We start from the raw sequence: 230,686 nt of genomic DNA, 5'->3' as shown, positions 1-230,686 counted from the left end.
ACTGTTTCATGCTGGTGTTCTCGACAATGGTGCCGTGGTCGATGATGCCGATGTTGCGGCACAACTGCTCAGCCTCCTCCAGGTAGTGGGTGGTGAGGATGATGGTGATGCCTTTCTTGTTCAGTTCGGTGAGGAAGGTCCACATCGAACGACGCAATTCGATGTCCACCCCCGCCGTCGGTTCGTCGAGGATCAGCAGGCGCGGTTCGTGAACCAGCGCACGGGCGATCATCAGTCGGCGCTTCATGCCGCCGGACAGGGAGCGCGACGGCACATCGCGCTTGTCCCACAGACCCAGTTGGGTCAGGTACTGCTCGGCGCGTTCCTTGGCGATTTTCGGCGGAATGCCGTAGTAACCGGCCTGGGTCACGACGATGTCGAAGGTTTTTTCGAACTGGTTGAAGTTGAATTCCTGGGGCACCACGCCGATGGAGCGCTTGAGCTGCGCAGGGTTCTTGTCCAGGTCATGACCAAAGATATTCACCGTTCCGCTGGTCTTGTTCACCAGGGTCGAGAGAATGCCGATGGTCGTGGATTTGCCGGCGCCATTGGGGCCGAGCAAGGCGAAAAAGTCACCTTCGGCGACATCCAGATCGATACCACTCAAGGCCTGGAAACCGTTGCCGTAGGTTTTGGTTAGCTGCCGGATGGACAGAGCGGAACTCATATCGGATTTACGCACCAAGAAGGGAAGAAAGGAATAAATAAGGGCGGGCGGCGAGCAATGCAACCGCGGCGCATGAGCGCAATGGTGCTTGTCGCTGCCGCACAAGTACAGTCAAGCGTGTCGATAGTGAGTATTAAGTCAACGCGGTCATGACGGCTTTGCGATACGCCGGACGCTGTTTCAGGCGCTCGTACCAGGCCTGCAAATGAGGCTGCGGCGCACGCTCGATCGGCATCTCGAACCAGGCATAAATGAAACTGCCCAAGGGAATGTCGCCCATACCGATCTCATCGCCGGACAGGTACGGTTTGGCCGCCAGCGCTTGATCGGCCATCGACAGCAGATCGTTGCACTCCTTGATCGCGGCCTTGATGGCCGGCCAGTCCTGCTGGTCCTGCGGGGTGCGCAACACACCCCAGAACACCGTGCGGAACGGGGCGGCAAAACTTGAGGTGGTCCAGTCCATCCACTTTTCGGCAGAGGCTCGGGCCTGCAGGTCTGTCGGATACCAAGCCGTATCGCTGGCATGACGGGCCATCAGATAACGGACGATGGTGTTGGATTCCCACAGCACGAAACCGTCGTCTTCGATCACCGGCACCCGGCCGTTGGGATTCATCGCACGGTACTCAGGTGTGTCGACCACGCCAAAGGCACCGCCGGCGTCGATGGCTTCATAGGCCAGGCCCAGTTCTTCGGCCGCCCACAATGGCTTCCTGACATTCGACGAATTTTTCCGACCCCAGATCTTCAGCATGACCGCCCCTTTTGGATGAATGCGCAGGCAGCATACGCCGGATCAGGCGCGACTCAAATCGCTCTGCATGTCACCCAGCAGCACCGGCAGCTGCTCGCCGAACAGATGCGGATAGCACTTTTCCAGGTGTTCGAAAAAGAACGCTTCCGGCACATCAGTGAACTGGCCGTGATCGATCAGATACTCCATCAACTGCTCGCCGTCACGGTTAAAGGGATGGAACACACTGTCGTTGACCCCGTCGAACTCCAGCGGCGCGACATTGAACAGTTCACAGAGTTGTTGATTGAACGCTGGGGTGGCTTTGACCCAACGATCGTTCAGATACAACTCGGTGTAGCCGTGCATGGCGAACACATCGCTTTTGAGCAATTCGAGCAGACGTGGCGTCGACAGATGATTGCGTACATCTGCCAGACCGATACGCGCCGGGATCCCGCAATGCCGGGCTGCACCTGCCAGCAACGTGGCTTTGGGCACGCAATAACTCTCCCCTGCCGCCAGCGCATAGCTGCCGCGCAAGGTTTCTGGATCGCGGCTGAAGGTGTAAGGGTTGTAGCGCACGGCCTCGCGCACCGCGTAATAGAGATTGATCGCCTGTTCGAGCGGATCGCGCCCGGCGCCACGATGTTTTTCGGCGAACTCCACCACCGAGGGGTGGTCACTGTCGATGAAGCGGCCGGGGCTCAGACATGCGTGCATGGGAACAATCTCCTGGGGGAAGCCACGAGTCTAGCGACAGCTTCAGCACAGAGATAACGACGTTTCGGCCAAATGTCAGCGTTTGCCGCCCTGTCGACAAAAGCGCTTAACCGTCCCCCCTCGAAATAACTGACGAATTTCAGCCCTTGCTTCCTACACGCTCAGACTCATGCGCTGACCACCCATTTTTATGGATGCCGTCTAAGCTCTGAAAGTGGTTTTGCCCCTGGCTTCATGGAGAATTGAATATGTTGCTGTTGTGGATACTGGTTCTGGTGGTCGGGATTGCCTACCTGGCACATCGCCGCACTGCGCCTCTGCCCGCCTTGGGCATCATCGCTGTCTATCTGCTGGCGATGGGCATCTTCAGCCATGCCCCCGTCTGGCTCATGCTGATTTTCTGGGTGATGCTCGCAGCCGTGGCCGCTTTCCTGTTGCTGCCGGATCTGCGCCGAAAACTCTTCACGGCGCCAATATTCGGCTGGTTTCAAAAAAACCTGCCGCCGATGTCGCAAACCGAGCGTGAAGCCATTGAAGCTGGCACGGTCTGGTGGGACGGCGAGCTGTTCAGTGGCCGTCCGGACTGGAGCAAGCTGCTGGCCTATCCAAAAGCGCAGCTGAGCGAAGAGGAACAAGCCTTCATCGATGGCCCGACCGAAGAGCTCTGCGCCATGGTCAGCGATTGGCAGATCGGCCAGTTGATGGATCTGCCGCCCAAGGCTTGGGATCACATTAAACAACATGGCTTTTTTGCCCTGATCATCCCCAAAGAGTACGGTGGCAAAGGCTTCTCGGCCTATGCGCACTCCCAGGTAGCGATGAAACTGGCGACCCGCAGCGGCGACCTGGCGTCGACCGTCATGGTGCCCAACTCTCTTGGCCCGGCGGAACTGCTGCTGCATTACGGCACCGACGAACAACGCAATCATTACCTGCCACGGCTGGCACGCGGCGACGATATTCCCTGCTTTGCCCTGACGGGTCCGATGGCGGGCTCCAACGTCGGCGGGATGACTGACACCGGGGTGATCTGCAAAGGTGAATGGGAAGGCAAAGAAACCCTCGGATTGCGTCTGAACTGGGAAAAACGCTACATCACCCTCGGCCCGGTGGCGACCTTGATCGGCCTGGCGTTCAAGGCTTATGACCCGGATCATCTGCTGGGCGACAAAGTCGACCTGGGGATCAGCCTCGCCTTGATTCCAACCCAGACCCCCGGTGTAGAAATCGGTCGCCGTCACTTGCCGCTGGGCGCCTCATTCATGAACGGCCCGAACTCCGGCAAGGATGTGTTTGTACCGCTGGAATTCATCATCGGCGGTCAGGAGATGCTCGGCGAGGGCTGGATGATGCTGATGAACTGCCTGTCAGTCGGGCGTTCCATTTCGCTGCCTGCCATCGGTACCGCTGCGGGCAAGTTCACCAGTCTGGTGACGGGCCAGTACGCGCAGGTTCGCGAACAATTCAACGCACCGCTGTCAGCCTTCGAAGGGATTCAGGAAGCACTGGCGCGGATCGCCGGCAGTACCTGGCTGATGGACAGCGCACGGATGCTCACCGCCAACGCGGTCGATCTCGGCGAAAAGCCGTCGGTACCCTCGGCCATTATCAAATACCACCTCTCTGAACGCGGCCGCGAATGCATCAGCCACGCCATGGATGTTCACGGCGGTCGGGCCATCATCATGGGCCCGAACAACTACCTGGCGCGTAGCTGGCAAGGTGCGCCCATTTCCGTCACGGTCGAAGGTGCGAATATCCTGACACGCAACTTGATGATCTTCGGCCAGGGCGCTATTCGTTGCCATCCGTTTGTGCTCAAGGAAATGGCCCTCGCCCACCGCGAAGACAAACAACAGGCACTGATCGAGTTCGATGCACTGCTGCTCGACCACATTGGTTTTGCCGTATGCAACGCCGCCAGCACCCTGGTGCTGAACCTCGGCCTCGGGCATTTCGAACACATGCCCGGGGACAAGCTCAGCCAAGGCTACTTCCGCGCCCTCAACCGTCAGGCCGCGGCCTTTGCCCTGCTTGCAGACCTGAGCATGATGCTGCTGGGCGGTGATTTGAAACGCCGCGAACGGCTATCCGCACGTTTGGGTGATGTACTCAGCTACCTGTATCTGGCCTCCGGCGCACTCAAGCGTTATCACGATCTCGATTCACCCGAGCATATGCATCCGCTGTTCGCCTGGGCCATGGAAGAGAGCCTCGGCCAGTCCGAACGTGCGCTGGACGAACTGCTGACCAACTTCCCGAACAAGGTACTCGGATGCCTGATGCGGGTGATGGTGTTCCCGTTCGGTCGTCGCCACAGAGGCCCGTCGGACAGACTGGCGGCCCAAGTCGCAGCCGTCATCGGTCGTCCCAAGGGCGATCCAACGCTTGAGGAGTTACTGGGGGGCTGCTATCGCCCGCAATCGCCAGAGGATTCGGTCGGCGCTCTGCAGTACGCTTGCGATTTGTTGAACGCCGCCAAACCGCTACAGAAGAAACTCAATACGGCGCTGAAAAGTCGCCAGGTCAAACCTACCGTCGGAGAAACTGCCATCGATGCCGCTCTGGAGGCTGGCGTCTTGCAACCGGTTGAAGCCGAGAGCTTGCGCGAGGCAGAAGTGGCGCGACGCAAAGTGATCGATGTCGATGATTTCGACCCAAAGGAGCTGGTATTGGCCAAAGGCAAGGTCCGCTGATCCAGCAGACCATATGTCTTCTCGCTATCATGGGGCTCTTTACCATGTGAAAAAGGGGCGCAGGAGCTTTATACTCTCGCGCCCGTTTTGCTCTTGAGGACTTATCTCGTGTCCAACGTCGTTGCCGATCATCTCGTCTTGCTCGACCACCTGCGCAGCATCCTGGTCGCCGTAGGTGAGGCCGAACAGGTTCCCGAAGAAAGCCATGCCTTGTTCCTGGAGCGCTTCGACGAACTGCGTGCATTGCTGCCGGTCGACCCGATCGAAAGCCAATACCTGGGCCAGGACATTCTGTGTCAGGTGATCACTCGCTATCCGCAAATCGCCCACCTGGTCCCACGCGACCTGCTGTGGTATTTCGCCGGCGACTGCCTGCATTACATGCCCGATGATGAAATCGACCTGTACCAGGCCCTTGAAGAACGTCGCTTCGAAGCCGAACAGAACGACGAACCGTTCGACTGGAATCAGGAAAAACAGCTGCTGGCGATGTCGAACCAGGACAGCAAGCACTGATCCCCAATCAGTAATGCAAAAGGCCCGCATGGTTGAACATGCGGGCCTTTTTTGTGGCATTGCCGAGTGATGTGGTGGTTCGAAGTCAGCCTTCGCGGGCAAGCCTCGCTCCTACAAGGTCTGCGCAAAACCTGTAGGAGCGAGGCTTGCCCGCGAAGAGGCCCGTCAGAGCAACCCATCACTCTCCGGCAACTCATACGCCACCGCGACCGTGCCCAATGCACTTGGCTTGCCCGGCCTGCTCAAGGTGGGCTCCTTCTCCAGGCATTCCACCAGATAGTCGATAAGCACCCGTAACTTGGGCGGTAGATAGCGGGTTGGTGAATGCAGCAGCCAGGCGCCTCCGTGGTAGGACGCCAGAAAAGTCCAGTCCGGCAGTACCTGCACGATCAGCCCTTGTTCCAGCGCATAACGGGCGGTGAAGTACGGCAGACTGCCGATTCCAATATGTTGCAATACCGCGCCCAGTCGCACGCCCGTGTGATTGGCGGCATAACGTCCGCGCACGCCGACGGTCACGGCTTTGCTGCCTTTTTTGAATTTCCAGCGCGCATCGCTCGGGGTTTCGCCCAGGTAGATGCAACTGTGGTTGAGCAAGTCGTGGGGATGAGTCGGGGTGCCGTGTTCGGCCAGGTACTGCGGCGTTGCGCAGAGCAAATGATCGATGGTCAACAACTGCCGCCCCACCAGCCCTGCGGGCGGGCGGTCGGTAATGCGGATCGCCAGGTCGACGTTGTCGTCGATCAGATCCACCTGACGGTCCTCGAGCAACAACTCCACGTTCACTTTGGGATAGCGCCGCAGAAATTCCGGCATGTGCGGATGAATCACGAATCGCCCGACGGCCTTGGGCACGCTGACGCGCACCAGCCCTTCCGCTTCATGGGTGAACTGACCGCTGATTTCCATCACCGACTTCGCCGCGCTGACCATCTCCTGGCAACGCTTGAACACCTCTTCGCCACCGTCGCTCAGGCGCAACTTGCGCGTGGTTCGTTGCAGCAGCCGCGTGGCGAGTGCCTTCTCCAGCCGCGAAATGCTGCGACTTACCGCCGAGGGAGAAGAACCTGATTGGCGTGCCGCTTCGGAGAAACTACCAGTCTCGACAACCTTGACGAAAATCGCCATTTCACCGAGCAGCGGCAGGGGAAGATTTATGCTCACAGCGCAACAGTCCTTTGATGATTGAACGGATTATCACGCAATTCCACGATTCATATAATGAAAATAGAAACTTTAATAAGGGCATGGAATATGACGCTTCGCCTCTTTTTCCATAGTGATGACCTCAAGGCCAATGTGGAGGTCTTGGATTGCACGCCCTATGAGAACGAATTCGCAGTAGTGCTGCGCGCCACACTGTTTCACCCTCAGGGCGGCGGGCAACCCTGGGATACCGGCTGGATCGGCGAGAGCCAGGTGCTGCGCGTGGTTCAGGATCCGGACCGGATCATCCATTTCGTCGACCACCCGGTAAAACTCGGCATGACCCAGATTCGGGTCGACGAGCAACGCCGCCGGTTCAACACTCGCATGCATTCGGCGGGGCACCTGATCGGTCACTTCGTCCAGGCGATGGGCTGGATGCCGACCAAAGCTCATCACTGGCCGGATGAAGGACGTGTCCAATTCAAACCGGGTGATAGCGCACAGGAGGTCGATGCGCAGACGATTCAGCACGGCATCACGCAATGGATCGCCCATGACCTGCCGCGCCTGACGTCGTTGCGCGAAGGCGCCCGGGAAATCGGCTTCGGTGAACTGCCCGCCTACGGTTGCGGCGGCACCCATGTACGGAGCCTGAAGGATTTGGGCACGGTCACGATCGCTTCCCTTTCACAGAAAAAGGGAACGCTGTCAGTCCACTACAGCGTGGACTGAACATTTGGGCGATGTCGGCCCCGTCATCGCCTGACGCCGGGGGAGCCTGCATTCGCGGGCTCTGTTGACTATCGATAGATGGACCTAAAAACATGATGCTTGACGTCGAGCGTCTCGATGAGACGTGCATACAAAAACTGGCCAACGAAGAAGTCCTCGCCATCCGCGTCAAAGGCTTGTTGCCTCGGCCGCTGGCGATCCAGATCGGCGACAAAATCCTCGCCCCCGGCTTCGAAGGCTACATCAACGCGCCGAGCATCGGTCGCATTGGCATGGCGTTTTATGAAGCGGAAAACCAGCCGCTGCTGATCGAGGATTACTTCGAGCGCGCCACCAGCAATATCGCCGAATTGCGCAGCCGTTGTGCGCCCTACTCCTCTCCTGTCGATACGTTGCGCTGCATGCTCGACGAGTCTTGGCCGGCGGGGGCACATCTGGAAAATCTCTATGGCCGCAAGATGTATGTGGGGCTATCCCGGGTAGTGAAACCCGGGGTGTGCTTCCTCGCCCATCACGACATTTTCGCCAAGGATGCCCCGGACAGCTTCCAGGCCAAAAGCCTGGAAGCGCAGTTCGCCTGCAACGTCTACCTGAACATGCCGACCGAGGGCGGCGCATTGCAGATGTGGGACCACGACATTTCTCCGGACCAGTTCGACGAAATGCGTGGCGACAGTTACGGCATCGACCCGGCCTTGCTCGGCCCTCCGACCCTGGAGATTCGTCCTGAGCCGGGTGATTTCATCATGTTCAATTCGCGCTGCATGCATTCGGTGACCCCAGGTGTGGACGACCCGCGATTGAGCCTTTCCTTCTTTGTCGGCTATCGCGGCAATGCTTCACCCCTGACTTTCTGGAGCTGAGATGTTTTCGAATTACCTGGGCGAGTTTCTGGCGCTGGCAACCATCCACTTTCTGGCCGTGGTCGCCCCCGGACCGGACTTCGCCGTAACCATCCGCCAAAGCGTGCGCTTCGGCCGCTTAGTGGGCATCTGCACGGCGCTGGGCATCGGCGCGGGCATTTCCGTGCATGTGCTTTACACCTTGCTCGGCGTCGGTGCGCTGATGCACACCACGCCCTGGTTGTTGACGGTGGCCAAGGTCGTGGGGGGTGCCTATATTTTGTACCTCGGGGTGAGCCTGATACGCAGCAAACCCAAAACTGTGCTGGAAGGCGACAAAGGTGCAGACGAACCGGTGGTCGAGCAAACATTGCTGAAGGCGTTCACCACAGGTTTTCTGACCAATGCCACCAATCCCAAGGCCACCCTGTTTTTCCTGGCGATCTTCACCACGATCATCAGTGCCACGACACCACTGCAGATTCAGGCGCTGTACGGGCTGTGGATGTGTTTCGTGAATGCCTTGTGGTTCGTGATCGTGGCGCTGTTTTTTTCCAGCGCCCGGGTGCGACTGCTGTTCATGCGCATGGGGCACTGGTTCGAACGAACCATGGGAGTGATCCTGATTCTGTTCGCTGGCCGCTTGATTCTGTCGATGTAAAACAAACGGCCCGCCAGTCCGACTGGCGGGCCGTCGATATCATTTCTTGTTCGATAACCGAGAGATTCACCAAAGCGCCAGGGTATAGCTGACGATCAAGCGATTCTCATCCAGATCATTGCCAAAGTTCGAACGCACCGATGCATTGCGCCATTTAAAGCCCAGGCCTTTCAACGTGCCGTCTTGCACCACGTAAGCGATATCGGTGTCGCGCTCCCACTCCTTGCCTTCACCCGCACCACTGCGCTGCACGTTATCACCCGAGATGTAGCGGGTCATAAAGCTCAACCCCGGCACACCCAATGCCGCGAAGTTATAGTCATAGCGCGTTTGCCAGGAGTGTTCGTCAACGTTGGCGAAGTCATTGATCTGCACGAAGTTGACCAGGTACGGATCGCTGCGTCCGATGTACGGAAACGGATCGTCGCCGCTCATGCGCTGGTAGCCGAAGCCCAGCGCGTGACCGCCGAGGCTGTAGGTAAACATCGCACCGAAAGCCTGGTTATCGAGGTCACGAAAGTTGCCATCCTCGATGCTGCGCGCATAGCGCACGTCGCTCTTGAGCGACTGACCGGCCCCCAGATCCAGCAGGTGCACCAATCCGAGGTAGTTTTGCTGGTAGATATTTTCCAGCTTGCCGTAGCGGTACTGCGCTGTCAGGTTCGGCTGGAATTGATAGTCAGCCCCGGCGAACTGGAACTTGTCACTCTGCCCGCCGATGCGATTGGCGGTCATGTCCTGGTAATCCGTGGAATCAACAAAGTTGATCTGCGTGAGTTGACCCGCCGTGAGCTTCAAACGGTCGATTTCCTGCACATTGACCAGGCCGCCCTTGAACGTTGACGGCAACAGGCGAGTGTCGTTGGAGTTCACCACCGGATCCTTGATCTGCAACGTCCCTAGCTTCAGGGTGCTCTTGGACAAACGTACTTTGGCGGTCAGGCCCAACTCGCCATAGCGATCCTGCGAGCCGCCCGACGAATCCGGCGGCAACAGATTAGTGCCCGCCGTGCCGCCGCCGGAGTCCAGTTTAAAACCGGCCATGCCCAGCGCATCCAGACCAAACCCCAGCGTGCCAGCGGTATACCCGGACTCCATCCGCAACAGAAAACCCTGTGCCCATTCCTCGGCTTTGTCTCGCGAGCCGTCCTGGCGGAAATCGCGATTGAAGTAAAAGTTGCGTGCTTCCAGGCTGCCTTTACTGTCGGTAATGAAATCCGCCTGAGCGGCCGGTGCGCCAAACAAGCTCAAACCGAGCAATGTGCCGACCGGGAGGTACAACCGTTGGGTGGAAAACGAATAGTGCATGCCGTGCTCCTGTTTCGGACGCGAGCGAGCCCTCTCGGGGGCGTTGCGATCGCGGCCGATGTTTGTCGATTAGCAATGGATCAGCGACGTCTGGGCACAATTGCCCAGACGTTTCGGGGTTCAGGATTCGAGTTGGCGACCGCGGGTTTCCGGCAGGCTTAACGCGGCCAGAATCACCACGCCATAGGCACCAGCAGCGAAGATTCCGATCCCCGTACCAATCGGCAACGTTTCGCTCAGCGCACCGATGAACAACGGAAACAGCGCCGCAATGGAGCGCCCGGCGTTATAGCAAAAGCCCTGGCCCGAACCGCGCATGCGGGTCGGAAACAACTCGGTCAGAAAAGCGCCCATGCCGGCAAAAATGCCCGAAGCGAAGAAACCCAACGGAAAGCCCAGCCAGAGCATCCAGGTGTTGTCGATGGGCAGTTGGGTGTAGGCCAGAACGATCGCCATGGAGCCGACGGCAAACAGGATGAAGTTCTTCTTTCGGCCGATGGCATCGGTCAGCAATGCACTGGTCACATAGCCAATGTAGGAGCCGACGATCACCATCGCCAGATAGCCGCCAGTGCCGAGTACGCTCAGGCCTCGCTCGGTTTTCAGGTAAGTCGGCAACCATGTGGTGATCGCGTAATAACCGCCCAGCGCGCCAGTGGTCAGCAACGAAGCGCGCAAGGTGGTACTGAGCATCCGAGGTGCGAAGATTTCAAAGAAGGCCCAACGCGAATCCTTTTCAGGCTTGGCCTTGCGCTCAATGCAGGCCTGCTCGAAGGTGTCCGACTCCTTGACCAGTCGGCGGATTACCAATACGAATAGCGCTGGCACCAACCCGATCATGAACAACGCCCGCCAAGCCTCTTCCGGCGGCAGAAAGCTGAATAATCCGGCATAGAGCAATGCCGTAAGCCCCCACCCCAGCGCCCATCCGGCCTGCACCATGCCCACTGCCTTGCCGCGATCCTGGGAGCGAATCACCTCGCCAATCAGCACCGCACCCGCGGTCCATTCACCGCCGAAACCAAAGCCCATCAAAGTCCGGGCCACCAGCAGTTGCTCGTAGTTCTGTGCCAGTCCGCAGAGGAAGGTGAAGAAGGCGAACCACAACACCGTCAGTTGCAGGGTGAGCACTCGGCCGATACGGTCGGACAAAATCCCGGCGATCCAGCCACCGGCCGCCGAGGCCAACAGCGTACAAGTACCGATCATCCCGGCATCGCCCTTGGAGATGCCCCAAGTGGCAATCAGGGTAGGAATGACGAAACTCAGCATCTGTGTGTCCATGCCATCCAAGGCATAGCCGATCTTGCAACTCCAGAAGGTACGCTTTTCATTTTTCGACAGGGGGCCGTACCAACTGAACGGGCCGGTGCGGCCCGAACCTGAAAGCACGTGGTCAGTCATGGTCTTTTCCATGGGAGTTCCTGCGGCAGCAAGCGAAGATGACGGACACGCCTCATTATTTTTTTGTGAAGGCGTTGTCGTGGGGGGCAGACGCAGTGGCTGCGTCGTGGAGCGGATTCTTCGCACCAAGGTCAAACTGCGTCAAACGGGAAAAAAACGAGGTTATGCATAAGAAAATTTGATACCCCCTGCGACGAACTCTGGAGTAACAATTACTGCACCCCCACCACGGTTCTCTGTGGAAAAACAGTGAACGCCCCATCACGAGAACCGCCATGAACCTCAAATTTCTCGAAACCTTCGTCTGGGTCGCACGCCTGCAAAGCTTCAGCCTTACCGCCGAGAAAATGTTCAGCACTCAGGCGGCTATCTCCAGCCGGATTGCCTCGCTGGAAGAAGAGTTGGGCCTGCGTTTGTTCGTGCGCGATTCACGCGGCGTGTCGCTGACGCTCGAAGGCCTCAAGGTGCTCGACTACGCCGAGCAGATGCTCGAGGTTCAGCGAGCGTTGAAACACTCGCTGGATAACACCAACCCGCAACAGGGCCTGGTGCGCATCGGCGTGATGGATACGGTGATCCACACCTGGCTCAGCCCGTTGATGTCAACCTTGATGCAGACCTTCCCCGCCGTGGAAATCGAAATCACGGCCGACGCCGCACGCAATCTGTGCGATCAGCTGCAAAAGGGCTATCTGGACATCGTGTTCCAGACGGACCTGATCCGCCACGAAAGTGTGCGCAACCTCGAACTGGCGCACTACCCCATGCACTGGATCGCCGCCAGTAACTCAATCTACGCCCGCCCCTATGCCTCTTTGGCCGAAATGGCCAGTGAGCGCATCATCACCTTCGTTAAAAACTCCCGGCCGCATCAGGACGTACTCAACCTGCTGCACGCCCATGGCATCAGTACGCCACGGGTCAGTTGCGTCAACTCGGTGTCGGCCATGACCCGGCTGATTCGTGACGGTTTCGGCATTGGCGCCTTGCCGGCCGCGCTGGTGGCCAAGCCCTTGGCCAGCGGCGAGCTGATTCAACTGGAACCAGGCACCCGCTTGCCGCAGTTGGATGTCGTGGCTTCATGGCGCGCCGGCGTTGGCCTGGAATTGATCGAAAGCATCGTCGATATGAGCCGCCAAGTAGTCTCCCAATACGCTGCGGATGTCGGCCCGCTTCGAATGGTTCCGGCACCCGGTCTCAACAACCGACGGACTCTTGAATAACTTTTAGTTGTCCCGGGGTAACAACATTCCTGGTTGGACGCCATCGTCATGGTTTTCTAAAAAGGGTCATCGAACCTGAAGAGATGCCGTGATGAGCCAACCCACCCTGTCTTTCGAACAACTGAGGCACAGCGCTCCACTGGCCCTGCGCCAATACATCGCTGCCGGACAATATCAGGGCCACACCAGCGGCTTGGCCCAAGGTCGGGTGCAAGCCAATATCGTGATTCTGCCCAATGATTGGGCTAACGAGTTTCTCCGGTATTGCACGCTCAATCGACAGGCTTGCCCAGTGCTCGACGTTACCGAACCGGGTGATCCGTATTTTCGCAATCTCGGCACAGCCATTGATATCCGCCACGAGGTGTCCCGATACAGGGTCTATCGCCATGGCGAACTGAGCGAAGAACCGTCGGATATCGAGCATGTGTGGCAGGACGATCTGGTGGCCTTCGCCATTGGTTGCTCGTTCTCCTTCGAACAACCGCTGCTGGATGCCGGCATCGCCCTCAGGCACATCGATCTGGGGCGCAATGTCGCCATGTACCGGACGAACATAGACACCCGCCCTACCGCGCGCCTGAGCGGCAAGCTGGTGGTGAGCATGCGCCCGATGCAGGCCGCCGCGGCGATCCAGGCGATCCAGATCACCGCACGCATGCCCAACGTCCACGGCGCGCCTGTGCACATCGGTGATCCGGCGCTGATCGGCATCGATTCACTCAGCAGCCCGGACTACGGCGATGCCGTGCCGGTCGAAGCCGATGAAATCCCGGTATTCTGGGCCTGCGGTGTGACCCCACAATCGGTGGTGCAAACTTCACGTCCGCCGCTGTGCATCACCCACGCCCCCGGCTGCATGCTGGTAACGGATGTTTTGAATAGCGCTTTGTAAATGAGTGCGGGCTCGCGTGGAATAGTAATGTGAGCCTTGGATTGGACTGCTCTCAACCTGATAGGGATGCCACGGACAAACAATGAACACTGCTCAACTATCGATTCAACAGTACATAAAAGCCAAGGACGGTAACCGCCCACATTTGTTACCCCAGGCTTTTGCGCCAGACGCGATCCTGGACATGGTCGTGCACACCGGATCTATCTCGTTTCCACCCCACGTTGAAGGCCTTGGCCCCATCGGCGATGTGCTGGTCAGGCGATTCGGCCAGACCTTCGAAAACGTCTATACCTTTTGCCTGGGACTCCCACCTGAACCGCAGGCCAGAGCATTCCAGTGCAAATGGCTGGTCGGCATGTCCGACAAGAGCTCCGGTGAAGCCCGAGTCGGTTGCGGTCTGTATGAGTGGCAGTTCAGCCCCGAGTCGGGGCTTGTCGAGAGGCTCACTATCACCATTGAGCACATGAAAACCCTGCCGGCGACTGATCTGCACTGCATCATGAAGTGGGTATCGCATCTGGATTACCCATGGTGCAGTTCGCAAGCATTAGTGAACAATGTTCCTGACATAGACACGCTTGAAGAGGTGATCCAGTACGTTACGTCCAATACTCCAACCTGCACTTCGCAGGTGTAGAACTACACAATCAGTCGTATTCAGCTTCCTTGTCATATCCCGCCAGATGCCATTGTTATGATTGGTCTGCATTCGAAAAGTACAAACCGGCACGCCTGAAAACGCCACTCAATGAGTGGCGTTTTTGTGAAATATGCAGCGCAAAACCCCTAGAAAAACTCGCGGAACCGTAAAGCACCCCTTATTTCATCAGCATCCGGCGCATTACCAATGTTTGCGTGGCCTGACCGTGGCTTTCAGAAAAAAAACCGGCACATGTATCGAAAGTTTTCGTTCAAGGCGTGGCGCTTTGCCTTGGTTGAACTACCTTTCAAACAAGAAGAAGACATAACGGTTTGAAATTGCACGTTAGGTTCAGCGATCAGATAGCGGAATGGCAAAAGGAGTTACCTCACTATGGTCCTGGCAAGCATTTTCCGGCTCTTTGCTTTGATTGCCGGTTGCTTTTTAGGGGAGTCAGGTCGGCGCAAAGTGCCGTCTTTAGCTGCTGTTGCTGTCGAGCCTGTGCCTATCGCTCGGGTCGACAGCTCAGGTATCTGGATCACTAAAAACCGTTATTGCGAAGGTCGCTCGCTGTTCAGTCAGACCAGCGTATTGCACCTGCTTGCATGTAGCACCACGGAATATTGCCGGGGCCATTAGTCAGGGGTCTGGCGGGGTAGAGGGCCGAACAAGGCCCCTTGTAGTGATCCGAGGCAACCCAGTTCGCCTCAAAGATGGCCTATTCAGCGAGGATGCACTTAATGAGCTATCGTACCGTGCCCGCTTTCAAGCGAATTATCCATGGCCTGTTCTGGACGGGCCTCAGCGTGAATGCGGCTCAGGCCGCGCCGGCCAATTGTTCTCAACTGGATAATATGCCGACAACGTTTGAGGTCGGTCAGGGGCTCCAGAATGAACTGCGCGTCCCCGTCCCGGTGACACAGCTGGCAGTCGGCGATCCGAAAATCGCCGACGTGCAACCCAGCGGCAACAACCCCAATGCCTTCTTGCTCACCGGTATGGCACCGGGGACCACCAGCCTGATGGTCTGGACCGCCTGTTCGACAACGCCGCGCCAAAGCATGGTGTTCGTCAAGGGCAAGGCCACCGCGGCGCTCACCAGCGTCTCGACAGTGCCTTCCGAAGACCCGCTGTTGCCGATCCAGGTGCAAACCGACATCCGCTTCGTTGAAGTCAGCCGGACCAAACTCAAGGAAGCCAATGCCTCGATTTTTGGCCGCCAAGGCAACTTCCTGTTCGGCTCACCGAGAACCTTGCCCACCGTCGGCGGCATTGTCACGCCGTCGGTGCCGGTGAACAACGGCATGTTCAACTTCGCTTTTGCGTCCAGCGATACTCTAGTGTCGATCAACGCACTGGAAGGCAGCGGTTTCGCCTACACCCTGGCACGGCCAAGCCTGGTAGCGCTCAGCGGGCAGAGTGCGAGCTTCCTGGCCGGTGGTGAAGTACCGATTCCGGTGCCCAGCTCCGGCAGCGATAACGTGTCCATCGAGTACAAGGAATTCGGTATCCGCCTGACCCTGACGCCGACCATCATCGGGAAAAACCGTATCGCGCTGAAGGTGGCACCGGAAGTCAGTGAACTGGACTTCACCAACGCCGTGAGCATCGCCGGCACCATCGTTCCGGCGCTGACCATTCGACGTACCGACACCAGCATCTCCCTGGCCGACGGCGAAAGCTTCGTCATCAGCGGCCTGATCAGCACCCGCAACAGTTCCCAGGTGAACAAGTTTCCGGGGCTGGGCGATATCCCGATTCTGGGGGCGTTCTTCCGCGACAACAGCGTCAACCGTGAAGAGCGTGAACTGCTGATGATCGTCACCCCACACCTGGTCCAGCCACTGGCTGCCAACGCACAACTACCGTCGTTGCCTGGCGAACAGCTGCGCAATTACGACCCGAACTTCTACCGTATGTTCTTCCTCGAAAATGGCGATTTCGACAGTCGCTCCGGGCTCTCGCAATGAGCCTGAATCAGACTTGCCTCGCCCTCATTCGTAACGGTGACCTTGAGCGCTTGCCGGGCCAGCTTTCTTGCCATTGGCCAGGCGTTCAACGTGTTGTAGCCAAAGGGCATTCGATGAAAGCAGTCATTGCAATAACGGCGACATTAATGCTCGCAGGTTGTGCCACTAATGGTGTGTCGCGACCTCCTGTCTGTGCCAAGCCCGATTCGGATCAAGAGTTGGCCCTGAGTCTGGCCGACAACATGGCCAACGACGGCCGTTTGTATGCCAGCCTGGCGAATCTTGAAGGTTTGCCCGACAACCTGGTTCAGGTTCGCCTGCGCAAGGCCCGGGTGCTGCGCTTGATGGGGCGTAACGAGGCGGGGCCGTTGTATCAAAGCTTGCTCGGCACCTGTATGGCCGCTGACGGGGAACATGGCTTGGGCCAGTTGGCCGCGGCCAAAAATGATTACGCCAACGCTACCACTCACCTTGAGCGTGCGGTGAAGATGGCCCCCACCGACGACAGGATGCGCAATGACCTGGGGGTGGTCTACCTCAATCAGCGACGGATCCCTGAAGCACGCTTTGAGTTCATGACCTCCATGGAGCTCAAGCAGTCCAATACGCTGGCGGCACTCAATATGGTGACGCTGCTGATCTATCAGGATAACTGGAAGGCAGCTTCCGAACTCGTGACCCGCGCCAGCTTAAGCCCTCAGCAAGTCGCAGAGGCTCAAACCCGCGCGGAAAAACTCAAGGCTTCTGCTAAAAAAGCAGTGGCATCCGAGGGGAATCGCAGAACTGAGGTAGCCGCTGCCTCATCCAGTGCGACCAAGTAAAACGTACGAGGAGTCGAGATGAATACCAAGAGGCTGTTGATCGTGTGCATGGCTTGCCTGTCCACCAGTGCCTGGGCTATTGAACCGGGCCCCTCTTCGAAGGAGCAAAAAGGCACCGAGCAGTGGATGCAGCTACAGATTCGCGGCATCGTTGCTTCGCCCAAACTGCAAACCGCTTCGGCCACCGAACGTGACCTGGCCATGCAGCGTTGGCTGAACAGCTTCCTCTACCCGATTCCGGAGTTTTTTGACCAGGATGTAGGCGGCGACGCCGCCAGCGGCAGCAACTGAAATACGTCAATGGGTGATCAGCCTCTGGCATCGTCCAGAGTAAGCCTGGCTGCAAGCCGGGCTTAATGACGTATGCAGAAAAGTATTGATATCCACATTTTCCAATCCTGCCCGGATTCCCCCGTAGGAGCTGACGAAGGCTCGGGCCACGTTCGGAAGAATCTTTTGCTCTTAAGCAATCCCTCGGCCATCAAAATCAAAAGATCGCAGGCTTCGCCAGCTCCTACGCTTGACCCGCGGTGCTCCTTGAAGGGGGGCTGGTAACTATTGCTTCTGCCACGACCTGCCGGTCACCGAGCATATCGCGACAATCAGCGCCAGGTCGTTATTAACAGATATACGCAAATCCCTGTAGGAGCTGCCGAAGGCTGCGATCTTTTGATTCAGAGGCTTGGGCAACGAATTGCCTGCCAGAAAAATCAAAAGATCACAGCCTTCGGCAGCTCCTACAGGGGATGTGTAAACCTATGGCAGGAAAGTGCAGATCAGGTTCGGGTGGCGAGGCCATCTGACTCGATAGCCTCCACCCGTTGCTCTCACATATTTCCGAAGGCTCTGAACACGCCAATCATGGCTGGGCCGATGGCGACCAGGAAGAAGCTCGGCCACAGGCAGAAAATCAGTGGGAATATCAGCTTGGTGCCGATTTTCGCCCCCATTTCTTCGGCGGCCTGCGTACGCCGATCTCTGAACTCATCGGCATAGATGCGCAGGGTATCGGCCACACTGGTACCAAAGCGGATGCTCTGCGCCAACAGGCTGACCAATCCTTGTACGTCCTCCAGGCCGGTGCGCACAGCCAGTTGCTTAAGCGCCTCGGTACTGGAAATGCCCGCGCGGATTTGCGCATTGACCAAGGCCAGTTCTTCAGCCAGTTCAACCTGACTGACCGACATCTCTTCAGCCACCCGCTCGATGGTCGTGGGCAGGGCCAGGCCCGACTCCACGCAGACCACCATCAGATCCAGCGCATCTGGAAACGCGGCACGCAGCCGCCCTTGTCGTGCCTCTTTGCGCTTGCCGACATACAGTGCCGGCAGCAACCATCCTATACCGGCCGCCATGAGCACCAACACCAGGCCAATGTTCAGTGAAACCCCGGGGATCATGGGCAATAGCAGCAATGTAAGGCCGACCAACAACAGCGGTAACATCAAGCGCACCGCCCAGTACATCTGCACCGCCGAAGAGGAACGGTACCCCGCGTGTGTCAACAGGGTCTGGGTGACAGAGGTTTTAGCCGATTCGGTCGAGGCAAAACGCTGACCGACCCGCTCCAGCAACAGCTGCAGATTACCCGGAGCTTCCTGCCCGGCCGAGCTGCCTGAATGACCACGCTTGATCAGCGCCAAGCGACGCTGCACAGGGTCCTGAAGACCCAACATCAGCAAAATCACGGCGCTAGCCGCAAGCACCGCACTAATACCGACCACGCCGATAAACAATAGGCGCGCCAGCTCTTCGTTCCCCGTAATCCGACTGAACAACCCGAGTAAAAAGTCCATGACCTATACCTCCCGGTAGCGAATACCGCTTAAACCTGAATCCGGATGATTTTTTTTATCCAGAAAATCCCGATCAACATGGCGCAGAAAGCCCCGATGATCAGCTTGTGGCCAATGGGATCATTGAACAGCACAGGCATGTAGCTGGGGCTTGTGAACACAATCGCAACGGCCAGCACGAAGGGGATCGCCACCAGCACCCAGGCCGACATGCGCCCTTCCGCCGACAGGGTTTTGATCTTGCGCTGAAAGCGGAAGCGCCCTCGGATCAGTCGGCTCAGACGTTCCAGCACTTCGGTCAAATTGCCGCCGGTCTCACGGTGGATAAGGATCGAGGTCACCAGCATCATTACCGTCATGCTCGGCATCCTTTCCAGCAGGCCAAGCATGGCCCGGCGCACATCGTTGCCATAGTTGATATCGGCGAAGGTCAGGCCGAATTCATGGGCGACCGGTCCCTTGTGCTCTTCGGCGACCAGGCGCAGGGTTTCGTTGAACGGATGCCCGGCGCGCAGGGCCCGGCACATGGCATCCAGCGCATCCGGCAGGCCTTCCTCAAACTGAGCGAAACGTTTGCCGCGGTCACGAGAGATTTTCAGCAGAGGTATCCAGAACACCGCGAAGGCCACCAGCAGCGCCATCCACCAGACCGACGAGAGCATCAGGATCGAGATACCCGCACAGGCCCCCAGGAACAGCCCGAGCAATATCACCCGATAAGCACGATATTCATGTCCCGCCTGTTCGATCATCTGTGTCAGGTTCGACATAAAAGGCAACTGCTCGAGCATGGCCTCCAGTGGCGACAAACGCGTCAGGTATTTCTGCCGCAACACCGTCTGCATGTTGGGCAGATTGTTGGCTTTCTCCAGTACATGCAAACGGCCGCGGATGCGCTTGCGCATCTTGCCGGCTTCACCGAATACCGGCACCACCACGCCCTGGGATAAGAGGAACACGGCAATAAACACCATGCCGAGGAACATCAGAATGAATTCACTGGGAATATTGTTCATGACTGCCGTGCCTCCATCCATTCAGGCCTGAACATGTTAAGCGGCAACTCGATGCCGCGCTTGGCCAGTACATCGCGGAAGGCCGGGATCATGCCGCTGGGGCGATAATCGCCGAGCACTTCGCCGTTTTCGCCCATGCCTTGACGCGCAAAGGAGAAGATTTCGGTCATGGTGATGACCTCGCCTTCCATGCCGTTGATCTCTTGCACGCTGACCAGCCGGCGCTTGCCGTCCTCCTGACGTTCCAGCTGGATCACCACATCAATGGCCGAAGCGATCTGCTGCCGCATGGCCTTGATCGGGAAGGTTGCCCCGGTCATCGAGACCATGTTCTCGATTCGCCCCAACGCGTCGCGCGCGGTGTTGGCGTGGATGGTGGTCAAGGAGCCGTCGTGGCCGGTGTTCATCGCTGTCAGCATGTCCAGCGCTTCAGCGCCGCGCACTTCACCGATGACAATGCGGTCCGGGCGCATCCGCAGGCTGTTGCGCACCAATTCCCGCTGACTCACCTCACCTCGCCCCTCGATATTCGAAGGCCGGGTTTCCAGGCGCACCACGTGGGGTTGCTGCAGTTGCAGTTCAGCCGAATCTTCGATGGTGACGATCCGCTCGTTCTGTGGAATGAAACTGGACAGCACGTTGAGCATGGTGGTTTTACCGCTGCCGGTACCGCCGGAAATCAACACGTTCAAGCGTCCACGGACAATCGCCTTGAGCAGCAGGGCAATGGCCGGGGTTAACGTCCCCACGGAGATCAGGCTGTCGGTATTGAGCAGGTCCACCGCAAAGCGGCGAATCGACATGCTCGGACCGTCGATGGCCAGCGGCGGGATAATTGCGTTGACCCGCGAACCGTCCTTGAGCCGGGCATCCACCAGCGGCGAAGACTCGTCGATACGCCGACCCAGGCTGGACACAATGCGGTCGATGATGTTCAGCAGATGCTGATCATCGCGAAAGCGTACATCGGTCCGTTGCAGTTTGCCGAAGCGCTCGACATAGACCGAGGCATGGCCGTTGACCAGAATATCCGACACGCTGTGATCGGCCAGCAACGGTTCCAGGGGACCCAGGCCGAGCACCTCGTCGGTGATCTGCTTGATGATCAACTGACGGCTGGTGGTACTCACCGGCGCCGAATGCTCTTCGAGCAGGCGCTGGCAGATATCGCGAATCTGCCGCGTGGCCTCGGCCTGTTCAAGGGAGTCCAGCAAGGACAGGTCCATGACCTTGAGCAACTGCTGGTAGATCTTTTCCCTCCACTCGGCCTCCACCGGGGTGACCTGGCTTCTGGTTTCGTAAAGAACGTCCGGTGTTACACGCTCCCACGCCATTATTTCCTCTGCCGGATCCAGTTCGTCGCCAGTCTGAGCGGCGGGTTTACCGGACTGTTTGCGCAAGCGGTTACGAAAGTCGCTGATCATGGGTCATCCCCCGAAAAAACGGTTGAAGGCGCGTTTGAGTAAGCCTTTGTTCCCGGCCACCTGTTGACCGACCAGGTCCTCGGTCATGTCGCGCAGTGCGGCAGTGATCGCTGCCCTCGGCGCATGCAGCCCCAACGGCACGCCAGTGTTCTGACTCTGGCTGACCAGGTTGAAGTCGTTGGGTAATTTCGACAGATTGGTGCAGCGTAGTGCCTCGCCAATGTCTTTGAGGCTGATCGCTCCCGCCTTGTCATAGCGGTTGACCACTATTTGCAATTGATCCCCGCGCACGCCCAGGTCATCGCGAAGAATCCGCACCAGGGCGCTGGCATCGCGCAGATGGCTGACGCTCTGCTGCACCACCACGTACACCCGATCCACCTGTTCCAGAACGGAGCCGGTGAGGTGGTCGATTTGCCGCGGCAGGTCGATCACCACCCAGTCGTAGCTGGCGCGGGCCAATTGCAACAGGGTGTCAAGTTGCTCGGGTTGGGCATCTTGCGGCAGGCACAGCTCACCGGCCCGACCACCCAGCACATGCAGGGTGGGGCTGAAGTGACTGCAAAAACCGCGTAGCGCGACGCTGTCCATGCCATCGATTTGATGCAACACCTCGAGATGGCTGTGCGACTGCGCCACATCCAGGTAATGCGTCACGCTGCCAAATTGCAGGTCCATGTCCAGCAACAGGGTACTGCCGCCCCTGGCACTGAGCTGCTGAGCCAGGTTGCAGGCCACCAGGGTTCCGCCGGAGCCGCCCTTGGCGCTCATCACGGCGATCAGCTTCCCTTCTGCCCCACTGCCGGTCCGGACCTCCGTGACCAGACGATTCAACGCGGCGACCAGTTCTGTCTCAGCGATGGGTTCGGGCAAAACGTCACGAGCGCCGGCCTGCATCGCCATACGCATACCTTCCTGTTCGCTCAGCAGACCGCAGACCAACATTGGCGGACGCTCATGGGCCGGATGCAGCAACAGCGCCGCCAGCTCTTCGCGCCACAGGTGGCTGACGCGCAACAGCAACAGATCGGGCATCCGGTCCAGACCGTAAAGCGGGTCGACATGCCCGTTACTCACCAGGCGAGTGCTCACTTCAAGGCTCGGCATACGCTGGCAGACGCTCTGCAGATCGCGCAAAGAGGTGGCGTCACGGCTGCTGATCAGCAACCGGAGCCCGGCTTTGCCAGTCGAGCTGGAGACTGGAGTTTCCTTGGTATTCAGCATGGTGTGATCTCCCCGGAATCGGAATGACGTCCTAGGCTTTCGCGTGGCAACGTTGCCCTGAATGTGGGCAAGGTAATGGGCACGCCGAACCCGGGAATAAACAGGTTGAAAACGAAGTTTTGCAGGCTCAGCTGGACGTAGCGGATGGCACGGAATCCATTGACCCCACTCGTGTCGGAGGGGTTGGCCACCACAGCACCGTTTTCGTCCAGATAGGTCAATACCAGGTTGCTGGTGGTCAGGTCAGTGATCAGCTGGCTTGTACCGGCGTCGCCCGCGGCATTGAAGATCGCTCGCCGCAGGATCACCGGATCGCTGATATTGCATACCGCTGCCAGACGCGCACCACGTCGCGCGGCTTCATCCAGCGCATTGACCGTAAAGTACACCCGGCCCATTTCCACCACGCCGAACAGCAGGATGAACATCAACAGGCCAACGAAGGCGAACTCCACGACATAGAGGCCCTGCATATTTTTTTTGTTCATTACAGTGCCCTCATGACGGTCGTGGCGACCAGTGGAATGCTCAGCGCAATCTGACTGCCAAAAAATCCTGGAATCGATCCGCCGCAATTGCCACTGCCAATCACCGGGCAGAAGTTATAGGTAATGGTGACCCGTACATGGTCGATGCCCACTGCGGCGACTGTTACGTTCGCGGTCGTCAACCCTGACACCACAGCGGTGCCGGTGTTGGCAGGCACGCCGTACACCGCGACGTTTTTCGTCTGGGTCAGCAGCGCATTACTCAAAGAGACGGTGCCAAGCGTCGAGTTCCAGGCTTGACCGGCGACAAAACGGTCGGCATCGCGGCTCGCTTGCAGCAGTACGTTGTACTGGTAAAGCATGCGGCCAAACTCGCCGAGGCTCAGCAACAGCAGGAGCAACACCGGCAGCACCAGGGTGAACTCCACCAGCGCCACGCCTTGCTGGGCCTGTGCTCGTTTAAACGTATGAAGTCTCATGACGCCTCCTACGAGTCAGTGCTCGGAATGCCGATGCCGAGATAGGTTTTGTAGAGCTGGATGATCTGCGGGCCGGAATCGTCTGCCGGCGAAGGGCTGGGCACGTTGTCGCCTTCGCACTCCCGCACAAACTGACCGAAGATCTGTGCCTCCGTGCCGCCGCTATTCATTGGCTGCACAATGAAATAGCAACCAAAACCCAGGACGGGGATCGTGGTTGAACCGCCCTGTTTGCCGGTGCAATTGCCAACAACGACTTTCAGCATCCGGCGCTCGAATACCCCGTTGCTCTGGCAGCCACTGCCGGCTCCCGCCACACACGCGGCCACGCTCGCCTTCCAGTCGTTGTAATCCTGTATCGCGTTGCTGCCCGCGGTGAGATTGCCGCTGCTGGAGGTGACGGGTTGCCCCTGGTAAAACGCCTGCGCGGGGGTGACCGAGTCGTTGTAGGTGATTGCGGGATTGCTCGATGACGTCACCAGGTCTGGCGGATAGTTCGAGGCACTGACTGGGCCGTTGTAGATGCCAAAGCGCGTATTCAAGCCTTGAGACGCAGGGCCGACCATGTTGCCGGGTGAGGTCTGGACATTTTCCCCCACATTGCGGCAGACAGAGCCGCCTCCGGCCAGGTCTTCTCTGACCGAACTGCCGCCCGAACCAAAATCGAGCAACTGAAAGTTGCCTGGGCCAATGGGAGACGAATTGCCGGCACCCGTCTTCAATACTTGTAAATCACCAAATTGAAAGCCCCAGAACATGCCTGCGTCCGGGTCGTATTGACTCGCGTCGCCACAGATCATCAACGGAGCGAGATCACATGGACTGGTGGGGCTGGGTCCAGCGGTGGCGATCGCCGCTACCGCTTTGCCCCCCAGTCCGCTGGAGCCGACTGTCTGGGCGAAGTTCCAGAAAAAACCGATCAGGCTGTAGTTCGATACCGATACCCGAACGTATTTGGCATCCGTCGGCCCGGGATAGGAGAACGGGCCATAGACGCTGCTGGACAGTTCCACCGTCGCAAAAGCGCCTGGGTTGCCGGCGACCGCCGTGGCCAATTCGTTGTTGCCTGCAGCGCTGGCGTTTGCCTGCAGCGTAAACAGCGCTGCGGTCCGAGTTGCACTGGCGAAATTGAGCCCTCCCGTCACCTGACTCAATGTTTTGGCACCACTCAGGGCGGCGGCGTCCACCGCATTCTGCAGGCGCGTTTTGTTCAGCAACATGTGCCCGCCGTCCAGGGCCAACGCCGCCATCATCCCAATCGCCGCCAACGCGAACACCATCAATACACTCACCGCTCCTTCCTGGCGCCTTGGCGTCGCAGTGAACGGCTGCTGAATACGAAGATTCATCATCAAGCCCTCATTTGCCGATGCTGATCCGGATCGGCTCCGCCAAGACCTGTTGTCCAGGACCTGTTGCGCCCTGTCAGCGAATGTTGACTACCTTGGTTTCGATCCCGCGAATGATGGTGATAGCCCCACCACTCTCGCCGCTGCTGCGCTGCACCACGCGTTTTGGCACCGTGGCGGTGGCCACAGCCATGACGGGTGCGGCAGGCGCAACAGGTGCAACGGCCGCGATTTTTTTCTCGGAGTTCAGCGGGTTGCGCAGGGTCAGTTGCAATTTCCCTTCCGTTTGCGCCGTGACCAGGGTTTCAGCCTCTGCGGTCGTCATCTCCAGTGTCACTGCACGCACTACCACCGGTTGGGTCTTGTCGGTACCTGCCGTCTGGTCCACCGCCAACACCCGCAAGTTCTCGAGGATGGTCCTGGACACGGCACTGTTACTGCCGGCACTGGTGGTTTTGGTCGCCAGCACATCAACCCGGTTGCCTGGCAGGAGGAACCCGCCCACGCCGACCACATCGTCCACGCGGACCGATATGGCACGTTTGTCGGTCGCAATCAGAGAGGCCAGGGTGCTGCCACCCAAGTGCTCGCTCAGGCGTGCGCCGCGCATGATGTCGCCCTTCAGAATGTCAAACGTTGCGATCTTGCCTACTGCTTTGTCGGTGGAGTCGAAGGCATCGTCCGGAATCGTATCCATGGGCATGCGCATGGTCGTGACCTGTTGGGCCTCGACCATCTGCCCGAATGGAATCTCTACCGTGGCGACCACCACGCTTCGAAGGTGGTCATCCGGGCTGGCATTGAGCCGGGCGCTCAGCCAGGAGTCGGCCATCCATGCAGCACCAAGGCCCATGACCAGGGAAACGCCTACCAGGGTAAGAGTACGAGAGCTCATGTCAGTATCTCCGTATCAAAGAAAGTCGAGCTGGACGAAGTAGTTGTGCCAGGCCCATTCCAGTTCCTGTGGCGACAGAGCCCCGGAACCGCCCAGGTAACGCTGACGGTCGAGTGCCATGTTCAGGAGATCGCGGGGATGGCAAGGCACCAGGGGCATGCCTTCACTTGCATAAAGCCTTTGCAGTACATAACGCAGCAGCAGCGGGTCGAAAGGAATGCCCAGACGCTCGCTTTCCTGACGCCAGATCTTTTCGTACTCCTCAGGCTTCAGGTAACCGAATTGCAGCTTGTAGCCAATCCGGCGAAGGAAGGCCTCATCGGCCAATTCCAGAGGATTGAGGTTGGTGGAAAACACCAGGATCAGATCGAACGGCAGCTCGCAATGTCGACCACCGCCCAGATTTATGAAATCGCGCTTCTCTTCCATCGGTACGATCCAGCGATTCAACAGCTCGGCAGGTGCCATGCGCTGGCGTCCCATGTCGTCGATGATGAACAGGCCATTGCTGGCCTTGAGCTGCAAGGCGGCCTGGTACTGACGGGTGTAGGGGTCATAGCGAACGTCCAGCTGCTCCATGCTCAACTCACCGCCCGTAATGACGATCGGGCGTTTGCAGCACAGCAGTCGACGGTCGATCCCTTCGTTGAGCATCAGAGTGTTCTGTTGACCGTTATCATCCAGGCGCTGATGCACCTGCGGGTCATAGATCTCGATCACCGACTCGTTGATGACAATGGCATGAGGCACCCAAATGGCCTCGGCGAACAGACGAATCAGCCGACTGCTGACATACGTCTTGCCGGTACCCGCGGGGCCATAAATCATGATTGCGCGCCCGGAGTTCAGCGCCACGCCCAACTGATCAAGCATCCCTTCGGTCAGCACCACACCAGCAAGGGCGTTGCGCATATCGTTGGCGTTGATGCGACCATGGTGAATGGTCTGGAGTTTGATCAGGGAACGGTAAGTACTCACCGGGAAAGGTGCCGCGCCGATGTAGCCACTGCGTGACAGGGCATCGCGGGCGGCACTGCGACCGCGTTCGGTCAGGCCATAACGCAGCATCTGCCCACTGGCTTGCCCCATCTGGCCAAGCACTTCGACACGGCCGTCCTTGCGCAGAAACGCCAGGACCTCTTCTAGCACGGCGCCGGTCAGCGCCAGGCGTTCCACCAGCCGCGGCATGTCGAGTACGCCGGCGTCATGCAGATGCTTGCACACCAACTCACCGAGAAAACTGTCTGTCAGACCGGTCTCGCGGATTGTGCATGGCTGAGGCGCCAGTCGTTGCACCGCTTCCCGATCGCTGGGGTAGGCATCACTATCGACGATGACGTGCATGACTAAGCTCCCATTCCACCAGCAACGAGTTGCCAGTAGACGCTGTTTAAAGTGCCGATCAGAATGGCGATCGAATAAGGAAAAGGTTTACCGGCTACTTCATCCGAAGCAGGCGCCAGATAGGACTGCGCCCTCAGCATCAGCCGATAGCGGCCCAGGGTTTGAAGTAATTGACCGCGGAACAGCACAATCAGGAAACCGCATACGCCGCCGGCAATCAGGCTGAACATTGCAGCCCACAACGCGTAATGAACCGGTAAAAAACTGCCGACCATGGCCATTAACTTGACGTCGCCGGCGGCCATGCCACCAAAGGCGTACATGGGCAGAAAAAACGCAAAACAGATCAGCATACCTAGCAGACTGTCACTCAATCCGCTGACACCACCTGAATAAGTCTGACTGACCAATCCCAGGGCAAGCCCCAACAGGACCAGCATGTTGGGAATACGGTGGCGAAGCAGATCGCTCACCACCGCGACGCCCAGCAGTCCTAGCAGTACAACTGTCGACACCAGCAATTCCATGGACATGGCGCGTCTCCCCTACCGGGACTATCGTTAGCAGGCCGCACCTTTGACCGCGGCGCACAGCGCTGTGATCCTGGTGTTCACTTCGCCGCCCAGAAGAACGAACATGGCGGCAACAGCGACTGTCACTAACCCACCGGCCACCGCGTACTCCACAATGGTCAAGCCATCTTCATCTTTGGCGAACTTGTTTATCGAAGTTGTGATTGTTTGCAGATTCATTTTGGGTACCTCACTTCAGCGGTGATACAGCTCAGAAAGTACATTGGTGGGGACCGTGCGAAGTCCATTGAGTTGCTCCATGGATGTCGCCGCATCCCCCCCCTCCGTGAGTTGCCCTGTCAGCAGGCAGCACCTTTGACCGCCGCGCAAAGCGCGGTGATTCTGACGTTCACGGCGGTGCCCAAAAGACCGAACATTGTGGCAACGGCCACCGTAATCAGCCCACCGGCCACCGCGTACTCCACAATGGTCAGGCCGTCTTCGTCTTTGGCGAACTTCACTACCGAAGCCTTGATTGTTTGCATGATCATTTTGCCCACCTCACTCGAATGTTGTTTTTTCGGAAGGCAGTGCGTTCTGCTCTGCCTGGATGCAACACTAGTCAGTGGCAAGGCATGGGCGTTAGGAAGATTTTGCACATCACTAGGACTTTTTTGCGGGGGTGCCAAATACGGGTCATTGGCTTTTGAAGACGTATCAAGAGGGGGCAAAACGAGGGATGGCAGGCAAAGGTGATTGGCATTGATTCACAAGCGACGAGCGGTTGATACCGGGTGTTCCAAGCCACGTCAACAAACAGTGCCCTAGACCGGCTTCAGGAAACATATAGAGCGAATAGAGCTAACTTTCGTCTTTCTTATCAGTATTTAGTCTGCAAAGTGATAGCACGTTAGCAATACTACTCAGCGAAGAGCGGCGCTAAGAACCCCAGAGTAGAGACATGACGTCCAATTTGACCAGAAGGCCAGTGCTACTGTGGTTCGATCTGACTCACGATCGTTCCACGAAGGAACTCATCGCGCAGTTCGAGGGTACCTGCGACTGCAAATTGACGAAAAACTCCGTGTTGCCCCACGGGGAACAGGCAGACATGATCTGCATCCATTTCGATCGTCCCGACACCCCTGGCTTGAGGCTGTTGCTAGAGATCAAACGCACCACCCCCACCATCCCGATCACCATGTTCACCGTGCAGCACTCGGAAGAACTGGCTGTCTGGGCCATGCGTTCCAGTGTCTGGGAATACATGGTCCTCCCGCTCTCGACCGCAGAGAAGAAGCGCTATCTGACAGCGGTGGTGCAGCTGTGCGAGTTGCGCCGAAATACCAACGGCCAGGGCCAGACATCACTGATCGATCACTCCCCGACCCTGCCGGACAGCATCCGGCTGACCTCGGGGCACCAAAAACACCAGGCACTGAGCAACGTGATGCTGTACATCGATCAGCACTTTCGGGACAGCATCGATCAGAGAGATTTGGCGAAGCGCTGCGGTATGACGACCTTTCGCTTCAGCCGCCTGTTCAAGGAAGCCAATGGCGTTGGCTTCACGGATTACATCCTGAACAAGCGCATGAGCTTCGCCAAGCAACTGCTCGACAATAGCCAGATGCCTATTACCAGCATCGGCTATGAGGCCGGCTTCAAGGACCCGTCCTACTTCGCTCGCGCCTTCAAGCAGTTCGTCAACTGCACGCCCAGCGAATACCGTTTGACCTGCCAACTTAGAGCCGTAGCAGCACAACCGGCGCTGGAGGATACAACCGCAGAAGTGCTCGAGAGTCTGGTGCAGAGCCTCGGGAGTTGAGCCGGCTTTTTTTCACGCGCATAAAAAAACGCCGCTCAATGAGCGGCGTTTTTTTTGAATTTGGAGCGGGAAACGAGACTCGAACTCGCGACCCCGACCTTGGCAAGGTCGTGCTCTACCAACTGAGCTATTCCCGCAAATGGCGTCCCCTAGGGGACTCGAACCCCTGTTACCGCCGTGAAAGGGCGGTGTCCTAGGCCACTAGACGAAGGGGACACGCTGCCCGGAACACATGGTGTGTGTTTCGGTGCCCAGATCCGCATCCGAAGATTTGGTTCTGGTTTCACTCAGCCCTGCCCGAAAGCAAAGCCGTTTAAAACTGGAGCGGGAAACGAGACTCGAACTCGCGACCCCGACCTTGGCAAGGTCGTGCTCTACCAACTGAGCTATTCCCGCATTGGCGTCCCCTAGGGGACTCGAACCCCTGTTACCGCCGTGAAAGGGCGGTGTCCTAGGCCACTAGACGAAGGGGACACACGTACAACATTCACTCCCTACCGCGTTTCGCTGTGTGCTTTACGCTGTAAGTGGCGCGCATTCTATGGATGGATTGAGGGGTCGTCAACCCCCAGATATAAATTTATTTAAATCAATGACTTCGCCCTGCTTTCAGCAGCGATTCAGGCTTTTCCGTCGCCTGACCCTGGGCGCCTGTATTCTGGCATCCATCAAGACGCTATAGTCCGCGCCGAGATGATGGCAATGTGCACCTCGCACGCTATTTACTTATATATGCAGCAATACGGCCGATACAAGCAGAGCAGTAGCCGATTCAACTCGTCGAGCGGCCCTATGCGCCCAAATGCCAAGCCACTACACTCGACTCGCACGCGAACCCCATAAAGAGGTCTTACCGGTGACACCACTCATGATCACCCTGCTAGTCGTAGCCGGGATCGCACTATTGATCGCCATTGGCTACATGAACCATGTGGTGGAAAACAACAAGCTGGAAAAGGCTCGCACCAAGGTTGAACTCAACGACCGCCTGCGTCGCTGTGGCGAAATCACCGAGACCTTCCCCGGTCAATTGATGACGCCGGCGCTCAAGCTGCTGTTGACCCGTCTGGAACTGAACGTCTGCCAGCGCCTGCTGAACCTGGAAAAAACCGGTGCCACATTAAAGGCACGGATTACCGAGCTGAATGCCTTGGTCGCCCAAGGTGAATCGATCCCGGTCAACAACCCGCCGGCTCCGATCCAGACCGAAGCCAAAGCCAAAGACGTGCGCTTCCTGCTCGAAGCCCTGCATGGCCAGATCACCCGCGCCGCACAGGATGGTTTCCTGCCGCCCAACGAAGCCAAGCGCTGGATCCGCGAGGTCCGCCACATCCTGGTCCTGCTGCACATCGAATTCTTCAACAACCTGGGCCAGCATGCTCTACAACAGAATCAGCCCGGCCAGGCCCGCCTCGCCTTTGAACGCGGTGTGCAATACCTGCGCAAACAACAGGAACCGCAGGTTTACGCAGAACAGCTGGAATACCTGGAGAAACTCCTGGCCCGCGCCAACGCCCAGGTCATGGACAAGATCGCTCCGGTTGAAGGCGAGGTGAACCAACTGACCGAAGGCCTCAAAGACGTCGAGGCTGACGCCGACTGGAAGAAAAAAGCGATCTACGACTGATCATGCAAATGCTGAAAAGCCACCGGGTCAGGTGGCTTTTTTTTGCGTTGGGATTGATGGGTGAGTGCGTCCAGCCGCAAGATCAAAAGATCGCAGCCTGCGGCAGCTCCTACGGGGTGTACGCCCGCCTTTGTAGGAGCTGGCGAAGCCTGCGATCCTTGCTTCTGCTCTTTTCTCCTACAACCTGAAGTGCCCCACCATCCCTTTCAACTCAACCCCCAACTGCGCCAACTCAATACTCGACGCCGCATTGCCCTGCATTGCCAGCGACGACTGATCCGCACTGGCGCGGATACTGGTGACACTGCGATTGATTTCCTCGGCGACTGAACTCTGCTCTTCCGCAGCCGCTGCAATCTGCTGATTCATCTGCTGAATCAACGACACCGCTGCCGCAATGCTCCCTAATGCGCTCTCTGTCTGCAACGCATCGCTCACCGCCAGCTTCACCAACTCGCCGCTGCTCTGAATCTGCTGCACCGACGACTGCGCCGCCGAGCGCAATGCACTGACCAGCCGTTCGATTTCCTCGGTCGATTGCTGGGTTCGCTTGGCCAATGCCCGAACTTCATCGGCCACCACCGCAAAGCCCCTGCCCTGCTCGCCGGCCCGCGCCGCCTCGATGGCCGCATTGAGCGCCAACAGGTTGGTTTGCTCGGCGACGCTTTTGATCACGCTGAGCACCGTGCCAATGTTCTGGATTTCCGCACTGAGGCTCTCGATGCTGGAGCTGGCCGAGGTGGCCGAATCCGCCAACTGTTCAATCCGCGCCATGCTCTGACGCACCACCTGCTGACCGCTTTCGACCTTGCCATCGGCAGTCTGCGCCGCCTGGGCGGCCTCCTCCGCGTTACGTGCGACGTCGTGTACCGTGGCAGTCATCTGATTCATCGCGGTGGCGACCTGCTCGGTTTCTTCCTTCTGGCTGCTGACTTCAAGGTTGGTCTGCTCGGTCACCGCCGACAACGACTGCGCTGAGCTTGCCAGCTGTTCGATACCGGCCTGCAAACCACTGACGATATTGCTGAGCCCTGCGCCCATTTGCTGCATGGCTTGCATCAACTGGCCGATCTCGTCACGACGGGTCACTTCAATCGTTGCACTCAAATCGCCCGCGGCGATCTGCTGAGCGACACGGATCACACTGCGCAACGGCGCGACGATCAACCGGGTGATCACCCACGCAGCAATCAGCCCCACCAACAAGGCCAATGCCGAGGAGCCGATGATCAACAGCGAGTTCTTTTTCAGCTCTGCCTGCATCGACTGGTCTTCGGCAACGTAGGCCTGATCCACCCGCTCCACCACTTGAGCGGCGCGCTGGTGGAGCTGCTCGTAGACGGTCTTTTCCTGCGCCAATAACCCGGTGTACTCGGCGAGTTTTTCACTGAAACCGGCGATGTGACCGGCCACTTCATTGAGAACGGTCTGGTACCCCTCATCCTTGATCGTGGTTTTCAGTTGTTCGGCTTGGGTCAGTGCCTGATCGGCTTGCTCGATCTTGCCCTGCCCGCCGCTGTCGTCGCCCTTGCGGCTCTGGTCCAGGCGTACGCGCGCTTCGTTCATGGCCTGCAACATCAGCCGCGAAACCTGGCTGACCTGATTGGCCTGCTCGATGAACTGCGCGCCGTCCTTGCCCGCGGATTCCTTCAAGGTATAGGCACCATCATCGGCGAGCCCGGCCTGCAGCACGTCCAGGTTATTGGCCACGCTGGACACCGACCAACTGGCCATTTCCAGCGCCAGGTCCTTGGCCTGACTCAGCGAGACGAACTCGTCAAAAGCCTTGCGATAAGCCCCCAGAGATTGCTCGACGTCATTCATGACCGGCACGTTGGCCGCTGACTGGGCCTTGAGCTGGGTCGCCAGAGCGATCAGAGCGTCCACCCCTGCGCGCAAGGCGTCCGCGGTTTTCGGATTACCGTGCAAGGCGTATTCCTGCTCGAGCAGGCGAACCTTGAGCAAACCACTGTTGAGCGACGACATCTGCTTGAGCCCGTCGAAGCGCTGACTGATGGTTTGCAGGGACCATACGCCAATGGCCGCCACCAGGGCCGTCAACAGCAGCACCAGTACAAACCCGACACCCAGTTTTTTCGCCATACCGAGGTTGGCAAAACGTCCTTGCACGGCCGAAATCATTGCGCTTAGTCCCCTGCCATTGTCTGTTGATGCAGATTCGCAACGGGCTTGTGCCAGCACAAGTCTCCGGCGTCGGAATAATGGCAAAAAGCTACGCCCGCGTCGTTTTCAGAACGCTTGAGGTCGATCCCGAGCGGTGGCCTGAAAAAACGCCCGAGCGCGAGGATCACAGGCATAGGCGACGTTGATGCGCTGCCAGTCGTGAGCTTGACCAGTCGGACTGAACGCCGTTGCGCAAGACAGCAGAACACCGAAGCGCCGCGCCTGAGTTCGCACCTGAGCGTAGTCGGACTTGCGCGATCGCGCCCAGATGAACAGGCCACCCGCCGGCTTGCCGAAAACCTCCCACTCCGCGTCTTCGAGCACCTGCAAGGCCGCTTCCCTGCCAATGCTTAAACGCTGGCGCTGACGCAGCACCAATTTGCGATAGGCACCACTGGCCAACAGACAAGCCAGCACCGACTCGCTAAACCGCGAAGCCCCCATGCTGCTGATCATCTTGACCTGCGCCAGTCGCGAAATTACATCGGTACTGGCCACTACAAAGCCAACCCGCAACGAACTGCTGAGGGTTTTGGAGTAGCTGCCGACGTAGATCACGTTGTCATCGATGCCCAGTGCCGCAAGGCGTGTGCCGGGACCGCTGTGAAAATCCGCATAGACGTCGTCTTCGATCACCAGCGCGCCATGGTTTTTGGCCAGTTGCAGGACCTGCTGAGCCACCCCCGTGGTCAAACTGCTGCCTGTGGGGTTGTGATAAAAGCTGTTGATGAACAAGCCACGGGGTTTGTACTTCAACAACAGTGCCTCAAGTGCATCGGTATCTGGCCCGCGAGGGGTTCGTGGCACCTCGATCATGCTGACCCCATGCAGCCTGAGCAAATCAAACAACATCGAATAACCGGGGCTCTCCACCACCACGCAATCGCCCGGTTTGAATAGGGTACGCACAATCAGATCGAGCCCATGACTGGCCCCCGCTGTGGTCAGTATTCGGCTTTCATCCACCTCGATACACAGCTGTTTCAGTCGTTTGAGGATCTGCTGGCGCAAAGCAGGCAGACCCAGCGGCGTGCTGTAATTGAACAACCCGGCCATGTCGGTGCGGCAGACCTGGCGTATGGCGTAGCTCAGGTCGTCAGTCTCGCGCCAGCTTTCGGGTAATCCGCCGCAACCCAGTTTCAGTTCACCGACCAGGCCGCTCTGCTGCTCAACCCCTTCGGACCAGGAAAGATCCCGTTGCCCCTGAACGGCCAGCACCGTTGCCGCGACAAAGAAACCCGCCCCGTTGCGCGTCGCCAGTACACCTTGAGCCACAAGCCGTTCACAGGCCTCGATGACACTGGATTGACTGAGCAGATTTATCCGTGCGATTTGCCGCACGGAAGGCAAACGCGTCCCCGGCGACACCTCGTCGCGACGGAGCCAGTCGGCCAATGCGTCGACGATTTGCTGCACGACAGGCACCAATGCCTGTCGATCGATTCTCAACTCCATGAGCAAGCAAACTCCTGTCCGTTTTGCGGGAAACAGTTAATCACAGGAGCGCTCGAGGGGATGTGCGACAACGCCGCCAAAACCCTCAGATCTAATCATTTGAAACACATTGACCGGCGTCTTCAGGGAACCGGAGCCGATCGATAAAAAAACCTGTGGGAGCGGGCTTGCCCGCGATAGCGGTGTATCAGACAACATTGATGTCGACTGACACGCCCTCATCGCGGGCAAGCCCGCTCCCACATGGATTGCGCTTTGACACGCATTACGCGGCCGGCAGCATTAAAACGCCGTAACCCCACCATCCACCGCCAGCGAATGACCGGTGGTGAATGCCGCGCCATCGCTGCACAGATAGAGCACCGCGCTGGCAATTTCTTCGACTTTGCCAATACGCCCGACCGGGTGCATGGCATTGGCGAACTCGCCCTTCTTCGGGTCCGCTTCATAGGCTCGACGGAACATGTCAGTGTCGATCACCGCCGGGCACACCGCATTCACGCGAATCTTTTTCTTGGCGTATTCGATGGCCGCCGATTTGGTCAGGCCGATCACCGCGTGTTTCGAGGCAGCGTAGATGCTCATCTTCGGCGCAGCGCCCAGGCCGGCGACCGAAGCGGTGTTGACGATCGCGCCGCCGCCCTGGGCCAGCAGCAACGGCAGCTGATACTTCATGCACAGCCAGACGCCTTTGACGTTGACGCCGATGATCGCGTCGAACTCATCGATCGTACCGTCGGCCAGTTTGCCTTTCTCGATTTCGATGCCGGCATTGTTGAAGGCATAGTCGAGACGGCCGTAGGTATTCACCACCTCGTCCATCAGATTTTTTACATCGCCTTCCAGCGTGACGTTGCAGCGCACGAAAGTCGCTTCACCGCCCGCGGTGCGAATCAGCGCCACCGTGCCTTCACCACCGGCCGCGTCCAGATCGGCGACCACCACTTTCAAACCTTCGGCGGCGAATGCCAAAGCGGTCGCGCGGCCAATACCATTGGCCGCGCCTGTCACAACGGCAACCTGGCCAGAAAACGTCATGCTCATTGTTATGTCCTCAGAGGGAATGCAGGGGATCGCGTGTGCCCAGTCTAGTCACAGGGGCGTATGTCACGGCAGCACTATCAGAAGGTCGGTTGGGTACCCATGAGTTGCAGTGATAGAACCGCTGCCGTGACTATCACTGCACTGGATCGATGTGCATTCGCAGCGTCAGCCAACCTTGCAGCATCGCCCATGAAGGTCTATCAACAAGACTTCATTCATCTTGAGTGCCTGTCATGACTACCCAGACCAATCGTCAGTTCCTGCTCGCCAAACGTCCCGTGGGGGCGGCCACCCGTGAGACGTTCACCTATCAAGAAGTACCGGTCGGCGAACCGGCGGCGGGTCAGATCCTGGTCAAGAATGAATACCTGTCCCTGGACCCGGCCATGCGTGGCTGGATGAACGAGGGCAAGTCCTACATCCCTCCGGTCGGCATTGGCGAAGTCATGCGTGCATTGGGCGTAGGCAAAGTCGTCGCTTCAAACAATCCGGGTTTCGCCGTGGGGGACTACGTCAATGGCGCCCTCGGCGTGCAGGATTACTTTCTCGGCGAGCCGCGTGGTTTCTACAAGGTCGATCCGAAACTGGCGCCGCTGCCGCGCTATTTATCCGCGCTGGGCATGACCGGGATGACCGCCTACTTCGCCCTGCTCGATGTTGGCGCGCCGAAAGCCGGCGACACCGTGGTGCTGTCGGGCGCGGCTGGCGCGGTGGGCAGTATTGCCGGGCAGATTGCCAAGATCAAAGGTTGCCGGGTGATCGGCATTGCCGGCGGTGCGGACAAGTGCAAGTTCCTGATCGATGAACTGGGTTTTGACGGTGCCATCGACTACAAAAACGAAGACGTGCAGGCCGGCCTCAAGCGCGAATGCCCGAAAGGCGTCGACGTGTATTTCGATAACGTCGGCGGCGATATTCTCGATGCCGTGCTGAGCCGCCTGAACATGAAGGCGCGGGTGGTGATTTGCGGTGCCATCAGCCAGTACAACAACAAGGAAGCGGTCAAAGGCCCGGCCAACTACCTGTCGCTGCTGGTCAACCGCGCGCGGATGGAAGGCTTTGTGGTGATGGATTACGCCGCGCAGTTCGGCGCTGCCGGGCAGGAAATGGCCGGGTGGATGGCCAAGGGGCAGCTCAAGAGCAAGGAAGATATTGTCGAAGGGCTGGAAACATTCCCGGAGACGCTGATGAAGTTGTTCAGCGGTGAGAATTTCGGGAAGTTGGTGTTGAAGGTTTAACCCGATATCTGAAACGACCACAAACAAATGTGGGAGCGGGCTTGCTCGCGAAAGCGGTGTGTCAGTCAACGATGATGTCGACTGATATACCGCCTTCGCGAGCAAGCCCGCTCCCACATTTGATCTTAAGCGTTTGTTTAAGCGAGTTCGGCCACTACAGCCGCCAACGCCTTCGCCGGATCCGCCGCCTGGCTGATCGGACGACCAATCACCAGATAGTCGGAACCGGCGTCCAGCGCCTGACGCGGGGTAAGGATACGGCGTTGATCGTCCTGGGCACTGCCCGCCGGACGAATCCCCGGGGTCACCAGTTGCAACGACGGGTGAGCGGCTTTCAAGGCCTGGGCTTCCAGGGCCGAGCAGACCAGACCGTCCATCCCGGCTTTTTCCGCCAGCGCGGCCAGGCGCAGCACCTGCTCCTGTGGCTCGATGTCCAGACCGATACCCGCCAGATCCTCACGTTCCATGCTGGTCAGCACGGTCACGCCGATCAACAGCGGTTTCGGGCCGCTGCGCTGATCGAGCACTTCACGGCAGGCGGCCATCATGCGCAGACCGCCGGAGCAGTGCACATTGACCATCCACACGCCCATTTCCGCGGCGGCCTTGACGGCCATGGCGGTGGTGTTCGGAATGTCGTGGAACTTGAGGTCCAGGAACACTTCGAAGCCTTTGTCGCGCAGGGTGCCGACGATTTCCGAGGCGCAACTGGTGAACAGTTCTTTACCGACTTTGACCCGGCACAGCTTCGGGTCCAATTGATCGGCCAGCTTCAGTGCGGCGTCACGGGTAGGGAAATCCAGGGCGACGATGATAGGCGTCTGGCAGGCGGACATGAGTGGGCTCTCAGGCAAGTCGAAATCGGCGCGCATTGTAGCGGAACCAGCGCCGCTGCGGGACCCGATGATCGGTAATTCGTCGTCGCGGCTTAGACAAGACTAGCTGCTGCGGCAATTGTGTCGAGTTCGGTACATACACGACACGCCCACAACACCCTTCAACGCTACCCTCGGCAGCCGCAACAGGTCCTACAGCACTTCCCGCCTCACGGCCGGACGCCTATGCTGAAGCCACAACCTCGCAGCCTATCTTTGTGGTTGGCAGCCTATCTGGCAGATGAACGCACGCATGCACAACTCCCCAGCACCTCTGAACGACGATCAAAAAGCGCCGGCCGACGATAAACGCTGGAGCATTCGCGCCCTGATCGTCGACGATGACGTCCCGATCCGTGAACTGATGATCGACTACCTGGCCCGGTTCAATATCCACGCCAGCGGTGTCACCGATGGCGCCGCCATGCGTCAGGCGCTGCAAGCCGAGCATTTCGACGTGGTGGTGCTCGACCTGATGCTGCCCGGCGAAGACGGCTTGTCGTTGTGCCGCTGGTTGCGCGCAGAATCGGACATCCCGATCCTGATGCTCACCGCCCGCTGCGAACCCACCGACCGGATCATCGGCCTGGAACTGGGCGCCGACGACTACATGGCCAAGCCATTCGAACCGCGGGAACTGGTCGCGCGAATCCAGACGATTCTGCGTCGGGTGCGCGACGACCGCACCGAACAGCGTGCGAATATTCGCTTCGACACCTGGCGCTTGAACAGCGTGCTGCGCCAGTTAATCGCCGCCGATGGCCTGGTGGTGCCGTTGTCCAACGCCGAGTTCCGTTTGCTCTGGGTGTTCATCGAACGTCCGCGCCGGGTACTCAGCCGCGAACAACTGCTGGACGCCGCCCGTGGTCGCTCGATCGAAGCCTTTGACCGCAGCATCGATTTGCTCGTCTCGCGTCTGCGCCAGAAACTCGGTGATGACCCGAAAGCCCCACAACTGATCAAGACCGTTCGCGGCGAGGGTTATCTGTTCGACGCACGAGACATCGGTTGATGCGTGCGCGCTTCGATACGCTGTTCGGCCGCCTGTTTGGCGTGCTGCTGCTGGCGATCGTACTGGCGCACGTGTTGGCGTTCCTCTGGTTCAGGCATTACGGGCCACCGCCTCCCCCTCCTCCGCCGTCGGAATTTTCCGAGCGCTTCGACGGACAACGCCCACCACCGGACCCGCGCTTCGGCAACCGGCCGCCACGGCCGTGGTTCGGTGGGCCGCTGGTGCCGCTGACCTTTCAGTTTGTCTCGCTGATCATCGCCGCCTGGTACGGCGCCAAGCTGCTGACCCGCCCGATTCAACGCCTGAGCGACGCCGCCGAGCGCCTGAGTGAAAATCTCGACAGTCCACCGCTGGATGAGTCGGGGCCACGGGAAGCGCGACAAGCGGCGCACACGTTCAATCTGATGCAGCAACGCATTCTTCAACAAGTGCAGCAGCGCTCGCGGATGCTCGGCGCAGTGTCCCATGACCTGCGCACGCCGCTGTCGCGACTCAAGCTGCGGCTGGAGAAGATCGACGACGACAAGCTGCAAGGCCAGATGCGTCAGGACCTGGACGACATGATCAGCATGCTCGATTCCACCCTCACCTACCTGCACGAACAACGCACCAGCGAGGCGCCACAATGGATGGATGTGCAGGCGTTGGTGGAATCCCTGAGCGAAAACGCCCAGGACCAGGGTTCCAATGTCCAGGCCAGCGGCCATTGCGCGCCGTTGCAGGTTCAGCCGATGGCCTTGCGCTCATGCATCAATAACCTGCTCGACAACGCCTTGCGTTATGCCGGGGACGCGCTGATCACGCTTGAGGACAGCCGCGAGGAACTAGTGATTAAGGTCATCGACCATGGCCCGGGTATCGCGGCGGATAAACGTGAAGCGGTGTTCGAACCGTTCTTTCGCCTGGAAGGTTCGCGTAATCGCAACTCCGGCGGCGTCGGTCTGGGCATGACCATCGCCCGGGAAGCAGCGGAGCGTCTGGGTGGGCAGTTGAGCCTGGAAGAGACCTCCGGGGGAGGCCTGACGGCGGTCATCCGCCTACCCCGTCTCTAAGCCACAACGACTCTCCTGTGGGAGCGGGCTTGCCCGCGATAGCGGTCTGACAGCCAACATCGATGTTGAATGTGCCGGCCTCATCGCGGGCAAGCCCTAATGCCGGTCAGTTAAGCGAATGAACCGCTTTTCGTAGGAGCCAGGCTTGCCGGCGAAGGCGCTCTTAAGGACGCCTTCGCCGGCAAGCCTGGCTCCTACAGGTCCGATTTACCCTTAACTGACTGGCATTAGGGCAAGCCCGCTCCCACAGGATTTGAGCCTGACCAATACTTGTGTGTACCGGACGGTACAAACCCCACATACCCACGACACCTTATCCCTTGAGGCTGCATAAGCCGGTGTACCCACCGGTTTCCCATTCCAAGGAGTGAGCACAATGATCGGTAGTGTCAGTAACTACACGAGCTATACCAGCACCAGCAGCACCTCCACCAACAGTGCCCGCAGCCAGCAATTCCAGAAAGACCTGCTCGCCAAACTCGACAGCAACAGCGATGGCGCAGTGGATCAGGACGAGCTCACGAGCGCTCTGTCGCAGAAAACCGATGACGGCCTGCTGGTCAGCCTGAGCAAAAACTTCAGCGACCTGGACAGCGACGAAAGCGGCAGCCTGAGCAGCGAGGAAATGGCCGCGATGGCCCCTGCGCCACCGCCACCGCGCGATCAGGCGCCAAGCACCGAACTGGCCGATGCGCTGATCAGCGCTTTGGACACTGACGGCGACGGCGCCATCAGCAGCGATGAACTGAGCAACGGCCTGACCAATGCCGGCAGCACGGCCGACAGCGCAGAAATCTTCTCGGCCCTGGACAAGAACGAAGACGGTACCGTCAGCCAGGACGAACTCGTCGCCAGCCTGACCCCACCGCCACCACCACCTCAGCAGGTGTCCAGCGAAGAGCTGTTCAGCCAGCTCGATACCGACAGCGACGGCAGTGTCACAGCCACCGAGCTGAGCAGCGCCCTGGCCAGCGACAGCACCTCGTCGACCAGCACCGACACCAGCGCCGCATTGCTCAAGGTGCTCGATAGCGACAGCAGCGGCGGCGTCAGCAGCGATGAACTGAAAGCCGCCCTGCAAGCCGGTCGCGAGCAGAACACTGACAGCTCCACCGATCAGCTCAACGTGACCGAAGCCCTGAACAAAATGATCGCCAACCTGAGCAAGCAGTACTCGCTCGACAACGTGGCGACCGTGGGCAAATACCTGAACGAGGCGACCTGAGTCGAAAGCTTCGCGGGCAAGCCTCGCTCCTACGGATGTACGTGGCATCAGCGCCCCTATACATCCGTAGGAGCGAGCGGTGCGGCGATCCGACTTGCCCGCGAAGAGGCCCTAAGCCCCAACAAAAAACCAGGGCTGGCGATATTCACCCCGGGCCTGTTTTTTGCTCCAGAGACACAGGTTTGTAGATCAAAAGATCGCAGCCTTCGGCAGCTCCTACGCGGGATTGTGCTCAACCGCGATAGGGCGGTGAACACCGAATCCGTAGGAGCTGCCGAAGGCTGCGATCTTTTGACCTTCAAAACCCCAAACAACAAAAAGCCCACCATTTCTTTCCAAAGAAATGGCGGGTTTTGTACGTTTAGATCACACGGTATCCACCTTCAATGAATGGTCATTGAGCATGCCGTTGATGATCGTCGCGGTATCGTGACCACCAGCAATCACCCCATCCGCCCCCGGCGTGACGCCGTAGTGGCTGGCCAGGTTCACACCCGCCAGGTCGATGGTCTGGTTCGGCGTGGCGCCGGCCATGGCGCTGACGTCGATGCTGGTGATCACTGACGCGCCACTGCCGCTGACGGTGAAGTGCAGGTAATCATCCAGCGATGCCGCGGTGCCGTTTTCGCCTTGCAGCAGTTGCGACAGGTCGAGTTTGTCGGTGCCTGGGGTGAAGTCGGTGATGACGTCGTGGCCGCTGTTGCCTTTGAGCCACTGGAAGGTGTCCGCGCCGCTGCCGCCGGTGAGGGTGTTGTTGCCGAGGCCACCGATGAGGAAGTCGTCGCCGCCCCCGCCATTGAGCACATCGTTACCCAAACCGCCGTTGATGATGTTGCTGTTGTTGTTCCCCATGAGGCTGTCGTTGAAGTTCGAGCCGGTGAGGTTTTCGATACCGGTCAGGGTGTCAGTGCCAGCGCCAAGGGTGTTTTGCGCGGTAACCAGACCCAGGTCGACGGTGACTCCGGCGGTGGCGTGGGCATAGCTCGCGGTGTCGTTGCCGGTGCCGCCGTCGAGCAGGTCGTTGCCGGCGCCGCTGAACAGCAAGTCGTTGCCGGCGCCGCCGTGCATCTCGTTGTTGCCTGAACCTGCGGTGAGCACGTCGTTGCCGTCGCCGGCATTGATGACGTTGTTGCCAGCGCCCGCCACCAGTACGTCGTCACCCGAAGTGCCGGTCAGCGTATGGCCATCCTGATAGCTGATGGTCACATTGGCCGAGTCGCTGCCGCCGTGGTTGTCGTTGGCGGTGTAGGTGCCGTGGAAGTCCGGCGTGGTGGCCTGGGCTCCGGCGTAGTTGACGGTCATGGTCAGCTGGTAGTTTTCCGCCCCCTTCCCGCTGTTGCCCGGACCGCCGTCGTCGATGTTGGTGATGTGGATCTGGTACGTGCCGTCCGCTGTGGCAGTGATGGTCTGGCCGTCGGCGATGGCAGTGAAAGCACCGCCGTTGACCGAGTACTCCATGGTGACGTGGCCGGCCGCCAGGTTGTGGTCCAGGTTGAGGGTTTCACCCTGTTTGAGGTTGACGGTGATCCGGTCCTCATCATTGGTATTGTTGGCGTTGACCGACCCCAGTGCCCCGCTGACCACCAGCACCGCCGTCATGGCCACGGTGTTGGCGACGAATGCGCTGCGGGCGATGGTGACTGCCTGGACGTTGTTGCCGGTGAAGCTGAAGTTCGGGTTGGTGCCGGTAAAGTCCGCGCCCTTGATCACCCACCCGGTATTGAAGGTGGTCGGCGATGCAGTGAGCGGATCGCCATTGACGTCGGTGTCGTTGGCCAGCAGCAGTTCGCCCGGCAGCACAATGCTGCCCGACAGCACGTTGGTGATGACGTGATCATCGACCGCCACCGGTGGTGTGTTCGGAATCACGTTGATCACCAGAGTGGAGCTGGCCAGATCGCCGTCGTTGTCGCTGGCGGTAAAGCCGATGTTTTCAGTGATCACCGCGGCCGTGGTTTTCTGCGAGAGGTAGGTGTATTCGCCGGTGTCGAGGTTTACCACCAGGGTGCCGCTGTTGTCGGTGGCAATGCTCAGGGTGTTATTGGCGGTGTTGAACGTGCCGTGGTTCGCACCGCCGCTGAAGCTCAGCGAACCCTGATTGCTGTTGGCTTTCGGGTCATAGGTGTAGGTGGTGCCATCGATCGTAATCGATTTGATGAATCCGCCATCGGCGCCAAATGTACCGCCCTCGCCCAACAACGAACCGGTGACCGGCGCGCCTTGCACGGTGCCCGAGAGTACCGAGTTGAGCTGATTGAGGTCGGTCACTATCACGGCGTCGGTGTCGGTGTGCGTGCTACCGTCATAGGCCACTGGATCGAGGCTGGCGTTACTGACGCCACTGCCCAGGCCGATGGCGTAGTTCTTGATGTCATTGGCGTCGAGGAAGGCTTTGAGCGCGGTCTCGTCCGCGGTGCCGATGTCGCCTTCGTTGGGTTTGCCATCGGAGAAGAAGTAGCCGACGTTCTGCGCCCCGATCAGTTTGCCCGAGGTGTTGAACGCGGTTTGCATGGTCGCCACGGCTGCGTCGTAGTTGGTGCCGCCGCCCTCGCTGAGACCAGCGATGAGCGACTTGGCGGTCGCCACATCGACCCACACAGAGGTCAGGTCCGTGGCGCTGCTGCTGAAGGTGACGATCTGCACTTTCACATCGCCGAGGTCGTCATACTTGTCGAGCAATGCGCTGATCGCCTGCTTGGCCAGGTCCAGCCGCGACAGACCCGACACACCGGAAGGGTCGACCATGCTCCCGGACACATCGATCACCAGCAGCAGGTTGGAGTCGATCTGCACCGCGGGCACCGAACGGTCCGAGGCAACGGCTTTGGGCACGTCATCGACGATGCTGACCACAAGGGTGCCGGTGGTGCTGTTGCCCACGGCATCGGTGGCGGTGTAGGTGAAGCTTTCGTTCAGGGTGTTCGCGCCGTCGTTGGCGTTGGGCGAAGTTTTCGGCGCCGAAGTCAGGGTGTAGGTATAGCTGCCGTCGGGGTTGAGCAGGATCTGCCCGTAGGTTCCGGTGGCGCTGCCGACCAGGGTGTAAGTGATCGCGCCACTGGCACCGGTGACCGCACCGACCAGCGTACCGGAGCCGGTTTCACCGCTGTTGCCAGGCTCGCTGCCAGTGACCGTGCCTGCTGCCAGGTCCTGGCCGTCCCGGGTCAAATCCAGGGCTTTTTCGTAGACCGTCACGTCGGTATCGGTGACCGTTACAAGGCAGTTGTTGGACACGTCGATGGTCAGGGTGGTGGTGCTTTCATCACCATCAGCATCGCGCACGGTGTAGGTGAACACATCCGTGGCGCCTGGTTCGCCGACCGAGTTGGGGTTGCTGTGGTACACGGCATTACCGTTGGCATCCAGTGTGAGATAGCCGTAGGTGCCGTTGATTTGGCTGTTCAAGCCGCCGATGGCCGAAGTCGAGGTGTCGCTGCCGGCGCGCACGCCGACCACTGCACCTCCCAACGCCGGGCCGTCAGCACCGAGCACATCGTTGTGCAGCACATTCCCGCTGACGGTCCCGCCCTCTACCACCGAGACTGAGTCGCAGTGCGCAGTCGGCACGTCATCGACGATGTTGATCACGATGGTACTGGTGACGCTGTTGCCTAGAGAATCGGTGGCCTGATAGGTGAAGCTTTCACTCAGGGTGTTCGGTCCGTCATGCGCGTTGGGAGTGGTCGCTGGTGCGGAAATCAGGGTGTAGGTGTAGCTGCCATCCGGGTTGAGCAGGATTTGCCCGTAGGTCCCAGTGGTGTTACCGACCAATGTGTAAGTGATCGCGCCAGTGGCGCCGGTGACGGAGCCGGCCAAGGTGCCGCTGGCGGTTTCGCCGGTATTGCCAGGCTCACTGCCGGTAACCGTGCCCGCCGCCAGGTCCTGTCCATCCTTGGTCAAATCCAGCGCTTTTTCGTGAACCGTCACGTCATTATCGGGGACCACTACGAGGGAGCAGTCGGCCACGTTAATGGTAATGGTCGTGGTGCTTTCATCGCCATCGGCATCGCGCACGGTATAGGTGAACACATCCGTGGCGCCCGGTGCGCTGACAGAGTTTGGATTGCTGTGGTACACGGCGTTGCCGTTGGCATCCAGAGTCAGGTAGCCGTAGCTGCCGTTGATTTGCGTGTTCAAGCCGCCGATGGCCGACGTCGAGGTGTCGCTACCGGCGCGTACGCCGACCACTGCACCACCCGACGCAGGGCCGTCAGCACCGAGCACATCGTTGCCCAACACATTACCGCTGACTGTCCCGCCCTCCGCCACCGCAACTGCATCGGCGTGGGCGGTGGGTACGTCATCGACGATGTTGATCACGATGGTACTGGTGACGCTGTTACCCAAGGGATCGGTCGCTTGATAGGTGAAACTTTCGCTCAGGGTATTCGGCCCGTCGTTGACGTTGGGCGTGGTCGCTGGCGCGGAAGTCAGCGTGTAGGTGTAGCTGCCATCCGGATTGAGCAGGAGTTGCCCATAAGTCCCGGTGGCGCTGCCGACCAGGGTGTAGGTGATCACGCCAGTGGTGCCGGTGACCGAGCCGACCAACGTGCCGGAGGCGGTTTCACCGGTGTTGCCGGGCTCGCTGCCGGTGACCGTGCCCGCTGCCAGGTCCTGGCCATCCTGGGTCAAATCCAGGGCTTTTTCGCTAACCGTCACGTCGGTATCGGTGACCGCCACGAGGGTGCAATCGGCCACGTTGATGGTGATGGTCGTGGTGCTTTCATCGCCATCGGCATCGCGCACGGTGTAGGTGAACACGTCCGTGGCGCCCGGCGCGCTGACCGAGTTCGGGTTGCTGTGATACACCGCGTTGCCATTGGCATCCAGCGTCAGGTAGCCATAGCTGCCGATGATTTGCGTATTCAGGCCACCGATGGCTGAAGTCGAAGTGTCGCTGCCGGCGCGCACGCCAACCACCGCACCACTGAGTGCCGGGCCGTCGGCACCACCGACGTCATTGTCCAGCACGTTGCCCGAGGCCGTTGCGCCCTCGTCTATCGTGGCGAGATCAGGATTGGCGGTGGGCAAGTCATCGACGATGTTGACGTTGATCTGCCCCAATGCCGTGCTGCCATCGACGTCGGTGGCGACGACGTTGAGGTTCTCGGTGATGCTGTTGGTGCCGTCGGCGTTCGGGTGGGTTTCGTTATCCGTCAGGGTGTAGCTGTAGCTGACAACGCCGGTCGTACTGTTGAAACCGGTGATGGTCAGCGTATTGCCGAGCGCAGTAACAATCGATTGCGGGAAACCTGCGGCCACACCGTTGGTGACCACCGCGATGCCGCCCACCGTCAGGGTTTGCAAACCGTCGAGGGCGGTGACGGTGAAGGTGCCGCTTTGAGTCAAGGCTGGCGTGTTGGGGCTGGTGCCGTCGCTGAGGTTTTTCTCATAAACGTTGAGTTCACCGCCGTTGACGTTCAGGCCATCGAGGGTCACTGGGTCATCGTTGTTCTGGATGTTCAGCACCAGCGTCGCGGTGCTGGTATCGCCATCGGAATCGGTGAGGGTGTAGACGAAATTCTCGGTAGCGTTGCCACCGCCGTTCAAGGCTTTGAAGTCCGCATCGTTGGTGTTCAGGGTGTAGGTGTACGTGCCGTTGGCGTTGAGTACCAGGGTGCCGTACGTCCCGTTGAACGTGCCGCCGATGACCGGCCCGCTGTCGGGGCCGGTGGCAATGCGGTCAGCGCCCTGGAGGTCGTTGGGCAGCACGCTGCCGGTCAGGGTCAGCAGGGTTTCCGAGGCGGTATTGGCGTTGGTGTCGTCGACCGCTTTGGGCACATCGTCAGTGATGTTGACGTCCAGCGAACCGGTGGCGGTATCGCCGTTGCTATCACTCGCGACCACGGTGAACTGTTCGCTGAGGTTGTTGGCGCCGTCGCCAGCCGAGTGGGTTTCGTTGCCAACCAGGGTGTAGCTGTAACTCACCACGCCGGTGGCCGGGTTGTAACCGGTGATCGTCAGGGTGTTGCCCAGTTGCGTGGTGATCGACTGCGGAAAACCGGCGGGCACACCGCCACTGATCACGTTGATCCCGCCGATGTTCAGGCTGGTCAGCCCGTCAGCCGCAATGACTGTGAATGTGCCGTTTTGAATCAGTGCTCCGGGGTTGCTGGCTGAACCGTCCGCCAGATGGGCTTCATTGAGGGTCAGTTCGCCCCCCGCCGCCGACAGGCCAATGAGGGTGACCGGGTTATTCAGCGCGCCGGTCCCACCTGCACCACCCGCACCGTTATCGCCATTGCCCGGATCAGCGTCTCGGCGCGCCAAGGGGAATTCGGGAATACCGTTGAAGCCCGCGGTGGGGAAACCAATGATGGGATCGACCCGGCCCGCCACTTCCTCCAGCAACACAAAACTGTGACCGCCGCCCAATCCACCCGGCGCGCCCGAGGCGCCCGGTCCGGCGGCAGTGGCTTCACCTGTTTGAGTCGGGTCGGCGCCAGCGGCAATGGCTTTTTGCAGTTGCTCGACATCGGTCAGTTGCGCCTGGCTCGGTGTTACTGCGTCGGCGGTCTCCACGTGTGGGACCTGATGCGCCAGTAATTGGGTCGTCATCTGCAGGCTGCTGTCACGCCCCAGGGTCAGCTCCTGGCCATTTTTCAACTGCACCGCCACCGCGCCTTCGGCCCCGGTGACCAGTTGCTCGCCGGCAAACAGCCGATCGCCCTCGACCAGAGTGCGTCGGGTGCCATCACCCGCCACTGCGTACACCTGACCGATGACCTTACTGACGATACCGATGAGCGTTGCCATGTGCATTTCCTCCGCTGCCAACTGCTGTCGGCATCCTGTTTGCGCGAAGACGTGCTCATGGTTCAGGCAGGTTGCCTGGCGGATTGTTTGCCGAGAAAGCGTTTACCTGAGGTAAACCGCTGCCTCCCGACATTCTCGCCAGGCGTGTCGCTCGCAAGGGGGATTCCTGGATCGGGATAAAACCCTCTGCAATCAATGGCATCGGGGTCCACTTCCAAAATAACCGCCCTGTTAACGATGCGTAACGGTTTTGAATCACTCGAGCGACAAAAAATTGTCGCCTCTAAACCGTCTCGCTTCCCTCCCCTCCAGCACTTCTTCGCCCTGTGTCGAAAAGTGAATGGAACTTTCCTAAAGCCCGTCGATGCTCTGAGAGCTCACAAAAACAAGGCTTTCGCATTGAACAATGTGCTGGATTTTTCAGAGCGCATAAGTTTTTTTCGGCATAAGACTTATGAGAAATCCTTCTTAGCTTCTCTTCAGGATGTTCTTAGCTCTGTTGTAACAAGCGTGAGACGGTTTCGCTTAAAAATAACGTCAAATATTTGGCGACTCACTAAGTACCATCAGGAATCAGGGAGAGGCATCCATGCGCGTTTTAACCCCCCTCTGCAGCGCGATTTTGCTGGCCATGGCCTGCACTTCTCAGGCTCAGGCGATGTCATTGACCGAGGCGATCCAGAGCACCATTGCGACCCACCCGGAACTGTCGTCGCGGGTCGATGCCCGGCTCTCGGCCGACGAGCAGATTAAAGTCGCCAAAGGGGGCTTTTATCCATCGGTGGATTTGAACGCCGGCTACGGGCGCGGGTACAGCGATAACACCACCACTCGGGCGCAGGGCAACCACCACACCGAAATCCTCACCTACACCCAATCGGAACTGCGCCTGCGGCAGATGCTGTTCGACGGCTTCAACACCTCCAACGAGGTCGCGCGCACCAAAGGCGTGGCCAACTCGCGAGCCTATTACGCTCAGGGCACCGCTCAGGACCTGGCCCTGCGCACCGTCGAGGTTTACCTCGAAGTGCTCAAGCGCCGCGAACTGGTGACCCTGGCCAAGAACAACCTGCAAGCGCACATGCGGGTCAACGATCAGATCGGCCTGCGCACCGAACGTGGGGTTGGCAGCAACGCCGACTCCGACCAGTCCACCGCTCGCCGGGCGCTGGCGCAAAACAACCTCGACACCGCCGAAGTCGATCTGGCCGATGCCGAGACGAATTTCTACAGCGTCGTGGGGCGCATGCCCGATGAACTCGAAGCGCCGCCATCGACCCGCGGCGAATTGCCCGCCACCCTTCCGGAAGCCCAGCAGAGCATGGTGGAAAACAACCCGTACCTGAAATCCGCCCAGGCCGATGTGCAATCGGCCGAGAGCCAGTACGAAGTCTCCAAGTCGCCGTTCTACCCGCGTTTTGACGCTGAAGCGGCGGTGGGCGCGAATAACAATATTCAGGGCGACGAAGGCCACGACAACGAATGGCGAGTGGGTGTGGTGATGAACTACAACCTGTTCCGCGGCGGCAGCGACAAGGCCCGACTGGCCTCCAATGCGCACCAGATCAACCAGGCGCTGGACATCCGCAACAACGCCCTGCGCCAGCTCAACGAGAACATCCACCTGGCCTGGAACGCCATGCTCAACGCCAAGAAACAAACCCCGACCGCCCGTGAATACGCCGAAACCACCACCCGTGTGCGGGCCGCGTATCAGGATCAGTTCGGCCTTGGTCAACGGACCTTGCTCGACTTGCTCGACAGTGAAAACGAGCTCTACAACGCCAACCGCCGCTACACCGAAGTGCGCTACACCGAGGAGTTTTCGATGTACCGCGTGCTGGCGAATATGGGTCAGTTGCTGAGCAAACAACGGGTGGTGCTGCCCGCCGATGCGATCGCCTCCACCGAAGTGAAAAACGAAGCTCGTTTGCCTGAACTGAAATGAAGTAACCCCGTGTAGGAGCTGCCGAAGGCTGCGATCTTTTGATTTTGTTTTTCAAGATCAAGATCAAAAGATCGCAGCCTTCGGCAGCTCCTACAGGGAGATATGTAGATATTTATGCCAATTGCCGCAGCGCAACGGGAGCGATCAAGTGACCAGCATGGAAACCGGCAACACTGGCGTCGATCCGCGTCTGAGCTTCGATGACCCGCTTCTGGACGGTCTGTTGATCCTCTGCAAACTTCATGGCGCGACGGTCAGTCGCGCCAGCCTGAGTGCCGGGCTGCCAATGGCACACCAACGTTTGAGCCTGGACCTGCTGCCGCGCGCAGCGGCCCGGGCCAGTTTGCAGGCGCGTGTGTTGCGCCGTGAACTGGGGGAGATTTCCGCGCTCAACCTGCCTGTGATGCTGATCCTCAACCATGGCCGCTGCGCAATCTTGCGTCGCTTCGGCAATGACGGTCAGGCACTGATTCTGCCGAGCGAAGCCGACGGTGGAGAACAATGGGTCAGCACGGACGAGCTGGCCACCAACTACAGCGGCCAGGCCTTGTTCGCCCGGCCGCGGCATGAACTCGAAGACTTGCGCGCGCCGCTGGTGCCGCGAGTCGAGGCGTGGTTTCGCGACACGCTGAAGTTGTCGAAGTGGCTGTACAGCGATGCGATTCTGGCGAGTTTTCTGATCAACCTGCTGGGCCTGATGGTGCCGCTGTTCGTGATGCAGACCTACGACCGGGTGGTGCCGAACCAGGCCACTTCAACGTTGTGGGTGCTGTCGATCGGCTTGCTGATCGGCACCGGGTTCGAATTGGTGCTACGGGTGGTTCGTGCGCACTTGCTGGACACCGCCGGGAAGAAAACCGACGTGATTCTTTCGGCGACCTTGTTCGAACGCATCACCGGCATGGCGATGAAAGCGCGGCCAGCGACCATCGGCGGTTTCGCCCAGAGCATTCATGACTTTCAGGGCCTGCGGGAATTTCTCACCGCCGTCACCCTGACCAGCCTGATCGACCTGCCCTTCGCGGTGTTGATGCTGGTGGTGATCGGCCTGCTTGGTGGCTGGCTGGTGGTGATTCCGCTGTTGGCGTTCCCCATCACGATCATCTTTGCCATGGTGATCCAGTCACGTCTGCGCGACACCGTGCAGAAGAGTCTGAGCCTCGGCGCCGAACGCCAGGCCCTGCTGATCGAAACCCTCGGCGGCCTGGAAACCCTCAAGGCGTGCAGCGCCGAAAGCGAACGCCAACACAAATGGGAAAGCACCCACGGCGCCCTCACCCGCCTCGACAGCCATGCGCGCAACCTCTCGGCGCTGGCCACCAATGGCACGCTGTTCATCCAACAGTTCTCCGGCATGGCGACCATCGTCGCCGGCGTCTACAGCATCATTGCCGGCAACCTCAGCGTCGGCGCTCTGGTAGCGACCTACATGCTCGGCAGCCGCGTGCTCGCGCCGCTGGGACAAATCGCCGGGCTGATCACCCGTTATCAGCAAGCGCAACTGACCATGAAAAGCACCGATGCGCTGATGTCGTTGCCGCAAGAACGTGACGCCAAACAGCGACCATTGGAGCGCACGCAACTGCAAGGCGCACTCGACGTCAGCGGCGTGACGTTTCACTACAACGGCCAGAATGCTCCGGCCCTGGCCAACGTCAGCTTCAGCATGAAACCCGGCGAACGGATCGGCATCATCGGCCGCAGCGGTTCGGGCAAAAGCACGTTAGCGCGGCTGGTGATGGGGTTCTATGCGCCGGAAGAAGGCCAGTTGCTGCTCGATGGCCTGGACCTGCGACAACTGGACGTCGCCGACCTGCGCCAACAGATCGGCTACGTTGCCCACGACCTGCCGCTGCTGGCCGGCAGCCTGCGCGACAACCTGACCCTCGGCGCGCGCTACATCAGCGATGCCCGGATGCTTGAAGTCGCTGAACTGACCGGCGTCACCGAACTGGCTCGTCAACATCCCCAAGGCTTCGACCGGCCGGTAGGCGAACGCGGTCAATTGCTGTCGGGCGGTCAACGCCAAGCGGTGTTGCTGGCGCGGGCCTTGTTGCTCGACCCGCCGATCATGCTGCTCGACGAACCCACCAGCGCCATGGACAACAGCAGCGAAGACGTCCTGCGGCAAAAACTCCACGGCTGGATTCAGGGCAAAACCCTGCTGCTGGTCACTCACCGCACCTCGATGCTCAGCCTGGTGGACCGGTTGGTGGTGCTGGACAACGGGCGGATCGTCGCCGACGGCCCGAAAGAAGCGGTCATCGATGCATTGCGCAAGGGCCGTGTCGGCTCTGCGACGGTTTAGGAGTTGCCCATGTCTGATTCATCGTCCGCGTCATCAAAGGACAGAGGCTACTTTGGCAGTTTCAGCAAAAGCGCCGAAAGCGAATTCATGCCGGAAACCGCCGGCGCCTCGTTGCAGGATTCGCCGCGCTGGTCGCGGATCACCGTGTGGCTGGCAGCGGCGTTGCTGATCACCGCGCTGGTCTGGGCCAAATTCGCCGTGTTGCAGGAAGTCACCACGGGCGAAGGCAAGGCGATTCCGTCGAGCAAGATTCAGGTGATCCAGAACCTGGAGGGTGGCATCGTCACGGAAATCTTCGTGCGCGAAGGGCAAATGGTGAACAAGGGCGACACGTTGCTGCGCCTGGATGACACGCGTTTTCTGTCGAACAAAGGTGAAAGCGAAGCGGACCGCTATGCACTGACCGCGCAGGTCGAACGGCTGTCCGCCGAAGCGGAAGGCCGGCCATTCAAGTTGTCCGCGGAAGTGATCGCCAAGGCGCCGCAAGTGGCCGAGGACGAACGCTCGCTGTATGAACAACGCCAGCGCCGACTGGCCAGTGAACAGCGCACATTGACCGAACAACTTCGGCAGAAAACCCAGGAGTTGGCAGAATTCCGTTCCAAACAGGGCCAGTTCAGTTCCAGCCTGGCACTGCTGCAACAAGAGATGAACATGTCGGCGCCGTTGGTGGGCACCGGGGCGGTTTCGCCGGTGGAAATCCTGCGGCTCAAACGCAGCGCGGTGGAGATCCGCGGCTCGCTGAACGCCACGACCCTGGCGATTCCCCGTGCCGAATCAGCGATCAATGAGATCAAAAGCAAGATCGACGAATCCGAACAATCCTTCCGTTCAGACGCGGCGAAAGAGCTGAATGAGAAACGCACCGACCTGTCGAAAATCACCGCCTCGAGCATTGCCATCGACGACCGCGTGACGCGCACCACCGTGGTGTCGCCGGTTCACGGCATTATCAAAATGCTGAAGGTCAACACCATCGGTGGCGTGGTCCAGCCGGGTAACGACATGGTGGAAATCGTGCCGCTGGAAGACAACCTGCTGATCGAAGCCAAGGTCCGCCCTCAAGACGTGGCGTTCCTGCACCCGGGCCAGAAAGCCATGGTCAAGTTCAGCGCTTACGACTACACGATTTATGGGGGGTTGAGTGCGAAGCTGGAGCTGATCGGGGCGGACACCATCACCGATGACAAGGGCAACAGCTTTTATCTGATTCAAGTGCGCACCGACAAGAATCACTTGGGCGGAGATGCGAAACCGCTGCTGATCATTCCGGGGATGGTGGCGACGGTGGACATTATTACCGGGGAGAAAAGCGTGCTGGATTATTTGCTTAAACCGGTGTTGAAAGCGCGGACTGAGGCGATGCGCGAAAGATAGGCTGGACGCGGTCCTGTGGCGAGGGGGCTTGCCCCCGTTCGGCTGCGAAGCAGTCGTAAAACCGATTGATGCGATTTACCTGATACAACGGGGTTGAATGGTTTTTGGGGCCGCTTCGCGACCCAACGGGGGCAAGCCCCCTCGCCACAGGGGATCATCGCCCGTGATTTTTCTGATAGGTCTCCTCCCCCATCGCCGCAATCTGCCCCTCGATCAACGCCTCGAATGGCTTCAACAACGGCTCAAAACTGACGGGGGACTCAAGCGTTTGCAACGCCTGCACAATCGCCTCCACCGTCGACAACGCTCCCGGCCCCGGAGCTTTGCGCAGGCGATAACGCGACACCCCGCCCTCGGCCAATGTCACTCTGGGCAACGCCGCCAACAATGGATTGAGGTGCAGCATTTTGCGCGCCTTGCGCCAGGTGCCATCCGGAACCACCAGCAGCAGCGGCTCATCATTAGCGGTGTAGGTCTGCATCGGCTGCGCCTCCTCGCCGGGAAACAGCAACCGTGCCTGATAGCCCGGCTGATTCAACAACGCCGGCAAATCCTCGAACACCTCGCCAACAATCAACTCGGCATTCTTCAACCCCTGCGCAGCCAATCGCGCGGTGTTCAGCGCGTGGTTCACTTCGCTTGGATGCTGAAGCAGCAACACCCGAGTGCGACTGTCGAGGCTCGGGATCAGCGGGCACAGGCAATGGGTTTGCGGGCGCAGACAGCGTGGGCATTGGATTCTGGACATCGCTTCTTTTTCCTTTAAGCGGCCTGATTGAGCTGCGCTTTGAGCAGGTCGCGGAAGGTCTGGATCAGCGGTTCGCGGCTGCGACCACGGCGCACGATCATCGAGAACGGTGCCTGATAACCGAACGTCGCTGGCAGCAACACGCGCAAATCCCCTTTGTCGGCCCAAGCCTGGGCGTAGTGCTCCGGCAGGTAACCGATGTAGGCGCCGGACAGCACCAGAATCAGCTGGGCCTCCATACTTTCCACCGTCGCCGCGCTGTGCTTGAAACCGTGGCGGGCCAGTTCGGCCTGGCTCCAATAGCCGCGACCGACCATGCGCTGTTGGGTAATGACTTGCTCGGGAATACGCCGCTCGGTGAACAGCGGGTGGCGACTGCTGCAATACAGCCAGTGTTGCTCGCGGTAGAGCGGCATGTAGACCAGACCGCTCATGCGCGTGGAAAAGGCACCGATGGCCAGGTCGAGGCGGTTGTCCTGCACGCCGAGTTGCAGTTCGTAGGGGCTCATGACCGACAGATGCAAATGCACCGCCGGGTGCTCCTGACTGTAGGCGCCGATGGCTTCGGCGAACGGCAAGGCCTTGTCGCTGACGGTGGAGTCGATCACACCCAGGTTCAGGGTGCCGCGCAGCTCGCCTTTGAGGGCGGCGGCGTATTGTTCGAAACCTTCAAGTTCCGCCAACAGACGCAGGGTTTCCTGATGGAACAGCTCGCCCTTGCTGGTCAGGCTGAAACCACCGCGACCGCGATGACAAAGCACCAGGCCCAGGGCCGTTTCGAGCTGGCTCATGTAAGTGCTGATGGCCGAGGTCGAGAGGTTGAGCTCTTGCTGGGCGTTGGCGAACCCCTGATGGCGGACCACGCTGACGAAAATGCGCAATAGTTTCAGGTCGGGTAAAGCGTTGGCCATTGGATGCTCCGAAAAGAAACCCTGAGTTTCTGTGGCGAACGATATCTGTGGCGAGGGGGCTTGCCCCCGTTGGGTTGCGCAGCAGCCCCAAAACCATTCACCCCGGTGTCATCAGACAGACCGAGTTGGCAGGTTTACGACTGCTGCGCAGCCGAACGGGGGCAAGCCCCCTCGCCACAAAGGCCCCTCACCACAGGGGGTCTGTGTATGACGGTAAGTCTATCTCTGCCCTCGCCATTAGTTTAGAAAAATCTGAACTAAGTATTTGCCCGTAGCGATTCTTCCCGGTCACTACATTTCGCAGAATCGGCCCACAGCGGTGCCCGTCTCTCCCCGAGCGTGCAGCCGACATAAATAAAACAACGACGATGAGGCCTTACCCGTGGACAAGATTCTTCACCAACCACTGGGCGGCAACGAAATGCCGCGCTTCGGCGGCATCGCCACCATGCTGCGACTCCCCCATTTGCCATCTGCTGCTGGCCTGGACGCTGCCTTTATCGGCATCCCGCTGGACATCGGCACTTCCCTGCGCCCCGGCACCCGTTTTGGGCCGCGTGAAATCCGCGCTGAATCGGTGATGATCCGCCCGTACAACATGGCCACCGGCGCCGCACCGTTCGATTCGCTGTCGGTTGCCGACATCGGTGACGTGGCGATCAACACGTTCAACCTGCTGGACGCCGTGCGGATCATCGAAGAGGCCTACGACAATATCCTCGAACACGACGTGATCCCCCTGACCCTCGGCGGCGATCACACCATCACCCTGCCGATTCTGCGTGCCATCCATAAAAAGCACGGCAAGGTCGGCCTGGTGCACATCGACGCCCACGCCGATGTGAACGATCACATGTTCGGCGAGAAAATCGCCCATGGCACCACCTTCCGTCGCGCCGTAGAAGAAGGCCTTCTGGATTGCGACCGTGTGGTGCAAATTGGCCTGCGCGCTCAGGGTTACACCGCTGATGACTTCAACTGGAGCCGCAATCAAGGCTTCCGTGTGGTTCAGGCGGAAGAATGCTGGCACAAATCCCTGGCACCGCTGATGGCCGAAGTGCGCGAGAAAGTCGGCGGCGGTCCGGTGTATTTGAGTTTCGATATCGATGGAATCGACCCGGCCTGGGCACCAGGCACTGGCACCCCGGAAATTGGCGGTCTGACGACCATTCAGGCGATCGAAATCGTGCGCGGCTGCCAAGGCCTCGATCTGGTCGGTTGCGATCTGGTAGAAGTCTCGCCAGCGTACGACACCACCGGTAATACCTCGCTGTTGGGCGCCAACCTGCTGTACGAAATGCTCTGCGTACTGCCGGGCGTGGTCCATCGCTGAGGATCGGTCATGAACGAACGTGATCAGGTACTCAACGCCGCCGCCGTTCTGGTATCGGCCTTTGCCCGTAACGATCGCGAAGCCTACTTCGGCGCGTTCAGCGTTGATGCCAGCTTCGTGTTCTACACCCTCGAGCAGCCCCTGCTGTCGCGCGATGCCTATCAGGCGTTGTGGGACACCTGGCGCGCCGAGGACGGCTTCGAGGTGCTGTCATGCACCTCGAGCAACGCCTTCGTCAGCCTGCAGGGTGACGTGGCGATTTTCATCCATGACGTGGCCACCGAGCTGCGCATGCAAGGGGAGCAACACTTCAGCCAGGAGCGCGAGACGATTGTTTTCAAAAAACAGACGTCTGGCCAAGAACAACAAGGCCTATGGCTGGCCTGCCACGAACATTTGTCCGCAATGCCGGAAGGGCTGCCACCCCCTTAGCCAAACAGGTGACGCTCACGCACGATGAGCGCGCCTTTATGATCGGAGCAGATCATGAATAACAACAACAAAGAAAAAAGCCTTAGCAGCATCGAAACAAACGGGGTCGAACAGATCCCGGATCATGAGCGCGACGCCAGACCCAGCGACCTGTTTCGCTTGATCTTCGGCGGCGCCAATACCTTTGCCACAGCGGTGCTCGGCAGTTTTCCCGTGCTGTTCGGCCTGTCCTTCCAGGCGGGCGTGTGGGCGATTGTGCTGGGCGTGGTAATCGGGGCGCTGATCCTAGCGCCGATGGGCCTGTTCGGGCCGATCAATGGCACCAATAACGCTGTGTCCTCCGGCGCCCACTTCGGCGTGCACGGACGGATCGTCGGTTCGTTTCTGTCGCTGCTGACCGCCATTGCCTTCTTCTCGCTCTCGGTATGGAGTTCGGGCGATGCGTTGATCGGTGGCGCGAAACGCCTGATCGGCATCCCGGAAACCGACCTGACACTGGGCCTGGCTTACGGTCTGTTCGCGATCCTGGTACTGACCGTGTGCATCTACGGCTTCCGCTTCATGCTGTGGGTCAATCGCATCGCTGTGTGGGCCGCCAGCCTGCTGTTCCTGCTCGGCATCTTCGCGTTCGCCCCGACCTTCGACAGCCAGTTCGCCGGTACCGTCGCCATAGGGCAGGCCGGTTTCTGGGCCGCCTTCATCGGTGCCGCGCTGGTCGCCATGAGCAACCCGATTTCCTTCGGTGCGTTCCTTGGCGACTGGTCGCGGTACATCCCGCGTGAAACCCCGAAGGGTCGCATCATGCTGGCGGTGATTGCTGCGCAACTTGCCACGTTGATCCCGTTCCTGTTCGGCCTCGCCACGGCCACCATCGTGGCGATCAAGGCACCGGACTACATCGCGGCCAACAACTACGTCGGCGGTCTGCTGGCAGTGTCGCCGAGCTGGTTCTTCCTGCCGGTGTGCCTGATTGCGGTGATCGGCGGCATGTCCACCGGCACCACCTCGCTGTATGGCACCGGGCTGGACATGTCCAGCGTGTTTCCGCGGGTGCTGTCGCGGGTCAAGGCAACGCTGCTGATCGGCGTGATGTCGATTGCCTTCATCTTCATCGGGCGCTTTGCGGCGAACCTGGTGCAGAGCGTGTCGACCTTCGCCGTGCTGATCATCACCTGCACCACCCCGTGGATGGTGATCATGATCATCGGCCTGCTGGTACGTCGCGGCTTCTACTGCCCGGATGACCTGCAAGTGTTCACTCGCGGCGAGAAAGGTGGCCGTTACTGGTTCACCCACGGCTGGAATTGGCGTGGGTTGGGTGCCTGGATCCCGAGCGCGCTGGTGGGTTTGTGCTTCGTGAACCTGCCGGGGCAGTTTGTCGGGCCACTCGGGAATCTGGCGGGCGGCATCGACATCAGCCTGCCGGTGACCCTCGGTCTGGCCTCTCTGGTGTACCTGACGCTGCTGAGCCTGTTCCCGGAACCGCGGGAAGTATTTGGCCCGACCGATGCACGCAGCAAGGGCAAGGATTCGCTCGGTAAACCGGCTCTCAGACAAACAGCTTGATCCACCTGTAGGAGCGAGGCTTGCCCGCGAAGAACGATAACGCGGTCTGCCTGACGGACCGCGGCGTTCCCTTCGCGGGCAAGCCTCGCTCCTACAGGGGTCGATTTACCACAAAGATTGATTTTCGCCTCACCATAAAAAAGACAATCGGAGACACGCCATCATGGCTTTGGATTTATTCGTCGTACTCATCTACGCCGCCGCGATGCTGATACTCGGCTACTACGGCATGCGCAAGGCCAAGACCAACGAAGACTTTTTGGTCGCCGGTCGTAACCTCGGCCCGAGCCTGTACATGGGCACCATGGCCGCTACCGTTCTGGGCGGCGCATCTACCGTCGGCACCGTGCGCCTGGGCTACGTCCATGGCATATCCGGTTTCTGGCTCTGCGCGGCTCTCGGTTGCGGGATCGTGGCGCTGAACCTGTTCCTCGCCAAACCGCTGCTGAAACTGAAAATCTACACCGTTACCCAGGTGCTGGAAAAACGCTACAACCCGATGGCCCGCTCCGCGAGCGCGGTGATCATGCTGGCGTATGCGCTGATGATCGGCGTGGTCTCGATCCTGGCCATTGGCACCGTGCTGCAAGTGCTGTTCGACCTGCCGTTCTGGCTGTCGGTATTGGTCGGCGGTGGCGTGGTGGTGATTTATTCGGCGATCGGCGGCATGTGGTCCCTGACCCTGACCGACATCGTCCAGTTCGTCATCAAGACCGTGGGCCTGATGTTCATCCTGTTGCCAATCTGCCTGTACCGCGTCGGCGGTTGGGATGAGTTGGTGTTGAAACTGCCGGCCACCGCCTTTAACTTCACCACGATTGGCTGGGACACCATCATCACCTACTTCATGATCTACTTCTTCGGGATCCTGATCGGCCAAGACATCTGGCAGCGCGTGTTCACCGTCAAGAGCGCCAAAGTGGCTCAGGTCGCCGGTACATTCGCAGGCGTCTACTGCATCATTTACGGACTGGCCTGCGCCCTGATCGGCATGGCCGCTCATGTGCTGATCCCGGACCTGGACAACGTCAACAACGCCTTCGCCGCCATCGTCAAACTGTCCCTGCCGGACGGTATCCGTGGCCTGGTGATTGCGGCTGCCCTGGCGGCCATGATGTCCACCGCCAGTGCCGGCCTGCTCGCCGCCGCCACCACCCTGACCGAAGACCTGCTGCCGAAACTGCGCGGCGGTAAACAGTCGAGTCTGGGTATCAATCGCCTGTTCACGCTGCTGACCGGCATCGCCGTGCTGGGTATCGCGCTGGTGGTAAACGACGTGATCAGTGCCTTGACCCTGGCCTACAACCTGTTGGTGGGCGGCATGCTGATCCCGCTGATCGGTGCAATCTTCTGGAAACGCGCAACCACCGCCGGCGCTATCGCCAGCATGGGCATGGGCTTTGCCACCGCGCTGCTGTTCATGGTCAAGGACGGTATGGACGCCAACACCCCGATCTACTACAGCCTCGGCGTGGGTCTGGTGAGTTTCGTGGTCGTCAGCTTGCTGTCCCGTCGCCCAGCAGTGGTGGCGAGCGCTGTCTAAGCTTTCTATAACGACTTGATGCTTTCTTCGACGGGTGTGGCGTCGGTTGCCACACCCGTTTTTTTCGTCTGAAGAAAACTGCTATTACGCACGATGATTGACGAGTGGCAGCGCCGACACGCCTGAAGCCTGCTGTACTCAGCACCAGGGACAACAACAATAACGCCCTCGAAGAACAATCATGACAAGAGATGCCGTTCGTACAGCCGTGCACCGCTTCATCAGCCGCCTGCTGGAGGGCCGGGATGACTTCGACGACAACACCCCTCTGGTGCAGTTGGGATTGGATAAAGAAGATATTGAAGAACTGATTTTCCATCTGGAGGATCAGCTGGGTTTGACGGCATTTACCGCCGAAGAAGACCGGATGCTCAAGACTGCGACGACCGTCGACGACTTGAGCCGGTTTTTGATTGAGATCGGTCGGTATTAAACCGCCACACTTGATCTAACCTGTCGACCGCCAAGATCGCAGCCTTCGGCAGCTCCTACAGGCGTACCCGCAATCGCAGCACAGACACACTCCCTGTAGGAGCTGCCGAAGGCTGCGATCTTTTCAGGATTTATGACTTACCGGCGGCGTTGCTGCTGGCGGCGACGTTGTTCGTCGTCAGTGCGAATAGGCACGGGTTGCAGAGGCGGTTCGATCAAACCGAGTGCGACACCCAGATCATGCAGCCAGTTTTGGATTTTCTCTTTCATGGTGCCCCCTTCAGGGTAGTGCCGAGCGGCCGAAGTTCTGTAGCCCCTTCGCACTGATAATAGTCCGAAGTCCTACGCAATGCTCGTCCAACATCGCAATGATCTGTTACTGAATTGATCCAAATCCTTGCACGCCCGTTCAAGCAAATGCCTGGGCCTGAATCGCTGCCGACGGATACACCGCCTGCTGCTGCTCGATCCACGCATTCAGATTGGCGCCGACCATACCTTTGCGCCACATCAGCCAGGTGGTCGCGCTGGCGAACGGCTCGGCCAACGGGTGAACCGCTACGCTTTCGCGCCCCGGCAGGCTGGCGAGCATCGACTCCGACATCAGCGCCACGCCGGAGCCGGCAATCACGCAGGCCAGCATTCCCGGATAAGACTCGATCTCCATCGCGCGGCCCATGGCTGCATGGTCATGGGCAAACCAGGCTTCCAGACGCATCCGGTAGGAACAGCCCTGCCGAAACGTGAACACCGAACGCCCTTCGACATCCAGCGCGCTGCGTACTGGCGGATGATCGGCTTCGCTGATCAACACCAGCCGTTCGTCGCACAACGGCACGCCGTCGAGCCCGGCCAATTCCAGAGGGCCGTCCACCAGCGCCGCATCAAGGCGCCCGGTGAGTAGACCTTCGAGCAATTCGCCGCTGGGCCCCGATTGCACCTGCAGGTTTACCGCCGGATAGCTGCGGTGATAACGCGCCAACAGCTCCGGCAGGTGAATCGCAGCGGTGCTGTACATGGTGCCGAGCACGAAATCCCCGGCCGGTTGCCCGCCCTGCACCGCCGCGTGGGCTTCGTCGTGTAAGGCGAACAGCTTGGCGGTGTAGTCCAGCAGGACTTTTCCCGCAGGTGATAACTGCAAACGCTGACGCTCGCGCACGAACAGTTCGACACCGAGTTGCTCTTCGAGCTGCTTGAGCCGGGTCGACAGGTTGGACGGCACGCGATGCAGGCGTTCAGCAGCGCGGGTAATGGAGCCCTCCTCCGCCACCGCCTGGAAGATCCTCAATTGGCTGAATTCCACGCCATTCTCCAAATCAGAACAAGTTTCTCACTATTATTCATTTTTAAAGAAAGTCAATCAGTCCTAGCCTGACGGTCATTGATCCTCGAAACGGAACTCAGACCATGTCCCCTCTGATTCGCTTAACCGCCAGCTTCATCGCCCTGATGATGGCCATGGGCATCGGGCGTTTCGCCCTGACCCCGCAACTGCCGCACTTGCTCAGTGAAGGCCAGATCGACCTGACCGCCGCCGGTCTGATTGCCGCCGCCAACTATCTCGGTTACTTCGTCGGCGCGGTGGACGCGATGTTCGCCCGTCGCCCCGAGCAGGTTCGTCGACGCCTGCTCGGTGGTTTGTGGCTTTGTGTGCTGCTGACCCTGGCCTCGTTCTGGGCAGACGGGTTCTGGTCGCATCTGGTGCTGCGTTTCGGCACGGGCGTGGCCAGCGCCTGGGTGTTGGTGATGATTACCGCATTGAGTCAACCGCTGGCAGCGGAGGTCGGTCGTCCGCGGCTCGGCGCACTGGTCTTTGCCGGGCCGGGTCTGGGGATTTTTCTGACGGGATTGTTAGCCTTGGGCTCGAACCTGCTGGGTCAGACATCCGCAACCTTGTGGCTGGTGTACGCCGGTGTCGGGCTGGTGATGCTGCTGGGGATTCTGCCGTTCCTGCCGCAGCCGGCCATCCCTTCTACGGCGACACCGTCTGCCGTCACATCGGGTGCCCAAGGTGTCGGACGTTTACCGGTGATCTATGGGTTGTACGGTTTGGGCTACATCATCCCCGCCACTTTCCTCTCACAGATGGCTAGCGCGCAGTTCCATGGGCAATGGCAAGCCGATCTGTTCTGGCCATGCTTCGGCCTGGCGGCAGCAATCGGAGTCGTGTTGGTGAGCCTGCGTCGGCACAACCCGAATACCACTCGCCATTGGCTGATGGCAACGTTGTGGTTGCAAGCCGCCGGGGTGTTTGCTTGCCTGTTAGGCAGCGGTGCCGGCTTGGCGCTGGGGGTGATCCTGTGTGGCGGACCGTTCCTGGCCTGCATGCAACTGGTGATGCAGCGCTCCCGAGAACTGGCGCCCCATGCCACCCAGCGCAACGCCGGGCTGCTGACCGCGTGCTTCGCCGTGGGTCAGCTCAGCGGGCCGTTGCTGGCCGCGCTGAGCAGTCATTTCAGCGGTGGATTGCAACCCGCGCTGCTGATCGCCGGCAGCGGTTTGCTCATCGCAGGAGGCCTGTTGCTGCGCCCGGTCAGGGTTGCCCAAGTGCTTTGCGCAAACGACGGCGGACCCACTGTTCTGCGCTCACAAAAGTGATCCCGAGCAGAACCAGCACCGCGCCGATCACAAAGTTGAGGCTCAGTTCTTCGCCCAACAGCACCACACCGAACGTGACGCCGAACAATGGCGTCATGAACGAAAACACCGCCAGGTTCGCCGCCAGATAACGGCGCAGCAACCAGAACCAGGTCAGGTAACTGAAGAACGACACCACCAACCCCTGGAACAGCACGCTGGCCACGGCAACTGTGGTCAGGCTGACATGGGTGACCTGACCGCTGAGGATCGCGATCAACAGCAGGCCGACGAAGCCGACAATCAGTTGATAAAACAGCGTCAGGGTCACCGGCGCTTCCGACAGACGTGAGGCGCGCACCACCACGGTGGTCGCGCCCCATGACGCGCCGGCCAGCACGCCCAACGCATCGCCCATCAACATGCGGTGGTCGAGGTTGTCCCACGACACGCCACCGGCAAACGCAATGGCAATGCCGATGAAGGCGAGAAAAATCCCCAGCCACTGCACCGGTCTTAAACGCTCACTCGGCAGCAGCCAATGCACGCCCAACGCGGTAAAAATCGGCGCGGTGTAGAGGAACACCGACATGTGCGCCGCCGTGGTCAGTTGCAAGCCTTCGGAAATGAAGAAGAACTCCAGGCCAAACAACGCACCCGCCAGCAAGCCGCCGCGCCAAGTATTACCGACTTGATCCCAACCGCCCTTCCAGCAGATCAACAATCCTACGAGCAACGCGGAAATACCCGACCGTCCCGCCGCCTGCATGACCGGCGCGATGTCGGGCGCGGCCCACTTGATCATCACCTGCTGCACGCCCCAGATCAGGCACAGCCCGACCATCACCTGCAGGGCAAATCCATCGGCGCTACGCCGGGTGGCACTCACCGGAACACCTCGACAACACAATCCATGGCAGTGACTCGACAGTAAAAGCCAAGCCCCGACCTTCTGGCTGAGCAGAGTGCCGGGGCGAAAAATTATGCCGTCGATTATTAACCAGATGGACAGAAAAAAGTGTCTGCAAAAGACCTTTAAATCGCCGCTTGCGTCATCCCGCTATGACCAGCGTCGCCGACTGCTGTGCCTGCTCGCGCTTGGCCAGAGCGAAGTACAGGACGCCGCCAAGGAAGCAGCCGGTGAACCAGGCAAAATTGGCCATCGGCTGCAGGACTGGAATGAACGTGATCGCTACGCCCATCAGGGTGGCCGGAATCAACGCCTTGACCGCCGTCCAGTTGATCCCGCCGCTGTAGTAATAACGTCCGCTCGGGCCGTCGTTAAACAGTGCATCGACGTCGATCTGCTGTTTTTTGATCAGGTAGTAATCCACCAGCAGAATCCCGAACAGCGGCCCGATGAACGCCGCCAGCACGTCGAGGGTGTAGTGAATCACTTCGGGGTTGTTGAACAGGTTCCACGGGGTGATGAAGATCGAAGCCACGGCGGCGATCATGCCGCCGGCACGCCAGCTGATTTTGCTCGGGGCGACGTTGGCGAAGTCGAACGCCGGGGACACGAAATTGGCGACGATGTTGATGCCAATGGTCGCCGTGACGAAAGCAAAGGCGCCGAGCAGCACCGCTACACTGTTGTCGATGCGCGCCACGGTGGCGATCGGGTCGTGAAGCATTTCACCGAATACCGGCAAGGTGCCGGAAACGATCACCACGGTCACCAGTGAGAACGCCAGAAAATTCACCGGCAAGCCCCAGAAATTGCCACGCCGCACGTCGTTCATGCTGCGGCAATAGCGACTGAAATCGCCGAAGTTCAGGGTCGGACCGGAAAAGTACGACACCACCAACGCCGTTGCCACGATCACTTGACCGAAAGCTTCCCAGCCAGACAGGGATTTTTCCGCCAAGGTGAAGCTGATGTTGCTCCAGCCGGCCTGCCAGACGATCCAGCCGGCAAGCAGGAACATCACGCCGTAGACTACCGGGCCAGCCCAGTCGATGAAGCGGCGGATCGACTCCATGCCAGTCCAGAACACCAGCGCCTGGACGAACCACAGGCTGAGGAAACCGAACCAGCCGAGGTAGGACAAACCGGCAAAGTGCGGTTCGGCATAGGCCGCCATTGAAGGAAAAAACCGCAGCACGACGATGATCAAGGCACTAGACGCCAAGTACGTCTGAATTCCGTACCAGGCCACCGCGATCAGGCCGCGGATGACTGCAGGAATATTCGCCCCGAACACCCCGAACGCCAGGCGGCAGATCACCGGGTATGGCACCGCGGCTTGCTGACTTGGCTTGGCCACCAGGTTGGCGATCAACTGCACGATGCAAATCCCGCCCAGCAAGGCAATCAACACCTGCCAACTGGCCAGCCCAAGTGCAAACAAACTGGCGGCGAACACATAGCCGCCGACGCTGTGCACGTCACTCATCCAGAAGGCAAAGATGTTGTACCAATTCCATTTCTGCGGCAGCGGCCCCAGGTCCTGGTTATACAGGCGTGGGCTGTAGCCGTTGGGCAATTGCTCGGTCATCGCAGGGCTCCTCGAAAGTACAGGCGCGGCCCCCGAGATTGATGTGGCGACCACACTGCGTACGGGAGCTGGCATGGTTTGTATACGAGTTGCTACGCAGAATGCGTGCCATACGTTCGAAAGATGCGACAAATCGGGCTTTCAACTCTGTTCAGAGGAAAGGCTTTAAGAAGTAGAGGGGATGGTAATGCCCATGAACAGGGCGTCAGCGCCTGCAAACGGTGCAGGACGTTATGTATACAAAGACATGGGTGACTGCAGCACAGTCAATCGCGAACAGGCTCGCTGCCATATAGGATTTGTGGTGAGCCCGGGAGTTTGCGCCCGACACATATTGTAGGAGCTGCCGCAGGCTGCGATCTTGTCTTTTACAGTCAAAAGATCGCAGCCTGCGGCAGCTCCTACAGGGGCCGGCGTAAGGTCAGCTGAGTTCGATACGATCAGCGTGAATGACGATCTGGCCGTTCTTGTACAACGCACCGATGGCCTTTTTGAAGTTGCCCTTGCTGACGCCGAACATGCTGCTGATCAGCGTCGGGTCGCTTTTGTCGCTGACTGGCAGGGTGCCGTTGTTGTCGCGCAACTTGGCAAGGATCTTCGAGTTCAGACTGGTGGCGGCTTCTTCGCCCACCGGTTGCAGGCTCAGGCTGATCTTGCCGTCGGCGCGGACTTCTTTGATAAAGCCCTTCTCTTCTTTACCGGCGCGCATGAACTTGAAGATTTCGTTCTTGTGGATCAGGCCCCAGTGCTTGTTGTTGATGATTGCCTTGAAGCCCATATCGGTCGCTTCGGCCACCAGCAAATCAACTTCCTGACCCGGGGTGTAATTGGCCGGAGTCTTGTCCAGGTAGCGGTCCAGACGCGCCGTCGCGGTGATGCGTCGCGTGTGTTTGTCGAGGTAGACGTGCACCACGACATACTCGCCGGCCGTCATCTGGCGCTTTTCTTCGGAATACGGCAGCAGCAAATCCTTCGGCAAACCCCAATCCAGGAACACGCCGATGCTGTTGACTTCAACGACTTTCAAACTGGCGAATTCACCGACCTGAACTTTCGGCTTTTCGGTCGTAGCGATAAGTTTGTCATCGCTGTCCAGATAAATAAAAACGTTGAGCCAATCTTCATCTTCGCTGGGAATATCTTTAGGGATATAACGATTAGGCAGGAGGATTTCACCATCCGCGCCACCGTCCAGATATAAACCGAAGTTAGTGTGTTTAACCACTTGCAAACTGTTGTAGCGCCCGACTAAAGCCATGTCCAATACCCTCATTGCGTGGGCGGCATTCTACCCGGTTTTGCGGGCCGCGTTCGGCGGCCGGCCCGGTGGCGCAAGAAAATCCATGGAAGGGCTTAATTTTCCTGGGTTTTGCGGTGTGCATTTGGCCGCTCGTCAGGCCATTAGGGTGCCCTACAGCTTGGTCTGGCTATCCGAAAAGCGCTTTTTCTTCACTTGGGTTCTTAGTTAAAACAGCGGCTTAGGGGAACATTGCGAATAATAACTTGCGATAAATTGCGCTTCTCCAAGGTGTATTTCGGGAGGATATTTACCAAGCAATTGTCAAGTATTTCCTGTACGATGCCTGGCCAAGTTAATTTCTACAGGTTAATGGCCGCCATGCGTGTAAAAGCATCCAACAGCAAAGCAAAGCCAGCTCCAGCCGTTGAAACCAGCGAATCGATCAACAACCAGATCGCTGCGTTCCTCAAGTCCGGCGGAGAGATCCAGCAAATTGCCAAAGGCGTCAGCGGCCAGACGTTCGGCCCGTCCAAGCAGATCACGCTGGGCAAGAAGTAATTTTCCCCGCGTTAACTGGTCCCTAAGCGCTTTGAGCTTCGAAGCGCTTGGACTGGAACCCTTCCGCAATACCCCATAAAACAAATCAATATTTCAAAAATCGACGAACGGCCCTCGATGCCGAACATTCGTCGGTATGCTTGCACGTGTCTGGATCAAGCGTTTCAGCAGGTTTTCAGTACCTGCTCCTCGCTGTTCATGGAGTGACGCATGTTCAAGCCCTCTCTTTTCCTGCTCGGCAGCCTGCTGTGGTATTCGGTCGCCCAAGCGCAAGTCTTTCAGCGCGAACTGGGCGACTTCGATCTCAAGCTCGCCACCACCCCCAGTCGCAGCATGGCCCAAGGTCTGGTCAAGCCCTCGACGACCGGCTCGTTCCACGGCGGCCTGGACCTGAGCCATGACAGCGGCTTCTACGTAGGTCAATGGTCCCCCAGCATGGGACTGAGCCCCTCAAGCAATCTCGAAGTCGATTCCTACATGGGCTTTAAACAGCCTTTCGATCACTCCCTCGGCTACGAAGTGGGCATGATCCATTACAGCTACCCGAAAGCGGACACCCTCGACAGCCAAGAGCTGTTCGGCGGTCTGACCCTGTTGGGCAGTCGGTTCGGCGCGGCCTTCAGCAACGACCCGGACAAACAGAACAGCACCCTCTTCGCCGACCTCAGTGGCAATCAGCCGTTCGGCATCGGGATCAGCCTGAAATACACCACCCACCAACTCAACACACCGGTATCCGTCGACGATGGGTATGTAGGCAGTTTTACCGACTGGTCAGTGAAATTGTCCCGGCCGTTCATGGGCATCGATCTGGACTTGATCTACAGTGATTCAAGCTTGAGCGGCAGTGATTGCTCCGCTTATTCCGGCCACAATAGCCAGTGCGACGGCCTGGTGACGCTCAAGGCTGCGCACAGCTTCTATTAATCGGCTGAACTGCCGGGCTCATCCCGCGATCACACAAGAGAACCCCTTAAGAAACCAGGTCTTCGCAAGGACTCGCCATGTCGCACTGGTGGAAACAGATCGGCGTCATCATCACCCTCAGCCTCACCGTCGCCGCGTGCAGCCGTGTGGGCCTGGCCTACCGCAACCTCGACGCGATCATTCCCTGGACGCTCAACGAATACCTGGAGATGAATCACGAGCAAAAAGACTGGTTCAACGAGCGCCTCAAAGAACACCTGAGCTGGCATTGCACGACACAATTGCCCGGCTACCTCGATTGGCTGGATCGTTTACAAACCATGGTCGAGGCCAACCAGATCACCGACACCGCACTGCAAACCCGCACCCAGGAAGCCAAACAGGCCATCGCCGAAACCGCCCGGGAAATCACTCCGTCGGCCATCGAGCTGTTGCAGGGCCTTGATGACAAGCAAGTCGCGGAAATGAACGACGCCTTCGCCAAGGACCAGCGCAAACGCCAGGAGGCCTACCTCAAACCGTCTCTGGAGCAACAGATCAAAGAGCGGAGCAAACGCATGGAGAAACGCCTGAATGACTGGCTCGGCCCGCTCAGCCCAACCCAACAGCAACGAGTAATGGCCTGGTCAAATGCCTTGGGTGATCAGAACAAACAATGGATTGCCAACCGCGCCCATTGGCAGCAGCAATTCAGCGCGGCAGTCACGCAACGACAGAGTCCAGAATTCCCACAGCGAATCGAGACACTTCTGGTGAATCGCGAGAGTTTGTGGACGCCGGCTTACCGCGAGGCCTACGCCAACACCGAAGCCCAGGCTCGGGCGTTGCTGGTGGACGTGATGGCCGAGAGCACGCCGGCTCAGCGTCAACAGTTGTTGAAGAAGATTGAAGGCGTGCGCAAGGATTTCACTGATTTGAAATGCCTGAAGGCGGCGCGGCAGGATTAAACGGACCACCACAATCCAATGTGGGAGCGGGCTTGCTCGCGAATGCGGTTTAACATTCATAATCCATGTCGACTGTCACACCGCATTCGCGAGCAAGCCCGCTCCCACATGAAATACACGTGATCTTCAGGCAATCTGCGCCTTCGACGCCACTTCATCAAACGTCAATTCCTCCAGCGCATCCTCCTGCTCATCCAGCACCTGCCGCGGATGCTCATTACCCGGAATGCTGCTATCGATCAGGCTCAACAATCTCGAGCCCCGAGGCGTCAAAATGTAATTCTCGCCATTGCCACCCTGGTCCTCCGGACGAGGCTCGATGTAATCCCGCAGCAACAGTAACTTTTCGTACTCACCAGCCACCGTTTTCAGGTGATCCAGGTTCTCAAATGGCTCGCCCGCGTTGGCTTTTGCCGCCGCATACTGCTCGGCGTAGGGCCGCGGGGTGAAACTGTGGCCGGCGCCGTTCTGCACTTCATGCAGCAAGCGTTCAATCAAATCCCAGTTATAAGTCGTCATCCTGATCAACCTCCAGAGCCCGTGAGTGAAATGGCCTTCATAGGTTGTGACCGACAGGGAGGGCGGCCGTTCAGCCTGGTTATTTCGCCCTACCGACCGGCGGTATGTCGAATAGGGCACAGGCCAAACGACTAGGCTATGTAAGACGGTTTACCCCTCTGCGCGGATCGACTTTCGCCACAGCATGCAGGAGAAATCACCATGAACATTCAGAATCATCCGGTCGTGTCCCGAGAAGAATGGCTCGCCGCCCGCAAACAACACCTGGCCCACGAAAAAGCCTTCACCAAGGAACGAGACAAACTCAGTGCCGAACGCCGCGCCCTGCCCTGGGTGAAAATCGACAAACCCTACCGGTTCCAGGGCCCTAAAGGCGAACTGAGCCTGGCCGACCTGTTCGGCGGTCGCAGCCAATTGATCATCTATCACTTCATGTTCGCCGCTGGTTGGGACGAAGGCTGCCCGGGTTGCTCGTTCCTGTCCGACCACATCGATGGCGCCAACCAACACCTGGCTCACCACGACGTAGCCGTGGTCGCGGTTTCCCACGCACCGTTCGCCGAGTTCCAATCCTTCAAACAGCGCATGGGCTGGAAATTCGACTGGGTCTCGTCCGAAGGCTGCGATTTCAACTATGACTTTGGCGTCTCAGCCCGAGCCGAAGATGTCGCCGCCGGAAAAGCTACCTACAACTACGAAAAATCCGACGGCGCCGAAGAAGAACTCCCTGGGCTCAGCGTGTTTTATCGAAATGAAGCGGGGGAGATTTTCCACACCTATTCCACCTATGCGAGGGGCCTGGACCTACTGGTCGGCGCCTACAACTACCTCGACCTCACGCCCAAGGGCCGTAATGAAGAGGAGATCATGGATTGGGTGAGACATCACGATCGGTATGAGGACAAGGCGCCGGGTAGTTGCTGTCATGGGGGATAGGCCGCAGCCATCGCGGGTTTTGGCTCGGATTGAACACAACATCCGCCAACACCACAAATCCCCTGTGGGAGCGGGCTTGCCCGCGATGACTGACTGACATTCAACATTGATGTCGACTGATACACCGCTATCGCGATCAAGCTCGCTCCCAGAAGGTTATATGGTGTTCTGTAGGTTGCGTCCGGTTGACTGACTACAACTGCGGCAAATGCCCTACATCAACCTCGGAATCTGGCACCTTGCACCGCTGGAATGATGAAGCTTATAGTCAGCCCGTCGCCCAAAAGGCGACCGGGTTTGGCGACCCGACCACAGAGAGTCCTTATCAATGACAAGAGACTCCATCCATGGATAGATACATGCCCCTCACCGGAATCGACCTGATCCCGGCTTCCCTGCTCATCGACACACAAGCCCCACTCGACGTCCTGCAAGCCATGGCCGACTACCGAATCCGCACCGTCACTCAGGTACTGGAAAACATCGCCTTTCGCGCCGAGATCGGTTGCGACACGGTGGTGCTTTCCGACTTTTCAAAACTGCTGGCCATACCGTTGCGGGATGGTTGTGATTTGATGGATGTAATTGGCAGACGGCTGCGGGCGCAGGCTGCGGAGTGAAATGAAAACGGGCGACCTGAAGGTCGCCCGTTTTCATACAGTGCATTCAAGTAAATCAATGCCATTTACCAACCAGAACAACTTCCCGTATCAAACCTACTTCATATTCGACACATAAGGATCAATACCAGCCTGTATCAACCGCTTTTGTAAAGCGACCAACATTTTCGTCGCGGCTTCGGTACTCAGCGAAGCTTCCCGGGCTTCCTGCTCTGATATTTCATCCTCGCGCATAGCAACCTGATGTGATCCGGCATCGTATCGTACGAAAAATCGATCCCCGCGAGCCCATATCTCCATGTCACTGAACTGAAAAATTTTCTTGTCCATATCCCACCTTTACCGAAAAACATTAGAAACGGTGTAGCCTCCTGGCTGCACAGGATTTATCACAGCTTCTGGCAAACCTCCAGGACTAGTAAATCCACCGGGTCTCCAAAAATCGTTTGCACCAAACTCATTACCTGATGGAATGCGATATCCATCGACTTTTGTAATATTCACCAAGACCGGATTGTTACCAAGATACCCTTTATCAAGCCCCAGATATTGTTCTAACTTCGAGACATCCCCGTTTGCGCGCGATATCGCATCTTGCGCAACACTCTTAGGCAATACCCTAGTTTCAGTCCTACCAATGGTCCCGGTAGGTGCGGAGGGCTGAACACGAACAACACCTTCGTCAAACATTTTAGCGTGCATATCTCTATACGCTTGAGAAAGATATGTATCAGGAAGAGGTCGCGAGCCTTTTTCGATTGACAAAATCTTCTTAACAATATCTCGGCTTAACGTTTCAGCCGTGATTGGAGGCGGGACATATATCGGCACATCCGAATCCGGCATCAGATCTTGCAGCTTGTTGATCTTAGTTTTGACGACGTTGATATCAACCGACGCGCCGATTTTTTTGACGGTGTTGACCGAAACGTCGATCCCCATTCTCGAAAGAGTCAGCGCGCTGTTGGCGGAACTGCTCCCCCCGCCAATCATGAGCTGTACTACAAGCGCCAGCGCCTGCCCCATTTGATTGCCAAGATTTTCTGCGTTGGCGTCGCCGCCTTCGACGATCGCCTTTCCAATCTGGTCAATTTGGGACTTGAACGCAGCGGCTATTGCGTCACCCAACAGCGCCTTGGCCTCATCGGAAGATGCAAACTCCTTGACGGCTTCCCAACTCTGAACTGGGTCGGTCAAGAACGTGACTGCGCTATCCAAGGTTCCTAAACCCGCTCCAGCCATCCCGTCCGTGAAGCCTTTGAGGACCCCCGAACCAGTCAATACATCCTGCCGTAGAGAAGTGATCTGCCACTTTGTAGCGATCGCCAATTTCTTGAGCAAATTAGGTTCAGCATCAATTTCTTTCTTTGCCTGAACGTACTGCTGCGTCGCCAACCAGTTGTTATCAACGTTCGCGGTAGCCGCGTTGTTGGCAGTCGCCGCGCCGTTCGGGTTGCTCATGGCCGCAATACCGGCCACCAGGCTGGTGATGATGTTGCGTTTGGCTTCTCGCTCTACTGCGGTTTCGTTCGGATCGGAATCGGCGAACAGACCGGCGAGCACACTGGCGGCAGAACCACCCAAAGCGCCGGCCGAGCAGCTCTGGTTACTGGCGGCAGCGCCAGCACAACCGAGAATTGCATGCAGGGCTGCGTGCTCAGGGCTACCTTCCTTCAGACCCTTTTTAACCAGTTCGCCGATATACGCCGAGCCTTGTTGCTGGACGTAATTGACCACCATGTTCTGCGCGAACTGGGCGCCGCTGCCGGCCACATTTCCGCTGATACCGGCGACCAGGGCTGTTGCGATTTGCCGGTAAGTGCCGCCGGCTCCCCAGTTATCGCCGACCTCCTTGATCTGCTGATTGAGCTGCAGGTAGTTCTCGTGGTGGGCTATCCGCTCCGCGATAGGCAACGTCTCATTATTAGCAGCAGCCTTTTCCTTATTGGCCTGCTCCTTCATCTGGTCGATTTCTCGCGCACGACTCTCAATGTACTGAGAAACGTTCTGCACGAACTTGCCAACAATCTCAAAATCCACACCGATTTCTTGTGCATCAAAGATCGGTTTGAGTTTGTTACTGCCATCACGATCGCTGGAGACATCGGTATTGATCGCGGCAATTGCCTGCTCTGCCGTCTGACCGGTCAACTCCTGCTGCTTGACCGTATTGGTGATGGTGACCGCTGCGCCGCTGATTCCGCTGTGGGTGATGCTGCTGGAACTGTCACCGGCATACAACACGACAGGAGTGTTAGCGCTCACCCCACCTTTTCTCGGTGCGTTAGGCCCATTTGGATTAGCTGTCGCGCTGGCATTGCCTTTGCCATCAAGGCCTATTTTGCCGCCGTAACCGCCGCTCAAGTTGATGCTGGTGGCGTCGTACTCAGCCTTGTTCTTGATGTCGGAGCTGGTGAGTGTTCCGGTGCTCAGGGTGTTTTTTCCATCGGCTACCGCTTTGTCGGTACTGGCGATGACCGCTCCCTTGAGGTCGGTATTGCCGGTGACCTCTACCTGAAATCCGCCATTACCCGCCTTGATGCCCGATTGCTCGCTGACACTGGCGTACTCGCTGTGCATATTCTGCGAAGACACGCCGCCACTGATACTGCTCATGCCAGCACAGATCGGCGGAACACAGATACTGACGCCGACGTTCGCGCTCGATTGTTTAGAGGTGTAGGTGCTGGTGTCCTGCAGGCTCTCGATGTTCAGATCGCCGCCCACCTTGACCTTCACCAGGTCAGCGGAGACGACCCCACCTTTGATGTTGGTATCCCCACCACTTTCCAGGTTGACGCTTTTACCGCCCTTGATATGGGTGTTGGTCTGAGTGACGTCGTCGCCATCAGCATTACCGCGTCCCGCATTGGCCGCCAGCTCGAACGAGATGCCGTTTTGCGCCCCACCAAAGCCGATCCCGATCCCGGCACTCCAGCCGCTGTTGCTGTTGGTACTTTCCTGATGCGCCGTGTTTTGCGCCGACAGCAGGTTAATTTCACCGTCAGCCTTCAAGCTGACATCGCCGCCGCCCTCGATCCGGCTGCCGACTACGTTGATATCGCTGTTCGCACCATCACCAGTGGCAACGACCTTGACGTTACCGCCCGCCACTACATCGCTGCCCACTACATTGCGACCGCTTTGGCTGCTTTCACTATGACTGCGGCTGTCACTGAGATTGACGCTAATCTTGATCCCGGTTTTCGGGCTCTCCATCAATGCCTGACCGGCATCCATAGCCTGCTTTGCACTCATGGCTGCGTTCACGGCTGCCAGTGCAAGCATTCGCCCGTCATTGGTTTTCTGCGCCGCTTCGCCCATCTGCTGAATGCCACGCAACGCGTCAAGCAGCGGAATGCTCACCGTTCCGCCGATGGCCGTACGGATGGTACTGGCCGTTTTGGTGGATTCCATGGTGTCGAAACCGGCCTCGATATCGACATGCTTGGCGGTGATGCCGATATCACCCTGAGGCGTGACTAACTGGCTGGCGGTCTGGGTGTAATGGTCACCCGCCGTGAGGCTGATATTGCCGCCCAGCGACGCGATCTGGCTGCCCGACTGGCGGGTAGAGGTGTATTGATCGGCTTCTTTCTGCTTGACGATCCCTGTCGCACCCTGCCACCAGGAGCCTATTTCACCGACTTTTTTACTGCCGGATTTTGAGCTCGAAGTCTCGGTATTTTCAGCGCTAGTGATCTCTAGATTGCGACCGGCATCAATGCCGATGTTTTTGTCGGCCACCAGCGTACTGCCCTCAACAACAGTGTCACGGCCACTCTTGATTTGAATGCTGCCGCCACTGATATCACTGCCAATGCTTTGGGTTGAGGTCGTTTTCCCTTGTTGCGATTTTTGTGTGGAAGACAGCAAACCCGTGAACGTTGCACTGGCCTTGCTGGAGCTTTTCGCCTGTTCGGTTGTTTGAGTTTCCTCGCCCGCACCAATCAATACGTCGTTGCCGGCGGTGAGTTTCACCGCCTCTTCAGCACGCAGTGCAGCGGCCGTCAGCGAGATGTCGTTGTCGGCTTTCAGCTCGATGTTTTTTGCGACCAGCTCAGTACTGTTCAAGCGGGTCTGCGTGACTTCCGAGCTGCTGGACTTGCTGGAGGACCATCCCTTTTTAGACGATGCGTTAGCCTGGCTTGCGTAGTCTTCGGCGGCATCAAGATTGATGTCGCGGCCTGCGGTAGCGAGCAATGTCCCATCGCTGTTCAGCTTGGCGCCTGTGGCGTTGAAATCCTGCCCGGCAGAGATCACCAGCTTATTCCCTGCCTCGACACTCGAACTGACAGACATGACGCTGTCGGTTTCGGTCATCGTCGACTTTTTCTTGCCGAATGAACCCTTCTTGGTTTTCGAGTAATAGGAGTAATCGACGTTATCCGCTGTTTCCAGGTTCACATCATCGCCAGCAAACAAATAGGCCTCATCCCCCGCACTCACCCGGCTGGCAATCAGATCCAGATCCTTGCCAGCGCTGAGGGTAATATTGCCCCCGGCATTGACCGTGCTAGACACCTGACTGACATGATCTTCCTGACTGGTAACCTTCTTACTCTTGCTATACGAGTGCTGCTCATCCGCCGCCGAGGCCAGAGTCAGATCGCCAACAGCGCTCATGTTCACATCGCGTTTGGCGTCGATCTGACTGGCGATAGCGGTGATATCCCGTCCGGCATTGACCTTAAGGTCCTGCCCTACATCAATGTCTGAGCCATATTGAGTGATGGTCTGATCACGATGCCGACCGCGCTCACCACTGACGATCTGTTCGGCTGAAGTGAGGTTGACGTCGCGACCGGCAGTGATCGTGGTATCAGCACCGCTTTTCAGCACGCCGCCAACGTTGTTGATATCGCGTCCGGCGTTGAGGGTGAGCGTGTTTCCGGCTTCGATGCGGGCGGCGTTGTCGACGAAGTCAGTGCGTTCGTTGCGATAGCCGCTGCCGCTTTCGTGAGTGGTGACGGTGCGTTCGTTGATCACGTCGTCACGGGTGGCAGTCAACGTGACGTCACGGCCGGCGATGATGCCACCGGCCTTGTTGACCAGGTTGTTGCCGGCTTTCAGGTCGAGTTCTGCGCACTCAGGCTCATATCGCCCGTGGCATTGCGGTTGGTGTCGGCGTTGACTCCGGCTTCGATGATGCCGTTGTTGGTCAGCACACCGCCGGCGCTCAAGGTGATGTTGTCCCGTGCGGCGAGGGTTTGCTGGTTGATCAGGTTGCCCTGGGTTTGAATGTTGACGGCGGTGCCGGCGTAGACCGGTCCCTGAGCATCGAGGCTGGCGGCTTTGACGTTCACTGCCCCTGTGGCAGAAGTCTGCGCGAGGCTGAGATGCCCATTGGCATCGAGTTGGATATCCCCGCCACTGGCGGCCAGATTGCCGTCGAGTTTCACCCCGACGCCGGCTTCGGTGCCGACTAGTTTGATCGCACCCGCATACATGCCGCCGAGGGCCGAGGAATCGATGGCCAATTGCGGTTTGGCGCTGCCGTCATCGGCGCGGGCGGTGGCGTTAAGGCTGTCGGCGTTGACGTCGTTGCGACCGGCAACGATGGTCAGGTTCCTGGCCTGAATCTCGGCGTTGATCTTGGCGCTGCGGGTGATGATTTCGAAGCGGTCGACGTTGTTGGCATTCAGCCCGGCGCCGTCGATGGCGACACTACCCTGATCGACCTGAAAACGATCCAGCCGACCCGCGCCATCCATCACCGGTTTACCGGTGGTCAAGGTCACGCGAGGGGTATTGATGAAGCCGCAGCCGTTGCAACTGATGCCATAAGGGTTGGCGACGATCACGCGCGCCGACTGCCCCGCCACTTCGGTGTAACCACGCAACTGACTCGGGCTGCCGCCAACCACTTCGTTGAGGATGGTTTGTGCGGCGACTCCGTTGGTCAGGTTCGGGTTGCCGATGATGATCCCGCCCAATTGCGTCGTGCCGGTCTGGTTGGCGACGTTGTTGAGGATCACGCCCTGGGTGCCGACGTTGTAATCGTGAAACTGGTTATGCGACAGGCCGCTGCCGTTGGGCGTAGCGATCTGGACAATCGGTACCCCGTTGCCCGCCTGCCCGAGGCTGGTGCCCGGCGAGGCCACCACAATGCCGTCAGCCTGCGCCCACATCGGTTGCCAGAACATGACGTTGGCTAACAGGAACGCCAACCCGCGCTTGGGCATGCCCCAGAAATGCTCACGGTTTTTGACCGCAGCAGAGGGCTGGCCAGCGAGGAAGGCGTAGTTGCGAACGTCCATGTCAGTGTTCTCGAAGAGGCGTAACTAGAGGAAGAAATCCACGCGGAAATAGATCGGCGCTTCACGCTCGGTCAGGGTGTCCGGGCGTTCCAGGGAATGGGCGAAGGTCACGCTGGCGGCCAGATGCTGACCCCGGGCAAACAACTCCACCGAGTTGCTGGACATGCGCCCGTGCTGATCGCCGTTGTAGCGATCGCCACGGATCACGCCCTGGTCGTAGCCGAGGCTGGTGCCGTATTCGGCGAACACCGGGCGCAGCCATTCCAGGGTCACCGGACGGCTCCAGCGCAGGTCGTTGCGCCAGTAGCCGCCGCTGTCACCGGACAAGGATTGATCCTTGTAGCCACGGATCGACGACTGCCCGCCGAGGCTGGTGCGCTGCGGGCTGAACAGCACGTCTTCACTGCGCTGGCCGGTCATCAGGCTGCTGAAACTGAAGGACTCGCCCCACAGCTTGAACGGCTGCAAATAACTCGCGGTGGCGGTGTATTTGCGGTAACGCGCGTCCGGCTCGCCGGGGCCCGGGTGACCGTTGCCCTGAGCGTCGAACGCGCCGATGCCTTCCTGCATGCCCAGGTCGAGGTTGACGAACGCGCTGCCGACCCGCCGACCGTGGTTGATGCCGAACTGCGCTTCGCTGATGCGGTTGCTGCTCAGCTTGAGTTTGCTGTCTTCGATGAAGTTGTTGGTGCGCAGGTACGACAGGCCGGTGCTGAGGGAGGTCTTGCTCAGGGCGTCGCGATGGATCACCCGCTCGGCGCGTAGCTGATGGTTTTCACTGTCGCCGGTCTGCTTGAAATTGAAACCGTTGGCCTGAGCTTGCGAGCGGTATTCGCTCTGACTGTAGGTGTAACTGAAATTCCACCAGCCCCATGGCACGCTGTAATTGAGCATCGCGTTGTTGGAGGTGTGCTGGTGATCGGTCATCGCATCGTGACCGCCGCGCAGCATCAACTGATCGGCCAAACCGAGCGGGCTGTCCCAATCAAATGTCGTGCCCCACTGCTGCTCGCCGGTGCTGCGCTGGCCGTCATTACTGCGGGACAACCCGGCACGCCACGGCTTTTGCGGGGTGTTCTTGACCAGCACTTCACTGCCACCAACGTTCTTGCCCGGCGACAATTCCATCTGCGCCTGATTCGACGGCAAGCGGTTCAACTGATCGACCATCTGCTCGATTTCCCGCAGATTGACCAAGTCACCGCTCTTGCCGGGGAAAGCCATGCCCAATTCACGGTCCGACAGATGGCTGCCCTCCGCGCCCTTCAACCCTTCGAGCCTGCCCTCGACCACCAGCACCTTCAAATGCCCGCCAGACAAATCCTGCTGCGGCAAATAGGCCCGGCTAGTGACCAAGCCTTTTTCGATGTAGTAATCGGTGATGACTTTCAGCAGCTCGTTGAGCTGTGTGACACCTAGGCACTGACCGATGTAAGGCTTGAGCAGACGATGTTTATCGCTGTCCGAGAGACTGTCGGCGCCTTTGAGCTCGATGTCCTTGATGGGGAAACAACGCGCGTCGGCCGGGGCCGTCGGTGGCGTGGGTTTGGCTTCCTTGCCGGGTAATTCCTTGAGCTCTTCGAGACGTCGACGCTGCTCTTCGAGCAAGCGATCCTGACGTTCGCGGATCAGATCGGTTTCACCGGGAGTGGGGGCGGCATGAGCAAGGTTCAGCGGAGAAAGGCACAGCAAAGCCAGGCACAACCTCGCCACGAGGGCGGGTGGGTACATGTTCGATCCCTCGAATGGAGAGTGATAGCAGAATAGTGGCGCGATATTAGATGGCCAGTATTCTGGCGTCAATGAATGGATCCATTTGGGGGTGGGGGTCGATGAGCGGTAGGGAGTGGGTGACGTGGGATTTGATGAATGTCATGCAGACGACTGCCTGTGCAGACAAAGTCCTACGTAAACCTCGGAATCAGACGCCTTGCACCGCTGGAACGATGGAGCTTATAGTCCGCCCGTCGTCCACATGGCGACCGGGTTTGGCGACCTGACTAACGAGTGCGAGAGCTGTCTGCTTATTTGCAGGCGCCTCCGCATCCGCAAAACTGCTTTTTTATGGCAGTTGTGCGCGGGAGACCTCCGGGTCTGCCGGTTACTCGTTTCCGGTTCGCCAACCTGCGTACAGCTGCCACCCTTTTCGTTTGGCGACGATTCGTTGGCAGTCTCAATAAACTAAACGAGGCTCCACCTATGGATAGATACATGCCCCTCACCGGAATCGACTTGATCCCGGCATCTCTGCTGATCGACACCCAAGCTCCACTCGATGTTCTGCAAGCCATGGCTGACTACCGCATTCGCACCGTTACTCAGGTGCTGGAAAACATCGCGTTTCGCGCTGAAATTGGTTGCGATACGGTGGTGCTTTCCGACTTTGCAAAACTGCTGGCCATACCGTTGCGCGATGGTTGTGATTTGATGGATGTGATTGGTAGGCGGTTGCGGGCGTTGGCTGCGGAGTGAATGAAAATGGGCGACCTGTTGGTTGCCCGTTTCCCGTTATGCGAACAAATAAATCTGATGCGTTTGGATTTTTTCTACGACAGTTTCACGGTGACTACTGTTTCCAAGGATTCAGACAGTCCAAGGAAATACCTCCACTGCTCCAGTACCAGACGCCATTCCTGCAGGGTAAATTTACCCTCGGGTTGTCCGACCCAGTCGTCGTTGATCAGGATATCGACCTGTACACCTGAAGCGTCCATGGTCAGCTCAACATCATTCCCCCCCCCGACCTCTGATGTTTCGGAACCATCTTCGATCGACGTTATGCAGCCTAGTAGTCGATCACAATCCTCTTGTGTCTGAGCAATCGCGTTTAGCACAGTGCAAATATAGAGCTCATACCGCTCGGTATTCTCTCCAGAAGAAACCAGCGCGGCCCTGTATAGAACCTCCCCTGTAATAGGATGATTTCCCCCGGGAATATAGTAATACTTCAGCTCCATCCATCTCCCCTGCTTCAAGGTTTATAGATTGGGTAAACGGTTACCCTTGGTGACGTGTACCCCTAACCGAAGAAAAACAGGGGATACCACGTTTAAATCGAAAGAGCACAGTCCGACTTCAGAAAAACGTGTCCCCGTTTACCGCCCGGGTTGATACAGGGAGATGGAGCCCGGCCTGGATTCACCTACCCATGAATGCACAACGCGCCGGAGTGCGGCGCGTTGTGGGGGTCAGATCAACACTAGGCGATCAACGGTTTTGTACGCGCTCGATGGCCGTGTCATACACCGGGTTGGCCTTCTGCGTCTTGGCTAACTGGTAATGACGCAGGGCATCGGGAAACTGACCGGCCGCTTCATAGATACGGGCAATGTTGTAGTAGGAACCGGCACGCACGGTGGCGGCCGAATTGCCGCTGGCCAAGGCAATGGCCTTGCGGTTGGCCCAGATCGACTCGGCGGTGTTACCGGCCTTCTGATACGCCAGACCCAGGTTGCCGTAGGCCTGACCGTAGCTGTTATTCAGATCAATCGCCTGACGGAAGAAGTCGATTGCCAGCGGCAGGTTACCGGTTTTGTAGGCCGCTTCGCCTTTGGTGTTCAGGCCTTTCGCATCGGCCTGTGCCGAAGCGCTGACCGCCACCGCCGTCAGGGCAACGCTGTCATCCAGCAACGGCGACACTTCGTTCAACACGTTTGCCGCATTGACCCTGGCACCCGTAATGCTGTTGATGTCCTGGAAGTCGCCGTTGCCGGTCATGCGGAACACGGTCCACAGGTTGCCGCTGCGGTTCTGCGGCACGTAGTAAGTGCGCACCAGCGACTGGCCCATGTACACGAACACCTTGGCCTGGCTGTTAGAGAGATCGCGCGAACCCGACTCGCTGCCGTTGCTGAAATCATGCACGGCGTAGACGTAACTTTCGCCGAAGTGTTTCTTCTCCAGGGTGATGGTTTCCGGGCCATAACTGGTGGTGTCGTCGACATCCAGATTGGCATCGTCACCGTGCTGATTTTCGAAATAGATGTTGTTACCGGGGAAGATCATGTGGGAGTCGAGGTCCGACGGCGTCGCACCCCAGGTCAGCACCACGCGCAGACCGTCGAGGTTCTGCATTACCGGGCTGATGGCATAGGTCATGCCCTTGCACGGGCACTTGACCACCAGATTGGAGTAGCCGGGCTTCTTGATGATCAGCAGGTTGCCGGCATCATCGGCAAACTCAGTGGTCAGACTAACCTGGCCCTGAGCGTTGGTGCGACCCACCACGTTTTGTGCACCGTTGCGCTGCAACAGCAGCTCGGCGTCGGCGATCTTCTGGTCCTTGACCACCGCACTCAGCACTTCGATCGGCAGTTGCTCGGCCTGTACCGAAAACGCCGCCGCCCACAACGACAACACCGAAGCCACGCGAAAAAACCGCATACTTAATTCCTTTAAGTGAAAGTAACGGACATAGCGAAATGTCCTACAGATTTTGGCGCGAACCATACACAGTTTTTGCGTCCGGCGCCCGACAATCGCATAGGAAATTCGTTCACTAAGGGAATCGCTGAAAAAACCAGGGAAGTGCGTAGGAACAAGGCTTAACAATAAGTAAAAACCCTAGTAAAAATGGGGGAAAACCACGTTTCCTATCTAAGAAATAGAATTCTTTTTCGGTCTGCCCGGGCAGCCCCGCCGAGCCCGTCGCCCAATCATAGCTTCGATTTCGGCAGTAAATCGCGAACTACCAAGTACATAGTTACCATTGGTGGCAGCCCGAATCTGGTCAACCAATCCTATCTCCAACTCGCTTCTAAAAAGCTCGCGATAGACTTCAGCAAATTTATTTCCTAGATAATCCAGACAAATAAATCCGTCCCCTTTTCTCGAGTGAATGGAAATGGGCGGCCTCTGGGTCGCCTGTTACACTTCAAAAATACCCGTGAAATGCTTTAACTATCTTATCCATCACCGCATGTTGACCCGCAAGCTTCTGAAAATCTCTTGAGCTTATAAAGCTTTTCTTAAGCACCTTGGAAAACGATGAAACATTAAGACTGGATTTCACTGCTAACACACCAAACTCTTCGTGTGCGCTCTCAAATGCTAGCCAGTCAAATGCTAGATCCCCAATGACCATTGGGTAATCAACCTCACCTGCAAAAAAATCACGAAATCCTTTATTTATGAACTCCACATCCCCCTCAACATCAACACCGTCCAACAAAAAACATGTATTTTCCGAGCTTCCACCAAACCTTATAAACACAGTTGATGAAAAGTCTTCATAACTCGCAGAAATCAGCTCAATCAAAACATCTGAAAAACTGACTAACGGTCTTTCAAAAAAACAAAACTCAAAATCGCTTGTACGAAAAATCATGGCCGGTAGGTCTGTCGCAAAATTAACAACGTTTGATAAGTCTTGCGTTATACGACGAGAGTCTTCTGACTCAAGCTTATGCACCGTCATATCACTCTCCTTTCAGCCTGATTTTGACTATCGTTTTTTTAATTCCGGCAATATCTAGCGATGCCGTCGGTTCGTTCGTTGATGTTGACTTTGGATAAAACCTGTAGGTCCTATCCCCCTTCACCAGAATTGATACCGTACCATCCTTCGAAAACGACTTGGTGTAACCATTGAATTCAAGCATTTTAATTGCTTCCGCAGGCGTCGTTTGAGCTTCAATTTGGCCTGAGCTATTCCGTGTGAGTTTTTTCCCGAATTCGATAGATGTCGAAGGTGGTGAGCTCTTACCAATGAGCAAGATACCTACTGCCGTCTGGAGTTCAGTCATCAGCGTTGCTCGCTCGTTCAGAGAAAGCGGCTGTCCAGCGGCTTGGTCCATCCAACTGGTCTCCTTGACCCATTGATCGACACCGGCCAACTCGGCAGGCGTCAGCCAGCCTTCCTTGAGATTCTTCGCAAAAGCCATTTGCTTATCCGAAGTAAACAGCGCTCCCCAACCATCAACACCCTGCGATGGAACGGCAATTGCCCCTGGATTCCCAGTAAGGAGCCCGGCCATATCGTAGGAAATATTACGCCGCAGGAAGTCCATCAGATCCTTGGCCACCGGTGCTTCCAGTAAAACAGCACTTTTCTGGATCGACTCTACACAAGCCCTGCTGTCACAGGCATTGATAGCCATCGAACGCTTGGTGGACAAGTCTTCGTATTGCGCAACAATCTCGCGAATGTTCTGCGCACTACAGCCCTCAGTAGCCCGACAGCCCTGAAGCTCTTTGAGTAGCCGTTCAGCAGAAGGGTGGTCGAGGTTGTTGTACTGCGTTGCGTTTGCCGTCACTGCAGCGGCGGCAGACGCATCGCCTCCCGTAACGGCCGCCGTCAACACGCCGACCAGTTGAGACGCCGCCAGCAGCTTACTAACCCCTTGTTGGTACTCAAGGCTATTTTTGTCGACCCCGACCGGTAACAACTTGTCAGCCAAGAAGTCCACAACCGCTTCATTTGCCCCCGCAGCCAGAGCCCCCGTACGGAAGTCGCCCCCCATGGCCTCAGCCATCAGGCCGCCGAGAGCAGCGTGCATCGCGAGTTTCGTCAACTTGCCGTTTTCAAACAGGGTTACATCGCCAATTTTATTGGCCCCGATTGCTCCGGCAATACTGATCCCGGCCCCCAGCGTCGCGTCGACCAGATTATCCGTCAGGCTACCGCCCATAATTGCCGTCTTGGCAACCGTGTCGGCTGCAATCTTAATGGCTACGGCCTTGATACCCGCCGAGTCGAACGTCAACTTCGTAGGGTTAAAGCCGAATTGTGCTGCAATGCCTGCGGTGGCACCTGCAAGCACATAACCTTTGAGGTTTTCAGAAGAGAAGACGTCTTTGAAGGTTGCTCCTATATTGCCTTTGTTGTTGATCGTGCTGACGGCCGCGGTGCTTGCCATGGAGGTCAAAACGCCCGTCGCAATCACATTACCCAGTCCAGCGGCAGTAGCCGAAGTGGCAGCAGCAGTGGCTGTTGCTGCGGTGGCTGCAGAAGCGGCTGCCATGGTTCCACCGGCAGTGGCTCCCATCGCGGTACTGGCAGAAGCCACCGCAGCGCTTGCCGCCCCGGCTGTCAACACAGTGACAATAATAATGATCGCCAACATCGCGCCCTGACCGAGGCTCGAACTGCTGTATTTGAACGACTCGTGGGTTTCCTTGATCAGACGCCAGTCCACATCACCGCGCTTCTCCGCTTCCTTGAGCCACGCAAGTTGCGGATCTGCCTGCACCATTGCATCGATGGTCTGGCTGACCGATTTCTGGTTGATCTGTTTAATATCGATGTTCAGACCATCCACGGCTTTGATGGATCGCCCTGAGCCACCAATTGACTTTGCCGCAGGGTCTCGTCGGTATTGCCTTTGCCCGACATTGAGTTCCAGGACAGGCTGGTATCACTTTTCTCGTGGCTCTCCTGATGCAGGTCCTTCACGCCCTCAAACGTGATCGCGCCTCCACTGCTAATGGTCAGGTCATTACCGCTGTCGAGCTTGGCAGCCTGGTAATGTTGATCGCCGCCACTGGCGAGCACCATATTGCCGCCGGAGGTGATTTCGCTGCCGATGTTCTTCACATCGGTGACTTCATCGCGCTTGGTTTTCTTCGAGCCGAAGGAGCCTTTTTTCTTCTTGTCGTATAGCGAGTAGTCGCTGTCTTGCGCGGCGAGAATGTCGAGGTTGTCACCCGCTACCAGATACGCCTCGTCGCCCGCGGTAATGCCGCTGGAGACCACGGCGAGATTATCACCGGCACTCAATGCCACATCGCCGCCGGCCGTGATACCCGACATGACCTGGCTGACGTGATCTTCCTGCCTTGTGAGCTTTTTGCTCTTGGACAGGGAGTGTTCCTCATCCGCGGCAGAGCTGATGATCATGTTCTCGGTCGCAGCCATCGCGATGTCGCGCTTGGGAAAATCGGGGACAGACCACTTTTAAATCGAAAGAGCACGGCCCGACTTCAGAAAAACGTGGTCTGTCCCCGTTTACCCTACCAACTCATCAATGCTCATAGGCAATTGGTACTGAGTCCCCATTCCAGGCTTTCCAAACCAAGGAGCTGCGCTTACAGAGTTTACCTCTGGGTGTAATAAGGGAATTGTAATAAGGGGACAGATTTATTTTCTGGACAAACCAGACAAATAAATCCGCCCCCTTTCTCTTCCTCTATTCGAATTCTTTATTCCTTAATTCAGCTATTAGAAAAACTTGGGCGCGGGCAGATAGCTCTTCCCATTGAGAAATGCTTAACACCACATTTTTTTTGCTCGGATAAAAGGTAAATTCAATGACCCCTTTCTCAGAAATCCCGACATCCATAAAAGGCTCATTTTCGCCTTTAAAACAAACACACAAGTAAGGAAAAAAACTATTTATATCCCCTACTTTTTCAAATTCGAGCTGTTTCATCAGTTCTTGACTCCACGGAAGCCGATAAATTTCCCATCCAGCCCCCAACTCGCCGCCCTGCCGTTCGGCAATGTGTAGGTCACCCATCCAGCTGGATACCTCCCACTCACACCAGTGGTTTTGACCCCGCCTCGTAGAACATCTCTAATCGAATTTTCTGCAAGCTCATTCAATTGAGCATCACTCCTGTAAACCTTACGCAGTGCTGCCGTATCCTCAAAGCCAAAATACTCCGGATGCTTTGTGACCGCCCGACCGGCGTTGGAAATAACCTGACCCGCCTTGAATGGCTGCATCGTGGCATCTATCAGGTCAACCGAAAGCTTCCCTTCAGCATAAGCATAGGCTGCAGCGGCTTTGTCTGCTGCACCTATGCCTCCCGAGATGCCACCCAGCACACCACCTGCGGCACCGGACTCCTGCCAGAATGTTTGTTTCCAGGGGTCATAGGCCACACGGTCGTCGGCGTGATTGATGTCTTGGAAGTGCTCAATAATATCCCGTTCTTCAGAGCTTAATTTGGAAGTTCCAAGCAGCCAGTCCAAGGACGCAGAGCCGGATTGAGCATCCGCAAGTTGATCTGCACACGCCGTTTCCCCGCTTTTTTTGCAATCGTAGAGCGATACGCCGGTTTTGCTGTCACTAATTACTTGGTATTTGCTTTTTACATTTGCTCGGCAGGCAGCTGGATCAGGGTTGTAGCGGCAGCCAATCAGCTCGCCTTCGAGTTTCTCGACTTCGACGTGCCCTAAATAGTTATTGGCTGTAGCTTGACCCGTTACCCAGCCGGCAACCTCTTGATCTTTCTCGCTTCCTCCAGCCGCCGCGGCGATAGTCATGCCGAGCAACTGCGAAGTCATCGCCAAGACTTGTTCGTGTACCGGCCCCGGAAAGACTTTTTCCCCTACCGCGCTCACAAAAGCTTCGTTAGCGCCTGCTGCCAGAGCGGCTGTTCGGAAGTCGCCACCTGCCGCCTCGGCAATCAATCCTCCCACCAGGGCATGGACGGCAATTTTCGTGGGGAGCCCCTCAAAAATCAGCTTGTCGCCGATAGATTGATAGAGCGACGCAGTCAGATAGTTCGCCGCTAACTCAATCCCGCCCTCGACCAAGTTGTCTTTGAAACTGCCCCCTTTCAATCCCGCCGTTACTACCATTCGGATTGGGATACTGTTCCCCGCAAGTGCTCCTGTGAGTGTCGCCTGTGCTATTGCCTTCAACGATTCAGCGGACAACATCTCCTGGGTCACAGCGAACAAGTTGCCTTTGTTGTTGACCGTACTGATGGCTGCTTGACTGACGGCAGCCTGGAATCCCGCAGAAGCGGCGTACCCCGCAACGGTTCCCAACGCAGAGGCTGTGCTTGCCGATGCGCCAGCAGCCGCTGCAGCACTGCTTGCCGAACTTGCCGCAGCACCGGCGACACCCGACGCTGCCCCTGCCGTCAGTACCGTCACAATGATGACAATTGCCAGCATCGCCCCTTGGCCAAGACTGGAATTGCTGTATTTGAAGGACTCATGGACTTCCTTCACTTGCCGCCAATCTACATCTCCGCGCTTCTCGGCCTCTTTGAGCCAGGCCAGCTGCGGATCTGCCTTGACCATTGCATCAATGGTCTGGCTTACGGTTTGCTGATTGATTTGCTTGACGTCCACATGCAGGCCGTCAACCGCTTTTATAATCAGGTCACCTTGGGCAACCAACTGGGTCTGTCGCAAGGTTTCATCTGTATGGCCTTTACCCTTCATCGAGTTCCAGGCCAGGCTCGTATTGCTCTTTTCGTGACTCTCCTGACTAAGATCCTTAACCGCTTCAAAGGTAATGGAGCCGCCACTTTGTAGGATCAGATCATTGCCACTATTAAGCTTCGCTGCTTGATAACGCTGGTCGCCGCCACTAATCAGCGTCAAGTCACTATTGGTCGTTATCTGGCTGCCGATGTTTGTGACTTTGGTGACTTCATCACGCTTTGTTTGTTTTTTGCCCCAGCTCCCCTTTTTCTTTTTGTCGTATAACGAATAGTCCGTGTCTTGAGCCGCCAATAAGTCAATATTGTTCCCGGCCACCAAGTAGGCTTCATCGCCCGCGCTAATACGACTGGAGATCAGTGCCAAATCCTTGCCTGCATTCAACGACACACTGCCACCTGCCGTGATGTCAGTCATGACTTGGCTGACATGATCTTCCTGTACCGTGAGTTTTTTGCTTTTGGACAAAGAATGTTCTTCATCCGCCGCAGAGCTGATGATCAGATTTTCGGTCGCAGACATGGCGATATCGCGCTTGGCTTCAATCTGGCTAGCAATAGCGGTGATATCACGTCCTGCTTGGGCCGACAGATCGCGCCCGGCACTCAGGCTTGCACCTAACTGAGTGATGTCGCTGCGATTATGTTTGCTGTCCTGGACCAAACTATTGGTGACTTGCACAGATGAAACGTTGACGTCCCGACCTGCATTCAGATTCATGTCACGACCGCTTTGCAGTACACCTCCGGCAATATTGATGTCCTTACCTGCCCATACACCAAGATCGTTGGCGGCCTCAATACGCGCTGCGTTATTGGCGTAGTCGTGATGCTGGGTGCCAAAACGGGTGCTGCGGTCTGACGACGTGATGGTCCGCTCGTTGAGCACATCACCTCTGGTCGCCGTCACACTCACATCGCGACCAGCAAGAATGCCACCCGACTTGTTGATGACGTCATTACCCGCCAGCACATCCAGACGATTACCCGCCTGAATCAGCCCGCTGTTTACCAAGTCCTTACCCGCCGTCGCCGACAGGTTATTGGTCGCACGCAACGTCCCGACGTTATCCAGATTCCGACCGGCGATCAGCGTTACGTCGTTGCCCGCAATCAGCGCACCGGTCGGGCCAAGGCGACCTTCTGCCTGCGCCAGATACAGCACCGGCACCAGCACTTTCTCGCCGTTCACTTCGTGCTCTTCGAGCCAGACGATGTCGTGGGTCAGGGCCGCGACTTGTTGCGAGGTGAGGCTGACACCCATCGACAGATTGAGTGCGTCCTTGCTGGCAATGGCGTTGTTCATCAAGTACTTGAACAGGCCTTCGTCGGTGGTCTGGCCGTCGATGTAGCGCTGGCCGGTGCGAGCGACGACCGCTTGCTGGATCAGGCGCTGTTCGTAGAGGCCGTCGCCCAAGCGTTTGGCGCTGGTGTCCGAATCGTAGCCGAGGTTACCCAGCAGGTAATCCGAACTCATGAACTGCTTGAGGTTGGTGAGTACCGGATTGGTTTCGATCAGGTATTTGTGGCCGTTGGCCGGCGCTTTCACGTCCGGCAGACCGGTGACGCGAGTCACGGGACGACTGTCGACCGAGGTCTTGATGTCGTCGCCGCGTCCACCCGTGCGGGGACCGACCGAGGTCACGGAAGCGTCGAGTGTGCTGGCAACGCCCGCAGTCACCGTCGGTGTGCGCCTGGCAGGGAGTACGGCGCGGTCACTGCTGGAGACGGCCGCCGGGGCGTCTACCAGCAAGCTGCGCGGACCACCGCTGGAAGCGGCGGTCACGTGTCTCTGGGTGCTGACGCTTTCACCGCCCACCGTCCAACCCGGCGGATGCACTGTGCCTGCAACCGGCGCCAGATCACTCGTGTCCTGAGTACTCAGCCGAAACAGGCCGTTCTCCCCGGTGGGAAGACTGAAGCCCGGTAATGTCAGCGGGTTGACTTGCTGCTGGGCAAGATCGGGGGGCAGTTGACTATTGAGCCTTATGACCGTGGTGCCGGTACCGCTGGCCTTGGTATCCGCGACTTTATTGGTGCCACCGGTGGAACCGTAGTCCTGATGGATGACACTGTTCTGCAGTTCCTGGGCAGCCGTGATCGAGACGTTGCCGCCGGCCTGGATGACGGCATTACGTCCGGCGGTGACGCTTCCACCATCACGCGCCGTTTCAATGTCACTGACCAAGGTGTAGTTCTGCAAACCGGTCGGCAGTTCCACCAGGTTGTTGCGATCGTATTGGGATTGCGGGCTGGTAGAGCCGTAGGAATAACCCGAGAGAGTATTGGTCACCAACTTATCCGTGACGGTGTCCTTGACCACGACCATTTCGATCCTGCCACCCTCCCGGCCACCCTCCGGGCGGCTGCTAGACGAAGCGGTACCTAAACTAAAACCTCCAGAACCGTCGATGTAGTAAACGTTCGGGAAATCCGGGTTGTTACGCTGGTTGTATGCCACCACCTGCGGCATGAAACGACCGACCGTGCCGTCGGTGACGCGGCCGGACCGATAGATGCGCGTGCGTTCGATATTGCCGCTGACGGCACCAATATTTTTCAGGTTGTTGGCATTGATGGTGATGTTGCCGGTCGCACTGACGGTGCTTTTGCTATTGAGGAAATCGCCCCCGTTGAAGACAAAGTCGCGCCCTGCGGTCAACAAGGCAGAGGCCGTGGTGTCGTTGTCCTGCCCGCCTTCGAAGACTTCCCGGGCAATGTAATTGACGTCGTAGTGGTCGCCACTGCAATCGCCGCATTGCACCGCAAGGAAACCGGAAACCAGGGTACGCGACAGGCCAAAGTTCTGGGTACCGTCGTCGCCCGAAGTACGGTTGGCGAAGGAGCCAGCGTTGAGTGTGAACGTGCCGCCGCTCTCCATGGAACCGGAGATGTTTGAGACTTGGGTGGCTTGGGCCGCCCCGCCGAATCCTTTGACGACGACATTGCCCAGACCGTACAAATCACCGTTCTGGTTAGTGAAGTTGCCAACGCTCAGCGTCATGTCCGCGCCGCTGAAAATCAGCCCGCGATCGTTGAGCAGCGACGGAGTTTTGAGGTCGAGGTTTTGAGCGGAACCCAGCGTTCCGTAGTTGACAAGACTGCCGGCTTCGACGGTCAGGCCGGCGTTGGAAGTCAACCGCCCGGCGTTGGTCAGCTGTCCGCCGATTTTGATCGTGGAGTCACCACCACCGGCAATGCTTGAGGCAGCAGTCAGGTTTAGCTGCGCCGCCGTCAGGTAAATGCCGCCAACACTCGACATCCGCCCGTTGCCGCTGTAACTGCCGCCCAACTGCATATCCACGACGCCATCGCTGGCAATCAACCCATCGTTGGTCCAGTTACCACCACGAGCTTGTAAGTAGTCAGAGGCCAACAGCTTGCCACTGGCGGTCTGACTGAAGTTACCGACGTTGACGTTCAAGCGCCCGGCCTGGATGACGCTGGAGTTGATCCAGGTATCAGCATTCAGATCCAGCGTGCCGCCGGTAGTGATGCTGCCCCCGGCGCCAATGACGTTGGCGGTGGAGATATCAAACTTGCCGCGCCCCACATGATTGAGTTGGCCTCCGGCATTCAGAAAGCTGCCAACGGCCAGGGTCATGTCGGTGTTGGCGGTCTCGAGCACGCCATTACGGTTATCCAGCAAACCACCAATCTGGAAGCTGGTCTTGCCGGCATTGCCCAGGGAGCGAAGCCGGCCCGTCTGGTTATCGACGCTAGCCGCTTTGACGGTCAGCGTGGTGTCGCTTTCAACGATACCGGCACGGTTGCTCAGGGCGCCGCTGAGGCTGAGGTCGATGCGGTTACCGGCAATCTGCCCATTACCGTTGTCCAGACTGGTGCCGGTCACGCCGACCAGGCCCTTGGCGTAGAGCACGCCATTGCGGTTGTCGAACGCGGCGGTGGTGATGCTCGCGTCAGTGGCTTGCGCCGAGATCCGCCCGCCGTTGTTGTCCAGGCCGGCCAGTGCCGACAGCGTCAGACCCTGGGCTTGAATGATTCCGCCCTGGCGGTTGTTGTTGAGGTCGTAACCGTTGCGCAACACGCCGACGGCTCGCGCTTCGAGGGCGCCTTTGATGCTCGACAGCACGCCGCCACGGTTGTCGATGTTGGCGGCGTCGACCTTCACGACACCGTCTTGGGCAATGACTTTGCCGCTCTGGTTATCGAGGTCGCCGCTGACGTCGAGGGTCAAGCCATTCTGGCTCTGAATCGCGCCTTTGCCGTTGGCCAGGCTGGCTGCTTGTAAGTTCAGGCCGGCGTTCTGGCTGTAGATCAAACCATTGGTGTTGTTGCGTACCGCGCCGCTGGCGGTGATCTGCAAAGCGTCCTTGGCGGCGATGGTGCCGTTGTTGCTGTTGTCCAACGAACCGGTCAGAAGGGTCAGCGTGCTTTGGCTGGCGAGTTGGCCGTTCTGGTTAGCGAGGTCGGTAACGCCCTTGATCAGCACCGGACCGGCGCCGACCAGTTTGCCGCTGGTATTGGTCAATGCGTTGCCGAGCAGATCCAGCGTCACTGCGCCATTACCGGCGATGCTCCCGGCCGTGTTGTCCAGGCCCGTGCCCGTGACATTGATCACCTCTTGCGCGTCGATCGTGCCGCCCGCGTTGCTCAATGCGCCGGCGGTGATATTCAGTGTGGCGCCGCTGTCGATCAAGCCACCCTGGTTGTTGTTGAGAGACTCGCCCAAGGTAAGGGTCTGTCCTGCCGCGCTGCTGAGGATGCCTTTGTTACTGTTGTCCAGACTCTTTGATTTGACGCTCAGGCTGCCCTGGCTGACCAATGCCCCGGCATTGCTGTTGAGCAAGGCGCCCTTGAGGTCCACGGCAACATCACCGTTGCGACTCGAGAGTGTGCCGTTATCGCGGTTATCGAGGCTGTCACCATTGACGGTCAGGCCCTGCCAACCGGAGATCAGTCCCTTCTGGTTGATCAGGCTGGTGCCGTTGACCGTCAGTAGCTGACTGCTGATCAGCTTGCCAGCGCTGTTATCCACGGCGCGGGCAATCACATCGAAACCGAGGTTGCTGGAGATTTCCCCGTTCTGGTTGTTGAGATCGCGCAGGCGCTTGAGGGTCAGTGGCCCCTTGGCCGTGAGCACGCCGTTGCGATTGTCGAAATCGCCGTTGGCCAGCTCCACGGTGACGGCTTTTTCGCCAAGCAGGCGACCGCCGTCTTGGGTCAGGGACGTCAGGGTCAGGCCGATATCGCCCTTGGCCGAGACTTCGCCATCGTTGCTGGAGTCCAGGCTAGTGGCGGTCAGGGTCAGTTTGCCCTGGCTGTTGATCAACCCGCTATCGCGGTTGTTCAGCGCCATGGCATTGAGGATGACGGCGCTGGAGCCAAGCACCGTGCCGCTCTGGTTATTGAATTCGGCGCTACCGATTTTGAGTAGCTTGGCCGCGTTGATCAGACCCTTGGCATCGTTGCGCAACAAACCATCCACGGTCAGTTCGAGATCGCCGCGACTGGTCAGGCTGCCGCCGCTGTTGTTCAGGCTGGCGGCACGCACGTCGAGGGACGCCGCGCCGATCAGGCCTTTGACGTTGTCCAGCGCGTTGGCGATGCGCAGGGTCAGGCCCTGATTGCTCAGTAATTTGCCATTGCTGTTGTCCAAGCTTTGCGCCGTCAGCGTGAAGGCTTCGGCGCTGGAGATTTCACCGCCCTGATTGTTGACGCCCTTGAGTTGTTTGAGCAGCAAGGTACCGGGAGCATTGATCAGGCCGTTCTGGTTATTCAGTTGGCCGTTGTTCAGGTCCAGGCTGAGGCTGGTGTTGCTGAACAACTTGCCGCCCTGCTGATCCAGCCCGGTGACCGAAGCGGTCAAGGCGCCTTGGCTGCCGATACGGCCGTCGTCCTGGTTGGTGACCTGGCCCGCGACGAGGTTCAGGGTACTGGCGCTGTTGAGTCGGCCGCCTTGGCTGTTATCGAACGCGCCGGTGGTGACCGTCACCGCGCCTTTGCCGCTGATGTTGCCTTGCTCGTGGTTGTCGAGGCTGGCGCTGATGAGCGTGAGCGCGCCATCGGTGACCACAGTACCGCCTTGGTTGCTGACGCTGCCGTCGCTGGTGAGCTTCAGATCGGCTGCGCTGGAAAGACTGCCCTGGGTGTTGGTCAGTTGCGTGGTTTTGACGGTCAGCGCACCTTCGCTGCTGACCTGGCCCAGGCTGTTGTCGAACGCGCCGGTCAGGTTCAAGTGCATGTTCTGCACGCTGAGCAGATTGCCGCCGCTGTTATCCAGCAAACGCCCTTGCAGGTTCAGCGCGGTGGTGGCGCTAAGCAGGCCTTTGTTGCGGTTGAGCAATTGGTCCACGGTAAGGGTCAGCGCCTGACCGGTAAAAACCTGACCGCCATCGCTGCTGTCGAGTTTTGTACCGGTGACCGACAAATCGGCGTTGGTGCTGATTTCACCGCCACGGTTATCGAGGTCATCGACCGTCAGGGTCATGGCTTTGGTGGAACCCAGCAGACCTTTTTCGCGGTTGTCGAGGGTATCGGCGGTCAGCTTGAGCACACCGGTGGCGATCAATTTGCCTTTCTGGTTATTCAGGGTTTTGGCCTGAACGGTGGCGTCGGCCTTGCCGGCAACGTCGCCGCCAAAGTTGTCCAGGGTGTCGGCGGTGAGCAACAGTTCACCGTCAGCGATGACCGCGCCTTTTTGGTTATCCAGCGTGTTGTCGGTGGTGAGTTCCAGCCGGCCACGGCTGCTGATCAAGCCTTCACTGTTGTTGAGGCTGTCGCTGTGGCTATCGAGGGACGCGGCGGAAATCACGCCTTTGAGGTTGTTCAGGGCTTGTGCGATGCGCAGGGTCAGACCCTGATTGCTCAGCAACTTGCCGTTACTGTTGTCCAGGTTCTGAGCGGCCAGTTTGAAGGCTTGAGCGCTGGAGATTTCACCGCTCTGGTTGTTGACGTCCTTGAGGTTTTTCAACATCAGCAACGGCGCGTTGATCAGACCACCTTGGTTGTTCAGTTGACCGTTGTTCAGGTCCAGGCTCACGCTGGCTTGACTGAACAGTTCACCGCCCTGCTGGTCGAGCCCGGTAACCGAGGCGGTCAACGCTTGCTGGCTGGCAATGCGTCCGGTGGCGTTATTGACCTGCTTGGCGGTGAGCTCCAGGGTGGCGCCGCTGATGAGGCGACCGCCCTGACTGTTATCAACGTTGCCGGTGATGACTTGGGTGGTGTCTTTGCCGGATATCAGGCCTTTCTGGCTGTTATCCAGGCTAACGCTGTCAAGGGTCAGGGTGTTGTCGGTGCTGATCGAACCGCCCAGATTGAGCAAGGCGCCACGACTGGTGACAGACAACGCACCGGCACTGCCCAGGCTGCCGGCGCTGTTGTCGAGGCTGGCCGCGTTGACGGTCAACGCTCCTTCGCTGCTGATCAGCCCTTGGCCATTGAGCAAGGCATCGTCGAGGGTGATCACCAAATCCTTGAGGCTGTCGAAGGTGCCGCCGGTATTGTCCAGCGTGGTACCGGTCAACGTCGTCGCACCCTTGGCGACGATCAGGCCTTTATTCTGGTTGATCAGTTTGGCAACGACCATTTGCAAATCGGTAGCGGCCAGTATTTTCCCGCCTTCGCTGTTATCCAGGCGCTGACCTTTGATGTTCAGCAACAGGCTGCTGGAGAGTTCGCCTGCACGATTATCGATGTCGTCGACCTTCAGGGTCAGCGCTTTGGTGGTGCCGATCAGGCCGCCATTGCTGTTATCGAGGGTTGTGCCGGTCAGGCTCAGGTTGCCTTGGGCGACCAATGCCCCGCCTTGTTGTTGCAGCAGGCCAATGGTGGCGGTGAGGTCACCTTGGCTGGAGATCCGCCCGGCCGCGTTTTGCACTTCATCGGCGTCGAGGGTGACCGGGCCGACAGCACTGAGCAAGCCGCCACTGTTGTCCAGGCGAGTACCGTCATAGGAGATACCGGCCTTGCCACTGATCAAGCCTTTGTCACGGTTATCCAGTTGGCCAACTTGCAATTTCAGCTGTTTGTCGGTCTGGATCACCCCACCGCGGTTATCAGCAGAATCGCTGATCAAAGTCAGCGTGTCTTTACCGCTGACTGTGCCACCGCGGTTGTCGAGTTTGCCCGTGCGTACATCGATGGCGCCCTTGGCGCTGATTTCACCCGCGTTCTGGTTATCCAGCAAATCGCTGATGCGCGCGGTGAGGCTGCCGTCGCTGACCACCACCCCGGCGTCGCGGTTGTCGAGGCTGGCGGCTTTGAGATCCACGCTCCTGCCCGAACCCAATACACCGTCGCGGTTATCCAGGGCGCCGCTGAGGTCGATATTCAAACCCAGGTCGCCCAGGACCTGACCACTGCGGTTGTTCAGTGTGGTCGCGTTGAGCCGGGTGATGCCGGCACTGGAAATCTCGCCATTGCTGTTGTTCAACTGAGCAATCGTGCCCGTCAAATTGCCCGTGCTGTTGATCACCCCCTTGGTGTTAAGGACCTGATTGGCCGTTACGTTCAGCGTGCCGCTGCTCAACACCCGGCCATTGTTCTGGTTGTCCAGGGTCCCGGCGGTGATGTTGGCTGTTTGCGCGGCGCTCAGCGTGCCGCCTTGGTTGCTCAGGGTCTGACTGGTGTTGACCGTCAGATTACGGCTAGCGATAACGCTTTTGCCGCTGTTGTTGAGGTTCTGTGCGCTCAGGCTCACATCGCCCGTGGCGTTGCGGCTGGTGTCGGCGTTGACTCCGGCCTCGATGACGCCGTTGTTGGTCAGTACACCGCCGGCGCTCAGGGTGATGCTGTCTCTGGCGGCGAGGGTTTGCTGGTTGGTCAGGTTGCCTTGGGTTTGCACGTTGACGGCCGTGCCGGCGTAGACCGGGCCGCGCGCATCGAGGCTGGCGGCTTTGACATTGACTGCGCCGTTCGTGGCCGAGGTGTCGACCAGACTCAAGTGCCCGTTGGCATCCAGCTGGATATCGCCACCGCTGGCGATCAGTTTGCCGTCGAGTTTCACCCCGACCCCGGCCTCGGTACCGACCAGTTTGATCGCCCCGGCGTACATGCCACCGAGGGCCGAAGAGTCGATGGCCAGTTGCGGTTTGGCGCTGCCGTCATTGGCACGGGCGGTGGCGTTGAGGCTGTCGGCGTTGACGTCGTTGCGACCGGCAACGATGGTCAGGTTCCTGGCCTGAATCTCGGCGTTGATCTTGGCGCTGCGGGTGATGATTTCGAAGCGGTCGACGTTGCTGGCATTCAGCCCGGCGCCGTCGATGGCGACGCTGCCCTGGTCGACCTGGAAGCGATCCAGCCGACCGTTGTCCAGCACCGGTTTGCCGGTGGTCAAGGTCACGCGCGGGGTGTTGATGAAGCCGCAGCCGTTGCAGCTGATGCCGTAGGGGTTAGCGACGATCACCCGCGCCGACTGCCCCGCCACTTCGGTGTAACCGCGCAACTGACTCGGGCTGCCGCCAACCACTTCGTTGAGGATGGTTTGTGCCGCGACCCCGTTGGTCAGGTTCGGGTTGCCGATAATGATCCCGCCCAATTGCGTCGCGCCGGTCTGGTTGGCGACGTTGTTGAGGATCACGCCCTGGGTGCCGACGTTGTAATCGTGAAACTGGTTATGCGACAGGCCGCTGCCGTTGGGCGTAGCGATCTGGACAATCGGCACACCGTTGCCCGCCTGCCCGAGGCTGGTGCCCGGCGTGGCCACCACGATGCCGTCGGCCTGCGCCCACATCGGTTGCCAGAACATGACGTTGGCCAACAAAAACGCCAAACCACGCTTGGGCATGCCCCAGAAATGCTCACGGTTTTTGACCGCAGCAGAGGGCTGGCCAGCGAGGAAGGCGTAGTGGCGAACGTCCATGTCAAAAGGTCTCGTTGCGAACGATAAGGGTGGGTGAGCAATTCACAGACACAGCCGTCCCGACACGGCAGACGCTGGGGGCGTTTGCAGAGCGAATACGTCATAAGGGGATAAATGCGCGCTTGGGTCAGAAGGTCCAAAGCGTGGCGTAAACGACCATTGCATTAGCGTGCGGATGGTCTGTTCGGTCCCTCGAAACGGCAAAGTGATATCAATGTGATGGCGCGATGTTAAGTTGCCATCATTCTGACGTCAATAAGCTGTTCGAGGTGTTTTTGGCGGAGGCTCTAGCGCGCGGGTTTGGGTCCACTGGCTGAACTTTCCGGGTGGAAAAACCCTCCACTCAATAACGCCGTGACATTGAGAAATGAGGCCCCGCTCATGAAAACCCTGCTGAAACTGACCCTCGCTACCACTCTTGCCTGTGCCCTCCCCGTTTGGGCCTGCCCTCCCGATGTAGCCACCGCCAAGCGCGAACAATTGGCTAAGGAGGTCGCCAAGATCACTGAGCAGAACCCGGCCAAGGCCAAGGAGATCAATGATGAGTTGCAGAAGATGGACCTGGAGACGGCCAGCAAGGATTTGCCGGACAAGTGCCAGTTGATCGATCAGCGTCTCAAGGAGTTGCAGTCGGCGGAGAAGAAAGCCGAGAGCTGAACGGCAAGATCAAAAGATCGCAGCCTTCGGCAGCTCCTACACCGGTTTGAGCGTGCAGCTGTAGGAGCTGCTGCGATTTTTTGACGAAAAAAAACCCGGACACTGTCCGGGTTTTTTATGGGATCGCTACCGCGCTTTATTCAGCAGCCGGCGCTTCCGGCTTGCGGCGCTTGAGCGGGGCCATGCCGTCCTTGCTGACCAGCGACAGGGCGTCGGTCTTCGGGCGGTTGGCGATCTTGCGCTTGGTCGGAGCCTTGGCGCCGGTCTTCTTCTTGTCGCCTTTGGCGTCGACTTTTTTCTTCTTCACGCCAACGGCTTTACCCGAGGCCTTGACCTTTTTCGGTCCGCCGTAGGTGCCTTTGACTTCCTTGATGGTGCGGCGCTCGAAGCTCTGCTTGAGGTAGCGCTCGACGCTCGACATCAGGTTCCAGTCGCCATGGCAGATCAGCGAGATGGCCAGGCCATCGTTGCCGGCGCGGCCGGTGCGACCGATGCGGTGAACGTATTCGTCGCCGCTGCGCGGCATGTCGAAGTTGATCACCAGGTCCAGGCCTTCCACGTCCAGGCCACGGGCCGCAACGTCGGTGGCCACGAGGATCTTCACGCCGCCCTGCTTCAGACGGTCGATGGCCAGTTTGCGGTCTTTCTGGTCTTTGTCGCCGTGCAGCACGAACGCTTTGTATTCCTGCGCCACCAGGCGGCCGTAGATACGGTCAGCCATGGCCCGGGTGTTGGTGAACACGATGGCCTTCTGATAGGTCTCGTTGGCCAGCAGCCAGTTCACGATCTGTTCTTTGTGCTGATTGTGGTCGGCGGTGATGATCTGCTGACGAGTGGTGGCGTTCAGATCGCTGACGTTGTTCAGCTGCAAGTGTTCAGGGTTGTTCAGGACCTTGGCGACCATCTCGCGCAGGCCCGAACCGCCGGTGGTGGCGGAGAACAGCATGGTCTGCTGACGGTTGGTGCATTCGTCCACCAGACGCTGCACGTCTTCGGCAAAGCCCATGTCGAGCATGCGGTCGGCTTCGTCGAGCACCAGCACTTCGACTTCCTTGAGGTCGAGGTTGCCGGCGTTCAGTTGCTCGATCATCCGGCCCGGCGTACCGATCAGGATGTCCGGCACCTTGCGCAGCATGGCGGCCTGGACCTTGAAGTCTTCACCGCCGGTGATCAGGCCGGACTTGATGAAGGTGAACTGAGCGAAGCGCTCGACTTCCTTGATGGTCTGCTGGGCCAGCTCGCGGGTTGGCAGCAGGATCAGGGTCTTGATGCTGACACGGACTTTGGCCGGGCCGATCAAGCGGTTGAGGATCGGCAAAACGAAGGCCGCGGTTTTGCCGCTACCGGTTTGCGCTGTCACCCGCAGGTCACGCCCCTGGAGCGCGAGCGGGATAGCCGCTGCTTGCACAGGCGTTGGCTCGACAAATTTAAGCTCGGCCACGGCTTTGAGCAGGCGTTCGTGCAGGGCGAATTGGGAAAACACGGGTGCTACCTCGAAGAAATACAAAAAAACAGCTGCATAGGGTAACGGTTTCGAGCGCGAAGGCCGAGTTTCTTTATACAAACGGCTGCAAACAGTGGTTTTTTTGTTGCCTGTTTTGTCTCAAAACGTCATCCGGAACGTCTTAAATGCTCTAATCGCCCCGTCGCGGCCTACAGAAGAACCGTTTTCACCCATGGATATCAAACAGCTCTGGCTCAACGCCCAAGACCTCTGGGGTGCTCTCGATCAGCACCCGCTCCTGCATTCCACGCTCGCGCTGATGTTGCTGCTGGTGGTGGCGCTGGTGCTCGGACGAGTGGCGCGTTACCTCATTCTTCATATGACCAAAATACTCGGCCGCCAGCCGTCGCTGCACTGGATCACCGATTTTCGCCACAACAAAGTGTTTCATCGCCTGGCGCAGATGACGCCCTCGCTGGTGATCCAGTTCGGCCTGCACCTGGTGCCGGAGTTGGGCAAAACCAGCCTGAACTTCCTCGGCAACGTGGCGCTGGCGTTCACCATTCTGTTCCTGGTGCTGGCCGTCAGCGCATTGCTCAATGCCCTGCTGGACATCTATGCCCGCACCGAACATGCCCGCACCCGCTCGATCAAGGGCTATGTGCAACTGGCGAAAATGGTGTTGTTCGTGTTTGGCGCGATCATCATCGTCGCCACGTTGATCGACCGTTCGCCGCTGTTGCTGCTGTCGGGTCTGGGCGCCATGTCGGCGGTGATTCTGTTGGTCTACAAGGACACTCTGTTGTCGTTCGTTGCCAGCGTGCAACTGACCAGCAACGACATGCTGCGGGTCGGTGACTGGATCGAGATGCCGCAAGTCGGTGCCGACGGTGACGTGGTGGACATTACCTTGCACACGGTCAAGGTGCAGAATTTCGACAAGACCATTGTGTCGATTCCGACCTGGCGCCTGATGTCCGAGTCGTTCAAGAACTGGCGCGGCATGCAGCAGTCCGGCGGGCGCCGAATCAAGCGCAGCCTGTTCATAGACGCCAGCGGCGTACGCTTCATTCGCGATGACGAAGAGCTGAAGTTGGCTCAGGTGCATCTGCTGACCGACTACATGAGCCGCAAGAAAGCCGAGCTCAAGGCCTGGAACGAAGCACAGGGCAACGTCGCGGCGATGTCGGCCAACCGTCGACGGATGACCAATATCGGCACCTTCCGCGCCTATGCGTTGGCGTATCTGAAGAGCCACCCGGAGATTCAGCCGAACATGACCTGCATGGTTCGCCAGATGCAGACCACCGCTCAGGGCATCCCGCTGGAAATCTACTGTTTCACCCGCACCACCGTGTGGGCTGATTACGAGCGGATTCAGGGGGATATTTTCGATTACCTGCTGGCAGTGCTGCCAGAGTTTGGCTTGAGCCTTTATCAGCAGCCGAGCGGTGGGGATTTGCGGTCGGGGTTGCTCCCGGCGGTGCTGGGCGCGAGCCACATTCCCGAGTCTGAAAAACACGTTATGTAGCAGCGCCTCTAACCTGTGGGAGCGGGCTTGCCCGCGATGAGGCCATGTCAGTCGATATCAATATTGCCTGACACAATGCTTTCGCGGGCAAGCCCGCTCCCACAGGGTTCAGTGGATAGCCACAAGTTTGCGTACACCCAACCGACTAATCCACACCGCCATCAGAATCACCGATCCACCAAACAACAACCGTCCCAACTCTTCATGCTGATTCCAGATCAGCAAGTTGATCAGCAACCCCACCGGCACATGCAAATTGTTCATCACCGCCAGCGTCCCGCCGTTCACCAGGCACGCGCCCTTGTTCCACCAGTACAAACCCAGCGCGGTCGAGACGAGGCCGAGGAACAGCAGCACGCCCCATTGCAGTGGCGCTTCAGGCAGGAAGTTCTGTTTGCCGAACAGCAGAAACGCCGGCAACGCCACCGCCAACGCACCCAGGTAGAAGTAGCCGAAGCGCCGGTAGTGCGGCAGATCGCTCGGATGTCGGGCCACCAGATGTTTGTAGAGCACCTGCCCGGCGGCGTAGGTGAAGTTGGCCAGTTGCAGCAGCAGGAAACCCATGAAGAAGTCCGGGTTGATCCGGTCATAGCGAATCACTGCCGCCCCGAGTACCGCCACCAATGCCGCGATCAACGCCCACGGATTGAAGCGCCGGTTCAGCGCATCTTCGATCAGGGTCACGTGCAGCGGCGTGAGGATGGTGAACAGCAACACTTCCGGCACCGTCAGCACCCGGAAGCTCAAATACAAACAGACGTAAGTCACGCCAAACTGCAACGCGCCGATCAGCAACATCCCGCGCATGAACGCCGGCTCGACCTGACGCCAGCGCGTCAGCGGAATGAACACGAGCCCTGCCAGCAGCACCCGCACCAGCACCGCGAAGTAACTGTCGACATGCCCCGCCAGGTATTCGCCGATCAAACTGAAGGAAAACGCCTGGATCAGCGTGACAAAAAGTAGATAGCCCATGGTCGCCTCATTTCGAATGGCGGCGACGATAGCGGGTTTTGCCCTTGATCGCGAACAGTCAGGCAATACACAAATCTACTGTGGGAGCGGGCTTGCTCGCGAATGCGGTGGGTCAGTCAACATTAATATCCACTGACACGCCCTCTTCGCGAGCAAGCCCGCTCCCACAGGGGTTGTGTGCTCATTCACTAAATCGCAGGCAAAAAAAAGCCCGATCTCGCTAATGCGTTCAATCGGGCTAGAGCACTCAGGAGCAACAAGTGCAAAGGGAGGTTCGATGCGCGTACAGGCTTGAAGGGTTGCGCCAGGTCACTAGACCATCCAGCGATTATCTGGCGATTAACGGCTCAGGCGACCTGAGAAAGCTTGGCGTTGGCCTGGTTCAGGCCTTTCTCCTGGAAGCCGCCGCCCAGGTTCATGCCTTCGGCGTGAATAAACGTTACGTCGTGGATGCCGATGAAAGCCATGACCTGACGCAGGTACGGTTCCTGGTGATCCGAGGCGGCTCCGGCATGGATACCACCGCGAGCGGTCAGCACATAAGCACGCTTGCCGTTGAGCAAACCTTGCGGGCCGGTTTCGGTGTACTTGAAGGTCACGCCGGCACGCAGCACATGGTCGAGCCAGGCTTTGAGGGTGCTTGGAATGGCGAAGTTGTACATCGGCGCGGCCATTACCAGTACGTCGGCGGCCAGCAGTTCATCGGTCAGCAGGTTGGAGCGTTCCAGCGAGGCTTGTTCGATGTCATTGCGTTGTTCGGCAGGTTTCATCCAGCCGCCCAACAAGTTGATGTCCAAGTGCGGCACCGGGTTGGTGGCCAGGTCACGGACGGTGATCTGGTCGGCCGGGTGGGCCGCTTTCCATTGGCTGATGAAGGTCTGGGTCAGCTGGCGGGAAACCGAGTCTTGCTGACGGGCGCTGCTTTCGATGATCAGAACGCGGGACATGGGATGTAGCCTCCATCTGAGAATGCTGTAGGTCGATGGAGTGAAGGTTAAACAGAGTCATATCGATGAAAAAGCGCAAATAACTGCTATAAAGCATCGATAAATTCGTTTATAAGCGGAGCATGCCCTGTGGGAGCCGGCTTGCTCGCGAAAGCGGTGTGTCAGGCAACATTGATGTCGACTGATACTCCCTCTTCGCGAGCAAGCCCGCTCCCACAGGGTTGTAAAGTCATTTCGGGGTGCAGGTCAGGTTGATACGCATCTTGATGATGGTCCGGGTGAACTTGGCGGTGGCGTTTTTGTGTTTACCGGCGGGCACTTCGATGGTGCGGGTACGCGGCGACTCCGGGCCATTGTTGAAAACCACCCTGCAGATCGCATCAGTACTGCCGTAGTTGTTCACTTGAATGGAGGCGATGTCGTTATCCGTGTCGTACGAGTTGTAGTCGATGCTCAAGCCGTTCAATTGCTTTTGAACGTCGATCGGATAAGCAAACGCAGTCAGCGGCAGCATTGCCAACACCGCACAACCCGCCATCACACTACAAAGTTTTTTCATTCAGCAGCCTCCAATAAGGACTGCCAGCTTAGGACAAGAGGAGCTCAACATGAAAGCGCCCCGCGTGACCCTTGATCAATGGCGAACATTGCAGGCCGTGGTCGATCACGGCGGTTTCGCCCAGGCCGCCGAAGCGCTGCACCGCTCGCAATCGTCGGTCAGCTACACCGTAGCGCGCATGCAGGACCAGCTCGGTGTGCCATTGCTGCGCATCGACGGCCGCAAAGCGGTGCTCACCGAGGCCGGCGGCGTGTTGCTGCGCCGCTCCCGGCAACTGGTGAAACAGGCCAGTCAACTGGAAGACCTGGCCCATCACATGGAGCAAGGCTGGGAAGCGGAAGTGCGGCTGGTAGTCGATGCCGCCTACCCGAGCGCCCGCCTCGTCCGCGCACTGACCGCGTTCATGCCGCAAAGCCGTGGCTGCCGGGTGCGTCTGCGCGAAGAAGTGTTGTCGGGTGTCGAGGAGGTGTTGCTTGAAGGCGTGGCCGATCTGGCCATCACCGGGTTCAGTATTCCTGGCTACCTGGGCGCGGAACTGAGCGACGTCGAATTCATCGCGGTGGCCCACCCCGAGCATTCCTTGCATCGCTTGAACCGCGAACTGAACTTCCAGGACCTGGAAAGCCAGATGCAAGTGGTGATCCGCGACTCCGGCCGTCAACAACCGCGAGACGTCGGCTGGCTCGGCGCCGAACAGCGCTGGACCGTCGGCAGCCTGGCCACCGCCGCGACCTTCGTCAGCAGCGGCCTGGGCTTCGCCTGGCTGCCTCGGCACATGATCGAGCGCGAACTCAAGGAAGGTACGCTCAAAGTGCTACCGTTGGACCAGGGCGGCAGCCGCAACCCGAGCTTCTATCTGTATTCGAACAAGGACAAACCCTTGGGCCCGGCCACGCAGATTCTCATCGAACTGCTGCGCACCTTCGATACCGCGCCGCTGGATGCGCCCTTCGCCGCCCCTGAACAAGCCTGACACGGAGTGTACCCATGGCCTATTTCGAACATGAAGGTTGCAACCTGCACTATGAGGAATATGGCCACGGCACGCCGTTGCTGCTGGTCCATGGGCTGGGCTCCAGCACCCTGGACTGGGAAATGCAGATTCCGGCGCTCTCGGCCCACCATCGAGTGATTGTCCCGGATGTGCGCGGCCACGGGCGCTCCGACAAGCCCCGCGAGCGCTACAGCATCCCCGGGTTCAGCGCCGACCTGATTGCGTTGATGGAACACTTGAATCTTGGCCCTGCACATCTTGTCGGGCTTTCAATGGGTGGCATGATCGCTTTTCAACTGGCGGTGGACCAGCCGCAACTGCTCAAGAGCCTGTGCATCGTCAACAGCGCGCCCGAAGTCAAACGGCGCAGCCGCAACGACTACTGGCAGTGGTTCAAGCGCTGGAGTCTGATGCGCGCGCTGAGCATGGGCACCATCGGCAAGGCCCTGGGCGCCAAACTGTTTCCCAAGCCTGAACAAGCTTCGTTACGACAAAAAATAGCGGCGCGCTGGGCAAAAAACGACAAACATGCTTATCTCGCCAGCTTCGATGCCATCGTTGGCTGGGGGGTTCAGGAACGACTTTCCAAGGTTTCCTGTCCAACCCTCATCGTCAGCGCCGACCGTGACTACACCCCGGTCGCATTGAAAGAAACCTATGTAAAACTGCTGCCCGATGCGCGGCTGGTGGTGATCGCCGACTCGCGCCACGCCACCCCGCTGGATCAACCCGAACGTTTCAACCAAACGCTGCTCGAGTTTCTCACCGCAGTCGACACCACCACTCAGGATCACTGACTTATGCTGAAAAAAATCGCCCTCGTCGCCGGCTCTGTTCTGTTTGCCGCCAACCTGATGGCCGCCACGCCCGCCAAGGCGCCGCACGTGCTGCTGGAAACCACCAACGGCCAGATCGAAATCGAACTGGACCCGGTCAAGGCGCCGATCAGTACCAAGAACTTCCTTGAGTACGTCGACAGCGGCTTCTACAACAACACGATTTTTCACCGTGTGATTCCTGGGTTCATGGTCCAGGGCGGTGGTTTCACTCAACAGATGCAGCAAAAAGAAACCAAGGCGCCAATCAAGAACGAATCCAAAAACGGCCTGCATAACGTGCGTGGCACGCTGTCCATGGCCCGTACTTCCGTCCCGGATTCGGCCACCAGCCAGTTCTTCATCAACGTCAAAGACAACGATTTCCTGGACCAGGGCGACGGTTATGCCGTGTTCGGTAAAGTCGTTAAAGGCATGGATGTCGTCGATGTCATCGTCAACTCCCAGACCACCACCAAAAGCGGCATGAAAGACGTGCCAGCCGATCCCGTGTTCATCAAGTCGGCCAAGCGCATCGACTGAGACTAAGCTGAACAGGGAGTTTTGAGCGGCCGCCGGTGCTTCCGGCGCCGCTCATATCGTTTAAAGGAGAGCCCGTGCGCGGGCGAAGAACTGATGCTTTATCGCCGTTTTGAAAAACTGATCGACATTTTCCGCGATGCACCGACGGCGGCTCCGCCGGATCGGGTTCTCCCCTTCTATACCTATTACCTGAAACAGGTCTGGCCGAGTTTCGCCGTCCTGCTGATCGTCGGCCTGTTCGGCGCACTGATCGAAGTGGCACTGTTCAGCTACCTGAGCCGCATCATCGACCTGGCGCAAGGCACCCCGAACGTCAACTTTTTCCAGGATCACGGTCTCGAATTGGCCTGGATGGCGGTGGTTGCACTGATTCTGCGCCCAGTATTCGTTGGCCTGCATGACTTGCTGGTGCATCAGACCCTGAACCCCGGCATGACCAGCCTGATTCGCTGGCAGAACCACAGTTACGTGCTCAAACAGAGTCTGAATTTTTTCCAGAACGACTTCGCCGGGCGCATCGCCCAACGCATCATGCAAACCGGCAACTCGCTGCGCGACTCTGCCGTACAAGCGGTGGACGCGCTGTGGCACGTGCTGATCTACGCCATCAGCTCACTGGTGCTGTTTGCCGAAGCCGACTGGCGTCTGATGATCCCGCTGCTGATGTGGATGGCAGCGTATATCGGCGCGCTCTGCTACTTCGTGCCGCGTGTGAAGGAACGTTCGGTGGTGTCGTCCGATGCGCGCTCCAAACTCATGGGGCGGATTGTCGACGGCTACACCAACATCACCACCCTCAAGCTGTTCGCCCACACCAACTTCGAACAGCAGTACGCTCGTGAAGCCATCGAAGAACAGACTGAAAAAGCCCAACTGGCCGGCCGTGTGGTCACCAGCATGGACGTGGTCATCACCAGCATGAACGGCCTGTTGATCGTCGGTACCACCGGGTTGGCCCTGTGGCTGTGGACGCAGTCGCTGATCTCGGTCGGCGCGATTGCCCTGGCCACCGGTCTGGTGATCCGGATCGTCAACATGTCCGGCTGGATCATGTGGGTGGTTAACGGCATTTTCGAAGACATCGGTGCCGTTCAAGACGGTCTGAAAACCATCGCTCAACCGGTCAGCGTCACCGACCGTGAACAGGCGAAACCCTTGGCGGTGGCCTGTGGTGAGGTGCGTTTCGATCACGTCGATTTTCACTACAGCAAGAAAAGCGGGATCATCAGCGACCTCAACCTGACCATCAAGCCCGGTGAGAAAATCGGCCTGATCGGCCCCTCCGGTGCCGGCAAATCGACGCTGGTCAATCTGCTGTTGCGCCTGTATGACGTGCAGGGCGGACGGATTCTCATCGACGGCCAGAACATCGCCGAAGTCGGTCAGGAAAGCCTGCGTGAACGCATCGGCATGATCACCCAGGACACCTCGCTGCTGCACCGTTCGATCCGCGACAATTTGCTGTACGGCAAACCCGACGCCACCGACGCCGAGCTCTGGGAAGCAGTGCACAAGGCCCGCGCCGACGAATTCATCCCGTTACTGTCGGACTCTGAAGGCCGCACCGGTTTCGATGCTCACGTCGGTGAACGCGGAGTGAAACTCTCTGGTGGCCAGCGTCAGCGGATTGCCATCGCCCGGGTGCTGCTCAAGGACGCGCCGATCCTGATCATGGACGAAGCCACCTCGGCACTGGACTCGGAAGTCGAAGCGGCGATTCAGGAAAGCCTCGAAACCCTGATGCAGGGCAAGACCGTGATCGCCATCGCCCACCGCCTCTCGACCATCGCGCGGATGGACCGCTTGGTGGTGCTGGAAAACGGCAAGATCGCCGAAACCGGCAGCCACGCCGAACTGCTGGCCCATGGCGGGTTGTATGCGCGGTTGTGGCAGCACCAGACCGGAGGGTTTGTCGGGATCGATTGAGGCAACACGAACCCTGTGGGAGCGGGCTTGCTCGCGAATGCGGTGTATCAGGCAACTTTAATATCGACTGACACTCCCTCTTCGCGAGCAAGCCCGCTCCCACATTACAGCGTCAACACCATCTCGTGCCACGCCATCCCGCCATGGTCGGACGCCGAAGGCTTGATGTAGGCAAAACCAAACCCGGCATAGAGCGCAATGTGCCGCTCTTTGCACATCAGGTGGATGCTGGCCTTGTTCATTGCGCGCATGCGCTGGATGAACTCACCCATTAAGCGTTTCGCCAGCCCCTGCCCTTGATAGTCCGGATGCACCACCACCGACATGATCACTACGTGCGGGCCGGCCGGGTCGTGGCCGATCAATTCCTTGAACGCTTCGTCCGACATCTCCACCTCAAACGCCGCGCCGGAATTGATGAAACCGGCGACAACGCCATCCACTTTAGCAACGATAAAGCCCTCGGGCCAGGTGGCGATGCGGGTGGCGATTTTCTCGCGGGTGGCGGCTTCATCGCCTTCGTAGGCAACGGTTTCGATGGCATAGCAGCGATCCAGGTCAGCGGGGCTGACGTGGCGGATGACGGTGTTCATGGCAGCTCTGAATCGGCGTGGGAAAGGTTGGGGATCATAAATCAGCATCAACACGACATCGAGAGGCGAATCACCGATCCGCCTCTCGATCCAGGCCATTACGCCTTGAGCGGCAGCCAGATTTCCAGCACACCGGTATTGAGCTTCGGGTTGAAATCGTCGCTGTAGCGTTCGAACTCCGGGGCGTCCGCCGCTTCATGACCGGACTTCGGCAACCAGGTTTTCCAGATGTATTGAAAGGTCTGGGGCAGGGTATCCAGAGAGCCCTTGTGTTCGAAGACTGCATACTTCTGAGGCTGAACTTCGATCCAGCGGTACTTCTCGGGCAGGTCGTCGAGCTTGCTGATTTCGACACCGGCTATGTACTCGAAACCACCCTTGCCATCCGGATTGCAGCAGATGCCGTAGGTTACTTCGCTTTTCTGACCGGGAATTTTGCCAATCTCGGGAATGAATTTCTCCCATAGATCGGGGATCGCTTTGGTCGTATCCGCAGTAAATCGTCCACCAAGCCCCGCTATGAGCATGAAGTGCCCGTTTTCGAAGCGTGGCTCGGCCGTTTCGACGCCTGTTTGCTCATCCATGACTCAACTCCTGGTACAAAAAGTGGGTTCGGCTGGGAGTATAGAAGCCAAACCCGATTCGCCCAATTACAGTGCGTGCAACTGTTCGATGGCGCCTGGACCGATAAACTCGTTATAACCCGATAGGATCACGTAGACCGCGAAGTAGCAGAAGATCGCTGCCGATGCCATGTAGGAATAACGCAGCAGTTTGTCACCGAGCAATTTGCCGCCGTGGCTCGCAGCAAAGCACAGACCGACACACCAGAGCACTCCGGCGCACAAGAAACCGCCGAGAAACAGCGCCGAGCTCAGTGCGCCACCGCCACCGGAACGAGCGATCAGCGTGCCGCCCACCGCGGCAAACCAGAGAATGGCACTGGGCGATGACATGGCGAGGAAAATCCCGCGCAAGAACTCTTTCCGGTGCGAGTTGTGCCCCACTTCCGGGGTTTGCGCCAACAGCGCTTCATGGTGAATCGCCGAATAAATCATCTTCGCCGCGAAATACAGCAGCAGCGCCGACCCGCCGATCCACAACACCCAGCGCACGGTCTCGTACTGCAGCAATACGGTCATGCCGGCCAATGCCAGCACGGCATAAATCAGATCGCCGACACACGTCCCCAACCCCAGGGCAAAGCCTTGAAAATAGCCGCGCTGCATCGCCAGCGTGATCATCGCGATATTGGCCACGCCGATGTCCAGGCACAGCGAAAGGCTCAACAAGAAGCCACTGGTAAATTCCATCGACCATATCCTTGGGAAAAATTTATTGATGCGCAGGCTAGACAGTTTGCCACGACTGCCCTTACATTCCGCCACAGGCCACCGCAGTGGCCAGCGTCGCTCGGACGGTTCCGGGCGCTTACGTTATCCGAGGCAACAATGGCCGAACAAGGTTCGCCGCGCCGCTTTGCGCGCATAGATCGACTCCCCCCTTACGTTTTCAACATCACTGCCGAGCTGAAGATGGCCGCCCGTCGTCGTGGCGAAGACATCATCGACTTGAGCATGGGCAACCCCGACGGCGCCACGCCGCCGCACATTGTCGAAAAACTCGTCACCGTCGCCCAGCGTGAAGACACCCACGGCTACTCCACGTCCAAAGGGATTCCGCGCCTGCGCCGGGCGATCTCCAACTGGTACAAGGATCGCTACGCGGTCGACATCGACCCGGAAACCGAAGCCATCGTCACCATTGGTTCCAAGGAAGGCCTGGCGCATTTGATGCTGGCCACCCTCGACCAGGGCGACACCGTACTGGTGCCGAACCCGAGCTACCCGATTCACATCTACGGTGCCGTGATTGCCGGCGCCCAAGTGCGCTCAGTGCCGCTGATCCCAGGCGTGGATTTTTTCGCCGAGCTGGAACGGGCGATTCGCGGCTCGATCCCGAAACCGAAGATGATGATCCTCGGCTTCCCGTCCAACCCCACCGCCCAGTGCGTGGAGCTGGACTTCTTCGAGCGGGTGATCGCCCTCGCCAAACAGTACGACGTTTTGGTGGTGCACGACTTGGCCTACGCCGACATCGTCTACGACGGCTGGAAAGCCCCGTCGATCATGCAAGTGCCCGGCGCCAAGGACATCGCGGTGGAGTTTTTCACCCTGTCCAAGAGCTACAACATGGCGGGCTGGCGCATCGGTTTCATGGTCGGCAACCCAGAGCTGGTCAACGCCCTGGCGCGGATCAAGAGCTACCACGACTACGGCACGTTCACCCCGCTGCAAGTCGCGGCCATCGCGGCACTGGAAGGCGATCAGCAGTGCGTCAAAGACATTGCCGATCAGTATCGGCAACGTCGCAACGTGCTGGTCAAAGGCCTGCATGAACTGGGCTGGATGGTCGAAAACCCGAAAGCCTCGATGTATGTCTGGGCCAAGATTCCCGAGGCTTACGCACACATGGGCTCGCTGGAGTTCGCCAAGAAACTGCTGGCCGAGGCCAAGGTCTGTGTCTCGCCGGGTGTGGGATTTGGCGAGTATGGGGATGATCATGTGCGCTTCGCGCTGATCGAAAACCAGGACCGGATTCGTCAGGCCGTACGCGGGATTCGCGGGATGTTCCGGGCGGACGGGTTGGTTCAGAAAACCAACGCCTGACACAAATAACTGTGGGAGCGGGCTTGCTCGCGAAAGCGGACTTACATTCAACATCTACTTTGAATGTTATGTCCCCTTCGCGAGCAAGCCCGCTCCCACATTTGTTTTGCGGTGTGCTTAGACGAACAACGACAACAGCAGGATGAAGCCCAGGCCCACCACGGACAGGATGGTTTCCATCGCGGTCCAGGTCTTGAAGGTTTCCGCCACGGTCATGTTGAAGTACTGCTTCACCAGCCAGAAACCGGCGTCGTTGACGTGAGACAGGATCAACGAACCGGCACCGGTGGCCAACACCAGCAACTCACGGTTCACCCCCGGAATCATCCCCACCACCGGCACCACGATGCCTGCGCCAGTAATGGTCGCCACGGTTGCCGAACCGGTCGCGATGCGAATCACCGCCGCCACCAGCCACGCCAGAAGGATGGGCGAGATCTGCGCTTCCACCGCCATGTTGCCGATGACATTACCCACACCGCTGGTCACCAGCATCTGTTTGAAGCCGCCACCGGCACCGATGATCAGGATGATCGCGGCGGTTGGTGCAAGGCTCGCGTCCAGCCATTTGAGCATCTGTTGCGAACCGATGCCCTGCTTGTAGCCGAAGGTGTACAGCGACAGCAGCAACGCCAGCAGGAGCGCCGAGATCGGGTGACCGATCAGGTCCATGAAGGTGCGGAAGAAGTTGCCGTCCGGCAGCGCCACATCGGCAAAGGTCTTGAGCAGCATCAGGAACACGGGCGACAGCACGGTGACCAAGGTAATGGCGAAGCTAGGCAGATCACCTGCATCCTCATCGCGCACCAGTTGATCCACCAGTTCCTGATTCGGATGACCAGGAATGTGCTTGGCAATGAACGTACCGAAGATCGGACCGGCGATGATGGCGGTCGGCAGCGCAACGATCAGGCCGTAAAGAATGGTTTTACCGATGTCGGCACCGAACACGCCGATGGCCAGCAACGGACCCGGGTGCGGCGGAACCAGACCATGCACGGCGGACAGACCGGCCAGCAGCGGGATACCGATCTTGATGATCGACACGCCGGTACGACGGGCGACGATGAACACCAGCGGGATCAGCAGCACGAAACCGATTTCGAAGAACAGCGGGATGCCGACCAGGAAGGCCGCGAACATCATGGCCCACTGCACCTTGTCCTTGCCGAAGGCCCGAATCAGGGTCTGGGCGATCTGATCCGCCCCGCCCGACTCGGCCATCATTTTGCCGAGCATCGTGCCCAGCGCCAGGATGATCCCGACGAAACCGAGCACCCCACCAAAGCCGTCCTGGAACGCCTTGATGATGGTGCCGATCGGCATGCCGGAGGTCAGCCCGAGAAAGGCTGCGGCGATGATCAGGGCGATGAAGGGGTGAATCTTGAACTTGGTGATCAGGACGATAAGCCCGATCACCGTGACCACTGCATCCAGCAGCAGAAAGGTCTCGTGGGACATGCCAAACATAAGGGGTGTCTCCTGTTTGTTGTTGTTATTAAAGCGGTTAATCAGAAGCCGTCAGGACAGCGCTATCTTTTGGAGTAAAACTCAACTGGCGAGTTTCAAGCCATGATCGAGCCACCAGGCATGAGCCTGCTTCGCTAACTCATCGACGCTGTGGCTGGACGCATCCAGAGCCAGGGTCAGGGGCTCACCAACGGGCGATTCAAGTGTGGCGAACTGGCTGTCGATCAAGGTCGACGGCATAAAGTGGCCCGGCCGATGAGACACACGATCGGCGGCGACTTCGGGGGTCAGCTCAAGGAAAACGAAGCCCAGGCCCGGCAAGGCACTGCGCAAGCGTTCGCGGTAACTGTGTTTGAGGGCCGAGCAAGTCAGCACTGGGCGTTCGCCCTTGGCATCGATGCGGCGCAGTTCATCGCACAGGCTGTCGAGCCAGCCGGCACGGTCTTCATCGTTCAGGGGGATACCCGCGCTCATCTTTTCGATATTGGCGGCAGGGTGGAAAGTGTCGCCTTCAATGGCGGTCGCGCCGCTAAGCAGGCACAGGGACTGGCTGACGCAGGTCTTGCCGCAACCGGCAACGCCCATGATGACCAGGGCGGTGATGGGATGATTCATGTAACACCTCAGCGCGCAGACAGCGCTACCTTTGCTACGTAAGACTCAAGTGCAAAAGCAGAAGTTGCCGACGCCTTCTTGTCATTTTTGTGGGTTGCAGCATGTTCGTTCTCGAGGCCAAAAAACGAGGATCAGGCAAACCTCGTTCACGCATTGCAGCTGCATCGAGACAGCGCTACCTTAGTGCCTTGAATTTTGTTTGGCAAGCCGTCCGATGAATACCCCTAAAAACGATAAAAATACTCGCACCACTGGCCGCCCTACCCTCAACGAAGTCGCGCGCCTGGCCGGTGTCAGCCCGATTACGGCGTCCCGCGCCCTGCGTGGAGTCAGCACGGTGGCCACCGAACTGGTGGAAAAAGTCCAGAAGGCCGCCCTCGACTTGAACTACGTGGTCAACCCCGCCGCCCGCGCATTAGCCTCGGCCCAGAGCCATTCCGTGGTGGTTTTGGTGCCGTCGCTGTCCAACCTGCTGTTCATCGACACGCTGGAAGCCATTCATCAGGTTTTGCGACCAAAGGGCTTCGAAGTGCTGATCGGCAACTTCCATTACTCGCGTGATGAAGAAGAAAACCTGCTGCGCAATTACATGGCTTATCAGCCTCGTGGCTTGCTGCTGACCGGTTTCGACCGCACCGAAAGTTCGCGGCGAATGATCGAGGCCAGCAACATTCCCTGCGTCTACATGATGGAGCTGGACAGCGGAGCCGGGCTCAATTGCGTCGGTTTTTCGCAAGTCGCCGCGGGTGAAACGGCGGCCGAGCATTTGCTCTCCCGTGGTCGCAAACGCCTGGCCTACATCGGTGCGCAACTGGACCAGCGCACGCTACTGCGAGGCGAAGGTTTCCGCCGCGCGCTGCAAAAGGCCGGTTTGTATGATCCGGCCCTGGAAGTACTGACACCGCGAGCCTCGTCGGTGGGACTGGGCGGCGAATTGTTCCTGCAGCTGCTCACCGCCCACCCAGACGTCGATGCAATCTTCTTCGGCAACGACGACCTGGCCCAAGGCGCGTTGCTTGAAGCGCTGCGCAATGGAATCAAGATCCCCGAGCGCGTGGCGATCCTCGGCTTCAACGACTTGCCGGCGTCTGAGCACATGGTCCCACGCCTGAGCAGCATCAGCACCCCACGAGAAGCCATTGGCCGTCGATCCGCAGAGCTGATGCTGACCTTGCTGGCCGGCAATTCAGTGACCAAACCGGTGCAGGATATGGGGTTTGAATTGAAGGTGCGCGAGAGTACCTGACGTACGACCATTCCCACGCTCCGCGTGCTAGATTCCCGATACCTGGAACAGCAAACGGAGAAGCTCAATGGGACATACGCTGAAGATTTTGGGTCGGGCCTCGTCAATCAACGTCAGAAAAGTCCTGTGGACCTGCGACGAACTGGGGGTTTCATACGAACGCGAAGACTGGGGCAGCGGTTTCGCATCGACCCAGAGCCCGGAATTTCTCCAGCTCAACCCTAACGCACAAGTGCCGGTTCTCATCGACGAAGCCGGCGTGCTGTGGGAGTCCAATACCATTTGCCGGTACCTGGCCGGCAAACACCAAAACACTGATCTGCTGCCCACCGAACCGGCGGCGCGCGCTCGCGTAGAGCAATGGATGGACTGGCAAGCCACCGAACTCAATCCGTCCTGGGGCTACGCCTTTTTTGCGCTGGTCAGGCAACTGCCGAACTTTCAGGACTCGCAACGGATTGCTGATGGCGTTCGCGGCTGGAACGCGAAAATGGGCATCCTTGAACAGCAACTCGCGACAACCGATGCGTATGTTGCGGGACCGCACTTCACACTGGCCGATATTCTCATCGGGCTGTCGGTCAACCGCTGGCGCATGACGCCGATGGAGCGCCCGGACTACCCCGCCGTCGACGCCTATTGCCAACGACTGGCGTTGCGGCCGGGGTTCATGGCACACGCCTGCAACGGCGTGCCTTGATTTCGCCTGAACGACTTACCTGATCCAGTTAAGGCGCGAAACCTGTGGGAGCGGGCTTGCCCGCGATAGCGAAATGTCAGTCGACGAATGTGTTGAATGTGACGCCGCCATCGCGGGCAAGCCCGCTCCCACATGGATTGCGGTCTGCGAGCATACCCAACAACGCCCGCACCGCCGCTGAAGGTTCTTTGTCAGGCGCAACCACCAACGCAAATTCCCTATCAATACGCGGCATCACAGGCACTACCCGCAAACCTTGGCGATGGGTCGGCAGGGTCATTTCCGGCACCAGGGTCACGCCGATGTTTTCCCGCACGAGGGTGAACGCGCTACTCCACTCTCGCACCTCCGCCCGCACATCCAACAGTTGCAGCCCGGCATCGGCGGCCAGGCTGCGGGCATTGGTCGAACAACCGCCCGTGGCCAGCACAAAGGGTTGCTCCGCCAGTTCCTCCAATGAGACGCCCTGTTCATTCGAACGGCGTGCCAAGGGGTGGCCACCGGGCAGAACCGCCACCCAGGCATCACGTCCCAAACGACCGGCATTGCGCGCGGGCGCCGGGTTCAACGCCACGCCGACATCCACCAGCCCGTCACTGAGCAACGTTTCCACTTCATCGTCGCTGACCTCCAGCGCCACCACTTGAATGCCGGGATACAGCCGATTGAACTGGCGCAGCAGTGGCGGCAGAAAGGTCGTCAGCACCAACGGGAAACTGGCCAGGCGAATCGTCCCTCGCTGGATATCTTTAGTGGCGTCGACGGTACTACGAATGTTCTCCAGAGCCACGAGCATGGTTCGCGCCTGTTCGATCACAGGCAAGCCAATGGCGGTCGGCAAGGTCTGACGGTTTTCCCGGCTGAACAGCTGAACGCCCAGGGTTTCTTCGATCAGTGCCAGCGCCTGACTGGCACCGGACTGGGTCATGCCGATCCGCTCGGCGGCCCGGGTAATGTTGCCGGTATCGGCCACCGCCACCACCATTCGCCAGTGCATCAAATTCATCATGGCAGTAGCATTCCTAATGGCAGTGTTCTGAAAGATTAATTTTACCGAGCGTGCCGCGCACTATGACACTGGCGCAAACCCGCAACCAGAGCCCTGCCCATGAAGTTGTATTACGCCCCGCAAGCCTGCTCATTGGCGCCGCACATTGTGCTGCGCGAACTGGACTTGCCGTTCGAGTTGGTCCGCGTCGATAACAGCACCAAGCAAACCGCCACCGGCGAGGACTTTCTGGCCATCAACCCCAAAGGTTACGTTGCGGCATTGCAGCTGGAAAATGGTGATGTGCTGACCGAAGGCCCGGCGATTCTGCAGTACCTGGCAGACCTACGGCCTGAGGCGAACCTGGCACCGCCGAACGGGACATTCGAGCGGGTGCGTTTGCAGGAATGGCTGAATTTCGTCTCGACCGAGATTCATGGCGGGCTGGGTTGGCTGTTCAATTCGCAGTTTCCGGATGATGTGAAAGCGCTCATCAAAGAGAAGCTGTTCAAGCGTTTTGTCGTGTTGGGTCAGACGTTGGAGAGGCAGGATTATTTGATGGCTGGCGGATTCAGTATTGCTGATGCGTATCTGTTTACGGTGTTGCGCTGGACGCAGGTGTTTGGCATCGATTTGAATCGGTGGCCGGCGTTGATGCGGTTTCAGGTACGGATTGATCAGCGGCCAAGCGTGAAAGCGGCGTTGGCTGCGGAATGGGTGTAAGGCGTTAGATCGCCTCGCGGGCAAGCCTCGCTCCTACGGAATTTGTGTTGATCACCCGATTGGGATCAACCTGTCCCTGTAGGAGCGAGGCTTGCCCGCGAAGGCTATTTATCAATCGCCACTGAACTACAAACTCCCACTCACCTTCGTAGCCACCTCCCCCGGCACCCAGGCCTTCCACACCTGCGGCTGATCGCGCAAAAACGCTTCGGCGACCTGACGCGGTGGCTGGCGTTTTTCGCTCATTTGCCCGAGGGTCTGGTTCAGCAGATCGATTGGCAAATCGACCTTTTCGAAGAACGCCACCAGGTCCGGGTACTGCGCCTTGAACGGTGCCGACACGCCGATGGCCAGGCTGGCCGGCATCGAACGCGTGCCCTTGGGGTTCGGGTTGTTGGCATCGGCCAGGGTCTTCCAGGCTTCAGCGTCGAACGGAGGCTCTTCGAGCTTCACCAGTTTGAAGCGACCCAACAGTGGCGTCGGCGACCAGTAGTAGAACAGCACCGGTTTGCCACGGCGGATCGATGAAGCGACCTCGGCATCCAGCGCCGCGCCGGAACCGGTGCGGAAGTTGACGTAGCTGGCAGTCAGGTCATAAGCCTTGAGTTTCTGGCTGTTGACGATCTCCGATGTCCAGCCGGTCGGGCTGTTGAGGAAGCGTCCGCGGCTGGGGTCTTCCGGGTCGCGGAACACGTCCTTGTAGCGCGCCAGGTCGGCGACGGATTTCAGCTCCGGCGCCAAAGGCTTAATGCCGCGTTCCGGGTCGCCCTTGATCACATATTCCGGCACCCACCAACCTTCGGTGGCGCCTTTCACCGTGTCGCCCAAACCAAATACTTTGCCCTCGGAGGCCGCCTTGACCCAGGCCGGACTGCGCCCCGCCCACTCTTCGCCGATCACTTGAATATCGTTCTTCGCCAAGGCTGCTTCGAGGCTGACGGTGCTGCCCGGCAAGGTGTCGGTCGGGTAGCCATAACCTTTCTCGACGATCAACCGCAGGATCTCGGTGATCAGGCTGCCACTTTCCCAAGTGATGTCACCGAAGTGGATGGGCGTGGTTTTTTCTGCGGCTGGAACATGGCCAGCCACAAGGCTCAGGGCTAGCAGCGAACTGCCGAGCAAGGTTTTGATCGATCTCATGCGGACCTCTGGGTCAAGGGTGGTCGGTTCAAGGGTTCGTTGGCGCTGTGCTGGGCGCACAGTGCCTGGGAGCGGGTCATGTAGACGCTGACCGAACGCTGGGAAATACCCAGCTTGGCGGCGATTTGGGGGTAAGTCAGGCCGTCGACTCGCGACAGCAGGAAGGTTGCCCTGACCTTGCCTGGCAGGCGGTCGAGTGTTTGGTCAAGGCGTGTCAGGGCCTGGGAGTACTGCGCCAGATCTTCGGGCGATGGTCCGTCGAGAGGGTCCATCGGCAATAGCTGATCAAGGTGCAGGCGTTCCAGATCACGACGGCGCCACAGCTGATAAATCAACCGCTGGGCGATGGTGGTGAGCAAGGCGCGAGGTTCGCGAATTGGCGTCAGGCCTGGTGATTCGAGCAACTGCACGAAGGTTTCGGCAGCGATGTCTTCGACGCTGGGGCTGGCACCCAGATATCGGCGCAGCCGTGCGCACAGCCAGGCGTAGTGGGCGCGGAACAATCCGCCCACGTCGTTGCGATGGGAAAAGTCGGCGCCGGACATAGAGGCTCCATGGGTTAGGGGTCGCTGAATGTCCGGTGATCCGGTGGCGCGATCCTAGCAAGGAGCCTTATTCATTAATAATACTTAAAACGAATTTTTATATTCCACAAATGAATTAGCCATTTCGACCTTTCGGCGCTCATCAGATCGCCAAGATCGCAGCCTTCGGCAGCTCCTACATTTGGATGGCGTACACCCTGTAGGAGCTGCCGAAGGCTGCGATCTTTTCCGAAGCTATCGCAACCTCCCATAGCCCAGCGCTTCGGCCTCCTGCTGATAATCGAGAATGACTTGATAGTCGCTTTCGGTGGCCGGCAGCACTTCTTGCAGGCCCAAAGTCTCGGCGACGTCGGGCAACTCCTTCAACGTCTGATTCATCACCTGTCGAAGCTGTTCAGCCTGCTCATCGGTGGTGCCAGCGGCCGCGATGTAGGGCAACGTCGGACTGAACGCCGTGCGCGCCAACACGCGCAGACCTTCGACCTCTCCCTGCGCATACTGCGCGAGATAAGCGAAGGTCACGCTGTCGATGGCGGCCAAGTCCGCCAGGTCATCACGTAGCCAACGCAGGCTTTCGCGGTGGCTGCCGCTGATGGCGACAGTGGCAAAAAACCCTCCATCGCGCTGCAACGGTGCCAATCGGTGACGCAACAGGTTCATCCCACTGTTGGAGTCTTCACCGTTGATCACACCGCGACTGCCCCGCAAGGCCGACAAGCTCCATCGAGGATCATCAGCGCGAGTCAATAACAGGCTGCAATGGTTACCGCCATTGCTGTCCGGAAGTTCGTAACGAGGACGACCGATAACCCGGACGCGACCGCGCAAAGCCGTCATCAAGGGATAGCCGCAGGTCTGGGTCAGCAACAGGTGCGGGGACAGCCAAAGATCCATCAGCGACAGCCCTTCGGCCTCTCGGCGAGTGCTGCCGAGCCGTTCGACGATCTGCGCCAGCCAATGCTCGTTGGCCTGGCGGATCGGCTCGGGGGAGGTGTACATCAGTAATTCAGCGAGGTGTTGAGTCATCAAAATCTTCCCATGCAACAAAAATCCCCTGTGGGAGCGGGCTTGCTCGCGAAGGCGGTGTGTCATGCAACATCAATATTGACTGACATGACCTCTTCGCGAGCAAGCCCGCTCCCACAGGGGAACTCATTCACAATCAGTGAAACGGATGCCGTGGACTGTCAATCGCCCTCACCCCATGCTGACGCATCAACTGAGCATAACCCTGCACCACAAACCCGCCACTGCGCGCCAGCCATTGCTCGCGGCGCGCGCGATAAACCCGTGGCAGGTCGTACCAGGGCAGGCCCGGCAAGTCGTGGTGCACCAGGTGAAAATTGAGGTTCAGGAACAGCCAGCGCCACGGCCATGCAGCTTCGTTGATGACGGTGCGTTGCTCGGGTTGCACGTGAGGACGGTGTTCATAGTAGGAACGAATCATCGCGATCGACAGCGCCGGCACGCTGATCAGCAACAGGTAATGCCCGACTGGCAACGCGCTGTAGCGCGCGATGAACGTCAGCATCAGCAGCGTCAGCGCGCCGTGGGTCAGCCACATCAACCAGGCCTGGCGCTCACCCGCTTTTAGCCGTTGCAGCTCTTCCCCGGCCAGCGCCAGCAAGGCCAGTGGCGCACCGAGGACAAAGCGCCCGAGCACGGTTTTGTTCAGCCAGTGCAGGCCCTGTTCGAACAGCGAACTGCGTTGCCACTGTTCAGCGCTCAGGTAACGGCTTTCCGGATCGCGACCGGGGACGGTCAGGTCTTCGTCGCGGTGATGCAGCAAATGACTGTCGCGGTACAGGGTATAGGGATACCAGACCGCGAACGGCGCATAACCGAGGACTTTATTCAGCGTTTGCCAACGGGTGGGATGGCCGTGCAGCAATTCGTGCTGCACCGACAACCACAATACCAGCAGTGGAATCAGCAACAACGTGCTCCACCAGAGCCCCAATCGGTCGCTGCCCAGAACAATGCTGAACCAGCCGACGTACACGCCGATAAACAGCAGCCAGGTCGGCCACTCGGTGCGAGCGGTGAAGCGTTGGCGCAGGGTTTCGATTTCTTCACGGTGGGCAGCATCAAAATAATGGGGCATGGCTTTGCTCAGAACGGGAACCAATCCCCCTCTGTGCAATGGCGCAGGGATTTCTTGCAGATTATCTGGTTATTTCGATAGGCCTGAAAAACAAGGAGCCCGAGAACTCGGGCTCCGTTGACGCGGGATCAGTGACCGAACACGCCCACCTTCTTGGCCTTCTTGTCCGCACGTTTTTCATCGGCGGTTTTAGCCGGTTTCTTCTTTGCCGCTTTCTTTGAATCCATGCCTTTGGCCATGATACATACTCCACTCATACGGGACGTGAGATCAGGTATACACCTATCGCGGCGCCCGCGTTCTTTTATAATCACCCGCTTTGCGCACCGACAGTTCAGGCCCATGCCCAACACCCAGTACACCTTGCTCGACGAGCCGTTGTGGCCGTTGATGAACAAGTTTTACCGCGCCCATCAATCGTCGATGAAAGCAGTCCGCGATGCTCAATTGTGGGTGGCGCGCCGCGAGGAGATTGTCGCCGCACTGTGCCTGCGTCCGGTGGCGGATGGGCATTGGCTGACCGGGCTGTTCGTCGCCCCCCGCTGTCGCGAGCAAGGAATCGCCGCGGCGTTGATCGCTGAAGCGGTCAAGGATCTCGAAGAGCCGGTCTGGTTGTTCTGCCATCCGGATTTGCGTGGCTTTTATGAGCGCCGCGGTTTTATGTTCGACCCGCCCCTGCCCTACGCCATGGCTGAACGGTTGAGCCGTTATGCGCGCAGCAAACCGATGATTGCGATGGGTTTGCAACCAGGTTAGAAGATCAAAAGATCGCAGCCTTCGGCAGCTCCTACAGGTGTGCGTACATCCGTAGGAGCTGCCGAAGGCTGCGATCTTTTAGCTATCCGCCGCAGGATCGAGGTCCGGGAACATCACCTCGGTAAACCCGAACTTGCTGAAATCACTGATGCGCGACGGGTATAGCCGGCCGATCAGGTGATCGCATTCATGCTGCACCACCCGCGCATGAAATCCCGAGGCAATGCGCACGATCGGTTCGCCCTTGGGATCGAAGCCTTCATAACGAATCTGCTGATAACGATCTACCGCCCCGCGCAGGCCCGGCACGGACAGGCAGCCTTCGAAACCCTCTTCGAGGGTCGGGCTCAATGGCGTGATCAGCGGATTGATCAGAATCGTCTGCGGCACCGCTTCGGCGTCGGGATAGCGTTCGCTGTGTTCGAAACCAAAGATCACCAGTTGCAGGTCGACACCGATCTGCGGTGCGGCCAGGCCGACTCCGCCGACGCTTTCCATGGTCTGGAACATGTCGTCGATCAGTTGCCACAACTCAGGGCTGTCGAACATTTCCGCTGGCACCGGCGGGGCAATGCGCAGCAGGCGCTCATCGCCCATTTTCAGAATTTCACGGATCATTTTATGGCTTCGTCAGTGGTCGGCTTTGAGTGGTCGCGCCCCAGTCCCGAAACGTGGTGCTTTTCTTCATGGCCGGGGCCATGCTCGCCAGGGACCTTCTCGCCAGGGTCTTTGCCTTCGCGCGACATGTGCTCGATCACCGCATTCATTTCCGCGCCGAGCAACAGCACCGCGGCGGAAATATAGAAGTACAGCAGCAACACGATGATCGCGCCGATACTGCCATACATGGCGTTGTAGTTGGCGAAGGTTTTGACGTAGAGACCGAAGCCCAGCGAAGCGATGATCCAGACCACCACGGACAACACCGCACCCGGGGTGATAAAGCGAAACTCTTGTTTGACGTCGGGCATGACGTAGTAAATCAGCGCCACCGCCATCATCAGCAGAATCACCACCACCGGCCAGCGGACGATGGTCCAGACTGTCACGATGAAATCTTCGAGGCCTACTTGCGCGGCAATCCAGCCCATCACCTGCGGCCCGAGCACCATCAGCGCGGCGGCGATCAGCAACATGCCGGCGATCCCGATGGTGTAGAAAATCGACAGCGGAAAACGTTTCCAGACCGGACGGCCTTCGACCACATCATATGCGGCGTTCATCGCGCTCATCATCAACCGCACACCGGCGGACGCGGTCCACAGGGCGATCACGATACCCACCGACAACAACCCCCCCTTGGATTGCTGCAGCTGATCGATCACCGGGTTCACCTGGTCCAGCGCCTGGGGTGGCAAGACCAGTTCCGATTGCAGGCGCAGCCAGGAGAAGAAGTCCGGCAAATGCAGGAAACCGATAAGGGCGATCAGGAACAGGATGAAAGGGAACAGCGAGAACAGCATTTGATAGGCCAGTGCCGAGGCATAGGTCGACATCTCGTCGTCGACGAACTCGGTGACCGTTCGCATCATCACCCGGTGCAGGGGCAAACCCTTCATGTTAGGAAAAAACATTAGCGTCTCCTTTCGCCGCAAAAAGGTTGAAGTCATGGCGACTCAGGGGCCGTTTTCTACAACAAAGTAGCCTACTTGGCGACTTTGAAACAATTTCCTTGCTCAAGTTCAAGCTGACACAGAAACGGCCATCCGCGGATGGCCGTTTCGATTACTCGTCAAAGCCCGGGTTACGCCTTGTCGATGCCTTTTTTAAGAGCATCCTTGGCTTTGCCGACCGCTTGCTGGGTTTCTCCTTTCCTCTCCTGCGCCACGCCTTCGGAGCGCAGTTTTTCGTTGCCGGTGGCCTTGCCGACGCCTTGCTTGACGTTGCCGGCCGCTTCGTTTGCCATGCCTTTAACTTTATCGCCTGTGCTGCTCATGGTATTTCTCCTGTGAACATTTCAACGAGGAAAGTGGTTACACAAGGGTTGACCGGGGGCCTTTGCGCGGAGTTTCATTTATTTATTAACCGGACATTTCGCAGGTTAGGCTTTATGTTTGCAGGCTTTGCACCGAGAATGCGCAACGTATTCAGGCCATGGCGCTGAAGATCCAATCCCGTAGGAACGTTATGAAACTCGATAAAAAGCTGGCCATTGCCCGCAGAAACCAGGAACTCGGCGGTGCTGTGCTTGGCGTCAACAACTGCCATTTCACCGAATTGAACCGCAACCGCAATATCTTCTGGTTCGATATTCCGGTCGCGCGCCTGGCCGTTGGTCAGTACGAATGGATTCACTTGCTGATGCACACCCCGGATACCGACGAACTGCTGCACCTGAAAGTGCCGACGGTGTTCCTGCGCGAAAAACTCGAAGGCCTGGTGGTGCGCAACCAAGGCAAGCGCAAGGCAGCCCTGAGCCTGGAACTGAGCGCCGACAAGGACTCCTACCTGCAGGACATGCGCCCGACGGGTACCAACGTCAATTTCGCGCAGTTCCGTATGTAGGAGCTGCCGCAGGCTGCGATCTTTTGATCTTGCTTTCTGGCTCTAACAAAAGCCCCGCATCCGCGGGGCTTTTGTTTGACTAGGCGCCTACTTTCTTCGCACCCAGTTTCTTCAGCTCTTCGTCGCGCAGTTCGCGGCGCAGAATCTTGCCGACGTTGGTGGTCGGCAGCGCGTCGCGGAACTCTACGGCTTTCGGTACTTTGTAGCCGGTGACGTTGGCGCGCATGTGCTCCATCACCTGCTCCTTGGTCAGGGTCACGCCCGGTTTGGCGACGATGAAAATCTTGATCGCCTCGCCCGATTTCTCGTCCGGAACACCAATGGCCGCGCATTGCAGCACGCCCGGCAGGGTTGCCAGCACGTCTTCAAGCTCATTGGGGTACACGTTGAAACCGGAGACCAGGATCATGTCTTTCTTGCGATCGACAATGCGCATGTAACCGTCTGGCTGGATCAGCGCGATGTCACCGGTCTTCAACCAGCCTTCGCTGTCGAGGATTTCGTCAGTGGCATCTTGGCGCTGCCAGTAGCCCTTCATGACTTGCGGACCTTTCACACACAGTTCACCGATGGCGCCCAATGGCTGTTCAACACCGGCATCGTCGATGATTTTGCACAAAGTCGATGGAACCGGAATACCGATGGTGCCGATCTGGATGTTCTGGCTCGGGTTCACTGTGGCCACCGGACTGGTTTCGGTCATGCCGTAACCTTCGCAGATCGGGCAACCGGTAACCGCTTTCCAGCGTTCGGCCGCAGCCAGTTGCAAGGCCATGCCGCCGGACAGGGTGATTTTCAGACTGGAGAAATCCAGCTTGCGGAACGCTTCGTTGTTGCACAGCGCGACGAACAGCGTGTTCAGGCCGACGAAACCGCTGAACTTCCACTTCGACAGCTCCTTGACCATCGCCGTCAGGTCGCGCGGGTTGCTGATCAGGATGTTGTGGTTGCCGATCAGCATCATCGCCATGCAATGAAAGGTGAACGCATAGATGTGGTACAGCGGCAACGGGGTGATCAGGATCTCGCAACCTTCGTTGAGGTTGGAGCCCATCAGCGCTTTGCACTGCAGCATGTTCGCCACAAGGTTGCGGTGGGTCAGCATCGCACCCTTGGCCACGCCGGTGGTGCCGCCGGTGTATTGCAGCACGGCAACGTCGCCGCTGGCCGGGTTGGCTTCAGCCACTGGCTGGCCATGGCCCTTGCTCAGCACGTCATTGAATTTGATGGCCTTGGGCAAGTGATACGCCGGGACCATCTTCTTCACGTACTTGATGACGCTGTTGACCAGCAGGCGCTTGAGCGGCGGCAGCAGGTCGGCCACTTCAGTGACGATCACGTGCTTGACGCCGGTTTTCGGCACGACGATCTCGGCCAGATGCGCCATGTTGGCCAGGCAGACCAGGGCTTTGGCACCGGAGTCGTTGAATTGGTGTTCCATTTCCCGCGCGGTGTACAACGGGTTGGTGTTGACCACGATCAGCCCGGCGCGGATCGCACCAAAGACGGCAACCGGGTATTGCAACAGGTTGGGCAGTTGCACGGCGATTCGATCGCCGGGTTGCAAATCGGTATGCTGTTGCAGGTAAGCAGCAAAGGCACCGGACAATTCGTACAGCTCACCGTAGGTGATTGTCTTGCCCAGGTTGCTGAATGCCGGTTTGTCAGCGAAGCGTTGGCAGGATTGCTTCAACACTGCCTGAATATTCGGATACTCGTCTGGATTGATCTCGGCAGCAATTCCAGCTGGGTACTTATCCTTCCAAAAGTCTTCGATCATGGAAGCCCACTCCTCAGCAACGCGAATTCAAATACCGCATTTGATGCGATTATTATTGGTGTTTGATTATTGGTGAGTCTGGCTTTTAACAAGGCCGAGAGGTCACAAAGCGCGCCGAGAGTAGCAGCTTTGCCAAGGGCCGACTAGAGCCAAAATTGGCCCCTACGGTCACGTTTATGACTCTTGAATATTCAATAGTCACTTTTAGAGCAAAAATTCTATAGCACCTTGGAAGCCCCTGAAACCGGGGTTTCGGTCCCTTAAAAGCTTCGCGGGCAAGCCTCGCTCCTACAGGGTTCGCGTCGTTCACCGCTTTGTAAACAACACTGGACTTGTAGGAGCGTGGCTTGCCCGCGATCCGCGCGAAGCGCGGCCATTCACAGATCAGGCGATCTCACGCAACTCCCGCCGCAGAATCTTGCCCACCGGCGTCATCGGCAACGACTCACGCAAGACGATGTGCTTGGGCACTTTGTACGCCGTGAAGTTTTCCTTGCAATAGGCCTTCAGCTCTTCGAGGCTGACCCCGGATTCGCGGGCCACCACAAACAACTTCACCGCCTCCCCCGAACGCTCGTCCGGCACGCCGATCACCGCGCAGTTGGCGACTTTCGGATGGGCCATCACCACGTCTTCGATCTCGTTCGGGTACACGTTGAAGCCCGAGACGATGATCATGTCTTTTTTACGATCGACGATACGCACGAAACCGTCCGGGTCGATCACCGCAATGTCGCCCGACTTGAACCAGCCGTCGGCATCCAGCACTTCGGCGGTGGCTTCGGGTTTCTGCCAGTAGCCCTTCATGATCTGCGGGCCCTTGATGCACAGTTCGCCACGCTCGCCCAGCGGCTGCTCAACGCCTTCATCGTTGATGATCTTGAGCGTCGTGCCCGGTACCGGCAGGCCGACCGTGCCGATGCGCGACTTGTCACCGTAGGGATTGGTGCAGGCCACCGGCGAGGTTTCGGTCAGGCCGTAACCTTCGGTGATCCGGCAACCAGTGAGCTGTTCCCAGCGCTCGGCCGTAGCCTTGACCAGCGCGGTCCCACCGGAGTTGGTGAGCTTGAGGCTGGAGAAATCCAGGGTCTTGAAGTCGGGATGGTCCATCAGCGCGACGAACAGCGTGTTGAGCCCCAGCAGCGCCGAAAACCGCCAGTTCTTCAGTTCCTTGATGAAGGCGCCAATGTCCCGTGGATTGGTGATCAGCACGTTGTGGTTGCCGGTCACCATCATGCACATGCAGTTCGCCGTGAAGGCATAGATGTGGTACAGCGGCAGCGGCGCGATCATCACTTCCTGGCCTTCGCGCAGCAGCGGTTGACCGTCAGCGCCGAATTGCCCCAGACACGCGCGCGCCTGCTGCATGTTCGCCACCAGGTTGCCGTGGGTCAGCATCGCGCCCTTGGCCAGCCCGGTGGTGCCGCCGGTGTATTGCAGCACGGCGATGTCGTCGAGGCCGACGTTCAGCGGTTTGATGCCCAGGCCCCGACCCAGACGCAGCGCGCTTTTGAAGGAAATCGCCTGCGACAAGGAATAGTCCGGGACCATTTTCTTGACCTTGGCGACCACGGTATTGATCAGCCAGCCCTTGGCTGTGGGCATCAAGTCGCCCATCTTCGCTTCGATCAGGTACTGGATGTCGGTGTCGGGCAGTACTTCCTGGACCTTCTGTCCGAACACGTTCAGATAGACCAGCGCCCGGGCACCGGAGTCCTTGAACTGATGACGCATCTCCCGCGCGGTGTACAAGGGGTTGGTATTGACCACGATCAGCCCGGCGCGCAAGGCACCGAACACGGCAATCGGGTAATGCAGGACGTTGGGCATCTGCACCGCAATGCGATCCCCCGGCACCAGGTCGGTGTGGGCTTGCAGGTAACCGGCGAACGCGGCGCTGTAGCGTTCCAGTTCGGCGTAGGTCAGGGTCACGCCCATGTTGCTGAACGCCGGTCGGTCAGCAAATTTCTTGCAGGAACGCTCGAACACCTCGATCACCGACTTATAGGCCCCAAGGTCAATATCCAGGGGCACGCCGGCCGGGCGTTTGTCATTCCAGAAATCAGGTTGCATTATTTTTGTCCTCTTTACCTGAGCCATCCGGGGCCGCTTTTCTGTTCTTCTCTCTCATTCCATAAAAAGCAGGAAGCGAAAAACGGTGCTTCCCGGACACTAGCAGCTATGGTGAATCAGGCAAATATGCGCACGGGCGTCATAGATCGCGTGAATCTTGCTGCCCCGCCGTGGCCTGATCAGACGGTAGGCGACGGATGCGCTATACAATGCAGCGGGGCTGCTTTCCACCCAGCAGTCTCATGCAGTCCAACGCAAAGGAATCGCCATGATCCACGACACTTTCTGGCTGACCGCGAGTGACCGCAGCCGCCTCTTCGTCAACCAGTGGCTGCCAGCCGCGCCGCTCAAGGCGGTGATCCTGCTGGCCCACGGCATGGCGGAACACAGCGGTCGCTACGCCCGTCTGGCGCAAGCCTGCTGTGATCAGGATTACGGCGTTTATGCGCCGGACCTGCGTGGACATGGCAAAACTGCCGAAAACGGTACGCTGGGCCATTTCGCCGACGATGATGGCTGGTGCAAAGTGGTCGGCGACCTCGCCAGCCTTAACCAACATATCGGCCAACAGCATCCCGGCGTGCCAATCGTGTTGCTCGGCCACAGCATGGGCAGCTATATCGCCCAGGCTTATTTGCTGCACCACAGCGCCAGCCTGCACGGGGCGATTCTCAGCGGCTCGAATTTCCAGCCAATAGCGCTCTATCGCGCAGCGCGGCAGATTGCTCGTCTGGAACGCCTGCGCCAAGGGCCCAAGGGGCGCAGTGCGCTGGTCGAATGGCTGTCGTTCGGCTCGTTCAACAAAAAATTCAAACCGGCGCGCACGCCATTCGACTGGCTGAGCCGCGACCCCGCCGAAGTCGACAAATACGCCAATGACCCGCTCTGCGGCTTTCGCTGCACCAATCAACTGTGGGTCGATTTGCTCGGCGGCTTGCAGCAAATCAGCAAAGCGTCCAATCTCGCCCAGATCGATCGGGGCCTGCCGTTGCTGGTGATTGGCGGCGAATGTGATCCGGTGAGCGAAGGCAAACGTCTGAAAGATCTGGCCCACGCCCTGCGCGACGCTGGCTGCCAGAGCCTGCAGCTGACTATTTACCCGCAGGCCCGGCATGAACTGTTTAACGAGAGCAACCGCGACGAAGTGACGGCCGACGTGCTGAACTGGATCGCCCAGGCCTTGAGCAACCGCCGGCCACCCAGAGCCGAATAGTTTTTTTGTGGATTTATTTAATTCGTCACAGGAATCGAGACAGATGACCCAGGTTACCAACACCCCTTACGAAGCCCTCGAAGTCGGCCAGACCGCCAGCTACAGCAAGACCGTCGAAGAACGCGACATTCAGTTGTTCGCCGCGATGTCCGGCGATCACAACCCGGTGCACCTGGACGCCGAATTCGCCGCCGCCAGCATGTTCAAGGAGCGTATCGCCCACGGCATGTTCAGCGGCGCGTTGATCAGCGCGGCGGTGGCTTGCGAGTTGCCTGGGCCGGGGACTATTTATATCGGTCAGACGATGAGCTTTCAGAAGCCGGTGAAAATTGGCGACACGCTGACTGTGCGCCTGGAGATTCTCGAGAAACTGCCGAAATTTCGTGTGCGCATCGCCACTCGGGTATTCAACCAGCGCGATGAGTTGGTCGTGGATGGCGAGGCGGAGATTCTGGCGCCGCGCAAGCAACAGACCGTGACGTTGCCTACCCCGCCGGCGATCAGCATCGGCTGATTTGCAAGTCTGCTGATCGTTCCCACGTTCTGCGTCACTGGTGTCCGGGAAAAACTGAAGGGGGAGCTTGCTCCCCCTTGCTGTGTCTGCCTCTGAGCCAAATCAGAGATTGCGCGATAGCGCCCTGCGCACGCTCTCACTGTTCAGCGCAGGGCTTTCAGTCTCGGCAGGGGATTGCGCCGGTGCAGGACTTTCGACCTGGAAAGAGATTTCAGCCTGGGCCGGGCTTTCAATTTGAACAGGGCTTGGCGCCTGGCCACGACTGGCGACCTGATTGTCCAGCTTCTCGATGTAGGCGTTCAAATCGCTAATCAGCAGTTTCTTGCGCTGGGAGCCCTGATACCACGCGTAGCAAAAGTAGCCTGTCGCCGCCAGAAAGCCTAGCCCGGCTGTAGCAAGACCGGCGACGCACAATCCAAGCACGATCAGTAGTGTCTTCCAGTTAAAGGGCGACAGCTCCAGCTCGGTATTCAGCCCCTTCGCGTCACGCAGCACCCAGCGCTTGGACGCCGTGTGGTTTTGCAAAATGGTGTGCAGCGGCGAACCATCCTTTTTCAAGGCACTGATCAAAGAGATTTCCTGACCTGTGCGCAAAGGAATGTCCACGCCGCGCAGCTTTACATCGTGCTCGACGCCGTCCGGGGTTCTGACCCAGAACTCATGATTGATGATCGAAACAGAACTGATGCGCACAGGCGTCACATCACCATCGTTACCGTTCACATGAACGCCGCCCGTGGATGTCACGCGGGTCTCGCTGAGTTTTTCGCTGCCCACCACTTCACCGCTCAAGACAGTGAAAGAAACGGTTTTATCGCCATGGGTGAAGTCGTGCATTTCGATTCCTTGATTGACCCACGTCGATCGACGTGCAGGAGAAAGATCCGTATGCGGCGGATGCTACTAAGTAGCCATTACGCTGTCCAGAACACCCCCCACAAGTGACGCTCCGCAGCGCCAATCCGCCACCGATCAAAGTCTTGATCGCGAACTGCAAGGCGCGGCGGTCAGGTGCGAACAAGGCCTGCAAAGTGATGGGCACGTATATCCCGCCCAGTGTTAAATCCCGAACACAAAAAAACGCCAGGCTGGCTGGCGTTTTTGACAGATAACGAACGCTTATGAGCGTGCGCGAGCCTGATTACGCAGGGCTTTCACCTGATCGTGGTTGCGTTGTACGCCGTGATACTGGCGTTCAACGATGTCACGAATGCTCACCAGGTTGTCCTTGTTGATTTTTTCCAGTGCGTCCTTGTAAGCCTTCAGCGCGTGGTCTTCACCGCGTTCGGCTTCGTTCAGCACTGCCTCTTCATCCTTGCCGGTGAACATCGCCTTCACATCGACCCAGCGACGGTGCAGATCGCCGCTGACGCTGGTGGAGGTTTCCGGATCACCGCCCAGGGAACGCACGGCAGCCTGCAGCTCGGCAGCGGCAGCAGCGCAGTCGGCGGAGCGCTGAATGAACAGGTTTTTAAGTTCTGGATGCTTGATGTCTTCAGCGCAAGTCTTGAACCCTTCCTGACCGTCTTTACTGGTTTCAATCAGGTCGTTGAGTACAGAGATCGCGTCTTTATTAATGTCGGTCATTTTTCAATTCCTTGCGGTTGATGAAAGATGCAATAAGTAGTTGCACCCTGCATGCCAGCTTTGAATTGACGTCTTTTTACTTATATTTCAATAAGTTAGTGTTTAAGGCGAAATCTGTATCCGCTTTTTTTGCATGATCTGTCATTTGGCCTGCATGCAGAATGCCTGTATTTTCCAGACTGCTTTGAATCAAGACGACTGATGATGAATCCCGAAAAACTCGAACTGCTGATTACCCGCGAAATGCCCTTCGGCAAATACAAGGGCCGCATCATCGCTGACCTGCCCGGCCAGTACCTGAACTGGTTCGCTCGCGAAGGTTTCCCTCACGGTGAACTGGGCGGTTTGCTGGCCTTGATGCAGGAAATCGACCACAACGGCTTGTCGGAGCTGCTCGAACCGCTGCGCGCCAAACACGGCAAACCCGCCCCTCGCCACTGACCCACCCTACCTCACCGAGTTGCTCATGCCCGATAACACCCGCCGTTCCCGCGATGAAGGTTTTTGGCAGACCTTTGCCGACCGTTATGCCGTCGAACCCGGCCCCCTGAACTTGGAGAACGGTTACTTCGGACGCATGTCGCGCACCGTGGTCGAGGAGTATCAGCGCAACATCGAGCTGATCAACCGCGGCAACTCGGTGCATGTGCGCCAGCGCTTCGAACAGGATGAAAGCGTCAAGATTCGTGCGCAATTGGCCGAGCTGATCGGTGCGCCCGCCGAAGCCGTCGCCCTCACCCGCAACGCCTCGGATGGCCTGCAATCGCTGATCCGCAACTACAATCGCCTGGAACCGGGCGATCAGGTGCTGATAGGCGATCTGGAGTACGACACGGTCAAGGGCGCGATGCGTTGGCTGGCCCGCTATCGAGGCGTGGAAGTGATCGAGATCGAACACCGCCACCCCGCGAGTTTCGACAGTTTACTGGCCACTTACCGCGAAGCTTTCGTGCGTTATCCGCGACTGAAGTTGATGGCCCTGACCCACGTCACCCATCGCACCGGACTGGTCATGCCGGTGCAGGCGATTGCTGCTGCCGCCAGGGAACACGGCATCGACGTGATTCTCGACGGCGCCCATGCCCTCGGCCAGATCGAATTCAATCTCGATGAACTGGGCATCGCCTTTGCCGGCTACAACCTGCACAAATGGATCGGTGCGCCGCTGACTTTGGGGTTCATCTACATTGCGCCCCAGCGTCTGGCCGACATCGACCCGGACATGGGCGAGATGCATTTCCCGGTCACCGACATTCGCGCCCGCACGCCCTACAGCACGCCCAATATTCCGGCCCTGCTGACCCTGCCGCTGGTGTTCGAAGAACATCGCGCCATGGGCGGTTCCATCGCCAAGGGCATGCGGCTCAATTACCTGCGCAACCGATGGGTCAATGCCGTTAGGGGGTTACCGGGAATCGAAGTCATGACCCCGGATGACCCACGCCTGTATTGCGGCATCACCTCGATGCGCTTTACCCGGCATGCCGATCAGCAGGTGATGGTCGAGCGCCTGCTCAACGACTACAACCTGTTTACCGTGGCGCGCAGCGGGGCGGCGTGTGGCCCGTGCATCCGCATTACGCCGGGGCTCACCACCACCGCAGCCGACATGGATCTGCTGACCCGGGCGCTGACTGAATTGCGCTGAGGTCACACAGTGTATTTGTCGAAGTCCTCGGGCTTGATTTGCGATGACACCGCAAACGTGTCGACACCGATGGTCATGTGCCCGAAAAAGCCGTCTTCGTTCGAGTCTCGACCGATGGCATGGACATTCAAGGTCGAGGCTTCACCGCCCATGCCCTGATAGAACTCATCCTGCTCGTTGTTCAGCGCGCAGGTGCCACGCCCACGGTACTCGCGGGCATTGAGTACCGTCCGCGAGGCCACCTCGGGAAAATACAGCTGGCCGACCCAGGCGACATGCCGCTCTTCCAGATAGTTGTTGCCGGCCGTGATTCGTACCGCCACATGAATATGCAGGGCGCGGCCGGCATAAAAACCCGGGTAGATGGTGGTAAATCGCACCACGCCCTGTTGATCGGTAAATTGCCCGCCGCGCAGGTAGGTATCGTCATCGGTGCGCGGGATCGAACCGATGGCATCGACGTCGACTTCCTTGTCCGGGTCGACTTTGCTCCAGCCCGAATACGCCCCGCGCGCGTTGCAATGCCAGATATCGACCACCGCCCCGGTGACCGGTTGACCGGTCATCGCATCGACGATCGTCAGCCGCAGCACCAAGGGGATGCCATCCATGCCTTCGCTGATGTTCCGTCGGATCAGTTTCGGGTTTCGAAAATACGGGCCGGCGATCTGTTCGGGTGACAGTTGGCAGACCGGTGGTGGGGATGTAATTGCAGTGTTGTCGTCCATGACGTTCTCTCTTCCATAAGATGAACGCAGGTTAACGCTGGACGAGCGGTGAGATGCGGTAACTATGTATCGCATGATGTCCTGTAGGAGCGAGGCTTGCCCGCGAAGGCGTCGGCACATTCAGTATTGATGTGGCAGGAAGATCGCCTTCGCGGGCAAGCCTCGCTCCTACAGGTTTCTTTTGGCAAAAAAAGGCGTTGCAGCCATAAGGGGTTTTATTTCAGGCAAAAAAAAACGGTGCACCGACCAAGTGCACCGTAAAGCCGTAGAACACACAACGAAGTGTTTGGTAAAAATCCGGTTAATCAGTCCAGCAGGGCCAACGCCTCGGCGGTGCACTCCTGGATGCGGGCCCAGTCGCCGTTCTTGATCCACTCGGGATCAAGCATCCAGCTACCGCCCACGCACATCACGTTTTTCAACGCCATGTAGCTCTTGATGTTGGCCGGGCTGACGCCGCCGGTCGGGCAGAATTTAACTTCGCCGAACGGGCCGCCCAGCGCCTTGATGGCCGCGACGCCGCCGCTGACTTCCGCCGGGAACAGCTTGAAGCGGCGATAGCCCAGGCTATAGCCTTCCATGATGCCGGAGGCGTTGCTGATGCCCGGCAACAGCGGGATCGGGCTGTCGACACTGGCTTCAAGCAGGTCACGGGTGATACCCGGCGTGACGATGAATTGCGAACCGGCCGCTTCGGCAGCGGCCAGCATGCTGCGGTCAAGCACGGTACCGGCGCCGGTCACCAGTTCCGGACGCTTTTCACGCAGGATCTGGATCGCCTTGAGGCCGAACTGCGAACGCAGGGTCACTTCCAGCGCCGTCAGGCCGCCGGCCGCCAGGGCGTCGGCCAACGGCAGTACGTCCTGTTCACGCGCGATGGTGATCACCGGCAGGATCCGCGCCCTGGCGCAGAGGCTGTCGATCAGGGCAACTTTGTCCGCCATGGAAACGGTCGGGGATGTGTTTGTCATAGCGGCTGATCCTTGGTTCATGGGCACCAGTAAATCTCTAACGTAGGTTGCAGAAACGCCCGAATCGGCATGGCGGCGACATCGTCACCGGCCAGTGCGGCACTCAGGGTGGTCAGCTTGGACTGACCGGAAATCGATAGAACGGTGGTCTTCGCCGAAGCCAGCAACGCGCGACTCATGGTCAGGCGTTGATGAGGCACGGTCGGCGCCAGCATCGGCCAGCAGCGACGGGTGCCGTCGACTTTCAAGGCATCGGCCAGGTTCGGGCTGTTGGGGAACAGCGAAGCGGTATGACCGTCGTCACCCATGCCCAGCACCAGCACGTCGATCGACGGCAATTCGGCGAGCAAGCGATCAGCCTGCTCGGCGGCCTGTTCCAGGTTGGCGGTGGCACTGTAGAGGCTCAGGAACTGAGCCTTGGCCGCCGGGCCTTGCAACAGGTAACGCTTGAGCAGACCGGCATTGCTGTCGGCATGTTCCACCGGCACCCAGCGCTCGTCGGCCAGGGTGACGACAACCTTGGACCAGTCCAGCGTCTGCTTGGCCAGGTGCTGGAAAAACGCCACCGGGCTGCGTCCACCGGAAACCACCAAGGTCGCGGTGCCGCGCGCGTCGATCGCGTCACTCAGTTGCTTGGCCACATTCAGCGCCAGGCCTTCGGCCAGCAGCACCGGGCTTTTGAACTCATGAGCGCTAACGCCCTGAGGCAGTTTCAATTCAGATATCGCCATACCACGACCTCCCGTCCCGCGTAATCAGTGCAATGGAGCTCATCGGCCCCCACGACCCGGCCGCGTACGGCTTGGGCGCATCACCGGATTTTTTCCACCCGGCGATCAACTGGTCACACCACTTCCACGCGGCTTCGATTTCATCTTTACGGACAAACAAGTTCTGATTGCCGCGCATCACTTCCAGCAACAACCGCTCGTAGGCGTCGGGAATCCGCGCGCTGCGATAGGTATCGGAAAAATTCAGCTGCAACGGACCGCTGCGCAGCTGCATGCCCTTGTCCAGGCCTTGTTCTTTCGTCATCACGCGCAAGGAAATGCCTTCGTCCGGTTGCAGGCGGATGATCAGTTTGTTGCTGATCTGCAAGCGCTGCTCGGGGGCGAAGATGTAGTGCGACGGTTCCTTGAAGTGGATGACGATCTGCGACAGCTTTTGCGGCATGCGCTTGCCGGTCCGCAGGTAAAACGGCACGCCGGCCCAGCGCCAGTTACGAATATCGGCACGCAGTGCGACGAAGGTTTCGGTGTCGCTCTGGGTGTTGGAATTAGGCTCTTCCAGATACCCGGGTACCGATTTGCCTTCGCTGTGCCCGGCGATGTACTGGCCGCGCACCACTTGAGTGGTCAGGCCTTCCGGGCTGATCGGCGCCAGTGCCTTGAGGACTTTGACTTTCTCGTCGCGGATGCTGTCGGCGGACAGGTCGGCCGGCGGGTCCATGGCGATCAGGCAGAGCAATTGCAGCAGGTGATTCTGGATCATGTCCCGCAGCTGCCCGGCCTTGTCGAAATAGCCCCAACGGCCTTCGATCCCGACCTGCTCGGCCACGGTGATTTCCACGTGGGAGATGTAATTCTGGTTCCACTGGGTTTCGAACAGGCTGTTGGCGAAACGCAGGGCGATCAGGTTTTGTACGGTCTCTTTGCCCAGGTAGTGGTCGATGCGGTAGGTGCGGTTCTCCGGGAAGAACTGCGCCACGGCGTCGTTGACCTTGCGCGAGGATTCCAGGTCCGAACCGATGGGTTTTTCCAGCACTACACGGGTGTTTTCGGTCAGGCCGACCTTCGACAGGTTCTCGCAAATAGCGCCATAAACCGCTGCCGGGGTGGCGAAGTAGGCAATCACCCGCTGGGCGCTGCCAGCCTGCTCGGCCAGGGCGACGTAATCGTCAGCCTTGAGGAAGTCGACGTGCAGGTAGCTCAAGCGGGCCAGGAAGCGCTCGACCACCGCTTCATCCAGCTCTTTGGCACCCACGTAGCGGCGCAGCTCAGTGGCGATGAATGCCAGGTGCTGCTGCTCGCTGCCGGGCTCACGGGCCAGCGCGATAATGCGCGTATCCTCATGAAGCAGGCCGGCGCCATCGAGTTGATAGAGGGCAGGAAACAGCTTGCGCAGGGCTAGATCGCCGAGAGCGCCGAACAAGGCAAAGGTGCACGGTTCAACCGTAATCGAAGGCATGATGTTTGTTCTTTTATCAAGTTAAGCTACAAATACCTTTTTTCAAGGCATCACTCAAGGGAAAATGTAGTAATAACCACAACATTTTCGCAAAATACAGATTCCGAGTGGTGGTCGATCGGAGCCATCAGTAGGATAGGCCACCGTTATGGGTCGTATCAAAGGCCCAATTTGCATTAGCCGAACGCTTATTTGCGCTGCTGACCTAAGGAACATGTAATGGACCGCGTGCGAAATTTACTGGAACAGATCCAGAATCGCCTTGAAGACCTGAACAAGGCAGAACGCAAAGTCGCCGAAGTGATCCTGCTCAACCCAGAGCAGGCCACCCGGTTCAGCATCGCCGCCCTCGCCCAGGCCTCTAAGGTCAGCGAGCCGACGGTCAACCGTTTCTGCCGTTCGTTCGGTGTCAGCGGCTACCCGGAACTGAAACTGCAACTGGCCCAGAGCCTGGCCAGTGGCGCGGCGTATGTCAGCCGGGCGGTTGAAGCCGATGACAATCCGGAAGCGTATACGAAAAAGATTTTCGGCAGCGCCATCGCCTCTTTGGACAGTGCGTTGCAGGCGCTTGACCCGAACCTGATCAGCCGCGCCGTCGACCTGTTGATCCAGGCCCGGCAGATCCACTTCTTCGGCCTCGGTGCTTCGGCCCCGGTGGCGCTGGATGCGCAGCACAAGTTCTTCCGCTTCAACCTGGCGGTGACCGCCCATGCCGACGTGCTGATGCAACGCATGATCGCCTCGGTGGCCCACACCGGTGAGTTGTTCGTGATCATTTCCTACACCGGCCGCACCCGCGAATTGGTGGAAGTGGCGCGCATCGCCCGGGAAAACGGCGCTTCAGTGCTGGGTTTGACGGCCGAGGGGTCGCCGCTGGCCAAGGCCAGTACCTTGAGCCTGAACATTCCGCTGCCGGAAGACACCGACATCTATATGCCGATGACGTCGCGGATCATTCAGTTGACCGTGCTCGATGTGCTCGCCACCGGCATGACCCTGCGCCGGGGCGTGGATTTCCAGCCGCATTTGCGCAAGATCAAGGAAAGCCTGAATGCCAGTCGGTATCCGATTGGGGATGAGTTCAACTAACCCACCATGATCGTTCCCACGCTCCCGCGTGGGAACGCAGCCCGTGACGCTCCGCGTCACTGGACGCGGAGCGTCCCTTGAGGCATTCCCACGCAGAGCGTGGGAACGATCACCCGCGCCTGCAAACTCAAATGCGCACGCTCCCCCGGCGGCAGGCACAGGCTGTCGGTCCCGCCGCTGGCCGCTTCCACGCAGACAAACTCTAAAACCTCGTTCCAGCTCACACCCAGCAACGGCCGCGAGCCGGGATGCCAGACCACCGTGTCCGCATGGTCACCGGTGTCGATGCACAACTCGCGCTGCCAGGCGTGGTCCTTGAGTTGCAATTCGCCGTCATGCTGGAACACTCGCTGACAACCACCGTCGACCCGCAACTCGCCTTGCTGCTGGCAAACCTGGCGGCTCAACTGGTCGTAACCTTGCGCACCGTCGAGCCCAGACAGCGCTACCTCGCCCACGTCACCAATACGCCAATAGGCGTGCAACGCCTGGCTCAACTGGCACGGCATGTCGTCCTGATGCTCGGTGCTCAGGTGCAAATCCATGCGTTCACCCAGGTGCGCGTGCAAGTCAACTTGCCAGTCGCACAGCTGTAACTGCCAGTGCAGGTGCACGCCATCGTCATCACTGCTGCTGTCGAGCAGTTTCCAGTCGAGCAAACGCGCCCAGCCATGGGACGGCCAGGCGTTTTCGCTCGGATGACGGCCGTACCACGGCCAACACACCGGCACACCGCCGCGAATCGCACCGACATGCGGCCACTTCGCCGCGCACCACAGCCAGGGTTTCTGACCCTTGGGCTGGAAGTGCAGCAGCTGCGCACCTTGCCGACTGAACACCGCCTGACACAGCGGATGGTCGATCACCAGCACGTCGCGCATCTGGTAGCGCTCCCACGCGAACACCGGACGTTCGCGCAAGGATTTGAAGAAGCGTTGTAGCGGATGCTCAAGCATGTGCCACGGTCCTGAAAATCATTTTTCTACCTGATCGTTCCCACGCTTTGCGTGGGAATGCATCCCGTGACGCTCTGCGTCACATACGATGGACGCAGAGCGTCCAGAGCGGCGTTACCACGCAGAGCGTGGGAACGATCTGTCCAAGGGGTGTGCTGCCCCCAAAAAAAAGCGGACAGCCATGGCCGTCCGCAAAAATGCGCACATAGAGAGGAGCTTATCGCAACAGCGTTAGAACACCGACTGAATTTTCAGACCGGCCACCAGAGCATTGTCGACTTCATCCACACCGCCCGGGTGAGTGATGTATTGCAGGTTAGGACGGACGGTCAGCCAGTTGGTAACGTGGAAGCCGTAGTTGATTTCGTAGTTGTACTCGGTGGAACGCAACGGCGCGAACAGCGGATCGTTGTAGTCGCTGACACCATTGGCGGCGTTGACCAATTCGGCGTTTTTCTTCACGTCATCATTGACATGGATACGGGCAAAACCGATCCCGACGTCATCTTTTGGACGTGCGTCGAATGGGCCCTTGTACACAAACATCAGCGACTGGTAGTTATCGACGATGTTGGTGTCCTTGTCGTGGAAGGTGGCGTTGGCCGCGATGTTCAGACCGCGTGAAGCATCACCGTTGTGGGTGGTGAGTTGTTGCTGCGCCACAAACCAGTAGCCATGCTTGCTGTCGTGGCTGCGATAGGAGTTACCTGTGGTCGCTGCGTCATTGTCGTTGTCGTCTTTACGGACGTCATCGGCATCGGCCGTGCTCTTGTAGTAACCCACACGGTATTCGCCCGGCAGGTTGTTGACCTTCGGTGACCAGACCAGTTCGACCGGCAAGACGGTGCCCTTGGTACCACTGCCGCTGAGCTTGAAGCCGTTACCGTGCTCCAGTTGCGACGGGTTCTGGTTGTACGCGCCGATCTGTGCATAGAACTCTGGCGTGATGTTGTACTTCACGCGAACTGCCGCCTGCATGACCGGCCAGTTGTACCAGATGTTGGTCGCCCAGTTACCCGCTTGGGAACCGCAGAACGCCAGGTTCTGGAACTCGCAAGGGAAGGTGTTGAAGTCTTCGCCTTCGCCGAAGTAACCGGCCTTGACGTCCAGTTTACCGTCGAGGAACTGGTGCTTGATCCACAACTGAGTCAGACGGACCATGTGGCCACGGCCGTAGACTTCCTGGGAGGAACTCAAGGTGCCGGCACGCGGGTCGCCGACACGATCATTGGAGATGTTCTCACCATTACGGTTGGTGAGCTGGATCTTGGCCTGGGTGTTATCCCAGCCCCACAGTTTTTCAAGGTCCAGCGCCACGCCCAAGCCAAACTGGTCGGCGTAACGTGCCGTCTTGTCGTCGTTGTAGCCGCCATGCAGGTTGGCGCCCACTTCACCGACGTAGTCGGCCTTGATGTCGATCCCTTGTTCGATCAGCTTGGTCCGCTCGCCGCCCCAATCCCCGGTCATCCACTGCGAGTCAGCACTGAACGCGTCAGCCGCGTGTACGCTACCGGCCAGCATCATTGCCGCAATCGCTGACAACTGGCAGATAAGCTGAGCGTTATTCTTCTTCTTCATCCCTACATCCTCGTCTTTATTGTTATTAACTGTTTTTATCTAACGCGGTTTACATCGATTGCGGCAGATGTCCCCATTTGCCGCGAATCCCCCTGTGGGAGCGGGCTTGCTCGCGAAGGCGGTGTGTCAGTCGACATCACTGTTGAATGTCAGACCGCTTTCGCGAGCAAGCCCGTTCCCACATTTGATCTTTATCTGCCTTTGAACTGGGCTACGTTGGCGTTGTGAGCTTCGGTTTTTGGCAGGCCGGCCACCCCCAGGCGTTCACCGGTCTTGGCATCGAACAGCAGCACTTTCGATGGATCGAATTGCAAAGTCAGGGTCTCGCCCACGGCTGGGGCGACGTCCGGTGCCAGGCGGCAGCAGACTTTGGTGTCGTTGAGATTGACGAACACCAGGGTGTCGGGACCGGTCGGTTCGGTGACCTGCACTTCGGCACGAATGGTCGGCAAACCATTCGGCTCGCTGCCCGCCAGCACGATCTGCTCCGGGCGCATGCCGAGAATCACTTCCCGGTCTTCGAGCCCGGCGTCCTGCATGCCCAGCGGCAATTCGCAGCGCGCCTGACCGCTGTCGAGCAGCGCTACCAATCGCCCTTCCTTTCGCTGCAAACGCAGAGGAATAAAGTTCATCGGCGGCGAACCGATGAAGCTCGCCACGAACAGGTTGGCCGGGTTGTTGTAGATGTCTTTTGGCGTGCCGAACTGCTGAATGATCCCGTCCTTCATCACCGCCACTTTGTCGCCCAGGGTCATCGCTTCGATCTGGTCGTGGGTCACGTAGACCGTGGTGGTTTTCAGGCGCTGGTGCATCAGTTTCATTTCGGTGCGCATCTCGACCCGCAGCTTGGCGTCGAGGTTGGACAGCGGTTCGTCGAACAGGTAAATCTTCGGCCGCCGCGCCAGCGCCCGGCCCATGGCCACGCGCTGTTGCTGACCACCGGAGAGCTGACCCGGTTTGCGACTCAGCAGGTGTTCGATTTGCAGCAGCTTGGCTACGCGAGCGACTTCTTCGTCGATTTCGGCGGTGGGCATTTTGCGAATCTTCAGGCCGAACGCGATGTTGTCGCGCACGCTCATGGTCGGGTACAGCGCGTAAGACTGGAACACCATGGCGATGTCGCGATCTTTCGGGCTCATGCCGCTGATGTCGGCGTCGTCCACCAGGATCGCCCCGCCGCTGATGTTTTCAAGTCCCGCAATGCAATTCATCAAGGTGGATTTGCCACAGCCCGATGGACCGACCAGGATCAGGAACTCACCGTCATTGATCTTCAGTTCGATGTTTTTCAGGGTGTCCGGCAAACCGGCACCGTAGGTCTTGTTGACGTTGCGTAATTCGAGAGTTGCCATGTTCTACCCCTTGACCGCGCCGGACGTCAGCCCACGCAGGAAATACTTGCCAGCGAATATGTAGACCAGCAGTGTCGGCAGCCCGGCGATCATCGCGGCGGCCATATCAACGTTGTATTCCTTGGCCCCGGTGCTGGTGTTGACCAGGTTGTTCAGGGCCACGGTAATTGGCTGGGCATCGCCACTGGCGAAGACCACGCCGAACAGGAAGTCATTCCAGATCTGCGTGAACTGCCAGATCAGGCAGACCATCACAATCGGGATCGACATCGGCAGCAGGATCTTCCAGAAAATCGTGAAGAAGCCTGCGCCATCCAGCCGCGCCGCCTTGACCAGCGCATCCGGAATGCTCACGTAGTAGTTGCGGAAGAACAGCGTGGTGAACGCCAGACCGTAAACCACGTGCACCAGCACCAGGCCGGTGGTGGTGTTGGCCAGACCGATCTTGCCGAGGGTGAACGAGGCTGGCAGCAGTACGGTCTGGAACGGCAGGAAGCAGCCGAACAACAACAGGCCGAAGAACAGTTGCGAACCACGGAAGCGCCACATCGACAGCACGTAGCCGTTCATGGCACCGATGAACGTAGAGATCAATACCGCCGGCACGGTGATTTTCACCGAGTTCCAGAAGTAGCTGCCGACACTGTCCCAGGCCTTGATCCAGCCGATGCCGTCAATCACTTGCGGCCAGCTCAGCAGGTTGCCGGTGCGGATGTCTTCCGGGGATTTGAAACTGGTCAGCAGCATCACCACCAGCGGGACCAAATAGATCGCGGCGGCCAGCAACAGGGTTGCGTAGATGGCTATACGGCTGAAGCTGATGGCCGGTTTTCCGAGTTGATTACTCATGGCGTTTGCCTCGCAATTCGGAGTACAGGTACGGCACCAGAATCGCCAGGATCGCGCCGAGCATCATCATGGCGCTCGCCGAACCAATGCCCATCTGGCCACGGCTGAACGTGAAGGAGTACATGAACATCGCCGGCAGGTCGGACGAATAGCCCGGGCCACCCGCGGTCATCGCCGCCACCAGGTCGAAGCTCTTGATCGCGATGTGCGCGAGAATCATGAAAGCGCTGAAGAACACCGGGCGCAGGCTCGGCAGTACGATCTTCAAGTAGATGGTCGGCAGGCTCGCACCGTCGACTTGCGCCGCGCGGATGATCGATTGATCGACGCCACGCAGGCCGGCCAGGAACATCGCCATCACAAACCCGGAGGCTTGCCACACGGCGGCGATCACCAGGCAATACACCACGCGATCCTGATCCACCAGCCAGTCGAGACGGAAGCCTTCCCAGCCCCAGTCACGCAGCATCTTGTCCAGACCCAGGCCTGGGTTGAGCAGCCATTTCCACGCGGTACCGGTAACGATCATCGAGAGCGCCATCGGGTACAGATAAACGGTGCGGATGAAGCCTTCCTTGCGAATGCGCTGATCCAGCAGCACCGCGAGGAACACGCCTAGCACCAGGCTGATGCCGATGAACATGCCGCCGAACACCGCGAGGTTCTTGCTCGCGACCCACCAGCGATCGTTGTCCATCAGGCGAATGTATTGCTGCAGGCCGACCCACTTGTAGCTCGGCATGAAGCTGGAATTGGTGAAGGACAGTACGAATGTCCAGATGATGTAACCGTAAAAACCAACCAGGACGATCAGCATGCTTGGCGCCAAAACCAGCTTGGGAAGCCAGCGCTGCAATGCGTCGAACGGTGAGGCTTTGCTGAAAACCGCCACAGAGCTCATCGGGATAATCCAGGTGAAGAAGTGAGAATCACAGAGCGATCCTTTGTAGGAGCGAGGCTTGCCCGCGAAGGCGGTGTAACAGGTGACAAATGTGTTGAATGTCAGACTGCTTTCGCGGGCAAGCCTCGCTCCTACAGGGGAACGCTCTCAGATATGTGTCAGGGATTACTGGGCAGCTTTGACAGCCGATGCCAGTTGCGCGCTGGCCTTGGCCGGGTCAGCGTTCTTGTTGTTCATGAAGTTGGTCACCACATCGAAGATCGCGCCCTGCACGGCCAGGGATGTGGCCATGTTGTGCGCCATGCTCGGTTGCAGGCCGCCAGTCTTCTCGTCAGCCAGGAAATCCTTGGCCGCCGCTTGAGCGCAAGAATCGAAGCCCAGCGCGCTCATGTCGTTAAGCATGTCGGTACGCACCGGGATCGAGCCTTTGTTGATGCTGAAGACTTTCTGGAAGTCTTTGCCCAGAGCGACCTTGGCCAGGTCTTGTTGAGCGGCGATGTCGCCTTTGCGATCGGCTTTGAGCTTGAATACAGCCATCGAGTCGATGTTGTAGGTGAAGGCTTTTTCAGTGCCCGGGAACGGCACGCACTGGTAGTCCTTGCCCGCGACTTTCTTCGCGGCGGTCCATTCGCTCTTGGCCCAGTCACCCATCATCTGCATGCCGGCCTTGCCGTTGATGACGTCGGCGGCTGCGATGTTCCAGTCACGACCGGCGCGGTTCGGGTCCATGTAGCCGGTGATTTTTTTCAGCTCGGTGAAGGCCTTGGCCATCTCGGGGCCCGAGAGGGTTTTCTGGTCCAGGTCGACCAGGGCTTTCTTGTAACCGTCAGCGCCCATGACCGAGAGCACCACGTCTTCAAACACGGTGCTGTCTTGCCAAGGCTGGCCACCGTGAGCGAGCGCGATGAAGCCGGCGGCTTTCAGTTTGTCGCCAGCGGCATAGAATTCTTCGAGGGTGGTCGGCGCTTTTTCGATCCCGGCTTTCTTGAAGACTTCCGGGTTGATCCACAGCCAGTTGACGCGGTGGATGTTCACCGGCACGGCGACGTAATCGCCTTCGTATTTCACGGTGTCGGAGACTTTCTTGATCAGCAGGTTATCCCAGCCTTCGGACTTGGAAACGTCTTTGAGGGTGTCGGTGCTGAGCAGGCCTGTGCTGCCCCACTCCTGGATGTCCGGACCTTTGATCTGGGCAACGCCCGGCGGGTTACCGGCCACTGCGCGGCTTTTGAGTACGGTCATGGCCGTGGAGCCACCACCGCCGGCGACTGCGCCGTCCTTCCAGGTGAAGCCGTCTTTTTCGACTTGGGCCTTGAGCACATCGACGGCCGCTTTTTCACCACCAGACGTCCACCAGTGAACGACTTCCACCGAACCTTTGGCATCGGCGGCAAGGGCACTGATTGGGAATGCAGCAACGGGAAGCAACGAAGCGAGAGAAATGACAGTAGCGAGGCGAGAAATCGCATTCATCTAGTAGTACCTTTCTTGTTGTTATGCATGCAAGTCTGGTGCTTGCGCTGCATAGGATTCTAAACAGGGGATGCCCCTTCGCAGGTAACGAAGGGACGCGCGAATGTCACCACATGGTTACACAGGAGCGCTCTGGCACAATTGCGCCAGCGCAGTGGCCATGCTCGGCGCCAGCGGCAGGCGCGGGATCAGTACGGCTTGCCAGGCGTGATACAGGTCGGGTTTGCCGGCCCAGATATCGGCGCTCGGACGGTTCAGCGGATCGAGTTCGTGATGCCAGCTGCCATCGCAACGGTCAATGAAATGACTGTCACAAAATCCCCAGAACAGTCGGTACCAGTGCTCGTATTGCTCATCACCGATGCGTTTGAGCAGCGCACTGGCGGCGGCACTGGCTTCGGCGTGCGTCCAGTGCAGGCGATGGCGAACCACCGCGCGATTGTCCCAGTCGAGGGTGTAGACAATGCCCGGCGCACCGTCGACGTCCCAGCCGTGACGGCAATTGTGCTCGAAGAGTTTTTGCGCATCGGTGGCGAGCCAACCCGGCGTGAGTATCCCGGCCTGCCCCCGCGCCGCTTCAAGATGCAGCAACAGCCGCGCCCATTCGAAACCATGGCCCGGCGTGGTGCCGTAAGGGCGGAAACCGTCGGCCGGGTTGTCGTGGTTGTAGTCGCGCAGCGGCTGCCAGTCGCGGTCGAAATGCTCGACCACCAGATAGTCATTGGCCGCGGCATGATCGTGAATGACACGCTCGACGATGCGCTGCGCGCGAATCAGCCAGCGGTTGTCGTCGGTGACATCGGCCAGGGCGAGAAAGGCTTCTGTGGCGTGCATGTTGCTGTTGGCGCCGCGATAGGCTTCTTCTTCACTCCAGTCGCGGTTGAAGGATTCACGCATGGCGCCCTCCTCCTCGCACCAGAAATGGGTGTCGATGATATGGATCGCATCGTCGAGCAAGGCTTGTGCGCCGGGACGCTGAGCGACCACCGCAGAACTCGCGGCCAACGCCACGAAGGCATGCAGGTAAGCGGCTTTGCCGGTATTGCCATCACGGTGTTCGGGCGTGGAGAACCAGCCTCCGTGTTTGGCATCACGCAGCGGTCCGCTGAGGGCCTGGATGCCGTGATCCACCAGCTCGGCAAAACCCGGCAGGCCCTGGATGTGGGCCATGGCGAAGCTGTGGGTCATGCGCGCGGTGTTCATGGTTTCCGCTTGCGCGTTGGCCGACAGGCGACCCTTTTCATCGAGATTGCCAAAGCCTTCGGCAAGCTTTGCAGCCTTGGCAAATGCCAGCAGGCGCAGGCCTTCGGCGGCAAGCCATTGCTGATGGGCAGGCGCGTTCAGCCAACTGCTGAAGGCGGGTTGGAAGGTGTCCATGGGAGTACCTTTTTTGTTGTTATGACTGGGGGCAGTCTAAACAACGAGCGGTGGCGGGCAGGTAACGAAGGGGGCGAGTTATGTCACCGAGCTGTGACATTAGCCTTGAGGGATGTATTGAAGGGACTGACGCCTTCGCGAGCAAGCCCGCTCCCACAGTGGTTCTGCGTCGTACACAAATCCAATGTGGGAGCGGGCTTGCTCGCGAAGAACGATAACGCGGTCTTCCTAATCAACACTACGCGGCAACTGCAACGTCACCCGCAACCCGCCTTCACGCAGGTTTTGCAGGCTGACCTCACCGCCATGGCTATGGGCAATGTTGCGCGCAATCCCCAGCCCCAGGCCATAACCCTGCTGCTGCCCGGCCAAACGGAAGTGCGGCTCAAACACCTGCTCCAGCCGCTGCTCCGGCACGCCCGGCCCTTCATCGTCGACATGCAGGACAAACGCGCTCTCGTCGTCATCGATGTGCAGATGCGCGTTCTGCCCATACTTCAAGGCGTTGTCGATCAGGTTGCCGATGCAACGCTTGAGTGCCAATGGTTTACCGGGATACGGCGCCAGCGCCCGGCCATGCTGAGTCACGCGGCCATTGCCGTTGGGTGCCAGATACGGCTCCACCAAACAGTCGAGCACATGATTGAGGTCCACCGGCTCGATGTTTTCGTGAATGTCGGTGTCTTTCACGCACTGCAGCGCGCCCTTGACCAGCAGCTCCAGCTCATCCAGATCACGGCCGAATTTGGCTTGCAGTTTTTCGTCTTCAAGCAATTCCACCCGCAGTCGCAACCGGGTAATCGGCGTGCGCAAATCGTGTGAAATCGCGCTGAACAACTGGCTGCGTTCGGTCAGGTAACGGCTGATGCGCTCGCGCATCGCATTGAAGGCGCGGCCTACTTCCACCACTTCACTGCCGCCGCCCTCCGCCACCGGTTCGACTTCCGCACCCAGAGACATGTCTCGCGCCGCCCGCGCCAATCGTTTGAGCGGTCGGCTCTGCCAATGCACTAACAGGCCGATGAACAGCAGCAGGAAACCGCTGGTGAGCACGATGAACCAGACCTGCTGCGCCGGCAGGCCTTGCTCTTCAAGACTGGTGTAGGGCTCGGGCAACAGCGAGGCGATGTACAGCCATTCGCCCGGTGCCATCTGGATTTGCGTGACCAGCACCGGCGGGTTCACTGGCTCCAGGGTCAACGCGTAATGCGCCCAGGAACGTGGCAACTCATCGAGTTTCAAACCGCCGTTGAAAATCCGCAGGTCTTCGGGGCTGACGAACGTCACCGAGATGTCGATGTCCTGACCCAGCGACTCGCGCAACACTTCGCCCACCGCTTTGAGCACCGCTTCTTTGCGCGGGGTGATCGGCAACACTTCCATCCCCAAGGGTTTGTCGTTGAGCGTCACCACGAATCGGGTGCCGCCCATGCTGCGCAATTGATCGAGTACCAGCGGTCGAAACGCCACCGGCAACGAGCGGAAATAACTGACGCTGGCCGTCATCGAATGAGCCAGGCTGCGAGCGCTGGTGACCAGGCCTTCAAGCTGCGTGGCGCGCAATTGCGAGACCCAGATCACGCTCGACAGCGCCTGGGCGAATAACACCGCCAGCAGGGTCAGCAGCAACATGCGCCCGAGCAGCGAGCGCGGCACCGGCACCTGCCCGGCGAGCTTGCGCAGGAACTCAGTGGCCATTGCTGGCAACCACGTTGGCTGCCAGTTGGTAACCACTGCCGCGCACGGTACGGATCAGCCGTGGCGGTTTTTCGGTGTCGCGCAGGCGCTGGCGCAAACGGCTGACCGCCATGTCGACAATGCGATCGAGCGGCATCAGGTCACGGCCACGGGTGGCGTTGCCAATGGTGTCACGGTCGAGGATTTCCTGAGGGTGATCGAGGAACAGTTTCAGCAGCGCGAAATCGGCGCCCGAGAGAATCACTTCCTCGCCGTCGATGTGGAACAGTCGATGGCTGACCATGTCCAGTCGCCAGTCGTCGAAAGCCAGCACTTCGCTGCCGGAACGCTCCTGACCGAACTGCGCGCGGCGCAACAAGGCTTTGATGCGCGCCTGCAATTCACGGGGGCTGAAGGGTTTGCCAAGGTAGTCGTCGGCGCCCAGTTCCAGGCCAATGACGCGGTCGGCCTCGTCGGAACTGGCGGTGAGCATGATGATCGGCACATGGGCCTGGCGCGGGTGTTGGCGGATCCAGCGACAGAGGCTGAAACCGTCTTCGTCCGGCAGCATCACATCGAGAATCACCAGATCGCTCGGCGCCTCGTTCAAGGCCTGACGAAAGCCTGCACCATCGGGCGTGGTACGGACCTGGAAACCGGCGCGGGTCAGGTAGGTGTCCAGCAACTCGCGTATCTCTTGATCGTCATCGACCAACAAAATCGACTTGTTGACTGAGCTCACGGGGCGGCGTCCTTGTTGTTTGTGTTGGGGAGGATTATGCCTGATCGATCAAAGATCTATGTTGTCTGTGAGGGCCTCATCGCGGGCAAGCCCGCTCCCACAAGGTTATGCGCACATTTTCAGATGTAGGTAATCCTGTGGGAGCGTGGCTTGCCCGCGATGAAGGCGACGCGGTTTCAAGCCTGATCCAGCGCCACACCCGCGCCCACCAACCCGGAATACGGCGCCGTCACCAGCCACACCGGAATGCCTTTGAAGTAATCGCTCATGCAACCTTTGTCGGCGAAGCACCGGGCGAAACCGCTTTCGATGAAGAAATCGGCAAACCGTGGAATCACCCCGCCAACGATGTAAACACCACCCCGTGCACCGGTGGTCAGCACGTTGTTGCCGGCCACGCGACCGAGCCAGCAACAGAACTGCTCGAGCACTTCCAGGGCAATCGGATCGCCCGCCAGCCCGGCCTTTGTGATCGCCTCAGGCGTGTCGAGCACCGGCGTGTGACCGTCCACCGCGCAGATCGCCCTGTAGACTCGCGGCAAACCACTGCCGCTCAACGCCGTTTCAGCGCTGACATGGCCGATCTCGTTGAAGATGTGCTGCCACAGCTGGGTTTCTCGCGGGCTGCTCAGCGGCAGATCGACGTGACCGCCCTCCCCCGGCAACGGAGCAAAACGGCCCTCGCCCAGATCGAGCAACGTGCCGACGCCCAGGCCAGTGCCCGGACCGATCACCACCGCTGGCCGCAACGGTTCCGGCGTGCCTTCGCAAACCACGCGAAATTCGCCCGGCTGCAAGCGGGTCATGCCCAGCGCCATCGCCGAGAAGTCGTTGATCAACAGCAGTTGATCCACCTGCAAGGTTTTGCAGAACCCCTTGCGACTGAGCCGCCAGTGATTGTTGGTGAACTTGAATTCATCGCCACTCACGGGGCCCGCCACCGACAGGCACACCGAACCGATCGAACCCGGCGCCAGACCGAGCCCGCTCAGGTAAAGCGCAATAGCCTCCTCCGGGCTGGCGTGGTCTGCCGTCGCCAGCACCTGGACCGATTCCAGCTGCTGGTTTTTCCACAACGCGAAACGTGCGTTGGTACCACCGATGTCACCGACCAAAGCCAGTTTCAATTAAGCGTCTCCAGGGCAGAAGTAAAGGCGCTGGCGCCTTGCTCTGCGGAGCTGAAGGCCATGCGCATGAAACCAAACAGTTCGCGACCGCTGCCAATGTTGTTGCCCAACAAACCTTTGGCTGGTTCGCGCGCTGCGAATTCTTCGGCGTCCACCTTAAGCTCCAGAGTGCCTTTGACGCCATCGACGCGGATGATATCGCCCTCTTGCACTCGCGCCAAAGCGCCGCCCACATAAGCTTCGGGGCTGACGTGGATCGCCGCCGGGATTTTCCCCGAGGCGCCGGACATACGCCCGTCAGTCACCAACGCGACTTTGAAACCGCGATCCTGCAGCACGCCGAGGAACGGCGTCATCTTGTGCAGCTCCGGCATGCCATTGGAACGCGGGCCCTGGAAGCGCATCACCGCGACGAAATCCTTCTCGAGTAAACCGGCCTTGAAGGCATCGGCCAGATCCTGCTGATCCTGGAACACCATGGCCGGTGCTTCGACGACCTGGTTTTCCAAAGCGACGGCGGAAACTTTCATCACGCCACGACCGAGGTTGCCTTCCATCACGCGCAGGCCGCCCTCTGGCGAGAATGCGCGAGCGACCGGACGCAGGATGGTTTCGTCGAGGCTTTCGATCGGGCCTTCGCGCCAGACCAGTTCGCCGTTTTCGAGGAACGGTTCCATGGTGTAGCGGCTCAGGCCGTGGCCGAGCACGGTGTTGACGTTTTCGTGTAGCAGGCCGGCTTCCAGCAGTTCGCGGATCAGGAACGACATGCCGCCCGCCGCCTGGAAGTGGTTGATGTCGGCTTTGCCGTTCGGGTACACGTGGCTCAGGGTGGGCACTACCTCGGAGAGGTCGGCCATGTCCTGCCAGGTCAACTGAATGCCCGCGGCCATGGCAATGGCCGGCATGTGCAGCGTGTGGTTGGTCGAACCGCCGGTGGCGTGCAGGGCCACGATTGAGTTGACCAGCGAACGTTCGTCGACGATTTCGCCGATCGGCATGAAGTCGCCGTTCTGCTTGGTCAGACGGGTGACCTGGTGCGCCGCTTCACGGGTCAGGGCATCACGCAACGGGGTGTTCGGGTTGACGAAAGAGGCGCCCGGCAAGTGCAGGCCCATGACTTCCATCAGCAACTGGTTAGTGTTGGCGGTGCCGTAGAAGGTGCAGGTGCCAGGGCTGTGATAGGACTTCATCTCCGATTCCAGCAGCTCTTCGCGCGTCGCCTTGCCTTCGGCGTAGCGCTGACGCACATCGGCTTTCTGCTTGTTGGAAATGCCCGACACCATCGGCCCGCCCGGTACGAAAATCGTCGGCAGATGACCGAACCGCAACGCGCCCATCATCAGGCCCGGCACGATCTTGTCGCAGATGCCGAGCATCAACGCGCCGTCGAACATGTTGTGGGACAGCGCCACAGCGGTGGACAGCGCGATCACTTCGCGGCTCGGCAGGCTCAGTTCCATGCCCGGCTCGCCCTGGGTCACGCCATCACACATCGCAGGGGTGCCACCGGCGAACTGGCCGACGGAGCCGATTTCGCGCAAGGCTTTTTTGATCTGTTCCGGGAAGACTTCGTACGGCTGATGCGCCGAGAGCATGTCGTTATATGACGAAACTATGGCGATGTTGGCGGAGTTCATCATCCGCAGGCTGTGCTTGTCGTCGCTGCCACACCCGGCGACGCCATGGGCGAAGTTGGCGCATTGCAGCTTGCCGCGCATCGGGCCGTCGCTGGCGGCGCCGCGGATCAATGCAAGGTAAGCCTCACGCGTGGTGCGGCTGCGGGCGATAAGCCGTTCGGTGACCTCAAGGACGCGGGGATGCATGTGTAGAACTCCAGGCTAACGGATGTGGCGACCTGATTGTCTATGCTGATCAAGCACCGCTGTGATTGGGATGACAGACGGTTTTCTTGATCATTCGGACCAGTTGATTCAGGTCACTCGTTGTAGATAAAACAAAATATTGCCACTAAAAAGGCTTGTTTTCTATTTTTTTGCGAATAATCTTGTAATTCCAACAACAAAACGACGGCGGCGCTGTAAATGACTCTTCGAATCGCAATCAATGGTTTTGGCCGTATCGGCCGTAATGTCCTACGCGCACTGTATACCCAAGGTTATCGTCAGGATCTGCAGATCGTAGCGATCAACGACCTGGGCGACAGCTCGATGAATGCTCACCTGCTCAAGTACGACACCGTTCACGGCACATTCGATGCCGATGTCCAGCACGATCAGGAAAGCCTGACCGTCAACGGCGACCGTATTTCGGTCAGCGCCATTCGCAACCCGGCCGAATTGCCTTGGGCCGCGGAAAAGGTCGACGTCGTGTTCGAATGCACCGGTCTGTTCACCGACCGTGCCAAAGCCGCCGCGCATATTACGGCCGGCGCGCGCAAAGTGATCATCTCGGCCCCGGCCAAAGGCGCTGACGCCACCGTGGTTTATGGGGTTAACCACGACATTCTGCGCCAATCGCACCAGATCATTTCCAACGCCTCGTGCACCACCAACTGCCTGGCCCCGGTGGCCCAGGTGCTGCACCGCGAGCTGGGCATCGAAAGCGGTCTGATGACCACCATCCATGCCTACACCAACGACCAGAACCTGACCGACGTCTACCACACCGACCCGTACCGTGCCCGTTCCGCCACCCAGAACATGATCCCGAGCAAGACCGGCGCCGCTGAAGCGGTCGGCCTGGTGCTGCCGGAACTGGCAGGCAAACTGACCGGCATGGCGGTGCGTGTTCCAGTGATCAACGTATCGCTGGTGGACCTGACCGTGCAGCTCAAGCGTGAAGCGTCGGCCGATGAAGTCAACGCGATGCTCAAACACGCCAGCCAGCACTCGAAGATCCTCGGTTACAACACCCTGCCGCTGGTTTCCAGCGACTTCAACCACAACCCGCTGTCGTCGATCTTCGACGCCAACCACACCAAGTCCAGCGGCAAGCTGCTCAAAGTGCTGGCCTGGTACGACAACGAATGGGGCTTCTCCAACCGCATGCTCGATAACTGCCTGGCGCTCTGCAACGCAGAATAAACAGCTCGACACCTGTGTCGACGCGGACCTGTAGGAGCTGCCGCAGGCTGCGATCTTTTGATCTTGATTTTTTGTCGGCCTCACAGCCGCCAGGATCAAAAGATCGCAGCCTGCGGCAGCTCCTACCAGGTATTTGCAACGGCGAAAATGCATTGTCGCAGGCGCATTACGCCTGGGAGCAGCCACCGATGATCGGTATCAGCTTTACGCAACAAACCCTGGCAGCGCGCAAGCGTATCGCCCTGGTTGCCCACGACCACTGCAAAGTATTTTTGCTGGACTGGGCCGAGCGGCAGAAAGACAAACTCGCGCAGCATGAACTGGTCGCCACCGGCACGACGGGGTTGTTGTTGCAACAACGCCTCGACCTGCCAGTGGAAAGCATGATCAGCGGTCCGCTGGGCGGCGACCAGCAACTGGGCGCGCGAATCGCCGAGCAGCGGGTCGATATGCTGGTGTTCTTCTGGGACCCGTTCGAACCGCAACCCCACGACCCGGACATCAAGGCGCTGCTGCGGGTCGCGGCGGTGTGGAACATCCCGGTGGCCTGCAACGAGTGCAGCGCCGATTACCTGCTCAGCAGCCCGTTGATGGATCAGGCTCACGAACACCGCATCCCGGATTACGCGACCTATCTGCTGGGGCGTGGATGAAGCGTGACCAGTTCCGGGTTTAGCAACAATCAGAAATCCTTGTGGGAGCTGGCTTGCCTGCGATGGCGGTGTGTCAGCCGAATCCTATTGGCTGATACACCGCCATCGCAGGCAAGCCAGCTCCCACAGGGTCGGGTATTCGGCCGGCGATCGGCGTTTTCATCTAATCGAGCGGTATTTTGATCTATGCTCGGGCTCTCGCTCCGGAGGGCCTTCGATGACTGGTTTACTCACGTCTATTCAAGCCGCGCTCGGCTTGCCGCACACCCCAATCCCGTTTACCTCGAGTGGCGCCCTGCCCTCGGCGTTTGCCGTCACCGACCTTGCCTGCGCGAGCATTGCCGCTGCCGGTCAGGCTGTCAGTGAATGGCTGCAACAACACACCGGCCGTTTGCCTACCCTTGAAGTCGACCGCCGCCTGGCGTCGTTCTGGTTCGCGACGTCGATCCGCCCCGTGGGCTGGAGCGTTCCACCGTTGTGGGACCCGGTTGCCGGTGACTATGCGACCAAGGACGGCTGGATCCGCCTGCACACCAATGCGCCTCATCATCGTGCCGCCGCTGAAAGCGTGCTCGGCGCCTGTGCCGACCGCGCCGCGATGGCGAGCAAGGTTGCGCAATGGGTGAAAAGTGATCTGGAACAGGCCGTAGTTGATGCCGGTGGTTGCGCGGCCGAAATGCGCAGCTGGTCGCAATGGCAAGCGCATCCCCAAGGTTTGGCGGTGAACGCCGAGCCGTTGATTCAGTACAGCGCCGACAGCGGCGAAAACGCGAAGCCGTGGCGGGGTTCGGTGGCGCAACCGCTGGCGGGCATCAAGGTGCTGGATTTGACCCGCGTGTTGGCCGGCCCCATCGCCAGCCGATTTCTCGCCGGCCTCGGTGCCGATGTTTTGCGCATCGACCCTCCAACCTGGAACGAACCGGGTGTGGTGCCGGAAGTCACTTTGGGCAAACGCTGTGCGCGCCTGGACTTGCACAACAATAACGACCGCGCAGTGTTCGAAAGTCTGCTCAAGGACGCCGATATCTTGCTCCACGGCTACCGCGCCGATGCATTGGAAAGGTTGGGTTACGGTGTCGCCGCGCGGCAAAAACTGGCACCGGGCCTGATTGATGTGTGCCTCAACGCCTACGGTTGGAGCGGCCCCTGGCAGAACCGTCGAGGGTTCGACAGTTTGGTACAGATGAGCAGCGGGATTGCCGAAAAGGGGATGCAGTGGAAGAAAGCGAACAAACCGACACCGCTGCCGGTGCAGGCGCTTGATCACGCCACCGGGTATTTGATGGCGGCTACGGCGATCACGTTATTGGGTCGTGGCGGGTCGGCCAGGTTGTCGTTGGCGCGGACCGCCAAATTGCTTATTGAACATGGCGCGGGGACCGATGAGGCGTTGCGGGCGGAGGATGACAACGATCAAGGGATGTTGGTTGAGCAGACACCATGGGGACCGGCCCACCGACTGCAGGTGCCACTGAAAATCACCGGGACACCGCTGCAGTGGGCGCTGCCGGCCGGGGAATTGGGTTCCCATCGCGCGCAGTGGTGGTGACCATCAGATAGCTATCGCGGGCAAGCCACGCTCCCACAGGAGAACACATATCACCTGTGGGAGCGTGGCTTGCCCGCGATGAGGCCCGAACAGTCACCGCAAATACCGGATCACAAAGACAGTATCCCGCTGTACAACCCATACGCCGCCAACCCCGCCCCGGCAACCACACAGCTGAAAATTCCCTTCTCCACCAACGTAAACAACGGCCTGCCCTGTTCCCGTTTGGCCTGGGCAAACAGAATCACCCCCGGTGCATACAACAACGCCGAAAGCAGCAGGTATTTCACGCCCCCGGCATACAACAACCAAACCGCGTAAGACAGGGCAATGCCGCCGATCAGCAAGTCTTTCGTGCGCTCGGCCGACGCATGCTCATAGGTTTCCCCTCGCCCGCTCAACAACACCGCATACGCCGCCGACCACAGGTACGGCACCAGAATCATCGATGAGGCGAGGTAAATCAGGCTGGTGTAAGTGCCGGCGGAAAACAGTGTGATCAGCAGAAAAATCTGGATCATCACGTTGGTCAGCCACAGCGCATTGACCGGCACATGGTTGGCGTTCTCCTTTTTCAGGAAGGCTGGCATGGTCTTGTCTTTCGCGGTGGCGAAGAGGATTTCAGCGCACAGCAGCGCCCACGACAACAAGGCCCCCAGCAGCGAAATCGCCAAGCCGATGCTGATCAGCAACGCGCCCCAAGGGCCGACGATATGTTCCAGTACCGCAGCCAGCGACGGGTTCTGCAAGGTGGCCAATTCCGGTTGGCTCATGATCCCGAGGGATAACACGTTCACCAGCACCAGCAGCGCCAATACCCCGATAAAACCGATGACCGTCGCCCGGCCCACGTCCGAACGTTTCTGCGCCCTCGCCGAATACACACTGGCGCCTTCGATACCGATGAACACGAACACGGTGACCAGCATCATGTTGCGCACTTGGTCCATCACGCCGCCGAAATTCGGGTTGCTGCGGCCCCAAATGTCGCGGGTGAAGATGTCCGCCTTGAAAGCCACAGCGGCGATGACGATGAACATGATCAGCGGCACGATCTTGGCCACGGTGGTCAGTTGATTGATGAACGCCGCCTCCTTGATTCCGCGCAGCACCAGAAAATGCACCGCCCACAGCAGCACCGACGCGCAGCCGATGGCGATCGGCGTGTTGCCTTGGCCAAACACCGGAAAGAAATAACCGAGCGTGCTGAACAGCAGCACGAAATAACCGACATTGCCCAGCCAGGCGCTGATCCAGTATCCCCAGGCGGAGGAAAAACCCATGTAATCGCCGAAACCGGCCTTGGCGTAGGCATATACCCCGGAGTCCAGTTCCGGCTTGCGATTGGCCAGGGTCTGAAAGACGAAAGCCAGGGTCAGCATGCCCACTGCAGTGATCGCCCAACCAATCAATATCGCCCCGGCATCGGCACGCGCCGCCATGTTTTGCGGTAAGGAAAAAATCCCGCCGCCAACCATCGATCCCACCACCAAAGCGATCAGCGCACTCAGGCGAAGCTTTTGCGTCGGTTGCGACATTCGGCGTCTCCATTAACCCCGCCGCGCTATCGCCGCGAGACCGTCACATAGTCGGTTTTTTACTAAATAGATAAAGCGTAATAACGTTTATCAATTAACGCCAATCTTGCCTTTATTTATAACTGATCACGCTATTGCAGCATCCGGAAATAGCGGTTTTGTCGGTAGATCCTAATAAATCAATATCACTGCAAAATCAAACGACCAATACTTGCCAAAACAAAAAAACAAACTAGCGTCTAAACTTCAACTGATACGCTTTATTTCTTTCACTTTTATCCGAGGCCTCTGCACAGGGCTTTCCGGGCATTAGCCTTATACCTGTAAAAGCCCCATAACTCTTTACTTAACAATGGAATGTGACCATGCATTGATCTAAGTCAGATGATTGAACAGCGAACAAAACTAACCTGTTTTCTCTCTTCTCCTGCACTGGAGTCATGCAATGTCTGAATCCCCCGGAAAACTGAAACTCGGCGCCTTGGTTGCATTGGTTGTCGGCTCAATGATTGGTGGCGGGATCTTCTCTTTGCCCCAGAACATGGCCGCCAGTGCAGACGTCGGTGCCGTTCTTATCGGTTGGGCAATTACCGCAGTGGGCATGTTGACCCTGGCCTTCGTGTTCCAGACCCTCGCTAATCGAAAACCTGATCTGGACGGCGGTGTTTACGCCTACGCCAAGGCCGGTTTCGGCGACTACATGGGTTTCTCGTCCGCTTGGGGTTACTGGATCAGCGCCTGGCTGGGTAACGTTGGTTACTTCGTACTTTTGTTCAGCACCCTCGGCTACTTCTTCCCCATTTTTGGCGAGGGAAATACTGTCGCTGCCGTGATCGGTGCGTCGGTGCTGCTCTGGGGTGTGCATTTCCTGGTATTGCGCGGAATCAAGGAAGCAGCGTTCATTAACCTGGTGACCACCGTCGCCAAAATCGTACCGCTGCTGCTGTTTGTCCTGATCGCGATTTTCGCGTTCAAACTGGACATCTTCACCGCCGACATCTGGGGCGTGAAAAACCCTGACCTGGGCAGCGTGATGAACCAGGTGCGCAAGATGATGCTGGTCACCGTGTGGGTGTTCATCGGCATCGAAGGCGCGAGCATCTTCTCGGCCCGCGCGGAAAAACGCAGCGACGTTGGTAAAGCCACCGTCATCGGTTTCATCACCGTGCTGCTGTTCCTGGTGCTGGTGAACGTGCTGTCGCTCGGGATCATGACCCAACCGGAATTGGCCAAACTGCAGAACCCGTCCATGGCCGCGGTGCTGGAACATGTAGTCGGTCATTGGGGCGCGGTGCTGATCAGCGTCGGCCTGATCATCTCGTTGCTGGGTGCGCTGCTGTCGTGGGTGCTGCTGTGTGCGGAGATCATGTTCGCTGCCGCCAAGGACCACACCATGCCGGCCTTCCTGCGCAAGGAAAACGCCAACCATGTGCCGGTCAACGCGCTGTGGCTGACCAACGCCATGGTCCAGCTGTTCCTGATCATCACGCTGTTCTCGGCCAGCACTTATCTGTCGCTGATCTACCTCGCCACTTCGATGATTCTGGTGCCGTACCTGTGGTCGGCGGCTTATGCGCTGCTGCTGGCGGTGCGCGGCGAGAGCTATGAAAACGCTATAGCCGAGCGCAGGAAAGACCTGTTCATCGGCGCCGTCGCATTGATCTACGCGGTCTGGCTGATCTATGCCGGCGGCGTCAAATACCTGCTGCTCTCCGCCCTGCTCTATGCGCCCGGCGCAATCCTGTTCGCCAAGGCCAAGCTTGAAGTCAACAAACCGGTTTTCACCAACGTCGAGAAGCTGATTTTCGCCGCCGTAGTCGTGGGCGCCCTGGTGGCGGCTTACGGGCTGTATGACGGCTTCCTGACTCTGTAACACCTGACCCATTTGTCATCTGGAGGATCACTGTAATGACCACCGAAAAAGTTAAGTACGGCGTCCATTCCGAAGCCGGCAAACTGCGCAAAGTCATGGTTTGCTCCCCCGGCCTGGCCCACCAGCGGCTGACCCCGAACAACTGTGACGAACTGCTTTTTGATGATGTGCTGTGGGTTGCTCAAGCCAAGCGTGACCATTTCGACTTTGTCACCAAGATGCGCGAACGCAACATCGATGTGCTGGAAATGCACAACCTGCTGACCGACATCGTCGCCATTCCAGAAGCACTGGACTGGATTCTGGAACGCAAGATCACCGCCAACTCGGTCGGCCTTGGGCTGGTCAACGAAACAGGTTCCTGGCTGCGTAGCCTGGAGCCGAGAAAGATTGCCGAATTCCTGATTGGCGGCGTCTCCGCCGATGACCTGCCGGACAGCTTCGGCGGCAAGACCATTCAGATGTTTCGCGAATTTCTTGGTCACTCCAGCTTCATTCTGCCGCCGCTGCCCAACACCCAGTTCACCCGCGACACCACCTGCTGGATCTACGGCGGCGTGACGTTGAACCCGATGTACTGGCCGGCGCGCCGTCAGGAAACGTTACTGGCCACTGCCATCTACAAATTCCACCCGCAATTCACCAACGCCGACTTCCAGATCTGGTACGGCGATCCGGATCAGGACCATGGCAGCGCCACCCTTGAGGGCGGCGACGTGATGCCGATCGGCAACGGCGTGGTGTTGATCGGCATGGGCGAGCGTTCGTCCCGACAGGCCATCGGCCAATTGGCGGTCAACCTGTTCAAGAACAAGGCGGTCGAGCGGGTGATCGTCGCCGGCCTGCCGAAGTCCCGCGCAGCGATGCACCTGGACACCGTGTTCAGCTTCTGCGACCGCGACCTCGTGACCATTTTCCCGGAAGTGGTGAACCAGATCGTCGCCTTCAGCGTGCGCCCTGATGAAAGCAAACCGGGCGGCGTCGATATCCGCCGCGAAGAAACCAGCTTCCTCGACACCGTGGCCAAGGCCCTCAACCTGAAAGCGCTGCGCGTCGTCGAAACCGGCGGCAACAGCTTCGCCGCCGAACGCGAGCAATGGGACGACGGCAATAACGTGGTGGCGGTGGAACCAGGCGTGGTGATCGGTTACGACCGCAACACCTACACCAACACTCTGCTGCGCAAGGCTGGCATCGAGGTCATCACCATCAGCGCCGGTGAACTCGGTCGCGGGCGTGGCGGTGGCCACTGCATGACCTGCCCGATCATTCGCGACCCTATCGACTATTAACTTTCAAACCCTGGCCGCCGCTTATCCAGCGCGGCCCGGGGGATAACCGATACCAAAGGAGATCCAATCATGGCTTTTAATATGCGCAATCGCAGCCTGCTGAGTTTGATGCACCACACCACTCGCGAGCTGAATTACCTGCTGGACCTGTCCCGTGACCTCAAACGCGCCAAATACACCGGCACCGAGCGTCCACACCTGCAAGGCAAAAACATCGCGCTGATCTTCGAAAAAACCTCGACCCGCACCCGGTGCGCCTTCGAAGTCGCGGCCCACGATCAGGGCGCCCACGTCACCTACATCGACCCGGTGTCGTCGCAAATCGGCCACAAGGAAAGCATGAAAGACACCGCCCGCGTGCTCGGGCGGATGTTCGATGCCATCGAGTACCGCGGCTTCGAACAGGAAATCGTCGAAGAGCTGGCGAAGTTCGCTGGCGTGCCGGTGTTCAACGGTCTGACCGCTGAATTCCACCCGACGCAAATGATCGCCGACACCCTGACCATGCGTGAACACAGCGACAAACCGCTGCACGACATCAGCTATGCCTACCTCGGCGACGCGCGCTACAACATGGGCAATTCGCTGCTGATGATCGGCGCCAAGCTCGGCATGGACGTGCGCATCGCTGCACCGAAAGCGCTGTGGCCGCATCAGGACTTCATCGATCAGTGCCAGGCCTTCGCCGCCGAAAGCGGCGCGCGCATCACCATCACCGAAGACCCGAAAGCAGCGGTCAAGGGCGTGGACTTCATTCACACCGACATCTGGGTGTCGATGGGTGAGCCGGTGGAAGCGTGGGACGAACGCATCGAGCAACTGCTGCCGTACCAAGTCAACGCCGAAATGATGAAAGCCTCGGGCAACCCGCGCGTGAAGTTCATGCACTGCCTGCCAGCGTTCCACAACAGTGAAACCAAGGTCGGCAAAGACATCGCCGCGCGCTATCCGCACCTGGCCAACGGGGTTGAAGTGACCGAAGAAGTCTTCGAATCACCGGCCAACATCGCCTTCGAGCAAGCGGAAAACCGCATGCACACCATCAAGGCGATCCTGGTGTCGGCACTGGCGGATATCTAACGGCTCACTCGGGTCTCCCTGACGAAACACGGTCAATGTGGGAGCGGGCTTGCTCGCGAAAGCGGTCTGACAGGGAACATTGATGTCGACTGACACGCCGCCTTCGCGAGCAAGCCCGCTCCCACACAAACCCGGTTCCCACAGGGAGATCGAGTTCCCCGCCCTCTATTTAGAAGGACTGCATTATGCGTATCGTCGTTGCTCTGGGCGGTAACGCCCTGCTCCGCCGGGGTGAACCCATGACCGCGGACAACCAGCGCGCCAACATCCGGATCGCCACCGAACAGATCGCCAAGGTTTATCCCGGCAATCAACTGGTGATCGCTCACGGTAATGGCCCGCAAGTTGGCCTACTGTCGCTGCAAGCCGCGGCCTACACCCAGGTTTCCGCTTACCCGCTGGACGTGCTCGGTGCCGAAACCGAAGGCATGATCGGCTACATCATCGAACAGGAACTGGGCAACCTGCTGGACTTCGAAGTCCCGTTCGCCACCCTGCTGACCCAGGTCGAAGTCGACGCCAACGACCCGGCGTTCCAGGCCCCCAGCAAACCCATCGGCCCGGTCTACACCAAGGCCGAAGCAGAGAAACTCGCCGCAGAGAAAGGCTGGGCGATTGCTCCGGACGGCGACAAATTCCGCCGCGTGGTCGCCAGCCCGAGACCGAAACGCATCTTCGAAATCCGCCCGATCAAGTGGCTGCTGGAAAAAGGCAGCATTGTGATTTGCGCCGGCGGTGGCGGCATCCCGACGATGTACGCCGCCAGTGGCAAACTGCAGGGCGTGGAAGCGGTGATCGACAAGGACCTGTGCTCAGCGCTGCTGGCCGAACAACTTGAAAGCGATCTGTTGGTGATTGCCACCGACGTTAGCGCGGCGTTCATCGACTTCGGCAAACCCACCCAGAAAGCCATCGCCCAGGCCCACCCGGATGACATGGAAAAACTCGGCTTCGCGGCCGGCTCCATGGGACCAAAGGTCCAGGCGGCCTGCGAGTTCGCCCGCCATACTGGAAAAACCGCAGTGATCGGTTCACTCTCGGATATCGAGGCGATCGTCCAGGGCAAGGCCGGCACGCGTATCAGTACGGCGACACCTGGCATAACTTACTTGTAAGGAGAGACGTCAATGGCAACGTTTGAGCCCGGTCATCTGCACATCGAGCGCCACGCGCTGACCCCGGATGATGTCAACTACAACGTGCACCTTGACTATGAGGTCACGCAGGATCCCAAGAAAGGCAAAGGGATGCTGTTCACCCTGCACGGCAGCATGCAGGGAAAGGACATGAAGGAGACCTTCTTTCTGCCCAAGGAGGAGGCTTACAACTTCGCCAACAACGTGACAAAAATCGCCGAGAAGTACGGAATCCCGAAAACACACAGCCAGATCGGCTCGATTCACAAGCATTACGACTTAATGTTTGAAGACATCCGGAAGCAGTTGGATATGAAATCCGGCGACCCGGTAAACCTCGAGAACTTCGAATAACCCACTGACCTTGTGGGAGCGGGCTTGCTCGCGATGACGGACTTTCATTCGCTATGGAAACCGACTGAAAGACCGCGACACACGACCTGTAGGAGCGAGGCTTGCCCGCGAAGCTTTTAGCGGTCTCGATGGCCTCTTCGCGGGCAAGCCTCGCTCCTACAATTAGCACGTACATTTCACCTAAGACCCGCCCCAAGGCATACTTGCCACCCTCCGCACTCCAGAACCCAACCGCCCCATGCGTATCCACGTCAGCTTCATCGACCGCGTCGGCATCACCCAGGAAGTCCTGGCCCTGCTCGGTGGGCGCAATCTCAATCTGGATGCGGTGGAAATGGTGCCGCCCAACGTCTACATCGACGCCCCGACCTTGAGCCCGGCAGTGCTCGAAGAGCTGCGCGACGCGCTGTTCAGCGTGCGCGGCGTGCAAGCGGTGACGGTGGTCGACATCCTTCCCGGCCAGCGCCGTCACTTACAGCTCGACGCGTTGCTCGCCGCCATGACCGACCCGGTGTTGGCCCTCGACAGCGCTGGCAAGGTGCTTCTGGCCAACCCGGCATTGATTGCCCTGTACGGCCGCGAACCGGCAGGTGAAAGCATCAGCGAGCTGTTTGCCGACCCGGCGTTGCTCGACGCATTGCTGGAAAACGGCTTCCGCCTGCCGCTGAGGGAGATCACCGTCAACGGCCAGACCCTGCTGCTGGACGCCACGCCGATCACCGACGCCGGCGCGCTGCTGACCCTGTATCAACCGAACCGCATCGGCGAACGCCTCTCGGCGCTGCACCACGACCACGCCGAAGGTTTCGATGCCTTGCTCGGCGAATCCCCGGCGATCCGTACGCTCAAGGCTCGCGCACAGCGAGTCGCCGCCCTCGATGCACCGTTGCTGATCCAGGGCGAAACCGGCACCGGTAAAGAACTGGTGGCCCGCGCCTGCCACGCCATCAGCGCCCGCCACAGTTCGCCGTTCCTGGCCTTGAACTGCGCGGCACTGCCGGAAAACCTCGCCGAAAGCGAACTGTTCGGCTACGCCCCTGGCGCCTTCACCGGCGCGCAACGGGGCGGCAAACCGGGACTGATGGAACTGGCCAACCAGGGCACGGTGTTTCTCGACGAGATCGGTGAAATGTCGCCGTACTTGCAGGCGAAATTACTGCGCTTTCTCAACGACGGCAGCTTCCGTCGGGTCGGCGGCGATCGCGAAGTGAAGGTCAACGTGCGGATCCTCAGCGCGACCCACCGTGATCTGGAAAAAATGGTCAGCGAAGGCACCTTTCGCGAAGACCTGTTCTATCGTCTCAACGTGCTGAATGTCGAAGTCCCGCCGTTGCGCGAACGCGGCCAGGACATTCTGCTGCTGGCGCGCTACTTCATGCAGCAGGCTTGCGCGCAGATCCAGCGCCCGGTCTGTCGCCTGGCGCCGGGCACTTATCCGGCGCTGTTGGGCAATCGCTGGCCGGGCAATGTGCGGCAACTGCAGAACGTGATCTTCCGCGCTGCGGCGATTTGCGAAAGCAGCCTGGTGGACATCGGCGATCTCGACATCGCCGGCACCTCCGTGGCGCGCCAGAGCGACAGCGAGGTCGACAGCCTTGAACAGGCCATGGAAGAGTTCGAGAAAACCCTGCTGGAAAAGCTCTACGTCAGCTACCCCTCGACCCGTCAACTGGCCAGCCGCCTGCAAACCTCCCACACTGCGATTGCCCATCGGTTGCGTAAGTACGGCATACCCAACAAGCCCTGAATGCCCCTGCCTTCGGTCGCATGCTTACCCTTGTATCGGGCCGTGCGCTTATCCATGTAGGAGCTGCCGAAGGCTGCGATCTTTTGACTTTAGCTTTGTAGCGCCTGGGACAAGATCGCAGCCTTCGGCAGCTCCTACGGGTCGGATTTCAATTCAAGGGTTTCTAACCTGTGTAAAAGCGACCTCCATCTGTACTGAAAGCGCTACAGTGGAACGATATCGATACACTCTCTCCTGATCACCGCTGTGCAAGGCTTTGATCCACCTCAGCTTTTTTCTTCAGTCTGTACTGTAGCGATTTCGCTACAGCCAGCCCTTCTCCGCTTTCCGCAAAAACCAATATCCCATTGATTTATAACGAATAAACAACATTGGCCGCGTTTTTGCTTAGTAACCACCTATAAAGAAGGGCTTTTTGCCCAAGCATTCAATCGCGTCCACCAGACGAGTCTGGCCCCCTTAGGAGTTTCCATGAGCGAGTTGCGTTTTACTGAAGATCACGAATGGCTGCGCACCGAAGCTGACGGCACCGTCACAGTCGGTATCACTGCTTTCGCACAGAACGCCCTGGGCGACGTGGTTTTCGTACAACTGCCTGAGCTGCAGTCCTACGACAAAGGCGCTGAAGCCGCCACCGTGGAATCGGTAAAAGCCGCCAGCGGCGTGTACATGCCACTCGACGGCGAAGTGCTGGAAGTGAACCCGGCGCTGGACAGCAGCCCTGAACTGGTCAACGAAGATCCGCTGGGCGAAGGCTGGTTCTTCCGCTTCCAGCCAACCGACGCCTCGGCTGTCGGCCAACTGCTGGATCAAGACGCTTACGACCGTCTGATCGCCCAAGCCTGAGGAGCGCTGACATGACTCAAGTAAACCTAAGCACCGCCAACGAATTCATCGCGCGCCACATCGGCCCGCGTTCCGGCGACGAGCAAGCCATGCTCAACAGCCTGGGTTTTGACTCCCTGGAAGCCCTGAGCGCCAGCGTCATTCCCGACAGCATCAAGGGCACCAGCGTCCTCGGCCTGGAAGACGGCCTGAGTGAAGCCGATGCCCTGGCGCTGATCAAATCCATCGCCGGCAAAAACCAGCTGTTCAAGACCTACATCGGCCAGGGCTACTACGGCACTCACACGCCGTCGCCAATCCTGCGCAACCTGCTGGAAAACCCGGCCTGGTACACCGCTTACACCCCGTACCAACCAGAAATTTCCCAAGGCCGTCTCGAAGCGCTGCTGAACTTCCAGACGCTGATCAGCGACCTGACCGGCCTGCCGATCGCCAACGCCTCGCTGCTCGACGAAGCCACCGCCGCTGCCGAAGCCATGACCTTCTGCAAACGCCTGAGCAAGAACAAAGGCAGCCACGCGTTCTTCGCCTCGGTGCATTGCCACCCACAAACCCTCGATGTGCTGCGCACCCGTGCCGAGCCGTTGGGCATCGACGTGGTGGTCGGCGACGAGCGTGAACTGACTGACGTGACGCCGTTCTTCGGCGCCCTGCTGCAATACCCGGCCAGCAACGGTGACGTGTTCGACTACCGCGAACTGACCGAGCGTTTCCACGCGGTTAATGCGCTGGTCGCAGTTGCCGCTGACCTGCTGGCCCTGACCGTACTGACTCCGCCAGGCGAATTCGGCGCTGACGTGGCCATTGGCAGCGCGCAACGCTTCGGCGTGCCGCTGGGTTTCGGTGGTCCGCACGCGGCCTACTTCTCCACCAAGGACGCGTTCAAGCGTGACATGCCAGGCCGTCTGGTCGGTGTTTCCGTGGACCGTTTCGGCAAGCCGGCCCTGCGCCTGGCCATGCAGACCCGCGAGCAACATATCCGCCGCGAGAAAGCCACCAGCAACATCTGCACCGCGCAAGTGCTGCTGGCCAACATTGCCAGCATGTACGCCGTGTACCACGGCCCGAAAGGCCTGACGCAGATCGCCAAGCGCATTCATCACCTGACCGCGATCCTCGCCAAAGGCTTGAGCGCATTGGGCCTGACCGTCGAGCAAGAAAGCTTCTTCGACACGCTGACAATTAAAACCGGCGTTAACACCGCCAAGCTGCACGACCAGGCGCGCGCCCAGCGCATCAACCTGCGTGTCGTGGATAGCGAGCGTCTGGGTCTGTCCCTCGACGAAACCACCAGCCAGGCCGACGTTGAAACCCTGTGGAGCGTGCTGTCTGAAGGCAAAGCGCTGCCAGACTTCGCTGCACTGGCCGCGAGCGTTGCAAGCACCCTCCCGGCCGCGCTGGTTCGCCAATCGCCGATCCTCAGCCACCCGGTGTTCAACCGTTATCACTCGGAAACCGAGCTGATGCGCTACCTGCGCAAGCTCGCCGACAAGGACCTGGCCCTGGATCGCACCATGATCCCGCTGGGTTCCTGCACCATGAAACTCAACGCTGCCAGCGAAATGATTCCGGTAACCTGGGCCGAATTCGGTGCCTTGCACCCATTCGCCCCGGCCGAGCAAAGCGCCGGTTATCAGCAGCTGACCGATGAACTGGAAGCGATGCTCTGTGCCGCCACCGGTTACGACTCGATCTCCCTGCAACCGAACGCCGGTTCCCAGGGTGAATACGCCGGTCTGCTGGCGATCCGTGCCTACCACCAGAGCCGTGGCGAAGACCGTCGCGACATCTGCCTGATCCCGTCGTCCGCCCACGGCACCAACCCGGCCACCGCCAACATGGCTGGCATGCGTGTAGTCGTGACCGCCTGCGATGCCCGCGGCAACGTCGACATCGAAGACCTGCGCGCCAAGGCCATCGAGCACCGCGAACACCTCGCTGCGCTGATGATCACCTACCCGTCGACCCACGGCGTATTCGAAGAAGGCATCCGCGAAATCTGCGGCATCATTCACGACAACGGCGGCCAGGTTTACATCGACGGCGCCAACATGAACGCCATGGTCGGCCTCTGCGCACCGGGCAAGTTCGGCGGCGACGTGTCCCACCTGAACCTGCACAAAACCTTCTGCATTCCCCACGGCGGTGGTGGCCCGGGCGTCGGTCCGATTGGCGTCAAGTCGCACCTGACGCCGTTCCTGCCGGGCCACGCCCAGATGGAACGCAAGGAAGGCGCGGTCTGCGCGGCACCGTTCGGCAGCGCGAGCATTCTGCCGATCACTTGGATGTACATTCGAATGATGGGTGGCGCGGGTCTCAAGCGTGCTTCGCAACTGGCGATCCTGAATGCCAACTACATTTCCCGTCGCCTCGAAGAGCATTACCCCGTGTTGTACACCGGCAGCAATGGCCTGGTGGCGCACGAGTGCATCCTTGACCTGCGTCCGTTGAAAGACAGCAGCGGCATCAGTGTCGATGACGTCGCCAAGCGCCTGATCGACTTCGGCTTCCACGCCCCGACCATGTCGTTCCCGGTGGCCGGCACGTTGATGATCGAGCCGACCGAAAGCGAATCCAAAGAAGAACTGGACCGCTTCTGCGACGCCATGATCCGCATCCGCGAAGAAATCCGCGCGGTGGAAAACGGCACGCTGGACAAGGACGACAACCCGCTGAAAAACGCACCGCACACCGCCGCGGAAATCGTCGGCGAGTGGACGCATCCGTACAGCCGCGAGCAAGCGGTGTACCCGGTAGCGTCGCTGATCGAAGGCAAGTACTGGCCACCGGTCGGTCGCGTCGACAACGTCTTCGGCGATCGCAACCTGGTCTGCGCCTGCCCGTCGATCGAAAGCTACGCTTGATCTATAGGGGGCGGGTTCGCTCGCCCCCATTTTCAAGAACACCACATCTCCCTGTAGGAGCTGCCGCAGGCTGCGATCTTTTGATCTTTTTCTCGAGTTCACTCGGGTATCAAGAGCAAGATCAAAAGATCGCAGCCTGCGGCAGCTCCTACAGGGTGCATGCCTCGTGATATTTACGCCTATAACAAGAAACCGGAGAACAACCATGTCGTTAAGCGTGTTCGACCTGTTCAAGATTGGCATCGGCCCCTCCAGCTCCCACACCGTCGGCCCGATGCGTGCTGCTGCGCGCTTCGCCGAAGGTCTGCGCCGTGAAGGGCTGCTGGCCGCAACCACCTGCGTCAAAGTCGAGCTCTACGGCTCGCTTGGCGCCACCGGCAAAGGCCACGGCAGCGACAAGGCTGTGTTGCTGGGCCTGGAAGGCGAACACCCGGATACCGTAGATACCGAAACCGTCGCCGCTCGCCTGCAAGAAATTCGCGGCAGCGGTCGCTTGAACCTGCTCGGCGAACACAGCATTGCGTTCAACGAGAAAGAACACCTGGCGATGATTCGCAAACCGTTGGCCTATCATCCCAATGGCATGATCTTTCGCGCATTCGATGCGGCGGGCATACAAATCCGCAGCCGCGAGTACTACTCGGTCGGCGGTGGTTTTGTCGTCGATGAAGACGCCGCCGGTGCCGACCGCATCGTCGAAGACGCCACACCACTGACCTTCCCGTTCAAAAGCGCCAAGGACCTGCTCGGTCATTGCAGCACTTACGGCCTGTCGATCAGTCAGGTAATGCTGACCAACGAAAGTGCCTGGCGCCCCGAAGCGGAAACCCGGGCCGGTTTGCTGAAGATCTGGCAAGTGATGCAAGACTGCGTCACCGCCGGTTGCCGCAACGAAGGCATCCTCCCCGGTGGGTTGAAGGTCAAACGTCGGGCCGCGGCGCTGCATCGGCAATTGTGCAACAACCCGGAATCGTCGCTGCGCGATCCGCTTTCAGTGCTGGACTGGGTCAACCTGTATGCCCTGGCGGTCAACGAAGAAAACGCCAACGGCGGACGCGTAGTCACTGCGCCCACCAACGGTGCAGCCGGGATCATTCCGGCAGTGCTGCATTACTACATGCGCTTCATCCCTGGCGCCAACGAAGACGGCGTCGTGCGCTTTCTACTGACGGCCGCCGCAATCGGCATTCTGTACAAGGAAAACGCCTCGATCTCCGGTGCCGAAGTCGGCTGTCAGGGCGAGGTTGGCGTCGCCTGTTCCATGGCCGCCGGCGCCTTGTGTGAAGTGCTTGGCGGTACGGTACAGCAAGTGGAAAACGCCGCCGAAATCGGCATGGAACACAACCTCGGTCTGACCTGCGACCCGATTGGCGGGCTGGTGCAAGTGCCTTGCATCGAGCGCAACGCCATGGGTTCGGTCAAGGCCATCAATGCGGTGCGCATGGCCCTGCGCGGCGACGGTCAGCACTTCGTCTCCCTCGACAAAGTCATCCGCACCATGCGCCAGACCGGCGCCGACATGAAAAGCAAATACAAGGAAACCGCCCGTGGCGGTTTGGCGGTCAACATTATCGAGTGCTGATGCGCGCATCTGCACTATTTTCAGGAGCTGGATATGTCCACCGAACAACTGTTGAAAACCCCGTTGCACGCACTGCACCTCGAACTCGGCGCCCGCATGGTGCCGTTTGCCGGCTACGACATGCCGGTGCAATACCCGTTGGGCGTGATGAAAGAACACCAGCACACCCGTGAGCAGGCCGGGCTGTTCGATGTGTCGCACATGGGCCAGATCCGCCTGACCGGCGCCAACGCGGCCAAAGCCCTGGAAACCCTGGTGCCGGTGGACATCATCGACCTGCCAGTGGGCATGCAGCGTTACGCGATGTTCACCAACGAGACCGGCGGCATCCTCGACGATCTGATGGTCGCCAACCTCGGTAACGACGAACTGTTCCTGGTGGTCAACGCGGCCTGCAAGGATCAGGACCTGGCTCACTTGCGCAAACACATCGGCGAGCAGTGCAGCATCGAGCCGCTGTTCGAAGAACGTGCCCTGCTGGCCCTGCAAGGTCCGGCCGCCGTCACCGTGCTCGCGCGCCTGGCGCCTGAAGTTGCGAAGATGACCTTCATGCAATTCGCCCGCGTGAAGCTGTTGGGCGTGGACTGCTTTGTCAGCCGTTCGGGCTACACCGGTGAAGACGGTTTCGAAATCTCCGTGCCCGCGGCCAACGCCGAAGCCCTGGCTCGTGCCCTGCTGGCCGAACCGGAAGTGGCGGCCATCGGCCTCGGCGCTCGCGACTCCCTGCGCCTGGAAGCTGGCCTGTGCCTCTACGGCCACGACATGAACACCGAAACCAGCCCAATCGAAGCGAGCCTGCTGTGGGCCATCTCCAAGCCTCGTCGTGCCGATGGCGCGCGGGCCGGTGGCTTCCCCGGCGCTGAAACTGTGTTCGCCCAGCAGCAAACTGGTATCAGCCGCAAACGCGTTGGCCTGCTGCCGCAGGAACGCACGCCAGTGCGCGAAGGTGCAGAGATCGTCAACGAAGCCGGCGAAATCATCGGCAGCGTGTGCAGCGGCGGCTTCGGTCCGACCCTCGGCGGTCCTTTGGCCATGGGTTACCTCGACAGCGCTTATATCGGTCTGGATACACCGGTTTGGGCAATTGTTCGTGGGAAAAAGGTGCCTTTGCTTGTAAGCAAAATGCCATTTGTTCCACAACGCTACTATCGCGGTTGATTGACTGTTTCTATAAGTAACGCGGCTGCGTTAACAGTGCACTAATCTGTAACGCAGCCGCCATAAAACAGTGCGCACGTTTCGTTTATGAACGTTACTTATAACGATCGAAAACAACTGGAACAACTCTATCGAATAAGCCTGCGCTAGTGCCTCCCTGATTGTCACCAACCCAAGGAAATACGGGCCTTCGCAGGGCTTGTTTTTTCTCCCGTAGTTGGCGTAGAGTTTGTTCACTGTGTTTGCATGGGTCGCTTGGAATCGTGACCTGGGCAGTAGCCTACAAGTTAGCTACATCCCGTTCGACGTCTTCTTACTCTCCTGCAACCAGCCCCAGTACTCTTTCACGAGAAGGAGACTGTCATTCATTTTTGCGTCAAAGGAAATAAGAAATGTCCCAACGTCAGAGCGGTACCGTCAAGTGGTTTAACGACGAGAAAGGTTTTGGTTTTATCACTCCAGAAAGCGGTCCGGATCTGTTCGTGCATTTCCGCGCTATTCAGGGCAACGGCTTCAAGAGCCTGAAAGAAGGCCAGAAAGTGACTTTCGTTGCTGTGCAAGGCCAGAAAGGCATGCAGGCTGACGAAGTACAAGCAGAAGCCTGATCTTCTGTAACGAAAAAGCCCCTGATACTGATATCAGGGGCTTTTTTGTGCGCGCAAATCCGTAAAATGGCTTCTTTTTCCGTTCAGAGGCTGCCATGTCGAAACACCTGCTCTACCCACAGGGCGACTTCCCCGCCGTCGGCCTGGGGCGTCGTCTGGCAGCGATGTTCTACGACTTTCTGTTATGCACCGCCCTGCTGATCGTCACCAGCGGCATTTACAAGATGATCCAGATGGCGATCATCGGCGAAGGCCAAATGCGAGCCTTGACCGAAGCCGGCGCGCTGGACGGTGATCCGCTGCTATCGACGGTGCTGCTGTTCGTGCTGTTCGGGTTCTTCGCCAAGTTCTGGACCTGGTCGGGGCAGACGCTGGGCATGCAGGTCTGGGGCATCCGCGTGCAAAACGCCGATGGCTCATCCATCAGCCTGTGGCAGGCTCTATTGCGCTTTGTGGTGTCGATCGCGTCCTGGCTATGCCTCGGGCTGGGATTCTTCTGGTCGCTGTTCGACAAGCAGAAGCGCAGCTGGCATGACATCTATTCCAATACCCAGCTTGTACGGATCCCGAAGAAAACAAAGTAATTTCAGCAGACAAAAATCACTGTGGGAGCGGGCTTGCTCGCGAAGGCGGTGTGTCAGACAACATCAATGTTGACTGATACGCCCTCTTCGCGAGCAAGCCCGCTCCCACAGTTTTTGCGACTTGACTGACAGATCTCAGGCGTTGCCGGCCAACTTCATCCGCGCCGCCTGTGTGAAATCAAGCATCCGCTTCAACGGCCGCACTGCCTGCGGAATCAACGCCGGATCAACAAAGATCTCGTTCGTCCCTTCACGCAAGCTCTTCAGCGTGCGCTCAAGAGTGTTCATCGCCATCCACGGGCAATGTGCGCAACTGCGGCAGGCTGCGCCGTTACCGGCCGTTGGCGCTTCGATAAAGACCTTGTCCGGGCACAGCTGCTGCATCTTGTAGAAGATGCCGCGGTCGGTGGCGACGATCAGGGTCTTGTTTGGCAGACTTTGCGCGGCAGCGATCAGCTGACTGGTGGAACCCACCGCGTCGGCCAAGTCGATCACGGCGGTCGGCGACTCCGGGTGCACCAGAATGGCCGCATCCGGGTACAGCGCTTTCATGTCTTCGAGCTGCTTGGCCTTGAACTCTTCATGGACAATGCAGGCACCGTCCCACAGCAGCATGTCGGCGCCGGTCTTGCGCTGGATGTAAGTGCCCAAGTGCTTGTCCGGGGCCCAGATGATAGTTTCGCCGTTATCCATCAGGCTTTCGACGATTTCCAGCGCACAGCTGGAAGTCACCACCCAGTCCGCTCGGGCTTTGACCGCCGCCGAAGTATTGGCATACACCACCACCGTGCGTTCCGGATGCTGATCGCAGAACGCCGAGAACTCGTCCACCGGGCAACCCAGGTCCAGCGAGCAGGTCGCTTCCAGGGTCGGCATCAGCACGCGTTTTTCAGGGTTGAGGATTTTCGCGGTTTCGCCCATGAACTTCACACCGGCGACCACCACAGTCTTGGCCGGGTGGGCATTGCCGAAGCGGGCCATCTCCAGAGAGTCGGAGACACAGCCACCGGTTTCTTCGGCCAGGGCCTGAATGACCGGATCGCAATAGAAGTGGGCAACCAGCACCGCGTCCTGAGCCTTGAGCTCGGCAGCGATGGCAGTACGGTAATAAGCCTCTTCCTCGGCGGTCAGCGGCTTGGGCTGCTTGGCGTCGAGGTGGGCTTGAACCAGAAGGCGTTCGGAAATCTGCGTCATGTTCGCAAGACCTGCAGGCGCTTTCGCGCGAAAGTCGAGTATACACCCGGCTCCGGACCCTTCAGGGTACCGCCGGGAGAGTGAGTATTCATCAGGCGTGGATAGCGTTGAAGCTGCGCAAGGCTACAGAATATCCCGTGGATGCAAAAGATGATTCTGACCTGCGTCACCCTGACTGAGCCGAGCTCAAATCGCGGGCAAAAAAAAACCCGGAAATCCTCACTTACGTGGGCCTTCCAGATTTTTTAAAATGGTGGGTCGTGTGGGATTCGAACCTACGACCAATTGGTTAAAAGCCAACTGCTCTACCAACTGAGCTAACGACCCGCTGTGTGGTGGCGCGTATAATACTGATTTTTAAGGACTATTCAACACCTAATTTGAAATAAATCAAAAATAAGGTGTTGGGTCAGTCACACCGGCCGCCGCGAAGCCTTCTGCACGCAGGCGGCAGCTGTCGCATTTACCGCAGGCGCGGCCATTATCGTCTGCCTGATAGCAGGAAACGGTCAGCCCGTAATCGACGCCAAGCTTCACGCCGGCCTGAACGATCTGCGCCTTGCTCAGGTTCTGCAGTGGCGCCTGGATACGGAAGCCCTGCCCTTCTACCCCGGCCTTGGTCGCCAGGTTGGCCATGCGCTCGAAGGCTTCGATGAACTCGGGACGGCAATCAGGGTAACCGGAGTAATCCACCGCGTTGACACCGATAAAGATGTCACGTGCGCCCAGCACTTCGGCCCAGCCCAGCGCCAGGGACAGAAACACGGTGTTGCGCGCCGGCACATAAGTCACCGGGATACCTTCACCCGGCGTTTCCGGTACATCGATGCTAGTGTCGGTCAGGGCCGAGCCGCCGATACCGTTCAGGTTCAGGCCGATCACCTTGTGCTCGACCACACCCAGGTCTTGGGCGACACGTGCGGCGGCGTGCAATTCGGCGTGAGACCGCTGACCGTAATCGAAGCTCATGGTGTAGCAGCTATAGCCTTCAGCACGGGCCATGGCCACGACAGTCGCGGAGTCGAGGCCACCGGACAGCAAGATGACCGCACGTTTCTCTGCAGTGTTCGTTTGTTCAGTCATTTCAGCGCCCCGGCTCGTCATTCCAAAGATATTTATGCAACTGCAATTGCAGGCGCACAGGCAGATTGTCCGCTACCACCCAGTCCGCCAGATGACGCGCGTTCAGGTCATGGTGGCTCGGCGAGAACAGGACTTCGCCGGCGCGCTGATCCAGACCGTATTGAATCAGCTTGGACACGGCCCAGTCGTAGTCTTCCCGCGAGCAGATGACAAACTTTACCTGATCGTTAGGCGTGAGCAACTCGATGTTCTCGTAGCGGTTGCGGTGCGCTTCTTTCGAACCCGGGGTTTTCAGGTCGACGACGCGACTGACCCGTGGATCGACTGCCGAGATATCCAGCGCGCCACTGGTTTCCAGGGACACTTCGTAGCCGGCATCACACAACTGCTTGAGCAAGGGAATGGCATTAGGTTGCGCCAGGGGTTCGCCGCCCGTGACACAAACATAACGCGGACGAAAACCGGCGACTTGCTCGAGGATGTCATCGAGCGTGCGAATGGTGCCGCCAGTGAACGCGTAGGCGCTGTCGCAGTATTGGCAACGCAATGGGCAACCGGTCAGGCGCACAAAAACAGTGGGCAGCCCGGCAGTCCGCGTTTCACCCTGCAACGAGTAGAAAACTTCGGTGATTCTCAATGTGTCTTGCATAGTCGCCACGGGCGTAACAGCTAAACAGGCTGTCCGCCTCCGTCAGGCACTTCAAGGAACCCCGCCAACGCGCGGATCCCCAAAAGCGGTGTTTCATAAAAAGGGGATGAATTCTAACGAAAAAACCCGCGACAAGCGCGGGTTTCTTCAAAACGACCAAGCAGGCTTACATGCGCTGCAAATCGCGCTGAGCCAACTGAGCGGCGGAAGTACCCGGATATTGGGACACAACCTGCTGCAGAATGCCTTTGACCCTGTCGGTATGACCGAGGCGGCGTTCTACATCAGCAAGCTTGTACAGCGAATCAGGCACTTTAGGGTGCTTGGGGTACAGTTGCGAAACCTTGGCAAAAGCCTGACCCGCACCTTGCAGATCGCCTTTGGCCAGGTTCACTTCACCCAACCAGTACTGGGCGTTGCCCGCGTATTGGCTGTTCGGGTATTTGCGCAGGAATGCGGCGAAAGCCTGGCTGGCCTTGTCGAAATCCTTGGCCTTGATCAGGTCGAAAGCTGCATCGTAATACAGTTTTTCCTTCGCTGGATCAGCCGGTTCGCCACCCGCGGCAGGCGCTTGAGCGGCTGCCGCTCCGGCACCTGCGCCGGCTGCTGCTGCACCGGGGGCATTCAAATTGCCACCGGTGGAAGAATTATCAGGAGTCGCGGCTGGTGCAACGCCGGTTCCTATGCGCCGATCAAGATCCTGATATCGCTCCAGGTTCTCTTGTTTCATGCGCGCTACATCATTTTGCAGAACTTCGATCACACCCTGTTGGCGTGAGATCTGCTCCTGCATCGATTGCAGTTGGTTGAACAGCTCGCCCTGTGCCGAGACAGGGGCCGAAACCCCTCCCCCGGCATAGGCGCCGTTCGTACCGTAACCCGCAGGCGGATAACTACTCCCGCTATTGTTATAGCCGGAGTTGTCCTCGACCACAGGAACCGCAGCCCACACCGCAAGCGGTGCGAGGCTGAGAGCCAAAACAGTTACAGCACGACGGCACGTTCGCATGACGAATTACTTACGCAGTTCGACGCGACGGTTTTGAGCCCAGGACTGCTCGTCGTTGCCGGTAGCAACTGGACGCTCTTCGCCGTAGGAAACCAGTTCCAGCTGAGCTGGGGAAACACCTTGCAGTACCAGGTAGCGCTGAACGGCTTTCGCACGACGCTCGCCCAGTGCCATGTTGTACTCACGAGTACCACGTTCGTCGGTGTTGCCTTCCAGAACAACGCGAGCGCCGTTTGCTTTCAGGTCTTTGGCGTGAACGTCCAGAGCGCGCATGGCTTCTGGCTTCAGGTCCGAGCTGTCGTATTCGAAGTAGAAGGTGGTGATTGCGCGCAGAGCAGCTTCTTCGCTCAGGGAGCCGTCAACAGCACCAGTGTTTGCGCCGTAACCAGCGTTTGGATCAACAGCGCCTTCACCGGCATTGTCGCCGCCTTTGGACGAGCAACCTACAGCTACAGCCATGGCCAGAGCCAGCGCAGCAAATTTACCAAACTTCAGCATTTCCATCGTGAAACTCCTAATGAACCCCAGTGTGTTAAGTACAACGTGTAGCGCCGCGTCAGTTCAGGTAAGGGGACCAGGACGGTTCTCTGACTTCGCCTTGTGCGGTAGGAAGCGGGAGCCTCACGCGTCCATTAATGGACACGAGCATCAAGACTCCCCGGCCCTGCTGGCGGGTGGCGTAGATTACCATGGTGCCGTTGGGCGCAACAGTAGGCGACTCGTCCAGAGTGCTATCAGTGAGGATCTTTACACTACCGCGCTGCAAATCCTGGGCCGCCACCTTGAAATTGGTGAAGCCTTCCTGACGATGGATCATCACCAGGGTCTTTTCATCGGCCGACAGTTTAGGGTTGGCGTTGTAGTTACCGATAAAGGTCACACGCTCCGCACCACCACCGCTTGCGCTGGTTTTGTAGATCTGTGGCTTGCCGCCACGGTCGGAGGTGAAGTAGATGGTCGAACCATCTTTACCCCAGAACGGTTCGGTGTTGATGCCCTGACCGTTGGTGACGCGACTGATCTGACGCGAACCCAGGTTCATTACATAAATGTCCGGGTTACCGTCTTTCGACAGTACGAACGCCAGGCGCTGACCATCCGGCGACCATGCCGGCGCACCATTCAGGCCTTCGAAGTTGGTGATCTGCTCACGGCGACCGGTGTCTATGTTCTGCATGAAAATGCGCGGACGCTTCTGCTCGAACGAGACGTAGGCAATGCGCTTGCCATCCGGTGCAAAACGCGGCGACAGGATCGGCTCGCGCGATTGCAGCAGGGTCACGGCACGGGCACCGTCATAGTCCGAACGTTGCAGCGTGTAGCGAGTGTTCTTCTCGGAGAACCGCTCGGCCGTCACGTACAGCAGACGAGTCGAGAACGCACCTTTGATACCGGTGAGTTTTTCGAATGACTGGTCGGAGATGTAGTGCGCCATGTCGCGCAGTTGATCGACGCTGCCCGACACGCTGCCGGTCAGCACTTGCTGCTCGGTGGCGACGTTGAACAGTGCGTATTGAACCTGCAGGCGACCGCCCGCTGGAACAATGCTGCCGACCATGACGTACTGGGCACCCAGCGCCTTGAAGTCACGGAAGATGATTTCGCTGGCCTGGCTTGGCTGGCTGATCATGTTCTGTTTCGGAATCGGCGAGTAGTAACCCGAGTTGCGCAGGTCGTTACCGATGATTTCGGCCATGTCGTCCGGCAGCACGCTGCCGCCCTGGTTGCCAAACGGAACGACTGCAATCGGGGTGGCCCGATCACTGCCGCTGGTGACCAGAATGTTTTTTTCATCAGCTGCCGCTATCCCTGCCAGGCAGCAGATAACGACAAGCATTCCTCGAAGAAGGTTTCTCACAAGGCTAGATCCTCAGGTGTGAATGTCATCTTGAATGAACGATACGGAGCGAAATCGCTCGGCTTCATTCCTTGCATTTCTGTCAAACGTCCAATGTTCTTGACCGCCGCTACAGCGGAGGCGTCAAACGGACCATCGCCGCTGGACTTTGCCACGCCAACCGAAGTCACCGTACCATCCGGCAACATGCCGATTTGCAACACGACCGTCATGCCTTTGCGTGCCGAAGGTGGACGAGCCCAACCTTCCGCTGCACGAGCACGAATCAGATCATCGAAACTGCCGGCGACTTCGTCACCCTGCTCATCGGCCAAGGCCTGCTGACGCTGCGGCGTGTCGGAAAGCAAATCTGCCAGGGCCTGAGCCTTTTTCTCTTCGGCGGATTTACGCGACGCTTCCTGCGATTTTTTCTTCGCGGCATCGGCAGCAGCTTTCTTCTTCGCGTCTTCGGCGACTTTCTTCTTCGCCTCTTCAGCTTCAGATTTCTTCTTGGCGTCTTCCGCGGCTTTCTTCTTCGCGTCTTCGACGATCTTTTTCTTCGCTTCTTCAGCGGCCGCTTTCTTGGCCTCTTCTTCAGCAGCTTTCTTGGCTTCTTCTTCAGATTTCTTCTTGGCTATATCAGCCAATTGTTTCTCTTCGGCCTTTTTGGCTTCGGCGGTCTTCTTGGCTTCATCGGCTTTCTTGGCTTCATCAGCCTTTTTTGCCTCTTCCGCTTTCTTCGTCTCGTCGGCCTTCTTGGATTCTTCGGCTTTTTGAGCCGCATCTTCCTTCTTTTGTTCCGCGGCCTTGATCGCTTCCTGCTCGATCTTTTTCTGTTCCATCTGTTCGACTTCGGTCTGGCGCGCAGCAGATTTCTGCGCTTCACCCGCAATCTTCTGATTGGTCTGGGTGGTCGCCCGACTTTTCGATTTCAACTGGTACAGGGTCGCCTGGACGATCGGCTTGGCCGGCGGCAGCTCCGGTGTGAAGGCGAAACTGACAAACAGCATGCCGAAAACCAGCACGTGCAGGACAATCGCCCAGACACTAGGCCAGAAGTAGCTTTCCGAGGCGGACGGCTCTCGCATTTGCTGCATCAGGGTGCCTCGGTAATCAAGCCAACATTACCGACCCCGGCTTTCTGCAACCCACCCATCGCGCCCATGACGGAGCCGTAATCGACAGTCTTGTCGCCGCGAATGAATACCTGGGTACGCTTGCCGCCTTCAGTACCGACGCGAATGATCTTGGTCACGGCGTCGGTCATTTGCGGCAAGGTCATGGCCCTGTCCTGCTGCTTATCGGTGTCGACTTCGCTGCCAAGGTTCCAGTAGTAGGTCTTGTCAGACTTGATCGAAATGGTCAGGACCTGGGTGTTGTTGTCCTGCGGCAAGGCTTCGCTGGAAACCTTGGGCAGATCAACTTTCACGCCCTGATTGAGCATCGGCGCGGTCACCATGAAGATGACCAGCAGTACCAGCATCACGTCGATGTAAGGCACCACGTTCATCTCGGCAACCGGCTTGCGCTTTTTGCGAGCTCGAGCGATTAAAGCCATTGGAAATTACCTGCTTATTCTTCGCTGGTGTGCACTTTGCGGTGCAGGATCGCCTGGAATTCGTCGGCGAAGGTGTAGTAACGGCCCAGCAGGGTTTCGCTGCGAGCAGCAAAACGGTTGTACGCGATAACGGCCGGGATGGCGGCGAACAGACCGATCGCGGTAGCAATCAGTGCTTCGGCGATACCCGGGGCCACAGTGGCCAGGGTCGCTTGCTGGGCAGTTGCCAGGCCACGGAAGGAGTTCATGATGCCCCAGACCGTACCGAACAGACCGATGTACGGGCTGACGGAACCGACGGTGGCGAGGAACGGCAGGCTCTGCTCGAGCTTTTCCTCCTCACGGGAAATGGCGACGCGCATGGCACGGGCCACGCCTTCCATGACCGCTTCCGGGTCAACGCCGGACTGCTGACGCAGGCGGGAGAATTCCTTGAAGCCGGCACGGAAGATCTGCTCGACGCCCGAATCCGGATCAGGGTTGCTGCCAGCCTGACGGTAGAGTTTGGACAGGTCGATACCGGACCAGAAGCGCTCTTCAAAGCTCTCCAGGGCACGTCGACCGGCGCGCAGCAAGTTGCTGCGCTGAAAGATCATGATCCATGAGGTCACCGATGCGGCTACCAGGATCAGCATTACCAGTTGCACCACGATACTGGCATTGCTGACCAGGCTCCACATGGAGGAATGGTCGACGACGTTAGCTTCCACGCTTTATCTCCTGCTTTGAGTGTGTACCCGCGCCGCTCACGTCGGCAAAGGCCGCACGTAGAGCTTCGGGAATGGCCCGGGGTTTCAAACTGTTGGTGCGCACACAGGCCACCAGAAACTGCCCTTCGCAGAGCAGCACATTATCCGTAGCCCGCCTGACCTGCTGTTTGAAGCGCAGGCTGACCCGGTTCAATTCAATTACTTCAGCGCTTACCAGCAGTTCGTCGTCCAGTCGCGCCGGCGCGTGGTAACGCGCTTCGCTGGAATGCACGACGAACAACAGGTCCTCCCCTGCCAGCGCCGACTGGGCAAAGCCCAGCTCCCGGAGCCGCTCGGTTCGAGCCCGTTCCATAAACTTGAGGTAATTGACGTAATACACGATGCCGCCCGCATCGGTGTCCTCGTAATAAACGCGACAACGATGTGCGAACGGCTCAAGCCCGTTTTGCGCGCGCATACTCTAGTGCTTACTCCTCAGGTTGCCAATCCGGCCAGGCAACTGTTTTTCATTGATTCGCGGCTTTATGGCGAAAGTACGGTCCTGGGACAGCACAAACCCCGAATAAATCAGCGCGCAAAGGTTACTAATCGTCCACGGCATCGAGGAACTCGTCTACCACGGGCATCTCGCCTAATCGTGACGGGATGTTTAAACCGAAGTGCAGGTACGCATGCCGAGTGACCACCCGCCCCCGCGGAGTGCGCATGATATAGCCCTGCTGGATCAAATACGGCTCCAGCACGTCTTCAATGGTGTGACGCTCTTCGCTGATCGCCGCCGCCAGACTGTCCACCCCCACCGGCCCACCGTCGAACTTCTCGATCATGGTCAGCAGCAGGCGTCGGTCCTGATGGTCGAAACCACGCTCGTCGACATCCAGCAGGTTCAGCGCCAGGTCGGCGATCGGTTTGGTGATGTGGCCCTTGGCGCGGACCTCGGCAAAATCCCGGACCCGGCGCAGCAAGCGGTTGGCGATCCGCGGGGTGCCACGGGCACGGCGAGCGATTTCGAAGGCGCCTTCCGGGTCCAGTGGTAAACCGAGAATGTTCGCCGAACGGCTGACAATCGTCGCCAGGTCAGCGGTGTTGTAGAACTCCAGACGCTGGACGATCCCGAAACGGTCGCGCAACGGGTTGGTCAGCATGCCGGCGCGAGTAGTTGCGCCGACCAGGGTGAACGGCGGCAGATCGAGTTTGATCGAGCGCGCGGCCGGCCCTTCGCCAATCATGATGTCGAGCTGGAAATCTTCCATGGCCGGGTACAGCACTTCTTCGACGATCGGCGACAGGCGATGGATCTCGTCGATGAACAACACGTCATGGGGTTCAAGGTTGGTCAGCAACGCCGCCAGATCACCCGGACGCTCAAGGACCGGCCCCGAGGTGCTTTTGATCGACACGCCCATTTCCTGGGCAATGATGTTGGCCAGGGTGGTTTTACCCAAACCCGGCGGGCCGAAAATCAGTGTGTGGTCCAGGGATTCATTGCGCCCGCGCGCGGCCTGGATGAACAACTCCATTTGCTCGCGAACGGTCGGCTGGCCAATGTATTCGGCCAGGCTGACGGGACGAATCGCCCGGTCCTGGACTTCCTCGCGGTCACGGGGACCACCCGTGGCGGCGATCAGACGATCAGCTTCAATCACTTAGATCATTCCCTTAAGGGCACGACGAATCATGTCTTCACTGCTCAAACCTTTCTCCTTGATGGCGGAAATCGCCTTGCTGGCCTCCTGCGGCTTGTAGCCCAGGGAAATCAGCGCGCTGACCGCGTCATTTTCGGCGGTGGCGACCGGAGGCGCATCTGGCCCACCCGGCTGGTTTGGCACCAACGCGAACATCGCCGGTACGGTTTCCCACGCCTTGAAGCGGTCCTTGAGTTCCACCAGCAAACGCTCGGCCGTCTTCTTGCCCACGCCCGGCACCTTGGTCAGCGCCGAAGTGTCCTGGGACTGCACGCAACGAACCAGCTCGTCGACCTCCAGGCTCGACATCAAGGCCAGCGCCAGTTTTGGCCCCACACCATTGAGACGGATCAGCTCGCGAAAAAAGTCTCGCTCGCGCTTGCCAAAGAAGCCATAGAGTAACTGCGCGTCTTCGCGTACGACCAAATGGGTGTGCAAGGTCAGCGGTTCACCGACCGACGGCAAGCGATAAAGCGTGGTCATGGGTACTTCCAGCTCATACCCCAGACCGTTTACATCCAGAATCAGATGCGGCGGCTGTTTCTCAGCCAAAGTGCCGCGCAAGCGTCCAATCACGTTTCAGATCCTTGAGCCTTGGCCAGATCAGTGCTGGCGACTGACAGAACAAGGGTTTTGCGCCGACAACACAGGCGCAAAACCCTCATTCCATAAAAAATGATTGCTGATGCTATCAGAGACGCAGGCGCCCGCCACGACTGCGTGCCGTACCCAGACCATGAGGCAACAGGCTGGAGCGGGTGTGAGCGTGGCAAATCGCGATGGCCAGGGCGTCCGAGGCATCGATTTGCGGCTTGCTGGTCAATTTCAGCATGTGCATGACCATCATTTGCACTTGTTCCTTGTTCGCCCCGCCGGTGCCGGTCACCGCCTGTTTGACTTGGGTCGCGGTGTATTCGGCGATTTCCAGGCTTTCCTCCGCACCAGCCACGATGGCTGCGCCGCGGGCCTGGCCGAGTTTGAGGGCGGAGTCGGCATTGCGCGCCATGAAGACTTTTTCAATGCCCATGGTCACCGGGCCGTAGGTCTGGATCACTTCACGCACGCCCCGATAGACGATTTGCAGGCGCTCATGCAGCTCGCCGGAGCCCGTGCGAATGCAGCCCGACGCCACGTACACGCAACCACGCCCGGTATCACGTACCACGCCATAACCGGTGATACGCGAACCGGGGTCGATACCAAGAATTAAAGTCATAACGCCTGCAGAAAGAGATCGCGGTGGCTTGAGGATAACTGTGTAGGAGCTGCCGAAGGCTGCGATCTTTTGATTTTCGATCTTAAAGTCAAAAGATCGCAGGCTTCGCCAGCTCCTACAGGGACCAGGTGAGGGCTGCGATCTTTATCAATGCATCAACCGAGCTGTGCGGCCACCGACTCTGGGATGTCGGCGTTGGAATACACGTTTTGCACATCATCCAGGTCTTCAAGCATGTCGATCAGCTTGAGAACCTTCTCGGCGCCTTCCAGGTCCAGTTCGGCACTGGTGGTCGGCAACATCACGATTTCCGCGTCATCGCCTTTGAAACCGGCCGCTTCCAGGGCATTACGCACCGAGTAGAAACCGGCGAACGAGGTAAACACGTCGATGGAGCCGTCTTCGTGGGTCACCACGTCATCGGCATCGGCCTCCATGGCCGCTTCCATCAGCGCATCCTCATCAACGCCTGGCGCGAAGGAAACCTGCCCCTTGCGCTCGAACAGGTAGGCCACCGAACCGTCGGTGCCGAGGTTGCCGCCGCACTTGCTGAACGCATGGCGAACAGCCGCTGCGGTGCGGTTGCGGTTGTCGGTCATGCATTCGACCATCACCGCCACACCGCCCGGGCCGTAACCTTCGTAGGTCAGTTCGACCATGTCGTCGGTATCGGCGGCGCCGGCACCACGAGCAACCGCGCGATCGATGATGTCGCGACTCATGTTCGCACCCAGCGCTTTGTCCAGCGCCAGACGCAAACGCGGGTTGGAGCCCGGATCACCGCCACCCTGACGAGCAGCAACCGTCAGTTCACGAATCCACTTGGTGAAAATCTTGCCCTTCTTGGCATCCTGACGTTCTTTGCGGTGCTTGATGTTCGCCCACTTGGAATGACCCGCCATAACTCGCTCCGAATTATCTTTGAAACATTGCCCGCCACGCCATGATGCGCCAGCCAGCAAAAAAAAATCTCGACCATTCTATAAAGAAAGGGCGCATCCGAAGATGCGCCCTTCTGGTCAGCCTTACTCAGCTTTAGGCGTTTCGCGCAGACGAATGTGCAGTTCGCGCAATGCCTTGGCATCCACCAGACCCGGTGCCTGAGTCATGACGCAGGCAGCGCTCTGGGTTTTCGGGAAGGCGATCACTTCACGGATCGACTGGGCGCCGGTCATCAGCATCACCAGACGGTCCAGACCGAAGGCCAGGCCACCGTGCGGCGGCGCGCCGTATTTCAGGGCGTCGAGCAGGAAGCCGAACTTCTCTTCCTGTTCCGCTTCGCTGATACCCAGCAGACGGAACACCGACTGTTGCATTTCCTTGCGGTGGATACGGATCGAACCGCCACCCAGCTCGGTGCCGTTCAGGACCATGTCGTAGGCACGGGACAGCGCGGTCGCCGGGCTGGCTTCCAGTTCTTGCGGCGTGCACTTCGGCGCGGTGAACGGGTGGTGCAACGCGGTGAAGCTGCCGTCGTCGTTTTCTTCGAACATCGGGAAGTCGACGACCCACATCGGGGCCCACTCGCAGGTCAGCAGGCTCAGATCGTGACCAACCTTGATCCGCAGCGCGCCCAGGGCTTCGCTGACGATCTTGGCTTTGTCGGCACCGAAGAACACGATGTCGCCGTCAACCGCGCCAACGCGATCAAGGATCACATTGAGGTTGGCTTCAGGGATGTTCTTGACGATCGGCGATTGCAAGCCTTCAACGCCTTTGGCGCGCTCGTTGACCTTGATGTACGCCAGGCCCTTGGCACCGTAGATGCCGACGAACTTGGTGTAGTCGTCGATCTGCTTGCGCGGCATGCTTGCCGCGCCTGGAACGCGCAGAGCGGCAACACGGCATTTCGGGTCGTTGGCAGGGCCGCTGAACACCTTGAAGTCGACTTCTTTCAGTTGATCGGCAACGTCAACCAGTTCCAGCGGGTTACGCAGGTCCGGCTTGTCGGAACCGTAACGACGCATGGCCTCTTCGAAGGTCATGTGCGGGAAGTCGCCGAACTCCAGATCCAGCACTTCCTTGAACAGGTTGCGGATCATTTTTTCGGTGATGCCCATGATCTCTTTTTCATCGAGGAAGCTGGTCTCGATGTCGATCTGGGTGAATTCCGGCTGACGGTCGGCGCGCAGATCTTCGTCGCGGAAGCACTTGGCGATCTGGTAGTAACGGTCGAAGCCGGCGACCATCAGCAGTTGCTTGAACAGCTGCGGCGATTGCGGCAAGGCGAAGAAGCTACCTGCGTGAGTACGGCTTGGCACCAGATAGTCGCGCGCGCCTTCTGGCGTGGCGCGGGTCAGAATCGGCGTCTCGACATCGAGGAAGCCGTTCTCGTCCAGGAAGCGACGGATGCTGGTGGTCATGCGCGAACGCAGACGCAGCTTCTCGAGCATTTCCGGGCGACGCAGGTCGAGGAAACGATAACGCAGGCGGGTTTCTTCGCCGACGTCGGAGAACTCGTTGAGCGGGAACGGCGGGGTTTCCGCTTCGTTCAGCACTTCAAGCTCGTAGCCCAGCACTTCGATCATGCCCGACGCCATGTTGGCGTTGGTGGCACCGGCCGGACGCAGGCGAACCTTGCCGGTGATCTTGACCACGTATTCGCTGCGCACGCGATCGGCGGCGGCGAAGGATTCAGCGCGGTCCGGGTCGAACACCACCTGGGCCAGACCGTCACGATCACGGATATCGAGGAAAATCACCCCACCGTGGTCACGGCGACGGTGAACCCATCCGCAAAGGGTAATTTCCTGGCCTTCCAGGCTTTCGTTCAGTTGGCCGCAATAATGGCTGCGCATCATGGTAGTGGTTTCACTTCTCGTAATTCGAAATTCGGTTGGAGGTCTTGCCGCACCCCCACACCTAAACAAGGTGCCAGATGATGCAAGAGCTCGCGCGTGTCATTCAGCCCGGGCGCTAGACCCTAGTCAGCTTTGTCGCCACCGGCCAGATTCTTCTTGGAACCGGTCTTGAAGTCGGTTTCGTACCAGCCGGTGCCGCTGAGGCGGAAGCCCGGCATGGACAGCATCTTTTTCAGCTCTGGCGCCTGGCAGGCAGGGCAGTCGACCAGCGGTGCTGCGCTGATCTTTTGAATGGCTTCCAACTGATGACCACAGGAAGCACATTGATAGTCGTACATCGGCATGGGGGTTGTCTCGGCGATCAGATTGCTACCGCGCATGCTGGGCTTTGCGGCAAAGGGCGGGATTATATCCATTAAATGCAGCCTGTGCAGCCGTAAGACTGCACAGACCGACACTCGACCCGATCAATCGCCACCGCTAAGCCATGACGAGGCAACTTCCCTCCTTCAGGCTGTGCACGACGCAGACAACCCGCACCAGCCCGGTGAAGTTCTTCACCCCGCCATGACGCAAATGCACTTCACGATCCACGTGGGACAACAGCGCACTGACCGAGCAGCAATTGACCTTGGCCATATCACCCAAAATATCCCAATAGACCTGCTCCAGCCGCAAACAGGTGGCAAAGCCATTCAAACGCACTGACCGGGAAAATGGTTGGGCCAGGCCCATATCGAATTCGCTGACTAATGAATCAATCCTTACGTCCTTGAGTGGACCGACCCTCCCCTCGTTTCGCCTGTCTTCATGAACCATACCGTTGACACTCCTTTGCCATCCTTGCTGCTTATAAGAGTCATATTCCGTTTCCTTATAAAAGCGCAGGCGCACAGGCATATCCAGATGACTTTATGACCATCAACGTAGGATAAGCCAACAACGGAGGGGAGATCATGGAGCACGTCCTAGGCCGGACGTTTTCCCACAAGAACTGACGCAACATCACTCAATGAAAAAGCAAAAGATCCGAGGAACCCTGCGCGCGAACAACACTCAGCAAGCGGCATCGGCATACCGGCCAGTGGAAAGCACCGCTGGACTGCCTGATTTGAGTAGCCGCGGGCTTTGCTGTTAAATAGGCAGTGTGTCGCTACCGCCTATTTTCCGGGGGTTGCGCATAGGCTGATACCGGGTACGTGTCCAACGCCTCTTATTGTTCTGAAGCGAACCGTGCTCCATCAGCTCTTCCTTGTGATCCGTCTTAACGTGAGTTAATTAAAATGTTGAAAATCGTCCACCTGCTAATGGGCGCAGCAGCCCTGCTGCTGTCCTTCATCCCTAGCCTGCGATCCGAAGCGGTACCTTACCTGCAACAACCCGATGCGCTGTACCTGGCCTTTTTCGGCCTGCTCAACCTCACCCTTGCACCTGTTATCCCTTACTGGAACAAAGGCCCGCGTCATCAACTGCAAAACCTGGTCAGCGCCTTGCTGGTTCTGGCTGTCGTGCTGCAAACCCTGACACTGATCGCCCCGATGCCTGTCATCGCCGGTCAACCTGCCGTTCTGTTCAGTCTGGTCGTTGCCCTGATCGCCATTCTTTTGCACCTGGCCGTCAGCTTCTACAAATCTTCACCGGCCGCCGCCTCGCCAAGCTATGACATGAGCAACCGCGATACTGGCACCGTCAAGTGGTTCAACACCTCCAAAGGCTTCGGCTTTATTTCCCGTGACTCCGGCGATGATATTTTTGTGCATTTCCGGGCAATTCGCGGTGAAGGCCACCGTGTTCTGGTCGAAGGCCAGCGCGTGGAGTTCTCTGTCATGAACCGTGACAAAGGCCTGCAAGCCGAAGATGTGATCGCCGCCCTGCCGCGTCGCTGATTCCAAGGCTAAAAAAAAACCGCGAACAATCGTTCGCGGTTTTTTTTGCCTGCATTTCAGTAATGCGGCGGTGGCGCCTCTTCTTCGAAGGACTCGAACTGACCGACCATTTCTTCCTGCCGCTTGAGCAATGCGGCCATTTGCAGTTGCAGGCGCTCCACTGCACGCTGCTGCGTCGCCAGCACATCACTCAATGCCTGGATGGTGTCATCCTGAAACGCCAACTGGCTTTCCAGGTCGGTAACGCGTTCTTCCAGGCTCATGACTCAACCCTCCAGAAACGTGAAGTCATCGGTCAACACCAGACGCAGCCGTTCGCGAATCGTCGCGATCTGCTCTGGACTGTAGGGTAAAGCCTGCTGCTTGCCCCAGACCGGAGCTGGCCAGGCGGCGTCCTCACGCTTGCGCACAATCACATGCATGTGCAACTGACTGACTACATTACCCAAGGCCGCGACGTTCAACTTGTCCGCATCGAATGAGTCCTTGAGCATTTCCGCCAGCGCGGTCGTTTCCTGCCACAGCTGCTGTTGATCTGCGACATCTAACTGAAATATCTCACTGATATCCTCGCGGCGTGGCACGAGGATGAACCACGGGTAGTTCGAATCATTGGACAACAGCAACCGACAGAGCGGGAAATCGCCGATCGGCAACGTGTCTTGTTGAAGTCGTGGATCTAAAGCGAACACAGCGCGCACTCCCCTCTGGTCATCTTTTTTCAGCTTAGCGCCCATACCAAAAGACGGCGGCACCAAGCGACAGGACGGCAGCATACCTGCGAATGCCACGCGCTTCACGACGAACTGCCACCTGCAGCGTCCTCCGGGCGCCCCGACATGAGCCATTTTGATCCGGCATGCACCATGACAGAACCCGCCGCAGCACAAAAAATGCCGAAATGCCCGATAAACAACGGGCTGTTCGATTCGAACACAAAGCGACGCTGTGTGAATTCGGTACAGCAATTGAAATTTTTTGCACCAAAACCGCACAACGCGTCTACGCTCAGTGCGTCAGCATCCGCTAACTACTCACTGGCGGGGTGAACCGGTAACGTTTTTGGTTGTCGCCCCCATCAGCTCGATGTGGTAAACACGATGCGAAGCATGGCGTCAAGCCCAAGTAAAACGAGCTTGAACCCCCCGGTTTTATGGGGTTTTTACAGCAGCAGGCAGGCCTTTGGAAAAAAACAGCAACAGAATTCCGATTTGTGCACGCTTGTTGCATTCACACCTATATCGTCTATAAGGCGTCCGCTGGAAGTGGAAGCCTTAAGGCCAATAAAAACAGTGGCAGGATTGCCCGATGGAGATTCAAGTGCAGGACCAGGGACTCTTTTTTACCGATGCTCAAGTCATGGAAAACAACGCTGAAGTTGTCAGTCCGATTGCGTCGGGATTGTGAATTTGCGACATCTACCCAGCCATTTGCGACAGGGTCGTAAAGAAGCTGAAAGGTTAGATCCGCAAGTATCGCCAACATGGTCGGCGTGATATAAGTTTGCGCCGACACAAAAAGAAAGAGCCGCCCGGATAATAAAACAGGCGGGACGGCAGTACTCTTCTAAAAACCAAAGGAGCAAATCACGATGCGCGTGATGAAGTGGAGCATGATCGCACTGGCAGTTGCAGCAGCAGCCAGTACTCAAATGGCTACGGCCGCACCGTTCGTAAGTGACCAGGCTGAAGCCAAAGGTTTTGTTGAAGACGCCAAGTTCGACTTGCTGCTTCGCAACTATTACTTCAACCGTGACAACAAGAATCGCGGCCACGACCAGAAAGACTGGACCCAGGGCATTTGGGGCAACTTCAGTTCCGGTTACACCCAAGGTACTGTTGGCGTTGGCGTTGATGCGTTCGGTTACCTGGCCATCAAACTGGATGGCGGTGACGGCACTTCCGGTACGGGTAACATGAGCCGTAGCGACACCATCAAGGCCAACGGTTATGCCCATGAAGTCAACGACAGCCAGGGCAAAGCCGGTGCAGCGGTTAAATTCCGCGTCTCCAAAACCGAGCTGAAATTCGGTGACATGCAGCCAAGCACTGCTCCAGTGTTCGCTGTTGGCGGCTCCCGGATCCTTCCGCAAACTGCCCGCGGCTTCCAGCTGCAGAGCAGCGAAGTCAAAAACCTTGACCTTGAAGCCGGTCATTTTTACTCGGCGTCCAGCCAGGACAAAAACGCACTTGACGGCGATCTGTGGTCGCAATATGCCGACAATATCAAAGCCAACTCCATCGACTACTTTGGTGGTAAGTACGGCATCACTGACAACCTGTCCGCATCGCTGTACGGCGCAAAACTGGAAGACGTTTGGAACCAGTACTACGCCAACGTGAACCTCACCACTCCATTCAGTGGTGACACGTCGCTTAACACTGACTTCAACATCTACCGCACCACCGATACCGGTGACGCTAAAGCCGGCGACATCAGCAACAACACGTTCTCCTTGGCTACCGCGCTCTCGTTCCTGAAAGCACACACCATTACCCTAGCCTTCCAGAAGGTTAACGGCGATACCCCGTTCGACTACGTCGGTGTGGGCAAGAACAACCGTGGCGGCGACTCTATCTTCCTCGCCAACTCCATCCAGTACTCTGACTTCAACGCTCCAAACGAAAAATCTGTACAAGTTCGTTATGACCTGAAAATGGCTGAGTACGGCGTACCTGGTTTGAGCTTCATGACCCGTTACGCTAAAGGCTGGGATATCGACGGCACCAAAATGGACGCCGACAGCCCATACGCTGCCTATGGTTATGGCGCAGATGGCAAGCACCACGAAACCAACCTCGAAGCTAAATACGTAGTTCAGACAGGCCCTGCGAAAGATCTGTCCTTCCGCATTCGTCAGGCATGGCACCGCGCCAACACCGACCAGGCTGAAGGCGATATCAACGAGTTCCGTCTGATCGTCGACTACCCGATTTCGGTTCTGTAATTGCCGAAAGCCTGTTCGCGGTAATCAAAAAAGGCCCATCTTCGGATGGGCCTTTTTTTATTGGTTACAGCATTGTGTTTAATAAATCGAGCTCTTGCAGAACAAGTCTGACCGAAAGGTCAAACATGTATCGAAGGACCAATCATTACACCGTTGCCGACTCCTGAACCACTCGAATCACCCGCTGTGGAAACGGAATATCAATCCCCGCTGCCTTCAAACGATCACGGGCTTGCTCGTTAAACATGAACATCACATTCCAGTAGTCAGCGGTCTTGACCCAGACCCGTAGCGAAACAGTGATCGAGCTTTCGCCCAGCATGGAAATGACCGCTTCCGGTACAGGGTCAGTCAACACCCGCTCATCCCTGGCCAATTCCAGCAACACTTCGCGGGCCTTTTGCAGATCCGCGTGGCAATCCACACCAACATCAAACACTACTTTGCGTGTCGTTTGACGATTGGTATTGGTAATGATGCCGTTCGACAGATTGCCGTTAGGCACGATGATGGTTTTGTTATCGCCGGTACGCAAAACGGTGTGGAAGATCTGGATGCTGTCGACAGTACCGGCAACACCTTGGGCTTCGATCCAGTCACCGATGCGGAACGGGCGGAACAACAGAATCAGCACGCCGCCGGCGAAGTTCGCCAGGCTGCCCTGCAAGGCCAGGCCGATCGCCAGGCCGGCAGCACCGATGGCCGCGACGAACGACGTGGTTTCCACACCGATCATCGACGCTACGCTGACAATCAGCAGAACCTTGAGGATGATGTTCGCCAGGCTGCTGATGAAACCTTGCAGCGCCAGGTCGGCATTACGCAACGCCAGCAGGCCGCCGAGTTTCTGCGTCACCTTGTTGATCAGCCACCAGCCGACGGCCAGGGTGATCACCGCCAGCAGCACGCGGCTGCCGTATTCCATGATCATTGGAATCCAGGCTTGAGACACCTTGACCAGGTTGTCCACTTCAGCATTCAAATCCATCTTCTTTCTCCTGATTTCCGGCTACCCGGCACGCAAAAAATGAGCGGCAGAAAGATCCGCCGGGTTAAACACAATACGGGTGGGAGCGGGCTTGCTCGCGAAGGCGTTGGATCAGTCAACATCTCTGTTGAATTTGAAGCCGCCTTCGCGAGCAAGCCCGCTCCCACAGGTTCCCGCTTGAAAAGTCAGTCGCGGAAGTTATTGAACTGCAGCGGCATGTCGAACGTCTTGGCGCGCAGGGCCGCGATGGCTTCCTGCAAATCGTCACGCTTCTTGCCGGTGATGCGCACCTGCTCGCCCTGAATGGCGGCCTGGACCTTGAGCTTGGCGTCTTTGACGTGAGCGACGATTTTCTTCGCCAGCTCTTTGTCGATGCCTTCCTTGAGGACCGCTTCCTGCTTCATCAACTTGCCCGACGCGTAGGCATCCTTGACTTCAAGGCACTGCACGTCGATCTTGCGCTTGACCAGGGCCAGCTTGAGGATCTCGATCATCGCTTCGAGCTGGAAATCGGCTTCCGCAGTCAGGTTGACGGTCAGGTCCTTTTCCTTGAACTCGAAGGTGCCTTTGCCTTTCAGGTCATAACGACGATCGAGTTCCTTGACGGCGTTCTCGACCGCGTTGGTGACTTCGTGTTTGTCCAGTTCGGATACCACGTCGAACGACGGCATGTAATCTCTCCAATAAAAAGGCACGCTCGATAACGAAGGAGCGCGCTTGGCTTGCGGTTAAAATCGGGCTCATTATAACGGGTCTTTTCCAAGCGATACTGCGAGCCTCACATGCCAGCGACAAACCGAGCAAAAAGCTGATGTCTACCCCTTGGCATATTTTGGGCGCCGGCAGCCTCGGCACCCTTTGGGCCACACGTCTGGCACGGGCGGATGTGCCGGTCAGGCTGATCGTGCGGGACGCGACACGCTTACAGGCCTATCAAGCGGCGGGCGGTTTGACACTGGTCGAACACGGCGAAGCGCAACTGTATCCGGTGCCCGGCGAAACAGCCGACAGCGACGAGCCCATCCGCCGTCTGCTGGTGGCCTGCAAAGCCTACGACGCCGAGAAAGCCGTGGCCCGGCTTGCCCATCGCCTGACATCCGACGCCGAACTGATCCTGTTGCAGAACGGCCTCGGCAGTCAGGACGCGGTTGCTACACAGGTGCCTCAGGCGCGCTGCATCTTCGCCTCCAGCACCGAAGGCGCATTTCGCGATGGCGACTGGCGTGTGGTGTTCGCCGGTCATGGCTACACCTGGCTGGGGGACGCCGGCCATCCGGTGGCGCCGATCTGGCTGGAGGACTTGAGCGCCGCCGGCATTCCCCATGAGTGGAGCACGGACATCCTCACCAGGCTGTGGCGAAAACTGGCGCTCAATTGTGCGATCAACCCGCTGACCGTGCTGCACGAATGCCGCAACGGCGGTTTGCAGCAACATCATTGCGAAGTCGCCACCCTGTGCGCCGAGCTCACCGAACTGCTGGAGCGCTGCGGCCAGCCAGCAGCGGCGGAAAACCTCCGGGAGGAAGTCGAACGGGTGATCCAGGCCACCGCGGCCAATTTCTCCTCGATGTACCAGGACGTCGCGAATCAGCGCCGCACCGAAATCAGCTATCTGTTGGGCCATGCCTGCAAAGTCGCGTCGCGGCATCAGTTGAACCTGCCTCACCTCAATCAATTGCAGCAACGCTTGATCGCCCATCTGCGCAGCCTTGGATTGCCCAGCGACTGAGCAGCGGCTACGCTGGCCACTTGTTCCTTTTCAGCGATGAACCTGATGCCATTGCGCCAGCGCCTTGAAAACCTTCCAGTCGGCCAGAAATTGCTGGCCGCCCTGCTGGTGCTGTTGACCACCGTTTTACTGGTCGCCAACCTGACCTTTATCAGCGCCGCGTATTACATCTCCCAGGAAAGCATGGCCCCCCAGGCCCTGCAGACCATTGGCCGACTGGTGTCCAACCCGAGCCTGATCTCCGAAGCGTTGAAGTCGCCGCAAAACGCCGAACGCCTGCTCAACGAACTCAACAGCTATACACCGCTGCGCGCGGCAGCCCTCTATGACGGTAACGGTGTGCGCTTGGCACAGTTGCAGGCGGGCGACAAGCTCAACCTGCCGGGGCACTACCGGCACATGGAGGTCTGGCAAGCCTCGGAGTTTCGCAGTAATCAAGTGATCACCCTGCCCCGTCCCGGTACCGAGCCCGGCCATCTGTTGTTGGTCGCCAGCAGCGAATTGCCGATGGCGTTCTACACCGGGACCCTGACCGCCAGCCTGGGGATTCTGATCTTCAGCGTGCTGTTATGGCTGGTGATTGCCCGGCAGATCAAACGCCTGATTACCCGGCCGATCCATCAGCTCGAAGAGTTGTCCCGGCAAGTGACCCGCGAAGAGAACTACGCCCTGCGCGCCTCTCGCGGCAACCACGACGAAATCGGCAGCCTCGCCGAAGCGTTCAACACCATGCTCTCGCGCATCGAGGCCCGGGAGCAGCAACTCAAGCGCGCCCGCGACGACTCCCAAGCCGCTTACGACCAAGCCCAGGGGCTGGCCGAAGAAACCCGTCACACCAACCGCAAGCTGGAGCTGGAAGTTCAGGTGCGCAGCAAGATCGAAAAGAAACTCACCGGGTTCCAGAACTACCTCAACAGCATCATCGATTCCATGCCGTCGGCCCTGATCGCCCTCGACGAGCAGCTCTACGTGACCCAGTGGAATCAGGAAGCCAGCGCCCTGTCCGGTACGCGTCTCGATGAAGCCTTGAACCAGCCGATCTTCCTCGCCTTCGAACCGCTCAAACCGTTCCTGCCGCAGCTCAGGCAAACCGTCGAACAGCATACGGTGGCCAAGATTGAACGCGTCACCTGGCTCAAGGACGATGAGCCCAAGCATTACGCCCTGACGTTCTACCCGCTGATGGGCGGCGCCGGACGTGGCGTGGTGATCCGGATCGACGACATCACTCAGCGTCTGTCCCTGGAAGAAATGATGGTGCAGTCGGAAAAAATGCTCTCGGTCGGTGGCCTCGCCGCCGGCATGGCCCACGAGATCAACAATCCGCTGGGCGCGATCCTGCACAACGTGCAGAACATTCGTCGGCGCCTGTCACCCGAACTGCCAAAAAACCTCGAACAGGCCGAGCAACTCGGCATCGAGCTGGAAACGGTCAATCGGTACTTACAAGCACGTGAAGTGCCGCAGTTACTCGATGGCATTCAACAGGCCGGCGCCCGGGCGGCGAAAATCGTGACGCACATGCTCAGCTTCAGCCGCCGCAGCACTCGGCAGATGGCTCCCTGCGATTTGCCGGCGTTAATCGATCAAGCGGTGGAAATTGCCGGCAATGACTTCGACCTGGCCATCGGTTTCGACTTCAAGGGCCAAGCGATCATTCGCCAGTTCGATCCGGCGCTGGGCCCGGTGCCCGGCACTGCCAACGAACTTGAACAGGTGCTGCTCAACCTGCTGAAAAACGCCGCGCAAGCCATTCACCAGCGCCCGGACGACCGCGAACCGGGGCGGATCATTCTGCGCACCAAACTGAATCCGCCATGGGCGGAAATTCAGGTCGAGGACAACGGCATCGGCATGAGCGAGAGCGTGCGCAAACGCACATTCGAGCCGTTCTTCACCACCAAGGAAATCGGTCAGGGCACTGGCCTTGGGCTCTCGGTTTCGTATTTCATCATCACCAACAACCACAAAGGCCAGATGGAAGTGCAATCGACGCCGGGCCAGGGCACCTGTTTCACGTTGCGCCTGCCGTTGTCGGGCACGCCGGTGGTCTCTCAAGAACTCAATCAGCTGTCGAGGTAACCATGGGCTTTCGCTTGTCGAAGATTTACACCCGCACTGGCGACAAAGGCGAAACCGGGCTCGGCGATGGGCGCCGGGTGCCCAAAGACCATCCGCGCATCGAGGCCATTGGCGAAGTCGATACGCTGAACAGCCAGGTGGGAGTGCTATTGGCCGGATTGGCGACGGAAAGTAACGCGTATCCGGGGTTGAACGAAGTGATCGAGGTGTTGGCGCCCTGCCAACATCGGTTGTTCGACCTGGGCGGTGAACTGGCGATGCCGGTTTATCAGGCACTGAACACGGCAGAAATCGAGCGCCTGGAAGCGGCGATCGATGTGTGGAATGAAGAGTTGGGGCCGCTGGAGAATTTCATTCTGCCCGGCGGTTCGGCGCTGATTGCCCAGGCCCACGTATGCCGCTGCCTGGCGCGCAGTGCCGAACGGCGCTGTCAGCAGTTGAATGCGATCGAGCCGTTGGCCGGGGTTGGCCTGGCGTATATCAATCGGTTATCGGATTTGTTGTTTGTGGCGGCAAGGTTGATTGCCAAGCGTCAGGGGATTGCCGAGATTTTGTGGCAAGCGGCAGCGAAACCCGGGGTTTAATCAGGAAGATGTTTTTCGTCTGATCAGCAGCCTTCGCGAGCAAGCCCGCTCCCACATTCGATCGCATTTCTTCAGGAAGAACTCGGTCAACTGTGGGAGCGGGCTTGCTCGCGAAGGGGCCAGTGGCTACACAGAAGAATCAGGCCAAAACGCCCGAATCCCCGCCACACCCTGCGCCCCCGCTTCCCAGGCTTTCTGCCGCTCCGCCGGGCCAACCCCACCAAGCAAAAACACCGGTTTGCTAAAGCCCTCGATCAAAGTCGAAGCCTGCTCCCAACCCAATGGCAACGCATTCGGATGAGTCTGCGTCGGCTGTACCGGCGACAGGGTCACAAAGTCCACGCCCATCTGCTCGGCCAGTGCCAGTTCCTCAGCATTGTGGCAAGACGCTGCCAACCAGCGCGACGCCGGTAGCGGGCGCCCGGCCGCCGCGTACTTGCGCAACTGCGTCGACGTGATGTGCCAACCAGCGGACGGGAAGTCCCCCAGCCATTCAAACGGCCCCTTGATCATCAACTGCGCCTTGCCGGCACACAGCCCTGCCGCGTCCACCGCCAGATCGCGGTATTGCGGGTCGTAGCCGTTGGGCGCGCGCAATTGAATCAGCTTGATGCCGCCAGCGATGGCTTTCTGAATACCGCGCAGCAAGGCCGGGGTTTCCAGGCCCTCCGGGGTGATCAGGTATTCGCCGGGCAAGCGCGCAGCGGCGACGATCGGCTGGTTAGCGGCCGGGAAGTCGTAGTCCACTAGTTCCCGCGCGGTCACCCAGGCCAAAGGCTGACCTTCGGCGCCATGGGGGTCGCCGGTAAACGCCGAGACCTCCCAGACATCCAGCAATACCTGCTTGTCCGGGTAATCGTGGCGGACCTTGATCATCGGCCGCGCGGTATTGACCACGATACCCAGCTCTTCGTGAAGCTCGCGAGCCAGGGCCGTTTCGACGGATTCGTCATCCTCGACCTTGCCACCGGGGAATTCCCACAAACCGCCCTGATGCTGGGTGTCGGCACGGCGCGCGATGAGGATCTTGCCGTTGCTATCGCGGATAACCGCGGCTGCTACATGGACTCGTTTCACCGCTCTATTTCCTCCAGAGCCGCCTTCCGCCAAGCTTTGAAGGCTGGCCATTGGTAGATGGTTTCGACATAGGCCGCGTCGACCTCGGGTAGCTTCACCTGATAGGTGCGCAGACGCACGGCGATCGGTGCAAAAAACGCATCGGCCAGGGTCGCGCCGCCAAACAGGAACGGGCCGGTTTCAGTCGAGGTGGCACGACACTCAGCCCACAACGCCAGCATGCGCTCGATTTCAGCCTGAACCTCAGGTGGGGTCGGCGACAGTGGCGCATCGTGGCTCAGGTCGAACGGCATGTTGCCGCGCATGGCGAAAAAACCGCTGTGCATCTGCGCGCACGCCGAACGCGCCTGGGCACGGGCGGCAGTGTCTTTGGGCCACAGGCCGGCATCGGGAAATTGCTCGGCCAGGTATTCAGCAATCGCCAGCGAATCGGCGACGGTGCCGTGTTCGGTTTTCAGCAGCGGGACTTTCCCGGTCGGCGAATGCTTGAGCACGCGCTCGCGAGTGTCCGGCTGGTTCAGCTTGATCAGTTCTTCGGTGTAGGACGTGCCGGTCAGGTCGAGGGCCAGTGCGGCGCGCAGGGACCAGGAGGAATACAGTTTGTCGCCGATGATCAGGTGGAGGCTCATGTTCGGGACCTTTTGATAGGGGGATGGACCAGAATCTTTGGTGTCTGGTCGGCCGCCTTCGCGAGCAAGCCCGCTCCCACAGTTAATCGAGTTCTTGCGCAAGAAATGCAATCGAATGTGGGAGCGGGCTTGCTCGCGAAGGGCGCGACTCGGTCCGGACCTTATTTACGTACGGTACTCAGCGTTGATCTTCACGTATTCGTGGGACAGGTCAGTGGTCCAGATGGTTTCGCTGCAATCACCGCGACCCAGCTCGATGCGGATGGTGATTTCTTCCTGTTGCATCACCGCCGCGCCCTGCTCTTCGGTGTAGGTGGCAGAGCGAGCGCCACGGCTGGCGATGCACACGTCACCGAGGAATACGTCGATCTTGCTCACTTCCAGGTTCGGTACGCCGGCACGGCCCACGGCGGCCAGAATGCGGCCCCAGTTCGGATCGGAGGCGAACAACGCGGTCTTGATCAACGGCGAGTGGGCCACGGTGTAACCGACGTCCAGGCATTCCTGGTGATTGCCGCCGCCGTTGACTTCCACGGTGACGAACTTGGTCGCGCCTTCGCCGTCACGCACGATGGCCTGGGCCACGTCCATGCAGACTTCAAACACCGCTTGTTTCAGCAAAGCGAACAGCGGACCGCTGGCTTCGGTGATTTCCGGCAGTGCTGCCTGACCGGTGGCGATCAGCATGCAGCAGTCGTTGGTCGAGGTGTCGCCGTCGATGGTGATGCGGTTGAACGACTTGTTGGCGCCGTCCAGCAGCAGGTTTTGCAGCACGTCCCGCGAGACTTTGGCGTCGGTAGCGATGTAGCCGAGCATGGTCGCCATGTTCGGGCGGATCATGCCCGCGCCTTTGCTGATGCCGGTGACGGTGATGGTCACGCCGTCATGCTGGAACTGGCGGCTGGCACCCTTAGGCAGGGTGTCAGTTGTCATGATGCCGGTGGCGGCGGCTTCCCAGTTATTCACCGACAGGTCGTCGAGGGCGGCTTGCAGCGCGCCTTCGATTTTTTCGACCGGCAGCGGCTCGCCGATCACACCGGTGGAGTACGGCAGCACCAGGCTTGCATCGACCCCGGTCAGTTCAGCCAGTTTGGCGCATGTGCGCTCGGCAGCTGCCAGGCCTGGTTCGCCGGTGCCGGCGTTGGCATTGCCGGTGTTGGTCAGCAGGTAACGTACCGGGCCTTGTACACGTTGCTTGGCCAGGATTACGGGAGCGGCGCAAAAGGCGTTGAGGGTGAACACGCCCGCCACTGTGGAACCTTCGGCACAGCGCATGACCACGACATCCTTGCGCCCCGGGCGCTTGATGCCGGCCGAGGCGATACCGAGTTCAAAACCGGCAACCGGGTGCAACGTTGGCAAAGGACCAAGACCAACAGCCATGAATGCGCTCCTTAATAAATGATGTCTGCACCGCCGTCGGGGCGTCGGTGGTTTAAATGGCAAAACGCCGCGACGGCATAAGCCGGTCGCGGCGCGGGTATTTCAGCGTATGAAACGGGTTTACTGGATCTGCCCGTGGCAATGCTTGTACTTCTTGCCCGAACCGCAGTAGCACAGCTCGTTACGGCCCAGCTTCTGCTCGTTACGAACCGGCGCGGCGGCGAGGGCTACATCGACCTCTTCACCGAGCAGTTCCGGCTGCTCAAGACCAGGTGCTTCGTCGTGCTGGAACTGCATGCGCGCAGCCAGCGCTTCGGCTTCCTGACGCAGGCGAGCTTCTTCTTCGATCGGATCTTCGCGGCGAACCTGAACGTGCGACAGCACACGGATCGAATCGCGCTTGATCGAATCCAGCAGCTCGGAGAACAAGGTGAAGGACTCGCGTTTGTATTCCTGCTTCGGGTTCTTCTGCGCATAACCACGCAAGTGGATGCCGTGACGCAGGTGATCCATGGTCGACAGGTGGTCTTTCCACAGGTCGTCCAGTACGCGCAGAACGATTTGCTTCTCGAAGGAGCGCAGTGCTTCGGCACCGGCCTGGTCTTCTTTCTCGTTGTACGCGGCGATCAGCTCGTTCATCAGCTTCTCGCGCAGGGTTTCTTCATACAGGTGATCGTCTTCGTCCAGCCATTGCTGGATCGGCAACGCCACACCGAAGTCGCTCTGCAACGCCGCTTCCAGACCAGCCACGTCCCACTGCTCTGGCAGCGATTGCGGTGGAATGTGCGCGCTGACGGTTGCGTTGAGCACGTCCTGACGGAAATCGGCGATGGTTTCGCCAATGTTGTCGGCGGCCAACAAACTGTTACGCATGTGATAGATCACTTTACGTTGTTCGTTGTTGACGTCGTCGAACTCGAGCAGTTGTTTACGGATATCGAAGTTACGGCCTTCAACCTTGCGCTGAGCCTTCTCGATGGCGTTGGTCACCATGCGGTGCTCGATCGCCTCACCGGACTGCATGCCCAGCGCCTTCATGAAGTTCTTCACCCGGTCAGAGGCGAAGATGCGCATCAGGCTGTCTTCCAGCGACAGGTAGAAACGGCTGGAACCGGCGTCGCCCTGACGACCGGCACGACCGCGCAACTGGTTGTCGATACGGCGCGATTCGTGACGCTCGGAAGCGATCACCTGCAAACCGCCCGACTCCAGCACTTGCTGGTGACGTTTCTGCCAGTCGGCCTTGATCTGGGCGATCTGCTCAGGGGTCGGGTCTTCCAGCGAAGCCACTTCCACTTCCCAGTTACCGCCCAACAGTATGTCGGTACCACGACCGGCCATGTTGGTGGCGATGGTCAGTGCGCCCGGGCGACCGGCCTGAGCAATGATTTCGGCTTCTTTTTCGTGGAACTTGGCGTTCAGAACCTTGTGTTCGATGCCTTCCTTCACGAGCAGGCTGGACATGTGCTCGGACGTTTCGATGGTGGCGGTACCCACCAGCACCGGACGGCCCTGAGTCATGCACTCCTTGATGTCGTTGATGATCGCCGCGTATTTCTCTTCGGCGGTCAGGAACACCAGGTCGTTGTAGTCTTTACGCGCCAACGGTTTGTTCGGCGGGATGACCATGACCTGCAGGCCATAGATCTGGTGGAATTCGAACGCTTCGGTGTCTGCGGTACCGGTCATGCCGGACAGCTTGTTGTACAGACGGAAGTAGTTCTGGAACGTAGTCGACGCCAGGGTCTGGCTCTCGGCCTGGATGTTCAGGTGTTCCTTGGCTTCGATGGCCTGGTGAAGGCCTTCGGACAAACGGCGACCCGGCATGGTACGGCCGGTGTGTTCGTCGACCAGCACGACCTGACCGTCCTGCACGATGTATTCAACGTTGCGATTGAACAGTTTGTGCGCGCGCAGGCCGGCATAAACGTGGGTCAGCAGACCGAGGTTGTGCGCCGAATACAGGCTCTCGCCTTCAGCCAGCAGGCCGACGCGGGTCAGCATGTCTTCGATGAACTGGTGACCGGCTTCGTTGAGTTCGACCTGACGGGTCTTCTCGTCCACGGTGTAGTGGCCAGCCTTGGTGACTTCGCCTTCGACTTCTTCGACGTGCAATTCCAGCTGCGGGATCAGTTTGTTGATCTCGATGTACAGCTTGGAGCTGTCCTCGGCCTGACCGGAGATAATCAGCGGGGTACGGGCTTCGTCGATGAGGATGGAGTCGACTTCGTCGATCACGGCAAAATTGAGTTCGCGCTGGAATTTTTCTTCCATGCTGAACGCCATGTTGTCGCGCAGGTAGTCGAAACCGAATTCGTTGTTGGTGCCGTAGGTGATATCGGCGGCGTAAGCGGCGCGCTTCTCTTCCGGCGGCTGGAATGGGGTAACCACGCCGACCGTCATGCCGAGGAACTCGTAGAGCGGACGCATCCAGTTGGCGTCACGGCGGGCCAGGTAGTCGTTCACCGTCACAACGTGCACGCCGTTGCCGGACAGCGCGTTGAGGTAAACGCCCAGTGTTGCCACCAGGGTCTTGCCTTCACCGGTACGCATTTCCGCGATCATGCCTTCATGCAAGGTCATGCCGCCGATCAGCTGGACATCGAAGTGGCGCATACCCATGACGCGCTTGCCGGCTTCGCGGGCGACCGCAAAGGCTTCGGGCAGCAGCTTGTCGAGGGTTTCCCCTTTGGCGAGGCGGGCCTTGAACTCGTCGGTCTTGGCACGCAATTGATCGTCCGAAAGGGCTACCATTTGCTCTTCGAAGGCATTGACGAGCTGCACCGTCTTGAGCATGCGTTTGACTTCACGCTCGTTCTTGCTTCCAAAAAGTTTCTTTAACAAAGGCGCAAACATATCGGCAGGATCTTCCACACTAAAGGGATGGAGGGCGGCCCCGTGAGTCGCCCGTGCAGCCCTCATGGCCGCATGCGAACGAGCATTCTACCCGGAAACGATGGTGAGGAAAGTGGCGTTATTCCACGATGCATGCACTGCGCTGTGACGGGGCTCACTTAAAATAAGGGCATTTTGCTGAACTTCAACCCATCGAGGGCACAAGTTACTCGTTGATTTAATGGGTAAAGCGCTCGCAAAGCAATGGGTCGGGGGCAACGGGTGCTTTCTGTTACCATGGCCGTTCTGTTACTTCAGGTGTTCGATCATGGCATTTCGCCCTCTCACGGCCAGAGCACCCGCCGTTCTGCTTCGCGAAGCCAAACCGCTGAAAGCCATTTTTGGCCATGCTCAACGCCTGGGTCATTTACAACGCCTGGTGGAAAGCCAGTTGCAGCCGGCTGCCCGCGAGCATTGCCATGTGGCGTCGTGGCGTGAAGGCAGTTTATTGCTGATTGTCACCGACGGCCACTGGGCCACCCGCCTGCGTTATCAACAAAAGCGTCTGCAACGGCAGTTACAGCTGTTCGACGAGTTCGCCAGCCTGACGCGAATTCTGTTCAAGGTTCAACCGCCTACCGTTCAGCAAGGGGCGGCGGGGCATACGATAAATTTGTCGACCGATGCGGCGGCGACCATTCAGGCGACGGCTGATGGGATTACCGACCCGAACCTGCGGGCGGCCCTCGAACGCCTGGCGGCTCACGCCAAACCCAAAACCTGAAATTGACACATACCCTGTAGGAGCGAGGCTTGCCCGCGAAGCTTTTGGCGGTCTCAAGGGCCTCTTCGCGGGCAAGCCTCGCTCCTACGGGGGTTGTGTTCAATCAAAGGTTTTCAGCGGCGTTTGCTGCCGCCGAGCAATGAGCCCATCAACCCACGTACCAATTGTCGGCCCAATTGATTCGCCGCCTGTCGCATGGCTGATTTCAACGCCTGTCCTGCTGCCGTGCCAAGGAGTTCCCCGGCCTTGTCGGTGAAACTCGGCTCTTCAGGTGCAGGTTTGCCCGGCGCGGCTTCGGGATCCGGCGCCAGCCCTTTACGCCCCATCAGCACTTCATAAGCCGATTCGCGATCGACCGGTTTGTCGTAGCGCCCCTTGAACGGCGAACCGGCGATCAGCACGGTGCGTTCGGTCTCGGTCAGCGGCCCGATCCGCGATTGCGGCGGTGCAACCAATACACGCTGGACCATCCCCGGCGTGCCCTTGTCCTGCAAGGTGCCAACCAGCGCCTCGCCGATCCCCAACTCCGTCAACACCGACAAGGCTTCAAATGCCGGGTTCGGTCGGAAACCGTCGGCCACCGCGCGCAGGGATTTCTGTTCTTTGGCGGTAAATGCACGCAAACCGTGCTGAATGCGCAGGCCCAGTTGAGCCAGCACATCATCCGGCAAGTCACCCGGCGATTGAGTGACGAAATACACCCCCACGCCTTTCGAGCGGATCAGTCGCACCACTTGTTCCAGACGTTCCTGCAACGCCTTGGGCGTTCCGGCGAACAACAAGTGTGCTTCGTCGAAAAACAGCGCCAGCAACGGTTTCTCGGCATCGCCGCGCTCCGGCAATTGCTCGAACAGTTCGGCCAGCAACCACAGCAGGAACGTTGCATAGACCTTCGGCGCTTCATGCACCAGACGGCTGGCATCGAGCAAGTGAATGCGCCCGCGACCATCCACGGCCGGTTGCAACATGTCTTCCAGTTGCAGCGCCGGTTCGCCGAATAACGCTTCAGCGCCCTGCTGTTCCAGTGTCGCAAGACGGCGCAACAGCGCCTGGCTGGAACCGGTGGTCATCAACGCCGCGTCATCCCCCAACAACTCGGGGTTGTCGCGCAGGTGATTGAGCAGCGCCTTCAAATCCTTCAAATCCAACAGCAACAGCCCTTCGCGGTCGGCCACCTTGAACGCGGCATAGAGTGCCGACTGCTGACTGTCGGTCAGTTCCAGCAGGCTGCCGAGCAGCAACGGGCCCATTTCGCTCAGGGTTGTGCGCAGTGGATGACCGGACTGACCGTTAATGTCCCACAAGGTCACCGGATACGCCTGCGGCTTATGGTTCAGCCAGGGCATGCCGGCGATCCGCTCGGCGACTTTGCCTTGAGGGTTGCCGGCAGCGCCCAGGCCGCACAGGTCGCCTTTGATGTCCGCCGCGAACACCGCCACGCCAGCATCGCTGAAGGCTTCGGCCAAGCGCTGCAAGGTAACGGTTTTACCGGTCCCGGTAGCGCCCGCTACCAGGCCGTGACGGTTCGCCAGGCGCATGGCCTGGGCAATGGACTGGCCCGCGAGATCGGCGCCGATAACGAGTTGCGATGAGTCAGGCATTTTGTCACCCATGGTTAATCTTTGATCCTTCATGGCCGATATAAAAGACTGAAAAGCGTCGGTAATCCCCCTAAGGAGAGGACGGAAATATCAGCTTGATTTCAACACTGCCCGTTTTGCGTGCCTTTATAAAAGCACGCCCTGAATAATAAGACCTTAGCGGAACCCCAAGCCATGAATAAAAATCTGCGCTTCAGCCATAAAATACTGCTTGCCGCCGCCCTCATCGTTATAGCTGCCTTCGCCTCGTTTACCTTGTACAACGACTATTTGCAGCGTAATGCGATACGCAACGATCTAGACAACTATCTACAAGAAATGGGCAGTGTGACGGCCAACAATATCCAGACCTGGCTGGCTGGCCGTAGCCTGCTGATCGAAAACCTGTCACAAAACGTCGCCCTGAACGCTGACACCGGCAATGTCTCCAAACTACTTGAGCAGAAGGCGGTGACCTCGACCTTCATGGGCGCCTATCTGGGCAACAAGGATGGCACCTTCATCATCCGCCCTGACAGCAAGATGCCTGAGGGCTATGACCCTCGCGCCCGGCCTTGGTACAAGAGTGCGCAAAGCACCGGCGGCTCGGCACTGACCGAACCGTACATCGATCTCGCGTCCGGCCAACTGGTCATTTCCATCGTCAACAGTGTGCTCAAGGACGGTCAAAGCATCGGTGTGGTCGGTGGCGACCTGAGCTTGCAGGTGATCGCCGACAGCCTCAACGCGCTGGACTTCGACGGCATGGGTTATGCCTTTCTGATCAGCGCCGATGGCAAGATCCTGGTTCACCCGGACAAAACCCTGGCGATGAAGTCCCTGAGCGAGGCGTTTCCGAAAAACACCCCGCGCATCAGCAGCGAACTCAGTGAAATCGACGTCGACGGCAAGCCCCGTATCGTCACGTTCACCCCAATCAAAGGTTTGTCTTCGGTCAATTGGTACATCGGCCTGTCGGTGGATAAAGACAAAGCCTTCTCGATGCTCAGCGAGTTCCGCGCCTCGGCGGTCGTCGCAACCATCATTGCCGTGGCAATCATCATCGCCCTGCTCGGCATGCTGATCCGCATCCTGATCCAGCCGCTGCACGTCATGACCCGCGCCATGGAAGACATCGCCGACGGTGAAGGCGACCTGACCAAGCGCCTGACCATCCAGCATCAGGACGAATTCGGTATCCTTGGCACGGCGTTCAACCGTTTCGTGGAACGGGTTCATACGTCGATCCGCGAAGTGTCCTCGGCCACCGGCCAGGTCAACGAAGTGGCCCTGCGTGTAGTGGCCGCCTCGAATTCGTCGATGTTCAATTCCGACCAGCAAGCCTCGCGCACCAGCAGCGTCGCCGCGGCAATCAACCAGCTCGGTGCCGCGGCCCAGGAAATCGCCCGTAACGCCGCCCAAGCGTCAAGTCAGGCCAGCGACGCGCGCAGCCTGGCCGAAGACGGCCAGCACGTGGTGGATCGCAGCATTGCCGCGATGAATCAGCTGTCGAGCATGCTCAGCGCCTCGAGTACCAACATCGAATCGCTGAACAGCAAAACCGTGAACATCGGGCAGATTCTCGAAGTGATCACCAGCATCTCCCAGCAAACCAACCTGCTGGCGCTCAACGCTGCCATTGAAGCGGCGCGTGCCGGTGAAGCCGGGCGTGGTTTTGCCGTGGTGGCCGACGAGGTGCGTAACCTGGCGCATCGCACGCAAGAGTCGGCGCAACAGGTGCAAACCATGATCGAGGAGTTGCAAGTCGGTGCCCGCGAGTCCGTCAGCACCATGAGCGACAGCCAGCGCCACAGCCAGGACAGCGTGGAAATCGCCAACCTGGCCGGTGAACGCTTGAACAGCGTGACGTTGCGCATCGGCGAAATCGACGGCATGAACCAGTCCGTGGCGACAGCGACCGAGGAACAGACGGCGGTGGTGGAATCGATCAACGTGGACATCACCGAGATCAATACGTTGAACCAGGAAGGCGTGGAAAACCTGCAATCGACATTGCGGGCGTGCTCGGACCTTGAGCAGCAGGCGGCGCGGTTGAAGCAGTTGGTGGGTAGTTTCCGGATTTAAGTCGCTCTTGCGGGCCCCTTCGCGGGCAAGCCTCGCTCCTACAGGGATTGGCGCATCATTTTGAACTGCGCATAACCTGTAGGAGCGAGGCTTGCCCGCGAAGACGGTCTGCCAATCCCCACAAAACCCCGCTGACACCCTCCGCCGCAAAACCCCAATCGAACATCTATCCTTCATATAGGTCAACCAAGGGAGAACAAACGGACCGGAGGAATGTTCATCGTGCATATCGCTGACATAACCATGTTCTACGCCCCTGCCAGCGGTGGCGTGCGCACTTATCTGGATGCCAAACACCGTCGCCTGGGCAACAAGCCAGGCATTCGTCACAGCTTGCTGATCCCCGGGGCTCATTTGAGTGAGCAGGATGGCATTTACACGGTTCCGGCCCCTGCCCTGCCCTTTGGCAAGGGTTATCGCTTCCCCCTCCGTCTCGCGCCCTGGCGCAATGTTCTGCAGGATTTGCAGCCTGATCTGATTGAAGTCGGCGACCCATACCTGACTGCCTGGGCTGCTTTGGACGCCAAGCGGCAGCTCGATGTGCCGGTGATCGGCTTTTATCATTCGGACCTGCCGCTGTTGGTCAGCAATCGCATGGGCAATTGGGTTACCCCCAATATTGAAGCTTATGTCAGCAAACTCTATGGCAACTTCGATCGGGTTCTGGCGCCGAGTCAAATCATGGCCGATAAGCTGATCGGGTTGGGCGTGAAGAATGTTTTCGTACAACCTCTGGGCGTCGACCTGCAAACGTTCAACCCCAGTAAACGGGATCCAGGTTTACGGGCTGAATTGGGCATCGATGAAAACACTCATCTGCTGATCTTCGCCGGCCGTGGATCCAAGGAAAAAAACCTGCCAGTGCTGCTCAAATGCATGAAACGCCTGGGTCGTCGCTATCACCTGTTACTGGTGGGCTCGTCGATGCCGACCCTTGTACCGCGCAATGTCACCGTCCTCGATGAGTTCTACCCGGCGGCGCAAGTCGCGCGCTTGATGGCCAGTGCCGATGCGCTGGTGCATGCCGGTGATCAGGAAACCTTTGGCCTGGTGGTCCTTGAAGCCATGGCCAGCGGCATTCCGGTGGTGGCCGTGGCGGCCGGGGCTTTTCAGGAAATTGTCACCGATCAATGCGGCCTGCTTTGCGCGCCGAACAATCCAGCAGCGATGGCCAACGCTGTGCGCGAACTGTTCAGTCAGGGCAGCGCCGCGCTGGGCAAACAAGCCCGCAGCCATGTCGAACAGCATTACGCCTGGGACATCGTGGTCGACAGCCTGTTGGGGCACTATCACGCCGTACTCGGCACTCAATGGTCACTGACCGCCAATGGTTGAGCCCATGAACGCGCCCAGCCTGTTACTGGTATTACACGACGTTGCGCCGCAAACCTGGCCCGATTACCAAACCTTCGTCGAAACCGTCGACGCGCTGGGTGAGGTGCCGATCACTTGGCTGGTGGTGCCGAATTTCCACAAACATAATGACCTGACCGCGTATCCGGCGTTTCGACGTTTGCTGACCCGCCGGGTCGCTCGCGGCGACGAACTGGCACTGCACGGTTACTTCCATTGCGATGAAGGACCTATCCCCCTCACTCCCCGAGACTGGTTCATGCGCCGAATCTACACCCATGAAGGCGAGTTCTACGACCTGTCAGAGGCCGCCGCCCTCACCCGCCTGCGTGCCGGAATCGAGGTGTTCCACCGCTACAACTGGCCATTGCAAGGTTTCGTCGCTCCGGCCTGGTTAATGAGCGAAGGCACCCGCCAGGCGTTGCGCCAGTTACCGCTGCGCTACACCAGCGACTCGCAGCATCTGTATCGATTGCCGGATTTCACCGCGATCGATGCTCCGTGCCTGGTCTGGAGCGCGCGCAGCGCCTGGCGTCGCGGTCTGTCGAAAATCGTCAGCGATCAGCGCGAACAACGCTGGCGCCAGGCGCCGGTGATCCGTCTTGGCCTGCACCCCGTGGACATGCGCCATGAGTTCTCGCGTCACTACTGGCTGCAAACCCTCAAGCGCTTGCTCGACGAGGGCCGTGTGCCGATGACCAAGGCCAACTGGCTGGCACAGCAACGCGACCCCATCGGTCGCGCCGCATGAGCCGCGGGATTCTGCTGGTCGTCGCCCTGCTCGCTGCGGTGCTCATCCCGTCGTTGCTGGGCGGCGGAGAGACATGGTCGCGGTTGCAAAGCTTTCCGCTGAAATGGCTGCTGATCATGTTCGGCATGATCCTGCTCTGCTGGATGCTCAACACCCAGCGCTTGCGCCTGCTGTTGGGGGATCAGTGCGGCAAGGTCAGTCGCTTCAAAAGCCTTGGGGTGGTCATGTCCGCCGAGTTCGCCTACTGCGCCACCCCCGGCGGCAGTGGCGGACCGCTGACCATCATGGCGCTGCTGGCACGTCACGGCGTGCGGCCGGCCAGGGGCAGCGCCGTGTTCGCCATGGATCAGTTGAGCGATCTGCTGTTTTTTCTCTGCGCGCTGAGCGGGATTCTGATTTACGCACTGTTCCAGCATCTCAGTCAGCGCATGGAATGGCTGCTGACGGTCAGCGCCATCTCAATGTTCGGCGGGTTGTTCAGTTGCGTATTAGCGGCTCGCTACCACCGCTCGCTGATTCGTCTGAGTGGTCGGTTGCTCGCTCGCCTCAATGTCAAAGGCACCACCCGGATGCGCTGGGCGCGAAAGCTCCTGCACTTTCTGGCGGCCTTTACTGACACATTGAAGTTGCCCTTTCAGACGTTGATCACAGTGTTTGCACTGACCTGCCTGCATTGGCTCTTGCGCTATAGCGTGTTGTATCTGGCGTTGCGTGGGCTGGGCGTGGATTTACAGTGGGCCTGGTGCTTTCTGATCCAGATGCTGTCGCTGAGTGCGGGGCAGTTCAGCCTGTTGCCGGGCGGTGCCGGGGCGGCGGAATTGACATCGGCGGCGCTGCTGGCGCCCATGGTCGGGAAATCCACCGCGGCGGCGGCGATTCTGATCTGGCGGACAGTGACCTATTACTTCTACCTGGTGGTCGGTGGCCCGGTGTTTTTACTGATGCTAGGGCGGCCATTGCTCAGGAAGTTGATGAAGCTCAAACAGGCTTAAAAGATCGCAGCCTTTGGCAACTCCTACACACTGTGGCGAGGGGGCTTGCCCCCGTTGGGCTGCGAAGCGGCCCCCGGCATTCGTTCAGGCAAACCCTGCGACGGCTGCGCCGCCGAACGGGGGCAAGCCCCCTCGCCACTTAACTGCTCCCACAACTCGGCAGCACCGGGAAATTCCGTGCCGTCTTCGGGGCTCAGGTCATCCGGGTCATAGCGACTCAAACAGCCCTCACCCAATGTGGCGGGTGCCTTGGAAACAGCTTTGTCCAGTGGATCGGCCATAGTCATGTGCTCAGTGCAGAAACGGAGAAGGGCCTGCAACGATTGAACGCTCAGGCCCTTCGAATTTCAACCGTATGGCTATCAGAACACGACGGTTTTGTTGCCATGCACCAGCACCCGGTCTTCCAGGTGATAACGCAGACCACGGGCCAGCACCATTTTCTCGACGTCACGGCCGAAGCGCACCATGTCTTCAATACTATCGCTGTGACTCACGCGCACTACGTCTTGCTCGATGATCGGACCGGCGTCCAGCTCTTCGGTGACATAGTGGCAAGTGGCGCCGATCAACTTCACACCGCGCATCGAAGCCTGGTGATACGGCTTGGCGCCGACAAACGACGGCAAGAAGCTGTGATGAATATTGATGACTTTATGGGCGTATTCGCTGCACAACTCGGGCGGCAGAATCTGCATGTAACGGGCAAGTACCACCACTTCGGCCTCGTGCTGCTTAACCAGACGCGAGACTTCGGCGAAGGCCGGCTCCTTGTTCTGTGGGTTGACCGGCACATGGTAATAAGGAATACCGTGCCACTCGACCATGCTGCGCAAATCATCATGGTTGGAAATCACGCAGGCGATTTCACAGTCCAGTTCGTCGCTGTGCCAGCGGTGCAGCAAGTCGGCCAGGCAGTGAGATTCGCGGCTGGCCATCAACACCACGCGTTTCTTCTGCTCGGTATCGGTGATGCGCCAGTCCATCGAGAACTCTTCGGCAATCGGTGCAAACGCTTCGCGAAAGGCTTCGATACCGAAAGGCAGCGAATCGGCACGAATTTCGTGACGCATGAAGAACCAGCCACTGAGATTATCCGAGTGATGGCTCGCTTCAGTGATCCAGCCGTTATGTGACGCCAGAAAGTTACTGACTTTAGCAACGATGCCGACGCGGTCCGGGCAAGCAATCACTAGCCGAAAAGTGCGCATGAGGGGGAAACTCCAGAACTTCGCAAAGGCCGCTATTCTAGCGATTACGCAGCAAAACTGCAGTATTGATGACGTTTGGCTTTGCCCGCAGGTCCGGTACAGGTTCTGCAAGCACCAGGCTGCCCCACGCGATGGTGTTCTTGCGGGCAATCTTCAAGAGCTCAACTGTGAATATTTGTGACGCTATTTAACTGTCACTCCAATGTGTGTCCTATGCCGCAACTAATTTAAATAAAACTCCGGTTAAATGTTTACTTGATGAAACACCCTGACTATTATTGTCGCACTGTCACCCTGCCATCCAGCGCCCAACATAAGGTAGTCCTCATGTCCTTGATCAACGAATATCGCGCCACCGAAGAAGCTATCAAAGAGCTGCAAGCCCGTTTGAAGAATCTGTCCCAAGACGACAAACTGCAAACCGAGCTGGAATTCGAAGGCAAACTGCGCACCCTGATGGGCGAATACTCCAAATCCCTGCGTGACATCATCGCGCTGTTGGATCCAGAGTCCAAAACCAAGGCTCCACGTGGCGGCGCAGTAAAAACTACCGGCACCAAGCGTGCTCGCAAAGTTAAACAATACAAAAACCCGCACAACGGCGAAGTCATCGAAACCAAAGGTGGCAACCACAAGACTCTGAAAGAGTGGAAAGCCAAGTGGGGCGGTGACGTGGTTGAAAGCTGGGCTACCCTGCTGGGCTAAGCAGCAAGCGTGTCGCAGACTCATCCGCGACCAAAAGAACGCCAGCAAATGCTGGCGTTTTTTTATGCCTGGAATTCAAGCGCAGATTATTGTCGTTTTCAAAGACTCAAACGTTTGCGTAATGTCTGGACATGATTCTGCCATTCATCCAGAACCTCTCGCTGAAACGATGTAGCACTAGTCATCAATTGAGCCGCCACCTCCAGAAAACTATCCAGCGTATTTGGCGCGCCCCACTCAGGTGCACACAAACGTTTCTGACAGAATATTCGCCAGCGTTCTTGCTCTTCCAGGCTCAACGTATCGGGAAAGTTGCGTGCGCGATAACGAAACAATAATTCAGGCAAACGTTCATCATCAAAAGGCCACTGTTCTTGTGCTAATTGCGCAGGGTCGGCGGCTCTGACTTGCTCACATAGACGCCGGTCCCGATCACCGATAAAACCGTCGTATAACTGTTGCTCGGGGTCTTGGCTCGGAGAGAAATCGTCGCTGGAGTAAATGTCTGACACTTTATCTCGCCAAACTTGTTGTGCGTCACTTAGCCGCAGCGCCCGCTCCTGATAAAGCGCCATATCCAGTCCCAAACGTTGCTGGTCCAGAGGACGAAGTACCGATAACGGCGCCACTACCGGGCACTTGTTGATGTGTATGAGCTTGAGCGGCACCGGCAGTTCACCTTCGGCCAAGACATCGCGACGGGTATAAAGCCGCTGACGCAAGGTTTCGGCATCCAGCTCAAGCAACCCCTGAGGGTCCAGGTGCAGGTCACAGACAATCAGCGCGTTGCGATTACGTGGATGCCAGGCCAACGGCAGCACCACCCCCACATAGCTGCGGGCAGCCGAGAAGCGCCCGGAAATATGCACCATCGGCTGCAACAGCCGAATTTGATCCATGACCTTTTGTTTACTTCGCAGTTGAAACAGCCAGTCATACAACTTCGGCTGTTTTTCCCGAATCAGACGCGCCAGGGCGATGGTGGCGCGAACATCCGACAGCGCCTCGTGTGCATGCCCGTGATCGATGCCATTAGCGGCGGTCAGACGTTCAAGTTTGAGCGTGACTCGCCCTTCGTCGTCCTTGGGCCAGACAAGGCCATCGGGACGCAAGGCATAGGCTGCGCGCACCACATCGATCAAGTCCCAGCGGCTGTTGCCGCCCTGCCACTCCCGTGCATAAGGATCGAAAAAGTTTCGATACAGGCTGTAACGGGTCATCTCGTCGTCAAAACGCAGCGTGTTGTACCCGGCCCCACAAGTGCCCGGCGCCGCCAGTTGGGCATGAACCCGTGTCATGAAATCGGCTTCGCTCAAACCCCGTTCAGCCAGACAGCCGGGCGTAATACCGGTGATCGCGCACGCCGCCGGATGAGGCAGGATGTCGTCGCTGGGCTGGCAGTAGAGATTGACCGGTTCGTCTATTTCATTGAGATCGAAGTCGGTGCGAATCCCCGCCACTTGCAGCGGGCGGTCGCAACGGGGGTTGATGCCAGTGGTTTCATAGTCGTACCAGAAGATCGAGGTCACGGGTTGTTCCTGAACTGAAGACCGGCGAAGTCTAGGCGCACACACGGCGCCCCGACCAGCAATCTTGTCATTCAATCATCTCTGACCACGCACTGTGCAATACATAGTTATGTCGTTTTCCCCCGAGAGGCTGCTAGCATCCGACGGACCAGGCCACATCAAGGTTGCCCATGCTCGAGACCACAGCACTGCAAAGGAACGCGACGCTGGCCCCGCCACTGGACACGCGGTATCACGTCGAAACGCCCGAAGGCATCGACTTGCCACTGCGTCCGGCCGGGTTGATGGTACGTGCGCTGGCGTTCGCCATCGACCTGGGTCTGCGCGGTTTGATCCTGGGCCTGCTGTTTATGGTGTTGGCGTTTCTGGGAAAACTCGGTGCAGGGCTTGGCTCGATTTTGCTGTTCGTGGTGAGCTGGTGGTACATGGTGCTGTTCGAGGTGCTCAATCAGGGCCGCTCGCCGGGCAAGCAATGGATGGGGTTGCGCGTAGTGCATGACGATGGCACGCCGATCGGCTGGTCCGCGTCCTTGTTGCGCAACCTGTTGCGATTTGTCGACATGTTGCCGTTCGGCTACTTTCTCGGGGCGATCAGCTGCCTGCAACATCCCTCCTTCAAACGCCTCGGCGACCTGGCCGCCGGTACGCTGGTGATCTACCGCGAACAACCGCTCACCCGACCGCAGTTGCCCGACGTCCCACCGCGGCGTGCAGCCTTCGCGCTGACGCTGACCGAGCAACGCGCCATCCTCGGGTTTGCCGAACGCCAAGGTGAACTCTCCGAGGCGCGGGCCAACGAGCTCGCCTCGATACTCGCGCAACCGTTGCAGGTATCGAAGCCACAGGCCAAGGCCGAACTCAACGGCATCGCCCGTGGCCTGTTGGGTCCCACATGAAGCAAAGCCTGTTCGAAAGTCGCCACAGCGCCGAATGGGAGCAGTTTGCACTCATGCTTGAACGGCTGGAACGAGGCAAGAGCGCCTCTGGAGTCGCCAGTTTCCCCGGCGATTATCGACGGATCTGCCAACACCTGGCCCTGGCTCAGGAGCGCGGCTACAGCAGTTTCTTGATCGACTCATTGCAGCAACAGGTACTGCGCGGGCATCAACAGCTTTATCGGCATCGCAGTCGACTGGGTGCCAACGTGTTGAGTTTCATCCTCGCCGATTTCCCGCGACTGGTGCGTGAGCAGTGGCGTTTCGTGCTTGCCGCCAGCCTGATGTTTTTTGGCAGCCTGATCGGCTTCGCGTTGCTGGTATATCTGTTCCCGGACCTGATCTACAACCTGATCCCGGCCGAGCAGGTCAGTGAGATGCAAAGCATGTACGACCCCGTCGCCGGCCACCTGGGACGTTCGGCCGAACGGGCGGCCAGTGAAGACTGGGTGATGTTCGGTTACTACATTATGCACAACATCGGCATCGCCTTTCAGACCTTCGCCAGCGGTTTGCTGTTTGGCTTGGGTAGCGCGTTTTTCCTGTTCTTCAACGGGTTGATGATCGGTGCGGTGGCCGGGCACCTGACGCACATCGGCTATGGGCAAACCTTCTGGTCGTTCGTGATTGGCCATGGCGCCTTCGAACTGAGCGCCATTGCCCTGGCTGGCGCCGCAGGCCTGCAACTGGGCTGGGCCTTGATCGCGCCGGGGCGTTTGCCCCGCGCCGAAGCCCTGCAACTGGCAGCGCGCAAGAGCGTGTTGCTGATTTGCGGGGTCATGCTGTTTCTGCTGATTGCGGCGTTTATCGAAGCCTACTGGTCGTCGCGGACCGGGCTCGCGCCGCTGACCAAATACCTGGTCGGCGCAGCGCTCTGGTGCCTGGTGGCGACTTATCTGCTGTTCGCCGGACGGACTCGCCATGCGCCTGAGTGATGCCACTGTGGTGATCCGCCCGCGCACGACCTGGGAAGCCATGGACCTGGGAGTGCTGCTGAGTCAGCGCCATCGACGCCTGTTGATGACCAGTTGGGCGATCGTGACCTTGCCGGTCTTCGCCTTGCTCACCTTGCTGCTGTGGGATTCGCCCTCCCTCGCCGTGTTCCTGTTTTGGTGGCTCAAACCGGCGTTCGATCGGCTGCCGCTGTACATCCTGTCCAAAGCCATGTTCGGCGAAACCCCCACGCTGAAACAGGCCTTGCACCAATGGCCACGGCTGCTCAAACCGCAACTGCTGGCCAGCCTGACCTGGCGCCGCCTGAGCCTGAGCCGCAGTTTTCTGATGCCGGTGGTGCAACTCGAAGGTCTGGCGGGCGAAGAACGCCAACAACGTTTGCGCGTGTTGCTGCAACGCAACGCGGGTGCCGCCCAGTGGCTGACGATCATCGGCGTGCATCTGGAAACCGCGCTGTGGATCGGCTTGATGGTGCTGTTCTACATGCTCTTGCCGCAACAGGTCGAACTCGACTGGGGCTGGCAGACCTTGATCACCGCCGCCACCCAAGACTGGCGCTGGCTGGAACACCTGACCAATACCTTTTACGTTCTGGTGCTGATTGTCTGGGAACCGATCTATGTAGCCTGCGGTTTCAGCCTTTATCTGAACCGGCGCACGCGGCTGGAAGCCTGGGATATCGAGCTGGTCTTTCGCCGATTGCGCCAACGCTTGACCAGCGCGGTTGTCACGCTGCTGCTGGCCGCGATCCTGCTGGTGCCGACGACGCAAAGCGTCTGGGCCGCCGAACCGGTTATCACGCCGGACAGTCCGCGTTTGCTGGAACAACCACTGACCAGCCAGACCTCCCGGGACAGCATCAAGGCCATCCTCGATCAGCCCCCCTTCAAGAACAAGGAAACGGTAACGCGCTATCGTTTTGGCGAAGACAAACCCGCCCCCAACACTGCGGACAATGGTCAAACGCCCGCATGGCTGAAGGCGCTGCTCAGCTTGATGGACAGCCAACGCTTTGGCGTATTGGCCAACCTGATCGAGGTGTTGCTGTGGGGCACAGTGATCGGTGCCATTGGGCTGTTGATCTGGCGTTACCGCGACTGGCTGCAGGCCTTCGTCAGCCGCCGACCCACGTTAAATCGCAAAGTCGCGCGGCCATTACCGCAGCAGGCATTCGGCCTGGACCTCAACCGCGAAACCCTGCCCGCCGACATCGCAGCCAGCGCCGAAAGCCTCTGGCAAACCAATCCCCGTGAAGCCCTCGGGTTGCTCTATCGCGCCCTGCTCAGCCACTTGCTGCACGATTTCAACATGGCGCTCAAACCCGCCGACACCGAAGGCGAAGTTCTTCAGCGCGTTGAACAATTGCAACAACCTGCGTTGCTGGCTTTCAGTAAAAACCTCACTGGGCACTGGCAGAACATGGCCTATGGGCATCGATTGCCCCCCGCGCATTTGCAACAGGAACTCTGTGATGGCTGGCGCGCGTTGTTCGGCCCGGGAGCGGCGCGTTGAACCGGCGCTTGTGGCTTTCAGTCGGTGCGTTCATCGCCCTGCTAGTGTGTGCGCTGAGCGTTTACCTGTATTTCAAGGCCATACCCTATCCAGCAGAAATCGATCACGGCCCATCCCCCGAAGCCCAAGCCAACCCCTATCTGGCGGCCGAGCATTTTCTGCGCAAACAGAGCCTGACCGTCAGCCATGCCAACAGCCTCGACATCCTGCCGACCCTCGAACCTCACCAGCGCAGTTTGTTGCTGCTCGGCGATCGGTCGAACATGTCACCACGACAGGTGGATCAGGTACTGAACTGGACCCGCGCCGGTGGGCGCCTTTTATTCGTCGCCGAAGCCCTGTGGGATGAGAAGACCGGTCAGAGCAATGACCTGCTGCTCGACCGGGTGCAGCTTCACCAGTCCCTGAGCAAAGACCTCAAGGAACCGCCGCCCGATCCTGTCGACGACCCCTACCCCAAACTGACCAAGCTCTACCTGGAAAACGAAGAGGCGCCGGCCTACGTCGGCTTCGATACCGCGTTCCACCTCGACGACCCGAAAAACCTCGCCCAGGCCTGGGCCAACAGCGGCAAAGCCACGCACATGATGCAGCTGACTCACGGGCTCGGTTCGATCACCGTGGTCACCGACGCCGACCTCTGGAAAACCCCGGCCATCGACCAGTACGACAACGCCTGGCTGCTGTGGTACCTGACGGCCGACACAGCCGTGACCCTGCTGTTCAATACCGATCACGACAGCTTGCTGACCTTGCTGTGGCGCTACTTTCCACAAGCCCTGGTGGCCCTGATCGCCTTGATCGTTTTCGGGTTCTGGCATGTGGGTGTGCGTAACGGCCCGTTGCTGGAGCCGGCTACGAAAGCCCGCCGCCAGCTTCAGGAACACCTGCGTGCCAGCGCTGATTTCATGCTCCGCCACAACGGTCAGCACAGCCTGTTGCAAGCCTTGCAACAAGACATCCTGCGTCGTGTCCGTCACCGTCATCCCGGTTTTGAACAACTCGGCGTTGCCGAACAATGGCTGGTGCTCGCACGCCTGACTGGCCAACCCACACGCGCCATCAGCCAGGCCATGAGCCCGCGACCGAAGCAGCGGCTGCCCAGCGCTGAATTCAGCCGTCAGGTCGCCCACCTGCAAACCTTGAGGAACGCCTTATGAGTGAACAGATCGAGCCCGGCACACAGACCCACGCCGCCCAGCAGCGCCAGCGCGCCAGCCAGTTGGCCCAAGCGATAAGGACGGAACTGCAAAAAGCCGTGATCGGCCAGAACATCGTGATCGACGATGTGCTTACCGCCCTGATCGCCGGCGGCCATGTACTGCTCGAAGGCGTGCCGGGGTTGGGCAAGACGTTGTTGGTGCGCGCCCTCGCCCGCTGCTTCGGCGGCGAATTCGCACGCATCCAGTTCACCCCGGACCTGATGCCCAGCGATGTCACCGGGCACGCGGTGTATGACTTGCAAACCGAGCAATTCAAACTGCGCAAAGGCCCGCTATTCACCAACCTGCTGCTGGCCGACGAGATCAACCGCGCTCCGGCGAAAACCCAAGCGGCGCTGCTCGAAGCCATGCAGGAACGCCAAGTCACCCTCGAAGGCCGCGCCCTGCCCATCGCGCAACCGTTCATGGTGCTCGCCACGCAAAACCCCATCGAGCAGGAAGGCACATATCCACTGCCGGAAGCCGAACTCGACCGCTTCATGCTCAAGGTGCGCATGGACTACCCCGATGCCGAGCAGGAATTGAACATGGTGCGCCAGGTCAGCCGCTCGACCCGGGCCGACATGCTTGATGTGCAACCATTGCGCACCGTGTTGCAAGCCAAGGACGTGCTGGCCTTACAGCGCATTGCCAGCGATCTGCCAATGGACGATCAGGTACTCGATTACGCGGTGCGCCTGGCCCGCACCACCCGGACCTGGCCGGGGTTGACCCTCGGCGCCGGGCCACGCGCATCAATCGCCCTGGTGCGTTGCGCCCGCGCCCGGGCCTTGTTGCGCGGCGGCGAGTTCGTGATTCCCGATGACATCAAAGGCTGCGCACTGGCCGTTCTGCGTCACCGTGTGCGAATTGCCCCGGAGCTGGACATCGAAGGGCTGGAAGTCGATCAGGTGCTCCGGCAATTGCTCGATCAAGTACCGGCGCCACGGCTGTGAACACCATGATCGAGATCCGCGTCGCCCCAAGAAAAGATCGCAGCTTGCGGCAGCTCCTACGCCGAATGCGGTCTCCTGTAGGAGCTGCCGAAGGCTGCGATCTTTTCAGCAGGCAACACGGTGTCACACCATGAAACCGTCCCGGCTGCTGCTGATCTGGCTCGCAACCCTGCTGGCCATCGGCATCGTGCTGGGCGCATTGCGGGCGCTGGACATCGCAGTTCCATCGAGCCTTTTGGCGATCAACTGGGGATTACTGTCAGCACTGCTGGCATTGGCGATCATCGACGCCATCCGCCTCAAAAACCTGCCCTCGCCTCACGTACAACGGCAAATGCCTGGCAGCCTGGCGCTCGGTCGATGGGGCGAAGTGCGACTGGAGGTCGAGCACGATTTTGCACAACCGCTGAACGTGCACATCTTCGACCATGTGCCGCACGGCCTGGACTTTGAATACCTTCCATTGTCCGTCGAACTGCAACCCGGCCAACAGAGCCAGATCGGCTATCGCCTGCGCCCACTCAAGCGCGGCCACTTCACCTTCGAACACTGCGAAATCAGCCTGCCAAGCCCAATGGGCCTATGGTCAGGCAAACGTCTACTGAACGTAGTCGACAACACCCGCGTCTACCCCGACTTCGCTCGCCTCTACGGTGGCCAACTGCTGGCGGTGGATAACTGGCTCAGCCAACTCGGCGTGCGCCAACGTCAACGCCGCGGGTTGGGTCTGGAGTTTCATCAACTGCGCGAATTCAGAGAAGGCGACAGTCTGCGCCAGATCGACTGGAAAGCCACTGCACGCCAACGCACACCGATTGCCCGTGAGTATCAGGACGAGCGTGATCAGCAGATCATTTTCATGCTCGATTGCGGGCGGCGCATGCGTAGCCAGGATGATGAACTGTCGCACTTCGACCATGCGCTCAATGCCTGTTTGCTGTTGAGCTATGCAGCCTTGCGCCAGGGAGATGCTGTGGGTCTGTGCACCTTCGCCAGCAATCAACCGCGCTACCTCGCGCCAATCAAAGGATCAGGGCAACTCAAATTGTTGCTTAACACAGTCTACGACCTCGACAGCAGCCAACGCCCGGCCGACTACCAGACCGCTGCAAACCAGCTATTGGCCCGACAGAAACGCCGGGCACTGGTGGTGTTGGTGACCAACCTGCGCGACGAAGACGACGAAGATCTGCTCACTGCCGTCAAACGCCTGAGCAAGCAGCATCAGATACTGGTGGTCAGCCTTCACGAAGAGGCTCTTGACCACTTGCGCCATACGCCGGTGCAAACCCTGCCCGAGACGTTGGTCTACTGCGGCACGGTGGATTATCTGAACGCCCGGGCTGAACTCCATGAGCGGTTGAGTGCTCATGGAGTATCGGTGCTGGATGCGCGGCCGGGGGAGCTGGGCGCGGGGCTTGTGACGCGGTACTTGAGCTGGAAGAAAGCAGGGGTGCTCTAATACCGCTCAGATCCTCTCTCAGGCTATGGCGCAACGACAAGGGTCAATTCTTTGAGCGAGGAGCGAGCCAATGCCTGAAACAGCGCGCTACCCGCTCTCGGGAATGTAAACCTGACCTCGGCAATCCCTTCGGCATTCGTTCGCACTGAGGCAAGTGACAGATTCAAATAGTTCCACGCTACCCGCACATGCTCCAAAGGAAGTCTCGTTTGCTGACCGACGACTCTGACTTCTATACGCGCCTCCTTACCCACAGCGTTTTGCGGTGAACGATTGGTGATGCGTTCGATCAGTGGAGTGTTCGCTGGATCGAATACATAAAAGATCAACGATGCCGACTCTCCCCAACCGGCACTCGCTACAAGCCTGTTCTCTCCCAGCTCAACCGGTTTGACAGTTATTGTCGCTTTACCGTCAGCATTGGTCGTCGTTGCTGGCAACAACTGCCCGGAAAGTATCCATGCGATTTTCACTCCCTCCAACGGCCTCCCGTCAGTACGGGATACAACCTTCACGACCGCATCGGCTTCCCTCCCCAAATCAATATCCGTATGAAGGCTCGTCAACGACTCAATCACCGGCACCACCCCGCCATACAACAACTGCATAGTGTCCCAGCCCCCCAAACCGCCTTTCACCGTGGCCGATAAAATGCCATCCCCCTCCGCAGAGAACGTAAAGGTCAAACTTGCGATGCCCTCAGCATCGGTCAGCGAAGGCGCCAACGCACGTCCGGCGAAATCCCACCAAACTTCGACTCCAGCCAATGGCAATCCGGTCAATGCAGAAACCACCTTGGCCTTGGCGTAAGCTTCAGACTCTTGAGGAGGCTCTCTGGATCCGGTCGGCTCATACAACTCAATGACTTTGCGTGGTTCATTGAGCGTGAAGGCCAGGGCTATTGAATCTGAATTGAGCTGATCCCCCACTGTCGCGGTTACGTTTGCTGCGCCAGGCGTGGTGGGGATAAAACGTATTTTCGCCACGCCGTAATAGTTGGTCACCGAAGTCACAACGCCAAGATCAGCGCTTTGCCAGCTCACCCTCCAACCCACCATCGGTTTGCCACTGATGGCCGATACCACGGTGACCTGCTCTTCCAGTGCCTGCCCCCAATCCAGTATTTGATGGACACGGTCGTGGATGAGGATTTTCAGCACCTGCTCCCCTGTGCCCAACGACATCGCATTGGCCGGCGACAGACTCGCCAGCCGCTGCGACGACAGGCGCAACGCAAAACTGCCGTCCTTCAGATCCCCCACCTTGAAGAGGTACTGCAACCCGGTGTCGTGGAACGGTCTGGGTACGCCGAGGCCTTGGGACAAGAAGCTGATGCCCAATTCGGCAGGTCCGGTAGCGGTCATCCCCAATGTCAAGTCATGACCGAACAATGGACTGTTACTTGAGGCCTCCAGATCCATGGAGTGTTCCCCTTTACGCCGTGGGAAGCAGGTTTTCTGGCCCCAGGGCTGGAACGGTTGTTTATCAAAACTAACCTTCAGCCCTGCCCATGGATCGCCTGTTATTGAAGCGACCCGCAGGACACGCTCCTCCTGATAGCCGTCATAGGAGCTTGTCACCGAGGCCTTTATTCGATTCTCGGGGTGGGCGGCTACGGGTGCGAAAGCAAAACCGGACCAGCCATCGACATCGGTTTTCACCACACTGGCCTGCCATGTCACCGGAACCTGATCAACTGCACGCCCCGTGAAATGGGAGAACACCCGAACCCATAGCCAGGCGGGATCTTGCCCGACCACCGGATCCACCGGCGATTCACGCACCGCCTCGATCCTGACTTTGTTATGCGCCAACACCATGGGATTGGCACTGGCGACAAACGCCAACTGAGGCAGGGCCAATGCCAAGGCAAACTGACCGGATTGCTGACTGGCGGTAAAGTCCAACTCCCACAATGCGCCCGCGTCGCTGAGGGGTTGAGGGAGGTTCAATGCCGGTTTGATGGTTGCGCCCAATTGATCGGCTGGCGTCCCCGACCAGGTCAGCGTTGCCATCAGCCCCACCAGCGGGCTCAGAGCATGGGGCAACACGTTAAAGCGGTGCAGCGCGCCTAGACACGGATAAAGCGTTTGACCATTGAACGTCGCCCGAATCTGATCCAGCACCAGGCTCATTTCTTCTGTCAGATCTACGGAGAGCAAGCGCCCGGACAACTCTCGTACAGCTGAAATGCCGTCAAGTCGCAGCTCCAGTTCAAACAGACTGCTGGTGCTCGAACTGACCTGTGAGACGAGTTTCCATTCCACACCGGCTGCCAAAAGAGGCTTCGGCGTTCCAAGGTCACTGGGCTCCAACCCGATATCAGGCGCGGCACCTCGCCAGTGCAGACTGATGGCTTTGCCGACCCACGGGCTACCGGGGGCCGGGACAACCTTCAGCGTATGGGTCTGGCCACGGCGACAGAGCACACCCAGCGTGGCCCGATCGACTTCCACACCATCAAGCAAGATCCTGACCTCGTTTTTCCAGGGGCTGGTCGCCAACGCCTTCACGTTGAACGGCCGCTCAAACGCGACGGCGTCCACATGGGCTTTGATGCTGGCCGTGACCACCAGATCCCCGGCGTGTTTCGGCGTATACAGCACACTGGCCCAGCCATCGGCTCCCGAGCGGGTCGCGACCCTGTCTTCAGGGGTTATCCAGTCAATCAGCGCATTGACGACCGGATCGCCATCGCCGCTGACCAGTTGGTGCACCACTTGTAGCCGCAACAAAACGCTTTCGTTTTCGTCCACCACCGGAAACTTGTTGGCCTCTCGCACTTCGCCGACCCTGACCAGGTTGCGCGCCAGCGACATGCGTTTTTTCGGTGAGGGCAACAGCAATTTCGAGCAGACCAGCGACAGTTCGAACTGACCGTCCAATCGATCTTCGCTCCTCAGCACCCAACCAGTTTCGACACCAGGCACCGGCACCGGGACTTCAAGCGCCGGGCTGACGGCCACGCCCAATTGTTCATGGGAGTCGCCGCTCCAGTGCAGCGCCAGCTCCGTGCCCAAAAGTGGACTGCCTGCGGGAAACTTCACGTCGAGGGGATAGTCCGTGCCCCGATTGGGGTAACCGGTTTTCTCCTCCCAGAGCGCCTCAACGCCGTCGACGACCGCCCGCACCGCCTTCCACGGATCCGTCGCCAGTACCTGTACCGCCAGTGTTTCAGTCACTACGCCCGCGGCGTAATAGAGACTTTCGACCGAGGCTTCAATCAGAAAATCGCCGGCCTGAGTCGGCTGATAGTCAAAATAGGCCCAACCTTCTTCATTGGTCACGGCAATCTCTTCAACCTGCTGACCTGCAAGCGTCCAGGTCACGGTACGCCCACTCAGTGATTGGCCGGTGTAATACGAAGCCACTATTACGCCCAGACGAACACTCTGGCCGTACTCCAGCACCGGGTAATAAGCCGCCTCGAGCACTTCACGAAACACCAACCGGTGATGCCCCAGCGACACACTCACTGGGTAAGCATCGGCGGTGTACTGGTTAAGCAATTGCATCGAAAACAGGTAGGGTTCCTGATCCCCGATCCACGGGCAATCGAGCAGCCAGTTATCTTCCAGTGAATGGTCGACGCCCCAGGCAGGCGTCGCGACAATCGCCCCGTCCGGGTTGTCGTCGCTGGTGATGGAAGCCTGGGTGCCCAGCCATGCGTTGTCCGGCTCGGGTTCGAATTTCAGGCGATGAGCCAGGCTCGCCGAGGCCCCCAGACACAGGTGCAAGGGCCCGGACGGAGGCACCGGCTCCTCGTCAAGCATCAACGTTTGCATCACTGCCGGTTCCAGATGCATATGGAGCTTGATACGGGTAATGCAGATTTTCGAGACATAGTCCTGGGGATCATTCTTCGGGCTGAACACACTGACCTGAATCTTCTCCTGACTTTTGAGCGGCAGTTGCAGTTCGACGTTGTACGGTGTTGGCAGGAAGTCCAACGGTTGCCCATTGGCCAGACGCCTCTGATCCTGATCAGGATCGCGCTGCTTGCCCGGTAACAGCTCGATGTCCAATGTGTCGTCGGGCGATCCATAAATGCCGATGCGCAGCAGACCGGCTTCGCTGTGGCGTGTCTCGCACAGAAAGCTCAGGAAATACCGCGCCTTCGCATCAAGGTCTTTGGGAACGATGAGGTCCTGCCTGACCGAAGACTCATTACCGGCCACCAGGAAACGCGTCATTTGACCGTCGTACATTTCTGCTTCCACGCCGAGCCAAGCCGGGTTGACCGGGCCTTTGACCCATTGGCTGAACCCCTGGGTGAAATCGCCATTGAGCACCAGGCTCTGATTGGCCTGAATGATCGGTTCACGCATGGCTGCCTACTCCCTTGAGCGTTTTGTTTTGCGCGGCGGTTTCGGCCTGAGTGACCATGTCCTGCACCTTGCGTGTGAAGGTCGGCTCGCCTGCTTTGGCCGTGTAACGAATGCGTACGATGATGTCCGTCAACGAGAGCAACATGGACAGCTGCGGCTCTTTTTTCTGCCACGGGAAGTTCAGGGCCCAGCGAGAAACCACGCCTGTGCATTCAAAAGGGTTGAGCAAACCTTCATCCGGCTTCATCGCGCTCATGCCGTTGGCGGCAACCCCCATCGACAAGGCCACTTGCTGGCCGCTGCGTAGATTGACTTGCACATCGGCAGGCGCAACACCGCCCTGCGGTTGGTGCAAGTACTTCACCGACTGGGCCGTTGCCTTGGTCGCGGTCATGCTGCTGATCTGCAGCAGCGTGGCACGCACGTCTTCGTAAGGCCCGGTCAGCACCGGCAGATCGATCTCGACCAAACTGATCTGTCGGCAGTAGTGGCCCGGATGATCGCGATCGAACAGCAACTGGGTGAGGCTGAATTCCAGAGTCCCCCTGTCCTGCAACTGCTGTAGCGCGGATTCCCAACTGTCGATGCCCGTCTGCGGATCGACCTTGTCTTCAAACAACTGCCGCAAGGAAATGGTTCTGACCAGCTCCAGCCGTCGTTCATGCCGTTGCAGGTATTCACGTTCCATGCGCAGCAAATGCCCGCGCAGGTGTTCGCCTGCCGTCAGGCCGTGGCGGTTGTCCAGCCACACCTGGGGCAAGGGAATGGCCGAGTCGTAGTCGCCGGTTTCGGCACTCAGCGAAGCCTGGGCATTGAGGCACAGGCTGACCACCGCATCGTAAGCCTGGTAGTGCAAGGCCTTGAGCTGACCCAGCAACCAACCGTACAACTCGGCATTGGTCGCACGTTTTTTCAGGAAGTTGTAAACGGTCACTGCCTGAGCGTTGGTCCTGAGGGTTTGTGCAAGGCTTGATCGGGCCGCGGTGACCGCATGAGTCTGCGCCGTGATTTGCTCATCAATGGCGCGGATCTCCGCCATGGCCTGATTGCGTTGCAGCTCCCATTCGGCGCGACGACGACGGTAAGCTTCAGTGGTGGCTTGTTTTTCCGCATCCAGTTGCATCACCGCCGAGGCAACGTCCAATCCGAAGCACACCGCATCGACAACTTTATCCAGGCGATGCCCACCATTGGCCAACCCAAAAACGTTGGGTAAAGAGGCAAGCACCGCGCCTGCGGGTTTGATGCTTGCGGACGTGAGCGCCATTATTTTTGACTGTTGCAGGCTTTCCATAACGTCGTATTCAACCGCTGACACGTTTTCGTCATAGAGTCGCGCATATGCCTCGGCCCGCTCCTGCGCCATGATCCGGCTCTGCCCCAGTGCAGTCACATTTGCTTCCAGTTGGGTGATGGTTTGCTCCTGCACGGTCTGGGCGTACGTTCCCAGTTCCACCAGATGGTTTTGCTGCATTTCTTCCTGTTCGGCCCGATCCCGTCGATCAAGCAGATTCAGTACCTGATTGCCGTATTCCTGCAGGGTCTGTACGGCGCGCAAAGCGGCCTCAAACGTAACGCGCCAGCGGAAAGCGCCCACCACCAGTCGTCCACCCATCGGTCGCGCAGTACCAACACCACCGACCGCCAAGTCACGCAGCAACTGATTGGGGTCTGTGGGCGGGCTGAAGAGTGGAATCTGCAGGGGCTTGCCGTCGAGGGTGAGGTTGTTGCGCAGGTTATGCAAACGCTGGCCGGGCAAGGCGAAGAGGTCGAGCAGTCTCTGATTGACCGGCAGTTCAAAGGGCTCGTTTGCCAGCAGCCCAAGCTGTGGCGCGGTATCGGAGGCGGCAGGAAAGTCCGCCAGGCTGAATTCAAGATTCCATTCAAACTGCTCAAGGGCCGGGCGCGACCCGCTCTTGTTCAATAGGCTCTCGACCGTGTCTGTCTGCCAACGGTTCACTGTGCGCGCCGAAGGAGCCTTGCCCATCAGAAACTCGGCCTGCACGTAACACAACTTGGCCGCCACCAGGCTGTCACGGGTGAGCTGGCGGTAATACCAGTCCCCCCAGGTCATCAGGTTGTTGACGTACTCGGTGAACACCAGAATCTGAAAATGCCTGGGCGCCGAATAGCCTATAGCGTCGGGATCGGTCGGCGCCTCGACCTCACACCCCAGATTTCCGGGACCATTCAGTGGCCGGCAGCGCCAGTACAACGGTTTTGGAGGTGCTTCAGGGTCAGCCGGCGCCTGCGGATCAAACAGGTAATGCAACCAGCTCTGCGCCTCCAGAAAGCGGTCCTCTGCGCGCAAGCGTGTAGCCACCAGGTGTGGCAGGTGAAAAAACAGCTCCCAGAAAAACAGGCCGTTGGCGCCGTTGAACGCCCCGTTCGGCTCATTGATCGGGCCCAAGGCGGGGGGCGGCTCGGCCAGGAATTGTGTGTCCCAGTCAAGCACGGCATCGACGGAAATGTTGGAACGCTGCACCAGCTCGGGGCCGAACAACGAGTTCAGACGGGCATATTCGAGTTTCAGCCCCGGCTGCTTGAGAGAGAGAAATTGCGCCGCATCAACAGTGTTTTTAAGCAGTGCTGCAGGGGTGAAGTCCGTGACGTTGATGATGGTCAGTTCAAATTTTTTCCGTCCGTAGGTTGTGGCAGCTCCCAATGTGAAGGTGGTCGGCTGCGCCCATGAACCTTTGGGGCGTCTGAAGACCTGCCATTCAGTGCTCCAACCACCAGCAATCGGGAAGCAAGCCTTGATCGGCTCCGGGTCTGCATCAGTTTTATCGACCAGGATCAACTCCAGCGGTGCCGCATTTCCGCTCAACCCCGTTGCTCTGCAAAGCCCCTGAACAACAAGAACATCATCGTCGCCAACACGAAATGCCACGGCTTGCAGATCCAGAAAAGGCGCCAGGCTGCCTTGCGCCTCTACAGTGGTGACAATGGACGGTTGATTCATCAGCGGGTGCTGAGCCGTCCCGGCGTCGACAAACCGATGGTTCGCCGCGTGCTCCAGCCAGCCGCCATCATCTTCGACCACAGGGCGGAACAGCACATCGCGTACAGCGAACACCTTGAGCGATTGCGCGCCAGCCTTGCCGTCGGTCAACAAAACACCCAGTTTGCCCTTGGGGTTATGCCGATCGGCCCACACTGTTGCAATCAACCGGGTTCCCTCGGTTTTATCCTCGTTATGCTCGGAACTGTGCATGTTCAGGGGAGCCGCCCACTGGCCGTTCTGCGTCATGAAGGCCAGATTGATGTCCAGTTTGTGCGGCAGGAATTCGCCCTCCTGCTGACCGGCCACCTTGTCGCGCCACTCGGCCCAGACCAGACACAACCGTCCGCTCCAGAACACTGGGCGAATATCCAGTACCTTCATCCCTGCGGGAATATCCACGGGTTGCCATTCATCCCACGCCGCAGGATTGATGGCGACACAGGTGGGAGAGAGTTCAACCTGCGCCCTGCGCCAAAAGTATTGACAGGGGGCAACCCGCTGGCGACCGACAAAGTAGTAATCCGCCCGAGCGGGTGAAGTACCGTCCATATAACAACTGATGACGTCCAGATTGCAGGTCTGTTCGAACGTTTGCAGATAATCGCGCAGGGCCGATTGAACGCTGTCTGTGCTCAGGCGCGTCTGATTGAGGTTGTTTTCAAGCGTTTTGAACAGGCTCGTCTTACGCTGCCGTACAAAGGGATTGATGAAATTTTCCGGGTAGAGCGCGATCAGTTGCAGCGCCGCCCAGTCTGGATAGTTGCTGTAGAGTTCCCAGGTGGCCAGATGCCGCTTGTCAAACAGATGCTTCTCAAACCCTGGTTCCAGCTTGCGATACACCGCGTGGATGTACTGCTGGGCGCAACTCGTCGCCTCGGCAACCCAGGAGCTCTGCACCGGATAGCTGTCCAGCGGATCCATGCGCAACAGTTCGAACAAGTCGGTCGGGGTTCTTAGAAAGTTGTAATCCCTGCCGCCTGATTCGTTGACTTGTCCGATGCAATACTCGACCAGCGCCGAACGGCGTTTTTCAAGCAGTCCGCCAATAGTGTTCAGTTCCATGATCCTTTCTCCTGAATGTATGAGTCGCGCACGCACGTCCAGCAAGTCAGTGCTTTCAGGCAGAAGTCACATCGCCGAACGTAATGGGTTCGAAGAGCGCTTTCGTTTCACTGCCCTCGCTGAGAACACTCAATGTGAATGTTCCGCCGGTAGGGCTGGAGACAAACACCCGTGTGAGCCCTTGCTGATTGGTGAGCGTCTGCTCGGGCCGGATCACCACCGATGCCCATTTGCTTGCCTCATCGGGTTCGACAGACCAGCGCACCAGGCTGTTTATTCCCGGGTTTAAATACTTGTCCATCAGCGTGGCGTAGAGCTCGACTTCATCACCTTGCGCCACGACGCCCAGCGGTACCGGCGACTTGAGCGGTGGCGGGAATGTCAGCGATGTGCTCTCGAAGAGAACTCGAATGGTGGGGGCGTACTCCGCCTCAAAAAAATCCAGCCAGAAGGTCGGGGTGTCCGTGCCCGTCACCTTGCCTGGAAAAAATTCCGCCTTGACCGTTCCATCCGTCCAGGTCGCTTTGGTAGCGATGCTGCCCAGCGTGGCGTTCCAGTAAACGTTGACCCCACTCAAAGGCTTTCCGGCGGCGTCCTTGAGAGTCACCGTAAACGTGATCTTTTCCCCCGGTTTGTTGGCCACCACCTCGGTTTTATCTACGGTACAGGTCATCTGGACGAGTTGCTTCAAGTCGCTGGGGAGCTGGACAACAGGCGCCCGTGCTTCGGACAGACTCAGCAAGGCGTGCTCGGCGGCGTCGGCATAGGCCTTCTTGTCAACCGCCTCCGGCAAATAGCCGATCAGGAAAATCGTCAGCGCATCCATGCCGCTGTGCGCCGACAGCACGCGGATGCGCATCAACAGATCCAGTTGAATCAGATTTTTCAGGACTTTGAGGTTGGATGAGTCAATGCGGCTGACACACTCGCGCACTTCCTGAACGCTCCAGCCAAAAAACTCGGCCAACTTGATGGAAGCCGCCTGCTGCGCCAGCCACAGCGCATCTCCCGAAACGTCAGGCAATGCGTTGACTTGACGCAGGTAGTCGAGCAGTTTCTGCGACGGCTGTTCGCTCAGTTCAAACGCCCGGGTGAGCGTCGAAAGGTAGTAGAGGGTTCTCACCGTGAACGCGTGTTTGTCGTCCTGATCCAGCCAGGCCTTGTGGCCGTAATCCAGATAGTCCTGTAATAGGACGGCACTCAGGCCCAGTTTCACCACGACTGCGCTACGACGCCGCACATCAGCCAACAACATGAGTAACGGATCCGGCTGTTCGTTGCGCCCCCGCACGGATTCGTCAGCTGTCAGGCCGGTTCGCTCAAGCACTTGCCGTAACAGCAGGTGCACCGTGGCGTTTGCCCAGTTCAGCACCCGTATCGCTTGCTCTGCATCAACGCCGGCATATACCGCCAGACACTCCTTGACCACCGACACCTGCGCCTCCCTGACCTGCAAGAGCACGCCAAGCATTTGCTCGACAATCGCAGCCCGCAATGTGGCATCGATGTCACCGAGACCATCCTTGACCGCCCTGTCCAATTGTTCCCGGGCAAACGTCACGTAGTCGGATTCCGATCCCGGCGGTGGCAGTACCAGACCATCTGCATCGACCAGAGCGCTCAACAGGTCCAGCCAGTCGGCAGCCGCCAGGGGTGGCACGCCGGCCATCAACAACCCGGCGTTGGTAAACAGCGCAACCGGCAGCAGATTGCGAACTTGCTCGAACAGTTGTCGCTCAGGTTCAGAGGCCACGCTCAAGGGGGCCGGTGCAGACACCTGTTGCAGCATCCACAGCACCGGCAGGTCACGATCCCGGCACCAGCCCACGCAGGAATGCAGGGCATAGATAAGGTTCAGTACATCCGGCGTGCCGCCCGGGGTCGTGTTGATTTGAGGCAAGCCGGCCAGGCCCTTGAGCCAGTCCTCCCCTCCCAGCAAGTTCAACATCAACACGCCTTCCACCGGAGTGATTCCCAGCAATCGCGGCAGTTTCACCAGACGGTAAAAACTGGAAATGACCGCCGGGCTGCGTTTGAGTGTTTCGCCCAGTTCGTGTGCCTGGGCAATCGCCAGGGCCAGGTAACGGTAAGTCTGCGGATCAATCCCCAAGCCGCTGCACAATTGGTTAACCGTCAAATCAGTCGCCCCCTCGACGGGCAACACCGGGAACGGCTGGTCATCCAGCTTCAAGGGTTGACTATAGTCACCCCGGTTATTGAAGACCTGATCAAACTGCGAAAGCGTTTCCCCGCGACCGTAAACCGACATTTCGTCGATAAACGCTGCGAAGTCCTGCGCCGTACAGCCATAGCGCTCGCGCAGTGACTGGAACAGGCCCAGCGCATGCACCACGTTGTCGGAAATCCACCAAGCGTCTTCATCCGCACCACCGCGCACTTCAGCTCTAATGGCTGCCACCAGCAATGCATCCACCTGATCGCTGGGCAGTTCCAGCCAGTTGTCCAGACGCACCTTGCGGTTCATCCGGTCATATCGGGCAAGACCCTCGGCTGTTGTGGGACTCACTGATAATCGATGAAGGAACGATGGGCCATCACCCGTACTGGTGATGCTGACAGCGGGTGCCACATTGGCATTGAGGTAAACCGAACCGGAGCGCTCGCTTTCCGGGTCTACGGGTGCAGCCCCGGCGTATGTCACATTGGCTGAACGTACGGGAGCAAAACCACGAACCGACAGCAAGGCCTCGATTCCCGGCGTATCAAGTTTCGTCCGTTCACCGAAGAACGGCACCTGATTGAGGTTTTGCCACGCCAGGCCTTCAGCACCGAAGT

Annotated in this window: 189 protein-coding genes, 5 tRNA genes and 5 pseudogenes (2 of these 199 only partly in view); 82 read left to right on the top strand and 117 right to left on the bottom strand. The window is 58.8% G+C overall.

Translation table 11 applies throughout. The features are described from left to right. The 3 genes from TU81_RS14740 to TU81_RS14730 all read right to left on the bottom strand — a co-directional run. A protein-coding gene (locus tag TU81_RS14740; protein ID WP_038982074.1) for an ABC transporter ATP-binding protein crosses the window boundary here: on the bottom strand, positions 1-667 show its 5' portion. The gene continues 266 nt to the left of window position 1, outside the view; the window shows 667 of its 933 coding nt (coding positions 1-667); its start codon is at positions 665-667; its stop codon lies off the left edge, out of view. 133 nt (positions 668-800) lie between these two features. Then, a complete protein-coding gene (locus TU81_RS14735; protein ID WP_048395795.1) occupies positions 801-1,424 on the bottom strand; it encodes a glutathione S-transferase family protein in 624 nt (207 codons plus the stop codon). A gap of 42 nt (positions 1,425-1,466) precedes the next feature. After that, complete coding sequence (locus TU81_RS14730; RefSeq protein ID WP_038982072.1) at positions 1,467-2,126, bottom strand: transglutaminase-like domain-containing protein; 660 nt, start codon at positions 2,124-2,126, stop codon at positions 1,467-1,469. Between the two features lie 248 nt (positions 2,127-2,374). Here TU81_RS14730 and TU81_RS14725 point away from each other — a divergent pair, with 248 nt between their 5' ends. Next, positions 2,375-4,822: an acyl-CoA dehydrogenase gene (locus TU81_RS14725; protein WP_048395793.1), complete on the top strand. Its 2,448-nt coding sequence runs from the start codon at positions 2,375-2,377 to the stop codon at positions 4,820-4,822. A gap of 108 nt (positions 4,823-4,930) precedes the next feature. Then, positions 4,931-5,338 (top strand): PA2817 family protein, encoded by a 408-nt coding sequence (locus TU81_RS14720; RefSeq protein ID WP_007905217.1) that lies wholly within the window; start codon positions 4,931-4,933, stop codon positions 5,336-5,338. 165 nt (positions 5,339-5,503) lie between these two features. Here the strand turns inward: TU81_RS14720 and TU81_RS14715 are convergent, their stop codons facing one another. Then, on the bottom strand, positions 5,504-6,502 hold the full coding sequence (locus tag TU81_RS14715; RefSeq protein WP_038982070.1) for a LysR family transcriptional regulator: 999 nt from the start codon (positions 6,500-6,502) through the stop codon (positions 5,504-5,506). A 90-nt stretch (positions 6,503-6,592) separates the two neighbouring features. On the opposite strand from TU81_RS14715, the gene TU81_RS14710 reads away from it, so the two are divergent. The 3 genes from TU81_RS14710 (at position 6,593) to TU81_RS14700 (ending at position 8,722) form a co-directional block, all read left to right on the top strand. Then, on the top strand, positions 6,593-7,219 hold the full coding sequence (locus TU81_RS14710) for a serine-tRNA(Ala) deacylase AlaX (RefSeq protein ID WP_038982069.1): 627 nt from the start codon (positions 6,593-6,595) through the stop codon (positions 7,217-7,219). 92 nt (positions 7,220-7,311) lie between these two features. Continuing rightward, positions 7,312-8,082, top strand: a complete 771-nt coding sequence (locus TU81_RS14705) for a 2OG-Fe(II) oxygenase (protein WP_038982068.1) — start codon at positions 7,312-7,314, stop codon at positions 8,080-8,082. A 1-nt stretch (position 8,083) separates the two neighbouring features. Continuing rightward, on the top strand, positions 8,084-8,722 hold the full coding sequence (locus tag TU81_RS14700) for a LysE family translocator (RefSeq protein ID WP_038982067.1): 639 nt from the start codon (positions 8,084-8,086) through the stop codon (positions 8,720-8,722). Between the two features lie 66 nt (positions 8,723-8,788). Here the strand turns inward: TU81_RS14700 and TU81_RS14695 are convergent, their stop codons facing one another. Next, entirely contained in the window at positions 8,789-10,030 is a 1,242-nt protein-coding gene (locus TU81_RS14695; protein WP_048395790.1) for an OprD family porin, read from the bottom strand. A 120-nt stretch (positions 10,031-10,150) separates the two neighbouring features. After that, a complete protein-coding gene (locus tag TU81_RS14690; RefSeq protein WP_038983634.1) occupies positions 10,151-11,434 on the bottom strand; it encodes an MFS transporter in 1,284 nt (427 codons plus the stop codon). Between the two features lie 275 nt (positions 11,435-11,709). Between TU81_RS14690 and TU81_RS14685 the strand changes: the two genes are divergently transcribed. The 6 genes from TU81_RS14685 (at position 11,710) to TU81_RS14660 (ending at position 17,277) form a co-directional block, all read left to right on the top strand. Continuing rightward, the gene (locus TU81_RS14685) at positions 11,710-12,657 is read left to right on the top strand and encodes a LysR family transcriptional regulator (RefSeq protein ID WP_048395788.1); all 948 of its coding nucleotides are present in this window, start codon (positions 11,710-11,712) and stop codon (positions 12,655-12,657) included. 91 nt (positions 12,658-12,748) lie between these two features. Next, positions 12,749-13,552 (top strand): putative hydro-lyase, encoded by an 804-nt coding sequence (locus tag TU81_RS14680; protein ID WP_048395786.1) that lies wholly within the window; start codon positions 12,749-12,751, stop codon positions 13,550-13,552. An 82-nt stretch (positions 13,553-13,634) separates the two neighbouring features. Continuing rightward, positions 13,635-14,192: a hypothetical protein gene (locus TU81_RS14675; protein ID WP_048395784.1), complete on the top strand. Its 558-nt coding sequence runs from the start codon at positions 13,635-13,637 to the stop codon at positions 14,190-14,192. Positions 14,193-14,935: 743 nt separating this feature from the next. Further along, positions 14,936-16,165, top strand: coding sequence for a type II and III secretion system protein family protein (locus TU81_RS14670; RefSeq protein ID WP_038982062.1), 1,230 nt, complete (start codon positions 14,936-14,938; stop codon positions 16,163-16,165). A gap of 113 nt (positions 16,166-16,278) precedes the next feature. After that, complete coding sequence (locus tag TU81_RS14665) at positions 16,279-16,986, top strand: tetratricopeptide repeat protein (RefSeq protein ID WP_048395782.1); 708 nt, start codon at positions 16,279-16,281, stop codon at positions 16,984-16,986. Positions 16,987-17,004: 18 nt separating this feature from the next. Further along, positions 17,005-17,277 (top strand): DUF3613 domain-containing protein, encoded by a 273-nt coding sequence (locus TU81_RS14660; protein WP_048395780.1) that lies wholly within the window; start codon positions 17,005-17,007, stop codon positions 17,275-17,277. A 536-nt stretch (positions 17,278-17,813) separates the two neighbouring features. Here TU81_RS14660 and TU81_RS14655 read toward each other — a convergent pair. From TU81_RS14655 to TU81_RS14600, 12 genes are all read right to left on the bottom strand, one after another. Then, the gene (locus TU81_RS14655; RefSeq protein ID WP_048395778.1) at positions 17,814-18,782 is read right to left on the bottom strand and encodes a type II secretion system F family protein; all 969 of its coding nucleotides are present in this window, start codon (positions 18,780-18,782) and stop codon (positions 17,814-17,816) included. 29 nt (positions 18,783-18,811) lie between these two features. Continuing rightward, a complete protein-coding gene (locus TU81_RS14650) occupies positions 18,812-19,798 on the bottom strand; it encodes a type II secretion system F family protein (protein ID WP_048395776.1) in 987 nt (328 codons plus the stop codon). Continuing rightward, on the bottom strand, positions 19,795-21,222 hold the full coding sequence (locus tag TU81_RS14645) for a CpaF family protein (RefSeq protein ID WP_048395775.1): 1,428 nt from the start codon (positions 21,220-21,222) through the stop codon (positions 19,795-19,797). The genes TU81_RS14650 and TU81_RS14645 overlap by 4 nt, the downstream gene beginning before the upstream one ends. Positions 21,223-21,225: 3 nt before the next feature. Further along, positions 21,226-22,446, bottom strand: coding sequence for an AAA family ATPase (locus tag TU81_RS14640; protein WP_048395773.1), 1,221 nt, complete (start codon positions 22,444-22,446; stop codon positions 21,226-21,228). Further along, the gene (locus tag TU81_RS14635; protein WP_048395771.1) at positions 22,440-22,934 is read right to left on the bottom strand and encodes a TadE family protein; all 495 of its coding nucleotides are present in this window, start codon (positions 22,932-22,934) and stop codon (positions 22,440-22,442) included. The genes TU81_RS14640 and TU81_RS14635 overlap by 7 nt, the downstream gene beginning before the upstream one ends. Then, complete coding sequence (locus tag TU81_RS14630; protein WP_048395770.1) at positions 22,934-23,413, bottom strand: TadE/TadG family type IV pilus assembly protein; 480 nt, start codon at positions 23,411-23,413, stop codon at positions 22,934-22,936. The genes TU81_RS14635 and TU81_RS14630 overlap by 1 nt, the downstream gene beginning before the upstream one ends. A gap of 8 nt (positions 23,414-23,421) precedes the next feature. Continuing rightward, positions 23,422-24,765 carry a TadE/TadG family type IV pilus assembly protein gene (locus tag TU81_RS14625; protein WP_048395767.1) on the bottom strand — a complete coding sequence of 448 codons (1,344 nt, stop codon included), beginning with the start codon at positions 24,763-24,765 and terminating at the stop codon, positions 23,422-23,424. A gap of 73 nt (positions 24,766-24,838) precedes the next feature. After that, positions 24,839-25,657 carry a Flp pilus assembly protein CpaB gene (gene cpaB / locus TU81_RS14620; RefSeq protein WP_048395765.1) on the bottom strand — a complete coding sequence of 273 codons (819 nt, stop codon included), beginning with the start codon at positions 25,655-25,657 and terminating at the stop codon, positions 24,839-24,841. Between the two features lie 15 nt (positions 25,658-25,672). After that, complete coding sequence (locus TU81_RS14615; RefSeq protein WP_048395763.1) at positions 25,673-27,001, bottom strand: P-loop NTPase family protein; 1,329 nt, start codon at positions 26,999-27,001, stop codon at positions 25,673-25,675. Between the two features lie 2 nt (positions 27,002-27,003). Then, a complete protein-coding gene (locus tag TU81_RS14610; protein ID WP_048395762.1) occupies positions 27,004-27,534 on the bottom strand; it encodes an A24 family peptidase in 531 nt (176 codons plus the stop codon). 27 nt (positions 27,535-27,561) lie between these two features. Next, positions 27,562-27,753 (bottom strand): Flp family type IVb pilin, encoded by a 192-nt coding sequence (locus tag TU81_RS14605; RefSeq protein ID WP_048395760.1) that lies wholly within the window; start codon positions 27,751-27,753, stop codon positions 27,562-27,564. A 119-nt stretch (positions 27,754-27,872) separates the two neighbouring features. Continuing rightward, positions 27,873-28,064 carry a Flp family type IVb pilin gene (locus TU81_RS14600; protein ID WP_048395758.1) on the bottom strand — a complete coding sequence of 64 codons (192 nt, stop codon included), beginning with the start codon at positions 28,062-28,064 and terminating at the stop codon, positions 27,873-27,875. 410 nt (positions 28,065-28,474) lie between these two features. On the opposite strand from TU81_RS14600, the gene TU81_RS14595 reads away from it, so the two are divergent. Further along, entirely contained in the window at positions 28,475-29,341 is an 867-nt protein-coding gene (locus TU81_RS14595; protein WP_048395757.1) for an AraC family transcriptional regulator, read from the top strand. A gap of 61 nt (positions 29,342-29,402) precedes the next feature. Here TU81_RS14595 and TU81_RS14590 read toward each other — a convergent pair. The 4 genes from TU81_RS14590 to TU81_RS14575 all read right to left on the bottom strand — a co-directional run bounded on the left by TU81_RS14590 (position 29,403) and on the right by TU81_RS14575 (position 29,815). Next, a tRNA-Gly gene (locus TU81_RS14590) sits at positions 29,403-29,478 on the bottom strand. Positions 29,479-29,481: 3 nt separating this feature from the next. Beyond that, a tRNA-Glu gene (locus TU81_RS14585) sits at positions 29,482-29,557 on the bottom strand. Positions 29,558-29,661: 104 nt separating this feature from the next. After that, positions 29,662-29,737 (bottom strand) — tRNA-Gly (locus TU81_RS14580). Between the two features lie 2 nt (positions 29,738-29,739). Beyond that, positions 29,740-29,815 (bottom strand) — tRNA-Glu (locus TU81_RS14575). Between the two features lie 394 nt (positions 29,816-30,209). Here TU81_RS14575 and TU81_RS14570 point away from each other — a divergent pair. After that, positions 30,210-30,968, top strand: coding sequence for a hypothetical protein (locus tag TU81_RS14570; protein ID WP_038982048.1), 759 nt, complete (start codon positions 30,210-30,212; stop codon positions 30,966-30,968). Positions 30,969-31,145: 177 nt separating this feature from the next. On the opposite strand, the gene TU81_RS31135 is transcribed toward TU81_RS14570, so the two are convergent. From TU81_RS31135 to TU81_RS14555, 4 genes and pseudogenes are all read right to left on the bottom strand, one after another. After that, complete coding sequence (locus TU81_RS31135; RefSeq protein ID WP_390176091.1) at positions 31,146-32,009, bottom strand: methyl-accepting chemotaxis protein; 864 nt, start codon at positions 32,007-32,009, stop codon at positions 31,146-31,148. Further along, positions 32,007-32,231, bottom strand: a pseudogene (locus TU81_RS31130) (HAMP domain-containing protein); the annotation flags it as partial. The gene TU81_RS31135 and the pseudogene TU81_RS31130, both read right to left, overlap by 3 nt. A 987-nt stretch (positions 32,232-33,218) precedes the next feature. Then, complete coding sequence (locus TU81_RS14560) at positions 33,219-34,607, bottom strand: aminotransferase-like domain-containing protein (RefSeq protein WP_048395755.1); 1,389 nt, start codon at positions 34,605-34,607, stop codon at positions 33,219-33,221. Between the two features lie 282 nt (positions 34,608-34,889). Then, a complete protein-coding gene (locus tag TU81_RS14555) occupies positions 34,890-35,651 on the bottom strand; it encodes an SDR family oxidoreductase (protein ID WP_048395753.1) in 762 nt (253 codons plus the stop codon). Between the two features lie 233 nt (positions 35,652-35,884). Here TU81_RS14555 and TU81_RS14550 point away from each other — a divergent pair, with 233 nt between their 5' ends. Beyond that, a complete protein-coding gene (locus TU81_RS14550) occupies positions 35,885-36,889 on the top strand; it encodes an NADP-dependent oxidoreductase (protein WP_038982044.1) in 1,005 nt (334 codons plus the stop codon). 137 nt (positions 36,890-37,026) lie between these two features. Here the strand turns inward: TU81_RS14550 and pyrF are convergent, their stop codons facing one another. After that, the gene (gene pyrF / locus TU81_RS14545) at positions 37,027-37,725 is read right to left on the bottom strand and encodes an orotidine-5'-phosphate decarboxylase (RefSeq protein ID WP_007931610.1); all 699 of its coding nucleotides are present in this window, start codon (positions 37,723-37,725) and stop codon (positions 37,027-37,029) included. 292 nt (positions 37,726-38,017) lie between these two features. On the opposite strand from pyrF, the gene TU81_RS14540 reads away from it, so the two are divergent. The 3 genes from TU81_RS14540 to xopAW all read left to right on the top strand — a co-directional run bounded on the left by TU81_RS14540 (position 38,018) and on the right by xopAW (position 41,053). Then, complete coding sequence (locus TU81_RS14540; protein WP_038982042.1) at positions 38,018-38,776, top strand: response regulator; 759 nt, start codon at positions 38,018-38,020, stop codon at positions 38,774-38,776. Next, complete coding sequence (locus TU81_RS14535) at positions 38,776-39,828, top strand: sensor histidine kinase (RefSeq protein ID WP_048395749.1); 1,053 nt, start codon at positions 38,776-38,778, stop codon at positions 39,826-39,828. The genes TU81_RS14540 and TU81_RS14535 overlap by 1 nt, the downstream gene beginning before the upstream one ends. Before the next feature lie 376 nt (positions 39,829-40,204). Next, a complete protein-coding gene (xopAW, locus tag TU81_RS14530) occupies positions 40,205-41,053 on the top strand; it encodes an EF-hand domain-containing protein (RefSeq protein ID WP_048395747.1) in 849 nt (282 codons plus the stop codon). 366 nt (positions 41,054-41,419) lie between these two features. Here xopAW and TU81_RS14525 read toward each other — a convergent pair whose 3' ends face one another. Then, on the bottom strand, positions 41,420-47,806 hold the full coding sequence (locus TU81_RS14525; protein WP_048395745.1) for a retention module-containing protein: 6,387 nt from the start codon (positions 47,804-47,806) through the stop codon (positions 41,420-41,422). Between the two features lie 589 nt (positions 47,807-48,395). On the opposite strand from TU81_RS14525, the gene TU81_RS14520 reads away from it, so the two are divergent. The 3 genes from TU81_RS14520 to TU81_RS14510 all read left to right on the top strand — a co-directional run bounded on the left by TU81_RS14520 (position 48,396) and on the right by TU81_RS14510 (position 53,439). Then, on the top strand, positions 48,396-49,754 hold the full coding sequence (locus TU81_RS14520) for a TolC family outer membrane protein (RefSeq protein ID WP_038982038.1): 1,359 nt from the start codon (positions 48,396-48,398) through the stop codon (positions 49,752-49,754). Between the two features lie 148 nt (positions 49,755-49,902). Next, positions 49,903-52,062, top strand: coding sequence for a type I secretion system permease/ATPase (locus TU81_RS14515; RefSeq protein WP_048395943.1), 2,160 nt, complete (start codon positions 49,903-49,905; stop codon positions 52,060-52,062). Between the two features lie 9 nt (positions 52,063-52,071). Then, positions 52,072-53,439 (top strand): HlyD family type I secretion periplasmic adaptor subunit, encoded by a 1,368-nt coding sequence (locus tag TU81_RS14510; protein WP_038982037.1) that lies wholly within the window; start codon positions 52,072-52,074, stop codon positions 53,437-53,439. Positions 53,440-53,593: 154 nt separating this feature from the next. On the opposite strand, the gene TU81_RS14505 is transcribed toward TU81_RS14510, so the two are convergent. Both TU81_RS14505 and TU81_RS14500 read right to left on the bottom strand, forming a co-directional pair. Beyond that, the gene (locus TU81_RS14505; protein WP_048395743.1) at positions 53,594-54,187 is read right to left on the bottom strand and encodes a tRNA-uridine aminocarboxypropyltransferase; all 594 of its coding nucleotides are present in this window, start codon (positions 54,185-54,187) and stop codon (positions 53,594-53,596) included. 14 nt (positions 54,188-54,201) lie between these two features. Continuing rightward, positions 54,202-55,098 (bottom strand): LysR family transcriptional regulator, encoded by an 897-nt coding sequence (locus TU81_RS14500; RefSeq protein ID WP_048395741.1) that lies wholly within the window; start codon positions 55,096-55,098, stop codon positions 54,202-54,204. A gap of 382 nt (positions 55,099-55,480) precedes the next feature. On the opposite strand from TU81_RS14500, the gene speB reads away from it, so the two are divergent. The 5 genes from speB to TU81_RS14475 all read left to right on the top strand — a co-directional run bounded on the left by speB (position 55,481) and on the right by TU81_RS14475 (position 60,405). Further along, positions 55,481-56,431, top strand: coding sequence for an agmatinase (speB, locus tag TU81_RS14495; protein ID WP_030131905.1), 951 nt, complete (start codon positions 55,481-55,483; stop codon positions 56,429-56,431). A gap of 9 nt (positions 56,432-56,440) precedes the next feature. After that, on the top strand, positions 56,441-56,863 hold the full coding sequence (locus tag TU81_RS14490) for a YybH family protein (RefSeq protein ID WP_048395739.1): 423 nt from the start codon (positions 56,441-56,443) through the stop codon (positions 56,861-56,863). Positions 56,864-56,917: 54 nt separating this feature from the next. Further along, positions 56,918-58,429 (top strand): purine-cytosine permease family protein, encoded by a 1,512-nt coding sequence (locus tag TU81_RS14485; protein WP_048395738.1) that lies wholly within the window; start codon positions 56,918-56,920, stop codon positions 58,427-58,429. A gap of 163 nt (positions 58,430-58,592) precedes the next feature. Beyond that, complete coding sequence (locus tag TU81_RS14480) at positions 58,593-59,972, top strand: sodium:solute symporter (RefSeq protein WP_048395736.1); 1,380 nt, start codon at positions 58,593-58,595, stop codon at positions 59,970-59,972. 181 nt (positions 59,973-60,153) lie between these two features. After that, the gene (locus tag TU81_RS14475) at positions 60,154-60,405 is read left to right on the top strand and encodes a phosphopantetheine-containing protein (RefSeq protein ID WP_048395734.1); all 252 of its coding nucleotides are present in this window, start codon (positions 60,154-60,156) and stop codon (positions 60,403-60,405) included. Positions 60,406-60,542: 137 nt separating this feature from the next. Here the strand turns inward: TU81_RS14475 and TU81_RS30945 are convergent, their stop codons facing one another. Together TU81_RS30945 and ptrR are read right to left on the bottom strand one after the other, a co-directional pair. Further along, the gene (locus TU81_RS30945) at positions 60,543-60,674 is read right to left on the bottom strand and encodes a PA1414 family protein (protein WP_256580670.1); all 132 of its coding nucleotides are present in this window, start codon (positions 60,672-60,674) and stop codon (positions 60,543-60,545) included. Between the two features lie 139 nt (positions 60,675-60,813). Continuing rightward, positions 60,814-61,707 (bottom strand): putrescine utilization regulator PtrR, encoded by an 894-nt coding sequence (gene ptrR, locus TU81_RS14470; RefSeq protein WP_048395732.1) that lies wholly within the window; start codon positions 61,705-61,707, stop codon positions 60,814-60,816. A gap of 104 nt (positions 61,708-61,811) precedes the next feature. On the opposite strand from ptrR, the gene TU81_RS14465 reads away from it, so the two are divergent. Beyond that, entirely contained in the window at positions 61,812-63,002 is a 1,191-nt protein-coding gene (locus TU81_RS14465; protein WP_048395730.1) for an MFS transporter, read from the top strand. Here the strand turns inward: TU81_RS14465 and TU81_RS14460 are convergent. From TU81_RS14460 to TU81_RS14450, 3 genes are all read right to left on the bottom strand, one after another. Beyond that, the gene (locus tag TU81_RS14460) at positions 62,938-63,870 is read right to left on the bottom strand and encodes a DMT family transporter (RefSeq protein ID WP_038982029.1); all 933 of its coding nucleotides are present in this window, start codon (positions 63,868-63,870) and stop codon (positions 62,938-62,940) included. The two genes, TU81_RS14465 and TU81_RS14460, sit on opposite strands and share 65 nt — an antisense overlap. 163 nt (positions 63,871-64,033) lie before the next feature. Then, entirely contained in the window at positions 64,034-65,479 is a 1,446-nt protein-coding gene (locus TU81_RS14455) for an NCS1 family nucleobase:cation symporter-1 (protein WP_038982028.1), read from the bottom strand. 421 nt (positions 65,480-65,900) lie between these two features. Then, positions 65,901-66,737: a CvfB family protein gene (locus tag TU81_RS14450; protein ID WP_030131899.1), complete on the bottom strand. Its 837-nt coding sequence runs from the start codon at positions 66,735-66,737 to the stop codon at positions 65,901-65,903. A gap of 351 nt (positions 66,738-67,088) precedes the next feature. Here TU81_RS14450 and TU81_RS14445 point away from each other — a divergent pair, with 351 nt between their 5' ends. From TU81_RS14445 to TU81_RS14435, 3 genes are all read left to right on the top strand, one after another. Further along, entirely contained in the window at positions 67,089-67,277 is a 189-nt protein-coding gene (locus TU81_RS14445; RefSeq protein ID WP_017337097.1) for a hypothetical protein, read from the top strand. Positions 67,278-67,487: 210 nt separating this feature from the next. Further along, positions 67,488-68,204 carry a TorF family putative porin gene (locus tag TU81_RS14440; protein WP_038982027.1) on the top strand — a complete coding sequence of 239 codons (717 nt, stop codon included), beginning with the start codon at positions 67,488-67,490 and terminating at the stop codon, positions 68,202-68,204. Positions 68,205-68,281: 77 nt separating this feature from the next. After that, entirely contained in the window at positions 68,282-69,151 is an 870-nt protein-coding gene (locus TU81_RS14435) for a DUF6279 family lipoprotein (RefSeq protein WP_048395729.1), read from the top strand. Positions 69,152-69,277: 126 nt separating this feature from the next. On the opposite strand, the gene TU81_RS14430 is transcribed toward TU81_RS14435, so the two are convergent. Next, on the bottom strand, positions 69,278-69,670 hold the full coding sequence (locus tag TU81_RS14430; protein ID WP_038982025.1) for a hypothetical protein: 393 nt from the start codon (positions 69,668-69,670) through the stop codon (positions 69,278-69,280). A gap of 201 nt (positions 69,671-69,871) precedes the next feature. Here TU81_RS14430 and TU81_RS14425 point away from each other — a divergent pair, with 201 nt between their 5' ends. Together TU81_RS14425 and TU81_RS14420 are read left to right on the top strand one after the other, a co-directional pair. Continuing rightward, on the top strand, positions 69,872-70,606 hold the full coding sequence (locus TU81_RS14425; protein WP_038982024.1) for a DUF899 domain-containing protein: 735 nt from the start codon (positions 69,872-69,874) through the stop codon (positions 70,604-70,606). A 347-nt stretch (positions 70,607-70,953) separates the two neighbouring features. Further along, the gene (locus TU81_RS14420; protein ID WP_008076699.1) at positions 70,954-71,226 is read left to right on the top strand and encodes a hypothetical protein; all 273 of its coding nucleotides are present in this window, start codon (positions 70,954-70,956) and stop codon (positions 71,224-71,226) included. A 96-nt stretch (positions 71,227-71,322) separates the two neighbouring features. On the opposite strand, the gene TU81_RS14415 is transcribed toward TU81_RS14420, so the two are convergent. From TU81_RS14415 to TU81_RS14400, 4 genes and pseudogenes are all read right to left on the bottom strand, one after another. Further along, positions 71,323-71,556 carry a hypothetical protein gene (locus TU81_RS14415; protein ID WP_038982023.1) on the bottom strand — a complete coding sequence of 78 codons (234 nt, stop codon included), beginning with the start codon at positions 71,554-71,556 and terminating at the stop codon, positions 71,323-71,325. A 9-nt stretch (positions 71,557-71,565) separates the two neighbouring features. After that, a pseudogene (locus TU81_RS14410) lies at positions 71,566-74,817 on the bottom strand (hemagglutinin repeat-containing protein); the annotation flags it as partial. Positions 74,818-74,898: 81 nt separating this feature from the next. Continuing rightward, positions 74,899-77,486: pseudogene (locus TU81_RS31280) on the bottom strand (two-partner secretion domain-containing protein); the annotation flags it as partial. A 24-nt stretch (positions 77,487-77,510) separates the two neighbouring features. Continuing rightward, a complete protein-coding gene (locus TU81_RS14400; RefSeq protein WP_048395724.1) occupies positions 77,511-79,217 on the bottom strand; it encodes a ShlB/FhaC/HecB family hemolysin secretion/activation protein in 1,707 nt (568 codons plus the stop codon). A 468-nt stretch (positions 79,218-79,685) separates the two neighbouring features. Between TU81_RS14400 and TU81_RS14395 the strand changes: the two genes are divergently transcribed. Beyond that, positions 79,686-79,958 carry a hypothetical protein gene (locus TU81_RS14395; RefSeq protein ID WP_038982020.1) on the top strand — a complete coding sequence of 91 codons (273 nt, stop codon included), beginning with the start codon at positions 79,686-79,688 and terminating at the stop codon, positions 79,956-79,958. 74 nt (positions 79,959-80,032) lie between these two features. On the opposite strand, the gene TU81_RS14390 is transcribed toward TU81_RS14395, so the two are convergent. The 7 genes and pseudogenes from TU81_RS14390 to TU81_RS14365 all read right to left on the bottom strand — a co-directional run bounded on the left by TU81_RS14390 (position 80,033) and on the right by TU81_RS14365 (position 97,431). Further along, on the bottom strand, positions 80,033-80,443 hold the full coding sequence (locus TU81_RS14390) for a hypothetical protein (protein ID WP_038982019.1): 411 nt from the start codon (positions 80,441-80,443) through the stop codon (positions 80,033-80,035). 250 nt (positions 80,444-80,693) lie between these two features. Next, positions 80,694-81,869 (bottom strand): tetratricopeptide repeat protein, encoded by a 1,176-nt coding sequence (locus TU81_RS14385; RefSeq protein WP_038982018.1) that lies wholly within the window; start codon positions 81,867-81,869, stop codon positions 80,694-80,696. A 490-nt stretch (positions 81,870-82,359) separates the two neighbouring features. Then, a complete protein-coding gene (locus tag TU81_RS14380) occupies positions 82,360-82,902 on the bottom strand; it encodes a hypothetical protein (protein WP_048395721.1) in 543 nt (180 codons plus the stop codon). Position 82,903: 1 nt separating this feature from the next. Then, positions 82,904-85,356 (bottom strand): annotated as a pseudogene (locus TU81_RS29125) (DUF637 domain-containing protein); the annotation flags it as partial. A 75-nt stretch (positions 85,357-85,431) separates the two neighbouring features. Beyond that, positions 85,432-85,545, bottom strand: a complete 114-nt coding sequence (locus TU81_RS31125) for a glycohydrolase toxin TNT-related protein (protein WP_390176089.1) — start codon at positions 85,543-85,545, stop codon at positions 85,432-85,434. A gap of 67 nt (positions 85,546-85,612) precedes the next feature. After that, positions 85,613-85,855: a hypothetical protein gene (locus tag TU81_RS14370; RefSeq protein ID WP_048395720.1), complete on the bottom strand. Its 243-nt coding sequence runs from the start codon at positions 85,853-85,855 to the stop codon at positions 85,613-85,615. Beyond that, positions 85,855-97,431, bottom strand: a complete 11,577-nt coding sequence (locus TU81_RS14365; RefSeq protein WP_053078297.1) for a two-partner secretion domain-containing protein — start codon at positions 97,429-97,431, stop codon at positions 85,855-85,857. Before TU81_RS14365 ends, TU81_RS14370 begins: the two co-directional genes overlap by 1 nt. A gap of 381 nt (positions 97,432-97,812) precedes the next feature. Between TU81_RS14365 and TU81_RS14360 the strand changes: the two genes are divergently transcribed. Beyond that, positions 97,813-98,088 (top strand): hypothetical protein, encoded by a 276-nt coding sequence (locus tag TU81_RS14360; RefSeq protein ID WP_048395719.1) that lies wholly within the window; start codon positions 97,813-97,815, stop codon positions 98,086-98,088. A gap of 136 nt (positions 98,089-98,224) precedes the next feature. On the opposite strand, the gene TU81_RS14355 is transcribed toward TU81_RS14360, so the two are convergent. Further along, positions 98,225-99,571, bottom strand: a complete 1,347-nt coding sequence (locus tag TU81_RS14355; protein WP_038982016.1) for a DEAD/DEAH box helicase — start codon at positions 99,569-99,571, stop codon at positions 98,225-98,227. A 193-nt stretch (positions 99,572-99,764) separates the two neighbouring features. On the opposite strand from TU81_RS14355, the gene TU81_RS14350 reads away from it, so the two are divergent. Then, a complete protein-coding gene (locus tag TU81_RS14350; RefSeq protein WP_038982015.1) occupies positions 99,765-101,063 on the top strand; it encodes a mechanosensitive ion channel family protein in 1,299 nt (432 codons plus the stop codon). A gap of 108 nt (positions 101,064-101,171) precedes the next feature. Here the strand turns inward: TU81_RS14350 and TU81_RS14345 are convergent, their stop codons facing one another. From TU81_RS14345 to TU81_RS14335, 3 genes are all read right to left on the bottom strand, one after another. Continuing rightward, positions 101,172-102,038, bottom strand: coding sequence for a carboxylate/amino acid/amine transporter (locus TU81_RS14345; protein ID WP_038982014.1), 867 nt, complete (start codon positions 102,036-102,038; stop codon positions 101,172-101,174). Between the two features lie 347 nt (positions 102,039-102,385). Then, on the bottom strand, positions 102,386-102,985 hold the full coding sequence (locus TU81_RS14340; RefSeq protein WP_048395718.1) for an FMN-dependent NADH-azoreductase: 600 nt from the start codon (positions 102,983-102,985) through the stop codon (positions 102,386-102,388). A gap of 229 nt (positions 102,986-103,214) precedes the next feature. Further along, positions 103,215-103,544, bottom strand: coding sequence for a hypothetical protein (locus tag TU81_RS14335; RefSeq protein WP_048395716.1), 330 nt, complete (start codon positions 103,542-103,544; stop codon positions 103,215-103,217). A 49-nt stretch (positions 103,545-103,593) separates the two neighbouring features. Here TU81_RS14335 and TU81_RS14330 point away from each other — a divergent pair, with 49 nt between their 5' ends. The 4 genes from TU81_RS14330 to TU81_RS14315 all read left to right on the top strand — a co-directional run bounded on the left by TU81_RS14330 (position 103,594) and on the right by TU81_RS14315 (position 107,822). Then, a complete protein-coding gene (locus TU81_RS14330; RefSeq protein WP_008069097.1) occupies positions 103,594-104,517 on the top strand; it encodes a LysR family transcriptional regulator in 924 nt (307 codons plus the stop codon). A 14-nt stretch (positions 104,518-104,531) separates the two neighbouring features. Beyond that, positions 104,532-105,335 carry an alpha/beta fold hydrolase gene (locus TU81_RS14325; RefSeq protein WP_038982011.1) on the top strand — a complete coding sequence of 268 codons (804 nt, stop codon included), beginning with the start codon at positions 104,532-104,534 and terminating at the stop codon, positions 105,333-105,335. 3 nt (positions 105,336-105,338) lie between these two features. Beyond that, a complete protein-coding gene (locus tag TU81_RS14320; protein ID WP_007902463.1) occupies positions 105,339-105,896 on the top strand; it encodes a peptidylprolyl isomerase A in 558 nt (185 codons plus the stop codon). A 93-nt stretch (positions 105,897-105,989) separates the two neighbouring features. Further along, a complete protein-coding gene (locus TU81_RS14315) occupies positions 105,990-107,822 on the top strand; it encodes an ABC transporter ATP-binding protein (RefSeq protein ID WP_048395715.1) in 1,833 nt (610 codons plus the stop codon). 104 nt (positions 107,823-107,926) lie between these two features. On the opposite strand, the gene TU81_RS14310 is transcribed toward TU81_RS14315, so the two are convergent. The 3 genes from TU81_RS14310 to TU81_RS14300 all read right to left on the bottom strand — a co-directional run bounded on the left by TU81_RS14310 (position 107,927) and on the right by TU81_RS14300 (position 109,728). Continuing rightward, entirely contained in the window at positions 107,927-108,415 is a 489-nt protein-coding gene (locus tag TU81_RS14310; RefSeq protein ID WP_048395936.1) for a GNAT family N-acetyltransferase, read from the bottom strand. Between the two features lie 98 nt (positions 108,416-108,513). Then, positions 108,514-108,999, bottom strand: a complete 486-nt coding sequence (locus TU81_RS14305) for a GyrI-like domain-containing protein (protein ID WP_048395713.1) — start codon at positions 108,997-108,999, stop codon at positions 108,514-108,516. A 66-nt stretch (positions 109,000-109,065) separates the two neighbouring features. Beyond that, entirely contained in the window at positions 109,066-109,728 is a 663-nt protein-coding gene (locus TU81_RS14300; RefSeq protein ID WP_038982008.1) for a LysE family translocator, read from the bottom strand. 138 nt (positions 109,729-109,866) lie between these two features. On the opposite strand from TU81_RS14300, the gene alaC reads away from it, so the two are divergent. After that, positions 109,867-111,084 carry an alanine transaminase gene (gene alaC, locus TU81_RS14295; protein WP_048395711.1) on the top strand — a complete coding sequence of 406 codons (1,218 nt, stop codon included), beginning with the start codon at positions 109,867-109,869 and terminating at the stop codon, positions 111,082-111,084. A 117-nt stretch (positions 111,085-111,201) separates the two neighbouring features. Here the strand turns inward: alaC and TU81_RS14290 are convergent, their stop codons facing one another. Next, the gene (locus tag TU81_RS14290) at positions 111,202-112,554 is read right to left on the bottom strand and encodes a GntP family permease (protein WP_048395710.1); all 1,353 of its coding nucleotides are present in this window, start codon (positions 112,552-112,554) and stop codon (positions 111,202-111,204) included. Positions 112,555-112,635: 81 nt separating this feature from the next. After that, complete coding sequence (locus TU81_RS14285; protein WP_048395708.1) at positions 112,636-113,169, bottom strand: gluconokinase; 534 nt, start codon at positions 113,167-113,169, stop codon at positions 112,636-112,638. Positions 113,170-113,383: 214 nt separating this feature from the next. Between TU81_RS14285 and gntR the strand changes: the two genes are divergently transcribed. After that, entirely contained in the window at positions 113,384-114,415 is a 1,032-nt protein-coding gene (gene gntR, locus TU81_RS14280; protein WP_038982005.1) for an HTH-type transcriptional regulator GntR, read from the top strand. A 67-nt stretch (positions 114,416-114,482) separates the two neighbouring features. Then, positions 114,483-115,115 (top strand): glutathione S-transferase family protein, encoded by a 633-nt coding sequence (locus TU81_RS14275; RefSeq protein ID WP_048395706.1) that lies wholly within the window; start codon positions 114,483-114,485, stop codon positions 115,113-115,115. Between the two features lie 76 nt (positions 115,116-115,191). Here the strand turns inward: TU81_RS14275 and TU81_RS14270 are convergent, their stop codons facing one another. Next, positions 115,192-116,124: a LysR family transcriptional regulator gene (locus TU81_RS14270; protein ID WP_048395704.1), complete on the bottom strand. Its 933-nt coding sequence runs from the start codon at positions 116,122-116,124 to the stop codon at positions 115,192-115,194. A 99-nt stretch (positions 116,125-116,223) separates the two neighbouring features. On the opposite strand from TU81_RS14270, the gene gstA reads away from it, so the two are divergent. Then, complete coding sequence (gene gstA, locus TU81_RS14265; RefSeq protein WP_048395702.1) at positions 116,224-116,826, top strand: glutathione transferase GstA; 603 nt, start codon at positions 116,224-116,226, stop codon at positions 116,824-116,826. A gap of 126 nt (positions 116,827-116,952) precedes the next feature. Here gstA and TU81_RS14260 read toward each other — a convergent pair whose 3' ends face one another. The 4 genes from TU81_RS14260 to TU81_RS14245 form a co-directional block, all read right to left on the bottom strand. Further along, positions 116,953-117,966, bottom strand: a complete 1,014-nt coding sequence (locus tag TU81_RS14260) for an ABC transporter substrate-binding protein (protein ID WP_048395700.1) — start codon at positions 117,964-117,966, stop codon at positions 116,953-116,955. Continuing rightward, positions 117,963-118,511, bottom strand: a complete 549-nt coding sequence (locus TU81_RS14255) for a sigma-70 family RNA polymerase sigma factor (protein ID WP_048395698.1) — start codon at positions 118,509-118,511, stop codon at positions 117,963-117,965. Before TU81_RS14255 ends, TU81_RS14260 begins: the two co-directional genes overlap by 4 nt. 234 nt (positions 118,512-118,745) lie before the next feature. After that, on the bottom strand, positions 118,746-119,537 hold the full coding sequence (locus TU81_RS14250; RefSeq protein ID WP_048395697.1) for a phosphate/phosphite/phosphonate ABC transporter substrate-binding protein: 792 nt from the start codon (positions 119,535-119,537) through the stop codon (positions 118,746-118,748). Positions 119,538-119,673: 136 nt separating this feature from the next. After that, positions 119,674-120,615: a fatty acid desaturase gene (locus TU81_RS14245; protein WP_048395691.1), complete on the bottom strand. Its 942-nt coding sequence runs from the start codon at positions 120,613-120,615 to the stop codon at positions 119,674-119,676. Between the two features lie 342 nt (positions 120,616-120,957). Here TU81_RS14245 and TU81_RS14240 point away from each other — a divergent pair, with 342 nt between their 5' ends. Beyond that, positions 120,958-121,371, top strand: coding sequence for a GNAT family N-acetyltransferase (locus TU81_RS14240; RefSeq protein WP_048395689.1), 414 nt, complete (start codon positions 120,958-120,960; stop codon positions 121,369-121,371). A 78-nt stretch (positions 121,372-121,449) separates the two neighbouring features. Here TU81_RS14240 and def read toward each other — a convergent pair whose 3' ends face one another. The 3 genes from def to TU81_RS14225 form a co-directional block, all read right to left on the bottom strand. Continuing rightward, complete coding sequence (gene def, locus TU81_RS14235; RefSeq protein ID WP_038981997.1) at positions 121,450-121,989, bottom strand: peptide deformylase; 540 nt, start codon at positions 121,987-121,989, stop codon at positions 121,450-121,452. Next, on the bottom strand, positions 121,986-122,945 hold the full coding sequence (locus TU81_RS14230; protein ID WP_038981996.1) for a YihY/virulence factor BrkB family protein: 960 nt from the start codon (positions 122,943-122,945) through the stop codon (positions 121,986-121,988). The genes def and TU81_RS14230 overlap by 4 nt, the downstream gene beginning before the upstream one ends. Positions 122,946-123,115: 170 nt before the next feature. Continuing rightward, a complete protein-coding gene (locus tag TU81_RS14225) occupies positions 123,116-123,307 on the bottom strand; it encodes a CsbD family protein (RefSeq protein ID WP_038981995.1) in 192 nt (63 codons plus the stop codon). Between the two features lie 191 nt (positions 123,308-123,498). Here TU81_RS14225 and TU81_RS14220 point away from each other — a divergent pair, with 191 nt between their 5' ends. Then, positions 123,499-123,876, top strand: a complete 378-nt coding sequence (locus TU81_RS14220; protein WP_048395687.1) for a hypothetical protein — start codon at positions 123,499-123,501, stop codon at positions 123,874-123,876. Between the two features lie 79 nt (positions 123,877-123,955). Here the strand turns inward: TU81_RS14220 and fadD1 are convergent, their stop codons facing one another. Then, positions 123,956-125,656 (bottom strand): long-chain-fatty-acid--CoA ligase FadD1, encoded by a 1,701-nt coding sequence (fadD1, locus tag TU81_RS14215; RefSeq protein WP_038981993.1) that lies wholly within the window; start codon positions 125,654-125,656, stop codon positions 123,956-123,958. Positions 125,657-126,040: 384 nt separating this feature from the next. Continuing rightward, positions 126,041-127,729 carry a long-chain-fatty-acid--CoA ligase FadD2 gene (fadD2, locus tag TU81_RS14210; RefSeq protein ID WP_048395685.1) on the bottom strand — a complete coding sequence of 563 codons (1,689 nt, stop codon included), beginning with the start codon at positions 127,727-127,729 and terminating at the stop codon, positions 126,041-126,043. 268 nt (positions 127,730-127,997) lie between these two features. Between fadD2 and TU81_RS14205 the strand changes: the two genes are divergently transcribed. After that, positions 127,998-128,942 (top strand): alpha/beta hydrolase, encoded by a 945-nt coding sequence (locus TU81_RS14205; RefSeq protein ID WP_048395683.1) that lies wholly within the window; start codon positions 127,998-128,000, stop codon positions 128,940-128,942. A gap of 43 nt (positions 128,943-128,985) precedes the next feature. After that, entirely contained in the window at positions 128,986-129,456 is a 471-nt protein-coding gene (locus TU81_RS14200; protein ID WP_048395682.1) for a MaoC family dehydratase, read from the top strand. 102 nt (positions 129,457-129,558) lie between these two features. Here the strand turns inward: TU81_RS14200 and TU81_RS31275 are convergent, their stop codons facing one another. Together TU81_RS31275 and TU81_RS14190 are read right to left on the bottom strand one after the other, a co-directional pair. Further along, positions 129,559-130,293 carry a hypothetical protein gene (locus tag TU81_RS31275; RefSeq protein WP_038981990.1) on the bottom strand — a complete coding sequence of 245 codons (735 nt, stop codon included), beginning with the start codon at positions 130,291-130,293 and terminating at the stop codon, positions 129,559-129,561. 282 nt (positions 130,294-130,575) lie between these two features. Continuing rightward, positions 130,576-131,043, bottom strand: a complete 468-nt coding sequence (locus tag TU81_RS14190) for a PA2169 family four-helix-bundle protein (protein WP_038981989.1) — start codon at positions 131,041-131,043, stop codon at positions 130,576-130,578. A 204-nt stretch (positions 131,044-131,247) separates the two neighbouring features. Between TU81_RS14190 and TU81_RS14185 the strand changes: the two genes are divergently transcribed. Further along, a complete protein-coding gene (locus TU81_RS14185; RefSeq protein WP_007949456.1) occupies positions 131,248-131,484 on the top strand; it encodes a DUF3820 family protein in 237 nt (78 codons plus the stop codon). A gap of 25 nt (positions 131,485-131,509) precedes the next feature. After that, on the top strand, positions 131,510-132,691 hold the full coding sequence (locus TU81_RS14180; RefSeq protein WP_048395681.1) for an aminotransferase class V-fold PLP-dependent enzyme: 1,182 nt from the start codon (positions 131,510-131,512) through the stop codon (positions 132,689-132,691). Positions 132,692-132,693: 2 nt separating this feature from the next. Here TU81_RS14180 and TU81_RS14175 read toward each other — a convergent pair whose 3' ends face one another. From TU81_RS14175 to zwf, 4 genes are all read right to left on the bottom strand, one after another. Next, entirely contained in the window at positions 132,694-133,419 is a 726-nt protein-coding gene (locus tag TU81_RS14175; protein ID WP_048395675.1) for an intradiol ring-cleavage dioxygenase, read from the bottom strand. Positions 133,420-133,724: 305 nt separating this feature from the next. Then, complete coding sequence (locus TU81_RS14170) at positions 133,725-134,390, bottom strand: bifunctional 4-hydroxy-2-oxoglutarate aldolase/2-dehydro-3-deoxy-phosphogluconate aldolase (RefSeq protein ID WP_038981986.1); 666 nt, start codon at positions 134,388-134,390, stop codon at positions 133,725-133,727. A 17-nt stretch (positions 134,391-134,407) separates the two neighbouring features. After that, complete coding sequence (gene pgl, locus TU81_RS14165) at positions 134,408-135,121, bottom strand: 6-phosphogluconolactonase (protein WP_038981985.1); 714 nt, start codon at positions 135,119-135,121, stop codon at positions 134,408-134,410. Next, the gene (gene zwf / locus TU81_RS14160) at positions 135,108-136,577 is read right to left on the bottom strand and encodes a glucose-6-phosphate dehydrogenase (RefSeq protein WP_048395673.1); all 1,470 of its coding nucleotides are present in this window, start codon (positions 136,575-136,577) and stop codon (positions 135,108-135,110) included. The genes pgl and zwf overlap by 14 nt, the downstream gene beginning before the upstream one ends. A gap of 228 nt (positions 136,578-136,805) precedes the next feature. On the opposite strand from zwf, the gene TU81_RS14155 reads away from it, so the two are divergent. After that, positions 136,806-137,666, top strand: a complete 861-nt coding sequence (locus TU81_RS14155; RefSeq protein WP_173667542.1) for a MurR/RpiR family transcriptional regulator — start codon at positions 136,806-136,808, stop codon at positions 137,664-137,666. Positions 137,667-137,722: 56 nt separating this feature from the next. Here TU81_RS14155 and TU81_RS14150 read toward each other — a convergent pair whose 3' ends face one another. The 11 genes from TU81_RS14150 to edd form a co-directional block, all read right to left on the bottom strand. Continuing rightward, positions 137,723-138,622 carry a D-hexose-6-phosphate mutarotase gene (locus tag TU81_RS14150; protein WP_048395671.1) on the bottom strand — a complete coding sequence of 300 codons (900 nt, stop codon included), beginning with the start codon at positions 138,620-138,622 and terminating at the stop codon, positions 137,723-137,725. Between the two features lie 231 nt (positions 138,623-138,853). After that, positions 138,854-140,200, bottom strand: a complete 1,347-nt coding sequence (locus TU81_RS14145) for a carbohydrate porin (protein ID WP_048395669.1) — start codon at positions 140,198-140,200, stop codon at positions 138,854-138,856. A 191-nt stretch (positions 140,201-140,391) separates the two neighbouring features. Further along, positions 140,392-141,552: an ABC transporter ATP-binding protein gene (locus TU81_RS14140; protein ID WP_048395668.1), complete on the bottom strand. Its 1,161-nt coding sequence runs from the start codon at positions 141,550-141,552 to the stop codon at positions 140,392-140,394. A 3-nt stretch (positions 141,553-141,555) separates the two neighbouring features. Further along, complete coding sequence (locus TU81_RS14135; protein ID WP_030131859.1) at positions 141,556-142,401, bottom strand: carbohydrate ABC transporter permease; 846 nt, start codon at positions 142,399-142,401, stop codon at positions 141,556-141,558. Then, positions 142,394-143,302, bottom strand: coding sequence for a carbohydrate ABC transporter permease (locus tag TU81_RS14130; protein ID WP_007902369.1), 909 nt, complete (start codon positions 143,300-143,302; stop codon positions 142,394-142,396). Before TU81_RS14130 ends, TU81_RS14135 begins: the two co-directional genes overlap by 8 nt. A 165-nt stretch (positions 143,303-143,467) precedes the next feature. Continuing rightward, a complete protein-coding gene (locus TU81_RS14125; RefSeq protein WP_048395666.1) occupies positions 143,468-144,775 on the bottom strand; it encodes an ABC transporter substrate-binding protein in 1,308 nt (435 codons plus the stop codon). Between the two features lie 117 nt (positions 144,776-144,892). Further along, the gene (locus tag TU81_RS14120) at positions 144,893-146,152 is read right to left on the bottom strand and encodes a D-mannose isomerase (protein ID WP_048395664.1); all 1,260 of its coding nucleotides are present in this window, start codon (positions 146,150-146,152) and stop codon (positions 144,893-144,895) included. A gap of 228 nt (positions 146,153-146,380) precedes the next feature. Further along, complete coding sequence (locus TU81_RS14115) at positions 146,381-147,850, bottom strand: ATP-binding protein (protein WP_038981978.1); 1,470 nt, start codon at positions 147,848-147,850, stop codon at positions 146,381-146,383. Then, positions 147,840-148,571 (bottom strand): response regulator, encoded by a 732-nt coding sequence (locus TU81_RS14110; RefSeq protein WP_008006907.1) that lies wholly within the window; start codon positions 148,569-148,571, stop codon positions 147,840-147,842. Before TU81_RS14110 ends, TU81_RS14115 begins: the two co-directional genes overlap by 11 nt. A 176-nt stretch (positions 148,572-148,747) precedes the next feature. After that, positions 148,748-149,698: a glucokinase gene (locus tag TU81_RS14105; RefSeq protein ID WP_038981977.1), complete on the bottom strand. Its 951-nt coding sequence runs from the start codon at positions 149,696-149,698 to the stop codon at positions 148,748-148,750. Further along, positions 149,695-151,521, bottom strand: coding sequence for a phosphogluconate dehydratase (gene edd / locus TU81_RS14100; RefSeq protein ID WP_008072944.1), 1,827 nt, complete (start codon positions 151,519-151,521; stop codon positions 149,695-149,697). Before edd ends, TU81_RS14105 begins: the two co-directional genes overlap by 4 nt. A gap of 219 nt (positions 151,522-151,740) precedes the next feature. Between edd and gap the strand changes: the two genes are divergently transcribed. The 3 genes from gap to TU81_RS14085 all read left to right on the top strand — a co-directional run bounded on the left by gap (position 151,741) and on the right by TU81_RS14085 (position 154,944). Next, a complete protein-coding gene (gene gap / locus TU81_RS14095; RefSeq protein WP_048395661.1) occupies positions 151,741-152,742 on the top strand; it encodes a type I glyceraldehyde-3-phosphate dehydrogenase in 1,002 nt (333 codons plus the stop codon). 188 nt (positions 152,743-152,930) lie between these two features. Then, positions 152,931-153,395, top strand: coding sequence for a methylglyoxal synthase (locus TU81_RS14090; protein ID WP_048395659.1), 465 nt, complete (start codon positions 152,931-152,933; stop codon positions 153,393-153,395). 217 nt (positions 153,396-153,612) lie between these two features. Beyond that, entirely contained in the window at positions 153,613-154,944 is a 1,332-nt protein-coding gene (locus TU81_RS14085; protein ID WP_048395657.1) for a CoA transferase, read from the top strand. 110 nt (positions 154,945-155,054) lie between these two features. Here the strand turns inward: TU81_RS14085 and arcD (TU81_RS14080) are convergent, their stop codons facing one another. Beyond that, positions 155,055-156,482, bottom strand: coding sequence for an arginine-ornithine antiporter (arcD, locus tag TU81_RS14080; RefSeq protein ID WP_038981973.1), 1,428 nt, complete (start codon positions 156,480-156,482; stop codon positions 155,055-155,057). Positions 156,483-156,927: 445 nt separating this feature from the next. Between arcD (TU81_RS14080) and arcD (TU81_RS14075) the strand changes: the two genes are divergently transcribed. The 12 genes from arcD (TU81_RS14075) (at position 156,928) to TU81_RS14020 (ending at position 171,603) form a co-directional block, all read left to right on the top strand. Continuing rightward, on the top strand, positions 156,928-158,355 hold the full coding sequence (arcD, locus tag TU81_RS14075) for an arginine-ornithine antiporter (RefSeq protein ID WP_038981972.1): 1,428 nt from the start codon (positions 156,928-156,930) through the stop codon (positions 158,353-158,355). Positions 158,356-158,390: 35 nt separating this feature from the next. Continuing rightward, positions 158,391-159,647, top strand: coding sequence for an arginine deiminase (gene arcA / locus TU81_RS14070; RefSeq protein ID WP_038981971.1), 1,257 nt, complete (start codon positions 158,391-158,393; stop codon positions 159,645-159,647). Between the two features lie 69 nt (positions 159,648-159,716). Further along, a complete protein-coding gene (locus TU81_RS14065; RefSeq protein ID WP_038981970.1) occupies positions 159,717-160,727 on the top strand; it encodes an ornithine carbamoyltransferase in 1,011 nt (336 codons plus the stop codon). Positions 160,728-160,912: 185 nt separating this feature from the next. Further along, a complete protein-coding gene (arcC, locus tag TU81_RS14060; protein WP_038981969.1) occupies positions 160,913-161,842 on the top strand; it encodes a carbamate kinase in 930 nt (309 codons plus the stop codon). 12 nt (positions 161,843-161,854) lie between these two features. Continuing rightward, positions 161,855-162,217, top strand: a complete 363-nt coding sequence (locus TU81_RS14055; protein ID WP_038981968.1) for a DUF5064 family protein — start codon at positions 161,855-161,857, stop codon at positions 162,215-162,217. Between the two features lie 238 nt (positions 162,218-162,455). Then, entirely contained in the window at positions 162,456-163,964 is a 1,509-nt protein-coding gene (locus tag TU81_RS14050) for a sigma-54-dependent transcriptional regulator (protein ID WP_038981967.1), read from the top strand. 471 nt (positions 163,965-164,435) lie between these two features. Beyond that, positions 164,436-164,810: a glycine cleavage system protein GcvH gene (gene gcvH / locus TU81_RS14045; protein ID WP_030131840.1), complete on the top strand. Its 375-nt coding sequence runs from the start codon at positions 164,436-164,438 to the stop codon at positions 164,808-164,810. Between the two features lie 11 nt (positions 164,811-164,821). Then, complete coding sequence (gcvP, locus tag TU81_RS14040; protein ID WP_048395653.1) at positions 164,822-167,674, top strand: aminomethyl-transferring glycine dehydrogenase; 2,853 nt, start codon at positions 164,822-164,824, stop codon at positions 167,672-167,674. 205 nt (positions 167,675-167,879) lie between these two features. Further along, the gene (locus tag TU81_RS14035; protein ID WP_038981965.1) at positions 167,880-169,256 is read left to right on the top strand and encodes an L-serine ammonia-lyase; all 1,377 of its coding nucleotides are present in this window, start codon (positions 167,880-167,882) and stop codon (positions 169,254-169,256) included. A gap of 33 nt (positions 169,257-169,289) precedes the next feature. Then, the gene (gcvT, locus tag TU81_RS14030) at positions 169,290-170,414 is read left to right on the top strand and encodes a glycine cleavage system aminomethyltransferase GcvT (RefSeq protein WP_038981964.1); all 1,125 of its coding nucleotides are present in this window, start codon (positions 169,290-169,292) and stop codon (positions 170,412-170,414) included. Between the two features lie 392 nt (positions 170,415-170,806). Beyond that, positions 170,807-171,019, top strand: a complete 213-nt coding sequence (locus TU81_RS14025; RefSeq protein ID WP_003175786.1) for a cold-shock protein — start codon at positions 170,807-170,809, stop codon at positions 171,017-171,019. 95 nt (positions 171,020-171,114) lie between these two features. Next, entirely contained in the window at positions 171,115-171,603 is a 489-nt protein-coding gene (locus tag TU81_RS14020; RefSeq protein WP_007903319.1) for an RDD family protein, read from the top strand. 135 nt (positions 171,604-171,738) lie between these two features. Here TU81_RS14020 and nadA read toward each other — a convergent pair whose 3' ends face one another. From nadA to TU81_RS13930, 18 genes are all read right to left on the bottom strand, one after another. After that, on the bottom strand, positions 171,739-172,797 hold the full coding sequence (gene nadA / locus TU81_RS14015; RefSeq protein WP_048395651.1) for a quinolinate synthase NadA: 1,059 nt from the start codon (positions 172,795-172,797) through the stop codon (positions 171,739-171,741). Between the two features lie 251 nt (positions 172,798-173,048). Then, a tRNA-Lys gene (locus TU81_RS14010) sits at positions 173,049-173,124 on the bottom strand. A 63-nt stretch (positions 173,125-173,187) separates the two neighbouring features. Then, a complete protein-coding gene (gene queC, locus TU81_RS14005) occupies positions 173,188-173,880 on the bottom strand; it encodes a 7-cyano-7-deazaguanine synthase QueC (protein WP_038981963.1) in 693 nt (230 codons plus the stop codon). Between the two features lies 1 nt (position 173,881). Further along, on the bottom strand, positions 173,882-174,529 hold the full coding sequence (gene queE / locus TU81_RS14000) for a 7-carboxy-7-deazaguanine synthase QueE (protein ID WP_048395650.1): 648 nt from the start codon (positions 174,527-174,529) through the stop codon (positions 173,882-173,884). A gap of 166 nt (positions 174,530-174,695) precedes the next feature. Continuing rightward, positions 174,696-175,538 (bottom strand): tol-pal system protein YbgF, encoded by an 843-nt coding sequence (gene ybgF / locus TU81_RS13995; protein ID WP_048395649.1) that lies wholly within the window; start codon positions 175,536-175,538, stop codon positions 174,696-174,698. A gap of 6 nt (positions 175,539-175,544) precedes the next feature. Then, complete coding sequence (gene pal / locus TU81_RS13990) at positions 175,545-176,042, bottom strand: peptidoglycan-associated lipoprotein Pal (RefSeq protein WP_003178634.1); 498 nt, start codon at positions 176,040-176,042, stop codon at positions 175,545-175,547. Positions 176,043-176,094: 52 nt separating this feature from the next. After that, a complete protein-coding gene (gene tolB, locus TU81_RS13985; protein ID WP_038981961.1) occupies positions 176,095-177,396 on the bottom strand; it encodes a Tol-Pal system beta propeller repeat protein TolB in 1,302 nt (433 codons plus the stop codon). Beyond that, a complete protein-coding gene (tolA, locus tag TU81_RS13980; RefSeq protein WP_007897028.1) occupies positions 177,393-178,472 on the bottom strand; it encodes a cell envelope integrity protein TolA in 1,080 nt (359 codons plus the stop codon). Before tolA ends, tolB begins: the two co-directional genes overlap by 4 nt. After that, the gene (gene tolR / locus TU81_RS13975) at positions 178,472-178,924 is read right to left on the bottom strand and encodes a protein TolR (protein WP_161794748.1); all 453 of its coding nucleotides are present in this window, start codon (positions 178,922-178,924) and stop codon (positions 178,472-178,474) included. The genes tolA and tolR overlap by 1 nt, the downstream gene beginning before the upstream one ends. Positions 178,925-178,947: 23 nt before the next feature. After that, positions 178,948-179,643, bottom strand: a complete 696-nt coding sequence (tolQ, locus tag TU81_RS13970) for a protein TolQ (RefSeq protein WP_007897030.1) — start codon at positions 179,641-179,643, stop codon at positions 178,948-178,950. Continuing rightward, positions 179,633-180,100 carry a tol-pal system-associated acyl-CoA thioesterase gene (gene ybgC / locus TU81_RS13965; RefSeq protein ID WP_007933231.1) on the bottom strand — a complete coding sequence of 156 codons (468 nt, stop codon included), beginning with the start codon at positions 180,098-180,100 and terminating at the stop codon, positions 179,633-179,635. Before ybgC ends, tolQ begins: the two co-directional genes overlap by 11 nt. Before the next feature lie 127 nt (positions 180,101-180,227). Further along, complete coding sequence (gene ruvB / locus TU81_RS13960) at positions 180,228-181,289, bottom strand: Holliday junction branch migration DNA helicase RuvB (RefSeq protein ID WP_008006678.1); 1,062 nt, start codon at positions 181,287-181,289, stop codon at positions 180,228-180,230. Then, a complete protein-coding gene (gene ruvA / locus TU81_RS13955; protein WP_038981959.1) occupies positions 181,290-181,904 on the bottom strand; it encodes a Holliday junction branch migration protein RuvA in 615 nt (204 codons plus the stop codon). A gap of 115 nt (positions 181,905-182,019) precedes the next feature. Further along, positions 182,020-182,544, bottom strand: coding sequence for a crossover junction endodeoxyribonuclease RuvC (gene ruvC / locus TU81_RS13950; RefSeq protein WP_007897036.1), 525 nt, complete (start codon positions 182,542-182,544; stop codon positions 182,020-182,022). Between the two features lie 155 nt (positions 182,545-182,699). Next, positions 182,700-183,446 carry a YebC/PmpR family DNA-binding transcriptional regulator gene (locus tag TU81_RS13945; RefSeq protein WP_038981957.1) on the bottom strand — a complete coding sequence of 249 codons (747 nt, stop codon included), beginning with the start codon at positions 183,444-183,446 and terminating at the stop codon, positions 182,700-182,702. A gap of 123 nt (positions 183,447-183,569) precedes the next feature. Then, positions 183,570-185,345 (bottom strand): aspartate--tRNA ligase, encoded by a 1,776-nt coding sequence (gene aspS, locus TU81_RS13940; protein WP_048395647.1) that lies wholly within the window; start codon positions 185,343-185,345, stop codon positions 183,570-183,572. Positions 185,346-185,467: 122 nt separating this feature from the next. Continuing rightward, positions 185,468-185,689, bottom strand: a complete 222-nt coding sequence (locus TU81_RS13935; RefSeq protein WP_010457489.1) for an FmdB family zinc ribbon protein — start codon at positions 185,687-185,689, stop codon at positions 185,468-185,470. Between the two features lie 136 nt (positions 185,690-185,825). Continuing rightward, positions 185,826-186,164 carry a ribbon-helix-helix domain-containing protein gene (locus TU81_RS13930; protein ID WP_038981955.1) on the bottom strand — a complete coding sequence of 113 codons (339 nt, stop codon included), beginning with the start codon at positions 186,162-186,164 and terminating at the stop codon, positions 185,826-185,828. Positions 186,165-186,628: 464 nt separating this feature from the next. On the opposite strand from TU81_RS13930, the gene TU81_RS31015 reads away from it, so the two are divergent. Next, entirely contained in the window at positions 186,629-187,231 is a 603-nt protein-coding gene (locus tag TU81_RS31015; protein WP_048395645.1) for a cold-shock protein, read from the top strand. A gap of 56 nt (positions 187,232-187,287) precedes the next feature. On the opposite strand, the gene TU81_RS13920 is transcribed toward TU81_RS31015, so the two are convergent. Beyond that, entirely contained in the window at positions 187,288-187,494 is a 207-nt protein-coding gene (locus TU81_RS13920; RefSeq protein WP_007897047.1) for a SlyX family protein, read from the bottom strand. A 3-nt stretch (positions 187,495-187,497) separates the two neighbouring features. After that, a complete protein-coding gene (locus TU81_RS13915) occupies positions 187,498-187,923 on the bottom strand; it encodes an HIT family protein (RefSeq protein WP_007897048.1) in 426 nt (141 codons plus the stop codon). Between the two features lie 899 nt (positions 187,924-188,822). On the opposite strand from TU81_RS13915, the gene TU81_RS13910 reads away from it, so the two are divergent. Then, on the top strand, positions 188,823-190,178 hold the full coding sequence (locus TU81_RS13910) for an OprD family porin (RefSeq protein ID WP_048395643.1): 1,356 nt from the start codon (positions 188,823-188,825) through the stop codon (positions 190,176-190,178). Between the two features lie 145 nt (positions 190,179-190,323). On the opposite strand, the gene TU81_RS13905 is transcribed toward TU81_RS13910, so the two are convergent. Beyond that, positions 190,324-191,166 (bottom strand): mechanosensitive ion channel family protein, encoded by an 843-nt coding sequence (locus TU81_RS13905; RefSeq protein ID WP_048395641.1) that lies wholly within the window; start codon positions 191,164-191,166, stop codon positions 190,324-190,326. A 185-nt stretch (positions 191,167-191,351) separates the two neighbouring features. Beyond that, positions 191,352-191,837 carry a YajQ family cyclic di-GMP-binding protein gene (locus tag TU81_RS13900; protein WP_007906601.1) on the bottom strand — a complete coding sequence of 162 codons (486 nt, stop codon included), beginning with the start codon at positions 191,835-191,837 and terminating at the stop codon, positions 191,352-191,354. A gap of 140 nt (positions 191,838-191,977) precedes the next feature. Between TU81_RS13900 and TU81_RS13895 the strand changes: the two genes are divergently transcribed. From TU81_RS13895 to TU81_RS13885, 3 genes are read left to right on the top strand one after another with little or no spacing between them, the layout of a single operon-like run. Then, a complete protein-coding gene (locus TU81_RS13895) occupies positions 191,978-192,895 on the top strand; it encodes a putative 2-dehydropantoate 2-reductase (protein WP_038981951.1) in 918 nt (305 codons plus the stop codon). Positions 192,896-192,940: 45 nt separating this feature from the next. After that, complete coding sequence (locus tag TU81_RS13890) at positions 192,941-194,977, top strand: sensor histidine kinase (protein WP_048395932.1); 2,037 nt, start codon at positions 192,941-192,943, stop codon at positions 194,975-194,977. Positions 194,978-194,979: 2 nt separating this feature from the next. Then, on the top strand, positions 194,980-195,561 hold the full coding sequence (locus TU81_RS13885) for a cob(I)yrinic acid a,c-diamide adenosyltransferase (RefSeq protein WP_048395636.1): 582 nt from the start codon (positions 194,980-194,982) through the stop codon (positions 195,559-195,561). 126 nt (positions 195,562-195,687) lie between these two features. On the opposite strand, the gene TU81_RS13880 is transcribed toward TU81_RS13885, so the two are convergent. The 4 genes from TU81_RS13880 to secA form a co-directional block, all read right to left on the bottom strand. Next, positions 195,688-196,638: a Nudix family hydrolase gene (locus tag TU81_RS13880; protein WP_048395634.1), complete on the bottom strand. Its 951-nt coding sequence runs from the start codon at positions 196,636-196,638 to the stop codon at positions 195,688-195,690. Further along, entirely contained in the window at positions 196,635-197,267 is a 633-nt protein-coding gene (locus TU81_RS13875) for a glutathione S-transferase family protein (RefSeq protein WP_048395633.1), read from the bottom strand. Before TU81_RS13875 ends, TU81_RS13880 begins: the two co-directional genes overlap by 4 nt. 165 nt (positions 197,268-197,432) lie before the next feature. Then, a complete protein-coding gene (argJ, locus tag TU81_RS13870) occupies positions 197,433-198,650 on the bottom strand; it encodes a bifunctional glutamate N-acetyltransferase/amino-acid acetyltransferase ArgJ (protein WP_048395632.1) in 1,218 nt (405 codons plus the stop codon). Positions 198,651-198,770: 120 nt separating this feature from the next. After that, the gene (secA, locus tag TU81_RS13865; RefSeq protein WP_048395631.1) at positions 198,771-201,506 is read right to left on the bottom strand and encodes a preprotein translocase subunit SecA; all 2,736 of its coding nucleotides are present in this window, start codon (positions 201,504-201,506) and stop codon (positions 198,771-198,773) included. A gap of 307 nt (positions 201,507-201,813) precedes the next feature. On the opposite strand from secA, the gene TU81_RS13860 reads away from it, so the two are divergent. Further along, complete coding sequence (locus TU81_RS13860) at positions 201,814-202,269, top strand: DUF721 domain-containing protein (protein WP_007906612.1); 456 nt, start codon at positions 201,814-201,816, stop codon at positions 202,267-202,269. 113 nt (positions 202,270-202,382) lie between these two features. Here the strand turns inward: TU81_RS13860 and TU81_RS13855 are convergent, their stop codons facing one another. Then, a complete protein-coding gene (locus TU81_RS13855; protein ID WP_048395930.1) occupies positions 202,383-203,870 on the bottom strand; it encodes a helicase HerA-like domain-containing protein in 1,488 nt (495 codons plus the stop codon). Positions 203,871-204,044: 174 nt separating this feature from the next. Here TU81_RS13855 and TU81_RS31270 point away from each other — a divergent pair. The 5 genes and pseudogenes from TU81_RS31270 to TU81_RS13835 form a co-directional block, all read left to right on the top strand. Beyond that, positions 204,045-205,076: pseudogene (locus tag TU81_RS31270) on the top strand (HAMP domain-containing protein); the annotation flags it as partial. A gap of 93 nt (positions 205,077-205,169) precedes the next feature. Beyond that, complete coding sequence (locus TU81_RS31265) at positions 205,170-205,934, top strand: methyl-accepting chemotaxis protein (protein ID WP_455430316.1); 765 nt, start codon at positions 205,170-205,172, stop codon at positions 205,932-205,934. A 213-nt stretch (positions 205,935-206,147) separates the two neighbouring features. Next, a complete protein-coding gene (locus TU81_RS13845; protein WP_048395628.1) occupies positions 206,148-207,269 on the top strand; it encodes a glycosyltransferase family 4 protein in 1,122 nt (373 codons plus the stop codon). Continuing rightward, positions 207,262-208,038 carry a DUF2334 domain-containing protein gene (locus tag TU81_RS13840; protein WP_048395627.1) on the top strand — a complete coding sequence of 259 codons (777 nt, stop codon included), beginning with the start codon at positions 207,262-207,264 and terminating at the stop codon, positions 208,036-208,038. Before TU81_RS13845 ends, TU81_RS13840 begins: the two co-directional genes overlap by 8 nt. Further along, the gene (locus tag TU81_RS13835) at positions 208,035-209,030 is read left to right on the top strand and encodes a lysylphosphatidylglycerol synthase transmembrane domain-containing protein (RefSeq protein WP_048395626.1); all 996 of its coding nucleotides are present in this window, start codon (positions 208,035-208,037) and stop codon (positions 209,028-209,030) included. The genes TU81_RS13840 and TU81_RS13835 overlap by 4 nt, the downstream gene beginning before the upstream one ends. Before the next feature lie 23 nt (positions 209,031-209,053). On the opposite strand, the gene TU81_RS13830 is transcribed toward TU81_RS13835, so the two are convergent. Together TU81_RS13830 and purU are read right to left on the bottom strand one after the other, a co-directional pair. Beyond that, positions 209,054-209,311 carry a hypothetical protein gene (locus tag TU81_RS13830; protein WP_038981943.1) on the bottom strand — a complete coding sequence of 86 codons (258 nt, stop codon included), beginning with the start codon at positions 209,309-209,311 and terminating at the stop codon, positions 209,054-209,056. An 81-nt stretch (positions 209,312-209,392) separates the two neighbouring features. Then, positions 209,393-210,241 carry a formyltetrahydrofolate deformylase gene (gene purU, locus TU81_RS13825; RefSeq protein WP_007903852.1) on the bottom strand — a complete coding sequence of 283 codons (849 nt, stop codon included), beginning with the start codon at positions 210,239-210,241 and terminating at the stop codon, positions 209,393-209,395. Between the two features lie 327 nt (positions 210,242-210,568). On the opposite strand from purU, the gene mvaT reads away from it, so the two are divergent. After that, the gene (gene mvaT / locus TU81_RS13815) at positions 210,569-210,946 is read left to right on the top strand and encodes a histone-like nucleoid-structuring protein MvaT (protein WP_007903853.1); all 378 of its coding nucleotides are present in this window, start codon (positions 210,569-210,571) and stop codon (positions 210,944-210,946) included. A 98-nt stretch (positions 210,947-211,044) separates the two neighbouring features. Here mvaT and sbcB read toward each other — a convergent pair whose 3' ends face one another. After that, positions 211,045-212,475 carry an exodeoxyribonuclease I gene (sbcB, locus tag TU81_RS13810; RefSeq protein WP_038981941.1) on the bottom strand — a complete coding sequence of 477 codons (1,431 nt, stop codon included), beginning with the start codon at positions 212,473-212,475 and terminating at the stop codon, positions 211,045-211,047. A 170-nt stretch (positions 212,476-212,645) separates the two neighbouring features. Here sbcB and TU81_RS13805 point away from each other — a divergent pair, with 170 nt between their 5' ends. From TU81_RS13805 to TU81_RS13780, 6 genes are all read left to right on the top strand, one after another. Further along, positions 212,646-213,371 (top strand): RDD family protein, encoded by a 726-nt coding sequence (locus TU81_RS13805; protein ID WP_038981940.1) that lies wholly within the window; start codon positions 212,646-212,648, stop codon positions 213,369-213,371. Beyond that, on the top strand, positions 213,368-214,345 hold the full coding sequence (locus TU81_RS13800) for a stage II sporulation protein M (protein WP_038981939.1): 978 nt from the start codon (positions 213,368-213,370) through the stop codon (positions 214,343-214,345). Before TU81_RS13805 ends, TU81_RS13800 begins: the two co-directional genes overlap by 4 nt. Next, positions 214,332-215,876 (top strand): DUF4129 domain-containing protein, encoded by a 1,545-nt coding sequence (locus TU81_RS13795; protein WP_048395625.1) that lies wholly within the window; start codon positions 214,332-214,334, stop codon positions 215,874-215,876. Before TU81_RS13800 ends, TU81_RS13795 begins: the two co-directional genes overlap by 14 nt. Continuing rightward, positions 215,873-217,036: a DUF4350 domain-containing protein gene (locus TU81_RS13790; protein ID WP_048395624.1), complete on the top strand. Its 1,164-nt coding sequence runs from the start codon at positions 215,873-215,875 to the stop codon at positions 217,034-217,036. Before TU81_RS13795 ends, TU81_RS13790 begins: the two co-directional genes overlap by 4 nt. Next, positions 217,033-218,034 carry an AAA family ATPase gene (locus TU81_RS13785; RefSeq protein ID WP_038981936.1) on the top strand — a complete coding sequence of 334 codons (1,002 nt, stop codon included), beginning with the start codon at positions 217,033-217,035 and terminating at the stop codon, positions 218,032-218,034. The genes TU81_RS13790 and TU81_RS13785 overlap by 4 nt, the downstream gene beginning before the upstream one ends. A 130-nt stretch (positions 218,035-218,164) precedes the next feature. Then, on the top strand, positions 218,165-219,496 hold the full coding sequence (locus TU81_RS13780) for a DUF58 domain-containing protein (protein WP_048395623.1): 1,332 nt from the start codon (positions 218,165-218,167) through the stop codon (positions 219,494-219,496). A gap of 23 nt (positions 219,497-219,519) precedes the next feature. On the opposite strand, the gene TU81_RS13775 is transcribed toward TU81_RS13780, so the two are convergent. The 3 genes in view from TU81_RS13775 to TU81_RS13765 are tightly spaced (at most 55 nt apart) and all read right to left on the bottom strand, a layout consistent with a single transcriptional unit that may run on beyond the window. Beyond that, complete coding sequence (locus TU81_RS13775; RefSeq protein ID WP_053078296.1) at positions 219,520-223,824, bottom strand: MSCRAMM family protein; 4,305 nt, start codon at positions 223,822-223,824, stop codon at positions 219,520-219,522. Next, positions 223,817-227,890, bottom strand: a complete 4,074-nt coding sequence (locus TU81_RS13770; RefSeq protein WP_048395619.1) for a Tc toxin subunit A-related protein — start codon at positions 227,888-227,890, stop codon at positions 223,817-223,819. Before TU81_RS13770 ends, TU81_RS13775 begins: the two co-directional genes overlap by 8 nt. A gap of 55 nt (positions 227,891-227,945) precedes the next feature. Then, positions 227,946-230,686, bottom strand: partial view of a Tc toxin subunit A gene (locus TU81_RS13765; protein ID WP_048395617.1) — the 3' portion only. Its footprint extends 880 nt past the window's final position; only the last 2,741 of its 3,621 coding nucleotides appear in the window; its start codon lies off the right edge, out of view; it ends in the stop codon at positions 227,946-227,948.

Source organism: Pseudomonas lini, assembly GCF_001042905.1.
GTDB classification, from domain to species: domain Bacteria; phylum Pseudomonadota; class Gammaproteobacteria; order Pseudomonadales; family Pseudomonadaceae; genus Aquipseudomonas; species Aquipseudomonas lini.
The sequence above is the reverse complement of the archived record's forward strand: the minus strand, read 5'-3'. Positions and strand labels throughout refer to the sequence as shown.

Bases quoted from the DNA above. Each gene is read 5' to 3' on its own strand.
- TU81_RS14735 (WP_048395795.1), bottom strand. From the start codon at position 1,424: ATGCTGAAGATCTGGGGTCGGAAAAATTCGTCGAATGTCAGGAAGCCA.
- TU81_RS14730 (WP_038982072.1), bottom strand. From the start codon at position 2,126: ATGCACGCATGTCTGAGCCCCGGCCGCTTCATCGACAGTGACCACCCC.
- TU81_RS14725 (WP_048395793.1), top strand. From the start codon at position 2,375: ATGTTGCTGTTGTGGATACTGGTTCTGGTGGTCGGGATTGCCTACCTG.
- TU81_RS14710 (WP_038982069.1), top strand. From the start codon at position 6,593: ATGACGCTTCGCCTCTTTTTCCATAGTGATGACCTCAAGGCCAATGTG.
- TU81_RS14705 (WP_038982068.1), top strand. From the start codon at position 7,312: ATGATGCTTGACGTCGAGCGTCTCGATGAGACGTGCATACAAAAACTG.
- TU81_RS14700 (WP_038982067.1), top strand. From the start codon at position 8,084: ATGTTTTCGAATTACCTGGGCGAGTTTCTGGCGCTGGCAACCATCCAC.
- TU81_RS14695 (WP_048395790.1), bottom strand. From the start codon at position 10,030: ATGCACTATTCGTTTTCCACCCAACGGTTGTACCTCCCGGTCGGCACA.
- TU81_RS14690 (WP_038983634.1), bottom strand. From the start codon at position 11,434: ATGACTGACCACGTGCTTTCAGGTTCGGGCCGCACCGGCCCGTTCAGT.
- TU81_RS14685 (WP_048395788.1), top strand. From the start codon at position 11,710: ATGAACCTCAAATTTCTCGAAACCTTCGTCTGGGTCGCACGCCTGCAA.
- TU81_RS14680 (WP_048395786.1), top strand. From the start codon at position 12,749: ATGAGCCAACCCACCCTGTCTTTCGAACAACTGAGGCACAGCGCTCCA.
- TU81_RS14675 (WP_048395784.1), top strand. From the start codon at position 13,635: ATGAACACTGCTCAACTATCGATTCAACAGTACATAAAAGCCAAGGAC.
- TU81_RS14670 (WP_038982062.1), top strand. From the start codon at position 14,936: ATGAGCTATCGTACCGTGCCCGCTTTCAAGCGAATTATCCATGGCCTG.
- TU81_RS14665 (WP_048395782.1), top strand. From the start codon at position 16,279: ATGAAAGCAGTCATTGCAATAACGGCGACATTAATGCTCGCAGGTTGT.
- TU81_RS14660 (WP_048395780.1), top strand. From the start codon at position 17,005: ATGAATACCAAGAGGCTGTTGATCGTGTGCATGGCTTGCCTGTCCACC.
- TU81_RS14655 (WP_048395778.1), bottom strand. From the start codon at position 18,782: ATGGACTTTTTACTCGGGTTGTTCAGTCGGATTACGGGGAACGAAGAG.
- TU81_RS14650 (WP_048395776.1), bottom strand. From the start codon at position 19,798: ATGAACAATATTCCCAGTGAATTCATTCTGATGTTCCTCGGCATGGTG.
- TU81_RS14645 (WP_048395775.1), bottom strand. From the start codon at position 21,222: ATGATCAGCGACTTTCGTAACCGCTTGCGCAAACAGTCCGGTAAACCC.
- TU81_RS14640 (WP_048395773.1), bottom strand. From the start codon at position 22,446: ATGCTGAATACCAAGGAAACTCCAGTCTCCAGCTCGACTGGCAAAGCC.
- TU81_RS14635 (WP_048395771.1), bottom strand. From the start codon at position 22,934: ATGAACAAAAAAAATATGCAGGGCCTCTATGTCGTGGAGTTCGCCTTC.
- TU81_RS14630 (WP_048395770.1), bottom strand. From the start codon at position 23,413: ATGAGACTTCATACGTTTAAACGAGCACAGGCCCAGCAAGGCGTGGCG.
- TU81_RS14625 (WP_048395767.1), bottom strand. From the start codon at position 24,765: ATGATGAATCTTCGTATTCAGCAGCCGTTCACTGCGACGCCAAGGCGC.
- cpaB (WP_048395765.1), bottom strand. From the start codon at position 25,657: ATGAGCTCTCGTACTCTTACCCTGGTAGGCGTTTCCCTGGTCATGGGC.
- TU81_RS14615 (WP_048395763.1), bottom strand. From the start codon at position 27,001: ATGCACGTCATCGTCGATAGTGATGCCTACCCCAGCGATCGGGAAGCG.
- TU81_RS14610 (WP_048395762.1), bottom strand. From the start codon at position 27,534: ATGTCCATGGAATTGCTGGTGTCGACAGTTGTACTGCTAGGACTGCTG.
- TU81_RS14605 (WP_048395760.1), bottom strand. From the start codon at position 27,753: ATGAATCTGCAAACAATCACAACTTCGATAAACAAGTTCGCCAAAGAT.
- TU81_RS14600 (WP_048395758.1), bottom strand. From the start codon at position 28,064: ATGATCATGCAAACAATCAAGGCTTCGGTAGTGAAGTTCGCCAAAGAC.
- TU81_RS14595 (WP_048395757.1), top strand. From the start codon at position 28,475: ATGACGTCCAATTTGACCAGAAGGCCAGTGCTACTGTGGTTCGATCTG.
- TU81_RS14570 (WP_038982048.1), top strand. From the start codon at position 30,210: ATGATCACCCTGCTAGTCGTAGCCGGGATCGCACTATTGATCGCCATT.
- TU81_RS31135 (WP_390176091.1), bottom strand. From the start codon at position 32,009: ATGGGCGCAGGGCTCAGCAATATCGTCAGTGGTTTGCAGGCCGGTATC.
- TU81_RS14560 (WP_048395755.1), bottom strand. From the start codon at position 34,607: ATGGAGTTGAGAATCGATCGACAGGCATTGGTGCCTGTCGTGCAGCAA.
- TU81_RS14555 (WP_048395753.1), bottom strand. From the start codon at position 35,651: ATGAGCATGACGTTTTCTGGCCAGGTTGCCGTTGTGACAGGCGCGGCC.
- TU81_RS14550 (WP_038982044.1), top strand. From the start codon at position 35,885: ATGACTACCCAGACCAATCGTCAGTTCCTGCTCGCCAAACGTCCCGTG.
- pyrF (WP_007931610.1), bottom strand. From the start codon at position 37,725: ATGTCCGCCTGCCAGACGCCTATCATCGTCGCCCTGGATTTCCCTACC.
- TU81_RS14540 (WP_038982042.1), top strand. From the start codon at position 38,018: ATGCACAACTCCCCAGCACCTCTGAACGACGATCAAAAAGCGCCGGCC.
- TU81_RS14535 (WP_048395749.1), top strand. From the start codon at position 38,776: ATGCGTGCGCGCTTCGATACGCTGTTCGGCCGCCTGTTTGGCGTGCTG.
- xopAW (WP_048395747.1), top strand. From the start codon at position 40,205: ATGATCGGTAGTGTCAGTAACTACACGAGCTATACCAGCACCAGCAGC.
- TU81_RS14525 (WP_048395745.1), bottom strand. From the start codon at position 47,806: ATGGCAACGCTCATCGGTATCGTCAGTAAGGTCATCGGTCAGGTGTAC.
- TU81_RS14520 (WP_038982038.1), top strand. From the start codon at position 48,396: ATGCGCGTTTTAACCCCCCTCTGCAGCGCGATTTTGCTGGCCATGGCC.
- TU81_RS14510 (WP_038982037.1), top strand. From the start codon at position 52,072: ATGTCTGATTCATCGTCCGCGTCATCAAAGGACAGAGGCTACTTTGGC.
- TU81_RS14505 (WP_048395743.1), bottom strand. From the start codon at position 54,187: ATGTCCAGAATCCAATGCCCACGCTGTCTGCGCCCGCAAACCCATTGC.
- TU81_RS14500 (WP_048395741.1), bottom strand. From the start codon at position 55,098: ATGGCCAACGCTTTACCCGACCTGAAACTATTGCGCATTTTCGTCAGC.
- TU81_RS14490 (WP_048395739.1), top strand. From the start codon at position 56,441: ATGAACGAACGTGATCAGGTACTCAACGCCGCCGCCGTTCTGGTATCG.
- TU81_RS14485 (WP_048395738.1), top strand. From the start codon at position 56,918: ATGAATAACAACAACAAAGAAAAAAGCCTTAGCAGCATCGAAACAAAC.
- TU81_RS14480 (WP_048395736.1), top strand. From the start codon at position 58,593: ATGGCTTTGGATTTATTCGTCGTACTCATCTACGCCGCCGCGATGCTG.
- TU81_RS14475 (WP_048395734.1), top strand. From the start codon at position 60,154: ATGACAAGAGATGCCGTTCGTACAGCCGTGCACCGCTTCATCAGCCGC.
- TU81_RS30945 (WP_256580670.1), bottom strand. From the start codon at position 60,674: ATGAAAGAGAAAATCCAAAACTGGCTGCATGATCTGGGTGTCGCACTC.
- TU81_RS14465 (WP_048395730.1), top strand. From the start codon at position 61,812: ATGTCCCCTCTGATTCGCTTAACCGCCAGCTTCATCGCCCTGATGATG.
- TU81_RS14455 (WP_038982028.1), bottom strand. From the start codon at position 65,479: ATGACCGAGCAATTGCCCAACGGCTACAGCCCACGCCTGTATAACCAG.
- TU81_RS14450 (WP_030131899.1), bottom strand. From the start codon at position 66,737: ATGGCTTTAGTCGGGCGCTACAACAGTTTGCAAGTGGTTAAACACACT.
- TU81_RS14445 (WP_017337097.1), top strand. From the start codon at position 67,089: ATGGCCGCCATGCGTGTAAAAGCATCCAACAGCAAAGCAAAGCCAGCT.
- TU81_RS14440 (WP_038982027.1), top strand. From the start codon at position 67,488: ATGTTCAAGCCCTCTCTTTTCCTGCTCGGCAGCCTGCTGTGGTATTCG.
- TU81_RS14435 (WP_048395729.1), top strand. From the start codon at position 68,282: ATGTCGCACTGGTGGAAACAGATCGGCGTCATCATCACCCTCAGCCTC.
- TU81_RS14430 (WP_038982025.1), bottom strand. From the start codon at position 69,670: ATGACGACTTATAACTGGGATTTGATTGAACGCTTGCTGCATGAAGTG.
- TU81_RS14425 (WP_038982024.1), top strand. From the start codon at position 69,872: ATGAACATTCAGAATCATCCGGTCGTGTCCCGAGAAGAATGGCTCGCC.
- TU81_RS14420 (WP_008076699.1), top strand. From the start codon at position 70,954: ATGGATAGATACATGCCCCTCACCGGAATCGACCTGATCCCGGCTTCC.
- TU81_RS14415 (WP_038982023.1), bottom strand. From the start codon at position 71,556: ATGGACAAGAAAATTTTTCAGTTCAGTGACATGGAGATATGGGCTCGC.
- TU81_RS14400 (WP_048395724.1), bottom strand. From the start codon at position 79,217: ATGTACCCACCCGCCCTCGTGGCGAGGTTGTGCCTGGCTTTGCTGTGC.
- TU81_RS14395 (WP_038982020.1), top strand. From the start codon at position 79,686: ATGGATAGATACATGCCCCTCACCGGAATCGACTTGATCCCGGCATCT.
- TU81_RS14390 (WP_038982019.1), bottom strand. From the start codon at position 80,443: ATGGAGCTGAAGTATTACTATATTCCCGGGGGAAATCATCCTATTACA.
- TU81_RS14385 (WP_038982018.1), bottom strand. From the start codon at position 81,869: ATGCGGTTTTTTCGCGTGGCTTCGGTGTTGTCGTTGTGGGCGGCGGCG.
- TU81_RS14380 (WP_048395721.1), bottom strand. From the start codon at position 82,902: ATGACGGTGCATAAGCTTGAGTCAGAAGACTCTCGTCGTATAACGCAA.
- TU81_RS14370 (WP_048395720.1), bottom strand. From the start codon at position 85,855: ATGAAACAGCTCGAATTTGAAAAAGTAGGGGATATAAATAGTTTTTTT.
- TU81_RS14365 (WP_053078297.1), bottom strand. From the start codon at position 97,431: ATGGACGTTCGCCACTACGCCTTCCTCGCTGGCCAGCCCTCTGCTGCG.
- TU81_RS14360 (WP_048395719.1), top strand. From the start codon at position 97,813: ATGAAAACCCTGCTGAAACTGACCCTCGCTACCACTCTTGCCTGTGCC.
- TU81_RS14350 (WP_038982015.1), top strand. From the start codon at position 99,765: ATGGATATCAAACAGCTCTGGCTCAACGCCCAAGACCTCTGGGGTGCT.
- TU81_RS14345 (WP_038982014.1), bottom strand. From the start codon at position 102,038: ATGGGCTATCTACTTTTTGTCACGCTGATCCAGGCGTTTTCCTTCAGT.
- TU81_RS14340 (WP_048395718.1), bottom strand. From the start codon at position 102,985: ATGTCCCGCGTTCTGATCATCGAAAGCAGCGCCCGTCAGCAAGACTCG.
- TU81_RS14335 (WP_048395716.1), bottom strand. From the start codon at position 103,544: ATGAAAAAACTTTGTAGTGTGATGGCGGGTTGTGCGGTGTTGGCAATG.
- TU81_RS14330 (WP_008069097.1), top strand. From the start codon at position 103,594: ATGAAAGCGCCCCGCGTGACCCTTGATCAATGGCGAACATTGCAGGCC.
- TU81_RS14325 (WP_038982011.1), top strand. From the start codon at position 104,532: ATGGCCTATTTCGAACATGAAGGTTGCAACCTGCACTATGAGGAATAT.
- TU81_RS14320 (WP_007902463.1), top strand. From the start codon at position 105,339: ATGCTGAAAAAAATCGCCCTCGTCGCCGGCTCTGTTCTGTTTGCCGCC.
- TU81_RS14315 (WP_048395715.1), top strand. From the start codon at position 105,990: ATGCTTTATCGCCGTTTTGAAAAACTGATCGACATTTTCCGCGATGCA.
- TU81_RS14310 (WP_048395936.1), bottom strand. From the start codon at position 108,415: ATGAACACCGTCATCCGCCACGTCAGCCCCGCTGACCTGGATCGCTGC.
- TU81_RS14305 (WP_048395713.1), bottom strand. From the start codon at position 108,999: ATGGATGAGCAAACAGGCGTCGAAACGGCCGAGCCACGCTTCGAAAAC.
- TU81_RS14300 (WP_038982008.1), bottom strand. From the start codon at position 109,728: ATGGAATTTACCAGTGGCTTCTTGTTGAGCCTTTCGCTGTGCCTGGAC.
- alaC (WP_048395711.1), top strand. From the start codon at position 109,867: ATGGCCGAACAAGGTTCGCCGCGCCGCTTTGCGCGCATAGATCGACTC.
- TU81_RS14290 (WP_048395710.1), bottom strand. From the start codon at position 112,554: ATGTTTGGCATGTCCCACGAGACCTTTCTGCTGCTGGATGCAGTGGTC.
- TU81_RS14285 (WP_048395708.1), bottom strand. From the start codon at position 113,169: ATGAATCATCCCATCACCGCCCTGGTCATCATGGGCGTTGCCGGTTGC.
- gntR (WP_038982005.1), top strand. From the start codon at position 113,384: ATGAATACCCCTAAAAACGATAAAAATACTCGCACCACTGGCCGCCCT.
- TU81_RS14275 (WP_048395706.1), top strand. From the start codon at position 114,483: ATGGGACATACGCTGAAGATTTTGGGTCGGGCCTCGTCAATCAACGTC.
- TU81_RS14270 (WP_048395704.1), bottom strand. From the start codon at position 116,124: ATGATGAATTTGATGCACTGGCGAATGGTGGTGGCGGTGGCCGATACC.
- gstA (WP_048395702.1), top strand. From the start codon at position 116,224: ATGAAGTTGTATTACGCCCCGCAAGCCTGCTCATTGGCGCCGCACATT.
- TU81_RS14260 (WP_048395700.1), bottom strand. From the start codon at position 117,966: ATGAGATCGATCAAAACCTTGCTCGGCAGTTCGCTGCTAGCCCTGAGC.
- TU81_RS14255 (WP_048395698.1), bottom strand. From the start codon at position 118,511: ATGTCCGGCGCCGACTTTTCCCATCGCAACGACGTGGGCGGATTGTTC.
- TU81_RS14250 (WP_048395697.1), bottom strand. From the start codon at position 119,537: ATGACTCAACACCTCGCTGAATTACTGATGTACACCTCCCCCGAGCCG.
- TU81_RS14245 (WP_048395691.1), bottom strand. From the start codon at position 120,615: ATGCCCCATTATTTTGATGCTGCCCACCGTGAAGAAATCGAAACCCTG.
- TU81_RS14240 (WP_048395689.1), top strand. From the start codon at position 120,958: ATGCCCAACACCCAGTACACCTTGCTCGACGAGCCGTTGTGGCCGTTG.
- def (WP_038981997.1), bottom strand. From the start codon at position 121,989: ATGATCCGTGAAATTCTGAAAATGGGCGATGAGCGCCTGCTGCGCATT.
- TU81_RS14230 (WP_038981996.1), bottom strand. From the start codon at position 122,945: ATGTTTTTTCCTAACATGAAGGGTTTGCCCCTGCACCGGGTGATGATG.
- TU81_RS14225 (WP_038981995.1), bottom strand. From the start codon at position 123,307: ATGAGCAGCACAGGCGATAAAGTTAAAGGCATGGCAAACGAAGCGGCC.
- TU81_RS14220 (WP_048395687.1), top strand. From the start codon at position 123,499: ATGAAACTCGATAAAAAGCTGGCCATTGCCCGCAGAAACCAGGAACTC.
- fadD1 (WP_038981993.1), bottom strand. From the start codon at position 125,656: ATGATCGAAGACTTTTGGAAGGATAAGTACCCAGCTGGAATTGCTGCC.
- fadD2 (WP_048395685.1), bottom strand. From the start codon at position 127,729: ATGCAACCTGATTTCTGGAATGACAAACGCCCGGCCGGCGTGCCCCTG.
- TU81_RS14205 (WP_048395683.1), top strand. From the start codon at position 127,998: ATGATCCACGACACTTTCTGGCTGACCGCGAGTGACCGCAGCCGCCTC.
- TU81_RS14200 (WP_048395682.1), top strand. From the start codon at position 128,986: ATGACCCAGGTTACCAACACCCCTTACGAAGCCCTCGAAGTCGGCCAG.
- TU81_RS31275 (WP_038981990.1), bottom strand. From the start codon at position 130,293: ATGCACGACTTCACCCATGGCGATAAAACCGTTTCTTTCACTGTCTTG.
- TU81_RS14190 (WP_038981989.1), bottom strand. From the start codon at position 131,043: ATGACCGACATTAATAAAGACGCGATCTCTGTACTCAACGACCTGATT.
- TU81_RS14185 (WP_007949456.1), top strand. From the start codon at position 131,248: ATGAATCCCGAAAAACTCGAACTGCTGATTACCCGCGAAATGCCCTTC.
- TU81_RS14180 (WP_048395681.1), top strand. From the start codon at position 131,510: ATGCCCGATAACACCCGCCGTTCCCGCGATGAAGGTTTTTGGCAGACC.
- TU81_RS14175 (WP_048395675.1), bottom strand. From the start codon at position 133,419: ATGGACGACAACACTGCAATTACATCCCCACCACCGGTCTGCCAACTG.
- TU81_RS14170 (WP_038981986.1), bottom strand. From the start codon at position 134,390: ATGACAAACACATCCCCGACCGTTTCCATGGCGGACAAAGTTGCCCTG.
- pgl (WP_038981985.1), bottom strand. From the start codon at position 135,121: ATGGCGATATCTGAATTGAAACTGCCTCAGGGCGTTAGCGCTCATGAG.
- zwf (WP_048395673.1), bottom strand. From the start codon at position 136,577: ATGCCTTCGATTACGGTTGAACCGTGCACCTTTGCCTTGTTCGGCGCT.
- TU81_RS14150 (WP_048395671.1), bottom strand. From the start codon at position 138,622: ATGCTTGAGCATCCGCTACAACGCTTCTTCAAATCCTTGCGCGAACGT.
- TU81_RS14145 (WP_048395669.1), bottom strand. From the start codon at position 140,200: ATGAAGAAGAAGAATAACGCTCAGCTTATCTGCCAGTTGTCAGCGATT.
- TU81_RS14140 (WP_048395668.1), bottom strand. From the start codon at position 141,552: ATGGCAACTCTCGAATTACGCAACGTCAACAAGACCTACGGTGCCGGT.
- TU81_RS14135 (WP_030131859.1), bottom strand. From the start codon at position 142,401: ATGAGTAATCAACTCGGAAAACCGGCCATCAGCTTCAGCCGTATAGCC.
- TU81_RS14130 (WP_007902369.1), bottom strand. From the start codon at position 143,302: ATGAGCTCTGTGGCGGTTTTCAGCAAAGCCTCACCGTTCGACGCATTG.
- TU81_RS14125 (WP_048395666.1), bottom strand. From the start codon at position 144,775: ATGAATGCGATTTCTCGCCTCGCTACTGTCATTTCTCTCGCTTCGTTG.
- TU81_RS14120 (WP_048395664.1), bottom strand. From the start codon at position 146,152: ATGGACACCTTCCAACCCGCCTTCAGCAGTTGGCTGAACGCGCCTGCC.
- TU81_RS14115 (WP_038981978.1), bottom strand. From the start codon at position 147,850: ATGGCCACTGAGTTCCTGCGCAAGCTCGCCGGGCAGGTGCCGGTGCCG.
- edd (WP_008072944.1), bottom strand. From the start codon at position 151,521: ATGCATCCCCGCGTCCTTGAGGTCACCGAACGGCTTATCGCCCGCAGC.
- gap (WP_048395661.1), top strand. From the start codon at position 151,741: ATGACTCTTCGAATCGCAATCAATGGTTTTGGCCGTATCGGCCGTAAT.
- TU81_RS14090 (WP_048395659.1), top strand. From the start codon at position 152,931: ATGATCGGTATCAGCTTTACGCAACAAACCCTGGCAGCGCGCAAGCGT.
- TU81_RS14085 (WP_048395657.1), top strand. From the start codon at position 153,613: ATGACTGGTTTACTCACGTCTATTCAAGCCGCGCTCGGCTTGCCGCAC.
- arcD (WP_038981973.1), bottom strand. From the start codon at position 156,482: ATGTCGCAACCGACGCAAAAGCTTCGCCTGAGTGCGCTGATCGCTTTG.
- arcD (WP_038981972.1), top strand. From the start codon at position 156,928: ATGTCTGAATCCCCCGGAAAACTGAAACTCGGCGCCTTGGTTGCATTG.
- arcA (WP_038981971.1), top strand. From the start codon at position 158,391: ATGACCACCGAAAAAGTTAAGTACGGCGTCCATTCCGAAGCCGGCAAA.
- TU81_RS14065 (WP_038981970.1), top strand. From the start codon at position 159,717: ATGGCTTTTAATATGCGCAATCGCAGCCTGCTGAGTTTGATGCACCAC.
- arcC (WP_038981969.1), top strand. From the start codon at position 160,913: ATGCGTATCGTCGTTGCTCTGGGCGGTAACGCCCTGCTCCGCCGGGGT.
- TU81_RS14055 (WP_038981968.1), top strand. From the start codon at position 161,855: ATGGCAACGTTTGAGCCCGGTCATCTGCACATCGAGCGCCACGCGCTG.
- TU81_RS14050 (WP_038981967.1), top strand. From the start codon at position 162,456: ATGCGTATCCACGTCAGCTTCATCGACCGCGTCGGCATCACCCAGGAA.
- gcvH (WP_030131840.1), top strand. From the start codon at position 164,436: ATGAGCGAGTTGCGTTTTACTGAAGATCACGAATGGCTGCGCACCGAA.
- gcvP (WP_048395653.1), top strand. From the start codon at position 164,822: ATGACTCAAGTAAACCTAAGCACCGCCAACGAATTCATCGCGCGCCAC.
- TU81_RS14035 (WP_038981965.1), top strand. From the start codon at position 167,880: ATGTCGTTAAGCGTGTTCGACCTGTTCAAGATTGGCATCGGCCCCTCC.
- gcvT (WP_038981964.1), top strand. From the start codon at position 169,290: ATGTCCACCGAACAACTGTTGAAAACCCCGTTGCACGCACTGCACCTC.
- TU81_RS14025 (WP_003175786.1), top strand. From the start codon at position 170,807: ATGTCCCAACGTCAGAGCGGTACCGTCAAGTGGTTTAACGACGAGAAA.
- TU81_RS14020 (WP_007903319.1), top strand. From the start codon at position 171,115: ATGTCGAAACACCTGCTCTACCCACAGGGCGACTTCCCCGCCGTCGGC.
- nadA (WP_048395651.1), bottom strand. From the start codon at position 172,797: ATGACGCAGATTTCCGAACGCCTTCTGGTTCAAGCCCACCTCGACGCC.
- queC (WP_038981963.1), bottom strand. From the start codon at position 173,880: ATGACTGAACAAACGAACACTGCAGAGAAACGTGCGGTCATCTTGCTG.
- queE (WP_048395650.1), bottom strand. From the start codon at position 174,529: ATGCAAGACACATTGAGAATCACCGAAGTTTTCTACTCGTTGCAGGGT.
- ybgF (WP_048395649.1), bottom strand. From the start codon at position 175,538: ATGCGAACGTGCCGTCGTGCTGTAACTGTTTTGGCTCTCAGCCTCGCA.
- pal (WP_003178634.1), bottom strand. From the start codon at position 176,042: ATGGAAATGCTGAAGTTTGGTAAATTTGCTGCGCTGGCTCTGGCCATG.
- tolA (WP_007897028.1), bottom strand. From the start codon at position 178,472: ATGCAGCAAATGCGAGAGCCGTCCGCCTCGGAAAGCTACTTCTGGCCT.
- ybgC (WP_007933231.1), bottom strand. From the start codon at position 180,100: ATGCGCGCGCAAAACGGGCTTGAGCCGTTCGCACATCGTTGTCGCGTT.
- ruvC (WP_007897036.1), bottom strand. From the start codon at position 182,544: ATGACTTTAATTCTTGGTATCGACCCCGGTTCGCGTATCACCGGTTAT.
- TU81_RS13945 (WP_038981957.1), bottom strand. From the start codon at position 183,446: ATGGCGGGTCATTCCAAGTGGGCGAACATCAAGCACCGCAAAGAACGT.
- aspS (WP_048395647.1), bottom strand. From the start codon at position 185,345: ATGATGCGCAGCCATTATTGCGGCCAACTGAACGAAAGCCTGGAAGGC.
- TU81_RS13935 (WP_010457489.1), bottom strand. From the start codon at position 185,689: ATGCCGATGTACGACTATCAATGTGCTTCCTGTGGTCATCAGTTGGAA.
- TU81_RS13930 (WP_038981955.1), bottom strand. From the start codon at position 186,164: ATGGTTCATGAAGACAGGCGAAACGAGGGGAGGGTCGGTCCACTCAAG.
- TU81_RS31015 (WP_048395645.1), top strand. From the start codon at position 186,629: ATGTTGAAAATCGTCCACCTGCTAATGGGCGCAGCAGCCCTGCTGCTG.
- TU81_RS13920 (WP_007897047.1), bottom strand. From the start codon at position 187,494: ATGAGCCTGGAAGAACGCGTTACCGACCTGGAAAGCCAGTTGGCGTTT.
- TU81_RS13910 (WP_048395643.1), top strand. From the start codon at position 188,823: ATGCGCGTGATGAAGTGGAGCATGATCGCACTGGCAGTTGCAGCAGCA.
- TU81_RS13905 (WP_048395641.1), bottom strand. From the start codon at position 191,166: ATGGATTTGAATGCTGAAGTGGACAACCTGGTCAAGGTGTCTCAAGCC.
- TU81_RS13900 (WP_007906601.1), bottom strand. From the start codon at position 191,837: ATGCCGTCGTTCGACGTGGTATCCGAACTGGACAAACACGAAGTCACC.
- TU81_RS13895 (WP_038981951.1), top strand. From the start codon at position 191,978: ATGTCTACCCCTTGGCATATTTTGGGCGCCGGCAGCCTCGGCACCCTT.
- TU81_RS13890 (WP_048395932.1), top strand. From the start codon at position 192,941: ATGCCATTGCGCCAGCGCCTTGAAAACCTTCCAGTCGGCCAGAAATTG.
- TU81_RS13885 (WP_048395636.1), top strand. From the start codon at position 194,980: ATGGGCTTTCGCTTGTCGAAGATTTACACCCGCACTGGCGACAAAGGC.
- TU81_RS13875 (WP_048395633.1), bottom strand. From the start codon at position 197,267: ATGAGCCTCCACCTGATCATCGGCGACAAACTGTATTCCTCCTGGTCC.
- argJ (WP_048395632.1), bottom strand. From the start codon at position 198,650: ATGGCTGTTGGTCTTGGTCCTTTGCCAACGTTGCACCCGGTTGCCGGT.
- secA (WP_048395631.1), bottom strand. From the start codon at position 201,506: ATGTTTGCGCCTTTGTTAAAGAAACTTTTTGGAAGCAAGAACGAGCGT.
- TU81_RS13860 (WP_007906612.1), top strand. From the start codon at position 201,814: ATGGCATTTCGCCCTCTCACGGCCAGAGCACCCGCCGTTCTGCTTCGC.
- TU81_RS13855 (WP_048395930.1), bottom strand. From the start codon at position 203,870: ATGCCTGACTCATCGCAACTCGTTATCGGCGCCGATCTCGCGGGCCAG.
- TU81_RS31265 (WP_455430316.1), top strand. From the start codon at position 205,170: ATGTTCAATTCCGACCAGCAAGCCTCGCGCACCAGCAGCGTCGCCGCG.
- TU81_RS13845 (WP_048395628.1), top strand. From the start codon at position 206,148: ATGTTCATCGTGCATATCGCTGACATAACCATGTTCTACGCCCCTGCC.
- TU81_RS13840 (WP_048395627.1), top strand. From the start codon at position 207,262: ATGGTTGAGCCCATGAACGCGCCCAGCCTGTTACTGGTATTACACGAC.
- TU81_RS13835 (WP_048395626.1), top strand. From the start codon at position 208,035: ATGAGCCGCGGGATTCTGCTGGTCGTCGCCCTGCTCGCTGCGGTGCTC.
- TU81_RS13830 (WP_038981943.1), bottom strand. From the start codon at position 209,311: ATGGCCGATCCACTGGACAAAGCTGTTTCCAAGGCACCCGCCACATTG.
- purU (WP_007903852.1), bottom strand. From the start codon at position 210,241: ATGCGCACTTTTCGGCTAGTGATTGCTTGCCCGGACCGCGTCGGCATC.
- mvaT (WP_007903853.1), top strand. From the start codon at position 210,569: ATGTCCTTGATCAACGAATATCGCGCCACCGAAGAAGCTATCAAAGAG.
- TU81_RS13805 (WP_038981940.1), top strand. From the start codon at position 212,646: ATGCTCGAGACCACAGCACTGCAAAGGAACGCGACGCTGGCCCCGCCA.
- TU81_RS13800 (WP_038981939.1), top strand. From the start codon at position 213,368: ATGAAGCAAAGCCTGTTCGAAAGTCGCCACAGCGCCGAATGGGAGCAG.
- TU81_RS13795 (WP_048395625.1), top strand. From the start codon at position 214,332: ATGCGCCTGAGTGATGCCACTGTGGTGATCCGCCCGCGCACGACCTGG.
- TU81_RS13785 (WP_038981936.1), top strand. From the start codon at position 217,033: ATGAGTGAACAGATCGAGCCCGGCACACAGACCCACGCCGCCCAGCAG.
- TU81_RS13780 (WP_048395623.1), top strand. From the start codon at position 218,165: ATGAAACCGTCCCGGCTGCTGCTGATCTGGCTCGCAACCCTGCTGGCC.
- TU81_RS13775 (WP_053078296.1), bottom strand. From the start codon at position 223,824: ATGCGTGAACCGATCATTCAGGCCAATCAGAGCCTGGTGCTCAATGGC.
- TU81_RS13770 (WP_048395619.1), bottom strand. From the start codon at position 227,890: ATGGAACTGAACACTATTGGCGGACTGCTTGAAAAACGCCGTTCGGCG.